At 37.9% G+C, this 230,686-nt stretch carries 209 protein-coding genes, 2 tRNA genes and 6 pseudogenes (2 of these 217 running past the window's edge); 147 read left to right on the top strand and 70 right to left on the bottom strand.

The window, feature by feature from the left end:
• A protein-coding gene (locus F928_RS15980) for a hypothetical protein (RefSeq protein ID WP_005076979.1) crosses the window boundary here: on the top strand, window positions 1–92 show its final stretch. The gene continues 325 nt to the left of window position 1, outside the view; 92 of the gene's 417 nt are visible here — the last part of the coding sequence; its start codon lies beyond the left edge, outside the window; its stop codon occupies window positions 90–92.
• Window positions 93–110: 18 nt separating this feature from the next.
• On the opposite strand, the gene rlmKL is transcribed toward F928_RS15980, so the two are convergent.
• Window positions 111–2,321, bottom strand: a complete 2,211-nt coding sequence (rlmKL, locus tag F928_RS15975; protein WP_005076976.1) for a bifunctional 23S rRNA (guanine(2069)-N(7))-methyltransferase RlmK/23S rRNA (guanine(2445)-N(2))-methyltransferase RlmL — start codon at window positions 2,319–2,321, stop codon at window positions 111–113.
• 240 nt (window positions 2,322–2,561) lie between these two features.
• On the opposite strand from rlmKL, the gene F928_RS15970 reads away from it, so the two are divergent.
• From F928_RS15970 to F928_RS15950, 5 genes are all read left to right on the top strand, one after another.
• Window positions 2,562–2,906, top strand: coding sequence for a hypothetical protein (locus tag F928_RS15970; protein ID WP_005076974.1), 345 nt, complete (start codon window positions 2,562–2,564; stop codon window positions 2,904–2,906).
• Window positions 2,907–3,030: 124 nt separating this feature from the next.
• Window positions 3,031–4,047: an aspartate carbamoyltransferase catalytic subunit gene (gene pyrB, locus F928_RS15965; RefSeq protein WP_002121555.1), complete on the top strand. Its 1,017-nt coding sequence runs from the start codon at window positions 3,031–3,033 to the stop codon at window positions 4,045–4,047.
• Window positions 4,048–4,059: 12 nt separating this feature from the next.
• Window positions 4,060–5,295, top strand: a complete 1,236-nt coding sequence (pyrX, locus tag F928_RS15960; protein WP_005076972.1) for a dihydroorotase — start codon at window positions 4,060–4,062, stop codon at window positions 5,293–5,295.
• 213 nt (window positions 5,296–5,508) lie between these two features.
• Complete coding sequence (locus F928_RS15955; RefSeq protein ID WP_005076970.1) at window positions 5,509–6,936, top strand: OmpA family protein; 1,428 nt, start codon at window positions 5,509–5,511, stop codon at window positions 6,934–6,936.
• 93 nt (window positions 6,937–7,029) lie between these two features.
• Window positions 7,030–7,809, top strand: coding sequence for a Rossmann-like and DUF2520 domain-containing protein (locus F928_RS15950; protein ID WP_005076960.1), 780 nt, complete (start codon window positions 7,030–7,032; stop codon window positions 7,807–7,809).
• A gap of 14 nt (window positions 7,810–7,823) precedes the next feature.
• Here F928_RS15950 and yliJ read toward each other — a convergent pair whose 3' ends face one another.
• Window positions 7,824–8,450 (bottom strand): glutathione S-transferase family protein, encoded by a 627-nt coding sequence (gene yliJ, locus F928_RS15945; protein WP_005076958.1) that lies wholly within the window; start codon window positions 8,448–8,450, stop codon window positions 7,824–7,826.
• 214 nt (window positions 8,451–8,664) lie between these two features.
• Here yliJ and F928_RS15940 point away from each other — a divergent pair, with 214 nt between their 5' ends.
• From F928_RS15940 to F928_RS15930, 3 genes are all read left to right on the top strand, one after another.
• Window positions 8,665–9,438 (top strand): hypothetical protein, encoded by a 774-nt coding sequence (locus F928_RS15940; protein WP_005076954.1) that lies wholly within the window; start codon window positions 8,665–8,667, stop codon window positions 9,436–9,438.
• Entirely contained in the window at window positions 9,435–10,421 is a 987-nt protein-coding gene (locus F928_RS15935) for a hypothetical protein (RefSeq protein ID WP_005076951.1), read from the top strand. The genes F928_RS15940 and F928_RS15935 overlap by 4 nt, the downstream gene beginning before the upstream one ends.
• Before the next feature lie 197 nt (window positions 10,422–10,618).
• Window positions 10,619–19,285, top strand: coding sequence for a putative Ig domain-containing protein (locus F928_RS15930; protein ID WP_005076948.1), 8,667 nt, complete (start codon window positions 10,619–10,621; stop codon window positions 19,283–19,285).
• Between the two features lie 130 nt (window positions 19,286–19,415).
• On the opposite strand, the gene trmB is transcribed toward F928_RS15930, so the two are convergent.
• Entirely contained in the window at window positions 19,416–20,132 is a 717-nt protein-coding gene (trmB, locus tag F928_RS15925; protein ID WP_002121537.1) for a tRNA (guanosine(46)-N7)-methyltransferase TrmB, read from the bottom strand.
• A gap of 145 nt (window positions 20,133–20,277) precedes the next feature.
• Here trmB and F928_RS15920 point away from each other — a divergent pair, with 145 nt between their 5' ends.
• Window positions 20,278–22,716 (top strand): ExeM/NucH family extracellular endonuclease, encoded by a 2,439-nt coding sequence (locus F928_RS15920; RefSeq protein WP_005076941.1) that lies wholly within the window; start codon window positions 20,278–20,280, stop codon window positions 22,714–22,716.
• A gap of 207 nt (window positions 22,717–22,923) precedes the next feature.
• A complete protein-coding gene (gene gstB / locus F928_RS15915; protein ID WP_002121577.1) occupies window positions 22,924–23,535 on the top strand; it encodes a glutathione binding-like protein in 612 nt (203 codons plus the stop codon).
• A 60-nt stretch (window positions 23,536–23,595) separates the two neighbouring features.
• Here gstB and F928_RS15910 read toward each other — a convergent pair whose 3' ends face one another.
• Window positions 23,596–23,940 (bottom strand): hypothetical protein, encoded by a 345-nt coding sequence (locus F928_RS15910; protein WP_002121546.1) that lies wholly within the window; start codon window positions 23,938–23,940, stop codon window positions 23,596–23,598.
• A gap of 172 nt (window positions 23,941–24,112) precedes the next feature.
• Window positions 24,113–25,678: an alkyl hydroperoxide reductase subunit F gene (ahpF, locus tag F928_RS15905; protein ID WP_005076939.1), complete on the bottom strand. Its 1,566-nt coding sequence runs from the start codon at window positions 25,676–25,678 to the stop codon at window positions 24,113–24,115.
• Between the two features lie 256 nt (window positions 25,679–25,934).
• Here ahpF and F928_RS15900 point away from each other — a divergent pair, with 256 nt between their 5' ends.
• A complete protein-coding gene (locus F928_RS15900) occupies window positions 25,935–26,153 on the top strand; it encodes a DUF1653 domain-containing protein (protein WP_002119929.1) in 219 nt (72 codons plus the stop codon).
• A 45-nt stretch (window positions 26,154–26,198) separates the two neighbouring features.
• Window positions 26,199–26,786 carry an O-methyltransferase gene (mdmC, locus tag F928_RS15895; protein ID WP_002119940.1) on the top strand — a complete coding sequence of 196 codons (588 nt, stop codon included), beginning with the start codon at window positions 26,199–26,201 and terminating at the stop codon, window positions 26,784–26,786.
• A 65-nt stretch (window positions 26,787–26,851) separates the two neighbouring features.
• On the opposite strand, the gene F928_RS15890 is transcribed toward mdmC, so the two are convergent.
• Window positions 26,852–27,067 (bottom strand): KTSC domain-containing protein, encoded by a 216-nt coding sequence (locus tag F928_RS15890; RefSeq protein ID WP_005070287.1) that lies wholly within the window; start codon window positions 27,065–27,067, stop codon window positions 26,852–26,854.
• A gap of 194 nt (window positions 27,068–27,261) precedes the next feature.
• Entirely contained in the window at window positions 27,262–27,825 is a 564-nt protein-coding gene (ahpC, locus tag F928_RS15885; protein ID WP_003652649.1) for an alkyl hydroperoxide reductase subunit C, read from the bottom strand.
• 352 nt (window positions 27,826–28,177) lie between these two features.
• Here ahpC and hrpA point away from each other — a divergent pair, with 352 nt between their 5' ends.
• Together hrpA and fabH are read left to right on the top strand one after the other, a co-directional pair.
• Entirely contained in the window at window positions 28,178–32,035 is a 3,858-nt protein-coding gene (gene hrpA / locus F928_RS15880) for an ATP-dependent RNA helicase HrpA (protein ID WP_005076937.1), read from the top strand.
• A 95-nt stretch (window positions 32,036–32,130) separates the two neighbouring features.
• Entirely contained in the window at window positions 32,131–33,237 is a 1,107-nt protein-coding gene (gene fabH / locus F928_RS15875) for a beta-ketoacyl-ACP synthase III (RefSeq protein WP_005076935.1), read from the top strand.
• Window positions 33,238–33,337: 100 nt separating this feature from the next.
• Here the strand turns inward: fabH and F928_RS15870 are convergent, their stop codons facing one another.
• The 7 genes and pseudogenes from F928_RS15870 to benA all read right to left on the bottom strand — a co-directional run bounded on the left by F928_RS15870 (window position 33,338) and on the right by benA (window position 41,497).
• Complete coding sequence (locus tag F928_RS15870; RefSeq protein WP_005076934.1) at window positions 33,338–34,594, bottom strand: OprD family outer membrane porin; 1,257 nt, start codon at window positions 34,592–34,594, stop codon at window positions 33,338–33,340.
• A 44-nt stretch (window positions 34,595–34,638) separates the two neighbouring features.
• Window positions 34,639–35,997: an aromatic acid/H+ symport family MFS transporter gene (gene benK, locus F928_RS15865; protein WP_005076932.1), complete on the bottom strand. Its 1,359-nt coding sequence runs from the start codon at window positions 35,995–35,997 to the stop codon at window positions 34,639–34,641.
• A gap of 477 nt (window positions 35,998–36,474) precedes the next feature.
• On the bottom strand, window positions 36,475–37,668 hold the full coding sequence (gene benE / locus F928_RS15860) for a benzoate/H(+) symporter BenE (protein ID WP_005076929.1): 1,194 nt from the start codon (window positions 37,666–37,668) through the stop codon (window positions 36,475–36,477).
• A 57-nt stretch (window positions 37,669–37,725) separates the two neighbouring features.
• On the bottom strand, window positions 37,726–38,511 hold the full coding sequence (benD, locus tag F928_RS15855; RefSeq protein ID WP_005076928.1) for a 1,6-dihydroxycyclohexa-2,4-diene-1-carboxylate dehydrogenase: 786 nt from the start codon (window positions 38,509–38,511) through the stop codon (window positions 37,726–37,728).
• 18 nt (window positions 38,512–38,529) lie between these two features.
• On the bottom strand, window positions 38,530–39,546 hold the full coding sequence (benC, locus tag F928_RS15850) for a benzoate 1,2-dioxygenase electron transfer component BenC (protein ID WP_005076926.1): 1,017 nt from the start codon (window positions 39,544–39,546) through the stop codon (window positions 38,530–38,532).
• 52 nt (window positions 39,547–39,598) lie between these two features.
• Window positions 39,599–40,118, bottom strand: a pseudogene (benB, locus tag F928_RS15845) (benzoate 1,2-dioxygenase small subunit).
• Window positions 40,115–41,497, bottom strand: coding sequence for a benzoate 1,2-dioxygenase large subunit (gene benA, locus F928_RS15840; protein ID WP_002119889.1), 1,383 nt, complete (start codon window positions 41,495–41,497; stop codon window positions 40,115–40,117). Before benA ends, benB begins: the two are co-directional and overlap by 4 nt.
• A gap of 106 nt (window positions 41,498–41,603) precedes the next feature.
• Between benA and F928_RS22160 the strand changes: the two are divergent.
• Both F928_RS22160 and benM read left to right on the top strand, forming a co-directional pair.
• Window positions 41,604–41,734 (top strand): annotated as a pseudogene (locus F928_RS22160) (hypothetical protein).
• A 44-nt stretch (window positions 41,735–41,778) separates the two neighbouring features.
• On the top strand, window positions 41,779–42,738 hold the full coding sequence (benM, locus tag F928_RS15835; protein WP_005076923.1) for a LysR family transcriptional regulator: 960 nt from the start codon (window positions 41,779–41,781) through the stop codon (window positions 42,736–42,738).
• Between the two features lie 48 nt (window positions 42,739–42,786).
• Here benM and mphX read toward each other — a convergent pair whose 3' ends face one another.
• From mphX to mphK, 7 genes are all read right to left on the bottom strand, one after another.
• A complete protein-coding gene (gene mphX, locus F928_RS15830; RefSeq protein WP_005076916.1) occupies window positions 42,787–43,668 on the bottom strand; it encodes a SphA family protein in 882 nt (293 codons plus the stop codon).
• A gap of 185 nt (window positions 43,669–43,853) precedes the next feature.
• On the bottom strand, window positions 43,854–44,915 hold the full coding sequence (gene mphP, locus F928_RS15825) for an NADH:ubiquinone reductase (Na(+)-transporting) subunit F (protein ID WP_005076915.1): 1,062 nt from the start codon (window positions 44,913–44,915) through the stop codon (window positions 43,854–43,856).
• A 14-nt stretch (window positions 44,916–44,929) separates the two neighbouring features.
• Window positions 44,930–45,292, bottom strand: coding sequence for a phenol hydroxylase subunit P4 (mphO, locus tag F928_RS15820; RefSeq protein WP_005076914.1), 363 nt, complete (start codon window positions 45,290–45,292; stop codon window positions 44,930–44,932).
• Window positions 45,293–45,351: 59 nt separating this feature from the next.
• The gene (gene mphN, locus F928_RS15815) at window positions 45,352–46,878 is read right to left on the bottom strand and encodes an aromatic/alkene/methane monooxygenase hydroxylase/oxygenase subunit alpha (protein ID WP_000211828.1); all 1,527 of its coding nucleotides are present in this window, start codon (window positions 46,876–46,878) and stop codon (window positions 45,352–45,354) included.
• 45 nt (window positions 46,879–46,923) lie between these two features.
• On the bottom strand, window positions 46,924–47,190 hold the full coding sequence (mphM, locus tag F928_RS15810) for an MmoB/DmpM family protein (RefSeq protein WP_000049450.1): 267 nt from the start codon (window positions 47,188–47,190) through the stop codon (window positions 46,924–46,926).
• A gap of 11 nt (window positions 47,191–47,201) precedes the next feature.
• A complete protein-coding gene (gene mphL / locus F928_RS15805) occupies window positions 47,202–48,200 on the bottom strand; it encodes an aromatic/alkene monooxygenase hydroxylase subunit beta (protein WP_005076912.1) in 999 nt (332 codons plus the stop codon).
• 21 nt (window positions 48,201–48,221) lie between these two features.
• Window positions 48,222–48,509 carry a phenol hydroxylase subunit gene (gene mphK, locus F928_RS15800; RefSeq protein ID WP_000193471.1) on the bottom strand — a complete coding sequence of 96 codons (288 nt, stop codon included), beginning with the start codon at window positions 48,507–48,509 and terminating at the stop codon, window positions 48,222–48,224.
• A 369-nt stretch (window positions 48,510–48,878) separates the two neighbouring features.
• Here mphK and mobR point away from each other — a divergent pair, with 369 nt between their 5' ends.
• On the top strand, window positions 48,879–50,549 hold the full coding sequence (gene mobR, locus F928_RS15795) for a phenol degradation transcriptional regulator MobR (protein ID WP_005076910.1): 1,671 nt from the start codon (window positions 48,879–48,881) through the stop codon (window positions 50,547–50,549).
• 56 nt (window positions 50,550–50,605) lie between these two features.
• Here mobR and F928_RS15790 read toward each other — a convergent pair whose 3' ends face one another.
• The gene (locus tag F928_RS15790) at window positions 50,606–50,806 is read right to left on the bottom strand and encodes a heavy-metal-associated domain-containing protein (protein ID WP_001985155.1); all 201 of its coding nucleotides are present in this window, start codon (window positions 50,804–50,806) and stop codon (window positions 50,606–50,608) included.
• A gap of 166 nt (window positions 50,807–50,972) precedes the next feature.
• On the opposite strand from F928_RS15790, the gene actP reads away from it, so the two are divergent.
• The 3 genes from actP to F928_RS15775 all read left to right on the top strand — a co-directional run bounded on the left by actP (window position 50,973) and on the right by F928_RS15775 (window position 54,356).
• Window positions 50,973–53,444, top strand: a complete 2,472-nt coding sequence (gene actP / locus F928_RS15785) for a heavy metal translocating P-type ATPase (RefSeq protein ID WP_005076908.1) — start codon at window positions 50,973–50,975, stop codon at window positions 53,442–53,444.
• A 75-nt stretch (window positions 53,445–53,519) separates the two neighbouring features.
• Window positions 53,520–53,921 (top strand): Cu(I)-responsive transcriptional regulator, encoded by a 402-nt coding sequence (cueR, locus tag F928_RS15780; protein ID WP_001020650.1) that lies wholly within the window; start codon window positions 53,520–53,522, stop codon window positions 53,919–53,921.
• A gap of 27 nt (window positions 53,922–53,948) precedes the next feature.
• Window positions 53,949–54,356, top strand: coding sequence for a GFA family protein (locus F928_RS15775; RefSeq protein ID WP_005076906.1), 408 nt, complete (start codon window positions 53,949–53,951; stop codon window positions 54,354–54,356).
• A gap of 607 nt (window positions 54,357–54,963) precedes the next feature.
• On the opposite strand, the gene F928_RS15770 is transcribed toward F928_RS15775, so the two are convergent.
• Window positions 54,964–55,320 carry a four-helix bundle copper-binding protein gene (locus tag F928_RS15770; RefSeq protein ID WP_005076904.1) on the bottom strand — a complete coding sequence of 119 codons (357 nt, stop codon included), beginning with the start codon at window positions 55,318–55,320 and terminating at the stop codon, window positions 54,964–54,966.
• A 459-nt stretch (window positions 55,321–55,779) separates the two neighbouring features.
• On the bottom strand, window positions 55,780–56,109 hold the full coding sequence (locus F928_RS15765; RefSeq protein WP_005076898.1) for a hypothetical protein: 330 nt from the start codon (window positions 56,107–56,109) through the stop codon (window positions 55,780–55,782).
• A 442-nt stretch (window positions 56,110–56,551) separates the two neighbouring features.
• Between F928_RS15765 and F928_RS15760 the strand changes: the two genes are divergently transcribed.
• Window positions 56,552–57,145 carry a LysE family translocator gene (locus F928_RS15760; protein WP_005076893.1) on the top strand — a complete coding sequence of 198 codons (594 nt, stop codon included), beginning with the start codon at window positions 56,552–56,554 and terminating at the stop codon, window positions 57,143–57,145.
• Between the two features lie 48 nt (window positions 57,146–57,193).
• On the top strand, window positions 57,194–57,412 hold the full coding sequence (locus F928_RS15755; RefSeq protein WP_005076891.1) for a hypothetical protein: 219 nt from the start codon (window positions 57,194–57,196) through the stop codon (window positions 57,410–57,412).
• Window positions 57,413–57,644: 232 nt separating this feature from the next.
• Here F928_RS15755 and xseB read toward each other — a convergent pair whose 3' ends face one another.
• Together xseB and xseA are read right to left on the bottom strand one after the other, a co-directional pair.
• Entirely contained in the window at window positions 57,645–57,839 is a 195-nt protein-coding gene (gene xseB / locus F928_RS15750) for an exodeoxyribonuclease VII small subunit (protein WP_002119890.1), read from the bottom strand.
• Window positions 57,829–59,094, bottom strand: a complete 1,266-nt coding sequence (xseA, locus tag F928_RS15745; RefSeq protein WP_005076889.1) for an exodeoxyribonuclease VII large subunit — start codon at window positions 59,092–59,094, stop codon at window positions 57,829–57,831. The genes xseB and xseA overlap by 11 nt, the downstream gene beginning before the upstream one ends.
• Window positions 59,095–59,349: 255 nt before the next feature.
• Between xseA and F928_RS15740 the strand changes: the two genes are divergently transcribed.
• Both F928_RS15740 and F928_RS15735 read left to right on the top strand, forming a co-directional pair.
• Window positions 59,350–59,426, top strand: a tRNA-Met gene (locus F928_RS15740).
• 175 nt (window positions 59,427–59,601) lie between these two features.
• Window positions 59,602–59,835, top strand: coding sequence for a hypothetical protein (locus tag F928_RS15735; protein WP_005070233.1), 234 nt, complete (start codon window positions 59,602–59,604; stop codon window positions 59,833–59,835).
• A 151-nt stretch (window positions 59,836–59,986) separates the two neighbouring features.
• Here F928_RS15735 and F928_RS15730 read toward each other — a convergent pair whose 3' ends face one another.
• Entirely contained in the window at window positions 59,987–60,658 is a 672-nt protein-coding gene (locus tag F928_RS15730; protein ID WP_002119885.1) for an XRE family transcriptional regulator, read from the bottom strand.
• Window positions 60,659–61,330: 672 nt separating this feature from the next.
• Here F928_RS15730 and F928_RS15725 point away from each other — a divergent pair.
• The 3 genes from F928_RS15725 to F928_RS15715 all read left to right on the top strand — a co-directional run bounded on the left by F928_RS15725 (window position 61,331) and on the right by F928_RS15715 (window position 62,761).
• The gene (locus F928_RS15725) at window positions 61,331–61,585 is read left to right on the top strand and encodes a hypothetical protein (RefSeq protein ID WP_002119927.1); all 255 of its coding nucleotides are present in this window, start codon (window positions 61,331–61,333) and stop codon (window positions 61,583–61,585) included.
• 210 nt (window positions 61,586–61,795) lie between these two features.
• Window positions 61,796–62,185, top strand: coding sequence for a hypothetical protein (locus tag F928_RS15720; protein WP_002119864.1), 390 nt, complete (start codon window positions 61,796–61,798; stop codon window positions 62,183–62,185).
• Between the two features lie 30 nt (window positions 62,186–62,215).
• On the top strand, window positions 62,216–62,761 hold the full coding sequence (locus F928_RS15715; RefSeq protein WP_005076887.1) for a glycoside hydrolase family 108 protein: 546 nt from the start codon (window positions 62,216–62,218) through the stop codon (window positions 62,759–62,761).
• A 96-nt stretch (window positions 62,762–62,857) separates the two neighbouring features.
• On the opposite strand, the gene F928_RS15710 is transcribed toward F928_RS15715, so the two are convergent.
• Window positions 62,858–63,475, bottom strand: a complete 618-nt coding sequence (locus F928_RS15710) for a LysE family translocator (protein WP_005076886.1) — start codon at window positions 63,473–63,475, stop codon at window positions 62,858–62,860.
• Between the two features lie 239 nt (window positions 63,476–63,714).
• On the opposite strand from F928_RS15710, the gene F928_RS15705 reads away from it, so the two are divergent.
• The 4 genes from F928_RS15705 to F928_RS15690 all read left to right on the top strand — a co-directional run bounded on the left by F928_RS15705 (window position 63,715) and on the right by F928_RS15690 (window position 66,711).
• Window positions 63,715–64,647, top strand: coding sequence for an LpxL/LpxP family acyltransferase (locus F928_RS15705; protein ID WP_005076885.1), 933 nt, complete (start codon window positions 63,715–63,717; stop codon window positions 64,645–64,647).
• Between the two features lie 240 nt (window positions 64,648–64,887).
• Window positions 64,888–65,103 carry a cold-shock protein gene (cspV, locus tag F928_RS15700; RefSeq protein ID WP_005070223.1) on the top strand — a complete coding sequence of 72 codons (216 nt, stop codon included), beginning with the start codon at window positions 64,888–64,890 and terminating at the stop codon, window positions 65,101–65,103.
• Window positions 65,104–65,322: 219 nt separating this feature from the next.
• Window positions 65,323–65,547: a hypothetical protein gene (locus tag F928_RS15695; protein ID WP_005076883.1), complete on the top strand. Its 225-nt coding sequence runs from the start codon at window positions 65,323–65,325 to the stop codon at window positions 65,545–65,547.
• 354 nt (window positions 65,548–65,901) lie between these two features.
• The gene (locus tag F928_RS15690; RefSeq protein WP_005076881.1) at window positions 65,902–66,711 is read left to right on the top strand and encodes a pyrroline-5-carboxylate reductase family protein; all 810 of its coding nucleotides are present in this window, start codon (window positions 65,902–65,904) and stop codon (window positions 66,709–66,711) included.
• A gap of 15 nt (window positions 66,712–66,726) precedes the next feature.
• Here the strand turns inward: F928_RS15690 and F928_RS22145 are convergent, their stop codons facing one another.
• Window positions 66,727–66,843, bottom strand: a complete 117-nt coding sequence (locus F928_RS22145) for a hypothetical protein (RefSeq protein WP_002117441.1) — start codon at window positions 66,841–66,843, stop codon at window positions 66,727–66,729.
• A gap of 178 nt (window positions 66,844–67,021) precedes the next feature.
• A complete protein-coding gene (locus F928_RS15685; protein ID WP_031944142.1) occupies window positions 67,022–67,507 on the bottom strand; it encodes an Lrp/AsnC family transcriptional regulator in 486 nt (161 codons plus the stop codon).
• A 364-nt stretch (window positions 67,508–67,871) separates the two neighbouring features.
• Between F928_RS15685 and yafE the strand changes: the two genes are divergently transcribed.
• Both yafE and F928_RS15675 read left to right on the top strand, forming a co-directional pair.
• Window positions 67,872–68,639, top strand: coding sequence for a class I SAM-dependent methyltransferase (gene yafE / locus F928_RS15680; RefSeq protein WP_005076877.1), 768 nt, complete (start codon window positions 67,872–67,874; stop codon window positions 68,637–68,639).
• A 284-nt stretch (window positions 68,640–68,923) separates the two neighbouring features.
• Window positions 68,924–69,262 carry a hypothetical protein gene (locus F928_RS15675; RefSeq protein WP_002117449.1) on the top strand — a complete coding sequence of 113 codons (339 nt, stop codon included), beginning with the start codon at window positions 68,924–68,926 and terminating at the stop codon, window positions 69,260–69,262.
• Window positions 69,263–69,523: 261 nt separating this feature from the next.
• Here F928_RS15675 and F928_RS15670 read toward each other — a convergent pair whose 3' ends face one another.
• Window positions 69,524–70,027: an AAA family ATPase gene (locus F928_RS15670; protein ID WP_005076875.1), complete on the bottom strand. Its 504-nt coding sequence runs from the start codon at window positions 70,025–70,027 to the stop codon at window positions 69,524–69,526.
• A gap of 154 nt (window positions 70,028–70,181) precedes the next feature.
• Between F928_RS15670 and F928_RS22790 the strand changes: the two genes are divergently transcribed.
• Both F928_RS22790 and F928_RS15665 read left to right on the top strand, forming a co-directional pair.
• The gene (locus F928_RS22790; RefSeq protein WP_005076872.1) at window positions 70,182–70,307 is read left to right on the top strand and encodes a YHYH domain-containing protein; all 126 of its coding nucleotides are present in this window, start codon (window positions 70,182–70,184) and stop codon (window positions 70,305–70,307) included.
• Window positions 70,308–70,397: 90 nt separating this feature from the next.
• Window positions 70,398–70,820 carry a hypothetical protein gene (locus tag F928_RS15665; RefSeq protein WP_005076869.1) on the top strand — a complete coding sequence of 141 codons (423 nt, stop codon included), beginning with the start codon at window positions 70,398–70,400 and terminating at the stop codon, window positions 70,818–70,820.
• A gap of 291 nt (window positions 70,821–71,111) precedes the next feature.
• On the opposite strand, the gene F928_RS22785 is transcribed toward F928_RS15665, so the two are convergent.
• Entirely contained in the window at window positions 71,112–71,954 is an 843-nt protein-coding gene (locus F928_RS22785; protein WP_230445321.1) for an IS3 family transposase, read from the bottom strand.
• Window positions 71,955–71,986: 32 nt separating this feature from the next.
• Complete coding sequence (locus F928_RS22780; protein ID WP_002120495.1) at window positions 71,987–72,496, bottom strand: helix-turn-helix domain-containing protein; 510 nt, start codon at window positions 72,494–72,496, stop codon at window positions 71,987–71,989.
• 437 nt (window positions 72,497–72,933) lie between these two features.
• Here F928_RS22780 and F928_RS15650 point away from each other — a divergent pair, with 437 nt between their 5' ends.
• Window positions 72,934–73,494, top strand: a complete 561-nt coding sequence (locus F928_RS15650) for a TetR/AcrR family transcriptional regulator (RefSeq protein WP_005076867.1) — start codon at window positions 72,934–72,936, stop codon at window positions 73,492–73,494.
• 68 nt (window positions 73,495–73,562) lie between these two features.
• Here F928_RS15650 and F928_RS15645 read toward each other — a convergent pair whose 3' ends face one another.
• The gene (locus F928_RS15645) at window positions 73,563–74,498 is read right to left on the bottom strand and encodes a metal-dependent hydrolase (RefSeq protein ID WP_005070210.1); all 936 of its coding nucleotides are present in this window, start codon (window positions 74,496–74,498) and stop codon (window positions 73,563–73,565) included.
• A 300-nt stretch (window positions 74,499–74,798) separates the two neighbouring features.
• Window positions 74,799–75,032 carry a DUF2171 domain-containing protein gene (locus F928_RS15640; RefSeq protein ID WP_002113991.1) on the bottom strand — a complete coding sequence of 78 codons (234 nt, stop codon included), beginning with the start codon at window positions 75,030–75,032 and terminating at the stop codon, window positions 74,799–74,801.
• A 249-nt stretch (window positions 75,033–75,281) separates the two neighbouring features.
• On the opposite strand from F928_RS15640, the gene F928_RS15635 reads away from it, so the two are divergent.
• From F928_RS15635 to F928_RS15620, 4 genes are read left to right on the top strand one after another with little or no spacing between them, the layout of a single operon-like run.
• Entirely contained in the window at window positions 75,282–76,295 is a 1,014-nt protein-coding gene (locus F928_RS15635; protein WP_043962806.1) for an acyl-CoA dehydrogenase family protein, read from the top strand.
• Complete coding sequence (locus F928_RS15630; protein ID WP_005076865.1) at window positions 76,283–77,077, top strand: PIG-L deacetylase family protein; 795 nt, start codon at window positions 76,283–76,285, stop codon at window positions 77,075–77,077. Before F928_RS15635 ends, F928_RS15630 begins: the two co-directional genes overlap by 13 nt.
• On the top strand, window positions 77,052–77,651 hold the full coding sequence (gene nodS / locus F928_RS15625) for a class I SAM-dependent methyltransferase (protein ID WP_005076864.1): 600 nt from the start codon (window positions 77,052–77,054) through the stop codon (window positions 77,649–77,651). The genes F928_RS15630 and nodS overlap by 26 nt, the downstream gene beginning before the upstream one ends.
• Window positions 77,648–78,292 carry a glycosyltransferase family 2 protein gene (locus tag F928_RS15620; protein ID WP_005076863.1) on the top strand — a complete coding sequence of 215 codons (645 nt, stop codon included), beginning with the start codon at window positions 77,648–77,650 and terminating at the stop codon, window positions 78,290–78,292. The genes nodS and F928_RS15620 overlap by 4 nt, the downstream gene beginning before the upstream one ends.
• Window positions 78,293–78,296: 4 nt before the next feature.
• On the opposite strand, the gene F928_RS0103895 is transcribed toward F928_RS15620, so the two are convergent.
• Window positions 78,297–78,659 carry a DUF3592 domain-containing protein gene (locus F928_RS0103895; protein ID WP_016806294.1) on the bottom strand — a complete coding sequence of 121 codons (363 nt, stop codon included), beginning with the start codon at window positions 78,657–78,659 and terminating at the stop codon, window positions 78,297–78,299.
• A gap of 242 nt (window positions 78,660–78,901) precedes the next feature.
• On the opposite strand from F928_RS0103895, the gene F928_RS15615 reads away from it, so the two are divergent.
• Window positions 78,902–80,149 (top strand): mechanosensitive ion channel family protein, encoded by a 1,248-nt coding sequence (locus F928_RS15615; protein WP_005070199.1) that lies wholly within the window; start codon window positions 78,902–78,904, stop codon window positions 80,147–80,149.
• Window positions 80,150–80,578: 429 nt separating this feature from the next.
• Here the strand turns inward: F928_RS15615 and F928_RS0103890 are convergent, their stop codons facing one another.
• The 3 genes from F928_RS0103890 to cysS form a co-directional block, all read right to left on the bottom strand.
• Entirely contained in the window at window positions 80,579–80,716 is a 138-nt protein-coding gene (locus F928_RS0103890; protein WP_025465512.1) for a hypothetical protein, read from the bottom strand.
• A gap of 123 nt (window positions 80,717–80,839) precedes the next feature.
• Window positions 80,840–80,915, bottom strand: a tRNA-Gly gene (locus F928_RS15610).
• Window positions 80,916–80,978: 63 nt separating this feature from the next.
• Entirely contained in the window at window positions 80,979–82,400 is a 1,422-nt protein-coding gene (cysS, locus tag F928_RS15605) for a cysteine--tRNA ligase (protein WP_005076856.1), read from the bottom strand.
• A gap of 213 nt (window positions 82,401–82,613) precedes the next feature.
• Between cysS and kdsD the strand changes: the two genes are divergently transcribed.
• From kdsD to F928_RS15550, 11 genes are all read left to right on the top strand, one after another.
• Complete coding sequence (gene kdsD, locus F928_RS15600) at window positions 82,614–83,591, top strand: KpsF/GutQ family sugar-phosphate isomerase (protein WP_002122342.1); 978 nt, start codon at window positions 82,614–82,616, stop codon at window positions 83,589–83,591.
• A 3-nt stretch (window positions 83,592–83,594) separates the two neighbouring features.
• The gene (gene kdsC, locus F928_RS15595; RefSeq protein WP_002122322.1) at window positions 83,595–84,134 is read left to right on the top strand and encodes a KdsC family phosphatase; all 540 of its coding nucleotides are present in this window, start codon (window positions 83,595–83,597) and stop codon (window positions 84,132–84,134) included.
• Between the two features lie 37 nt (window positions 84,135–84,171).
• Window positions 84,172–84,720 (top strand): LPS export ABC transporter periplasmic protein LptC, encoded by a 549-nt coding sequence (lptC, locus tag F928_RS15590; protein WP_005076855.1) that lies wholly within the window; start codon window positions 84,172–84,174, stop codon window positions 84,718–84,720.
• Window positions 84,704–85,252 carry a lipopolysaccharide transport periplasmic protein LptA gene (lptA, locus tag F928_RS15585; RefSeq protein ID WP_005076853.1) on the top strand — a complete coding sequence of 183 codons (549 nt, stop codon included), beginning with the start codon at window positions 84,704–84,706 and terminating at the stop codon, window positions 85,250–85,252. The genes lptC and lptA overlap by 17 nt, the downstream gene beginning before the upstream one ends.
• Window positions 85,252–85,995 (top strand): LPS export ABC transporter ATP-binding protein, encoded by a 744-nt coding sequence (lptB, locus tag F928_RS15580; RefSeq protein WP_002122331.1) that lies wholly within the window; start codon window positions 85,252–85,254, stop codon window positions 85,993–85,995. The genes lptA and lptB overlap by 1 nt, the downstream gene beginning before the upstream one ends.
• Window positions 85,996–86,269: 274 nt before the next feature.
• Window positions 86,270–87,736, top strand: a complete 1,467-nt coding sequence (locus F928_RS22775; protein ID WP_005076852.1) for a TolC family protein — start codon at window positions 86,270–86,272, stop codon at window positions 87,734–87,736.
• Window positions 87,733–89,874 carry a type I secretion system permease/ATPase gene (gene paxB, locus F928_RS15570; RefSeq protein WP_005076850.1) on the top strand — a complete coding sequence of 714 codons (2,142 nt, stop codon included), beginning with the start codon at window positions 87,733–87,735 and terminating at the stop codon, window positions 89,872–89,874. Before F928_RS22775 ends, paxB begins: the two co-directional genes overlap by 4 nt.
• Complete coding sequence (gene cyaD, locus F928_RS15565) at window positions 89,871–91,067, top strand: beta-barrel domain-containing protein (protein ID WP_005076849.1); 1,197 nt, start codon at window positions 89,871–89,873, stop codon at window positions 91,065–91,067. Before paxB ends, cyaD begins: the two co-directional genes overlap by 4 nt.
• A gap of 92 nt (window positions 91,068–91,159) precedes the next feature.
• On the top strand, window positions 91,160–91,759 hold the full coding sequence (locus tag F928_RS15560) for an IMPACT family protein (RefSeq protein WP_005076848.1): 600 nt from the start codon (window positions 91,160–91,162) through the stop codon (window positions 91,757–91,759).
• The gene (locus F928_RS15555; RefSeq protein WP_005076846.1) at window positions 91,752–92,363 is read left to right on the top strand and encodes a chloramphenicol acetyltransferase CAT; all 612 of its coding nucleotides are present in this window, start codon (window positions 91,752–91,754) and stop codon (window positions 92,361–92,363) included. The genes F928_RS15560 and F928_RS15555 overlap by 8 nt, the downstream gene beginning before the upstream one ends.
• Window positions 92,364–92,518: 155 nt before the next feature.
• Window positions 92,519–93,361: a universal stress protein gene (locus tag F928_RS15550; RefSeq protein ID WP_002115820.1), complete on the top strand. Its 843-nt coding sequence runs from the start codon at window positions 92,519–92,521 to the stop codon at window positions 93,359–93,361.
• Between the two features lie 116 nt (window positions 93,362–93,477).
• Here F928_RS15550 and F928_RS15545 read toward each other — a convergent pair whose 3' ends face one another.
• The 5 genes from F928_RS15545 to mutS all read right to left on the bottom strand — a co-directional run bounded on the left by F928_RS15545 (window position 93,478) and on the right by mutS (window position 99,037).
• Window positions 93,478–94,146 carry an O-methyltransferase gene (locus F928_RS15545; protein WP_002115787.1) on the bottom strand — a complete coding sequence of 223 codons (669 nt, stop codon included), beginning with the start codon at window positions 94,144–94,146 and terminating at the stop codon, window positions 93,478–93,480.
• Between the two features lie 137 nt (window positions 94,147–94,283).
• Window positions 94,284–95,006, bottom strand: a complete 723-nt coding sequence (locus F928_RS15540; protein ID WP_174724152.1) for a D-Ala-D-Ala carboxypeptidase family metallohydrolase — start codon at window positions 95,004–95,006, stop codon at window positions 94,284–94,286.
• 131 nt (window positions 95,007–95,137) lie between these two features.
• A complete protein-coding gene (fdxA, locus tag F928_RS15535; RefSeq protein ID WP_002051033.1) occupies window positions 95,138–95,461 on the bottom strand; it encodes a ferredoxin FdxA in 324 nt (107 codons plus the stop codon).
• A gap of 344 nt (window positions 95,462–95,805) precedes the next feature.
• Window positions 95,806–96,336 carry a GNAT family N-acetyltransferase gene (locus F928_RS15530; RefSeq protein ID WP_005076842.1) on the bottom strand — a complete coding sequence of 177 codons (531 nt, stop codon included), beginning with the start codon at window positions 96,334–96,336 and terminating at the stop codon, window positions 95,806–95,808.
• Between the two features lie 61 nt (window positions 96,337–96,397).
• Entirely contained in the window at window positions 96,398–99,037 is a 2,640-nt protein-coding gene (gene mutS, locus F928_RS15525; RefSeq protein ID WP_002115830.1) for a DNA mismatch repair protein MutS, read from the bottom strand.
• Window positions 99,038–99,440: 403 nt separating this feature from the next.
• On the opposite strand from mutS, the gene F928_RS15520 reads away from it, so the two are divergent.
• The gene (locus tag F928_RS15520; protein ID WP_005076839.1) at window positions 99,441–100,781 is read left to right on the top strand and encodes an aspartate aminotransferase family protein; all 1,341 of its coding nucleotides are present in this window, start codon (window positions 99,441–99,443) and stop codon (window positions 100,779–100,781) included.
• A 148-nt stretch (window positions 100,782–100,929) separates the two neighbouring features.
• Here F928_RS15520 and yesN read toward each other — a convergent pair whose 3' ends face one another.
• From yesN to yerI, 3 genes are all read right to left on the bottom strand, one after another.
• Complete coding sequence (yesN, locus tag F928_RS15515; RefSeq protein ID WP_031944595.1) at window positions 100,930–101,964, bottom strand: AraC-like transcriptional regulator QhpR; 1,035 nt, start codon at window positions 101,962–101,964, stop codon at window positions 100,930–100,932.
• A 297-nt stretch (window positions 101,965–102,261) separates the two neighbouring features.
• Complete coding sequence (locus tag F928_RS15510) at window positions 102,262–103,587, bottom strand: HAD family hydrolase (protein WP_005076835.1); 1,326 nt, start codon at window positions 103,585–103,587, stop codon at window positions 102,262–102,264.
• 74 nt (window positions 103,588–103,661) lie between these two features.
• Window positions 103,662–104,663: a phosphotransferase enzyme family protein gene (gene yerI, locus F928_RS15505; protein ID WP_005076833.1), complete on the bottom strand. Its 1,002-nt coding sequence runs from the start codon at window positions 104,661–104,663 to the stop codon at window positions 103,662–103,664.
• 181 nt (window positions 104,664–104,844) lie between these two features.
• On the opposite strand from yerI, the gene eat reads away from it, so the two are divergent.
• Together eat and F928_RS15495 are read left to right on the top strand one after the other, a co-directional pair.
• Complete coding sequence (gene eat, locus F928_RS15500; protein ID WP_005076832.1) at window positions 104,845–106,260, top strand: ethanolamine permease; 1,416 nt, start codon at window positions 104,845–104,847, stop codon at window positions 106,258–106,260.
• 159 nt (window positions 106,261–106,419) lie between these two features.
• Window positions 106,420–107,046, top strand: a complete 627-nt coding sequence (locus F928_RS15495; protein WP_005076831.1) for a hypothetical protein — start codon at window positions 106,420–106,422, stop codon at window positions 107,044–107,046.
• A gap of 159 nt (window positions 107,047–107,205) precedes the next feature.
• Here the strand turns inward: F928_RS15495 and F928_RS15490 are convergent, their stop codons facing one another.
• Complete coding sequence (locus F928_RS15490; protein ID WP_005076830.1) at window positions 107,206–109,698, bottom strand: hypothetical protein; 2,493 nt, start codon at window positions 109,696–109,698, stop codon at window positions 107,206–107,208.
• Between the two features lie 754 nt (window positions 109,699–110,452).
• Between F928_RS15490 and F928_RS15485 the strand changes: the two genes are divergently transcribed.
• Both F928_RS15485 and F928_RS15480 read left to right on the top strand, forming a co-directional pair.
• The gene (locus F928_RS15485) at window positions 110,453–111,004 is read left to right on the top strand and encodes a TetR/AcrR family transcriptional regulator (RefSeq protein ID WP_005076829.1); all 552 of its coding nucleotides are present in this window, start codon (window positions 110,453–110,455) and stop codon (window positions 111,002–111,004) included.
• A gap of 200 nt (window positions 111,005–111,204) precedes the next feature.
• Entirely contained in the window at window positions 111,205–111,675 is a 471-nt protein-coding gene (locus tag F928_RS15480) for a hypothetical protein (protein WP_005076823.1), read from the top strand.
• A gap of 160 nt (window positions 111,676–111,835) precedes the next feature.
• Here F928_RS15480 and F928_RS15475 read toward each other — a convergent pair whose 3' ends face one another.
• Window positions 111,836–112,237, bottom strand: coding sequence for a winged helix-turn-helix transcriptional regulator (locus F928_RS15475; RefSeq protein WP_005076821.1), 402 nt, complete (start codon window positions 112,235–112,237; stop codon window positions 111,836–111,838).
• 236 nt (window positions 112,238–112,473) lie between these two features.
• Between F928_RS15475 and srpA the strand changes: the two genes are divergently transcribed.
• The 3 genes from srpA (at window position 112,474) to F928_RS15460 (ending at window position 115,798) form a co-directional block, all read left to right on the top strand.
• Window positions 112,474–113,538, top strand: coding sequence for a catalase family peroxidase (srpA, locus tag F928_RS15470; protein ID WP_005076819.1), 1,065 nt, complete (start codon window positions 112,474–112,476; stop codon window positions 113,536–113,538).
• Window positions 113,539–113,550: 12 nt separating this feature from the next.
• Window positions 113,551–114,147 (top strand): cytochrome b, encoded by a 597-nt coding sequence (locus F928_RS15465; RefSeq protein WP_005076818.1) that lies wholly within the window; start codon window positions 113,551–113,553, stop codon window positions 114,145–114,147.
• A 346-nt stretch (window positions 114,148–114,493) separates the two neighbouring features.
• The gene (locus F928_RS15460; RefSeq protein ID WP_005076816.1) at window positions 114,494–115,798 is read left to right on the top strand and encodes an MFS transporter; all 1,305 of its coding nucleotides are present in this window, start codon (window positions 114,494–114,496) and stop codon (window positions 115,796–115,798) included.
• An 85-nt stretch (window positions 115,799–115,883) separates the two neighbouring features.
• Here the strand turns inward: F928_RS15460 and F928_RS15455 are convergent, their stop codons facing one another.
• Complete coding sequence (locus F928_RS15455; RefSeq protein ID WP_005076813.1) at window positions 115,884–116,321, bottom strand: DUF2147 domain-containing protein; 438 nt, start codon at window positions 116,319–116,321, stop codon at window positions 115,884–115,886.
• 702 nt (window positions 116,322–117,023) lie between these two features.
• On the opposite strand from F928_RS15455, the gene F928_RS15450 reads away from it, so the two are divergent.
• Window positions 117,024–117,596 (top strand): hypothetical protein, encoded by a 573-nt coding sequence (locus tag F928_RS15450; protein WP_005076812.1) that lies wholly within the window; start codon window positions 117,024–117,026, stop codon window positions 117,594–117,596.
• A 538-nt stretch (window positions 117,597–118,134) separates the two neighbouring features.
• A complete protein-coding gene (locus tag F928_RS15445; protein ID WP_005076810.1) occupies window positions 118,135–118,605 on the top strand; it encodes a Csu type fimbrial protein in 471 nt (156 codons plus the stop codon).
• Window positions 118,606–118,727: 122 nt separating this feature from the next.
• Here the strand turns inward: F928_RS15445 and F928_RS15440 are convergent, their stop codons facing one another.
• The 5 genes and pseudogenes from F928_RS15440 to fecI all read right to left on the bottom strand — a co-directional run bounded on the left by F928_RS15440 (window position 118,728) and on the right by fecI (window position 124,916).
• Window positions 118,728–119,756, bottom strand: coding sequence for a MerR family transcriptional regulator (locus F928_RS15440; RefSeq protein WP_005076807.1), 1,029 nt, complete (start codon window positions 119,754–119,756; stop codon window positions 118,728–118,730).
• 214 nt (window positions 119,757–119,970) lie between these two features.
• Window positions 119,971–120,669 (bottom strand): DUF1826 domain-containing protein, encoded by a 699-nt coding sequence (locus tag F928_RS15435; protein WP_005076804.1) that lies wholly within the window; start codon window positions 120,667–120,669, stop codon window positions 119,971–119,973.
• A 153-nt stretch (window positions 120,670–120,822) separates the two neighbouring features.
• Window positions 120,823–123,354 (bottom strand): TonB-dependent siderophore receptor, encoded by a 2,532-nt coding sequence (locus F928_RS22670; RefSeq protein WP_005076801.1) that lies wholly within the window; start codon window positions 123,352–123,354, stop codon window positions 120,823–120,825.
• Between the two features lie 58 nt (window positions 123,355–123,412).
• Window positions 123,413–124,379 (bottom strand): annotated as a pseudogene (gene fecR / locus F928_RS15425) (FecR domain-containing protein).
• 30 nt (window positions 124,380–124,409) lie between these two features.
• Window positions 124,410–124,916, bottom strand: coding sequence for a sigma-70 family RNA polymerase sigma factor (gene fecI, locus F928_RS15420; RefSeq protein ID WP_005076797.1), 507 nt, complete (start codon window positions 124,914–124,916; stop codon window positions 124,410–124,412).
• A gap of 363 nt (window positions 124,917–125,279) precedes the next feature.
• Here fecI and dos point away from each other — a divergent pair, with 363 nt between their 5' ends.
• Window positions 125,280–126,653 (top strand): EAL domain-containing protein, encoded by a 1,374-nt coding sequence (gene dos / locus F928_RS15415; RefSeq protein ID WP_031945797.1) that lies wholly within the window; start codon window positions 125,280–125,282, stop codon window positions 126,651–126,653.
• Between the two features lie 75 nt (window positions 126,654–126,728).
• Here the strand turns inward: dos and F928_RS15410 are convergent, their stop codons facing one another.
• Complete coding sequence (locus F928_RS15410; RefSeq protein WP_005076784.1) at window positions 126,729–127,349, bottom strand: NUDIX hydrolase; 621 nt, start codon at window positions 127,347–127,349, stop codon at window positions 126,729–126,731.
• Window positions 127,350–127,624: 275 nt separating this feature from the next.
• Between F928_RS15410 and F928_RS15405 the strand changes: the two genes are divergently transcribed.
• Both F928_RS15405 and F928_RS15400 read left to right on the top strand, forming a co-directional pair.
• A complete protein-coding gene (locus F928_RS15405; protein ID WP_228681181.1) occupies window positions 127,625–128,647 on the top strand; it encodes an MBL fold metallo-hydrolase in 1,023 nt (340 codons plus the stop codon).
• A gap of 702 nt (window positions 128,648–129,349) precedes the next feature.
• Window positions 129,350–129,904 carry a TetR/AcrR family transcriptional regulator gene (locus F928_RS15400; RefSeq protein WP_016806473.1) on the top strand — a complete coding sequence of 185 codons (555 nt, stop codon included), beginning with the start codon at window positions 129,350–129,352 and terminating at the stop codon, window positions 129,902–129,904.
• A 76-nt stretch (window positions 129,905–129,980) separates the two neighbouring features.
• On the opposite strand, the gene F928_RS15395 is transcribed toward F928_RS15400, so the two are convergent.
• Window positions 129,981–130,337: a winged helix-turn-helix transcriptional regulator gene (locus F928_RS15395; RefSeq protein WP_005076776.1), complete on the bottom strand. Its 357-nt coding sequence runs from the start codon at window positions 130,335–130,337 to the stop codon at window positions 129,981–129,983.
• Between the two features lie 127 nt (window positions 130,338–130,464).
• Between F928_RS15395 and ytfG the strand changes: the two genes are divergently transcribed.
• From ytfG to F928_RS15355, 8 genes are all read left to right on the top strand, one after another.
• Window positions 130,465–131,322, top strand: coding sequence for an SDR family oxidoreductase (ytfG, locus tag F928_RS15390; protein ID WP_005076773.1), 858 nt, complete (start codon window positions 130,465–130,467; stop codon window positions 131,320–131,322).
• 285 nt (window positions 131,323–131,607) lie between these two features.
• A complete protein-coding gene (locus F928_RS15385; RefSeq protein WP_016806307.1) occupies window positions 131,608–132,312 on the top strand; it encodes a hypothetical protein in 705 nt (234 codons plus the stop codon).
• 246 nt (window positions 132,313–132,558) lie between these two features.
• Complete coding sequence (locus F928_RS15380) at window positions 132,559–133,251, top strand: hypothetical protein (RefSeq protein WP_005076769.1); 693 nt, start codon at window positions 132,559–132,561, stop codon at window positions 133,249–133,251.
• A gap of 165 nt (window positions 133,252–133,416) precedes the next feature.
• Window positions 133,417–133,731 (top strand): hypothetical protein, encoded by a 315-nt coding sequence (locus F928_RS15375; RefSeq protein WP_005076768.1) that lies wholly within the window; start codon window positions 133,417–133,419, stop codon window positions 133,729–133,731.
• Between the two features lie 177 nt (window positions 133,732–133,908).
• The gene (locus F928_RS15370) at window positions 133,909–134,103 is read left to right on the top strand and encodes a hypothetical protein (protein WP_002163204.1); all 195 of its coding nucleotides are present in this window, start codon (window positions 133,909–133,911) and stop codon (window positions 134,101–134,103) included.
• A 250-nt stretch (window positions 134,104–134,353) separates the two neighbouring features.
• Window positions 134,354–134,812, top strand: coding sequence for a hypothetical protein (locus F928_RS15365; protein WP_005076765.1), 459 nt, complete (start codon window positions 134,354–134,356; stop codon window positions 134,810–134,812).
• A 312-nt stretch (window positions 134,813–135,124) separates the two neighbouring features.
• Window positions 135,125–135,469 carry a hypothetical protein gene (locus tag F928_RS15360; protein ID WP_005076764.1) on the top strand — a complete coding sequence of 115 codons (345 nt, stop codon included), beginning with the start codon at window positions 135,125–135,127 and terminating at the stop codon, window positions 135,467–135,469.
• A 126-nt stretch (window positions 135,470–135,595) separates the two neighbouring features.
• The gene (locus F928_RS15355; protein ID WP_005076762.1) at window positions 135,596–136,540 is read left to right on the top strand and encodes a DUF4424 family protein; all 945 of its coding nucleotides are present in this window, start codon (window positions 135,596–135,598) and stop codon (window positions 136,538–136,540) included.
• Between the two features lie 128 nt (window positions 136,541–136,668).
• Here F928_RS15355 and F928_RS15350 read toward each other — a convergent pair whose 3' ends face one another.
• On the bottom strand, window positions 136,669–137,271 hold the full coding sequence (locus tag F928_RS15350; RefSeq protein WP_005076761.1) for an HvfX family Cu-binding RiPP maturation protein: 603 nt from the start codon (window positions 137,269–137,271) through the stop codon (window positions 136,669–136,671).
• Between the two features lie 163 nt (window positions 137,272–137,434).
• Between F928_RS15350 and F928_RS15345 the strand changes: the two genes are divergently transcribed.
• From F928_RS15345 to F928_RS15265, 17 genes are all read left to right on the top strand, one after another.
• Window positions 137,435–137,743 carry an HvfA family oxazolone/thioamide-modified RiPP metallophore gene (locus F928_RS15345; RefSeq protein ID WP_005076759.1) on the top strand — a complete coding sequence of 103 codons (309 nt, stop codon included), beginning with the start codon at window positions 137,435–137,437 and terminating at the stop codon, window positions 137,741–137,743.
• A gap of 69 nt (window positions 137,744–137,812) precedes the next feature.
• On the top strand, window positions 137,813–138,676 hold the full coding sequence (locus tag F928_RS15340) for an HvfB family MNIO-type RiPP peptide maturase (protein WP_002163211.1): 864 nt from the start codon (window positions 137,813–137,815) through the stop codon (window positions 138,674–138,676).
• Window positions 138,627–139,382, top strand: coding sequence for an HvfC family RiPP maturation protein (locus F928_RS15335; protein ID WP_002163215.1), 756 nt, complete (start codon window positions 138,627–138,629; stop codon window positions 139,380–139,382). Before F928_RS15340 ends, F928_RS15335 begins: the two co-directional genes overlap by 50 nt.
• 2 nt (window positions 139,383–139,384) lie before the next feature.
• The gene (locus tag F928_RS15330) at window positions 139,385–140,005 is read left to right on the top strand and encodes an RNA polymerase factor sigma-70 (protein ID WP_005076757.1); all 621 of its coding nucleotides are present in this window, start codon (window positions 139,385–139,387) and stop codon (window positions 140,003–140,005) included.
• Window positions 139,999–140,178, top strand: a complete 180-nt coding sequence (locus F928_RS15325; RefSeq protein ID WP_002163210.1) for a zf-HC2 domain-containing protein — start codon at window positions 139,999–140,001, stop codon at window positions 140,176–140,178. Before F928_RS15330 ends, F928_RS15325 begins: the two co-directional genes overlap by 7 nt.
• Before the next feature lie 91 nt (window positions 140,179–140,269).
• On the top strand, window positions 140,270–141,181 hold the full coding sequence (mumR, locus tag F928_RS15320; RefSeq protein WP_002163208.1) for a LysR family transcriptional regulator MumR: 912 nt from the start codon (window positions 140,270–140,272) through the stop codon (window positions 141,179–141,181).
• 344 nt (window positions 141,182–141,525) lie between these two features.
• Window positions 141,526–142,779, top strand: coding sequence for an NRAMP family divalent metal transporter (gene ycsG, locus F928_RS15315; protein WP_014206320.1), 1,254 nt, complete (start codon window positions 141,526–141,528; stop codon window positions 142,777–142,779).
• A 34-nt stretch (window positions 142,780–142,813) separates the two neighbouring features.
• Complete coding sequence (locus F928_RS15310; RefSeq protein WP_005076754.1) at window positions 142,814–143,578, top strand: LamB/YcsF family protein; 765 nt, start codon at window positions 142,814–142,816, stop codon at window positions 143,576–143,578.
• 2 nt (window positions 143,579–143,580) lie between these two features.
• The gene (locus F928_RS15305; RefSeq protein ID WP_080632724.1) at window positions 143,581–144,396 is read left to right on the top strand and encodes a putative hydro-lyase; all 816 of its coding nucleotides are present in this window, start codon (window positions 143,581–143,583) and stop codon (window positions 144,394–144,396) included.
• 32 nt (window positions 144,397–144,428) lie between these two features.
• Window positions 144,429–146,015: a 5-oxoprolinase subunit B/C family protein gene (ybgK, locus tag F928_RS15300; RefSeq protein WP_005076751.1), complete on the top strand. Its 1,587-nt coding sequence runs from the start codon at window positions 144,429–144,431 to the stop codon at window positions 146,013–146,015.
• The gene (gene bccA, locus F928_RS15295; RefSeq protein WP_002163233.1) at window positions 146,012–147,730 is read left to right on the top strand and encodes an acetyl/propionyl/methylcrotonyl-CoA carboxylase subunit alpha; all 1,719 of its coding nucleotides are present in this window, start codon (window positions 146,012–146,014) and stop codon (window positions 147,728–147,730) included. The genes ybgK and bccA overlap by 4 nt, the downstream gene beginning before the upstream one ends.
• A gap of 303 nt (window positions 147,731–148,033) precedes the next feature.
• Window positions 148,034–149,254 carry a chloride channel protein gene (locus F928_RS15290; protein ID WP_002163229.1) on the top strand — a complete coding sequence of 407 codons (1,221 nt, stop codon included), beginning with the start codon at window positions 148,034–148,036 and terminating at the stop codon, window positions 149,252–149,254.
• Between the two features lie 342 nt (window positions 149,255–149,596).
• Window positions 149,597–151,336 (top strand): ShlB/FhaC/HecB family hemolysin secretion/activation protein, encoded by a 1,740-nt coding sequence (locus F928_RS15285; RefSeq protein WP_002122106.1) that lies wholly within the window; start codon window positions 149,597–149,599, stop codon window positions 151,334–151,336.
• Window positions 151,337–151,382: 46 nt separating this feature from the next.
• Window positions 151,383–157,454, top strand: a complete 6,072-nt coding sequence (locus F928_RS15280; protein ID WP_005076747.1) for a two-partner secretion domain-containing protein — start codon at window positions 151,383–151,385, stop codon at window positions 157,452–157,454.
• Between the two features lie 11 nt (window positions 157,455–157,465).
• The gene (locus F928_RS15275) at window positions 157,466–158,866 is read left to right on the top strand and encodes a hypothetical protein (RefSeq protein WP_002114038.1); all 1,401 of its coding nucleotides are present in this window, start codon (window positions 157,466–157,468) and stop codon (window positions 158,864–158,866) included.
• A 268-nt stretch (window positions 158,867–159,134) separates the two neighbouring features.
• Window positions 159,135–159,650 carry an SMI1/KNR4 family protein gene (locus F928_RS15270; protein WP_005070062.1) on the top strand — a complete coding sequence of 172 codons (516 nt, stop codon included), beginning with the start codon at window positions 159,135–159,137 and terminating at the stop codon, window positions 159,648–159,650.
• A gap of 788 nt (window positions 159,651–160,438) precedes the next feature.
• The gene (locus tag F928_RS15265; protein WP_002114385.1) at window positions 160,439–161,005 is read left to right on the top strand and encodes a TetR/AcrR family transcriptional regulator; all 567 of its coding nucleotides are present in this window, start codon (window positions 160,439–160,441) and stop codon (window positions 161,003–161,005) included.
• Window positions 161,006–161,055: 50 nt separating this feature from the next.
• Here F928_RS15265 and F928_RS15260 read toward each other — a convergent pair whose 3' ends face one another.
• Both F928_RS15260 and yddG read right to left on the bottom strand, forming a co-directional pair.
• A complete protein-coding gene (locus F928_RS15260) occupies window positions 161,056–161,487 on the bottom strand; it encodes an SRPBCC family protein (RefSeq protein WP_002114206.1) in 432 nt (143 codons plus the stop codon).
• Between the two features lie 128 nt (window positions 161,488–161,615).
• A complete protein-coding gene (gene yddG / locus F928_RS15255; RefSeq protein ID WP_002114502.1) occupies window positions 161,616–162,548 on the bottom strand; it encodes an aromatic amino acid DMT transporter YddG in 933 nt (310 codons plus the stop codon).
• 203 nt (window positions 162,549–162,751) lie between these two features.
• Here yddG and F928_RS15250 point away from each other — a divergent pair, with 203 nt between their 5' ends.
• From F928_RS15250 to F928_RS15200, 12 genes and pseudogenes are all read left to right on the top strand, one after another.
• The gene (locus F928_RS15250; RefSeq protein WP_005076743.1) at window positions 162,752–163,702 is read left to right on the top strand and encodes a 3-hydroxyacyl-CoA dehydrogenase NAD-binding domain-containing protein; all 951 of its coding nucleotides are present in this window, start codon (window positions 162,752–162,754) and stop codon (window positions 163,700–163,702) included.
• Window positions 163,703–163,940: 238 nt separating this feature from the next.
• Window positions 163,941–165,044 (top strand): annotated as a pseudogene (gene ybdR / locus F928_RS22540) (glutathione-dependent formaldehyde dehydrogenase); the annotation flags it as partial.
• Window positions 165,027–166,619, top strand: a pseudogene (locus tag F928_RS22735) (type VI secretion IcmF C-terminal domain-containing protein); the annotation flags it as partial. The pseudogenes ybdR and F928_RS22735, both read left to right, overlap by 18 nt.
• Before the next feature lie 37 nt (window positions 166,620–166,656).
• Window positions 166,657–167,616 carry a type VI secretion system-associated protein TagF gene (gene tagF / locus F928_RS15240; RefSeq protein WP_005076739.1) on the top strand — a complete coding sequence of 320 codons (960 nt, stop codon included), beginning with the start codon at window positions 166,657–166,659 and terminating at the stop codon, window positions 167,614–167,616.
• A gap of 2 nt (window positions 167,617–167,618) precedes the next feature.
• A complete protein-coding gene (gene motB, locus F928_RS15235; RefSeq protein ID WP_005076738.1) occupies window positions 167,619–168,386 on the top strand; it encodes an OmpA family protein in 768 nt (255 codons plus the stop codon).
• Window positions 168,387–168,402: 16 nt separating this feature from the next.
• Window positions 168,403–168,666, top strand: coding sequence for a PAAR domain-containing protein (locus F928_RS15230; protein WP_004793184.1), 264 nt, complete (start codon window positions 168,403–168,405; stop codon window positions 168,664–168,666).
• 148 nt (window positions 168,667–168,814) lie between these two features.
• Window positions 168,815–171,496, top strand: a complete 2,682-nt coding sequence (gene tssH, locus F928_RS15225) for a type VI secretion system ATPase TssH (protein WP_080632723.1) — start codon at window positions 168,815–168,817, stop codon at window positions 171,494–171,496.
• A 22-nt stretch (window positions 171,497–171,518) separates the two neighbouring features.
• Window positions 171,519–172,613 carry a type VI secretion system protein TssA gene (tssA, locus tag F928_RS15220; RefSeq protein WP_005076736.1) on the top strand — a complete coding sequence of 365 codons (1,095 nt, stop codon included), beginning with the start codon at window positions 171,519–171,521 and terminating at the stop codon, window positions 172,611–172,613.
• A gap of 16 nt (window positions 172,614–172,629) precedes the next feature.
• Entirely contained in the window at window positions 172,630–173,994 is a 1,365-nt protein-coding gene (tssK, locus tag F928_RS15215) for a type VI secretion system baseplate subunit TssK (protein ID WP_005076735.1), read from the top strand.
• Window positions 173,995–174,011: 17 nt separating this feature from the next.
• Window positions 174,012–174,818, top strand: a complete 807-nt coding sequence (gene icmH, locus F928_RS15210; RefSeq protein WP_002114531.1) for a type IVB secretion system protein IcmH/DotU — start codon at window positions 174,012–174,014, stop codon at window positions 174,816–174,818.
• A 12-nt stretch (window positions 174,819–174,830) separates the two neighbouring features.
• Window positions 174,831–175,454, top strand: coding sequence for a hypothetical protein (locus F928_RS15205; RefSeq protein ID WP_002114473.1), 624 nt, complete (start codon window positions 174,831–174,833; stop codon window positions 175,452–175,454).
• Window positions 175,455–175,461: 7 nt separating this feature from the next.
• A complete protein-coding gene (locus tag F928_RS15200) occupies window positions 175,462–176,415 on the top strand; it encodes a M15 family metallopeptidase (protein ID WP_005076734.1) in 954 nt (317 codons plus the stop codon).
• Here the strand turns inward: F928_RS15200 and F928_RS15195 are convergent.
• Window positions 176,412–177,269: a LysR family transcriptional regulator gene (locus F928_RS15195; protein WP_002114403.1), complete on the bottom strand. Its 858-nt coding sequence runs from the start codon at window positions 177,267–177,269 to the stop codon at window positions 176,412–176,414. The two genes, F928_RS15200 and F928_RS15195, sit on opposite strands and share 4 nt — an antisense overlap.
• Window positions 177,270–177,416: 147 nt before the next feature.
• On the opposite strand from F928_RS15195, the gene F928_RS15190 reads away from it, so the two are divergent.
• The 4 genes from F928_RS15190 to F928_RS15175 all read left to right on the top strand — a co-directional run bounded on the left by F928_RS15190 (window position 177,417) and on the right by F928_RS15175 (window position 181,050).
• The gene (locus F928_RS15190) at window positions 177,417–178,085 is read left to right on the top strand and encodes an ankyrin repeat domain-containing protein (protein WP_002114539.1); all 669 of its coding nucleotides are present in this window, start codon (window positions 177,417–177,419) and stop codon (window positions 178,083–178,085) included.
• A 16-nt stretch (window positions 178,086–178,101) separates the two neighbouring features.
• Entirely contained in the window at window positions 178,102–178,584 is a 483-nt protein-coding gene (locus F928_RS15185; protein ID WP_005076733.1) for a nucleoside deaminase, read from the top strand.
• Entirely contained in the window at window positions 178,584–179,765 is a 1,182-nt protein-coding gene (cynX, locus tag F928_RS15180; protein ID WP_005076732.1) for a cyanate transporter, read from the top strand. The genes F928_RS15185 and cynX overlap by 1 nt, the downstream gene beginning before the upstream one ends.
• Before the next feature lie 127 nt (window positions 179,766–179,892).
• Window positions 179,893–181,050 carry a winged helix-turn-helix domain-containing protein gene (locus F928_RS15175; RefSeq protein ID WP_005076730.1) on the top strand — a complete coding sequence of 386 codons (1,158 nt, stop codon included), beginning with the start codon at window positions 179,893–179,895 and terminating at the stop codon, window positions 181,048–181,050.
• Between the two features lie 38 nt (window positions 181,051–181,088).
• On the opposite strand, the gene F928_RS15170 is transcribed toward F928_RS15175, so the two are convergent.
• Window positions 181,089–181,544, bottom strand: a complete 456-nt coding sequence (locus F928_RS15170; protein ID WP_002114351.1) for a GNAT family N-acetyltransferase — start codon at window positions 181,542–181,544, stop codon at window positions 181,089–181,091.
• A 112-nt stretch (window positions 181,545–181,656) separates the two neighbouring features.
• On the opposite strand from F928_RS15170, the gene F928_RS15165 reads away from it, so the two are divergent.
• On the top strand, window positions 181,657–183,132 hold the full coding sequence (locus tag F928_RS15165; RefSeq protein ID WP_002114242.1) for a MocR-like pyridoxine biosynthesis transcription factor PdxR: 1,476 nt from the start codon (window positions 181,657–181,659) through the stop codon (window positions 183,130–183,132).
• 273 nt (window positions 183,133–183,405) lie between these two features.
• Here the strand turns inward: F928_RS15165 and F928_RS15160 are convergent, their stop codons facing one another.
• Entirely contained in the window at window positions 183,406–184,065 is a 660-nt protein-coding gene (locus tag F928_RS15160) for an epoxyqueuosine reductase QueH (protein WP_005802520.1), read from the bottom strand.
• 455 nt (window positions 184,066–184,520) lie between these two features.
• Between F928_RS15160 and F928_RS15155 the strand changes: the two genes are divergently transcribed.
• From F928_RS15155 to F928_RS15145, 3 genes are all read left to right on the top strand, one after another.
• Entirely contained in the window at window positions 184,521–184,814 is a 294-nt protein-coding gene (locus tag F928_RS15155; protein ID WP_005076724.1) for a hypothetical protein, read from the top strand.
• Between the two features lie 202 nt (window positions 184,815–185,016).
• Window positions 185,017–185,481, top strand: a complete 465-nt coding sequence (gene soxR, locus F928_RS15150) for a redox-sensitive transcriptional activator SoxR (protein ID WP_002114278.1) — start codon at window positions 185,017–185,019, stop codon at window positions 185,479–185,481.
• A gap of 163 nt (window positions 185,482–185,644) precedes the next feature.
• Window positions 185,645–186,079, top strand: coding sequence for an I78 family peptidase inhibitor (locus tag F928_RS15145; protein WP_005076719.1), 435 nt, complete (start codon window positions 185,645–185,647; stop codon window positions 186,077–186,079).
• Window positions 186,080–186,151: 72 nt separating this feature from the next.
• On the opposite strand, the gene F928_RS15140 is transcribed toward F928_RS15145, so the two are convergent.
• Window positions 186,152–186,775, bottom strand: coding sequence for a hypothetical protein (locus F928_RS15140; RefSeq protein ID WP_002114520.1), 624 nt, complete (start codon window positions 186,773–186,775; stop codon window positions 186,152–186,154).
• Window positions 186,776–187,245: 470 nt separating this feature from the next.
• Between F928_RS15140 and sdaA the strand changes: the two genes are divergently transcribed.
• Window positions 187,246–188,625: an L-serine ammonia-lyase gene (sdaA, locus tag F928_RS15135; RefSeq protein WP_002114276.1), complete on the top strand. Its 1,380-nt coding sequence runs from the start codon at window positions 187,246–187,248 to the stop codon at window positions 188,623–188,625.
• A 43-nt stretch (window positions 188,626–188,668) separates the two neighbouring features.
• On the opposite strand, the gene paaZ is transcribed toward sdaA, so the two are convergent.
• A complete protein-coding gene (paaZ, locus tag F928_RS15130) occupies window positions 188,669–190,771 on the bottom strand; it encodes a phenylacetic acid degradation bifunctional protein PaaZ (RefSeq protein ID WP_005076715.1) in 2,103 nt (700 codons plus the stop codon).
• Window positions 190,772–191,036: 265 nt separating this feature from the next.
• Here paaZ and paaA point away from each other — a divergent pair, with 265 nt between their 5' ends.
• The 18 genes and pseudogenes from paaA to F928_RS15045 all read left to right on the top strand — a co-directional run bounded on the left by paaA (window position 191,037) and on the right by F928_RS15045 (window position 208,109).
• Window positions 191,037–191,975 carry a 1,2-phenylacetyl-CoA epoxidase subunit PaaA gene (gene paaA, locus F928_RS15125; protein WP_005076711.1) on the top strand — a complete coding sequence of 313 codons (939 nt, stop codon included), beginning with the start codon at window positions 191,037–191,039 and terminating at the stop codon, window positions 191,973–191,975.
• Window positions 191,976–192,007: 32 nt separating this feature from the next.
• On the top strand, window positions 192,008–192,298 hold the full coding sequence (gene paaB / locus F928_RS15120) for a 1,2-phenylacetyl-CoA epoxidase subunit PaaB (RefSeq protein ID WP_000389648.1): 291 nt from the start codon (window positions 192,008–192,010) through the stop codon (window positions 192,296–192,298).
• Between the two features lie 12 nt (window positions 192,299–192,310).
• A complete protein-coding gene (gene paaC, locus F928_RS15115) occupies window positions 192,311–193,066 on the top strand; it encodes a 1,2-phenylacetyl-CoA epoxidase subunit PaaC (protein ID WP_005076709.1) in 756 nt (251 codons plus the stop codon).
• 16 nt (window positions 193,067–193,082) lie between these two features.
• Entirely contained in the window at window positions 193,083–193,583 is a 501-nt protein-coding gene (gene paaD, locus F928_RS15110; RefSeq protein ID WP_001177938.1) for a 1,2-phenylacetyl-CoA epoxidase subunit PaaD, read from the top strand.
• Between the two features lie 23 nt (window positions 193,584–193,606).
• The gene (gene paaE, locus F928_RS15105; RefSeq protein WP_005076706.1) at window positions 193,607–194,668 is read left to right on the top strand and encodes a 1,2-phenylacetyl-CoA epoxidase subunit PaaE; all 1,062 of its coding nucleotides are present in this window, start codon (window positions 193,607–193,609) and stop codon (window positions 194,666–194,668) included.
• A gap of 8 nt (window positions 194,669–194,676) precedes the next feature.
• Window positions 194,677–195,450 (top strand): enoyl-CoA hydratase-related protein, encoded by a 774-nt coding sequence (gene paaF, locus F928_RS15100; RefSeq protein WP_005076704.1) that lies wholly within the window; start codon window positions 194,677–194,679, stop codon window positions 195,448–195,450.
• A complete protein-coding gene (paaG, locus tag F928_RS15095) occupies window positions 195,450–196,241 on the top strand; it encodes a 2-(1,2-epoxy-1,2-dihydrophenyl)acetyl-CoA isomerase PaaG (RefSeq protein WP_004841647.1) in 792 nt (263 codons plus the stop codon). Before paaF ends, paaG begins: the two co-directional genes overlap by 1 nt.
• Before the next feature lie 2 nt (window positions 196,242–196,243).
• Window positions 196,244–197,782 carry a 3-hydroxyacyl-CoA dehydrogenase gene (gene paaH, locus F928_RS15090; RefSeq protein WP_005076701.1) on the top strand — a complete coding sequence of 513 codons (1,539 nt, stop codon included), beginning with the start codon at window positions 196,244–196,246 and terminating at the stop codon, window positions 197,780–197,782.
• 12 nt (window positions 197,783–197,794) lie between these two features.
• Entirely contained in the window at window positions 197,795–199,003 is a 1,209-nt protein-coding gene (gene pcaF / locus F928_RS15085; RefSeq protein WP_005076700.1) for a 3-oxoadipyl-CoA thiolase, read from the top strand.
• 40 nt (window positions 199,004–199,043) lie between these two features.
• A complete protein-coding gene (gene paaK, locus F928_RS15080; protein WP_000377864.1) occupies window positions 199,044–200,333 on the top strand; it encodes a phenylacetate--CoA ligase PaaK in 1,290 nt (429 codons plus the stop codon).
• Between the two features lie 53 nt (window positions 200,334–200,386).
• Window positions 200,387–201,352 (top strand): phenylacetic acid degradation operon negative regulatory protein PaaX, encoded by a 966-nt coding sequence (gene paaX, locus F928_RS15075; protein ID WP_000062822.1) that lies wholly within the window; start codon window positions 200,387–200,389, stop codon window positions 201,350–201,352.
• Window positions 201,339–201,944, top strand: coding sequence for a DapH/DapD/GlmU-related protein (gene paaY / locus F928_RS15070; protein WP_005076695.1), 606 nt, complete (start codon window positions 201,339–201,341; stop codon window positions 201,942–201,944). Before paaX ends, paaY begins: the two co-directional genes overlap by 14 nt.
• Window positions 201,945–202,019: 75 nt before the next feature.
• Entirely contained in the window at window positions 202,020–202,403 is a 384-nt protein-coding gene (gene paaI, locus F928_RS15065; protein ID WP_005076693.1) for a PaaI family thioesterase, read from the top strand.
• A 207-nt stretch (window positions 202,404–202,610) separates the two neighbouring features.
• Window positions 202,611–203,918 (top strand): annotated as a pseudogene (locus F928_RS22770) (SMODS domain-containing nucleotidyltransferase).
• A gap of 2 nt (window positions 203,919–203,920) precedes the next feature.
• Window positions 203,921–204,508 carry an SLATT domain-containing protein gene (locus tag F928_RS15060; RefSeq protein ID WP_005076685.1) on the top strand — a complete coding sequence of 196 codons (588 nt, stop codon included), beginning with the start codon at window positions 203,921–203,923 and terminating at the stop codon, window positions 204,506–204,508.
• A gap of 156 nt (window positions 204,509–204,664) precedes the next feature.
• Complete coding sequence (locus F928_RS15055) at window positions 204,665–206,107, top strand: hypothetical protein (RefSeq protein ID WP_005076682.1); 1,443 nt, start codon at window positions 204,665–204,667, stop codon at window positions 206,105–206,107.
• A 695-nt stretch (window positions 206,108–206,802) separates the two neighbouring features.
• Complete coding sequence (locus F928_RS15050; RefSeq protein WP_025469681.1) at window positions 206,803–207,357, top strand: TetR/AcrR family transcriptional regulator; 555 nt, start codon at window positions 206,803–206,805, stop codon at window positions 207,355–207,357.
• A 107-nt stretch (window positions 207,358–207,464) separates the two neighbouring features.
• Window positions 207,465–208,109 (top strand): glutathione S-transferase family protein, encoded by a 645-nt coding sequence (locus tag F928_RS15045; RefSeq protein ID WP_005076676.1) that lies wholly within the window; start codon window positions 207,465–207,467, stop codon window positions 208,107–208,109.
• A gap of 67 nt (window positions 208,110–208,176) precedes the next feature.
• On the opposite strand, the gene F928_RS15040 is transcribed toward F928_RS15045, so the two are convergent.
• On the bottom strand, window positions 208,177–208,461 hold the full coding sequence (locus tag F928_RS15040; protein WP_005076672.1) for a DUF1330 domain-containing protein: 285 nt from the start codon (window positions 208,459–208,461) through the stop codon (window positions 208,177–208,179).
• A gap of 62 nt (window positions 208,462–208,523) precedes the next feature.
• Window positions 208,524–209,186 carry a GntR family transcriptional regulator gene (locus F928_RS15035; protein ID WP_005076670.1) on the bottom strand — a complete coding sequence of 221 codons (663 nt, stop codon included), beginning with the start codon at window positions 209,184–209,186 and terminating at the stop codon, window positions 208,524–208,526.
• A gap of 152 nt (window positions 209,187–209,338) precedes the next feature.
• On the opposite strand from F928_RS15035, the gene F928_RS15030 reads away from it, so the two are divergent.
• From F928_RS15030 to F928_RS14990, 10 genes are all read left to right on the top strand, one after another.
• Complete coding sequence (locus F928_RS15030; protein WP_000420415.1) at window positions 209,339–209,941, top strand: amino acid synthesis family protein; 603 nt, start codon at window positions 209,339–209,341, stop codon at window positions 209,939–209,941.
• A complete protein-coding gene (locus tag F928_RS22380; RefSeq protein ID WP_005076667.1) occupies window positions 209,910–210,701 on the top strand; it encodes an alpha/beta fold hydrolase in 792 nt (263 codons plus the stop codon). The genes F928_RS15030 and F928_RS22380 overlap by 32 nt, the downstream gene beginning before the upstream one ends.
• 30 nt (window positions 210,702–210,731) lie before the next feature.
• Window positions 210,732–211,664: a flavin-dependent trigonelline monooxygenase reductase component gene (gene tgnA / locus F928_RS22375; protein ID WP_005076663.1), complete on the top strand. Its 933-nt coding sequence runs from the start codon at window positions 210,732–210,734 to the stop codon at window positions 211,662–211,664.
• Window positions 211,665–211,666: 2 nt separating this feature from the next.
• Window positions 211,667–212,704, top strand: coding sequence for a flavin-dependent trigonelline monooxygenase oxygenase component (gene tgnB, locus F928_RS15015; protein WP_004793333.1), 1,038 nt, complete (start codon window positions 211,667–211,669; stop codon window positions 212,702–212,704).
• Window positions 212,705–212,715: 11 nt separating this feature from the next.
• Window positions 212,716–214,185, top strand: coding sequence for a (Z)-2-((N-methylformamido)methylene)-5-hydroxybutyrolactone dehydrogenase (gene tgnC / locus F928_RS15010; protein ID WP_005076661.1), 1,470 nt, complete (start codon window positions 212,716–212,718; stop codon window positions 214,183–214,185).
• 122 nt (window positions 214,186–214,307) lie between these two features.
• A complete protein-coding gene (locus tag F928_RS22085; protein WP_014206414.1) occupies window positions 214,308–214,442 on the top strand; it encodes a hypothetical protein in 135 nt (44 codons plus the stop codon).
• Window positions 214,443–214,489: 47 nt separating this feature from the next.
• A complete protein-coding gene (locus F928_RS15005) occupies window positions 214,490–215,896 on the top strand; it encodes a purine-cytosine permease family protein (protein WP_005076659.1) in 1,407 nt (468 codons plus the stop codon).
• Between the two features lie 25 nt (window positions 215,897–215,921).
• On the top strand, window positions 215,922–217,091 hold the full coding sequence (locus F928_RS15000) for a hypothetical protein (protein WP_005076658.1): 1,170 nt from the start codon (window positions 215,922–215,924) through the stop codon (window positions 217,089–217,091).
• A 138-nt stretch (window positions 217,092–217,229) separates the two neighbouring features.
• A complete protein-coding gene (locus F928_RS14995) occupies window positions 217,230–218,687 on the top strand; it encodes an NAD-dependent succinate-semialdehyde dehydrogenase (protein ID WP_005076657.1) in 1,458 nt (485 codons plus the stop codon).
• A complete protein-coding gene (locus F928_RS14990) occupies window positions 218,684–219,067 on the top strand; it encodes a carboxymuconolactone decarboxylase family protein (RefSeq protein ID WP_000064100.1) in 384 nt (127 codons plus the stop codon). The genes F928_RS14995 and F928_RS14990 overlap by 4 nt, the downstream gene beginning before the upstream one ends.
• 66 nt (window positions 219,068–219,133) lie before the next feature.
• On the opposite strand, the gene F928_RS14985 is transcribed toward F928_RS14990, so the two are convergent.
• Window positions 219,134–220,036, bottom strand: a complete 903-nt coding sequence (locus F928_RS14985; protein WP_005076654.1) for a LysR family transcriptional regulator — start codon at window positions 220,034–220,036, stop codon at window positions 219,134–219,136.
• Window positions 220,037–220,134: 98 nt separating this feature from the next.
• Here F928_RS14985 and F928_RS14980 point away from each other — a divergent pair, with 98 nt between their 5' ends.
• Entirely contained in the window at window positions 220,135–220,731 is a 597-nt protein-coding gene (locus F928_RS14980) for an NAD(P)H-dependent oxidoreductase (protein WP_005076651.1), read from the top strand.
• A 54-nt stretch (window positions 220,732–220,785) separates the two neighbouring features.
• On the opposite strand, the gene pobR is transcribed toward F928_RS14980, so the two are convergent.
• The gene (gene pobR / locus F928_RS14975; RefSeq protein ID WP_005076648.1) at window positions 220,786–221,601 is read right to left on the bottom strand and encodes an IclR family transcriptional regulator PobR; all 816 of its coding nucleotides are present in this window, start codon (window positions 221,599–221,601) and stop codon (window positions 220,786–220,788) included.
• Between the two features lie 141 nt (window positions 221,602–221,742).
• On the opposite strand from pobR, the gene pobA reads away from it, so the two are divergent.
• Entirely contained in the window at window positions 221,743–222,957 is a 1,215-nt protein-coding gene (gene pobA, locus F928_RS14970; protein WP_005076645.1) for a 4-hydroxybenzoate 3-monooxygenase, read from the top strand.
• A gap of 150 nt (window positions 222,958–223,107) precedes the next feature.
• On the opposite strand, the gene alr is transcribed toward pobA, so the two are convergent.
• Window positions 223,108–224,400: an alanine racemase gene (gene alr / locus F928_RS14965; RefSeq protein WP_005076643.1), complete on the bottom strand. Its 1,293-nt coding sequence runs from the start codon at window positions 224,398–224,400 to the stop codon at window positions 223,108–223,110.
• Window positions 224,401–225,646: 1,246 nt separating this feature from the next.
• On the opposite strand from alr, the gene yvoA reads away from it, so the two are divergent.
• The 5 genes from yvoA to msoX all read left to right on the top strand — a co-directional run.
• A complete protein-coding gene (yvoA, locus tag F928_RS14960; RefSeq protein ID WP_005076640.1) occupies window positions 225,647–226,369 on the top strand; it encodes a UTRA domain-containing protein in 723 nt (240 codons plus the stop codon).
• A gap of 91 nt (window positions 226,370–226,460) precedes the next feature.
• Complete coding sequence (locus tag F928_RS14955; protein ID WP_002114487.1) at window positions 226,461–227,498, top strand: putative 2-aminoethylphosphonate ABC transporter substrate-binding protein; 1,038 nt, start codon at window positions 226,461–226,463, stop codon at window positions 227,496–227,498.
• A gap of 22 nt (window positions 227,499–227,520) precedes the next feature.
• Complete coding sequence (locus F928_RS14950; RefSeq protein WP_005076639.1) at window positions 227,521–228,723, top strand: ABC transporter ATP-binding protein; 1,203 nt, start codon at window positions 227,521–227,523, stop codon at window positions 228,721–228,723.
• Window positions 228,717–230,426 carry a putative 2-aminoethylphosphonate ABC transporter permease subunit gene (gene fbpB / locus F928_RS14945; RefSeq protein ID WP_005076636.1) on the top strand — a complete coding sequence of 570 codons (1,710 nt, stop codon included), beginning with the start codon at window positions 228,717–228,719 and terminating at the stop codon, window positions 230,424–230,426. The genes F928_RS14950 and fbpB overlap by 7 nt, the downstream gene beginning before the upstream one ends.
• Before the next feature lie 101 nt (window positions 230,427–230,527).
• Window positions 230,528–230,686 carry the start of a TIGR03364 family FAD-dependent oxidoreductase gene (gene msoX / locus F928_RS14940; RefSeq protein WP_005076634.1) on the top strand. The gene runs 996 nt beyond the window's last position, so only the first 159 of its 1,155 coding nucleotides appear in the window; the start codon lies at window positions 230,528–230,530; the stop codon falls past the right edge of the window.

Below are 230,686 nucleotides of genomic sequence, written 5' to 3'. Positions count from 1 at the left end.
TGATGGCATTACCGGAAAGAGCAGACCGATTTACCAAATATGATTTTGAATCAAAAAATGTTCATGGCGAGGTTATTATTACCGTGAAGTAATAATAACCCCTAGTCTTATTAATATTGATCTAGGCCAGGATGTTGAATTTTCCATGCACGGTGGATTTTTTGATTACGTTTAAAATCAGGGCCAATGGTTTCAGAAGTGATTTCTTCAACCTGAAAAATAGCTTCGATCTCTTCATCCATTTCAAAACCACGATAGTTGTTTGAGAAATAGAGCGTTCCTTCACTATTTAAACGGTTCATTGCACGTTTAATGAGTGAAACATGGTCACGTTGGACGTCGAAAGTACCATAGAACTTTTTAGAGTTTGAGAACGTCGGTGGATCGATAAAAATAAGGTCATATTGTTCGTGACCTTCTTTTAACCACTCAAAACAGTCACTCGCAAAGAACATGTGCTGTTCATCTGCGTGATCTACAGTCAGGCCATTTAAAACGAAGTTTTCTTTTGACCAGCTTAAGTAAGTATTGGATAAGTCTACACTTGTCGTGCTTGCAGCACCGCCTAAAGCAGCATGTAAGCTTGCTGTAGAGGTATAGCTATATAAGTTCAAGAAGTGCTTACCACGAGCTTCTTGTGCGATACGTAAACGCATTTGACGGTGGTCAAGGAATAAACCTGTATCTAGGTAATCTGTCAGGTTAACTAAAATTTTAGCTTTACCTTCCTGAACGATAAAGCGTTTTGAAGCTGTGCTTTGTTTCGTATATTGATTTGTACCAGTTTGGCGCGCACGTGTCTTAATAAAGATAGCATCGCGGTTTAAACCGGTAACAGCACGAATTGCAGCGAGTGCTAAATTAAAACGTTTTTTTGCTTTTTCAGGATCTATTGTTTTTGGTGGTGCATATTCCTGAACATGTAAGCGATCGCCGTATAAGTCAACAGCGACGTTAAAGTCAGGTAAATCTGCATCATACAAACGTAAGCAATAAACATTTTCTTTCGTTGCCCATTTTTTCAAGGCAGTCATATTTTTTTGCAAACGGTTAGCAAAATCTTGAGCTTCTTCCATTTCAATAGGTTGAGCTTGCCAAGTTGCTAAGAATGGCTGAGTTACTTTTTCAGGCTTAATTGAACCAAAGCGAATGTAAATCGGCAACTTACCATTCATTAAACGTAAGGTTTCAGGTGCTTCAAACGCTAAAACATCGGCTTGTTCAATTTGCGCTGCAATAATTGCGGCATATTGATTCGGGAAATGTTTTTGTAAAAGCGCAGATAAACCTAAGTAAAGAGAGCGGTTAGATGCTTTATCACCTAAACGTTCACCATATGGAGGGTTAGTCACAATAAATGCAGTTTTGCCTTCAGCTGAAAAATCAGGCCAGTCAGCTAAAGTCCGTTCTTCAATTTGAATTTGGCCTAACTGTTTTTCAAAGCCTGCCGCAATAATATTTTCACGAGTGGCTTTTACAGCTTCCCAGTCTGCATCGTAGGCATAAAACTTAGGTAAAGGTAATTCAAGCGCCTTTTCGTGACGTTCTGCTGCTTCAGCTTTAAGCGAAAGCCAAAGTTCACGGTCATGACCATGCCAACCATTAAAACCAAAACGGCGAACAAGGCCTGGTGCACGGTCAGTCAAAATCATTAATGCTTCAATAATAAATGTACCTGAACCGCACATCGGGTCGAGTACAATCTCTGGCTTACGTTGTTGAAGCTGAGCTTTTTGTAAAATTGCCGCAGCAAGGTTTTCTTTAATTGGCGCATCCGTCATATAACGACGGTAACCACGTTTATGTAATGAATCACCTGATAAATCTAGGCAATATGTATGCTCAGTTTTACCTGCTAAAACATATAACGTAATTTCTGGTTGTTTAGTATCAATGCTCGGACGACGACCTACAGCTTCCATAAAGGAATCTACAACACCATCTTTTGCTCTAAGCGTTGCAAATTGAGTGTTAACCTTAATTTCACGTTCTGCATGTAAGCGAATAGCGAAGGTACTTTGTGGTGCAAAAATAAGTGACCAGTCAAAACTAATCGCACCTTCATAAAGCTCTTCTGCTACATCACGCGCATCATGTGTATGTTCGAGTTCATAAGTATGAATAGGCAATAAAACACGAGAAGCAAGACGCGACCACATACAGATGCGATAAGCATGTTCAAGCGTTCCTTCAATGATTAAACGTCCTGCTTTACGTTCTGTCACTTTGGTGCCAAGCTGTTCTATTTCTTCTTGTAAGAGGGCTTCTAAACCATCAGCACAAGTAATCCAATAGTGGTTTAAACGTAAAGAGGTATTCATAAACTCGATTGACCAAAACATATAAATATTAACGATGCAAAGTTTAACTTATTTTGATGTGTAAAGGTTTTTAAATTATTGCAACCTATCATAATCCAACCAATAAACTGATTTTTAAAGATTAAAACAATTAAAGTGGTATGTATTTTGCTAACTCAATCCTATCAATGGTTATTTAATTAACAAACATAGCCAGTTTTTAACTATTTTTATTATTTTAGATTAATGGGGGAATTATAAATGAAAGATATGATGGGGAATGGTTTTGTTTCTAATGCAGATGCTTTCTCAGTAGCTACACAAATATATGTACGCATGCGTAGGGTGACAGGGCGGGTAATAGATGCACTGTATATGGTTCAAAATAAAGATTACGCAAAATATGTGATTGGGCTTGCACTAGAGTCGGACGACGACGAATTAAAACGATGTGTTGAGCGATTGAAATCGTTGGTTGACACAATACCTGAGCCTTCTCTAAAAGAAAAAATTGCTGTTGTTAAAGTCGATGAAGAGTCGGAAATTACCGCCGAGGATATTTATCGGGCTCAAGTTCCGCACCATTACATTGGTGCATTAAGGTAATTGCCAATAAGGTTCTAAATTTTCTGGTCAATTTAGGGCCTTATTCTGTAAAGTTCTTCTGCGAAAAGAGCGGAATTCAGCTACACTATGCACGTTTTCGCGATTCGACCCATAGGAATCCATTATGCATATTGCAGCGTTGCATCAACCGAGCCAGGTTCAGCTCAATCAAGACGGAAATTTAAAACATTTTTTAACGATTGAGGGACTTTCAAAAGAAAACCTCACCAAGATTTTAGATACCGCACAAAGCTTTTTAGATGATAATAATAATTTAATTAACCGTCCGCTCTTAGAGGGATTGACGGTTATGAATCTCTTCTTTGAAAACTCCACACGTACCCGTACTACTTTTGAAGCAGCAGCAAAACGTTTGTCTGCCAATGTACTGAACATTGATATTGCACGTTCAAGTACTTCAAAAGGTGAAACTCTGCGCGATACGCTCTGGAACCTTGAAGCAATGGCAGCGGATATCTTTGTTGTTCGCCATTCATCTTCGGGTGCTGCACATTTCATTGCTAAAGATGTATGTCCAAAGGTCGCGATTATTAATGCAGGGGATGGACGTCATGCGCATCCGACGCAAGCGATGCTTGATATGCTCACTATTCGCCGTGAAACTAAAAAACCATTTGAAGATTTAAGCGTTGCTATTATCGGGGACATTAAACACTCTCGTGTAGCACGTTCGGATGTAGCTGCATTACAAACTCTAGGTTGTAAAGACATTCGTGTGATTGCACCGAATACATTATTGCCAGTGGGCTTTTCGGAATATGGCGAGCACGTTCGTTTGTTTAACAAGATGGATGAAGGTATTACCGATTGTGATGTGATTATTGCCTTACGTATTCAAAACGAACGTATTGACTCTCCAGCGTTATCTTCACAGTCTGAATTTTACAGAATGTATGGTTTAAACAAAGAACGTCTTGGTTTAGCTAAACCAGATTGCATTGTGATGCATCCGGGACCAATGAACCGTGGTGTAGAAATTGATTCAAGTGTTGCTGATGGAGATCAGTCGGTTATTTTGAAACAAGTAACCAATGGTATTGCAGTTCGTATGGCGGTATTGGCGTTATCAATGCAAGGCCAACTCCAAGAGCAAGGTTTAATTGAAGCGATTACGTTGTAAGGAATGGATCACATGAGTATTGTAAAAATTGAAAATGTACGTGTGTTAGACCCAATCCAGAAAACAGACAGCGTACAAACTGTATATATCGAAAATGGCAAGTTGGTTGCTCCAGTAGAGCAAGTTGAGCAAACCATTGATGGCCAAGGTAAATGGTTAATGCCAACCATGGTTGATTTATGCGCGCGTTTGCGTGAACCGGGTCAACAGCAACACGGAACATTGAAATCAGAAGGTAAGGCAGCACGTGCCAATGGTATTTTGCATGTTATTACACCACCTGATTCAAAGCCGATTGTACAAGACAACGGTGCTCTCATTCATGGCCTGATTGAAAAGGCTTGGCATGATGGTGGCATTCACATGCATATCATTGGTGCTCAGACCCAAGGTTTAAATGGTAAACAACCTGCAAATATGGCGGGCCTGAAAAAAGGTGGTTGTACTGCTGTTTCTAATGCAAATGCTGCTTTTGAAAATGACGATGTAGTTATTCGTACCTTGGAATATGCAGCGGGTCTTGGTTTAACAGTCGTGTTTTATGCTGAAGAGCCACAGATTGCTAAAGACGGATGTGCACACGAAGGCTTTATTGCTTCTCGCCAAGGTTTGCCGATGATTCCGGCAATTGCTGAAACTGTAGCGATTGCAAAATATCTGCTTATGATTGAAGCAACTGGCGTAAAAGCTCACTTTGGTTTGTTATCTTGTGGTGCATCGGTTGAATTAATCCGCGCAGCAAAAGCAAAAGGTTTACCTGTGACTGCCGATGTAGCAATGCATCAGTTGCATTTAACTGAACATTTAACTGATGGTTTCAATTCACTTGCGCATGTTCGTCCACCATTGCGTTCTGAGCAAGATAAAGAACTTTTGCGTCAAGGCTTAAAAGAAGGCGTGATTGATGCAATTTGTACACATCATGAGCCTTTAAGCAGCTCAGCAAAAATGGCACCATTTGCTGAAACTCAACCGGGCATTACTGCTTTTGATACTTATGTATCCTTAGGAATTCAACTCATTAATGAGGGTTTATTTGAACCTTTAGAGTGGGTTGAAAAAGTGACTAGCGTACCTGCGCAGGTTGCCAATATGACTACGCGTTGGGAAGATGAAGCAGGATGGGTATTAGTAGATCCTGAATTAAACTGGACAGTAAGCAAAGACACGATTTTATCGCAAGGGAAAAATACTCCATTGTTGGGTCAAAACCTTACCGGTAAAGTACTTCAAACTTTTGCTAACTGATAGAACGGTTATTTAAAGTAAATTTAAAATATAAACAGGTAGATCAATAAGATCTGCCTGTTTTGTAAATACTAGATGGAAATTTGTATATAAATTATTTAAAAAACAACAAAAGATTGAGCGCACATTAGAATAAAAAACTATCAGCAAAGAGAAGTATTTGAATAATCAAAAGTTGCTGGTTACGACGTATAAAATTCGGGAGAATAACCAATGTCGATAAACCCTATAGAACTGCTTAAAGAAAAAGTATCATCAACAATATTAGATAATCAGGATGGATACCTAGGCGAAAAATCGAATGCTTTATCTAAGTTTTATCCAATTTTACTTTCATTATTAGCTGCTAAACCTGATCTTATTGGACAATTAAAAAACAGTTTGGCTCCTTCGTTATCAGACGTTTTTTCTCATAATGACCAAATCAAGAATACTGTACTGACTCATTTAAGTGGTACAGCACCAAATAATGAAATCGAAAGCACACTCAACAGTGCAATTAAACCTAGTCTTAATGCAATTTCGGACGTTGCCGGAAATGATCAACAGAGTATTGTAAATTATTTACGTCAGCATGCAGATACTATTCGTTCGCATTTGCCGGGATGGGCAGTGGGTCTATTAGTTCCTTTAGGACTTGGTGCAGGTTTATCTTCAGTTCCACATGCAACTTCAGCAGCCCCACCATTAGCTGCAGCCAGTGAAAAAAAAGGCAAATCTCGTGGGTTCCTCCCTATTATTGCCTTAATTATTTTGGGTCTTATCATTGCTTGGTTATGGCGTTCTTGCCAGCATAAAGAAGCTGTACCAGCATCTGAACCAACGGCTGCCAGTGGTGTTGAAGCAACTACTGCAGCCGCACCTGCGAGTTTAACTTTAAATACAGATGATAAAGGTGCTGTGAGCCAGTGTCAGGCAGGTATCGGCGATCAAGGATTCTTAGCGACACTACAAACCCAAGTTAAGCAGGTTTTCTCATCAACTCAAGATTGTAATGTGGATACCAGTCAAACTTATGCGGCTGGATTTACAGACAAAGATGCACTTGCTGGCGTGCTTGGTGCCTTAAAAGGTGTGCCAAATGCATCTTTAGAATGGATAGGTGACAAAATTACTTTGAAAGCAGGTGATGCAGCAGCGTTAGCAGCATTAACCGCAAAAGTAAAAGCTCTTGTTCCTCACACTGAAGTTGTTTCTACTGCACCAGAAACAGCTGAGCAATCTGTAAGCAATAGCTTAACTGCTTCGCAAACTGCTTTAGGTTCAATTGACCCGAACAATGTCGATGTAAATGCATTAGTAAAAGCACTTAACTTGCAAATCATTAATTTTGCGAGTGGCTCAAGCGATATTCCAGCAGACAACAAAGCTATTCTTGATCAAGCTGCAACACTTTTAAATAAAGTCAGTGGTGTGAAATTAAATGTGGGTGGTCATACCGACTCAACAGGCAACGCTGCGGCAAATAAAGCTTTATCACAAAGCCGTGCTCAAGCAGTAGTCGACTATTTAACATCTAAAGGTGTAGACGGGTCTAAATTAGTTGCACAAGGTCATGGCTCTGATCAGCCTGTTGCAGATAACACGACAGAAGAAGGACGCTTTAAAAACCGTCGTATCGAGTTTTCAGTAGCTCAATAATATTCTGATGTATGAAAAATTAGATATTTTAATTTGAAAAAAGCTTCTCATTTTGAGAAGCTTTTTTGTTGGAACAAATAGTGTTGGATTGATATGAAAATCAGTTTGGTTGGGAGTGGGCGAGTTGCCTTTCATTTAGCAAAGGTACTGTTGGCTCAAGGTCATCACATCATACAAGTCTATGCGCGTGATTTTGAGAAAACCCAAAAGTTTGCAGAGCAGTTTCAGGCAAAAGCATGTCAGTCACTTCGAGAATTTCAACCGGCCGATCTTATCATTTTAGCGGTTTCAGACAGTGCAATTGCAGATATTGTAAAACAAGTTCATGAATTGTTTCCTGATACACTTATTGTCCATACTTCGGGTAGTACTGATATTGAAGTCATCAGTCAGGTACATACAAAAGCAGGGGTGTTTTATCCATTACAAACATTTAGCCTTGAAAGAGACGTTGACTGGTCAGCAACACCATTATTTGTTGAAGCGGTAACAGATGCGGATCAAGCAATACTTGTAGATTTAGCAAATAGCCTAAGTAAGAGGGTATATCAATATACCTCAAAACAGCGTTTAACTTTGCATTTAGCAGCAGTATTTGCCTGTAATTTTAGTAACTATTGTTTTGATATGGCAAAGCAGGTAGTAGATAAAGAGCAGGTCGACTTTAGTTTGCTCTATCCTTTAATTATAGAAACAGCAAAAAAAGCGACTGAAAATGATCCAAAGCAAATGCAAACTGGGCCGGCAATGCGAGGTGATCACAATATTTTGAAAATGCATCAAGACTTATTGGCTCAAGCAGAACGGGATGATTTAAAACAGGTCTATCAACTTTTAAGTGATGGCATCGTGAAGCGCCATCACTCGAGTTAAAGCTGATTTAAAGATCAAGGTTCGCCGTTATTGCCCCATTTTAAGAAACCAGCACGTTGATTTAAACGTTCAAAATATTGGTCAACATGCTTAAGTGTTGGATGGTCAAAAGGAGTTGCTTTCCAGCGTTGTACAGACAGACCAATTGGAATATCGGCCAAGCTAAATTGTGAACCAGCAACATAGGCTTGAGTTTTTGCAAGCTGTTGATCGAGAATCTGCATATGATGATTCCAGTCATCAATGCCTTGTTGCAACAAATTCGGGTCTTGATGATCTGGTGAATGTCTCAACAGAGACATAATCGTATAAGTCCAGCTGTTATTCAGCTCGATGGCTTGCCAATCAATCCATTGGTCAACAAAGAATCTTTCTTTCGCTTGAGTAGGGTAAAGCTGATGCTCTTTATCGTAAGCATTGGCGAGATAACGGATAATACTGTTGGACTGCCAAAGGACTAAATCGCCATCTAAAACAACAGGTATTTGCCCGTTTGGGTTTAATTGTAAATATTCAGGTGATTGAGCAGAGCGAAAGCCGCGACCCCAATCTTCTCTTTCATATTCAAGATTTAGTTCTTCACACAGCCATAAGACTTTGCGAACATTGATGGAGTTATCGCGCCCTAAAATTTTTAACATAGTATTTTCTGACTTTTCATGAGTTTAAGTAAATTGAATGTAATACAAATTTTTTAGTTATTTAAGATTTAATAGTAAAAAAGATAAGAGAACAACGACCGTTTATAAAGGCATAATTTTTTGATATTTATTATTTTTCTGAGTTAAAAAATACAGACAGTTTTGTATATTAAGTGTTAAAATAGTGTATTGAAAATGAAAATATAAATTCTAAATGTATCTTAATTTTACAATTGATGATCAGGACAAGATCATAGGGGAAGGCGTAATCCAGGTAGGGTGGTTTCTGGTAGATGATAAGTCTGAATTACTTTATGAACCACCTTATCGAATGCGCTCAAAGTCTGAAACCAAGCATGCTAAGTCAGCGAGTCGTTGTCCTGCAGTATTACAACTTGAAAGTCGCTACTTCGTGGTGAATTGTCCTTTTGATTTTCATTTAAGATTTGCACGAGATGCAAACGGAAAACCGACATTAGTTAATGTATTAGGTGACCAATCACCTGTTCGAGCCAATAAATTACGTGAGTTGCTAACGTTGGTAAATGAAAATGAATGGCGTACACCCAAAATACCAATTCTTCAACTTAAATTACCTTACTGTTTTATAGCTGATGAAGTTGTGTATTTAACTCAACTCGATGCATTTGGACATTACCGTAAAAATCCCTTACCTGGAACTATTTTTGGCGGGCGTTTCCCAATTCATATTTGGCCTAGACCATTAATGTGGGCGTTTGAATGGCACGATACATCAAAGGATTTAATATTAAAACGTGGGGAACCTTTATTTTATTGTCAGTTTGATGGTTTTGATCCCTCACGAACCGTTAAGTTAATTCAAGCAGAAAAAACTCCTGAGCTTCTGCATTATATTGAGCAAATATCTGGTGTTGTCAATTATATGAATCAGACATTTAGTTTGTTTAATGAGGTAGAGAAAATAAGGCCAAATAGACTACTTGAAAATAAAAGAGGTTGCAAGTGAAGAAATATAAAATATTTTTTTTAGCTGTTTTTGTGTTTTTTTTGATATTTAAGTTTTTAAATAATAAATATCAAAAATATATAATTAATAAAAATGAAGAAAAAGGCTTTTGTACAAGTGAGAATAAATATCTTACGGATGAAGAAAAGTTAATAAATTTAAAAGCAGATTTTTTGGCTATACAAATGGAACATTGGATTAGAGAGGGGCGTGAAGGATTTAATGTGTATGATAATGCAATGTATATTTCTAAATTTAATTTTAATAATAAGGGGAAAGTTATTAAAGTGATAAGTACTTCAAAATTAGATAAAACATTCGAAGATAATATGGGTATTGTGGCAGTGGCAACAATGCAGGAATATTATGATAATAAAGATTGTAGGAAAGATAAAAGAAGATGCAAAGATTTAAGCGAAAATAAGAATAATTTAAAAAGTTTATGGACAAAAGATAATCGTGTGGATATTGATTATGTAAAAAACTTGCCAATGAACTATTCTGTAATAACTTCTGGTGGAATAATTTTTCCACTTTCAAGTTTAAAAAAAATAAGTAATGGTAATTATAGTATAGAAGCATATTCATTTAACAAGCTTTGTTGTGATAATAAAGAAATTTCAAAAGAAATTAAAGCAACAGATTTAAAAATAGTAGGAAATTGGAAAAGAATGAAAGGAGGTGAAAAATTATATAGCACAAATGAACCTAAGTTGAATTTAAATCAAATTAATGGTGAAGATATTGATGCTGTTTATATTATGAAGTTATACGAAAATTTAGCACTTAATGAGCCAGAACAAATCCAAAGATATGGGGTACGTATGAGTGTGGCTTCTCTAAGAAAAGATATATATCCATTTGTGAGGAGAATATTGGTAACTGCATGTGGCACTATTTCAGAAGAAGAGCAAGTATTTAATTCTAGTGAAACTCAAAGTGGTGAAGATATCTCATTAAGAAAAAGAAATAAACTATATTAATTTAAAATTTATTTGTTTTAAATTGTATATTGATAATATTGATTTTATAAAATATATAGATGATTTGTTTTGCTTTTAGGTTAATTTTTTAATTCAAATATTTTTTTTATAGTAGGGGTGTTGAAGTGATCTTTTGATTTTTTTAATTTTTTAAGCAATGTTTTTAAAATATGATTATTTTTAGTTAAGGGGTGTGTGTGAGTTCTATTATTAATATGTTTGAAATGATCAGTTATTATTTATATGGGCAGCGGGAAAAACCAGAAAATTTACTTGATGATAAAATTATTTCTTCTGATCGTGATAACTTGGCAACTGAAGTCCATATAAATTCAATAGAATTTATGGCCACTGGAGCTGGACGTTATGTAGGTTTGGGCAATGTTACAGCAGTAAGAAAATTTTTAGCTGGTGAGTATGCTGATAAACTAATAATTGGAAAAGTTTATTATACAAGTGAACTTTTTGATGCGCTTGGTTATAAAGATTATCCTAATAATGGAAAAACTCAGCTTAGTGTTTTAAATTATGGTCTTGATACAAATAGTAATGATTATGTTGATAGATCTTACGTGTTCGGTTCAATGTCCTTTACTATTAATCCAGATGCACAGTTTATTGTTGGAAAAGATGGATCTTTTCAAATTAAAAATATTTCGATAATTCCTATAGATGATAATTTTGATTATAAATCTGATAATAATGTTGCTCAATTAACGAACTTACTTACAGAAGGAGCTATTGATCCCTATCATATAGGAAAGACTGTAAATATAATATTTGATGATAAAGACAAATTGCAGAAAATTGATCTTGATAAAAGTGATTTACCATCTCTAATAAAACAAGAAAATTATTTGCAAGGTTTAATTACGGAAGCTAAAGATTATTCATCATCTTTACCTAATAATATACCTATTCCAGATACTGGAAAGCTTTTAGAAGCATTAGAAACTTTAATTAAAAATGATATTATTAGTTATGTAGATAATTCTGGACGTGCAATCATTTATGGTTCAAGTGAACAAGATAATCTGAGCGATGGAGAGTTAACGAATTTAGTTTTACAAAAATCAATTCTATTGAGTATAGCCAATTTACCTTCTTCATTAAATCTAAATACACAATTAGTTAACCTTATAAATTTGGCGAAGAGTTTATTAACTCAAAAAGGTATTTCTATTGTTTCTGGTGATGGGGATGATTCACTTACTGGAACAAAATATTCTGATGTTTTATACGGTGGAAGTGATGATGATCTGTTAAATGGTGCTGAAAATAATGATTACCTCAATGGGGGAAAAGGTAATGATATTTTAGATGGCGGAAATGGTAATGATAACTTAATTGATGAAATAGGCAATGATACTTATATTTTTAATGGGAATTTTGGGCGCGATACTATCTATGATTTAGATGGTAATGGTCAAATAAAAATAGATGATATAGCTCTTTCAGTCGGAGAAAAAATTAATAATAAACTATGGAAAAGTGCTGACGGACAATACTCACTAGCTTTAGTCGAAGACTTTGATGGGGTAGCTACAACACAAAAAGTAGTCATTAGTAAAGAAGATGACAACAATAGTATTATTATAAAATATTTTAAAAATGGGGCATTAGCACTTAATTTCGGTGATTTAGAGAATAATAGTACTCCACCATCCGATACCTCGATTTATGCCTTTGGATCAGAGGGTAATAATATTATTTTTGGTGAACGTTATGTAGCAAGTTTTTCAGGAAATGACTTTATTCATGCAACCAATGAGGATGCTGTAATTATTGCTGGTGATGGTAATGATCTGATTTCTACAGGGGGTGGGAATGATGTTATTTACGCTGGAGTAGTTACTTCAGATCAAGATAGTAATATTGTATTTTCAGGTGGTGGTAGAGATCAGGTTTATGGAGGAGTTGGTAATGATATCATTATGACTTCAAATAGACTAAATGCTGTTAAAGATTCATTATTGAATCAAATGGGAGATGCAGATACAGGTCTCACAGATTTAGATAAAGAATATAATATTTTAAATTTTAATTTTGAAATTAATTTAGGCGATAATAATAGATTTTCACATTATACAAATAATAGTATAGGACAAATTACAGAACAGATTCTGCCCTCTTTTGATATTTATTATACAGGGAAAAATGGTAAGTATTATATTTATAATCTTTTAGAATCTTTAAATTACGGTCATGGCTATGCTGGTAGTGATATCGCTTATGGTGGTATAGGAAATGACATTATTTTGGGTTCATCTGATACAGACTTTTTATATGGTGAAGTGGGTGATGATGCTATCTATGGAATGGATGGTAAGGATTATTTATATGGGGGAGAAAATAAAGATATCTTATATGGTGGCGATGGTGCTGATCAAATTATTGGTGGGCAAGGGGATGATGAGCTTACTGGCGGGTTAGAGGGCGATGAACTCTACGGTGGTGATGGCGATGACATTATTCAAGCTGATTTAAATGATTCAAGAGATACCTTAGCTCCGCCGGTTGAACCTAAGACTTATAGTCGTTTTGGTCATGATCTTGTTTATGGGGGGGCTGGAAAAGATCAAATTTGGGGGAATTTAGGACGTGACGAAATTTATGGTGACGATGATGATGATCAAATCGCAGGAGATCATCCTAATCTAGCTGGGGATATACACGGCGATGACTATTTATATGGTGGGAATGGTAATGATCAAATTGTTGGTGATGGTGGAAAAGACACAATTCAAGGTGGAAATGGTAATGATTTAATATTCGGTGATAATAGTGAGTTAGATGGTAAATACCATGCTGAAGATAATATTGAGGGTAACGACGGAAATGACGAAATTTGGGGACAGGGAGGCAATGATACAATAAGTGGTGGTGATGGCGAAGATAGAATTTCAGGAGATGGTATTAATATAGAAGTTCAATATCATGGAGATGATACTGTTAGTGGTGGTAATGGAAATGATTTGATTTGGGGAGAAGGAGGTTCAGATACTATATATGGCGGAGAGGGTGAAGATTATATAGAGGGGGATGAAACTAGTATAAATATTCAATATCATAAAGATGATTTGCTTTATGGTGGGGAAGGAAATGACACAATTTTTGGAGATGGTGGCAGAGATATAATATATGGCGGACAAGATAACGATTATATTTATGGTGATAGTAATCAGATAGATATCCTATATCATAATAATGATACGTTATATGGTGATGCTGGGAATGATAATATTCGTGGTGATGGAGGTTCAGATATTATATATGGAGGGGATGGAGATGATTTCCTTGTAGCTGATGTGATTAATAACCGTGCATTTGATGGTGATGATCAGCTTTATGGTGGTAATGGAAAAGATAGTTTATCTGGTTTTGATGGTAATGATACTTTAGATGGTGGTGCTGGAGATGATATCATTTTTGGTGGTAAAGGTGATGATTATTTCATAAGTAATGAAGGAAATGATCAATTATCTGGGGGTGAAGGAAATGATATCTATCATATTCAAGTAAGAGATTCAGAAGTTAAAGTTTTAGATAGTTCTGGAGAGAATCACTATTATTTAAAAGGAAGTTTCAATCTTTCAAATATAAATATCTATTGGTATAACAATGCTGTTAGTATTATTAGCCCAACAACAAGTCAAGACCCTAATGCTGTTTTACCTAAATTTAAATTAACTTTCTTTGATGATCATGAAACTCAACCAACAGTTGATGGGGGGATTATCACGGATGAATATGGGAATAATGTTACGGGTGGTTATAATCAATATCTTCATTTTAGTAAAAGTATATACGATGAAAATTTAATTTTAAATAATACTATTCAAAATGATTATGTTATTCACCTCGATACTTATTTAAAAGAGCGTGCAGGGTTAAGTTATAAAATTTGGAATGGATCTTGGCATGGTATTCAAGGACTCTATTTAATTTTTACAAATAGTTATATTGAAAATGATAACTTGATTTATCGCAACTCTGATTTAGGCGACCTTGTCGATATTCAACAAATTAGAAATAATGTTATTTCTAATGGGCAATATCAGGCAGATGAATATCACCTGCTCGGTGGAGATGATCAGATAAGTGGCTCAGATATTGGTGATACGATTTATGGGGGAACAGGCAACGATATAATTAAAGGTCTTGAGGGTTCAGATCAGCTATTTGGAGATGAGGGAGATGACTGGTTAGATGGGAGTTATGAAAATGACTTTATTCATGGTGGAGAAGGAAACGATCATCTCTTTGGTGGTGATGGAGATGACCAATTAGAAGGTGGTAATGGTGATGACGTTATTGATAGTGGAGAAGGAAATGACCAATTAATAGGAGGTACAGGTAATGATCGGTTACTAGGTGGAGAAGGTAATGATCAGTTACAAGGTGGTGAGGGTGATGATTACTTGGAAGCTAGCAATGGAAATGACTTTATTGAAGGAGGTACAGGTAATGATCAACTTATTGGAGGTTCGGGGGAAGATTCACTATATGGTAATGATGGTGATGATCATTTATATGGTGGGGATGGTAATGATATTTTAAGTGGTGGACAAGGTAATAATATTTTAGAAGGAGGAAATGGAGAAGATGAATATGTATTTGATATATTAGGATATAACAATGTAATTAATGATACAGATGCAAGTGTATTAAGGTTTTTATCTGTAAGTTCAGAAAATATAAAGTTAGAGATTGTTGGTAATAATTTAAATATATTTTATGGAGTTGATTCAAGCGTCACTATTACTGATTTTATTTTGAATTATAATATAAAAGAAATAAAATTTAGCGATACTGTATGGTATCCAGAAGATTTGAGCCAAAAAATAAATTTTCTTCATAATGGTAGTGATGGAAATGATATTATAGTGGGTAATCCTTATTTTAATAATACTGTATATTCAAAAAATGGTGACGATAAAATCTATGGTGGAAGTGGTGTTGATTATATATATGGAGGCAATGGTAATGATGCTATTGTTGATCCAGGTAATATTGGATTCCTTTATGGAGGAGAGGGAGATGATAATTTAATAGGAAATAATAACAGTGAATTTTATGGTGGAGAAGGATATGACTCCTATCAAGTAAATGGAAGAAATACTAAGATATTTGATTCAGATTTTAAAGGAAGCATTTATATTCATAATGCTTCTGATATCCATGAAAGCAATTTTGTACAAGAAAAAGCTAACATGATTATTAGTCCTTTTATAAACTCTTTATCTGAATTTTCAAGTTATTATGATGGAGTTAAGTATTATAACTACAATAAATATAGCGAGAGGATTTCAAGTATCTATTATGATTTCTCATTAGGTGAAATTCGACTATTAATTAGAGATCAATCACAAAAAGAACTTAAAAATATGGATTATAAGTTTTCAATTGGTGGAGTTTTTAATCCTAATGATATTGAAAATTTGAAAAATATGGATGTGGAAATTTCTGGTTTTAAATTTAATTTAGAACTCAATCCCTATGCTTTTAATAAAACAAAACTTTCTTTTGGTGATTTTCTTTCACAGGGTGAGGTTATTTCAGAATATACTGCTTCTAATGATATTATTTTAGGTTTAACTGATTATGTCGGTGGTGCTGGATCTGGAGATATTATCTATGCAGGTAATGGTAATGATCAAATAAATACTGGTTTAGGATCTAGTCAAGTTTATGCAGGAGAGGGGGATGATGTAATCATTACACCTGATGTCTTTGCAATTGACAAAATAAGTGGCGGAGCTGGTAATGATGTAATTTATACTTATGACCCTTTGTCTAATAATCAAATTAGTAATAGTCCCTATTTAAATATAAATTTAGCGCGTAATATCTATGATATTAAAGATGTTGTTTATGGTGGAGAGGGTGATGATTATATTTATTTAGGTAATCAAAAAACTGAAGCATATGGCGATGATGGTAATGATATTATTGTAAGTTATTCTCTTTCATCAAATATACAGTTTTTATATGGAGGAGATGGAAATGACACATTGAAGGCTGGAAATGGTGGAGCTTATTTAGATGGTGGAGCTGGGACAGATCATCTTGTGGGTGGCTCGGGTGATGATACTTTTATTGTTGATGAACAAGATACTTATGAAGAAAATGGCCAAAATGGTGGTTATGATACTATTAGTATTACCCAGAATTTTGATTTAGCATTAAATAATTTTGAAGCTGTTACACTATTGGGTGATCAAAATATAAATGCCTATGGAGATGAGTTAGATAATAAACTTATTGGTAACATAGGTAATAATTATATCGATGGCCGTGCAGGTAGTGACTATATGCAGGGTGGCTTAGGTAATGATTATTATGTTGTTGATACTACAGAAACCATTGAAACTGATGATAACGGTAACACTTACATTATAGATGGAGACCAAGTTGTTGAAGATATTGATGGTGGAATAGACACTCTTGAGCGTTGGGAAGATGCACACTTTATAGGTCAAGATGAAAATGGAAACCTTGTTTTAACAGACAGTTATAAAATATTAGAAAATAACATCGAAAATCTTATTTTAAAAGGTAATGCTAAAACAGGATTTGGTAATGATCTTGATAACATTATTGTCGGAAATGAGCAGAATAATTATATTGATGGTTTAGTTGGAAATGATACTTATATTTTTAGTCGAGGTGGTGGTACAGATACCTATAGCTTTGTAGATAATATTGATGCTGTAAATATATTAAACATTCAAGATTATTCAGCTAATGATATATCTGCTCAAAAATATGGCGATAGTGTATATCTCAGTTTTAAAGGTACAAATGATCATATTTGGCTTTCGAATTATTATGTAGAAGATATAGAAGATACAACATATAGGATGGACCAGATTGTTTTTGACTCTGGCGAAATTTGGGGTGTTGATGATATTGATGCATTGGTTAATAGAGCCTTAACAAATCATGCTCCAACTGTTAATGCAGCTATACCATTAATTACAAGTAATCAGGGAACTGAATTTAGCTATAAATTTGCTAATAATATTATTGTTGATCAAGATAGCTGGGATTCTTTGAGTTATAAGATTACTTTAACGACTAAAGATAGTAGTGGACAATACCAATCTATTCCATCATGGTTAAGTTTTGATACAGCAACACAAACTTTATCTGGTACTCCACCTGCTAGTGTGACTGGTAACTTATCGTTCTTTTATTGGGGAACAGATATGTATGGTTACAGTACAGCAACGTCATTTAATTTAAAAGTTAGTCTGCCGAACCAAGCTCCAACATTGCTGAATGCAATTGCAGATCAAAACGTGACGGATGCTAAAGCATTTAGTTATACCGTTCCTGCAACAACATTCAAAGACCCTGAGGGCGATACATTAACGTATTCGGCTACCTTAGAAGATGGCTCTTCATTACCATCGTGGCTTAGTTTCAACCCAATTACGAGAGTGTTGAGTGGCACTTCCCCTGATAACACAGTTCCGTTAAATATTAAAATCACAGTAAAAGATATTGCTAACCAATCAGTTTCTGATGTATTTAAGCTAACATTTATTGTTCAAAATCAAACAATAAATGGAACAAGCAATGCTGATACGTTATATGGGGCTTCAGGGAATGACACCCTAACAGGACAAGCAGGTAATGATATTCTTTATGGACAAGCAGGTAATGACACTTTAAATGGTGGTACTAGTAACGACACAATGTACGGTGGAAAAGGTGATGACACTTATATTGTGGATAGTACTGCGGATGTTATTAGTGAAAGTGTGAATGAAGGAATTGATACTGTCCAAAGTAGTGTTACTTACACATTAGTAAATAATGTGGAAAATTTAACCTTAACAGGTACTACAGCTATTAATGGTACAGGTAACGCACTCAATAATGTAATTGTGGGTAATAGCGCAATTAATACTTTAAATGGAGGAGCAGGTGATGATTATCTGAATGGTGGAACAGGTGCCGATAAATTATTAGGAGGAACAGGTAATGACTCTTACGTTATTGACAATACAGGTGACATTGTCACGGAAAATACCGGTGAAGGGATAGATACTGTTCTTAGTTCAATTACTTATATTCTCGGTAATAATCTTGAAAATCTAACATTGACTGGATCAACAGCAATTAATGGTACAGGTAATGCGCTCAATAATGTACTTGTTGGTAATAGTGCAATTAATACTTTAACTGGTGGTGCAGGTGATGATTATCTGGATGGAGCAGCAGGAGCTGATAAGTTACTTGGTGGTTTAGGTAATGATACTTATGTAATTGATAACTCTGGCGATACTGTTACAGAAAATGCTAGTGAAGGTATAGATACGGTTCTGAGCTCTATTACTTATACATTAGGCAGTAATTTAGAAAATTTAACTTTAAGTGGTTCAACAGCCATCAATGCAACAGGTAATACATTAAATAATATGCTTACAGGTAATAGTGGAGTAAATGCTTTAAACGGTGGAGCTGGTAATGACACAATGGACGGGCAAGGTGGAAATGATCAACTTACCGGTGGAACTGGGGCTGATACCGCACTATATCAATTATTAGTTCAATCTGATGCTCTTGGTGGAAATGGAACAGATGTCTGGTCTGATTTTACTATTGGTAATACAACATCAAATACAAATGCAGATAAAATCGACATTGGTGATTTGTTGGTGGGTTACTCGGGGACATATAATTCTAGTAGCTTAGAACTATTTATTAAAACGGTAGCGAGTGGTTCAAATACTCAAGTGTATATTGATAGAGATGGTGCGGGAACGACTTATAGTAGTTCGCTGCTGTTAACATTGAACAATACAAACGTTAATTTAAATGATCTGATCAATAACCAACAAATTGTTATTTAAAAATTAGGGTAATGAGACCAAAAAATATTTTTTGGTCTTTATCTTAAGTTTTTAATTTATTCCAAAATATTAAGGGCATTAAATACTAGTATTTAATGCCCTCATTTATTTGATATTTAACAGCCAGTTTTTACTTAATCTTTTTAAAGATAAAGTCATTAATCTTATGACCTGACTCAATACCACGGCGTTCAAACTTAGTCACTGGGCGCCACTCTGGACGTGGATAGCTATTGCCTTTACCCGCCAAGTTTTCAAGGTCTGGACGGTTGTCTAAAATATCAAGCATCCATTCAGCATACGGTTCCCAGTCTGTTGCTGCGTGGAATGTACCACCCAGCTCAAGTTTCTGTTCAACCAATTGCATACGCTCGTGAATAACAAAACGACGTTTGAAATGACGTTTCTTTTGCCAAGGGTCTGGGAAGTAAAGTTGTACACAGTTAATACTGTTGTCTGGCATTTCACGTAAAACCTGAATCGCGTCTGCATCAAGTACACGTAAGTTTTTAAGTTCCGCCATACCTGCTTCATAAAGACACTGAGCAATACCAGGTACGTGAACTTCAATACCCACATAGTTGCGTTCAGGATTTGCTTTTGCCATAAGCACTAATGAACGACCCATACCAAAACCGATTTCAACAGTTAAAGGACGTTCTGGATGTTCGAAGTGCTGACGTAAGTCACCAACAGGATATTCCAAAATTAAATCGCGATGTTGTTCTAATGCCGTGCGTTGAGACGTATTAAGTGGTGCTGAACGACGCATAAACGTCACAATTTCACGGTGTTCAGGCAAATTGTCTAAGTCTGCAATTTGCGTTTCTAACTGATCGATCGACATAACCTTGGCAATATTGAAATTCAAATGCGGTATTTTAAGTCTTCATGTGGTCAAGTCAAATGTTTCGGTGTTTTTCTTCATGTAGATGTCATGTTCAATATTTAATCTAAGAATCTATATAAATTTCAAATGAACATATTTACTCATGAAAACTTTTCAATTACGCACACTTTCTGTGCTATTAGGGGCACTTGGTGCTTTTACATATAGTCCTTGGGCACAAGCACAGCTCATGTTTAGTCAATATGTTGACGGCAGTAGTAACCGCAAAGGTTTGGAAATTTATAATCCAGATGGGACTACTGTTAATTTAGCCGACTATGAAATTCAACAATTTAATAATGGCGGAACCGCAAAAACAGCGACTTTCCGTTTACAAGGGTCATTAACCAGTAAGCAAAAGTTTTTAGTAGGCCGTTCTGAGTTACAGGCTGAACTTGGTAGTAAGGTCAATCAGGTCGCTGCATTATCTTTTAATGGTGATGATGCCGTTGTGCTTGTGTACAAAGGTACACCTGTAGACCGTTTTGGGCGTATTGGTGAGCGACCGGAAGCTGGATGGGGAACAGCTGTTTCAAGCTTGGGAAATAGTTTTAAGCGTATTGAAACTGAGAACCCAGCTTTAAGTATTGATGCAACTGCAGCATTTGATTTGGACCGTTCATGGTCAGCTTGGACAAATCGAAATGACTTTTCAAATTTATCGGGTTCTACAACACAGCCTCCTGTTGAAACGATAAGTTGTTCAAGCTCCGATACACCAATTGCTGATTTATCAACCGCAGCACAAAACCAGACCTATACAGTGCGTGGTGTAATAACTGCTGACTATCGTTATGCCAATGGCTTCTCTGGTTTTTATGTTCAGACACCAGACACAAAAGCACGTGCAAATGTCAGTAATGCTATTTTTGTTTACATTCCAAATAGTAGTGCTGTAAAAGGTGGGCAAGTTGGTGATGAAGTTATTTTGCGTGGTCGCTTAACAACTTATCAAAACCAATTGCAATTAGATCAATTACAACAAGATATTCAAACTTGTAATAGCAATATGGCAAATCAGGTACAGCCGATTAGCGTTGAACTTCCATTTGCTAGTTTAACAGGTGGTTCAACCCATTCTCCGCAGCGTTATCAAGGTATGTTGGTCAAACTACCTCAGACTTTAACGGTAAGCGAGAATTACAATTATGGTCGCTATGGTGAATTATCTCTAAGCTTAGGGCGTTTATATATTCCGACTAATTTATATCCGGCGTTATCTCCTGAAGCTAAAGCCCTTGCTCAGAAAAATTTATTGTCGAAAATTATTTTTGATGACGGCTATAACAATCAAAACCGTACTCCGTGGTTACCGACAAATTTTAGCGCTGCCAATACGCTACGTTCGGGTTATCAACTTAAAAATGCTGAAGGGATTTTAGAATATCGTTTTAATGGTTGGCGTGTGCAACCAGTGCTTGGACGCAATCAACCTGAAGTAATTACTCAAACAAACCCGCGTCAAAATGTCATTACCAAAAATGCTAATCACATTCGTGTAGCTTCATTTAACGTTTTGAACTATGACAATGGTGCAACGGGTTTCCCAACGGAGCGCGGTGCAACGACACAAGCTGAGTTTGATAAACAGCATCGTAAAATTGTGAGTGCATTAAAAGCGATTGATGCAGATGTGTATGGTTTAATGGAAATTGCGAACAATGGTTATGGGCCTAACAGTGCAATTGCTTATTTAACGAGTGCACTAGGTCCAGACTGGAAATACGTCGTTCCTGAAAACTTAGACCGTTTAGGTGGTGATGCAATCGCAGTTGCTATTATTTATAACAGCAAGCGTGTTAAACCTTTAAATAAACCTGTCGTGCTTGATTTAGGCGACAAGAACCGAACAACATTGGCGCAAAGTTTCCAAGCCGTTCGTGGTAATAAAACCTTTACCGTTATTCCAAATCACTTGAAATCGAAAAGCTGTAGTGGGGTGGATGCTAGCTCTACTGATGCAGACCAAAAAGATGGTCAAGGTTGTTGGAACCCGACTCGCGTGAAAGCAGTAGATCAAATCGTGCAATGGTTAGCGAAAAATCCGACCCAAGTGCCTAAGCAAAATGCTTTACTTGTAGGGGATATGAACAGTTATGCAAAGGAAGAACCTATTTTGTCATTTGAAAAAGCAAACTACAAAGTTTTGCTGAACGACGCTAAGGTAGGGCAGGGTGCAGAGGCATATAGCTATGTGTTTGGTGTTGCGAGTGATACCAACGGAAATGGTGGAGCCGGTAACTTAGACCATGCAATTGCTGATGCAGCTCTATATCCAAAAGTAGTGAGAACCTTTGCATGGCATATCAATGCAGATGAGCCAACCGTTTTAGACTACAACGAAGAATATAAAACGGATGAGCAAAAGGCATTGTTCTATGGTGAAGATGCTTATCGTTCTTCGGATCATGATCCAGTAATTGTTGATCTGGATTTAAATGGTAAAGATTCAAGCCAGCCTGATGATGATAAGAAAAACGGTATTTTTGATTTCTTAACTGAATTAATGAATTGGATTAGCCAGCTTTTTAAACGTAATTAATGGAAAAATTGCGTGACGTAAATGTGTTTTATCATATTTTAAACAATCGTCACGCAAGACAACTTGCAAGGAATAAATTTTTCAAGAATATTAGATGGTGTAAGTATTTTATAAGTTTACGCTTTTTTACAATTAAAGAATTGTGCAAACCTTGCAGGTTTTCTAGAAGCAATTTAAAACGTTAATATGAGATAACAAGGATCAGATATGAAATTATATTATTCGCCAGGCGCATGTTCTTTAGCTGCACATATTATTTTAAATGAAATTAATGTTGATTTTGACTTGGAACGAGTAAATTTAAAAACACATAAAACAGAAAAAGGTGCAGATTATTACGAGATTAATCCAAAAGGATATGTACCAGCTTTAGAAATTAACCCTGGTTTAATGTTAACTGAGAACGTGGCGATTTTACCTTTCCTTGCTCAGCATGATCCTAAGCAGGATTTAATTCCTCCATCAGGGATGGGCCGTGCGAAAGTATTGGAATGGTTGGGTTATTTGAACTCTGAATTGCATGATGCTTATGCAGTTTTCTTTGGGGCACCTTTAACGAGCGATGAAAAAACCAAAGCTTATGCTGAAATCGACCGTCTTTTAAAATATATCGATAACTATTTGTCTGAATCTGATTACGATTATTTGGTAAATGATAATTTTGGTCCAGCAGATGCTTATCTATTTGTTTTAACAAATTGGTCAAACTCAATTGAGCATGACTTAACACCGTATAAGCACATTATTGCATTACGCAATAAAGTTGCAGAGCGTCAATCTGTACAAATTGCGATGCGTGATGAAGGCTTAATTTCATAAAAGATTTTAAGAGCCAAAAAAAGCCCCTAATCAATAGGGGCTTTTTTATACTAAAGACGATTAGTGTTGAGCGTCTTTTTTCACTTCAGCTGCGGTATTTTCAACAGCTTGAGCTGTATCAGCAGTCGCTTTACGTGCAGTCGCTTCTGTTTCAGCTGCAGCTTTAGCAGTCGCATCAGCAGCGTGATCGGTTGCAGCATCGATCTTCTCAGCAGCATTATCAGTTGCAGTTGCAATATCGTCAGCAGCTTTATCACCAGCAGATTTGATATCAGCACTTGCTTGTTGAGCAGCATTTTCTAAGTGTTCACCTGTAGTCGCACCAGTTTCTGGAGCTTTATCTTTATTACAACCAACAAGGGCAACAGTCGCAGCAAGACCTAAAGCAACAAGTAATTTATTCATTGTGTTTTTCCTTCTAATTCATGGCATCCAAATATGGATGTCTAAAATATAAACATAAAGTAAATGATTAATAAAGATCGAAAATTGTTAAAAAGTTGTAACTCTAGTATTAAAAAAGCCTAGCATTTTGTAATGCTAGGCTTGAAATAAATAATAATGATTTTGACCGATTTTACTGCCCAGAACGGATGATGTAATCAAACGCAGAGAGTGATGCTTTAGCGCCTTCACCTGTAGCAATAATGATTTGCTTGTAAGGTACAGTCGTACAGTCGCCCGCAGCAAATACACCTTGCACATTGGTTTCGTTGCGGTCATTCACAATGATCTCACCACGGTTGGTTAATTCAACTTCACTGTCTTTCAAGAAGTCAGTGTTTGGCAGTAAACCAATCTGTACAAAGATCCCTGCAAGCTCGACCACATGCTCTTCATCCGTCGCACGGTCTTTATATTTAAGACCAGTCACTTGTGATCCGTCACCTAACACTTCTGTACTTAAGGCATTCATAATCACCGTTGTGTTTGGCAAGCTATGCAATTTGTTTTGCAACACTTGGTCTGCACGAAGTTTGGTATCGAATTCAACCAGAGTTACATGCTCAACAATCCCCGCAAGATCAATTGCAGCTTCTACGCCTGAGTTACCACCACCAATCACAGCAACACGTTTACCTTTGAACAGTGGACCATCACAGTGTGGGCAGTACGCGACACCACGGGTACGGTATTCTTGCTCACCCGGTACATTCATCTCTCTCCAACGTGCACCTGTAGAAAGGATTACAGTTTTTGATTCAAGTTTTGCACCGTTTTCAAGTTCAACTGCAACCAGACCGTTTTCAGTTTGGTTTGCACCTGTGATTTTGCTGACACGTTGCAGGTTCATGATATCAACATCATATTCACGGACATGTGCTTCCATCTCGGCAGCAAACTTAGGACCTTGAGTCTTTTGCACAGAAGTGAAGTTTTCAATGTCCATGGTGTCCATCACCTGACCACCAAAACGTTCAGCCACGATACCGGTGTTAATGCCTTTACGTGCAGCATAAATTGCTGCTGTTGCACCCGCAGGTCCACCACCAATCACCAATACATCAAAAGCATCTTTGGCATTCAGTGCTGCCGCATCTTTTTCAGCTGAGTTGGTATCAAGTTTTGCCACAATCTCTTCAAGGGTCATACGACCTTGACCAATGTGCTCATTGTCCTGGAATACCATCGGTACTGCCATGATTTTGCGTTGTTCCACTTCGTCTTGGAAGAATGAACCGTCAATCATGGTTGCTGTAGTGTTCGGGTTATAAATCGCAATCAGGTTAAGCGCCTGTACCACGTCCGGACAGTTATGACAGCTAAGCGATACGAATACATCAAAGTTTGCTTTGAGGTTTAAACCTTTAATCTGGTTGAGCACTTCATCCGACACTTTAGGTGCATAGCCAGACACTTGTAACAGTGCCAGGATCAAAGACGTAAACTCATGACCCATTGGTAAGCCTGCGAAGAATACACGAGGTTGTTCACCTGCTTTAGCCACACCAAAGCTTGGACGACGTGTATTGTTACCATCAAAACGGGCAGTCACTTTGTCAGATAGTTCAGCGATTTCACTTACCAGCTCTTTAATTTGAGCCGCTTTATCTGATTCATCTAAAGCAGCAACTAATTCGATTGGACTTTCTAGACGTTCTAAGTAAGCTTTTAATTGAGTTTTAATGTTTTGATCTAACATCTGTTTTTACTCCAATGTATCCAAATTCTTTCAATAGATGCATAGTACGTGAAAACACAGAATAGGTAAAACAGTATGTTTTTATATATTTGATCGGTTTTTTGAATTATTGAATCTATTAATAAATAAGATCAATAATTTATCTCTATAATGTTCTTTTTTATGTTTTGTAATGTTTTAAAGTGAAAGTATTTAAAAATTTATATATGTTATATGGCTGTAAAGATTTTATGTCATAACATTAAAAGGTACTTTCATGTCATTGCAACGCGGCATTTATCAGCATTATAAAGGTAATCTCTATCAAGTTTTTTCTGTAGCAAAACACAGCGAGACTGAAGAAGAGTTAGTCGTTTATCAGTGTCTTTATGGTGACTATTCAACTTGGGTACGTCCGCTAGAGATGTTTACTGAAACGGTGCAAATGGCTGATGGAAGTATCGTGCCGCGTTTTAAGTTAATTCAAAGCACTTAACGCAAACGACTTTTATATAAAATAACGATTTTAAAGGGTGAATATATGCCAAATACTTTTTTCTTACAAAGAGTTGCCGATTTATATGACACCTTTAAACGACATGATGCGCAGCAGACAGATCGTTTGCTGCGGTATCGTAATATTGAGGCGGAGTCTGCAAAATTACTATCGCAATTTATTCGGATGCAGCAAGCCAAATCAATTTTAGAAATCGGTACTTCAACAGGTTATTCTACTTTATGGCTTGCCGAGGCGGCACAAGCTACTCATGGAAAAGTAACCACGCTTGAAATTGATGCCAATCGTAGTAATGAGGCTAAACGCCATGTGACTGAACTGGCATTAGATGAATTGGTTGATTTTTGGGTTGGAGATGCAGCCGATTACCTAAAAGAAACTCAGGAAACTTTCGATTTTATTTTGTTAGATGCTGAGCGTCCTGCTTATGAGAATTATTGGCCAGATTTAAAACGTTTAATGAAGCCAAAAGGTGGTGTACTCATTATTGATAATGTTATTTCACATGCGGCTGAAGTCAGTTCATTCTTAGCTTTAATTAAAAAAGATGAAAATTTTATGAGCAGTATTTTGCCGGTAGGCGCTGGTTTATGCATTGTAGTGGCAAGGTAAGCCATTTAAAAATCTGATTTATTCATTCATAAAGGCCTGTTCAAAGCAGGCCTTATTTCATTATGTTATGAAGCATTCACTAAAGATAGGCGAGTAAAGTGTAAGTCGAATTCTAAATATTTATGTACAAAAGCAGCTTTGTCTGTTGATCGTAATAAGTTGTCATAAATAAATTCTGGTACAGGATGATAAAGTTCACCTGAACCATCGCTATAAAATATTTTTAGATGACGTGAAGTCGCATTGTATTTCCATGAAGTGACTGCCACAGTATTCGCCATAAATTTTTCCCCTTTTATTTCATATTACTTAAGCTCAAAAAAAATCGGTTATTTATTCGACATTACTCAAACTTCGTGTAATGGGGAAGGACATAATTGTAAAAGTATCAGTAGAAAATGTGATGTGCTTATTCAAAACAAAAGAACCATCCGATGAGGGATGGTTCTTTGAGTTTTTAAAATCTAATAAGAGATTAGATTTTACCAACTAGGTCGATAGATGGAGCAAGAGTAGCTTCGCCTTCTTTCCATTTAGCTGGGCAAACTTCACCTGGGTGAGCGTGTACGTATTGAGCAGCTTTTACTTTACGAAGAAGTTCAGATGCGTCACGGCCGATACCACCAGCGTTGAGTTCAACGATTTGGATTTTACCTTCTGGATCGATAACGAAAGTACCACGGTCAGCTAAACCTTCAGATTCGATAAGAACGTCGAAGTTTTTAGAAAGAGTCCAAGTTGGGTCACCAACTAATGGATATTGGATTTTTTTGATTTCTTCAGAAGTGTCGTGCCAAGCTTTGTGAGTGAAGTGTGTATCAGTAGATACAGCATAAATTTCAACACCAAGTTTTTGGAATTCAGCGTAGTTGTCAGCTAAGTCACCAAGTTCAGTTGGGCAAACGAAAGTGAAGTCAGCTGGATAGAAGAATACAACAGACCATTTACCTTTAAGGTTAGTTTCGTTAACTTCAACAAATTGGCCGTTGTGGTAAGCAGTTGCTTGGAATGGTTTAACTTCAGTATTAATCAAGCTCATCATTGTCTCCATGATTGAGGTTTATATTTAAACTTGTTTACGAGATGTAGAATAAATAAAAATTCTTTATTGGGGAAATAGTATTTTTACATGACTAAAATCGGAAAATCGAATAAGTGATAAATTTACGATTTTTAAGTCCCCAAACACTGTATTCGATTTGACTGCAAAAACATGTAAATCAAATGACAGTTATCGTAAAAGAAACTTGCCTAACAACATGAAGTCTCGTTAGTCAAAATTCAAGGGTAAAATTTTAAAAAATTAAAAATATATAAAAAACCAACTGTTTTACCTTATGGTCATTAGAGCGTAAAATAGAGGATTGTTGTATTTTCAGGAAAATTTGTCTGTGCAGAATGATTTAAATATTGATCAGTGGGTGATGGCAAGAGATCGTTACCGTTTAAATCGTTTGCGTAAAGATAAAAAAGCCAATACAGCAGAGATTGAAAAATTATTTGAACAATCTAATGCCAAAGTAAGGCAGCGATTTGAACGTCTCCCTAAAATTAAACTGAATCAGGATTTACATGTTTCTCAATATGCAGACCGCTTAATTGATGCGATTCAAAAGCATCAGGTAATTATTGTGGCAGGTGAGACGGGTTCAGGTAAAACCACTCAGCTTCCTCAAATTGCAATGTTAGCGGGACGTGGCTTAACGGGAATGATTGGTCATACCCAACCACGTCGTTTAGCTGCACGTAGTGTTTCTCAACGTATTGCAGAAGAAGTCGGCGAAAAGCTTGGCGAGTCTATTGGTTTTAAAATCCGCTTTAATGAACAAGGTTCGCAGGACTCTATCGTACGGTTAATGACCGACGGTATTTTGCTTGCCGAGTTAGGTAATGACCGTTATTTGTCTAAATATGACACGATCATTATTGATGAAGCGCATGAGCGCTCACTCAATATCGATTTTATTATGGGCTATTTAAAGCAGTTACTGCCAAAACGCCCAGATCTAAAAGTTATCGTGACTTCGGCAACTTTAGATGTAAATCGCTTTAGTAATTACTTTAATGACGCACCTATTTTTGAAGTAGAAGGGCGTAGTTATCCTGTCGAAGTACTTTATCGCCCAATTTCAGAAATGAATATTGGCGGCAGTGATGACGATGAGTTTGATGATTTCGAAGAAAACCTTCCTCGTGCAGTTGTACAAGCCGTAGAAGAATGTTTTGCTGATGCGGAAGCAAAAGGTCACCCAGAACATGCCGATATTCTAATTTTCTCAAGCACAGAGCAAGAAATTCGAGAATTGCAGGAAACCTTGCAAAAGTACGGGCCAAGACATACCGAAATTTTACCTTTGTATGCGCGTTTAGCTGTTTCTGAACAACAGAAGATTTTTAGTCCGGGTGGTAAAGGCCGTCGTATTATTATTGCGACGAACGTGGCCGAAACTGCACTTACGGTTCCAAACATTCGTTATGTGATTGATAGTGGTTTTGCTCGTATATCACGTTATAACTACCGTTCACGTGTACAACGCTTACCAATTGAAGCAATTTCTCAAGCCGCAGCCAATCAGCGTAAAGGGCGTTGTGGCCGTATTGCTCCGGGTGTGTGTATCCGTTTATATAGCGAAGAAGACTTTTTCAGTCGTCCTGAATTTACCGAACCTGAAATTAAAAGAACCAACTTAGCATCTGTTATTTTGCAAATGCAGAGTTTAGGGTTAGGTGAGTTAGAAAACTTCGATTTTATTGAGCCGCCAGATTTCCGCCTTGTAAATGATGGTCGTAAGTTGCTGATTGAGTTAGGCGCACTTAACGAGAAGAAAAATGAGCTGACTAAAGTCGGGCAAATGATGGCACGTATGCCAATTGATCCACGTTTGGCACGTATGATCGTGGGTGGTGCTCATTTTGGCGTACTCAAAGAAATCTTAATTGTGGTAAGTGCTTTAGCTGTTCAGGACCCGCGTGAGCGTCCGGCCGACAAACAGATGCAAGCTGACCAAAAGCATGCTTTGTTTAAAGAAGCGGATTCAGATTTTCTATTTTATTTGAAGCTTTGGGATACTTTGAATCCTAAAGGCGAAGCAGGGATGTCTGAAAATAAACGCCGTCAATTTGCCAAGCAGCATTTCTTAAGCTGGTTGCGTTTACGTGAATGGAAACAGACACACCAGCAATTGGTTGAGTTAGCCGAAGGCTTAAAACTCAGTTTTAATGAAAAACCTGCGAATTATGAAAACTTGCATCGTGCATTGCTGACAGGTTTATTATCGTTTATTGCCAATAAAACTGATGAACGAAATACCTTTATGGCAGTGCGTCAGCAAAAGGCTAAAGTTTTCCCTGCGAGTACTTTGCATAAAACCAATACCTCTTGGGTGATGGCTTTTGAGATGGTCGAAACCTCTCAAGTGTACTTACGTACTTTAGCCAAAATTGACCCTGAATGGATTTTACTTGCTGCACGCGACTTGTTGAAATATCACTATTTCGAGCCGCATTGGTCTAAGAAAGCGGGAATCGTCAATGCGTATGCGCAAATTTCTTTATTTGGTTTAATTATTGAGCCAAAACGGTTAATTAATTTTGAAAAAGTTGATCAGCCTGCTGCTCATGAGATTTTCTTACGCGATGCATTAACTACTGGTAACTTGGGTACAGTTCCACCATTTTTAAAACACAATTTACTTAAGCTTGAAGAAGTAGAGCGAGTTGAAGATAAATTGCGTCGTCGTGATTTGGTGGTGGATGAAGAAACAATTTATCAGTTTTATGCGTCGAAAATTCCTGAGGAAATCGCGAGTCGCCGTAGCTTTGAAGACTGGCGTGCAACTGTAGAAGCAAATAATCCTCGTTATTTATTTATTGACGATGATGCGCTCTGGCTCAATGATCGGCCAACTACGCAGCAATTCCCAGATCATTTACACAATGGGCAGCTGCGTTTAGCAACCACATATCATTTTGACCCGAGCCATGACGAAGATGGTGCTACTGTTCAAATTCCTGTACAGGCGTTGCCTCAAGTCGATGAAAATATCTGGTCATGGGGAATTCCAGGTTGGCGCCAAGATTTAATTGAGGCTTTACTCAAAGCTTTACCTAAAGACAAGCGTCGTAATGTGGTGCCAATTCCTGATACAGCTCGTAAGCTCATGCAAGGGGTTGATGCAGTACATTTACGTGAACATATTTTTAGTTATTTAGCTTTTGTCTTACGTGGCGAGCAAATTACTGAAAAAGATTTCTCGTTTGAACGTATTGATCCATATTTGGTACCTTTCATTAAAGTGATTGATGAAAAAGGTAAGCTGATTGCGAAAGGGCGTGATTTACCTGAGTTAAAAGCACGTTGCCGAGTGGAAACACATCGTCCAGTTAAACAGCAAAAAGGCGAGTTTAAAGACTTTCCTGAAAACTTTACTTTTGAGGCTTCTCATAAAGTCACGGGCGTTGTAGTTAAACAATATCAGGCTTTAGTTCCGACCAAGGCTTTTGCTGACCTCGAAGCTAAAGATGAGTCAGGCATTGTTATTCAAACGTTTAATGATCAAGCTGAGGCGATTAAACAGCATCGCGAAGGGATTATTCGTCTGGTTCATATGCAACTTGGTGATTTGGTTCGCCAGTTGAAAAAGCAGATTTCAAAACCGCTCGCGTTGGCTTATTCTCCTTTGGGCGATAAAGCTAAGCTTGAGCAGATGTTAGTCTATGCAACCTTGCAAATGGCAATTACGACTTTGCCAATTAACGCTGACGAATTTAATAAGCTGCTAGATCAGGTCAAAAAACAATTTTTGGGTTATGGTCAGCAAGCACTTGAGCAATTAAGTGATATTTATATTCAGTGGCAACAAATTCGTCGTCAGCTTTTAGTACTTGATCCAGACGTATTTGGACGCAGTATTGATGATATTGAAGATCAGTTAGATTTAATGTCACTTGGCAATTTTGTTTACCGCCAACCAGTCGATCTTTGGCAGGAATACCCGCGTTATTTAAAAGCACTGCTATTGCGTTTAGATCGATTGCCAAATAATCTACAGCGAGATCATGCTGCAATTGACGATGTCGATCCATGGATGGACAAGGTATTTAAATTCAAAAACGATCCAAAAATCAAAGAATTGTATTTGATGTTGGAAGAATTCCGCATTTCTTTATTTTCTCAACCGATGAAAACCAAGATGCCTATTTCGCCAACTCGACTGCAAAAGTTATGGGATCGTTTGGGAATCAGTTAAGATAGATCGGGGTCTGTTTATGTTGTTGTTTAGCCTACAACGCAATTTATAAATGAAAGATTAACAGACCCTATTCATTTTTTTAGGAGTTTTACATGGGCATTCGTATCACAGGTACTGGGTTATTTCACCCAACAGAAATCATTTCTAATGAAGAACTGGCCGACAGTTTAAATGCTTATGTGGAACAATATAACCAAGAGAATGCAGAGAAAATTGCAGCAGGTGAACTCGAAGAATTACGTGGTTCTAGTGCTGAATTTATTGAAAAAGCGTCTGGTATTAAGCGCCGTTACGTGATTGAAAAGTCGGGTATTCTCGATCCAACACGTTTACGTCCTCGTTTGTCTGAACGTTCAAATGACGAACTTTCACTTCAAGCAGAGTGGGGCGTTATTGCTGCGAAACAAGCAATGGAAAATGCAGGCGTAACTGCTGAAGATATCGATGTTGTAATTTTGGCATGTTCAAACATGCAGCGTGCTTATCCAGCAGTTGCGATTGAAATTCAGTCGGCACTTGGTATTCAAGGTTATGCCTACGATATGAACGTTGCATGTTCAGCTGCCACTTTTGGTTTGAAACAAGCGGCAGATGCAATTCGTTCAGGCGCTCGTCGTGTTTTATTGGTGAACGTTGAGATTACATCGGGTCACTTAGATTACCGTAATCGTGATTGTCACTTCATTTTTGGTGATGTTGCAACGGCTTCTATTATTGAAGAAACCACTACTAAAACTGGTTTTGAAATTTTAGATATTCATTTATTTACTCAATTTTCAAACAACATTCGCAATAACTTTGGTTTCTTAAACCGTAGTGAAGATGCAGTTGTTGACGACAAGCTATTCCGTCAAGATGGCCGCAAGGTATTTAAAGATGTTTGTCCGCTTGTAGCAAAAATTATTAATGCGCAGTTGGAAAAAATGCAGTTAACTGCAAACGATATTAAGCGTTTCTGGTTACATCAAGCCAATGCCAACATGAATGAATTAATCTTGAAATATGTGGCTGGTAAAGAGGCTGATTTAAGCCGTGCACCCATTATTCTAGATGAGTTCGCCAATACCTCTTCAGCAGGTGTGATTATTGCTTTACACCGTACAGGCCACGAAGTAGATGATGGCGAATATGGCGTGATTTCATCTTTCGGCGCTGGTTATTCAGTAGGTTCGATTGTTGTTCAAAAGCACGCTGCTTAAGTTACTAAATTAATTAAAAACGCTCGTAAGAGCGTTTTTTTATGAGTCAAAAATAATAGAGCGGACTAAAATTAGCCCGCTTGAATTGAATCAAAAATGATTAAAACTTTTTGGTGTAGTTTACAAATAGACGATCTTCACCAAAGTCATTACCATGTTTAACGTTGTAATCAATACGAATGTATTGCAGGGCAACCCCCTTTAAGAATGGCTGTTGAAACGCATAGTTTAAAATTACATTTGACTCAGTTTCATGATTTTTTTCGCCTTTGGCTGCTTTAAAATCATGACCGTAAACGTATTTCACCATTGCATTTAAGCCCGGTACATAGTCTTTAAAGTCATAGCCATACATGACATGGTAAGACTTTTCGTCTTCTTTAAAGAAACCCGTTGCATTCCAGTTAATGAAATAAGTCTCTGGTAAGAAACCATCCGGTAATGGATAAGCCGACTCACCCATAATTTGTTGGTAACCCAAACCAAAGGTATGGTTCTTTACTTTAAGTGTTTCTAACGCCCCAATGTTTTGCGCATCAATATCAAAGGTATTGCCGTCATCTTTTGCATTGAAGTACTTAAACTTGGAAGTAAGAGCGAAATTAGGTTGTTTCCAATTATGCTCAAGCCCTACATAGTGTTTGTTGTAGAGGTCTTCCAAATTACCAAAGTAATATTCACCCTTAAGTGACGGCGTGAATTGATAGCGCAAGTCAATATAATTTAAACCATCAGATTCTTTGGTAATTCCATTTGCCGTGAACGAAAACTTTTTAAAATCTTCTTCATTACGTGGAGAGACTTTTTCCACTCGGCCAATTTCTGCATAAAGCTGATCTGAAAGTTGCGACTTAAGATTGGTTCCCCAATAAGAGGCAAGTAATTGTCGGCTCGCATCAACAGCCGTTACAGGCAGGTCTAACCAAAGCTCACCGACACTTAAAAGAGTTTTGTCATATCCTAGTTTTAAAGTTGCACCGTATTTTAAGAAGTCGGATGCTTGTGACTGAGTTTCTTTATTAAAAGGCAAAACTGTGTCAGCAACATGTTTGTCTGAACTTAAGCGCACGGCGTATTGAACGGAAGCATCTGCACCAATTGTAATGGGCTTATCTGCAATTTGCAGAGGGGTGTCATGCATTTTCGATTTATAAAATAATGATGCTGCCTGAGACCAACTGCCAGTATCTTTGAGTGCATCATTATCAAAATTACGATTGATATAGGCATTCTTTAGCGTGAACTTCCATTCATCTTCGGGCTGCTGATTTGGATTTGCAGCGAATGAATTGCCACACATCAATACTAAGCTCGCGAAAGTTAAAGCACATGGCTTAAAGCGGTGTAATAATTCCATAATCCATTTCCAAAAAGATGCGCCAGTCCTCGGCGCATTTATGTTTACTGCTGGGTAAGCGTGTTTTGAGGGTTAAAAGTTGATGGTGTTTGTGCAGCAACAGAGGCTTTGAGATTGACCATAAATATTGCAAATGCAGCAATCACACCCGGAATTGCAATCGCTAAGAAATTCATTTGGTGAGGAAGCTCAAGTGTGAGTAGCGCTCCGGTTAAAACTGGTCCGATAATCGCGCCAATACGACCAATTCCAGATGCCCAGCCCATGCCAGTTGAACGAAGTGCTGTTGGATAGAACTGTGCCACGAAAGTGTAGAGTAAGATTTGTGAACCAATTGTGGCAGCGCCAGCAATCGCAATCAGGCTATATAAAATAAATTGTGGACTATTAATGCCAAGCAGAATTAAAGCTGCTGATCCCACAATAAACATGATCGTAATAACAGGTTTTAAATGGAATCTGTCTGCTAAAGCACCGCCACCAATTGCACCGACCATGCCGCCAATATTGAGTGCAAAGAGAAATAACATGCTTGCACCTAATGAGTAGCCCGCTTGTAGCATGAGTTTAGGTAACCAGCTTCCTAAGGCATACACCATGAGTAAGCACATAAAGAAAGCAATCCAGAACATAAATGTGCTGAAGGTACGACCTTGCTGGAAAAGCGCACGGACAGGGGCATCGGTTGTGGTGCTTTCATTTAACACCAGTTGAGTATTGGCGTTTACCTGAGTTTGAGGCGCAATTTTACTAACAATACCTTTCGCCTGCTCGCTATGGTTTGATTTCACTAAAAAGGCGAGAGATTCTGGCAAAAATTTCCAGATGAGCGGAAGCAGTAATAGGGGAATACCCGCAATTAAAAACATGATTTGCCAGCCCATGTCTTTCACGAGCCATGCACCGAGTAGAGCAGATGTCATACCACCAATTGCATAGCCACTAAACATAATTGCAACTAAGGTACTGCGGATTTTTTTGGGTGCATATTCGGTCATAAGTGCTACAACGTTTGGCATAACGCCACCAATCCCAAGACCTGCAATAAAGCGCAAAATAGCAAACTCAGTTGGTCCTTTGGCAAAGGCACCTATAAAGGTAAATCCACTAAATAAGGTGACACAAATCAGAATGGTTTTTTTACGTCCTAGTCTGTCTGAAAGCGTGCCGAAAATCATGGCACCAAACATCATACCGAATAAAGCAGCACTGGCGAGTAAACCAGCTTCTACCGCAGTTAATGACCATTGTTGCATTAACAGAGGAAGAGCAACCCCATAAATAACTAAATCATATCCATCAAAAATAATAATAAGTAAGCACCAGATTAAAACTTTCCAATGGAAAGATGTAAAACTGGCTTTATCAATTAACTCATTAATATTAACCTTGCTCGTATCCATTTTCTTCACCTCCAATTTGTGAAGCATCGCGTTATTTTTTAATAAACTATTTTGTTATTGGATTAGAGTCAAAAACCTAATTGATATATCTTTATGTCTTTAAGGTATTGTACTTTTATTGATTTAATTATTTGAAAAATATATATTTATTTTTATTGTTTTAGCTAAATTTGTTGTGTCTTTAAAATAGGGTTAAATATTGTATTGTGAGAATTTTAAGGATTTTATAGATGTTTTTTTATTAATTTTATTGATTGGAATCACAGTTAAAAATATCGTTAAATTTATATTATGAATTGAAGTGAAAATATAAAAACAAAATACTAAAGTCTATTATTTAATTATTTTAGAGATTAATCTTGGAAATTAAATTTAATCTATATTTAATAAAAATCACCAAGTCAGAATTAGCAAATTATTTGCATCCTGATTTGGCGATTGAGGCTTTATTTTAGTGGCGGGCGCTTAGATAAAAAATTAATTTGTGGCTGGAGTTGAGCGTGGTGTGAGAATGAAATGTGCGATTACACCAATACAAATTCCCCAAAAAACTGAGCTTAATCCAAGAAAATGCATGCCTGATGCTGTGGCTAAAAAGGTAATAAGTGCAGCATCGCGTTGATTGTCATTCTTCATGGCAACAGAAATATTGGTGGCAATAGCACCTAGCAAAGCTAAACCTGCCAGTGCTGCCACCAACTCTTTAGGAAGTAAGCTAAATAGCATGACAATACTGCCAGCAAATAAGCCTCCTAAAATATAAAAAATTCCATTGGCAATTCCTGTGATATAGCGTTTTTCTTTCAGTTCATGTGCATCTTTGCCCATACATAAAGCGGCGGTAATTGAGGCAAGCACAATGGTAATACCGCCGACGCAGGCAACAGCTAAAGAGGCAATACTGGTGACAGTAATAATGGGTTTGGCTGGGGTGTCGTAACCGCTGAGTTTCATAATCGCCATACCCGGTAAAAATTGGCCGGTTAGACTGACTAAAATGAGAGGAATAGCTAGGTTGAGTGTTGTGTTCCATGTCCATTCTGGGCTAATCCACTGTGGAATAGCTAAACTAAAACTCACATCAACCGGATTCATTTTGCCTAAAATGAGGCTTAATAAAACTCCTGCAGCTAACACCCAAATCATGGTGTAGCGCGGCATTAAACGTTTGGCAATTAAAAAGACAATAAGCATGCTAAAGACAATAAAAGGCATGCTATCAGACGCGGTAAATAGGCCAATACCGAATTGAAAAAGAATACCCGCCATCATGCCCGCAGCGACGTCTTGTGGAATCCACTTCAGTAACTTGTCGAAGTAACCTGTAACACCAATTAAAAAAATAACAATGGCAGAAGTAATATAGGCGGCTACTGCTTCATTCAACGAGACGTTTGGAAATAGAGTAACTAACAGGGCTGTACCTGGTGCTGACCATGCGGTTATGACAGGCGTTTTATATTTAATCGAAAGATAAATACCTGAAACAGCGGCACCAATTGAGATTCCCCAAATCCATGACACCATCATGTCGGTGGATACATGGGCACGCTGAGCAGCTTGGAAAAAAATAATCAGTGGGCCTGAGTAAGAAATTAAAACTGCAAGAAAGCCCGCAACTGTTGCTGATATGGACCAGTCATTTTTTAATGTCTTGAACAGGGTTGCCATGTGTGATTGCCTCCATGCAAATCATATTATTTACCCAAATATATAAAAAGATCAGGGTTAACCCTGATCTCCACCTCCGACTGGAATAACCGATCCGGTCATATACGATGCGTCGTCTGATGCAAGAAATAAAATTGCATTGACTTGTTCTTGAATTGTGCCATAACGGCCCATAAATGTTCGATCTATGGTTTGATCAACCACTTGCTGCATCCAGTCTTTTTCATTTTGACTTAATGGGGTGGCGTTTCGCGGTACTTTGCGAAATGGTGCTTCGGTTCCACCCGTCGCAACAGCATTGACTCGAATTCCATCTTTAGCATGTTCAAAAGCAAGCGATGCCGTTAAAGCATTTACTCCACCTTTAGATGCCGAGTAGGGAATACGATTAATAGCACGGGTTGCAATTGAAGAGACATTTACAATAACACCCGCTTGTTGCTTAATCATGGCGGGTAGCACAGCGCGGCAGCACCATAATGTTGGAAACAATGAGCGATTTACTTCCTTAGTGATCTCTTCTTCGGAAAACTCTTCAAAAGGTTTCATCCAGATCGCACCACCCACATTATTGATCAGGATATCTACCCGACCATAGTGTTCAATGGCTTTTGCAACAACCGCTTGCGCGCCTGCATAGGTTTCAAGATCAGCATTAATCGTAACAGCATCGCCACCTGTACTCTGAATTTCTTTGAGAACGTCTTCAACATATTCAGAGCGGTCAGCCATGATGACTTGTCCGCCTTCAGCTGCAACTTGTAGTGCCACGCCACGACCAATACCTTGAGCACTACCCGTAACAATCACAACCTTATCGGTAAATCTTTGACGGTTTGACATAGATAATTTCTCCACCTGTTAATTCGCAGAGAATTTTTCAAACAAGAAATTAGCAGGTTTGATATTTTCAGTTTCTAACCAGCCGCGTACAGCCTCTACCATTGGCACTGGACCACATAGATAAACATCGACATCGCCACCGTTTAACCATTCACTTTCAATATGACAAGTGACATAGCCTTTGCGTTCATGGTTACTCTCAGGACTTGCGACCACAGTTCGATATTCAAACCATGGGAATTTCGCCTGCAACTCATTGAGTTTCTCTAAAGCAACCAAATCAAAGTCATTGGTGACGCCAAAGACTAAGCGAACAGGTTGTTCGGAGCCTTTTTCCTCAAGCACTTGTAACATCGACATAAATGGGGCAATACCAGTACCGCCTGCAAGCATCAACACTGGACGCGCTACATTACGTAAATAGAAGCTGCCGAATGGACCGGTAAATGTCATTTTGTCGCCAGCTTGAGCATTTTTGCTTAAGAATTCACTCATTTTGCCATTTGGTACATTACGGACCACAAATCCCGTTAAGCGGTTGCCCGGTTTTGAGCTAAATGAATATGAACGGGTTTCGCCAGTTTCTGGAATTGCAACGTTAACGTATTGGCCTGCAAGGAAATGAATATCCGGTTGGCCTTCATCAAGTTGAATGTCAAAAGTGATGGTTGAGTCTGATAAGTTTTCAACGCGGGCTAATGTACCTTGGAAGCTATGAATTTCTGTTTTGCAAACATCTGACGACGCTTGAATTTGGAATACCGCATCGGAAGTTGGTCGACATTGGCAAGCAAGAATATAGCCTTGCTCAGCTTCTTCTGGAGTTAATGCATCTTCAATATAGGTTTCTTCTGGCATGTCATAACTACCGGACTCGCAAAATGCGCGGCAAGTTCCACATGCACCATCACGGCAATCCAAAGGAATATTAATTTTTTGGCGATAGGCTGCGTCAGATAGGGTTTCGCCTTGAGCTACGTTAATGAAACGTGTAACACCATCTTCAAATTGAAGTGCGATATTGTGGTTTGACATGGCATGTATCCTACAAAATATTTGAAACTTTTACCCTCAGCCAACAGTCCGTTTAACTGAGGGGGTATGTCTTAAAGGTGGTAGATATCAATGACTTGATTGATGTAGTCATTTTTCAAAACGACATACTTGCTCAAGATTTTTGGTTGATCACCTGAAAAATCGATCACATAACGTGACATACCGAAATAGCTATAATTTGTCTTGTAACGGAAACTCAAGGTATTCCAGTTAAAGCGAACAGTAACTTTGTCGCCGTCGCGCTCAACCACTTCAACGTTGGCAATATTGTGGCTTGTGCGTGTGTCCGGCATGGTTGCAGATGAGCGCTCGGTTTTAATACGGAACACACGATCTTCTAAACCTTGACGGTCTGGATAATAAATAAGTGAAATTTCAGATTGTGGATCTTCAGTTAATCTATCGTCGTCGTCCCAAGCTGGCATCCAGAAAGAAGCTTCTGGTGCATAGCATTCAAGCCAGTCATCCCATTGTTCATCATCTAAAAAGCGAGCTTCACGATAGAGAAACTGAGCAATATTTTCTAAAGTTGCTTTGTCTTGAGCACTCATGCTGTTTCTCCCTGATCAGCAATTTCTTTCTCTGATGCAATCGCATGTTTCATGGTGTGTAACCAATATTGATGTTGGGCAAGATACAGGCCTTCATCTTCAGTTTTGATCCCACTTAACATGGGTTTTAAACCAATTTCATTTGCTGCATCGTCTGGTCCATAAATCCAGTGTTTTGAACCACGGCACATATCATTCCACTCAAGTGCAATCCCTGCGTAGCCTGCCTGACAAGCACGAAATTCTTCTAAATCGTCTGGTGTTGCCATGCCTGATGCATTAAAGAAATCTTCATATTGACGAATACGACGTGCACGAGCTTCAGGTGCTTCGCCTTTAGGCGCGATACAGTAAATGGTGACTTCGGTTCTATTAACCGAAAGTGGGCGAAGTACACGAATTTGCGAACCAAACTGATCCATCAAATAAACGTTTGGATAGAGACAAAGATTACGTGAACGCTCAATCATCCATTTCGACATCGCTTCGCCGTATTTTTCGGTGTATTCGTCTGCTTTCGGGAAGTTTGGACGGTCTTCTGGGTTTGCCCATTGTGTCCAAAGCAACATGTGGCCATTTTCAAAGCCATACGAGCCACCGCCTTGTTTACCCCAAGAACCTGCACTCATCGCACGGATGTTATCGGCAGCTTGAGTTTCTTTACGGTGTTGAGTCGTTGCTGCGTAGTTCCAGTGCACAGCAGAAACGTGGTAACCATCGGCACCATTTTCAGCGGTGAGTTTCCAGTTACCTTCGTAGGTATAGGTAGATGAACCACGTAAAACTTCTAAACCATGTTCAGACTGGTCAACAATCATGTCGATGATTTTGGTGGTTTCACCCAAGAATTCTTCAAGTGAAGGAACATCGGGATTTAAGCTACCAAATAAGAAACCTTTGTAACTCTCAAAACGCGCCACTTTTTTAAGGTCGTGTGAGCCATCTTGGTTAAAACAGTCAGAATAGCCTGCTTCACTTGGATCTTTAACCTTAAGCAATTTACCTGAGTTGTTAAACGTCCAGCCGTGGAAAGGGCAAGTATACGTTGCTTTATTACCACGCTTGTAACGGCAAAGTTGTGCTCCGCGGTGTGAACATGCATTGATCATGGCATTGAGTTCGCCGTTACGGTTACGTGCAATAATGACAGGCTGACGACCAATGTAAGTGGTGTAGTAGTCATTATTGTTTGGAATTTGGCTTTCGTGCGCTAAGTAAACCCAATTGCCTTCGAAGATATATTTCATTTCGAGGTCAAAAAGAGCTTCGTCAGTAAACACTGAGCGATGAAGTTTAAATTCACCTGTATCGATGTTATCGACAAGTAATTCATCAATACGGTCAAGATGGCTAGTATTGATTACAGGAATACGTGGCATGTCCGTTCTCCGACTTTCCAAAAGTGTGGAAGTCACCAAGGCCTTAGCTACGATCTACAAGGTCTTGATATCCTAATATTTTCAATGAAGCGCATGAGTGCGCTGAGTGTTTAACCGTGAATTGATGAAGATGAATCACTGGAAGATATTGGTAAAAGGCTTGTTCACAAAGCAATTCATCACTTCATCGGTTTGTTGCTTGTATATACCTTAAAAGAATGGTTAAACTGTGTCTAAGACTGAATTTGCATTTTTTTATATCTTAAAGGTATGGAAGCCTTATGGAACTAAGACATTTACGGTATTTTGTTGCGGTTGTTGAAGAGCAGAGCTTTACAAAGGCAGCCGAAAAACTATTTATTGCTCAACCACCTTTGAGTCGACAGATTCAAAATCTGGAAAGCGAGCTTGGCATTCAACTGTTTGAGCGTGGAAGCCGTCCTTTACAGACAACCCCAGCCGGACATTTCTTTTATCAGCACGCCGTTAAACTTTTGTCGAATGCTGAAGAAATAAAAAGTATGACCAAACGTATTGGTCTCATTGAACGTAGTGTGACCATTGGTTTTGTTGGGTCTTTACTCTATGGTTTGCTACCTCGAATCATTTATTTATTTCGCCAACAACAACCTCATTTGAATATTCAGCTCATGGAGTTAAGTACAACCGAACAGTTACAGGCATTAAAAGAAGGACGTATTGATGTCGGTTTCGGACGTTTAAGAATTAGTGATCCTGCTGTGAGACGTATTTTGCTACGTAAAGAACGCTTAGTGGTTGCTGCGCATACGAGTCATCCTATTGCACAGCGTACGGAAGGGGTATATCTAGCTGACTTGATTGATGAAAAGATGTTTATGTATCCCACTTCACCGAAGCCCAATTTTTCGACCCAGCTTTTGAATATTTTTGCCGAACATAGTTTGGTTCCAAAAAATATGCATGAGATACGAGAGATTCAGTTGGCTTTGGGCTTAGTGGCAGCGGGAGAAGGGATCTGCATTATTCCAGCAAGTGCCGATACCATTCGATTTCCACACTTAAACTATATTCCGATTTTAGATAACGGTGCGGTCAGCCCAATTTTTATTACAGCACGGGCAATGGACCGAAGTGAAGATTTACAGTCACTGTTTGATTGTATTTATCAGGTTTATGACTTAGAAGGGATTCCATATAAACGCACCGTTTTCACGCTCGATCAAAATCCGATAGATGATTCAGACGGTATCGACTTTTAAATAAAGCAGGGTATAGCCTCAAAGGTTGAAGCTATGCGTTAAATGGTTCTAGAAAGCCCAAATTAGTTTTAGCCAGCTGGTATGGCCTTCGGGACGATATTCTACTTCGGTTTCTTTTAAAAATTTGGCTTCAATAGACCAGTTCTTATCGGCATATTGAATGCCTGGCCCAATTGCAAAAGCCTGTCCTTTAAACCCAATGTCACTTCCGTTTACTTTGTCATCTGTAGTTTGTTTAAAAGCATAGCCTTCAACTGCAACTTTGAGTTTGGAGTTAATGCGGTAACCTAAGCTATAGTCACCCGCAATGTATTGTCCAGACTGGTAGTCGGTTGCATCGTTACGTGTATTCCAGCTATAAGACAGTTTAGTTGAAAGATCTAAACCTGCTGCGTTGGCATAACTATAGGCAAGAATAGGTCGAATGGTATGATAGTTTTTCCCGAGATTGGCTTCAACTGGATGTGTCGTACTTGGAGTGTCGTATTCACCTGTTCCCAGTACGGTTTCTAGGGCTGCAATCCAGTGATGATTTCCTTGATGCCAGCCGAGCATACCACCCAAAATCAAGTCTCCGAGACCTTGGTTTGAGTCAGCCATTCCATTTACTTTAAGCCGTAGATCAACCAATGGCTGGGCTGCATAAAACCCGAGTTGTCCATCCAGAATTTTTTGATCGGTCATCCAGACCAAACGAGGAACCACGGCGTTGACATCAACATGGAACTGATCGGGACCATTTTGAAACTCTGATGCGTGATAATTTTGATAATTACTGAGTAAGTAGACACCAGCAGGTGGTAGGGCACCCGCCATCATACCTTCGGCACCTAAGGCAAAAGAGTCCGAGCCGTTTTCTGTCGCAAATGCAGAAGGAAGGTAAAGGGTGCTGATTACACCACATATGATTGCAGAGATTTTGTTATTCATAGAATGTCCTATTCTGTGTTGTTTCGCTTGTAAGTAAAAAAACGTTATTCCTTAACGATCTTTAAAAAATTGAGTCTGTTTAATCTGTAAATTTGGAATGTAGAACTCCTGTGAGCTTTGTATTTACTTTCTAAATTACAAATACAAAGCTCATTTGAAAAAGCGAAGTGGTGAAAGGTTTATCTTTAAATATGTTTGAATAAAGCTGAAAGCGATTGTCCGGCAGCGCCATCGGCTGCACTTAAGAACCGTTCAGTGTGAATGTCCCGTTCGAATAAGCGACTTTGCATGAGTGTTGAAATTGCCGAGTCGATCATGATTGGTGGGCCGCACAAATACGCTTTGTGTCCACCACATCGATTTTCAAAGTAATCGGCAACAGCCTCATGCACGAATCCGGTAAATCCAGTCCATTGGTCTTCTGGTTTTGGTGCATTCAGGGCAGGTATATAGCGAAAGTTCGGATAGTCTTTTACGAGCTGTTCAAACAATTCTCGGTTGTATAGCTCCGCCAAGTCTCGTGCTCCTTGGAAGAGGTAAATGGTGCGACTATCTCCAGACTCAAGCAAATCTAAAATCATCGATTGTGGACTTGAAAGACCTGAACCACCTGCAATGAAAATGGCATTTTGATCATCTGACTTGCGTACAAAAAATTGACCATATGGGCCTGAAATATCAAGCTGATCACCTGTAGTAAGTTGTTCATGTACATAAGTCGTTGCTGCACCACCTTCAACTTTACGAATATGCAGCTCAACAATGCCCACTTCACTTGGCGAATTAGCAATTGAAAATGCACGAGTTCCTTCAATATCTGGGAACTGGACATTGATATATTGACCAGCTTGGAACTCAATTGGATAATCTAGTTGTAGTCGGATTCCTTTGATGGTTGGCGACAGGTCTTTTATTTCAATGACTGTCGCTTGATAGTCTTGAACCAAATGACCTAAGAAATCTGGGTCTTCATCGACATCGGCTTCAATGACCATATCGGATTGTGGTTTGCAGCAGCAGGCAAGCACCTTATTTTCATCACGTTCAATATCCATGAGCGCAAAGGGAGAAGCTTCACCGACATCATAAAAACCATCGGTGACTTGAACCTTGCATGTCCCGCAAGTGCCATGACCACAGGCAAAGGGTAACCAAACGCCTTGGCGTAGGGCAGCATCTAAAATGGTTTGATCTTCTTCTACTTCAATCGTTGTTCCGATCGGTTCAATGGTGACTTGATAACTCATGACACACCTCCGAATTAAACGTAGCTGTCGTTATAGCCATTTAACTCTGGCGTAACGAAACGAAGTAATGACTTATGCCCAAAACCAAGCTCTGCCAAAGTTTTTGTACTTTCAGGACTAATTGTTTGACCATCTAAGGTGTATTGCACTTTTGACCAATCAATTTTGGCAAAATCTGGATGTTGAGCAAAACCACCTGTAATTTGTTGCTCAATCAACTGTCCAAAAGTTTGTTGAGGTGAGGCAAGCATGGCATGTGCCGAGCAAAAAAGGGTGTGATGATCCCAACCCACATAAAGTAAGAATTGATCACCATAGTTTTTTTGCAGATCAAGCGGTTCAAATTGATAATTGTTGTGTATCGCGCGAACAGTCATGTTCAATCTCCTTATTTCCTATCAGGCAGCTTGATGACTGCCTGAACAATTCCTTGTGTTTATGCTGCGTTGCCTTTCCATTTTTTCCAGCGCTGTTGGTCTGGTGAACCTTCAATATCCAGATTGTCGGCACCGACATTCATGCGGTAATAATCGCGGAGCATGGTTTCGAGGTCACCGCCACCACAGTTGCCTTGCAAAATTTGATTTACAGGTAGCCATGCTTGTATATATTTTTCAGGCTCGCGTTCGAAAATGTCATGACAGCCATCTGAACAGGTGTGGTAGCGTTCGCCTTGGTAGATGCTATGGCGATAACTAAACTGAGTTGGGTCATCACCCATTTCGGTAAAGGTCATTGGAATCTGACAAACCTGACAAAGCTGTGGTAAACCTGCGCTATAGAAGCGTTTACCCTCGGCTTCCATTTTGCGAGCCAGCTCCCATTTTGGACGGTAGTATTTATCGAAAGTGTCTGGATATTTAGCCGATAACCAATCCATTTCTTCGTCAGTTGGAATCCAAGTATGGAAACCGGCAGCATGACCAAAGTTATAGAAAATCCACCATGCTTGATGTGAGACATGCTCTTTTTCTTTCACAATGACATCGCTATATTTCGGCATACGAATGCCATAACGGCTCAAATCTTTAAATAGTGCGCCGCCTGCCTGTTCAAAGTAAACTTCCCAAGCTTCTTTCCAAGACATCACTTTGTTTGGCAGCATGTAATCCATCATCATGCCCACAATTGAAAGCAAACGCGTCCCACGCCAGAACCATTTATCAATCCATTCCTGCACAATTGGCACATTGTCTTCATGCTGTTCGAGCAAGAATTTCACGATTTCAAGACCAAGCGTCATGTGACGAGCTTCATCTGACTGCGCACTAAAACCAAAGGTCACGGTTGCCATATCGCCGTTATAAGCTGCACCCGACATAAACGGCACAAATAGCAAATTGGTAAGTACATATTCAAAAGCAAAACTAATCGCTAATAAAAACTCGAAAGGGCCAGCAGAACGGGCATCTTCAAAAAATGATTTAGGCACAGACAAATACCAAACGCGGTCATGCATGTGTGCCCAGTCCTGAAAACCATCAAAGAACTTGTTGTAATGGCTCATGGCATGAATTTGAGTCTGTACATGACGCAGCTCATCAATTGACTGCATCTGAGACGCAATACGTGCTCCAATACCACTAAACTGGCGGCCTACATGGGCATAGCCTTGATAAGCCTGATATTCAAGTGGAGTCACCGCTGTTAAAAAGAGTTTGATCGCATTTAAGTAACGTTCATTGCTGACATTCATCTGACCATTGTTTTGAGCAAAAGCATCAAAAATGGCATAAAGTTTTTTCTCTTTTTCTGCCTGATATTTCCAGTAAGCATCCATAGTTAAACGGAATGGATCTTCCCATTTAGACCAGTCCGTAATTTTGATGCCTTCAAACTCTTCATAAGGGAAGGCATCTTTACGGTCAGCATAGGAAAAGTCCCAGTCCAGATCACGGGTTAATGCACGGTAACGATCTTTCGCATTTAATTTTTTACTGGTTTCTTTCGTTTGAGTTGTCATGATTGATCATCCTTAAATCTTTGTTAAACAACGTCTATGTTGTGATTAATTCCAATGAAGGCGGAAAGTATCGTCATCTTCTTCGACGTTGCCGCCCAGCGTAATCATGTTGAGTTGTAATGATTGGATGTCCCAATCTTGGCCTAGTTTTTCAGATACGGTTTCGGCTTTAATCACCAAATCAGTTTCACTTTCAATTCGGATCATGGCGGGTAAATACTGAATTGAAGCTTCAGGGTTATCTTCTTCAATCGCTTCGAGGATGTAGCGTGAAGTATCGTTGTCTTGTAACGCGAGATAGACTTTAGACATGTTGCTTCTCCTTAAGCATTTGTAAGTGGTTGTAGGCCGAGTTTTTTTGCACGTTCAGTAACGGCTTGTTCTGCTTGATCAATTGCCTCTGCTGTTAAGGCTGCTGTTGCCCAAGGTGTAAAGGCTGCTTTCACTTGAGCTAGAGACTCAGTGAACCATTCATTTAATAGCTGTTTGTTATGATCGGATTCTGCTGCGGCAGTTTTAATGACGGTGTCTGACCACTTACGTAAATCACCTAAAGTGTCTTTCATAAATTCAGTCAGCATGGCTAAGTCGCGAGCATTTTGAGTGACTAACCACTGATCAAACTGTTGATAGACGAGCTCTGTCACAAAGCAGTCAATCACAAGATTTTGTAATAAGAAAAGTTTGAAGTAGTCTTGCTCGGTGAGGCTTTCTTCACACAGACGGCGTAAGCCTTGCCATACAGGATGTTGCATCCAAGCCTGTTTTGCCTGCTGTAGTGAGTCGCCGCTGTTGCCATCTAAAGCTAAGCCAATACGCGAGATGTACTGCGCAATTCCTAAATGATCCATCGCGGCATAAATACAAGCTTGGGTAAGCACGGTGCCATAACCATAGGCACTGCCAGACATCATGTGTAAGTTTGCAGTTTGTTCAACGTGGCGAAATGGCAATAGGCACTCAATGACCTTAGCTTTGACTTCATCAGACAAATGTTCTGCAAGCTGACGTTTTTCGAAAAAAGCAAAATTACTTTCGGCAGTGTCTTGTAAACGCGCACGGTGCTGAACATAAGTTCCATAATAGAATTGACGTGGATCTTTGAATGCATACCAATCTTGCATTTGCAGGGCAGTATGGGTTTTGTCATTTAAAGTCTTTTCAGGTTTCCACAAAGGACGATAGTGAAAGTTAGTTTCTGCCTGTACATCGAAACTTACTTCTTGATATCGAGTAGCTGGCTTACTACCAAATCGTCTTTCGATATAGGCGTAGTTCTGGCGGATAGGTTCGACATTTGACGTTTTGATTTCTAAAGTCATGGCTTTATCTCCTTATATTTTTTACATTTGATCATCGTGATCGTTGCTATTACGTTGCGTGCCGACTAAGGTTGCTTCAGTGCCATAGCGCCATTTTTCTTCCTGAGCATCGTTAAAAGCTTGCTGCTCTTGGGTCATTTCAACCACTTGATTGGTCTTACAAAAATCATTAAATGCATGTTTAGGCAAAACCAGTTCCACAAATAGACTTGGATCGTGAATGGCAAAATCGAATTCGATAAACTCTGCGTTTAAGTCGCCAGTGACCCGAATATATTTGGTTAATGCTTCGACTTGAGGTTGCGTCATGCTGTACTCCATCAAGACATGGTCTTGAAATTGATGAATGCTCCTTGCTTTCGTTATAAGCTTTACAAAAGCTATGCCAACTTTATTTTTATTATTAAAAACAATTAATTAAGATTTTTATGGAAAATGAGGAATTTTTTAAATTCACCATTTCATGAATTTTTTTGAATGGTGAAATAGAGATATTCATGATTTGATGAATAGGGTCGTAAAAATTTCTTTTTAGATTGTTTGAGGCTTTAAATGGAGAGATTTAGAAATACTTTTTTAGTATGAAGTTATGTCTTTAAGATACTAGGACATTTATCTGGTTCTTCGATAAGATGAGATAAAACCGAAATGTGTTTAATGGATTAAAACAGATCACTCATGGCTCGAGTAAAATACGATACAACGGGACGATACGCAGATCATCCACAAGAAATTCACGATTTGCTGTCTAAATTGCACTTTGATACTGCCCACGGCCAAATCTGGTTTGATGAATATCGGATGCTACTTTTCCACACCAGCATTATGGGATATTTGCGTAAAGATTTAGCGCACATGATTGGGCTTGAGCGAACCAAGCGTTTTTTTATTCGTTTAGGGTATCAAGCTGGGTTAAAGGATGCAGAAGTTACAACAAAAATGCGTCCCGATTTAAATGAACACGATGCTTTTATGGCGGGTCCACAAATGCATGCGATTCGCGGAATGGTGCAAGTACAGGCCAACCAGCTCAATTTAAGCCACGATAAAAAACTGTTTTATGCCGATTTAAATTGGCTTAACTCTTTTGAAGCCGATGTGCATTTAGAGCATTTTGGCCCAAGTGATGAACCTGCATGCTGGATGCTTTTGGGTTATGCATGCGGATACAGTAGTTTTGCGACGGGCATGACCATTATTTATCAAGAAATAGAGTGCAAAGCTTGTGGCGATGAGCATTGCCGTATTATCGGTAAGCCTTTAGAAGAGTGGGAAAATGCTGATGAACTGATTCAGTTCATGTCTCCCGAACCCATGGAAAAAGAACTGATTGCGTTGCAGGCTGAACTTTTTGAACTTAAAAAATCAATTTATAGCGACAGTGAAGCCGATTACCAATTATTTAGTTCTGTGGGTAAGTCAGCATCTTATAAACAGGTCTGTGCATTATTAACAAAAGCAGCAGGTTCGAAAGTTTCTATTTTGCTACAAGGTGAAACCGGCGTTGGTAAAGAAGCTTTTGCACGAGGAGTTCATGCAAATAGCCAAAGAAAAGACCAACCTTTTATTGCAGTAAACTGTGCAGCGATTCCACCAGAGTTAATTGAGTCTGAATTATTCGGGGTAGAAAAAGGTGCTTATACAGGAGCGCATCAATCTCGCTTGGGGAAGTTTGAACGAGCCAATGGTGGTACGATTTTTTTAGATGAAGTGATTGAGCTTTCTCCTCGTGCACAAGCAGCACTATTACGCATTTTGCAGGAAGGTGAGTTTGAGCGAGTAGGAGATTCACAGACACGTATTTTAGATGTCCGTGTAATTACAGCAACCAATGAAGATCTTGAACAGGCTGTAAAAACAGGGCGATTTCGGGCAGATTTATATTATCGCTTAAATATTTTCCCTGTGCAGATTCCGCCTTTGCGAGAGCGCCGTGAAGATATTCCTTTATTGGTTGAACATTTTCTTCATCGCTTTGAAAAAATGTACGGCAAAACCATTCAGGGTGTAAGTGAAAAGACCAAAGTTTTTATGCAGCAATATGAATGGCCGGGAAATATTCGTGAGTTAGAAAACTTATTAGAAAGGGCGGTTTTATTAACGGATGATCAGCAACTGATTAAGTTAAATGCCATTTTCCCACAGATCAAGCATGACCCTGAGCAGGCTGTAGCTGTTGAAACTGACTTTGATCAATTATTAAAGGCAGAGTTTAATTTAGAAGAACACGAGAAGCAGTTAATTTTAACGGCTTTAAAAAAGGCAAATCATAATGTGTCTGAAGCGGCACGTTTATTGGGAATATCTCGGGCAGCACTGGATTATCGAATTAAAAAATTTCAGCTTTGAGTCAATATCAACAAACACAAAATAAAGGCCTAACTTTAAACGTTAGGCCTTATTGATTATTGCACTTTCGCTGGGAAACCATCTTCTTCAAGTGCTTCGGTAATTTTATCGACGCTTTCACTGCTTTCAACAGTCACGATTTTGGTCGCTAAATCTACATCTACTTTTGCATTTGGATCGACATCTTGAATCGTCGCAGTCACTCCACGAGCGCAGCCACCACAAGTCATATTTTCAATAAGTAGTTTCATGTTCATACTCCATCAAGAATGAGATGTTTGTTTGGATAACACTGAGTCTAAACCTTGTCATGATTGTAAGGTCAAGACTAAATTTTTAAAAAAATATGCTTGACCTTCCCATGATGGGAATCTGTATGCTCAATACAGAATATTAAATTTTGCAGATTTGCAGAGGTGTTTGATGGAGTCAAAAACCACAAAATTGCCAGCATATAGTGAAACACTTCCAATCGAAGGCATGACCTGTGCCTCGTGTGTAGGTCGTGTCGAAAAAGCACTTAAGAAAGTTGAAAATGTAGAGATTGCCAACGTTAATTTGGCAACAGAAAAAGCGGTTGTTTATTCAAATCAACCGATTAAGCGTGAAGCACTGGTTAAAGCAGTTGAACGAGCAGGTTATGATGTACCAAAAGCTGCACCAGTAGAGTTGTCTATTGAGGGTATGACCTGTGCATCTTGTGTTGCACGTGTAGAAAAAGCCCTTAAAAAAGTAGATGGTGTTCAACAAGCTACGGTCAACTTAGCAACAGAGCAGGCTTGGGTACAAGCAGATGCATCAGTTAATGTTGAAGACTTAATTCGCGCTGTTAAAAAAGCAGGTTACGACGCTAAAGCATCTGAAAAAAATCAAGATGAGCAACTCGATAAAAAAGCGTCAGAGTTAGATCAGCTAAAAAAAGATTTGATCATTTCGATTGTGTTGGCCTTACCTGTGTTTATTTTGGAAATGGGTTCACATCTCATTCCAGCTTTTCACATGTGGATCATGGACACGATTGGTCAATACAACAGCTGGCTTTTACAGTTTGCTTTGACTACATTAGTGCTCGTTTTTCCAGGTCGCCGTTTTTATCAAAAAGGGATTCCAGCCCTGTGGCGTTTGGCACCAGATATGAACTCGCTAGTGGCAGTTGGAACCTTGGCTGCCTACAGTTTCTCGGTCGTAGCAACCTTTATGCCGCATGTGTTACCACAAGGCACGGTCAATGTTTACTTTGAAGCGGCTGCCGTTATTGTCAGTTTAATTTTACTCGGACGTTATTTTGAAGCCAAAGCTAAAGGACGTACTTCGCAAGCGATTCAACATTTGGTAGGAATGCAGCCTAAAACAGCCCGTATTCAACGTGACGGTCAAGTGGTTGAAGTTGCTGTTGCTGAAGTGGTCAGTGGAACTATCGTAGAAATTCGTCCGGGTGAACGTGTGCCAGTCGATGGTGAAGTGGTTGAAGGGCACAGCTACATTGATGAATCTATGATTACGGGTGAACCTGTCCCAGTCGAAAAAGTAGTGGGACAACAGGTGGTCGGTGGTACGGTCAATCAAAACGGAACACTGAACATTCGGGCAACCGCAGTGGGTAGCTCATCTGTACTTTCACAAATTATTCGTATGGTTGAACAAGCCCAAGGTTCTAAACTTCCGATTCAGGGCTTAGTCGATAAAGTCACCATGTGGTTTGTACCTGTAGTGATGTTAATTGCTGCAATTACTTTCTTGGTTTGGTTTATTTGGGGGCCAGAACCTGCGCTCACTTTTGGATTGGTGAATGCCGTTGCAGTACTGATTATTGCATGTCCTTGTGCGATGGGACTTGCAACACCAACTTCTATTATGGTTGGTACTGGACGTGGTGCCGAGTTAGGTGTCTTGTTCCGTAAAGGTGAAGCTTTGCAGCTTTTACAAGAAGCGCAAGTAGTTGCAGTTGATAAAACGGGCACACTCACCGAAGGCAAACCGACACTGACTGACTTTAATGTGCAATCTGGCTTTGAACGTAAACAAGTGCTGACTTTAGTGGCTTCGGTCGAAGCTAAGTCTGAACACCCGATTGCTCTCGCGATTGTTCAAGCAGCAGAAAATGAAGGCCTAAACCTATTACCAGTAACAGCATTTAACTCGATTACAGGTTCAGGTATTGAAGCGGAAGTTTCAGGCCAAAAAGTACAAATTGGTGCAGATCGTTATATGCACCAACTTGATTTAGATACCAGCTCATTCCAAGCGATTGCTGCTCAGTTAGGTGAAGAAGGTAAAACACCGCTTTATGTTGCTATCGATCAGAAACTTGCAGCAATTATTGCCGTGGCAGATCCAATTAAAGAAACAACCTATGCTGCGATTGAGACCTTGCATCAATTAGGCCTCAAGGTTGCCATGATTACAGGAGACAACCGTCATACGGCGCAAGCAATTGCCAAAAAGCTGAACATTGACGAAGTTGTGGCAGAGGTTTTACCCGAGGGCAAAGTGGATACAGTCCGCCAACTGCAAAAACAGTATGGGCGCTTAGCTTTTGTTGGTGATGGTATTAACGATGCACCAGCCTTGGCGCAAGCAGATGTCGGTTTAGCTATTGGTACAGGAACAGATGTTGCCATCGAAGCAGCTGATGTTGTGCTCATGTCAGGTAGTTTAAAAGGCGTACCGAATGCAATTGCATTAAGTAAAGCCACCATGCGAAACATACGTCAAAACCTGTTCTGGGCATTTGTATATAACGTAGCCCTAATTCCAATTGCAGCAGGGGCATTATATCCAGCATTTGGTGTGTTACTTTCACCGATGTTTGCAGCAGGCGCGATGGCACTTTCTTCGGTCTTTGTTTTAGGCAATGCATTACGCTTAAAACGCTTTCATGCGCCAGTAGAGTAAGCGTGCTGAAAATCAACTTTTGGTTTAAGATCATGACAGCAGGTCTTAAACCAAATTTAATATTTGAGGTGTGAGATGAATATCGGTCAGGCATCCAAACATTCGGGCATTTCGGCGAAAATGATTCGCTACTATGAAGAAATCGGTTTACTTGAAGCAGCTCAGCGTTCTGCTTCTGGCTATCGCATCTATTCAGAAACAGACCTTAAAACTTTAAACTTTTTAAAGCATGCTCGAGAGTTAGGTTTTTCATCTGAACAGATGAAAGAGCTTATTTCACTTTGGAAAAATACCGATCGGCATAGTGCAGAGGTGAAAGCTTTAACCGTCAAACACATTGCCGAATTAAAGCAAAAAATTGCCCACCTACAAGAAATGGTTAATATTTTGCAGGCTTCTGCCGATGATTGCTGTGGTGACCAACAGGCTTCTTGTGCCATTTTAGATCATATTGAAAAAGGGGTGGGTGTAAGCTAAATCCCATAAAAATAAAAAGGTAAAATCATGATTTATACAGCTTCTTGTCTTTGTAATGGTGTTCAACTCAGCATTAATGCTGAATTAAATCCCATTATGGTTTGTCATTGTAAGCAATGCCAAAAAGCACAAGGGGCTGCTTTTGCTGCCATCACTCAAGTACAAAAAAGCGATTTAGAGATTGTACAGGGTGAAAATCTTTTGCAAGCGTATTTTGCTTCTCCAAACAAAAAGAGAGTGTTCTGTAAAACTTGCGGTTCACCGATCTGGAGTGAACGTCTAGATAAGCCAGAAGTGGTACGCCTGAGGGTCGGACTTATTAATGAAGAAATATCGACGCCAGTCATCTCTCATGCTTTTGTCAATTCACAAGTGAAGTGGTATCCAATTTGTGATGACGCTCGCCAATATCCAAATGGGGTAGAAAACCCTTAAATATTAAGGTTAGATCGTATTTTCTTCATTTGTAAAAAAACGTGAACAAGACTAGTCATGAATAAATAATGTGCTATAACTGTACCTAAGGTAATCGTAATATCTCCTCGCTCCACAGGGAAACTTGGGACAGGGCAAAAGATACGATAAGACCTTACATATAGCTAGCAAAGAGCAAACAAGAGTTGGATAGACACAACGCTTACATTGCTCACCGTTGCAGAAAAGCCCGTGAAACGGGCTTTTTTAATGCCTGTAAAAAAGATATTTCTTATTTGGAAATATCTTATACTTTTAAACTATTTATGAAAAAGTAATGTAAAAATAATAAAATATTTCAAATATACAGACTTTTCTGTATTGCAATTTGTTTTTATTAAGGGTACATTTGGTTAACGGTTTAAAGTTCAAGTTTAATAATGAACTCATGGTCGTTGTGGGAGATCTAAGAGCCTGCATTTTCCCCAAGATGCGGGTTTTTTTTATGCCTATAAAAAAGTAAAAATTGTAATCAGCTTAAATAAAAAATACCTAATCTATAGTTATTTAAAAATTTTAATGAGCCTACGATCTAAAGATTGCGTAGGCTTAAAGTTGTGAATACCACTTAGGAGCGATATGCCAGACAAGCTTGTGCGCAAGCAAGACATGCTTTAGCACAAATTTGGCAGTGTTCGTGGTCATGTTTACTGCATTCTGCTGCACAAAGTTGACAAGCGTTCGCACAAAGTTGCATGGCTGATTCTGCTAGTTCAGAGTTTCTAAGTTCTAAAGACGTACAAAGTTGGCAGGTTTCTACACATGTCATGCAATGCTTAATACATTCACGCATCATGTGCACATGTTCTTCTTGCAAACATGCAGCTGCACATGTTTTGCAGGCAATCATACATTCAATACATGCTTGAATTGAGGTAGAGGCATTACAAAATAAAGAAGAGTTGGTTTCTTGTTGAGTTTCCATAAAAGTTCTCCTGTCGAAGACTATTATTAAAAAACAGAATATTGTTATCTCTTTTCATTTTATAAAATCATTTGTTTGCTAGGTGAGTTTGAAATGAAAGGTCTACAAACGCTCAATAAGGTTTAACCTCGTATAAGAATGTTACATCTAGTTAATTCAGTTATAAATTTCAAAACTACTTGCCCAGCATTAGATTTAAAATTTGATTCGATATAATACTTTTGGCTAATTTCTTATTGTGTGAAAATTGTGCAAATTATCAGTGTGAACTTTAAGGGCACACGAAATGGAAAACGTTAATCAATTTGCTCACGGAGCTGAGCATGAAGTCCACATACATTGCAAACGATCATTAAGCACTTTAATACTGAGTATGCTCGTATTAATTACAACTGGTCGTTAAAAGAAAAAGCACCTAAGGGTGCTTTTTCTATATGAGTTTAAAGTAAATACCTTCACTTAAGAGTCTATAAAGCCACGCCGTTTTTTGTAGGCTTTACGGTCATAAGAAGGGATATTTGATTGCTGGAGATCAATCGCGAGTTGTTTCTTGCGTTGAAACTGAACTTCATTTAAAAGAGCAACATAAATTTTGGGACGATCAGTTTTAAACTTTTCTACATCCAACGGAATCGTATCTTCATTCTTAACAATGTACAGCACAGAGCCATTGCCATTCGTTTCGTAAACCGTCCAACCAACTCGTACAATGTAGAGTCCGGTTTTCTGATTCTTACCTAAATAAGATTTAAAACCATCTGGATGAGGGCGAACATAAGCATTCATCATGCATCCTCCATCATCTGATTTATTTGATGAAAGCGACAATCAAAGAATTGATGGGGAACGGGACATCATATTCAGTAAAATCACGATTTCTAATTGTTTATATATTGATCAATTTTCAAATTTCAAGTCAGAAAAAAGCGTTTATTAAATAAGCTAAATAAGGGTTAAATATTAAAAATAACGGCTTATTTTTCTGTGAAAAAAAAAGCTTGATTTAATTGTTTGGCGAGCAAAAAAATAGCACTTATTCTAGGTTTATGTGATCGATTTTGCATATTTGAAATTATTGAAATAGTAAGTGAATTTGTAGTCAGATGGAGTTAATTGTTTGTTTTAAAATTAAAAAAATAAACTTCAATATTTCTTGTTACAACCATTATGTCGACAATAGATATTCCTTTTTGACATATTTCGCCTAGCATAACTAAAGAGTTCGTTGCCTATGGTGTCATTTATGTTTATTGGACTTGTGGTCACCATTTTGTTGACTCCAGGCCCAACAAATACATTGTTAGCCTCGGCTGGAATACAAGCAGGGGTGAAGCAGTCTCTTAAACTTATTCCTGCTGAAGTGATGGGTTATCTCATTGCAATTACTTCATGGGGTGTTTTGCTTGAGTCAGTTTCACATTTTATCCCTTGGCTTCCTGCCTTATTAAAGTTAATAAGTGCAACTTTTATTCTCTACCTTGCATTTAAACTTTGGATAACATCAACAAACGACATCAAATTAGACAACCCACTGATTACGCCTAAGGCTTTATTTGTTGCAACACTTTTAAATCCTAAAGCTTTACTCTTTGCTTCTGCTATTTTTCCACATGCAGCATGGGAAGTGCTTCACGTTTATTTTGTGCATATTGCTATTTTTTTATCATTAATTACACCCATTGCATTTTTATGGATTGCTTTTGGAACCGTATTAATTTCAAACAAAGTAACTTGGTTAAACCAACGTAATTTACAACGTACGGCTGCATTTATTTTAACTTTTTTTGCGATGCCAATCGGCTATTCTGCGATTAGCTCATTTTAAACTTAACCCTTTATTTATATTAAAAAATTTAATTTTCAGGAGATTTTCATGACAAGATTAAAAGTAATTATCAAGGACCAGTTTGATAAAGAATCAATTGCTTTGGCAAAAGTTAGACCCATGAATGACCATACGCTTGAGCTTCATAAAAGCGTTGAACATATTGAAATTAATGATGATATTATTTTACCCAATATGGATTTGCTCTATGAAAACCCTAAAGATGGCAAAATTTATCAGTTAATTGGTCCATTCAGTGAGGAATAACTCTTAAATTAAATTTAACAATAACCATGAGCAGAGTTTGTGTTTGGTATAGTCTTAGATGGTGAAAATTAAGCCAAACTAACGTATAGACACAATTAAAATATTGAACATCTAAAATGGTTATGGGACTATGCCTGTGTAAAAATGTGACCTAATCCACATTTTTGCATTTCAGGATTAAGTGGATTTCACTAAGCCCATTCCTTCAATGAGAAGTAGGAGTGGGCTTTTTTTATTCTTTAAATGTCTCATCTAAAGCCTGTTGAACGGCTTCAATACGTGATTTACACGCTTTATAAGCCGTAATAGATTCTTCAACAATCTTCATTAAATTATCGATATCCGGGCTTTCTTGAGATTCAAGTAATTCGGCATTTTTCTTCAAAATGTCATGACCATCTTTAAACGTTAACTCTTCATTCTTCATTTGGAATTACCTGCGTAATGTTGGCTTCAAGCACACCATCTTGCATCTCAATAGCAATGGCGGGGCTTGAAATTTGATGTATAGAGCGAATCGCTTTTCCTTCTGATCTAACAATTGCATAGCCTTTGGCCTGAACCTGTTTTGGGTTTTGCAAAAGGATTTCTTTCATCAAAGATTCGATTTGGGCTAATGAAAATTTAACTTGTTGCTGTGAGCTAAATTGAATACGTTCTTTCATCTGATCAAGCAAACGATGTGCTGAGCTAAGTTGACTCTGTGCGGATGACTTAATGTGATGAAGCAGTTGATCATTTTTGCTTTGATAGGTTGTGATTTGATGCTGAGAAAGTAGCTTAATCGTTTGTAGGCTATCTACAGCTTCTTGGACGCGTTCAACAATGTGGTTTCGGATGCCAGCAATCACTTTACTTGGTGTATCAAATGAGCGATGAGCAATTTCATCAAGAATTGTACGATCTTTTTCATGCCCGATGCCTACCCAAATGGGTACACTCCGTTTGCAAAGTAGGGCGGCAAGTTCATAATCATTTAAATAAGCTAAATCATTCACCGATCCACCACCGCGAATAATCACAATCAAATCAGGTGGAAAGTTAAATGTACTGGCCCATTGTCTTAAACCTGAACCTAAAGATTCAATCAAACTAGTTGCAGCCGTGTTTCCTTGAAAAGTAGCGGTGTGATACACAAAATGGCAAACTCCATTTCGCTCAAGTGCATCTGCATCTTTTTTAAAGTCACCAAGGCCCGCAGCATTTTGAGGAGCAATGACTAAAACATTTTGAATATCAAAAGGAGTGGGAAGAAGTTTATTTTTATGGATTAAACCTTCTTGAGTAAGTCGTTCAATAATTTGCTGATAACGTTTAGCAATTTCACCCAACGTAAAGCTTGAGTCAATCTCTTCAATGTTGACCGAAAAGCCATATTGAGGATCAAAACGTGCTCTAATTTTGATGAGCACATTTAAATCACTTGAAATCTCAATCCCAGTTTCACGTTCGAACTTTAAAACAATTTTACTTGCAGAAAATTTCCAGATTGTGGCTTTACAGCTAGCAATGACTTTATCAGTCTCTGCATCTTTTTCTGCGAGCTCTAAATAGTAATGGCCGCCCTTAATATTTAAATTTCGAATTTCTGCTTTTACCCAAACTGGCTCATCAAAAGCCACACGTATGACTTCCTGAACTGTGCCGAGATATTCACTAAGGGAAAACTGAGGTTCAGACATACGAACTAAAAATTAAAGGACCAATCTAGATAGTATAAAAGCCATCCAACCAAGGCAATTGTTGTCTATGAATATCGGGTTCTATTTAAAATAAATACAACAATTTAAAGAATTAAAAATTGAAATTGATAGGTGAATTTAGACTGAATGGTTAAAATGAAAAAATAATAAAAAGAGAATTGTTAATAATTACAACCGATTAAAAAATAAAGTTTGCTTTCTAAAATATATGAGCGTATAAAGCTTACTTCCAATTGCGGGGTGGAGCAGTCTGGTAGCTCGTCGGGCTCATAACCCGAAGGTCGTTGGTTCAAATCCGACTCCCGCATCCAAAAATATTATGCTCTGTGATGTACCACTTTTCATAATACGAAAATTATGAAAAGCAATTAGCTTATAAATAACCCTATATAAAGCTAAATATTAAATTCTAGACGAACTGTCCATACCCTAAATCTAGCGTTCTAATTATATACCGTAAAATCACATGAGCTCAGTGATGAGTGAATGATTGTGAATATAGTAAATGAGTGGCACATTGCCACAGCCGTAAATGGCAACGAAATTAATGTGAGGATTGTTCCTCACGTGCGTAAACAAAACTCTCTCGATGGATATCGTTGGGTCGAAGTTGGTAAAAAAATTCAACTTCAATCTGGTGAAGAAATTGAGTTAAACCAAGATGGTAAAAGCTTCTATACCGGGTTTAATCAACTTTATCGTTTAAATACATATTGTTGATAAAACCATAGTAATAAAGCGAGAGAACCTATCTCTTTTAAAGGAGATAGGTTTTTTTATGTCTATACGTTATATAAATAATTAAAGTTATAAAAGGCTGAAATGATTAAAAAAGCTAGTATTATTATTTTAATTATATTTAATAACTAAATTAGCCTGCTCGCCAGAACTGTCGACCCATAACCTTAAAGTTTTTACCGTTCTCTTCAGTGACACGTCGATCTCTAAATTTTTCATTTAAACTGTGCAAAATTAAAGAACCATCTGCCTCTTTAAAAATTTGTTTAATCATTCCTTCACCGGCAAAGTAAACTGCATAAATCTCGCCATCAATGACTTCAGTCTGTGAGATATCAATACCGACCAAATCTCCATCTTTAATGTAGTCGGTCATGCTATCGCCTTTAGCTTTAATAATACGCATGCATTCTTGAGCAACGCGTTTTTCTTTAAAGAATGAAGCAGGGAATGGAATTTTTCCATTAATAGCATCAAAGTGAAATTCAATAGATTCGCCGGTTCCGCAAGAAAAGTTAGCTTCTACAACTTCAATCCAAACATATTGATCGGTAGATTCTGCACTCACCACAGTCGGGCTAAATACATCACTTTCTCTAAAAGAGTCTTCAGTATTCCCAGTCGTTAACCAATAACCATCCACTCCTAAAAATTGGGCAATTAAAGGAAGAAATGCAGATTTTAAATTTTTCCCTGACTCTAAAGCTTGATAGGCAGGTTGTGACATTTTTACAGCTTCTGCCACTTCAGCCTGAGTTTTTTTGGCTTTAATTCTAGAGTCTTTTAAACGGTCTTTAAGAGCCATAATGGTTACACCAGTAAACTTATAACAAATATATAACTTAAGTTATATCTAGTAAAACAACTATAGTTATTGACTAATAATAACTATAGTTATAATATCAGTTATATCTCAAGATGAATAGAGAAATTTTAAGTGGTGCCTAAGTCACTATTTATTGCTTTATCAAAGCTTTGAGATGGAAGCTAAATTTATTTTGTTTCTAGAGGTAGCAGAATAAAAGGGAGATAGCTCAATTATTATTTGCAAACAGGCTATCAAAACAAAAATTGGAATAAAAAAAGCCCGATTCCGTGGATCAGGCTTAATGTTCGTCGATAAAGGGTATCAAGAACATGAAGAATTTAACAAAGATTGTGAGACCTAACAAAAGTTTCCGATATACGGCAAAGCCTTATATGAACTTTTTGGTCAAAAAATTAAGGCGTGTAAAAAGCTTAAATCCACAAAATTTAATACTTTTTTACATTTTTAGAAAAGGAAATATTTGTTTATAAATTAGTGGCTTAATTGCATATAGTTTGGTTCTTTATGATTGTTGTACCAGATGAAACGTTTCGAACACACATTTGTAGCCATAGCTTAGCTATATTGCTCAAAGAATGTATCAAAACCTCAAGAATAACAAACGATAAAGACGCCTTACTAACGAGTACATTGAGTTGGAGATAGTGAATGACTACAGCAATGCAGAACAGAGCTAAACAACTTAAAAATGCAAAACGTGGAGGGTATATCCCGACAATTGCCAAAGACGTAAACAAATATAAGGTACAAAAAATAAAAAGGGCACTTGAGGAGGCCAAGCAGATTGTAAATGAGCTTGAAGATGATGCATTCGAATTCGATGATCAAGTCTCTATGCAAAAAGCGATTGGTGCAATCACAGTGATTGAGTTGATTGAACAAGCCTTAAACGGTGCACACTAACAGGCTTTAGCATACAAACATTTTTTCTCGGGCCCCTGAAATAAATGGGGTCAAGGATAAGTTCGTCTTGCAATTTAGCGCAGCTTTAAAGCGTTAGTGTTTTTTATTGACTGTAATAAAGAAAACGAAGGGTATTAATAAACATTGAAAACCACAAACTAGTCAACGTGATGAGTTTTCAAGTTTTACCCTTTAGCGCAGGACAAAGTCATGGAAACAGTTTCTAGCAGTGGGTTAGCCACATTTTTAAATTTTTATAGTATTGCAATTATGGTGGCTCTAGCAGTCAGCTTAGTTGTCGCAGTTGTATTAATGATGCGTTTTCCTCGTTCTCCACAAGAATGGATTGTTGCTCTCATCTGTACAGTAGTTTCAAGCCTGACAGGCGGCTCATTCATTATTATGAAATGGAACCTGCATGAATGGGTATCCGATATTTGGGGAATGATCACCCTATCTGGATTCTTCTTCATTTGTGGTTTACCAGGCTGGGCTATTGTGAGATGGATATTTAACTTCATCAATAAACAAGAAGGCAAAACGATTGTAGAGGTCATCAAAGACCTAAAAAAAGCAAAAGATGATCTTCAAAATAGCTAAAGACAGCTTTAAATACAAAGGTAGAATAAAATGAATATTGATCAATACTTAGAAACAATTATCAATCGAGAAGGCGGATATGTTAACCATCCATCAGATCATGGCCATGCGACTAAATTTGGCATTACAGAAGCAGTCGCTCGATCGAACGGATATCAAGGCAACATGCAAGACTTGCCATTAGCCCTAGCTAAATCTATTTATAAGCAAAAATACTGGCTTGAATCCCAGTTTGACCAGATTAATGCGATTAGCCCAGCTATTGCAGAAGAGTTACTGGATACAGCTATAAATTGTGGCGTCAATTTTACAAAGCCTTTATTACAACGTGCTTTAAATCTGCTGAATAAGCAGGGAAAGGAAGGTTGGCCAAATCTTGTGGTAGATGGCCAGTACGGACCTCTTACTTTACAAGCACTGGCGACCTACTTAAATAGACGTAATAAAGAGGGAGAAAAAGTATTCGTGCGCATTTTAAATATTATGCAAGGGCAGCATTATATTGAAATTACAGAGAACAACCCTAGATACGAAGATTTCTTTTACGGTTGGATATTAAACAGAGTAACACTCTAAAAATGCGTTAGAAAAGACCATGTTTAAAGATCAAATGAGTTAAAAAGCCTAACCACGAGTTAAGGCTTTTTAACAAATAATAGGTCGAGCAATGCTTTATTGTGCGATAAGTAAAATGGCAAGTAGAAAGAAAATAGCACCACTAATTTTATTGAGAATCGAGAAATTATTTCCAGCCAACATCTTCTCTTTAAAAATTGAAGAGAAGTTTGCGTAAACTAAATGAATTAAAAAACCAATAAAACAGAAGGTTAAAGAAAGAATTAAAAATTGATTTAAAATCTCTTTCTTGATATCAATAAATTGAGGGAAGAGTGCGATAAAAAATACGATTGTTTTAGGATTAAGCAAAGATGCGAATAGGCCCTGATAAAACAATTTAGATTTACTTACAGCTTTATCTTTTTGTTGATCGGTCATTAACTCTTGCGTTGCAAGTTTTTTAGTGAAGTTTTTATATCCGAGATACATTAGATAAAATGCACCAATAAACTTTAAAACCGTAAAAATAGTAGGGTTACTGGTAATAACAAGTCCTACACCGCTGGCAGAAATTACAGCAATCACAAACATACCAATAATTAACCCACTTATTCCAAACAAAGCAGTTTTAACACCATAGTTAATTGAGTTTGTGACAGTAAATAAAACTCCCGGTCCTGGGCTTAATAGGGTAAGAAATGCTATTGTTATAAATACTAAAAGACCGCTCACGCTGATATATCCTATTTATCAATTGAGGCAAGATTGTGCGGTTACTTTAAATGAGAAAATAATCGATGTATACAGAAGGTTATGTATATTTAAGGCTTAAATAGATTAAATATTTAAAATATAGATTTATATAAATAAATAGGACATATAAAACTATAAAAGTGAAAGCAACATAAACACACAACGTTAAAAATTGAGCATGTTAGTATGCTAAGTCTATACCTCAAGAAACCTATAGTATGACGAAAAATGAACGGCAGTTTAAATCTGGCGAGTTTCAATTTTCCTTTTTAACGTTTAAATATTGGGGTATATGGTTTTTAGCTTTTATTCTAATGTTATTTGCGATGTTACCTTGGGCTATTCAATGGCGCCTTGCTGACTTTCTATCAAAAATAGCGTGGAAATCTTTAAGTTCTCGAAGAAAAACCACATTACGTAATTTACAAGCATGTTTTCCAGAAAAAACACCTTTGCAAATTGAGGCAAAAGCTAAACAGGTTTTTGTTGATACTTTAACGGGTGTATTTGAAGCTTTAAATGCTTGGTATTGCCCAAATTGGTTTAAAAGTCGTGTTCACATAGATGGTTTAGAAAATTTAACCAATAATCAGGAAAATGGCGTACTTTTATTAGGTACCCACAGTACGCTTTTAGATGCAGGTGGAGCGGCGTGTACTTTATTCTTTAATATGGACGTGGTTTACCGACCTCAAAACAATCCGTTTTTAGATTTTCTGATTCATCGTAGTCGTGCGCGAGTGTATAAAAACCAAATTGCTCGAGACAACATGCGTGGACTCATACAAAACCTTAAACATGGTCATGCAATATGGTATAGCCCAGATCAGGACTTTGGCCTAAAACAAGGGGTCATGGCATCATTTTTCGGTATTCAAGCCGCTACAGTTACAGCTCATCGCAGACTGATGGATATCTCAAAAGCAGCTGCAGTGCCTTTATATTTTTACCGTAGTGGTGATATTCGTAACCCTCAATACCATGTGTTGGTAGAGCCAAAATTAGAAAACTTCCCGAGTGGCTGTGAAGTCAGTGACGCTGAAAGGGTAAACAAGATTATTGAGAATCAAATTCGCATTGCCCCTACACAATACATGTGGTTTCACCGACGTTTTAAGACCCGCCCTGCTGGTGAACAGAAGTTTTATTAGGGATAAAGAGGCATAGAATTTTTGTTGCTTTAATTATTTTGAATATCGATTGCAAATGATTTTGAAGCGTGTATAGTCGAGCATAACTAACAAAATATTCTTGTCATCATAAATTTCTATTTCGCAGTTTTATTTATAAGTCTTCGGTTCATTCAGATATTTAAGTTTTCACGTCTATTTTTTAGTTAAATTGGTTTCCCCAATAATAAGTTATAATATTTTAAAATTTAGGATAAATATATGTCTACTTCTACTGGTACAGTAAAATGGTTCAATGAAACTAAAGGTTTTGGTTTTATTGCGGCTGATGAAGGTAAGGATATTTTCGCTCATTTTACCGATATTCAAACACAAGGTTTTAAAGTTCTCTTAGAAGGCCAACGTGTTGAGTTTACTGTAGTACAGGGTAAAAAAGGCCCACAAGCTTCAAATATTGTGATTCTTCAGAATTCATAACTTCATAGAGCGACTAGAGTTGTTTTAAATATATTATTTAAATAGAATGTGTTTAAAGCTAAAGCGCTTTAGAAGAGTTTAAAAACCCACTCTATCTTGTGGGTTTTTTATAAGTTTTAATTAAACTTATCTTTAAAAATAAAAAGCAGAATAAAAATATGCTCTTAAAGTGCTTCTAAATTTTTTTAAAATATAAGTAATTAGGTGTATGGTACTAAAATGGATATTTGTATTGGCGGTATTTTAGACGGTCAAAAGATAGAAAATCATAATGATTTTTTTAAGATAGAAGAGCACTATTCGGACAATAGCTCTCAGTATGTTAAACAGCATTTCCACCTATTTGGAAAAATTTTTACCTTTTGGGTGTGCGAAGATATTGATTTACAACAGGCCATCAGAAAAGCCGAGAGAATTTTAGCGAACAAGAAAGAAACTCTTTAGTTGTTTGAACTAGAACACTTCAGTGTCTTGTTTTGGTTTAAAGATTTTCTTATTAAGTAATAGATATTCTTTATATAATCTTAATAAAATTCGTTACAGAATTTTTTACAATACTCTTGTATATGTTACATAGATTAACATTTTTTTAGTGGTATTTACTAATAATAGTAATACATTAGGCTTAATCTAAAGTTGTTTTATTTATTGCGCGAATAAAACAAAACCCACTTTAATAATATATTTTATTAAAGTGGGTTCTTTATTCAGACGGTCATCATTAATTCAATATACATAATTAAATTATAGATAATATTTGTTGTTATAAACCTCTCTTAAGAAAGGAAAACATTTTAAATGTTAAATGCAGTACAACCTAATATTTGTTTTATTGGCAGTAGTAATTTAGCTTTAGCGTTAATAGGAGGGTTGGTTTTAAAAGGATTTCAAAAAGAAAAAATACACCTCATTGAAGAGAAAAAGATTAATGATACAAATGCTTTGAAGCAAAAAGAAAATGGACTAAAAAAAGCTGAAATTGTTGTTTTGCTACTAGAGCCTAAACAGTTAAAAGAGACACTTATACCGCTAAAAAAATGGTTAGCTAGTAAAATTATAGTTTCTATGATGGCGGGAGTAGATATTGCAAACTTGACTCGTTTTACGGGTTCGAAAAAAATTGTTCGTGTAATTTCAAATCCACCAGTGCTTACGCATACCGGGACCCATGTGCTTATTGCTTCAGAGCAAATGGACCAGCTTGATAAAGACCTAATTGAAATGCTGTACTCTGCAACGGGTCAGACTTTTTGGGCGCCGTCTGAAACGCAGACAGACGCAATTATTGCTTTGTCTGGTTCGGGACCTGCTTACTTTTTCTATATTTTAGACAGCATGATCAAGACAGGGGTTTCTTTAGGGCTTGATAAACAATTTGCTCTAGATTTAGCACTCCAAGCGGCAAGTGGTGCAGTTGAAATGGTCCGTAAAAGTAATGTCCCGCCAGCGGATCTGTGTGGCAAGGTGACCTTGGCTAACGGGATTACCGAATCAGCGCTCAGAATGTTTGAACTAGGAAATGTATCTGATGATATACGTTTAGCCATGAAAGCCGCATATCATCGTAGTAAAGAAATCACTTCAGAAATTATTACTGAGGTGAGCTGATGCTTCTTTAGCAAACTAGGCCTTTAAAAAGTATTCCCAAATCACGAAGCCTAAGCCAAACCCAATAAAAGAGTAGAGAGTAATAATAAAGAATACAAAACTGGCTTTATTTTTTTTCTTCAAAATGTTCATGGCGATGCCTCCAATTCAGATTAATTACATTTTGAAGAAGTGAAGGCTGTAATCATAGATACAGAATTTTTTAAAAAAAATATAACAGAGCTATCATCTGTTATATTTTCTAGGTTTTCCCTTAATAAAGATTTTTAAATCAATAAATTAAGGAATTATCTCTAAGTGTTTAACTCTTCTATTCAATTAACATTAAATCGGCTGTATTAGCAGATTTGAGAGGGCGTAGGGCAAAGGTCGAACGGGTGTGGCGTATTCCTTTAATTGAATAAAGTTTTTTTCTTAAAAATCGTTCGTAATGGTCAGCATCTTTGACTGCTACTTTAACCAGATAATCGTAGTCACCTGTGACGAGATGCGCTTCCACTACTTCAGGTATATCTGCTAATGCTTCACTGAAATTTTCTAGCATTTCGTCATCGTGGCGCTCTAAAGTAATTTCAATAAAAAAGACTTCGTGAATGCCAATCGCTTTTTGGTTTACGTTTACCGTATATCCTTCAATAATTTTTAAAGTTTCCAGACGTTTCAGTCGAGTCCAGCACGGAGAAGATGAAAGACCTACTTCTTCGGCCAGTTGAGCAACGGTTAAACGGCCATTTCCACGTAATGCAGATAAAATTTTCCGATCTATACGATCTAGTGTGTATTCTGTTCTGTTCAAAATATAAACCAAAGAAGAATCTTCTGATAAAAATTAATATACTTCATTTTTATGCTGTGAATGTTTAAAAATTTTAAAAAATACAGGAAACATTTTGAGTCAAAGGTACATACACTATTTCTATGCATCGAACCTTTCTGGATAGAGGTTGGGATGGAGCAAAGAGCACTGTTTCAGTAAGGGTGACTAAACAGTGCTCTTTGCGGATTTCTTATTAATCTTTAAATCTATTTTTATTAACTGGCATGACATATCAAAACAAATCAAATAATAACTTTTATTTATCAATTGAAGAAAAACTAATCATTATTTTTTATCTAACTTTTCCTTTAATGTAATTCCATTACAAAGGAGGAGCAAGGTTATGATCACCCAGCATGTTATAAATCAAAAACAATATCAAAATAAATCTCTCGACTATTTAAATAGCCAAGCTCATTCTGAAGGGGTTGAATTTAATAAATTTATTAATGAAATTCAGAAAATTGAAAAGGCTGTAGTCCTTGATTTAGGCTGTGGTGGTGGGCATGTTTCCTATAATGTTGCTCCGCACGCCGACCTTGTTTTTGCTTACGATTTATCTCATGAAATGTTAGACACCGTGTCTAAGACGGCTAGCCAACGCAAATTAAAAAATATCTTTGTGCAGCAGGGCATTGCTGAGGACATGCCTTTTAGTGATCAGCAGTTTGATGTGGTCATTAGCCGCTATTCTGCGCATCACTGGCAGCATGTTCCGACTGCCATGAAAGAAGTAAACCGCGTGCTTAAGCCTGATGGTATTGTTATTTTTGTAGACATTATTAGCTCTAGCTCGCCCATATTAGATACTTTTTTACAGACCATCGAAACTATTCGAGACCCAAGTCATGTACGAAACTATAGTGTGAAAGAGTGGGTCTATTTTATCGAAGATGCAGGCTTTGATTTGGTTGGGTTAGATAAACAAACGCTTTCGTTAGACTTTGATAGTTGGGTAAAGCGAATGAAAACGCCTGAAGATCAAATCAAAACTTTACGTTATTTGCAGGAAGGTTCATCTGACCTTGTGAAGAAATATTTCAAAATTCAAAATGACGGTAGCTTTGAAAGCCATGTGGGTTATTTTGTCTTTAAGAAATTAGGGTTTTAACGTAGTGTTATGAATAAGGGTTTTAGTAGATTAGAAATGGATTAAATATCACTAAAACTCTGTTTTCGAATAACTCGAATAATATTAAAGATGGTTATAAAACAAATTTAATATCATTCACTTGATAAAAATTAATCACCCAATTTTATTAAGGTGATTAAATATTCAAAAGAGATGAGGGTTATCCCATTTTCTTTATTATTAATAGACACTTATAAATAATTATTATTTAATACGCCCGCAATATTATCACTAATACTTTTAATAACTTTGTCGGGGAAATAATGCGTAATATTTTAGTAACGATTTTCACTTTATTCTTAGCAACATCAATTTATGCTGCTCAAGAGTCTAGAAATCTTCTAGAGCAAACACAGTGTGAGAAAGCAGTAGAGCTACATGGTTTTTTAAGCCGTGCTCAGCTCGATTGTAATTATCACTATTACTCAGAAGAGTTAAAAGATGCTGCCGCAAAATGTACTAAACATGACCTTGGTGAAAAATACGGTAGAGAGGTTATGAAATTTGGTATGAAGGAGTTTGAAGAACGTAAGAAAGCGGATACACAGGGCCACTTTTGTCATAAGGTTTTAAAAGAGTTTCCAAAATATATTAAACAATAAAAAATAAGGTTTTAAAAACCGATTCTAGCAAGCCGATAAGATGGATTTAATTATTCATTTTATCGGTGTATCAACAAATATAATCTATCAATTAAAATAGAAAATAAATCTTAAAAATACACCTAATATCACATTGACACATATAATCGCTCTCATTATTCTCTGCGAAAGAACGGAGGCGGGACGCTTAGTGCGTGCCAGTTCCTAGATGACTGGTCTGTCAATCCACCTCCGTTCTTTCATCATGATTTCATAAATGAATTAATTGTTTTTAAAAGTAGTCTGAATAATATTTATAGCTTTTGAAAAGTTATTAAAAGGAATAGTCTTTTTAGAGAGTTGAGCATTACTACTCAGAAATTTTTCTAAACGTTTATCAAAACTATGTGAAAACTGAATCAACTCTAATGTATTTTTTAGAGTTTCTTTGGGTTTCTTGCGTGTAATTATAGACTTTAAATAACGTTGTAAAAGCCTTATTGTTCTTAAATAAAAAGGAACTTCCATTTTTAAAATTAAAGAGCATTCAAGAAGTAATGGAAGTAAGCGTTTATCGTAAGCTCCTTCTACAATCCAGCTATCTTGTAAGATGATTTCTTTAATACCCTGTGAAATCGTTTCTTTGGAATTTTTTACAAACTCAGTTCCACTTATATTCCAGTAGATTTCATCAAACCCATAAGTTGATATCTTTAATTCATCAGCTAATTTCTTAGTGATAGTTGTTTTACCAGCGCCAGAAGGGCCTACAATACAAATTTTCATGGTTTATCTTTTTAAAGGGATATTTCAACAAAATGGTTATAAATAGAAACTAGACTAAAGTTTATAAGTCACTCATCTGTTTTATCAAAGCTTAATAATTTTATTTTGTACAATAAAAACTCAATTATAATTCCGACTTGAAGGAAATAAACTCATGAAAAAACTTTTATTCATTTGTCTAATCGGTTTAGCAGTTACTCAGGTTAATGCTCATTCTGGGGGTACAAACTCTAAAGGATGTCATACGAATAGTAAAACTGGTGACCATCATTGTCATTAAATAAGGGTATGAAAGAGTAAGCTGATTTCTGGTTTACTCTTTTTAATATCTTTAGTTTTATATTTTTTATAAATAATAAGAGGAAAAAGAATGGAAATGATATTGGGAGTATTTGGCTTATTGGTTTTATTTTTAATATTAAGTAAAAAGCATAAGAAGAAAAATCTCACTGGTGTAAGATCAATAGTCTATTTGGTTGATATTGTTGGGGAGCAATCCTATCAAGCAAATTTAAGAAAGATTGCTGGGCCTAAGCAAGAAAAGTCAAAATATGTAGAAGTAATGGCTAGAGTTGTCTCTGAACCTTTTAATGCTTATGACAAGAACGCAGTTAAAATTGAAATTAATGGTTTAACAGTTGGCTATTTAAGTAGGGATGATGCCAAACTATTAGCTGGTAAAGTGATAAATAAGACTGTGCCAGCTTTAATTAATGGTGGTTGGCTTGATAACGATAGTGAAGGTAGCTATGGCGTAAAACTCGGTATTCAACGTCTTAATGAATTAATATAACGAAGTGCATTTTTAAGTTTTACTTACATTTTAAGATCTAAAAAAATAAAAGCATTCTCTAAGGTATTAATAAATCTTTTTATTCATGTTTTTAAAGCTTTATTTGTAGCCAATATCACATTGACACCTAAAACCCCTCCGATTATCCTTTGCCTGCTGGCCACATTGCCAGTCGGTTTTAGCAGGCCGTATTTACCCAACGCACACGAAAAAGTCTCTCTTTTTTGTGGGCATCCCTACGTGTCTCCCTCTGCGGCGGAATGATCTGACCCCATAAAGTTGGACAGTTAGTTAAGCAGTTTTTAAAAACTGGTTTCTATATTGTACAGGGGATAAACCTTGTAGCTTCACCTTGATTCTCTCATGATTATAATAATGAATGTACTCTCGTATAGTTTTCTCTAACTCATCAGTTGATTGAAATTTTTCACCATGAAAGCACTCCGATTTTAATATTCCAAAGAAGCTTTCTATTACAGCATTATCTAAGCAATTTCCTTTACGAGACATACTTTGAATTAAACCATGTTGCTTTAATTGCTGTTGATAATGAGCCATTTGATATTGCCATCCTTGATCTGAATGGAGAATTGGTTTCTCATGTCGCTTAAGTTTAGCTAAAGCATGAATGAGCATATCTTTCACTAACTCATAATTGAGTTTACGTTGGATCCGGAAGGTAATAATTTCCCCATTAAATAAATCTATAATTGGTGATAGATAAAGTTTTTCACCGTTAACATTAAATTCCGTCACATCAGTTGCCCATTTCTGGTTGGGACGGTTCGCTTTAAATTGCCGTTGCATAATGTTATCGGCCACCATCCCGACACAACCACTTTTATATGAGCGATATTTTAGTGCTCTGATACGTGATTTAAGTCCCATAGTTTTCATAAGACGATATACACATTTATGGTTGATTATTATTCCTGTACTTTTCAGAGCAAGAGTAATTCTACGATAGCCATAGCATCCCTTATGCTTGTGATATATGGACTTGATCTGCTGTTTTAACTCAGTATATTTATCCTTAGAGCGTACAGCTTTCATGTGATAGAAATAAGTACTACGAGCGATCTTGGCAATACTGAGTAAGAGCTTTAATGGATAAATTTGCCTTAATTCTGAAATAACTTGAACACTGTCTGCAGTAGAAATTGAATTTAGGTACGTTGCTTCAGTTTTAAGGCTTTTAGCTTTTTTAAAAAGGCAACCTCTGCTCGTAAAGCGGTCACTTCATCAATGAGCTCCTGCTGAGATTTATCTTTGTCATCTTTTACAGACTTGGTTATTTTAGTTTTATCTTGTTTAAGCATATTGGTATAAATCCTCGTGGTATTAAACCCAGCAATCCCTTCTTTATGATACTGAGCTAGCCACCTTCTTAAAATTGACGTCCCGCTCAGATTTAACCGTCTTCTAACTTCTCTTACCGGTATCTTATCAAGAAGCATTTGTACAGCCTTGATTTTAAATTCGGAAGAGTAGTAGGTTTTTTTAGTTTTAACATTCAGGCCATCTTCACCTTGTGCCTTATAGTTTTCAATCCATAAGCGGATGGTTTGGAGATCTACATTAAATTCTTGTGAAAGGATTTTATATCCTTTACTTCCCTCTAAATAAGCTTGAATGACTTTTAATTTTAACTCTTTTGAATGCTTCGGAATTGGCATAGAGCACACCTCATAAGTTTTAAAAGTCTAACTTATGGGGTGCAGTTCAGAACGGGAGGGGGACATCTTCGGATGTGCTGATTTTTGGGTAAATCAGTCTGCTAACCCCTTTTCGTTTCGCCACCATAATCATTTAGCAGTGATGTGGCGAAACTTCTTTATTACCCAAAGGAGTCCGCTATGCGTACTATTTCTTCTTTATTGGCTTTTGCCAAAGTCTCTCTATTCATACCACTCGAGCAATCTATAAAACGGTTCAATCGACTCTAGGTTTTCTACACCTTAAGAATCTAAAACACAGCAACTATAAAACTTGAGATAGGTCAGCACGCCATTTTGTGCGGCTTTTGCATGCCTGTTTTTAGCACTCATTTTAAGAGTGACGGCATTTCTATCTCATTTACATACAACAAAAAATTATTTTAAGCGGTATATTTATGCCAAATTTACAATCCTCCTTTAAAGCATTAAAAGTGCTTCACGTAGCAAAAGAGTTATTTAATCAATATGGATTTCATAAGGTCGGTGTTGACCGAATTATTAGTGAAGCCAAGGTTTCCAAAGCCACTTTTTATAATGCCTTTCACTCAAAAGAACGGCTAATCGAGAGGTGTATCAGTTTCCAAAAAGACACGCTAAAAGACAAAGTGTTTTCAATTCTCTATTCTTACAATGAACTCATGGTGCTGGATAAACTTAAGCAAATTTATTTTTTACATGCGAGTTTAGAAGGGCCATATCATTTACCCTTTAAGGCATTGTTTGAAATTAAAAGAGTCTATCCCAAGGCCTATGGCGTTACGATTGAGTACCGAACTTGGCTCATCAATGAAATTTATAAACTACTTTTAACTGTCAAAACTACGGCTTCGATTGAAGATGCTTACATGTTTTTATGCATGATTGACGGGGCGATGTTCCGACTTTTTGAAAAAAACAGCATTGATGAAAGCGCGCTAGTTCGATTGTTTCTTTTTAATCTGTGTCGGTCTAGATAACACTTAAACGAAAGAAAGCCTCCCAAAAAGGAGGCTTTACTTTGTATTGAAATAAGCGCTTAGCTTGATTACACAGGTTTTGCAGCCTGTGCCATTCCTTCAAAATATTGAACTGCAGGCGAGCGAGCCATATAAGCTAGAGCTTGCTCGGTGTCTCCCTCATGAATTGGGTTAAATTTTGGAGAAGCCCATCTTAACGTCGCTTTCCACAAATATTTAATAGTCGGTAAGTTGTCTGAGCGAGTCGCAGTTTTTTCAAATTCTCGAATAATTTTGAAGTAGCCACGGCGCATCAATTTTTGAATATCTTCATGCTCTAAATCTTGCTTACCTAAACTACGGGCAAAGTCAGCAAGGAAGTAAATAAACAGTGGGAAAACCGCCGCCATAATCACTTGGCGCGATACATAAAACCCAAACTTGTTTGTTAAAAGGTGCTCAAATAAATCGTAAGCAACACAGCGATGTTCAACTTCTTCAGCCAAATGCCAACGGAACAAATCTGCCATAGCAGGGTCAGCTTGGTCCCAAGATTTACTATCCAGCGTCCACTGACCAATGGTTCCCGTAAAGTGCTCGATTGCAGCAATCACGCCTACTCGGAAAAGTAGCCAATATTCATCAAGCTTTTCGCCTTTTAAAAATGGTATGCCTAAAGGTTTGTCACCCAACAAAATGTTAAAAACAAAATGGGCACGGTTGAGTGTTTCTTGAATGTCGTAACCATTTTCACGTAAGAAGTCTTGTGCTTTTTCATGGGCACGTGCATGAGCAGCTTCTTGACGGACAAATCCAATCACTTCTTGTTTTAATGTTTCATCGGTAATCAAGGGAAGGGTTTTATTAAACACACGGCAAAACCAAAACTCACCAGCGGGCAAGAGCATGTTGATGCCATTGGCGACATGCGAGCATAGAGGATCATTCGGCATCCAACAGACCGAAGATTCGGTAAAATCGAAATGTACCTTTCTTGCTTTAAGCTGATGATTCCCTGTGATCATATAAGTCACCCTATTCATAATTGTTCATTTAATGCGAATGGACAATTTTTAGCATTAAGTAAAATCGATCACCATGTGCTTAAGGGACAAAATGAGCCTCAAAAAGGTTTGTAGAGATAAAAGCAGCTCTGTTAAAGACTGGGTAGATTTGACACAACACGAGAGTAAGCTTTTTTATTTTAAATATGAGATGAATAAAAAAAGCTCCTTAATAAAAAGGAGCTTTGGTTTTTATAATTTAAATTTTTAATTATAAATTTATTTTATTTTAATCTAGCTAAAACTAGCTAGCTTAGAAGTTTAGATCGCTTGCCATTGATCTTTAACTTCTTCGGAGTTTTTATTCAGAATAACTTGGTCTTCTTTTACCTCCCCAATCCACCCAGTAGGGATGAGGTGATGTTGACCACTTTCGTCTCGGGTGAGTTTTAACTGGTTTTCACCATCGAGATGGTCCACAGTACCTACTTTAGTACCACATGAAGCAATAACATCTGCGTGTTTTTTAATATCATTAATATTTAAAGTATTCATCTTAGACCTCTTCTGTAGAAATAGAAAAACGGTAAGACCTAAATTACTTTAAATAATCGATTAAATGTGGGGTTTTTAATAAACCTTACATGATCGGATTATAAGTTCACTTAATCATGATATTTGAGTAACAATGAAATAATTAGATATAAAACTAATATTATTTATCTTTTTATTACAATTTATATGTTTATTTAAACAGAAATCTTTAGTTATGGTTGAGTTAAGTCTTATAAATAATTATTTGCAATGAATATTAAAATACCTATAAACATGACGATACTGAGCATTTTGAGTGAATTTGAAAATGCCTTGGCTGAAGATAAAAGTAAGCTTCGTATAAATTTACTTTTTCAGCTTGTAAATTTAACTCAAAATTTGCCTCATCCCGCTTCGGGTCAGACGTATCAACGTTGGCAACTTTTTGCTCAGATTGCTGGAGTTGACTTAAGTCTAGCTAAGCTTTTTGAGTCTCATTGTGATGCTTTAAGTATTTTAAAAGAATTGGGTTATCAGCAAGAAATAGATGACCAGACTTGGGCCGTTTGGGCAGCAGACGGTGGACCAGCGCCATTGAAAATAAAAGACAATCTTTGTAATGGCATAAAACCTTGGTGCTCTGGTGCTGAATTTATTCAAAAAGCTTTAATAAGTTATAAAGATCAGCAAGGGCTGGCGCAGCTTTGTATTGTTGACTTAAGTCATCCATCCATTACCACCGATTTAACCCACTGGCACGCTGTAGGCATGCACGCTACACAGACTGCACAAGTTAGCTTTGAAAATACACCTGTTAAACTGATTGGTCAGCCAAATAGTTATTTAAAACGCCCAGGTTTTTGGCATGGTGCAGCAGGTGTTGCTGCGTGTTGGTATGGTGCCGCCGTGCGCCTAGCTAACTTTTTGCAAGAAAGCTGTCAGGCAAATCCGAATCCTTATAAAAAATTATATTTAGGTGAGGTCGCTCAGCAGCTAGAAATCACCAAACAGTATTTTCAATATGTGGCCAAGCTCATAGACCAGAAACCAACGCTAAGTCATGAGCGGGAAATACGCATATTACGTGCTCAAACAGAACAATGCTGCCTGAGCGTTATTGAGCGAGTCGGGAAAGCCTTGGGCGCTCGTCCTTTTTGTGAAAATGCGACATTTGCTCAGCTCATGGCTGATCTGCCTGTCTTTATCAGGCAAAGTCATGCCGCGTTTGACTATGAACAAATTGCGGAACTCTGTGTGTCGGAGCAAAGCCTATGGGAACTTTAAAACATCCTTTGGTTGAAGACCGCGTTATTTTTGGTGAGGGTACGGCCAAAGAGCAATGGTTAAAGGCATTTAAAGAACAACCGTTATCAGCTTTAGATCTTGAGCTATTTCGCTCAAAAAGAGTGGTGATTGTCGCTCCACATCCTGATGATGAAGTACTTGGCTGTGGCGGATTAATGCAGCAGCTCATTGCACTGAACTGCAAGATTTTGGTTTTAGCAGTAAGTAACGGCACACAAAGCCATCCTAACTCTACAAAATATCCTCCAGATCAGCTCAATATTCTTCGCCCGCAAGAAAGCTTGGCAGCCTTAAGTTGTTTGGGGGTAATAGAGTCAACCGAGCGTGTAGAGCTTAATTTGTTAGATGGCCAGATCCATTTGCAAACCGAACAACTGTGGCAGAGTTTAGACAAGTTAATTCAAGCCGAAGATATTCTAATTTGTAGCTATGAATTTGATGGTCACCCAGACCATGAAGCAGTAGGTAAAACCGTACAAGCGTATGCAACCGCTAAGCAACTACTCTGTTTACACGTATTAATCTGGGCTTGGCATTGGGCACAGCCTTTAGACCCACGCATTGATTGGCACCAAGCAAAAGCATTTTCCTTAACACAAGAACAGCTAGCTAAAAAACATCAAGCAATTTTGCAGTTTAAAACCCAACTTGAAACAGATGAAAGCACGGGGAACGCCGCAGTGCTATCTCCAAGTGCGATTAATCGTCTTTTAATGCCTTATGAGGTTTATTTGAGTGATTCATTCTCGCGTGTACTTTGAAGATTTATATCGTCATAACAGTGATCCATGGGGCTACGACTTTCATTGGTATGAAGCTCGTAAAAGACAAATTTGTCTCGCGCTACTGACAAGACCTCGCTACCCAAAAGTGTTGGAAGTGGGCTGTTCAAATGGACATTTAAGTTTTCATTTGGCGCAAAGAGCCGAGGAGTTACTGTGTATAGATGTCTCTGCGCGTGCTGTTCAATTGGCGTCCGCACGGCTACAAGAGTTCGAGCATGTTGTGGTTGAAAATAGAAAAATACCCGAAGACTACTCAATTCAAAAGTTTGACCTGATTTTAATTAGTGAGATGGCCTATTACTTATCGGCAGATGAATTGCATCAGTTTATTGAAAAGTTAAAGCATAGTTTAAATGATGATGGCGAGATTCTGTGTTGTCACTGGCGTCATGAAATTCAAGATTTTGAATTAAATGCAGAGCAAGTCCATCAAGCTTTTCAGCAACATTTTCCATTTCATCACTACCTCAGCTTAAACGATCCAGATTTTATGATTGATCTGTGGACGGCGAACACTTCCTCTTTAGCACAGCAGGAAAAACTAAGATGAAAATAGGTATCGTCATTCCAGCGCATAACGAAGAATACTATTTATCTGCCTGTTTGCAATCTATTCAGGTCGCCATAGATAACATTAGTGGTTATGAGGTAGAAGTGCTTGTTGTACTCGATAGCTGTACAGATCAGTCGCGGTTGATTGTACAAAGCCATCAAATCAACTGGATTGAATGCAACTATGCATGTGTCGGCAAGGCGAGGGATTTAGGAATCCGTCATTTAATCGGGCGTGGTGTAACTTGGATTGCATGTACCGATGCAGACACCGTGGTGAGTCCTGATTGGCTGTGCTATCAAATCCAGCACCAACCCACAGATGCAATTTGCGGTACTGTAACGCTAGACGATTTTAGTCATCTCTCTATAACGAAACAGCAAAAATATTTAGCACACTATAAAGATGAAATGGACCACGCGCATATTCATGGGGCCAATTTAAGTTTTAGTGCAGAGGTCTATCTTTTGGTCGGTGGCTTTGAGCCTATCTCATGCCATGAAGATGTGTCTTTAATCAAAAAATTGATCAAGCATTGTTGCAATATTACTTGGAGTAATCTGGTACGAGTAACCACAAGTAGTCGTTTAAATGGGCGCGCCCCACAAGGTTTATCGTACTTTTTAAATAATCTCTAATGACCTAAATCATCACTTCGCCCAATATCGAAATATTCTTGAAATTTTTAGGGTCATATTTAATATTGATAACGCTACCCACTTTATATTTATGTTGATCTTGCTTAGCAATAAGCACCTTTAGATTTTCAGTAATGACTTGGCCTTGCTCAGTTTGAAATTTCAATTTGACATAACATAAAGGGCGATATTGCACCTTAGCTAATGAGTCTTGAAAATATACGACCTCGGCAGAAGTCATCTTTCCTCGTTTATAAATTAAAAATCTTTGAACCTGACTTTTAAGAAAAAATATCCAAGCAATATAGATAAACAATAAGCTGAACCAGACTGTTCCAATAAAAGTCAAAAAATCAGAAAATTTCACTCACTCAAACCAGAATTATTTGTTTAACGCCTTATTCTAAATGAACTGATAAGCCTGATCTAGTTTATATAACTGGTCTGAAATATAAGCAGATGAAGCTTTAAAATTAACGGATCATAATTAAATTTGGGCAGGGTATATAACTTAGTTGTTGTATTTATGACTACATATGTAAACAAACCTTATGATCAAATGCCTTAACCCTTAAAATTATTGAAAATAAAGTTTAAAGGTGTATAGGTTTGGATTTTTTAAATTTTTTCCGTGATATTCGGGGTGAGTTAAGTCAATATCCTTGGCTAGAAATGTTGGTTTCACTCACGATTTTGATTTTATTTGCTGCAATAGCAAATTTTATTGCCAAACGCATTATTGTTCGGGGCGTTCGTCATTTAGTCACAAAACTCAAATCACCAAATCAGTCTATTTTCGCTCAGCATAGCGTTATAAAGAAATTCGCAAATATTGTTCCTGCTGTTGTGATTATGAACGGTATTGCAACAGTGCCTCATCTATCTCCAAAGTTTATTGCTTTTGTAGAGATGGCGGCACAAGCATTCATTTTTCTTACTCTCGCGCTTACGGTTAGCGAGCTGTTAAATATCTTTAACCTTATTTATCAGCGTAATCCAAAATCTAGAAACAAACCGATTAAAGGTTACTTACAACTGGTTAAACTCATTTTATTTGTTGTCTGTGGCCTTATGATTTTGGGAACATTCCTTAAAAAGGATGTGTTCACTTTACTCGCTGGTTTTGGTGCAATGGCAGCGGTATTAATGCTGGTTTTCCAAAACACCATTTTGTCTTTGGTGGCGAGTGTACAAATTGCATCTTATGACATGGTGCGCATTGGCGACTGGATTGAAATGCCATCACTCAATGCAGATGGTGATGTAATTGATATTTCACTGCATACCGTGACTGTTCAAAATTTTGATAAAACCTATACCACCATTCCAACCAATAAGCTCGTGACCGACACATTTAAAAACTGGCGTGGTATGAGCAATTCGGGTTGCCGTCGAATGAAGCGTTCACTTTTTATCGATCAAAGTAGCGTTCATTTCATGAGTGATGAAGAGCAACAAAAGCTCAAAGACTTTTTATTGCTAGATCAATACTTAAATGCAAAGAATTCTGAAATTGAAGAATTCAATAAGCATTTAAGCAATCAATCTCGTTACAACAAGCGCCGTCTAACCAATATTGGTACATTTAGAGCTTATGTTGAATTTTACTTACGTCAGCACAAGGGCATTGCTCAAAATCAAACCATTATTGTTCGTCAGTTACAACCGACCAGCCAAGGTTTGCCACTAGAGATTTATGCATTTACCAACACAATTGCCTGGGTTTCTTATGAGGCAATTCAGTCAGATATTTTTGACCATTTAATTGCGATTCTTCCCGAGTTTGGTTTACGTGTTTACCAAGCACCTTCGGGTCATGATTTGCAAAGATTGACGGCAGAAATTCACCCAAGTTAATTTTTTAAGCTGTAAATAACAGCGCATAAACTATTTGGAAAAAGCTCCCAGACGGGGGCTTTTTTAATTTACTTTCACAAAAGATTATCCAGCAAACCAAATATTCTGATGATCACACATGGGGCTCTAGAAGATGGATTGAAAAAAATTCATCCTTAAGTCATTTAATACTTAGAAAGTCTCCTCAATGGGGGAGACTTTGCGATAATATAATTTTAAGCCAATTTTTAATTTCAATATCAATAAAAACTTAATGATGGGTTTAATCATAAAATATTAATTATATTTTCATTATTCTTTTTTCTTTAGGCATTTAAGTATTTGAACAATTAAGCGGGTACTCTTCATTTTTCCGCCTTCTTCTTGATAGTACTGTTCAAAAAGGGCATAGAAGGAGATATGGATTTTTTCAGACTCAGGATTAGCCTATTAAGATTGTAATTCTAATAATTTTTTAGTGGCCCATTGTTCACACTCACTCGCAGTATCTCGAGTAGCTGTATAACGTTTGCCTAAATAACGGACGGTGATGTGCCACGCGTCTCCGCGCTTAACCGGCTTTTGCATAACACTCCAAATTTCATGGTACTGCAATGGAAATATAAAGCGTTTTTTAATGCGAATTTTGAATTGACCAATAGACAATAAAAAAACCACTTAATCCTTTCGAATTAAGTGGTTTTTAAATTTTGGAGCGGGAAACGAGACTCGAACTCGCGACCCCAACCTTGGCAAGGTTATGCTCTACCAACTGAGCTATTCCCGCAATGTGAGCACATTATAGAGTGTTTCATTAAAGTGTCAACACTCTTGTGATCTAATTGAACGTTTAATCAGCACGACGCCAAACTGTACCTTGGCGAGTGTCTTCAAGTACCACACCTTGGTCGAGTAGAGACTGGCGAATACCATCTGCTTTCGCAAAGTCTTTTGCTTTTTTCGCATCAACACGTTGTTGAATGAAATCTTCAATTTCAGCATCAGACAAAGCAAGCGCTTCTTGTCCAATATCTGATTTTAAGAAATCATCTACATTGTGTTGTACCAAACCTAAAATGTTGGTGAGGTGACGTAATGTCGAATAAAGCACAGTCGCTTGGTCAGCTTGCTCTTCTTTTACAGCACGGTTTAACTCTTTGTTCAGTTCAAACAATACAGCCATTGCTTCAGCAGTATTGAAGTCATCACACATTGCATTGTTAAAACGTTCAATAAAGCTTTGATCAAGCGTTTCAGTTGTCGTTTGACCGTACACTTGTTGGTAAGCTTTAAATGAATGATAGAAGCGAGTTAAAGAAGTTTTTGCTTCTTTAAGTGCTACATCAGAGAAGTTCACAGGACTACGATAGTGTGAAGACACAATAAAGTAGCGGATCACTTCAGGGTGGAATTTCTCCATCACGTCACGAATCGTAAAGAAGTTGCCTAAAGACTTAGACATCTTTTCACCATCAACGTTAATGAAGCCAACATGCATCCAATAGTTTACATATTGCTCACCAGTCGAAGCTTCACTTTGCGCAATTTCATTTTCATGGTGCGGGAACATTAAATCTGAACCACCACCATGAATGTCAAAGTGATTGCCTAAGCAGCAAGTCGACATTGCAGAACACTCAATGTGCCAACCCGGACGGCCATTACCCCAAGGAGATGCCCAAGACGGTTCATTTTCTTTGGCATGTTTCCAAAGTACAAAATCAAACGGATGTTTCTTTTCAACTTCTACATCAACACGCTCACTCGCACCAGCTTGCATATCATCAAGCTTACGACCAGAGAGGCGGCCATATTTTTCAAATTTGGTTACTTCAAAATAAACATCGCCGTTTGAAGCAGGGTAAGCAGCGCCTTTATTCACCAAATTGCCAATCATGTTTTGCATCTGGTCGATATATTCAGTCGCTTTAGGTGCTTCATCAGGAGCTAAACAGCCTAGGTTCGCAGCATCTTCATTCATTGCATCGATGAAACGAGTAGTGAGTTGTTGGATTGTTTCACCATTCTCATTCGCACGTTTGATGATTTTGTCGTCAATGTCGGTAATGTTGCGAATGTAGCGAACATTCCAACCCTGACTACGTAAGAAACGAATAATGTAGTCAAATGCAACCATAACTCGAGCATGCCCGATATGACAGTAGTCGTAAACGGTCATACCGCAGACGTACATATCGATGTGACCTTCTTTGCGAGGTACAAATTCAACTTTTTTTCGTTGCTCAGAGTTATATAAAACAAACGGTTGCATAAGGGTTTTCAAACACTCAACAAAAACAGTGTTACATCATAACTGATGCATCATTTTTCACAAAGGTTTATGCAAGAATTTTATAAGCTTGTGAAATCTTATACATTTAAAAACGTGTAGATGATTGAGTTATGTTAGAATGCCCCCAAATCTTTTGATTAAAATCACCGATCTTCACAAGAGATCAGATCAATTATTTTGAGTCAAACTCGTATGCCCAATCCTACAGATTTCCAAAGCAGCGCATTAGCAACATTGCGTATTGAGCAACAAGCCTTAGACGTGTTAGCAACACAAATTGGTGACAGTTTTAACCGAGCTTGTGAAATATTGTTACAGTGTAAAGGTCGTGTTGTGATCACTGGCATGGGTAAGTCAGGGCATATTGGCCGTAAAATGGCTGCAACTTTCGCCTCAACTGGTACACCATCTTTCTTTATGCATCCGGGTGAAGCTGGACACGGCGATTTGGGAATGTTGGTTCGTGGTGATGTTTTAATTGCGATTTCTAACTCTGGAAAAAGTGATGAAATCATGATGTTGATGCCTTTAATCAAACATCTTGGCGTTCCTCTTATTACCATTAGCCGTGATGATAAAGGCCCAATGCCACAAAATGCTGACATCGCTTTAACTTTAGGTGAGTCTGACGAAGCGTGCCCATTAGGTTTGGCGCCTACGTCGAGTACTACAGCAACTTTAGTATTGGGTGATGCACTGGCTGTCGCTTTACTTGAAGCGCGTGGTTTTACCGCAGATGATTTTGCTCGTTCGCATCCAGCAGGTGCGTTGGGTAAACGCTTACTTTTACATGTAAAACATCTGATGCATACAGGCGATGAACTACCAAAAGTTTCACCAGATACACCAATGAATCAAGTACTTTATGAAATTTCTAATAAACGTTTAGGCTTGACGACAATTGTAGATGAACAAGAACATTTGCTTGGTATTTTCACCGATGGTGACTTGCGCCGTTTAATTGATAAACAGCAAGGTTTCGATGTGAATTTGCCTGTTTCAGAAGTGATGACAAAAAAACCATCAACGATTTCTCAAGAAGCACGTGCGGTAGAAGCTCTACAACAGCTGAACCTGAAAAAAATTAGTCAGTTTGTGGTGGTAGATGACCAAAACAAAGTGATTGGTGTAATTAGTATGCATGACCTTATTCAGGCAGGGGTAAATTAATCAATGGCATCTTATGCATTGTTAGAACAAGCACGTCATTTACAGGCATTGGTTCTGGATGTTGATGGTATTTTGAGTGATGGCTTCGTAACCTTAACCAATAGTGGCGATGAAATTAAATCATTCGATATTCGTGATGGTTTAGGAATGAAGCTTGCACAGCAAGCCGGCATGAAAGTTATCATTATTACAGGCAGAAAAAGTAATATTGTTGAAAAACGTATGTCTGATTTAGGTGTAGACCTCGTTTTTCAAGGCCGTGAAGACAAAGGCTCAGCACTTCGTGAAGCATGTGCGCAGTTTAATATTTTGCCGTCTGATTGCTTATATATGGGCGATGATTGGCCTGATTTATCTGCTTTTGCAATCGCAGGTATGAGTGTTACTGTGCCAAATGGTCACGAAGAAGTGCGTCGCCGTGCGCATTTGGTTACGCAATCGATGGGTGGGCGTGGTGCTGTACGTGAAGTCTGTGATATGTTGCTGATCGCAAAAGGCATTTACCAAGAACTTCTTGAAAAATATCTTGCAGTACCGCATTAATAATAAGATTACTTAAAAAGGTAGGCTATTCCTGCTCATGGATACCAGAGTTTTATCAATTGTTGCTGTAGTGGTTGCTGCTATAAGTGGTGGTTACTACTACTATAGTGGCAAGGCAAAAAAACTAGACATTGGTTCTGCGAAGAATATGACATATTCAGCGCAGGGCGTCCATTTGACTCAAACTGATGATCAAGGCAATTTGTATATCCGTGCTGAAGTTCGTCAGCTTGAACAGGATATGCAACAAAAAACATCAAAGTTGGATCAACTTAATGCCTCGATGTATAAAGATGGCAAAGTTGATGCGACGTTCTTTGCAAAACAGGCAAATGGCTACGATGATAACCGTAAAGTTATTTTATCGGGTGATGTGGTCGCAACCAAACTTGCACCACAAGGGAAGATTGAGTTCCAAACTGATGAATTAACTGGATATCCAAAAACCAGAGAAATTGAAACAGATCACCAAGTGATTGTTCAATCTCCGCAAGCCGAGTTTGTCAGCAAAGGGTTAAAAGCTAATTTGAATAATGGTCAGTACGAATTTTTTAATATTCGAGGAAAGTATGCACCAAAGTCTTAATTTAAAACGTTCTTCAGCTTTCCTAAAACAAGCTGTGGTAATTACATTCGTTGCTTTATCATCTGCTTCGACTTTTGCTTTACCGTCTGACCGTAATCAACAAATTTCGTTAGTGGCAGATCGTGCAACTTATAATGAGAAAACGGGTTTAACGACTTATACGGGTAATGTCGTGATTGAGCAAGGTACGATGAAGCTTCAAGCCGACTCAATTGTTGCTACGCTAAACTCTAAACGTGAAATTCAAACGATTACTGCCAAAGGTAGACCGTCTAAATTCCAACAGCAAATTAGTGCTGACAAGGGCGTTGCACGAGGCGAGGGTCAAACCATTGTTTATAATGCAGATACAGGCATTATTACTTTGACTGGTGGTGCATATCTATATCAAGATGGTTCAAGCATCCGTGGTAACTCATTGAAATATAGTATGAACAAAGGCGATGTTGAAGCTCAAGGTTCATCATCAAACCGTGTTCAAATTATTATTCCGCCATCAACTTCAAAAAGTTTCCCAGGAGCGCGTGACTAATGCAACAAGCTCTTCAACCCCAAACTTTGTGTATTAAGCACTTAGCAAAAAACTATAGTAAACGTTGGGTCGTCAAAGACGTATCTTTTAGTATGCAAAGTGGACAGATTGTTGGTTTGCTTGGTCCTAACGGTGCAGGAAAAACAACAAGCTTCTATATGGTTGTTGGGCTAGTGCGTATGGACAAAGGTGAAATTCACCTTGATGATCTTGATATGTCTGATTTAGCTATGCATGAACGGGCACGTAAAGGAATCGGATATCTTCCGCAAGAAGCTTCTATCTTTAGAAAGCTGACCATTGCTGAAAATATTATGTCTATTTTAGAAACACGCAAAGACTTAAATAAGCAGCAGCGCCAACAACGTCTTACTGAATTGTTGAATGACTTTAAAATCAGTCATATTAAAGATTCATTGGGAATGAGTGTGTCTGGTGGTGAGCGTCGCCGTGCTGAAATTGCACGTGCATTGGCTGCTGATCCTAAGTTTATGTTACTTGATGAACCGTTTGCCGGTGTCGATCCAATTTCGGTAGGCGATATTAAAGATATTATCCAGACCTTAAAAGATCGTGGTATTGGTGTGCTTATCACAGACCATAACGTACGTGAAACTTTGGCGATCTGTGAACGTGCATATATTGTGAGCGAAGGTGCGGTAATTGCAGAAGGCACTCCACAAGAAATTCTGGATAACGAACAGGTACGTAAAGTCTACTTAGGTGACGATTTTACAGTTTAAATAAAAAAGTTAATCTATTTGGCTAAAAAGAGGTCAATGCTTCTTTTTAGCTTTTTTATATTTAATTATTAAAAAACAATAAATTACAGGGTTCACTTGATGAAAAAATAATGTGTGAATTATTCCTGTATTTATGCTTCTTTATGCAAAAAAATATGTAGAATGTAAAAGCTTTTAAACGATAACAAACAAGATCAACAAGACAAGCATGATTGGATATAACCAGAGAAGAGTAAAAAGGACATGTAAAAAGCCAGCTTTCCTGAAAGGGTTGATGCTTTTAACTTCACTGCATGTACCTATGGTGATATATGCCGCTAAACCAAGTGAGCAATATCACACATTAAAAGACAACTTATCACAACTTTTTGCCCCTAAAAGTAGTGATGAATTTAAAGTCGCTAAGATGCAAGAGTTGAGTAATTTTAGGCTAGATCGTTCTAGAGTGCAGGAGTTTCCGACTGTTCAACTCAATGATAGAGCAGCTTCATCTTATTCAAATTTGCCATCAAGGAAAATGACTCTGCAGGAAGCGGTGAAAATCGCCATCCAGCGTAACCCTGATATTTCCCAAGCTATTTCAACTTTAGCTGGCCAAAACGCTGGTATTGATGTTGCGAAGGCAGGTTATTATCCTCAAATTTCAGGTGGTATTACCACAGGTGACTTGAGTAGTGGCGAGCGTGGTCGGCAGTTATTGACTTTAAACGCAACTCAAATGCTTTATGATTTTGGTAAAGTCAAATCAGGTGTATCGGTTGAGAAGGCCAAACTCCAAGTCGAACAGGCGAATGTGTTGGTCAGTATTGATGATATTGCACTTGATGTGGCTCAGTCGATTATCAATATTCAGCGCTATCTCCAATTAAATAAAATTGCCGAGCAGCAAATTGCAGGTATTCAGCGAATTCAGGAAATCGCTAATTTACGTGCAAATGCTGGTATTAGTAGTCAGGCTGACCCGATCCAAGCTCAGTCTTATTTACAAGCTGCGCAGTCCGGTTTGATTGCACAGCAATCTTTATTACGTCAGTACCAACAACATTTAAGAACATTGTTGGGTGGTGATGTTTCACGTACAGGTTGGATTATTTCAGATGATTTGGTGAAAGTATCTGATCTATATGGTGAACCTGAGTTTAATACCATTCCAAAAATGATCGCAGCACAAGCGGGCATTGAAGTGGCTAAAGCCCAAAAGGAACAGACCCGTTTAACACGTTATCCAACTTTGGCAGTGAAAGGCTCGGTCAGTCAGGCCATTAATGGAAAAAACCCAAACAATGATGAAGATGACGGTTTATATAGTTCCATCATGCTTGAAGCCACCAGTCAGTTTTATCAAGGTGGGGCAGTTTCTTCCCAAGTAAAAATGGCAAGTTATGCAGAAGAAGCCGCTAAATCTAAAGTGAATTCTGTGTATCTGGATGTGCTCGATCAGATCAGAACCAGCCGTGAACAAATTGAAAATAAACAACGTCAAATGCAGGTTTTAGCCAACCGCCAAGCGACGACAGTTCGTACACGCGAACTCTATCAAGAGCAGTACAAACTCGGTACCCGTTCATTGGTTGACTTATTGAATGCTGAACAAGCGATTCATAGTGCCAATTCAGAACTTGAAACTGCACGTTATGACATCTACAGCAGTATTGTTCAGTACATTGCAGCAACAGGACGTTCCCGCCAAGCTTATGACTTAAATAATATTTCAATTCAGGGGTTCGAAGTACAACCATGATGACAAAAATAAACTACCAGCCCTGGTTACAGGCGGTCTTAACGATTGCTAAACATTATAGAATTGAGCCTTCAGAAGAAAGAATTCGTTTACAACTTGACTGGAACCAAAATCAAAACCTTGATGATGTTTTGCAGTTAATGACACGTCAGGTTGGACTCAATTTACGTAAAGTACCTTTTTCATTAGATTTACTTAATCCATGGCGTTTACCGGTCATGGTCGAGTTTAATGATGGACAAGTTGGTGTAATTGATAAGGCCGATACTCAAGGAAATGTCAGTATCCAGTTTAGTGGAGATCACGGTCTTTCCCAAAATTTAAGCTTAGATGTCTTAAAAACAACAATTAAGAATGTCTACATCCTGCGTCCTGAAACTTCTATTCCCGATGCGCGTATTGACGAATATATCAAACCATACGAAGCAAGCTGGTTCTGGTCGATTGTTTTAAGAGACTGGAAACGCTACGTTGACATTATGTTTGCCTCACTGATTGCCAACGTATTGGCACTGGCAACCATTATTTTCTCAATGCAAGTGTATGACCGTGTTGTACCTTCACAGTCTATCCCGACTTTATGGGTGTTGGCAGGTGGCGTACTGATTGCAGCGCTTTTTGAGTTTACTTTACGTGTAGCTAGAGTTTATTTATCCGATATTATTGGAAAACGTGCTGACTTACGGGTATCTGATCGTGTATTTGGTCATGCCTTACGTATCAAGAATAAAGACCGTTCAAAATCTACAGGTAGTTTTATTTCCCAGATTCGTGAGCTCGAAGGTGTACGTGAGCTGGTGACTTCAACCACCATTAGTGCAATTGCCGATTTCCCATTCTTTTTCCTGTTCCTGATCATTTTTGCGATTATCGGTGGGAAACTGTTTTGGGTGATGCTGCTGGTTGTACCGCTTATGCTTTTGCCGGGTATTCTGGCACAGAAGAAGTTAGCGCAACTCGCACAAGAGGGCATGAGAGAATCTTCAATCCGTAACGCTATTCTTGTTGAAGCGGTGCAGGGCATTGAAGACATTAAGCTATTACGTGCTGAGTCTCGCTTCCAAAACCAGTGGAACCACATGAACGAAGTTTCAGCCGATATCGGGATGAGACAGCGTAAAATTGTTGGCACCTTAATGGCATGGACTCAAATGCTTCAAGGTTTGACCTATGCAATTGTGGTGTTGGTAGGATGTTTTGCCGTGATGGAAGGTGAAATGACTACAGGTGCGTTAGTAGCTTGTTCCATTCTATCTTCACGTATGTTGGCACCGATTGCACAAATTACAGGTGTGTTAGGACGTTTACAGCAAGCAAAAGTCGCAAAACAAAGCCTTGATGAACTTATGCAACGTCCGATCGATCAGGCTGACCGTTCGCATCTGGTACACAAAGCAGTTTTAAATGGCGACTACGAATTAAAAAATGTCTTGTTCCAATATGGCGAAGAAGACCCAAAACCAAGTTTGGCAATCCGTCATTTAAAAATTCGTGCTGGTGAAAAAATTGCCATATTGGGGCGTAACGGTGCAGGTAAATCAACACTGCTCCAGCTTCTATCTGGTATGCAAGTTCCAACTCAAGGCGCAGTACATTTAGATGGTCTGGATCTTTCATTAATTGATCCGTCTGATGTCCGTCGTGATATGGGTTTACTCAACCAGAACGCGCATCTTTTCTACGGTACGATTCGTGAAAACCTTACTTTAGGCGCGCCGCTTGCAACGGATGAAGAGATTCTTCGTGCATTAGTAGTGACTGGTGCATTACCTTTTGTTCAAGAGAAAAAAGAAGGGCTAGATCACCTGATTTTAGAAGGTGGTGTTGGTTTCTCTGGTGGTCAGAAACAAGCATTGTTACTGGCTCGTCTATTGATTCGTCAACCTAACATTTTATTGTTAGACGAACCGACAGCAGCCATTGATGACGTGGCAGAGAAACAACTGATTGATCATTTAAAAGGTTGGCTGGCACATCGTACTTTGGTCGTTGCGACCCATCGCCGCGCTGTATTAGAACTGGTGGACCGTATTATTGTCGTGAACGAAGGCAAAATCGTGATGGACGGTCCAAGAGATCAGGTACTCAATCAATCAACAGCCCAACAAAAACAAGTGAGCCAAGGGGGTAATTCATGAGCGAACCGCAACAAGAACAACAACTCACCCGTTCAATGAATGTCTCTTATAGTGAGCCACCCTTACCACGTGCCAGTTTAGTGATCTGGATCGTGGGCATTGGCTTGGTTATTTTCTTTATCTGGGCGTGGGTATTTAAACTTGAAGAAGTTTCTACCGGTACAGGTAAAGTCATTCCATCATCTAAAGAGCAGGTCATCCAGTCTTTAGAAGGCGGTATTCTAACCAAGCTGAATGTACAAGAAGGTGACATCGTTCAAAAGGGCGAAATTCTTGCGCAGCTCGATCCAACCCGTTTTGCATCAAATGTTGGTGAATCAAGATCTTTGCTGATCTCTGCTCAAGCGACAGCAGCGCGTTTACGTGCGGAAGTAAATGGTACACCTCTGGTTTTTCCTGAAATTGTGATGAAAGAACCAAAGCTGGTACAAGAAGAAACTGCATTATATCGCTCGCGTCGTGCTGATCTTGAACAAACCCTTGCAGGTTTAAGACAGGCGTTGCAACTTGTGCAACAAGAACTGGCGATGACAGAACCGCTGGTTGCTAAAGGTGCAGCAAGTGAGGTTGAGGTTTTACGTTTACGTCGTGAAGCAAATGATTTGCAAAACAAAATGAATGATGCGCAGAACCAGTACTATGTGAAAGCGCGTGAAGAGTTATCTAAAGCGAATACGGATAGCGAAACGCAACAACAAATTGTACTGGGTCGTAGTGACAGTTTAGATCGCGCAGTGTTCAGAGCACCGGTACGTGGTGTGGTCAAAGAAATTGCGGTAACTACTCGTGGTGGTGTTGTTCCTCAAAACGGTAAACTGATGACGATTGTACCGATTGATGAGCAATTGCTGATTGAAGCACGTATTTTGCCGCGTGACATTGCCTTTATTCGTCCAGGACAAGAGGCATTGGTTAAAATCACGGCCTATGACTACTCAATTTATGGTGGTTTAAAAGGTAAGGTTACGGTTATTTCACCAGACACGATTCGTGATGAAGTGAAACAGGACCAATTCTATTATCGTGTTTATATCCGCACTGATTCTGACAAGCTTTACAATAAAGAAGGTAAAGCGTTTGGTATTACACCAGGTATGGTGGCAACAGTAGATATTCGTACTGGTCAAAAAACAGTACTTGATTACTTACTTAAACCATTTAATAAAGCCAAAGAAGCGTTACGAGAAAGATAATAAAAAAGCCCCGAGATTCGGGGCTTTTTTTATAGGTTTGATTCTATTAAATTCACGTTATAATTTGATTTTTATTGTGCTTTATCTTATTTATGGCTTTTACGATTGCATCACAGATTACATTTGAAGAAGAAATTAAAAAAAGTAGATTTCAGGCGATCGCTGCGTCAGTGGAAAATGAACAGCAGGTTAAAGAATTTTTAGAATACAACAAGGATATCTCGACCACTCACCAATGTTGGGCGTGGAAAATTGGGCATAACGTACGCTTTAACGATGATGGTGAACCGTCAGGAACAGCAGGCCGTCCAATCTTAGCGACCATTGAAGGGAATGACCTGACGAATATTATTGTAATGGTTAACCGCTGGTATGGCGGTATAAAATTGGGAACGGGTGGACTTGTTAGAGCATACGGTGGCTGTGCTGGACAATGTTTATTATTGGCTGAACGTATTGAACTGATTGCAAAGAAGACGATTCACTTTTCTTGTCATTTTAATGAGTGGGCGATATTTCAATATGAACTGACTCAACAACAGATTGAATATCAGGAAACCTATACGGCAACAGGTGTAGATATCGAAGCGAGACTACAGATACATCAAATTGAACCGCTCGCCTTAAAACTCAGAGACGTAACACGTGGTCGTGAAGAATTAAAAATTGAAGAGGAATTAACTGATGACTGATTCCTTACTGAAATATCGTGAGCAACATAAGCACCGCTTAAACTATATGCCATGGTTATATTGGACTTTAAAACCTAAAAACCGTGCTTGGGCTGAAGAGTGGCAGAGGGAATATCAAGCTTATTTAATGGATATGGAAACAGTTGAGATTGGTGAAAATTGTTTTATTTCGCCGCTAGCACATATTTTTGCTGAACCAGGCCGCAAAATTATTATTGGGGATAATAGTTTTATTGCGGCTGATTGCACATTGCATGGACCACTCGAAATCGGCAATGAAGTCGCGATTAACCATCATTGTATTTTGGATGGTGGGCGAACGGGCATAAAGTTGCATGATCAAGTCCGTATTGCCGCTTATTGCCATTTATATGCATTTGACCATGGGATGCAACTCGACCGTCCACTTTACCAACAGCCAGTTACGTCCAAAGGAATTGAAATTGAGCAAGACGTTTGGTTGGGTGCGCATGTGGGGATCAAAGACGGTATTAAAATCGGTAAACATGCTGTGGTCGGGATGAATAGTATGGTGACTAAAGATGTTGCGCCGTACAATATTGTCGGCGGAAATCCCGCAAAATTTATTCGCTTAAGAGAATAATACAGTCTTAAGAATGTAATAAAATGTTTGATCTTTAAACAAAAAAGTTGGTTTTTATACATAAACCTTAACATACCAATTTTTATCTATGTTAAGTTAAAGCTAAGTTTTAATAATAATCTCCAAGGCAATAGACCTGAAGAAGAGAGGCTAACATGAACCGTGTTATTGCGTGTATTGACTCATCACCGTGTATTAATGCTATTGCAGATGCAGCAGCATGGGTTGCTAAAGCAACCGGACGGGAACTTGTATTATTACAAATTCTGGACTATTACCCAGCCAGTTATCATCTTGGTGAAATTAGTGGGGTAATCGGCTTTGAAAGCAATGCAATGCTGCTAAAAGAGTTAGCTGAGCTAGAGCAAAAACAAAGTGAACTCGCGTTAGATTATAGTAATAATTTACTCCGCCATATTTCTGATCTTATTCAAGAAAAACACGGAATTACCAGCTCAAAAATTCAAGAAAAAGGTGATTTTTTAGAACAAAGTTTTAATCTCTTACATGAAAATGACATCGTTATTTTAGGTCGAGTCGGGGAAAGAGCAGCCGAGAAACATAAACCAATCGGTAGCAATGTTGAAAACTTCATTCGTGGTGCGAATTGTACTGTGTTGACCATTGGTGAAAACTTTAAAGTACCAACACGATTTATCTTTGCTTATGAATATTCGCCAACTTGTCAAAAAATGATGCGCCGTATTGCCCAAAGTGACTTATTGCGAACACTGCAATGTCATTTGGTGTATGTAGGTGATCATCCAGAAATATTAAATGAACCAGAACATTATCTTAAACAAGCGGGCCTAGATGTAGTCACCGTTTACCGTTATGGCGATGTTGCACAAAATATTTTAGAGTACCAACAAGAACACGGTATTCAGATTATTGTGTTAGGGGCATTTAGTCATAGCAAAATTCACCAATTCTTCTTGGGAAGTATTGCGACAACCATATTCCGAAACGCAACTGTACCATTACTTGTGGCTAAATGATGCGATTTGCATATAGTTATCCGCAAATCTTGTGGATAACTATATGGAAAAGCAACAGTAATAAAAGTAATTATTTGATTATAAATAATAAAATAAAAAAGATGATTTTTTAACCATTATTTCACAATTGCAATTGCGAAGCCATCATGACCTTTTGAGCCAACTGTTTGTAAGGCTGTACAAGACAAGATTTGCGGATGATTTTCTAAAGCTTTAAACATTTCACGGATACCTTCAATACTCGGTTTTTTATTGTCAGGATTTAAAATATCACCTGCTCGAATTACATTGTCGAGTACGATAATCGTACCTGATCTTGAGAATTTCAGACTTAATTCTAAATATTCAGGATAACCCTGTTTATCTGCATCAATGAAAATAAAATCAAAAGGCTCGATAGATTGAGGATCAATCGCAGAAAGAATATCTGCAGCACGGCCAGCTCGAAGATCAACTTTTACAGGAAGATTGGCATGATCGATATTTTTCTGCGCCATTTCGGCATGAGTAGCACGGCCTTCTATGGTGAGTAAGTAACCGTCTTCAGGTAAGGCACGGCCTAACCAGATGGTACTGTATGCAGCAAAGGTTCCGATTTCTAAAACTCGTTTGCATTTATTCATTTGAATAAGCATCTGCAAGAACATACCTTGGTTAGGTGCTACTGCAAGATGATTTGAAAAGCCGTGTTCATCGGTATTCTTTAATGCATATTCGAGTCGCGGGTCTTCGGGAATTAAATGTGAATCGATATATTGGTCAATGTCTGTCCACATCTGCTGCATAATCAAATTTACCTATATGTTGATCGGGCTATTTTAAACGTTTATGCCTAGAGTGCAAAAATCTTCGGTTCAAGAAATTTTGGTTGATTGGGAAATGAACAATAAAAAAACTCCTTTCAGTTGAAAGGAGTTTTTTATTAGAAATTACACATTGAACTGTTGCGGGTGAGGTCAGGTCCCCAAGTACGATAGCCTTGAGTGTCGATATGAATTTGACCTGAACTATATAGACCAATACCCATATTTAAGCTTTGACCATGCTGTGCCCAGAACTGACAAAGTTTAAACTTGGTATTTTCGATAAATGCATAATCTTGAGCTTGTGGGAACTCAGGGCCAATACGGAAATCGATTGCCGAGTTAAATAAATGTTTAGATGAGCTTGCACCGCCTGCACATTCATTTAAAGGTAAATCTCGGTAAACCGAGGTCACTTCAAAGTCGGTGAGAACTTTTGCTGCTACTAAATATTTAAATACGCGTAGGGTAGATAAAGAATTTCCCCATAGCTCGCGGTTAGGTACAGCATATTCAGAGCGGCCACATTTTTGCCAATCACGTGCTGAACGTAATAACTCAAAGCTTGGCACAATGCCTGCAACGTTATTTCGGGTTAGGAATTTTTCGTACTCACGAACACGTTGGTAATTTTCACCAGAACTTAACCAACTTCGATAAGATGCAGGCTCAACTTTAGGGGGAATTGGGCGCTCGATAATAACGCGCTCTTGTGGAATAAAGATTCGTTTACCACTTGGAGAGGTTTTGCCTGTTGTTGTGTGTTGGGGAGAGCTGACACAACCTATCATAACCGCTGGGATTATGCATAAGGGCACCATACTCTGCAAAAACTTCCGCATAAGAAAAATTAAGCACTTATAAATATTGCGGGTATTTTAATGCAAAACAGTGCACAAATTACGAGGAATTTGCAATGAAATGTTTGAATAGGGTATAAAAAAAGATCAGCGGTTGCTGATCTTTTTTGAAATTACTTTTCAAGATATTGTAATTTATCAGGTTTGCCGTTCCATTCTTCACGGTCAGCTGGTTGATCGCCAATTTGAGTAATGTTAGGCCATTTTTGAGAAAGTTCAGCATTTAATTCAATAAATACTTCTTGGCCTTCAGGTAACTCATCTTCAGAGAAAATTGCATTTGCCGGGCACTCTGGTTCACATAATGCACAGTCAATACATTCATCCGGATTAATCACTAGGAAATTCGGACCTTCGTAAAAACAGTCTACAGGACAAACTTCTACGCAATCTTGGTATTTACATTTAATACAATTTTCAGTGACAACAAAGGTCATGGCGACAGCTACCTAAAAAATATGGTTTCATTTCGAATAGCTTATTTTAGGCAAAAAAGGGGTAAACAAACAATTGCTTTTATTGATATTCTTTATTCATGCATATGAAGATAAGTTAATACGTTGATAATCAAACAGATCTTTCAGTCTTATGAACTGCGTGTCTATAAAATTAAAATAATAATATATTTTATAAAACAATCACTTAAAAATTATTTTATTTAATTCTTTAGATGTCATTTAAGTCAAGGCATCTATTTTAATAAATACCTTAACTTTTCATTTTTTGTTTTACAAATTTTGATTTACGGCTTTTTTGCTTAGAAAACCTTAAATTTTTAGAGCTAAAGCTTACATAGTAAATGAATATCTTCAGGTTCGAGCTGCCAAAGTTGTTGATCTGGAGCACTTAACGGTTGCGCACCATGCTTCATATAGAAGTCTACAGTGCGTCGACTTGGAGTGGCTGAAATATACAGTTGGTCTGCACCGAGTTGTTTGGCGGACTCTTTTGCGGCTTGCATTAGTTTAGAACCAATGCCTTGACCTTGTTGGTTTGCATCGACATAGAAATAATGGAGTAATTTCGCTTGGGGGTAATCCGCTATAAGTTGATTTGAGACTACGCTCACACCAACGAGTTTTTCAGAGGCGTCAAATGCGCCTACAAATATTGAACCTTGTGCACAGAGCTGTTTGAGTTTAGGTGGGTCATTTTCTAAATGATATGAATCCCAATTTTGTACATCAAAAAAACAATCAACCAATTCTAACTGTTGCTGTTTTTGTATGTAGTTTTGAGTGATTAATTCACGGCGGCTAATCTGCTGCCAAATAAGATCAATTTCTGAACTTTGCAAAGATCTTAAGATCATATAAATATTATTCTCCGATATGAATAAGCAGACCTAAGCCTGCTTATTCGGAAGTGCTTTATTAAGATTTGAGTGCAGCTTTTAACTCGTAGAGTTGTTCAAGCGCCTGACGAGGCGATAAGTTATCGACTTCAATTTGCTTAAGCAAATCTAGAGCAGGGGATGAAACTTCGATCTCGACAACTTTCTCTATGATTTGTGAACCAGAGTTTGCATCTGGTGGAGCAAACAAATCATTTTGAAAGCTGGTTTGTAGATGTTGCTGCTGCTGTTTTTCTAAAATGCGTAAACGCTTCTGCGCTTCTTTAATAACATTGGCAGGAATACCCGCTAATTTTGCGACCTGTAAACCATGACTTTGACTCGCAGGGCCTTGCTGAACTTTATGTAATAAAATCAGATTGCCGTTAAGTTCTTGCGCCGTGACATGATAGTTATCGATTCCTGCTTCACTACCAAGTTCGGTCAACTCAAAATAATGAGTCGCGAATAAACATAAACATTTTACGCGCTTGGTTAAATCGACCACACATGCCCATGCTAAAGATAAACCGTCATAGGTACTGGTTCCGCGGCCAACCTCATCCATTAACACCAGCGACTGGTTGGTGGCATGATGCAGAATTTGCGAAGTTTCAGTCATCTCGACCATAAAGGTTGATTTGCCTGTAGATAAATCGTCGGCTGAACCAATACGTGTAAAAATTCGGTCAATTGGACCAAGTTTGACGGCTTTAGCCGGAACATAGCTACCGCAATAAGCAAGTAAACTGATTAATGCCGTTTGGCGCATGAAGGTTGATTTACCGCCCATGTTTGGACCGGTAATAATGGCCATGCGGTGTTGAGCATCAAGGAAAGTATCATTTGGGGTAAATGGTGCTTTATTTAATGCTTCAACGACAGGATGACGACCAGCCTGAATTTTAATGCCCGTTTCCGGAGTAAATTCAGGGCGTGCCCAATTGTTTAAACGTGCTTGATGAGCAAAGTTTGCAATGACATCAATTTGAGCAATTGCCGAGCTCATCATTTGTAGGTGAGCGATATTTTCGCGCAGGTTTTCAAGCAAAGCTTCGAATAATGCTTTTTCACGAGAGAGTGCACGCGACTCGCTCGACAGGACCTTATCTTCAAAACTCTTAAGTTCAGGGGTAATGTAGCGTTCAGCATTCTTTAAAGTTTGACGACGGATATAGTCGGCTGGTGCTTGTTCTGCTTGAGCACGAGTGAGTTCGATGTAGTAACCGCTTACACGGTTATAACCGATTTTAAGGGTATTAATGCCTGTACGTTCACGCTCTTTAATTTCTAGATCAATTAAGAATTGACCTGCATGATCACGAATTTGGCGTAATTCATCAAGCTCAGCATCATATCCTTCTGCAATTACATTGCCATCACGAAGTAATACAGGTGGGTTTTCAACAATAGCTGCCATCAAATGCTGATGAAGCGCTTTGAAGTCTCCAAGTTCTTCATCTAGTTGAACTAATAATTTAGATTTCTTCGCTTGAATGACTGGAGTTAACGCTGTTCTTAAAGCTGGAATTTGTGCGCATGCATGACGAAGTTGCACCAAATCACGTGGTCGCGCACTGCCTAGCGCAACGCGGCTAAGCACACGTTCAATATCGCCAATTTCTTTAAGCACTAAACGAACTGGGTTTTCGTGATATCCCTGAATGAGTTGCTCAATCGCATCTAAACGAGCATCAAGCAATGCAGTATCACGCACAGGTTGCATGAGTGTACGGCTTAATAGACGGCCACCCATTGCAGTTTGGCAATCATTTACCAGTTGAAATAATGATGTTCCGTGTTCAAATAATGGCTCGATAATTTCTAAGTTGCGACGTGTAATTGGGTCGAGCGCAATAAAGTCGGTACTTTGTTCAAGTTGGATTGAGCGAATATGCGGTAATGCAGTTTTTTGGGTTTCTTTTGCATAGTGAATAAGCGCAGCGGCAGCAGCTTTGGCTAAAGGTAATGGGTCTAAACCAAAACCTGAAAGGGTTGATACCGTAAACTGGTCACATAAGGTTTTTTGTGCATTATTTAGATTGAAGTCTACATTTGGACGTTTAGTAACAGGGCAATCTAAATGCTTTTTAATTTGTTCGATAATATTGGTGTCGACCAAATCTTCATCAATCAAGATCTCACTTGGCATTAAACGCGCAAGTTCAATAGGTAATTGTTCTGGCTTGTAATCTTGTTGTTGAACTTTAAAAATGCCTGCACTTAAGTCGAGTAAAGCAAAACCGATCTGGTTTTGATGAATGCACAATGAAACGAGATTAGATGATTGATAACTGCTGAGTAATGCATCATCAGTTAATGTACCCGGGGTCAGAATACGAACAACTTTACGTTCAACAGGGCCTTTGCCTGTTACTTCTCCAACTTGCTCGCAAATGGCTACCGTGCGCCCAGCTTTAACAAGTCGCGCCAAATAACCTTCGGCTGAATGATAGGGAACACCCGCCATTGGAATAGGTCGGCCACTGGCTTTGCCACGATGGGTTAATGTGATGCCTAAAAGCTTGGCTGCTAAATGAGCATCTTCAAAGAAGAGTTCATAAAAGTCACCCATACGGTAGAACAGCAACGCATGTTGATAGTCCGTTTTAACTTTGAGATATTGCTGCATCATAGGTGTGTGAGAAGATAAGTCAGCCATGATTTCAGCGCTATTCATGCGTATTAAACCCTTAAAAAATCAGTAATATTTTACGTTTGGTCATCTAACCAATTTCAAGTCTTTTAAAAATGAATGTCATTCAAGAAAAGAACACAACTGGATGAACTTTGAGAATTGGCATCCATAGTATAAAGCGATTTGGAGTCACTCCAGATGTGTAATGGTAACAAATTTGAGTTATTGAAAAAAAGAGTAGTGAAACCCTGAAATATAAGACCAATAAGTTGACTTCAAATTGTGGCTTAAGTGGTCTGAGGTCAAGTTTTTTTCAACATACTTAAGCAATATGGTTTGCGTAACTTCAATCAAATACTGAAATATGTTGAATCAGAGTATGAATTGCCTACGTCAGTCATTGTCTTGTGCAAAAGTATGCTGAATATAAATAGAGGAGTCATTCATGGGTACGCGTTCAACCATTATGGATACCAATAGCTTTCGTCCAGAACATGCTGCTGAGCTGGACCATGCTACCCGCAAACTGACCGATAAAAGAAATAAAATTTTAGGTGAATCCTATCGCTTGTTTTATCGTAATCCCGTGCATCTGGTGAAAGGACAGGGGCAATATTTATGGGATGCAGCAGGTCATCAATATCTGGATGTTTACAACAATGTTGCCAGTATTGGTCATTGTCATCCTGCGGTGATTGAAGCGGTAAATGAGCAAATGAAAATGCTCAATACGCATACCCGTTATTTACATGAAAATATTTTGGATTATACCGAAGAACTCTTACAAACCACTCCCGATGAAATTGACCGTGCCATGTATATGTGTACAGGTTCGGAAGCGAATGATTTAGCGATTCGTATTGCCCGTGAATATAGCGGCGGTACAGGAATCATTGTGTCTCAAGAGTCGTATCATGGAACCAGTAGCTTAACCTCAGGATGCTCTCCAGCACTGGGAACTGAGCAGCCTTTAGATGCTACAACTCGCCTAGTTCCGGCACCTGATTATTATCGGATTCAAACTGATGATTTAGGTGAATGGTTCGCACAGCAGATTCAACAGCAAATTGACGATATGAACGCAAAAGGTATTAAGTTTGCAGGTTTTTTAGCGGACTCAATATTTTCTTCTGATGGGGTCATGCCTAATCCTGTTGGGTTCTTACAAAAAGCGGTTGATGTTGTGCATGCCAATGGCGGTATCTTTATTGCCGATGAAGTACAGCCAGGTTTCGCGCGCACTGGCGATTCTTTCTGGGGCTTTGGTCGCCACAATGTTGTACCTGATGTAATTACAACAGGTAAACCAATGGGTAATGGTGTTCCAGTGTCAGGGCTTTTAGCCAAGAGTGAAGTCCTTGCTGCTTTTAGCGATAAAATTCCATATTTTAATACCTTTGGTGGTAATCCTGTTTCTATGGCAGCGGCACAGGCTGTACTTAAAGTCATTCAGGAAGAAGAATTGCAAACCCATAGCAAATATGTGGGAGGGCTACTTCTAAAAGAACTCACTAAACTTATGGATAAACATGAGATGATCGGTGATGTCCGTGGCGCTGGTTTATTTATAGGATTTGAACTAGTTAAAGATAGAGCGACAAAAGAACCAAATAAAGCATTGGCTTTGAACCTTATTGAAGAGCTCAGAAATACTCATCGAGTTTTAACATCAGTTGCAGGTCCTTATGGCAACGTATTGAAACTACGCCCACCTTTGGCTTTCCAAACAAAAGATATCGATTGGTTAGTTGGCGCTTTAGATCAAGCCTTAACAAAATTAAAGTAAGACCTTCTATAAAAAATACCCTTCAAGTTGGATGTTAAATCTAATTTGAAGGGTATTTTATTGTTCATATCTTATGTGTCGTTAGAAGTTATCTCGATTTGCTTAAATAATAAAAAGGCCTTTATTCAAGGCCTGTATTTGCGATGTTTTAGTGTCTTAATTGACGTGGGGTAACACCAAACCAACGTTTAAATGCACGAGATAAAGCACTTACTTCTGAGTAACCTAATAAGAATGCCATTTCTGAAATTGGAATATTTTTCTGCTTAATATAATGTTCGGCCAATTCACAACGAACCTGATCGACTAAATGGGTAAAGGTCAATCCTTCATTTTTTAAACGGCGGGTAAGGGTGCAACTCGTTAAACCAATATCATGAGCGATTTTTTCAAGATTTGGTTCACCTTCACTGAGTTCAAGTTGGATGTGAGAGCGAACTTGATCAGCAAGACATTGACTTGGTGAAGCGCGATTGAGTAGGTGCAACGTATCTAGAATCACTGTTAATAAAATAGAATCACGCCCCGGCATAGTATGCTGGACGTCTTTTTTTGAAATGATGATGGAGTTAAATGGTTGATCAAAATAAACAGGCGCGTTAAATAATTTGCTATGTTCTTGCCAGAATTCAGGTCGAGTATGCTCAAAGTGAATTGCGCGTGGTGAATAATGAGGGCCCATCACTTCACGGATCACATTCATAAACATGCCCATAGTCAGTTCTGCATCTTGGCGACGAGTTAAAATCGCGCCGTGTTGAACCTGATAATCTATGCGCCAACTATCTCCTAAATCGACCATTCGATTGAGGGTATCTTTCTGATGCAAATAAAAGTTATTGGTCATGTTCATGAGTGCAGACTCTAATGTGTTTGAACAAAGACCAATGTACCCAATGAGCCCTAAGGATTTCGGTTGAAACTGTTGACCATAATGCAAACCAAAATTATCACAACCTGAAACCAATGCTGCCTGTTCTAGCACCTTGCAATAATTGGGCAGTTGTAAGCTCAACGTTGGGCTGATTAGAAGTTCAGGATTAATACCACTAATTCCTAAAACACGATCAACATCTGCACCTTTTTGATGAATAAACTCGCTTAATCCAGAGGCGGCTGCAGACAATACACCTTGATTACACATATTTGAATCGACAAGATGAGCTGGATTGAGATGTAACATGTCAAGTCTCATGATATTTATTCCTAACTATTATTATATTAAGCAAAAGCCATACCAGTTTTTGCTTACGTCCATGATTTTGTGTGGTTAAAACTATTTATAAAATAATGGTTTATGTATTGCTGTTTTAAGTTTCAGGTTTGATTCTTTAAGAAGATATCTTTAGGTTGGGTAGCGAACTAAAAGAAGGCAGAAAATGCATTAGAGATAGGCAAAAAGGGCAGAACTAAAACAAGAAATTAAGCGGCTTCTCATGCATACAACATGTATTGTAGGCATGAGAAAATAAGTGAAATACTAATTTTTTGTAGTTTTTGCCGTTTGCGCACCATAACTTAAACTGGCCATTGAAGGTCTAAATTGACCTGTATTGGCATCGCGGCCCTGTAGTAAAAACTTAGTATTGGCTTGACCATAGCCCTGCACAGCCTGCTGAGAAAACTTTCCAATATCAGAGCTTGGGCTGCGCAATCGGTTGATAATTAGAACCTTCTGAGTCATTGCAAAATCTTGCATCATATTTTGATCGCCTTCACTGTCACCTGCGATAAAAATTGGCCCATAACCATATTCAGAGACTAAAAAACGCTGGATGGTTGCAGTTTTGCCTTTACCTTGAGTTTGCGCATAGCCATGACGAAACTCGGGTAAAATTCGATTTTGTGCATCTCGTTCTAACTCCATGGCGTAGGCATTTTTTTCATTAATGTTATAGCCAATCTCTGGATTAGAAATAATTTCCTTAATCACATCAATAAAAGATGCCGAACAGACATAGACATCAATGCCATTATCCTGAAAGGCCTTAAATAGATTTTGCATTTCACGGTATGGTCTTAAACCATTTTCCCAAGTGGTTTTCACAACGCCTGCTTGACCCGAAAGTGCAGCGGGAGAGTTCCATGTCACGGGTCCAATCGGTTGCTGCATTTGCCAAGCCACCGTTGCTTTCACCAAATTACGGACTTGTTGTTCGGTAAGCCCAGTAAATAAATAAGTGACCCACGGATATGCAACTTCATGATCAAACGTGTCTCCAATTGCCGCATATAGATATCTCATTTTAGTAATGAAATCGAGATAATGTGGATCTTGTTTAATTTGATCCAGACTCTGTTTACCTTTTAGACCGCTATAGTGGTGATAAAGCCATCTATAGCTGGCAATAATATCTGGGGCAATTTTATCAATATTGACGACTTGGCCTTGCTGGTTATTGTAGGCTGCTTCAAAATTTTGCGAGCTAATTCCTTTGCGAATAATCTGATTTAGCTGCTCTGGCGTGACATTAAACGCTAAGTGTTCAAGCTGATAAATTAACGTTGCTTCTTCGATGTCTAAAAATACCGAGGTATTGTCAAAGTCAGTGACAATATATGGGCGTTTTTCAGGATTATAGTTTGGGCTATCTTTTCCATAAGTAGCAATCAATTGGTTAAGTTGGTCAAAGCTAAAAGCGTCCCATTGACCTTTTTGGATATATTCCTTTTTAGGAATAGCGACTGTGGGAGATGTACTTTGTAGAGGGTTGTAATTACATGCGCTTAGAGCAATCATACTTGCCAAACTACTGGTGAGTAATAGTGCTTTGGCAACTTTGCTCAGTTGATGGGTAGCTTGCATAAACCCTTCCTTTAAATTCTATAAAATTTAAAAACTAAAAATTGAAAATGAAGAAAAGCGATCTAAATCACTTTTCAAATTCCGACAGGCATTTGTCCGTTTAGATATTTTTTACACAGACGCACAGTTTCATTGGACCATTGATCGCCAAGACTTTGAGCCATTTCTGTTTGTGCGTGAGAACCATTCCAAGCCATCATTTGAATGCGGCGTTGCATGATAAAAGTTGGGATCATTTCATATTCTTCAGACTGAATATGGCCTACGCGCTCGTAGCCCTTTAACCAGTAATCAACCCAATGAGGTGCATTTGCATAATGTTCATTGAAGCTAATTGCAGCGGCGAGATCATGCATAAACCAGCTCATGCCGCAGTCATCAAAATCGATCACGCCGATACGTTCTTGTTGTAGTAATAGATTAGTTAAACGCAAATCGGCATGAATCAAGCCATAACGTTCTTGGGTTTTGCCAAAGAAATTTAAATCTTTCGAAATCTGTGCAATCGCTTCTTCAATTACGCCGTGATCTTGAGGTCTTAAATGAGGTGCATTTTTCCAGTTTCCCCAGTGTCCATCTGCACCGACCATAGTTTCATGGTTCCACACGATACGTTGAAAGTTTTCAGGCGCTTGCCATGTCTTACTATGTACGTGCAACTTTGCGGTAATTTGTCCTAGTTGCTCAAATGCAGTGGGGTCAACTTCAACAGTTGGCATATCGCCCTCAACCCAGTTGAAAAGGACTGCATAACGATAAATATCATTCGATAGTTTTAAAGTAATGACACGCTCACCGGATTGATCTGCAATCGCAACAGGAACTTGAATACCACTCGCATTTAAAGCATCTAACCATTCAAGCTCACTTTGTATATCGAGTTTGCTGTGGTAGTTGGGACGGTGAATTCGAAGTGCATATCGGGTAGAGCCAGTTGAAATCTGAAAGGTTGCATTTTCAGACTGACATAGCAGTTTGACCTGTCCTTGATACTCTGATGGATATTGCTTAATTGCTTGTTCTGCCAGTATTTGTAATTGAACTTGGCTTAAAAATTCATTTTGTTCTACAGACATAACCCAACTCCTCAATTTAATTTTTAAACACGTTCTGTGTTGAGATGCCGTCGATCTTATAAAAGAAAAAATGAATCAACTTGACTTCAAGTGGTCGGGGAGATGTTTTGTTGTCAAGTTTTATGAATATCTTTTGCGCAACTATTGGTGGTGTAAATTTAGTCGATAAGGCAATACGACAATGAAAGAGTCTGAATTAAGCGTAGATGTTGGTGCTTTACAACAGGACGCAGAGTATTTTGCAAAACGTCAGTTAAAAAAGGGGGCAGTAGGTTGGTTACTTTTGGTGGGGCTAGGTGTTTCTTACGTCATTTCGGGTGACTTTGCGGGTTGGAATTTTGGGCTAGCACAAGGCGGCTGGGGAGGACTCTTTATTGCAACAGTCATCGTCGCGTTTATGTATCTTTGCATGAGCTTTGTAATGTCTGAGATGTCAACGATGTTACCTACCGCTGGCGGTGGCTATAGTTTTGCCCGCGTTGCATTTGGTCCTTTTGGAGGATACCTCACAGGGACTGCGATTTTAATTGAATATGCAATTGCACCTGCTGCGATTGCCGTATTTATCGGTTCATATTGCGAATCACTCTTTGGAATTGGCGGTTGGGCTGTTTATTTAATTTGCTATTTAGTTTTCATGGGCATTCATCTTAAAGGTGCAGGTGAAGCGCTTAAAATCATGTTTGGAATTACCGCCGTTGCTTGTATTGCACTGGTCGTATTCATTATTGCGATGCTTCCACATTTTGACAGTGCACGTTTATTTGATATTCCAGTCAGCGCTCATGCAGGTGCAAGTCACTTTTTACCGTTTGGCTATATGGGAATATGGGCCGCAGTACCTTATGCCATCTGGTTTTTTCTTGCAGTTGAAGGGGTACCACTAGCAGCCGAAGAAGCAAAAGATCCAGTACGCTCATTGCCACGAGGCCTGATTGGGTCAATGTTGATATTGGCATCGTTTGCACTTTTAATTTTATTTTTGGGTGCAGGCGCAGCGGGTTCAAATGCTTTAAAAAATTCAGGGGCACCTTTAGTTGATGCACTCATTGCGGTGTATGGTCAGCACACGTGGTTAGCGAGCTTTGTTAACTTTGTAGGTCTTGCGGGTCTTGTCGCAAGTTTCTTCTCAATTATTTATGCATATTCGCGTCAGATTTTTGCATTGTCACGTGCGGGTTATTTGCCAAAAAACTTATCGCTTACCAATGAAAATAAAGCGCCATATTGGGCCATTATCATTCCGGGCATTATTGGCTTCTTACTTTCTTTAACAGGTGAGGGTGACTTACTCATTTTAATGGCAGTATTCGGCGCAACCATTTCTTATGTGTTGATGATGCTCTCACATATTAAATTACGTTTGTCTCGCCCTGAATTACCACGTCCGTATAAAACGCCTGGTGGAATGTGGACGTCTTGTATCGCCTTGATTCTTGCTGCTGTTGCTGTCGTTGCAGGGTTAATGGTGAACCCAAAAGTTTGGTTATTGGCCGCACTGATTTATGTCGGATTTATACTCTATTACTTGTTATATAGCCGTCATCATTTGGTGAAAGGTACGCCTGAACAAGAGTTCGCCATGATTGATGACTAATTTTAAGTGGGTTAAAAATAAAGAGGCTTCGGCCTCTTTTTTAAGCTTTATACTTCTGTACAAAGAATATAAAAACAGTAAGTAACACTTACTCAAGTATCATTTTAATCTGATTGATATTTATACAATATGATTACAAGATCACAAGGATATGAACTTATGAAATTTCTAAAATTTCTAACTTTTAGCACGATTCTTACCTTATCCGCACATAGCTATGCGACAGTGGGTGGTGGACAAAAAATTGAAGTATTGGGCTATCAGCAAAAAGAGAAGAAACTTTATGTATTAAGACATTATGAAGATGGTCGAGGACGTCTACCACAACTCTATTATTATCTATTAAATAGTAAATCGCCTGATAAACTGATTGAAGTTAAATCTCTCTATATCAATCCAAAAACACATAAGATTGATTATGATCAAGATAGTAGAGCATTTGATAAGGCTCTCAATAAAATTAAAAAAAATTTAGTCCCTTTGACCGTAAGTAATAGTAAGACCGTAAAAATTCAAACATTAAAAACTCATCAGAATCAGGTATCGGCTTGGTTTGATCCTTCAGGAAAGATCACGCAATATAAAACAGAATATGTTGTAAAATCGCCGTCTTTACAAAGTAAGACCCATGTTGCGGTTCATTACACCAAAGCAATAAAAATTTCCCAAAATTATAGTGTGCCTAAACACAATAAGAGACTAGTTGTCGTTAAATATCTGGGGGTTCCAGAAGAAACTGGTTACGATATTGAAGACCCTGTTTTACTACTTCCTGTGAAAAAATAAGTTTAAGAACAAATTATTTTCTGGGTTCAAAGCGGCAATATACACAACATCTGTGTATATTCAGCTCAAAACTTGTTCCCACTCGGCTGTTTTAATTTATAGCTCTTTATAAATGCCAAAAAACAATTTATTCATTTAAATAAAGAGGTATACATTTTTTTATTGTGAATCAATTTTTTCAAAAAAAGTATATACATTTTTTCCATGAGTTCCAAAATTAATAACTGGTGTTGAAAAATTCAAAAAGTCCTCAAATGTAAGAATGGTAAGTTTAATATTGCTAAATTGAGTTTGAAATCTTTTTTTGAAATCTTCTAAATTAGATTTTGTTTCTTCTATTTTTGAATCATCTTCAGAATATTTATCAAAAGCTAAAAAAGCTTGATCTGGAGATATATATTTTATTAATTCTATGAATTTATCTGTTTCTCTATCAGTTAAAAAATATTCTGCTGTGCGTTTAGCTTCTCCCGCAAAAAAGTTACCGTCATATATACCTAATAAATCAATTTCATTAAGATGATTCGTTTTCTTATCATTATAGTAAATATTAACTTCGGGTAAATATAAGAAAGAGTTCATATAACTTATATTTTGGATGTAATTTAAAGCCCACACAACAGGTAGGCCACTATGTTCAAATATTACTTTATGAACAAATTTATTAAGTAAATATTCCCATGAAAATTCTTCACCAACTGGTATTGTATGATTCTCACTACATATTTCACAATTATTAGTTAGTTTAAGAGAATCAACAGTTTTTAAATTTTTATAACCACAATATCTACAGTTCCACGTATATATGGGATGGAAAATTTTAAATTTTATTAGATCGTCAAGAGCATCTTTAAAACATGAAGTTAAATATTGAGATGAGTGGAAACTTTTATTAAATTCCATTTGATTTTTAATAAAATTTAAATGACTATCATTTCTGTATTTTTGCTGAAAAGCTTTAAGTCTATCTAAAGTGTATATGTAATCTTCTTTTTTATTTCTGGATGAGGCATCTTCAAAAACATCTTTCCATAGCCTGTTAGTTAAAAAGTTTGAAGCAATATGAAGTTTTTTAAATAATGAAATTACTCCGTTAAAATTTTTGCCTTTATCTGAATGTTTTATATGTGAAATATTTGATTTATCTAAATTACTTCTTAAATCTAATTGAGAGTAATTGTTTTTATTAGTTAATAAGATATTAAGAGCAACTAAGTCATCAGGTAGGGATATATTGATATGAAAATCTTCATTTTCAATACTTCTTCTAAATGGGCTGGAATTTTTTCCTGCAATTAAAACAGGAAATTTACTTTTACTTATACGTCCATATTTATTTCCAAAGATTTTAGCTAAATATGCTCTTTTAGGTAAAATCCATTTATCTATGACATTTGAATACATAGATAAATTATTATGCCGATCGATACCACACTCTATAGCAAAGTCTCCAAAACCATGATTTTGAAACTTTAAAGGTATATATCTTAAATGTTTAGGTCCATTGATAGAAATTGAGGATGGGTTTTCTGAAATAGATAATACAGAATTATCTTTAATAGAAATCGAATATTTAACTTCGGAGTAATCAGTTGGTATGATTGTTTTAGAGTAATAAGAGGGAACATTTATTGAATTATAAGTAAATTTTTGCAGTTTATCTCTTATTTGTTTTAGTTTTTCTTCTGCTATAGATTGAGAAAATAATGAAACTTGATATGGTCCTGATCCAGAATTTAAAAAATTTAGTTTACTTAAGTATTTGCCAAGAGATTTTAGAAAATTTTCGTCATTAGATTGTTCTTCACTAATGATTAATGAATTTATTGAGTCACTTGAACCATCATAAAAATGTCTTACATTCCAGAATGATATTCGTTCTTTAAGGCTAGAGCCTATGACTATTGAAAATGAAAGACTAAAAGTATACTCAAAGATAGTTTCAATCGATTCAGAATGAATTCTTGCTAAATGAGCAACTGTAGTAGCTTCTCGGTTTGCTAAAAAATCTAAAATTTCTGTTCTAGATTTTACCACTGCAGTTCCTACATGATTATTAGGAGGAATATCTTCTAATGAAAGACAATATGTTTCAAAAACTTCTGTAATTCTATTAAGATAACTATTTAACTCTAATCGATTGCCAAAATTATCAGTTATGAAACGGTCTCCGAACTCAGGCGAAAATTGTGAAATTAGGCTTATTGGATTATTTGTTACTTTATTTCTCAAATAACTAAATATATAAGGGCTATAAATTGTAGATATAGATTTTATTGGGGCATAGAAAGGTATATTTACAGAGAAAAATTTTTTTTCATTTCCAAAATTATGTTCTATTAAATGAGCAGGAGAGTTGATTTTTTCAACTTTTTGAATTTGCTCATGAGTTAGTTGTATATAGCTATAAACAATATCAGCATCATAGAAGGCTAACCAGTCTAAGTATTTTTCTTCATTAGAGTTAAGCGGGAGAATTAAAAACCTTGCTCCACCCCAACAGGTATAAGAATATTTAAAAATTTCATCAAGAATTAAATGGTTAGTTTCATTTTCTTCATCCGATATAATAAAAGCGATCTTAATTGGCCGTTTATGGATATCAATTTGTACATCTTTTTCTAATCTTTTAGAGTCTGTTAGTCTTTCCATAGTGGCCTTTCTGTAAAAATGATGTTAGTTATGAGTCTTATGCACAAAGTATGAATAAGTATTTTTATAGCATTTTATTAGTTTTATCAAAATGCTCGACAGTTGTTTTCAACTTAATACATTCATTATGAATCATAATTTCACTATTTTATAAACCCCAATTTAACAATAACTTATTCATTATTTAGCCTTACTTCTTTAATGATCTATTTTAAAACAAATGTCATTTTGTGTGCTTGACTGCTAAACGGCAGAGCACTATCCTTTGCCTGCTGGCCACATTGCCAGTCGGTTTTGACGAACCGTTCTCACACGAGTATCAGAATTATTCCTTCTGAGGGATAGTTTTGTGCAGCTCTTCGTCTCCCTCTCGTAGCGGTAGGACGGAAGGGGGACACCTTCGGGTGTGCTGGCCTCGTGTGACCAGTTCGTCAACCCTCTTTCGTTCTGCCACCATAATTTCTATTCATGTCGGCAGAACTCCCAATAAAAAGGAGTTGGCTTTGCACATCCATTATTTCTTGGCAGCCCTTGCCATAAGCTATCACGACACAGCTTAAACATTTAGAGCAGTTTGATTACCCCTAAGGTTTTCAGGCTTTAAATTATTTCGTCTTAAAACTTAATCAACAATAAAACTTGAGATGTGCCAAGCACAGTCTTTATAGGCTTTGCTGTGCCTTTTTTCTCCCAGAAAGGGCACAGGTTTTTTATCTCATTTATATACAACAAAAATTTTTATAACGGTAAAACTATGCCAAAGTTAGTTCTCTCAACACGTGCTATTCAAGTTATTAATACATCGATTGATTTATTTCACCATCACGGCTTTCATACGGTTGGGGTTGACAGAATTGTGAAAGAGTCAAAAATTACCAAAGCGACTTTTTATAACTTTTTTCATTCAAAAGAGCGGTTTATTGAAATCTGTTTAATTGTACAAAAAGAACGTTTAAAAGAAAAAGTGGTTTCAATTGTTGAGTACGACCAAAGCGCAAGCGTGAAGGAAAAACTTAAGAAACTTTATCTTTTACATACCGATTTAGAGGGACTGTACTATTTATTGTTTAAAGCCATGTTTGAAACAAAACTGACGTATTCAAAAGCTTATCAAACCACGGTGAGATATAGAACGTGGCTCATTAATGAAATCTATAGTCAGCTTAGAGCACTCAAAAAGGATGCGACTTTTCAGGATGCAAAACTATTTTTATATATGATTGAAGGCACAATTATTCAGCTTTTAAGCACAGGCCAGACAGATGAGAGAGAAAAAGTGATAGATCTCTATACAATTTATGTCTAACAGAGACTAATAAATCTTTATTCATTGTGGTCTATTAGTCATTAATTTTTATCGATGCGGACGGTTTGGGTAATAGATTGCAAAAGTTTCATATTAATTACTTAATAACTCAAATCCCTTACATTTTGTAATGATTAATTCATCATACTTCCTTAAAAGGCAAAAGATATAAGAATGCCTATAATAAAAGGGAAATAGGGATGACAAAATTTATAGCTATCGCCGAAAAGGTTTACGAAGAATGCGAGAAAAAGAATTTATTTTCTGAAAGCACTATTGAGCAACTCAATAACTTAGTAAGTGCGATAAGAAAAGAGCTCAAGGGTTCTTCATGTAAACTAAAAAATAATTACATTGATTTTGAAGAATGCCTAAACAAACCGCCTGATAAGTGCGTAGTTAAGCTAGATATCAGTTTAATGCCCAAATATAAAAATAAGCTTGAATACGTTATGTGGTTAGCGGGCTTTATTGAAAGAATTACAGTTGGAGGCAGACCTAAGCTTCCACCACTCGCAAGCTTGATTCCTGCTGAATATCAAGCCAGACAAGAAGTTAAAGTTGATCTAGAAGAAGAAAGAAGAAGGTCAGAAGAAAGCGCCAATATGATTAGAAGCTATTTTGATTCTGACGATTATAAAAAAAATGAAAAAAGTTTGGCTACTTCATGATGAGAAACGCTAATTTTTATTTATAAATGAAAAATCTCAAGCAGCTGTTTATGAGAACAGTTGCTTGATTATGTTTAAAAAATCTAAAAACTATTATTAGCCGTAAAAGATGATTAGGACCCGTAAGTGTAAGAGATTTTGTAAGTTAGAAACTTTGCTATCAATCATCACTTGTTAAAGAAGTTGCTTTAATATCGTTAAGATTAACCTCTAACCAATCCGCAAGTGCTGCAACATGTTTAGCGACTTCTTCACCTAATAACGTTAAATCATATTCGACATGGGGCGGGGCAACTGGATAAGAAGTTCTACGTATAAAACCATCTTTTTCTAAATGCTGGAGAGTCTGAGTAAGCATTTTTTCGCTGACTCCATTTGCTTTACGGCGTAACTCACTATAACGATGTGTGCCATCACGCAAAGCGATTAGACATATCACTCCCCAGAGACTTGTTACATGAGCAAATACTTCACGGGACTGACAATTATTTTCGCCAGTAAAAAGATCACCTCTTCGGACTCTTTCGGTCAATGTGGGAGCTTCTAGATTCTTCGTTCCCATGCTTTATTTATCTCCATTCAAATGTTAATAAGATGAATACTAACCCCGAGGTGCGTACCTTATATGATCGGGAAATAAATATTATATTAAGGCTTATCTCTATTGGATCCAGAACTTTTGAGATTTTATTTACTCAGCTAATTTTGAATTTGGTTCCATCAATGTAAGTAATACTCTTTTTACATGACCAAACTCTTTTTTAGGGATGCAGCCATACAATTTACACAGGATGAAGAATGAATAATTTGAATTTTAAAACTCTAAAGAAGTATTGGCTGCGATTCGTGGGTATTGCTGTAATCGCGGGCTCTTTAGTATTGGCATTTGCTTGGGTCGCCGGCCTATTTGGACATCGCACCACAAGCAAAACTTTTTTGGGAGACTCATTAAATAACTTTGATCCCGGATATCGACGTGCACACGGTAAGGGTATTTGTTTTGATGGTACTTACCACAGTAATGGTGCGGCGGCGGCACTCTCTAAAGCCACGGTATTTGCCAAGTCTGATATACCCGCGATTGGCCGATTTTCTATTGGAAGTGGTAACCCGCATGCGGCAGATAATTCGACAGCAACAGTAAGTATGGCTTTATTACTTTCCGCAGCTGATCATTCACAATGGCGCATGAAATTAAATAACTTTCCCTATTTCCCTACACGAAATGCTGAAGGTTTTTTAGCGCAGCAAAAAGCATTTAAACCAGTTCCAGCTACTGGCAAACCTGATCCAGCCCTTGTTGAGGCTTTCTTAAAAGAATATCCAGAAGCGCGTAAGTCTATTGAGCAGAAGGCAAAGATGCCATTAACCGGTAGTTTCAGCGGTGCAGAATTTTATGTCGTAAATGCTTTTATATTGCGGGCCGCTAATGGACAAGAACAGCCAGTCCGTTGGTCTATGCGTCCTCATTCAAAATTTATTAGTCTGACGAAAGAACAACGTGATCAAGCTGGCCATGATTTCTTATTTAAAGACATCAAAAAACGTTTGGCTGAAGGGCCGCTATATTGGGATTTAGTTTTGCAACTTGCCGAGCCGGGAGACTCAGTGAATGACCCATCTCAACCTTGGCCAAAAGAACGCAAAGAAGTGATAGCAGGAACATTGGAAGTCAAAAATGTAACTGAACAGGTAAATGGCGTTTGCCGTGATATCAACTTTGACCCAACACTAGTTCCACCCGGAATTGAGTTATCAGATGATCCGGTACTCGCCGCACGAGCAAGCATCTATTCACAATCTTACAATGCTCGCTTACGTGAAATTGGATTTGGCAAAGCAACGGATGCCGTGGGCAAATAGGAGAGATCAGCCATGCAAAACAAATCTAACAATAATGCTCCACGTCATTTTAATTTGACTGCTCGAATTCTACATTGGCTTATGGCGCTAGCGATTTTGGCCATGCTATTTATTGGTGTGGGAATGACAACCTCAATCACTTGGCGTCCGTGGTTAATCGATATTCACCGTCCTTTAGGAATCGCAATCTTATTATTGGTCATCATTAGATTAATAAATCGACTCTATTTTCCAATTCCACCTTTGCCGCCGACTGTACCACGCTGGCAGGCGTTTATTGCCCACGCATCACATTGGCTACTTTATCTTTTGATGTTTAGTTTGCCATTGCTCGGATGGGCTACGCTATCAGCAGGTAATTGGCCTGTAACTTTATTTCCGGGTTGGGATCTTCCACCTATAGCACCCACTAACTCTACACTTTACGCTTGGTTCCGTACTCTACATGGAATTTTGGCTTGGCTACTATTTGCTGTGGTTATTGGTCATCTGTCTGCTGCGTTATTACATGCATGGATTTATCGCGATGGCGTGTTCTCAAGTATGGCTTTGGGCTCTTCTGAACCATCAAGTAATGGATCTTCTGCTGAAAAGAAGAATACTGATTGAGGGGAGTGATTTAGCTCTTAAGCTCAGATCAGACGGATGAGAGGGAAAAGTTTTTCGATTGTTTTTTATCATCTGTTTGAATCCAAAAATAATTTAATTAATAGAATGTTTGGTTTGCTTGTTTTTTGTTAGATGAGCAGACCATAGCTCCTGTGCAATAAGATGAGCTCATTACTTCGACATAATCAAATCATCCGATCTAACTTTTTGTTTATATTGTAAAAAAATAATATTTTGACTTTATTGGCATATTATTGCTATTTTATTTTACGTTAATCGTAAATTGATTACGTATTGCATAATTAAAATGAATTAATTTAAAGCATGTCATGGAGAAGGGAATACCATGAAAGAAGTTGCATTAAGTGATTTGATCAATCAGCAGAAAGTTGGACGCTATCAAAAATTTATTCTGATCACCTGTTTATTACTGATGATTATGGATGGCTATGACATTCAGTCCATGGCTTACGCAGCTCCAATGATTATAGAAGAATGGGGCGTTCAAAAATCCATGCTAGGAATTGTGTTTAGCGCCAGCTTGTTTGGTTTATTTGTCGGATCATTTTTATTAAGTTCACTCTCTGATCGTTTTGGCCGCCGTCCCATCTTACTGATCTCGACTTTTATGTTCTCGGTATTGATGCTAGTGACACCACATGTAGGCAATATTGAGCAATTGACTGCAATCCGCTTTGTTACAGGAATTTTTTTAGGAGGAATCATGCCAAATGTTATGGCTTATAGCTCCGAAATTGTTCCATTCAAATCTCGTATTTTCACCATGATGGTCATTTCTTGTGGCTATACGGTAGGGGCAATGTTAGGGGGCGGTATATCCGCCTTATTAGTTCCTTGGGGAGGCTGGCAGGCAATTTTCTATTTTGGCGGTATTGTTCCTTTAATTATTTTCTTTATCACATACTTTAAGCTGCCAGAATCTTTATATTTTTTGAGTGAAGATAATAAAAATACTTCTAAGATTTTATTTTGGTTAAAGAAGTTTTATCCCACATTAACATTTAATTCAGAAATAAAAATCATCAATAACACTGAAGTTGAGATTAAAAAGTCGCCGCTTGAGTTGTTTAAAAATCAGCGCGCGTTTTTTACCTATTCCATCTGGATCATTAGTATTTTAAATATGATCAGTCTATATTTTCTGGCAAACTGGCTTCCGACTTTGGCCAAAGAGTCAGGACTTTCATTAAATCAGGCATTGTTGATCGGTTCCACTCTACAATTAGGCGGTACGGTTGGTAGTGTTGTGATGGGCCTTAAAATCGATAAGACAGGATTTTATAAAGTATTAATTCCTGTTTTTTTGGTTGCAGTGATTAGTGTTGCTTTAATTGGCTATGTTGTTAGCCATATTGTTTTATTATTTATTATCATTTTTATTGCTGGCTTTGCCATTGTTGGTGGGCAACCTGCCATTAATGCACTGTCTGCCAGTTATTACCCAGTTTCACTTCGTACTACAGGAGTGGGCTGGAGTATCGGAATTGCCCGTTTGGGTTCGGTCATTGGGCCGTTATTTGGTGGGTATCTTTCTCAATTTCTGGTCATTACCCATTTATTTGTGATTGCTGCAATACCTTCGCTACTCGTCATTATTATGCTGATGATTCAAGCTAAGTACCGATCATAAAAACTATTACATCCATCATGCACATATTGACTGTAATTATGATCGGTAAGTAGATATAAGAAGTTGATTACTGCTACTTCATGAGCTATTTAACTCGATACCACGTTTGATTTCGGCCAATTGCAGAGATACCAATATATCCACGCGCGGTAAGTTTTTCACCATCTGGTGATACTGTTAAGCTAAAGCGATAGGTTTTATCAGACTGTGGGTCGAGGATAGATCCCTTGTCATATTTATTTTGACCGACACTTTTTAAATTTTTGACGATGGTTAAACCAATCAAAGATTTATTTTTATAAGTACCTTCACACATCGTACATTTGTTAGCCTCACTTGGAACAAGTATTTTTTCGATGTTTGCAGAGAGGTTGCCATTTTTATCTTGGTTAAATCTTACCAGCGCTCGAGGTTGATTGGTTGCATCATCAATGGTTTTCCAAACACTGCCATGCAGTTTGTCCGAAGCAAATGAATGAACCGAATAAAAGCTAAGTAAAAGTAAGAGTAAATATTTTTTCATATCAATGTTTTCTCGAATTAAAAATAAATGGTTTTAAAGGCCAGAATTATTCATTTTAAATTTAACTTCACAATTTTCTTAGTATTGAATCTATAAGCTAAACAATATGTAAAGTTATAATCTATTTGTTTGAATATTATTTTGATCGGTTTTTTTATGCAATTGCGAGAATGGACAGAATTATTCGGTTTTTAGAGATGCTGTTGGAGAGGGAGTGGTATTTATGTGTAGTACTGTGAGTTAAACAACTTCATAACAGAAAAATTAAATCTCTGTATATGAATAAAAAATTATGAAGATATTTTTAAAGACAGTTTAATTTATGATACAGTAAATAGTTACTTTATTGCTAAAATAGACTAGAATTATTATTTAGATTATTTTAATTCTATAGTATTTTTTTGCTTAATTGTTTGAAAAATATAATTTTTATAATAGGTTGTTAAAATGAATTAGTAATTTGTATCTTAAATTTTATTATTGTATTATTAAAATATTTTAAAGAAAATCTTCATAATTTGGTGTGCTTAATCTTTCATGGAGAATAATATTCATCTTAATTTTTAGATGTGTAAGTGCTAATTAAAAATATTATAATAAACTTGTATTATTAAAAAATAATTTATACAATGTAATTGTAATTTTTTTGTAATAGTCTTTGTTGTTAAACCAAATTTTTTGGTAAGTTTAAGTGGAAAAATGATGTCGTTAGAAAATGAAAAAAAAGAAAAAAAACCTTTAGATGATTATATCGTTGTTAATAAAAAATTATATATACTTAAAAGTAAGAAAAGTAAAAAACATTTTTTCTTTACGGAGAGTATTGTATATATATTAATATCATTCGCATCGTATTTTTCTTTTTACTTAGCTACAAATAAGTTTACAAACAAGAAAGAGTTAGAGAAAAATATAATTTTATTAACGGATTATTTTGGTATAGATAGTATAATAAATACTTTTCTTGGGATATTTATTGTTATTGGAATTATTTCATCTCTAAATTATGTAATAACAAGTTCAAAATTAAATCTACAATATATATTAAATCGGCTTACACATTCTTTAATTGATTTTGTGTTTTTAATGTTTTCTAGTATGTTAGGATTGTTTGCTGCTATTTTAGAGTTTACGAGTAGTTTGAATTCAGCACCTGATATTTTAAAGTTAAACAAATTGTCATGGATTGGTATTTTTGCTTTGTCTATACTATTGTTTGCGTATGTTTTTATTCTCACAATGATGAAAGAAAATAATGATGAATTTTTAGAATAGTTATTAATGAAATTTTTTAAATTAAGGGAGGAAGAAATATTTTTGAATATTTATTTTTTGGATTTTAAGAATAATTTTTAAATTCTCTTAACGTTAAAGTGAAATGTTTAAATAACGTAAATAAATGTTGTGTATGATATTTTTGACATAAAACTAATAAATATTATTTAAGTAATTAAAGTCCTGAGCAGTACGATACGTTGCATTCAATGAAGACTATTAGAGCTGTACAAATGATTTTATTTGTTAATTAGCTATTGAGTTAAGATACCAAAAAATTTCAACTCATCATCAGATAGATTGGTATAAATAATTAATAGGAATAAAAAACACCCACTACTTTTTAAATTAGTTAGATTGCGTGTAACTCATCACAAATTATAAAAATAATACGCAAATCATGTGATTAGTATAGATTGACACTGTGCAATATTAAGTCTTATAACTAAACAATCCTGAAAGCTGTTTCTTTAATAGGAACAGAAAAAACACAATATAAAGATGATTAGACATTAGAACAAAAAGTTAAGGAGAAGACATGAAAGTCATTAGACATGCCTTATTTTCTCTGATGGGAATGTTGACAATAAATAGTGCAGATGCTGGAAATGCATCTACATCGTTAAGGGTCAGTTTAACCATTCTAGAAACTTGTGAAGTTTCCACACAAGGAAACCTAGATTTTGGTTCGGTTGAACGTGCTCAGCCAGTTCCTACTGCAAGAACGGATGTAACTGTGCAATGCAGCAAAAATACACCCTATCAATTGGCTGTAACCTCAGACAATAACTTTGAACTTAAATCTACTGCCAGCCCAGCATCTGTTGCATATGTACTTTATCAAGATGCAGGCCATACTCAAATTTGGGGAGGGGCGGCAGATAAAGTTCGTTCACGAATTGCGACAGGGATGAAAGAAAATATTCCTATTCACGGGGCAATCACATCAAGCACCAATATTCAGGCGACTAAGTATGAAGATTGGGTTCGTGTGAATGTTATATATTAATTGTGGAAACCAAAATAATTATAAATATCAAAAACTAGTTTATAAAAACCTGTTTTTAGGAGTGAGTAGAGTATTTTAAAAAGCTACACCAGATTATGGTGTAGCCAGCTGCTTTGATAGAACTAAGCACCACGCATTAGTGCTGCTACTGCTTTTTCCAGAAATTGTAGGGTCACTGGTTTGAGCCAAGTACCGTCAGCAAGGCTTGGTTCATTTTGCATTGCTGTACGGATTTTTTCTTGAGTACTTGGGTTTTTGCCAGCATAGCCTTGTAGCATAGAGAGCCATTGTTGTGCCAAACGCTTTGCTCCATCACTATCTGGTGTGACCTCGGCATCAATCAATTTTTCAATATCAACCAATAATTGAGGCCATTTTTTCATCTCACGAATGTAATTTTCTTTTAAAAAAGTAAACTCATCATCAGATAAATAACGGGCAAAAATACACAGCTTACTCTCAGAAAAAGCTTTAAGTAAAAACTCAACAACTTCTGGCGTTACGCCTAATTTTTCCTGAAATTCAGGCTCGGCTGAGTTTATAGCATTTAGTTTAACTAACCATTTTGGGTTAGCTCGCGTATTGTGCTCAAGAGTTTTCATCCACTTACGAGCCAAGTCTTGAGCGGCTTCGCTATTAGATGGTTCGCCAGCATTAAATAGTGCATTTGCTGCTTGAGTTAACTCTTGCCATTCTTGGTGGCTTTTAGTGCCTGCTTGTAAGAAAGTCAGTTTTTCAAGCTCTTCTTTTGTAAAGTATTTTTCAAACATCGCTATAAGCTCCAGTGTTTTTAGCCAATCCTCCAAACCAAGCTCTTCACCACTTATGATCTGAGATTTAAGTTTGCTGAGCTGATTTCGCAATTTCTTTTGCTCTGTCAGCCTTTGATCAATTGCTTGAATCTGCTGATCAATAATCGGTAAAAGTGCAAGATTGGGGTCTTCAAGAACCGTATGGATTTCGGCTAACGACATTCCCAGTCCTCGTAATGCTTGAATCTGATGCAAACGAGTAATGTCTTTACGGGTGTATAGTCGATAACCAGCATCGGAACGGACCGAAGGCTGAAGTAAACCGATATCGTCATAGTGATGAAGAGCACGGACAGTAAGTCCTGTTTGCTTAGCCAGTTCACCAACTTTTAACAGCATCTTTTTAGCTCCTTCTTCCTTAGGCGTGTTTTATGCTAGGGGCTTACGTTACGTGAGGGTCAACTACTTTAAATCATATTTTTCATTATTTTTGTTTTGGTAGATATCCGAATTTATTTGATCCGTTTTCGGAATATCTTAAGAGATTAGTTAAGCCAGTTTTTCTTGGATAAAAATGATTTCAAGCCATTCCCGTCATGGAGTGGCAATATATTTAACAAATCAACAGCAATCGATACTCGCCATCTTTTTCAACAGGTGCTCGGTGAACACAAGGTAAAACCTTTTGAGTTGGATGATCTACTGCTAAACGCCAAATATGTCCCGTGCCTAAATTTACAGGTTGGGCATTCGGTTTAGGCTGATAATGCAAATCAAAAAAATACTCTGCCAAAAAAGCTTCAAATTCAGCATCAGAGCCGTCATGTAATTCTTTGAGCTTTTCTCTAATTTCTGGAATTAAAACTTTTTGTTCAACCTGATCGTTGGGCACAATATCGCTAGCAGCGCCGTGATAGGTACATAAAAAGGTATCGGTTTCAATGGGGGAGCGGTCAACGTGAAATGAATATACATCTGTTGAAATGAAATCTAGCTCTTCATCGCGTTCATAATTTTTAAGCAAATTAAGTACAGGTGATGCGCCAAATTCAGTTAACTGCTGCATATCTTCTAAAATAATTGCTCTCGCCAAATTGCCTTTTTCTGAAAGTTGCAGGACTAACAGGTCTTCAATGGAAACTTCTGTAATATTTTCTTTTAACTGAAGTTTATTCACAATTTCTTTAAAGTCGCCCACCAAATTTCTGTGCCAACAAATCGCATTTGTTTCTCCTTGAAAATGTGTATTTACAAGTTCAGAGAAACTAGACACCTTTCTAATTTGGTTGCTGTCAGAAAACGCGTTCTTCATATGAGAATTAGATAAAATAATAGAGCATGTCTAATATTATAGCCTGAGCTTAGCCAAAAATATTTCATTCCAATTTATTAAGCCAGCTTAGACTTACTTCAGAAGAACATTATTTTCCTCTGAAGTAAGGTCTTTAAAAGTCGAGTAATTTATTTACCACTCATATTTCACACCTACTCGAAAATTGGTCGGAGCGCCGTAATAGCTATTTGTGGTGGCTAAATGGTATTTCTCATTAAATAAATTATTAACATTAAAGTTGAGCATAAGATTATTGTTGACCTTATAACGTGCCATTAAGTCGACCAAAGCGTAACTTTCTTGAGTAAATCTACCCGTTGCAGAGACCGCATTTTTTTCATAAATTTCGCTTTGCCAACGAACACCGCCACCAATAGTGAGGGCTTCATCAAGATAAGGTAGGGTGTAGGTGGTAAACAGTTTGGCTGTATTATTTGGCACGCCAGTATTTAATCGGTTGTCTTGACTATCTTTTGATAGGTTACGGCTAAAGCTTGTGGAAACTTGCCATAAATCAGTCAACTTACCTGTCGCTTCAATTTCAAAACCGCGACTTTTGGTGCCAGATTCTGTTCGATACGCTTGAGAACCATCTGGGGCAAATACATTAGTTAATGCGATCGCTGTATTGTCTTCTTTAGTTTGATAAACAGCAGCTCCAATATTCAACTGATTATCAAAAAACTCACCTTTAATACCCAGCTCGGTACTATTACCTATTAATGGGTCTATGTATTCGCCTGTAACGGCTTTCTTATCTTGTGGTGAAAAAATATTGGTGTAGCTTGCGTAAGCAGTCCAGTTGTCAAAGAAATCATAGGTAATGCCCACATAAGGAATTACCTTGCCGCTTTCTTCTTGGGTTGTGTAGGTAGTTGTATTATCTGCATCTGAATGGTTGCCCGTTACGCGTTCCCAGTCTTCAATCCGTGTACCTAAAATAACCGCAAGATTGTCGGTGGCTTTAAGACGAACAGCACCAAAAATAGATTGGCTACGATCATCTCCACTGTACCAACCATCTATTTTTGTTTCGGGGCGGTTAGGTGTATTGCCATCCCAAGCAAAAATATTGTTTAGAGTGCCGTCCCATGTCATTCCGTTATTCCAGCCAGAATAGGTAGGACGTTTATTTTTACTTTTTGTGTAAGTCGTACCTAACACCACGTCATGAGTTTGATTAAACAAATCAAATGAACCATTCAAGGTTAAATTGAACAACTCTTGAGTTGGACGATAATCCCAACGGGTTGCGTATAACATCGCTCCACTACCAGTAGCTTTATCGATTCCTTCACTTGAGTAGGTATAACCTACAATTTCATCAGAATCGGTGATGGTTCTAGATACTACACCTTTTAATTTCCAGCGGTCATTAAACTGGTGCTCAATGTCGGCAAAGTAAGATGTCGTTGAGCGATCTGAACCCGTCCAACTTGCTGCCGCTGAATCTGAACGGGACCAATTAATGAGTGTGCCATCTGTATAAAAGCTTGGTAAACCACCTCTAGCCACACCAGTCAAATCAATTTGCTGGTAACTTGCACCTAAACTTGCTTTGGTTTGGTCTGTTAAATCAGCTTCTACAACTGCATAAGCAACTTTACGTTCTTCATTGTAGCGGTCGATATAAGAGTCTGACTTTTGGTAGGCAAAAAGGGTACGGCCACGAATACTTCCAGACTCATTAAGGGGTGTAGAAACATCAATATCAGTGCGGTAGGAATCCCAAGAACCAATGTCAGCACTCACCGAAGCCTTAAAGTCTTGTAATGGTTTTTTTCGGACCAGATTAATACTTGCGCTTGCACTGCCAGCACCTGTCATTAAGCCATTTGCACCGCGCACGACTTCGACTCGGTCAAATAAAGCCATGTCCTGACTTTGGAAAATACTTGCATATGAACTCATGAGCTTCACGCCATCGAGTAAATAACTATCTACTTCTTTGCCGCGAGCGTAAATAGGTGAATTATCACTACCAATATTGCCGCCTTGTTTAATAGAGAGTCCTGCTGCTTGACTGACAACATCGGTTAATTGGGTGAGGTTCTGGTCTTTCATTTGTTGGTTGGTGATTACACTGACCAGCTGAGGTGTTTCTCGCAAACTTAAAGCTAAGCCATTAGAAGCGGTGGTCGCCTTCGCCGTATATAAACCTGAACCTTCGGTTGTTAAATTTTCACCATGATCAGCATTAACATGAATTGTTGCTAAATGCGCCGTACCTGTTTCACTGCCTGCCGTATCAAATTCATTATTGTTATTTGCTTTTGTTTTAATTGCTTCTAACTGAAAAACTTTGGGTTCAATTGGAGCGGGTGGAGCCTTCACTCGGATGCTGTAACCACCGTTGTTTACTTTAACGGCTTCAAATGGATGGTTTTGTAATAACAGACTTAAAGCATCTTCAACAGCGTAATTGCCTTGAAGCGCTTTGCTTTTTGTTTTTGAAAGACTGGCATTATCGTAGCTAATGGTTGTGCCTGTTTGAATAGCCAGTTGTTTAATGGCCTGATCAAGCGTGCTCTGGCGAATTGAAATACTATAAGTTTGCGCAGCGTAAATAGAAGTTGAGGTAAGCGCCGTGACCACCAATGGCGTACTCCATAGCACTGCACGTATAGCCAAAGCCAATTTACTTTTTACTTGATAATCCTTCATGTGGTCTTCTCGACAGGGAGTGTATTTCTCTATAAGTCGAACCAGATCAAAAAAAGGGTCACATTTTTTTATCTTTTTTTAATATTTAACAAATAGGGACTGTAATAGTTCAGTTCAAGTTGATGGCTATAGGCTAAAGTTTCTAAGCTTTGCTCAGGATTTTTTAGAGAAAATACGCCCGAAATTTTTATATTTTTCAATTCCGCATCGAGATGGTAGCTTCCTTTTTTATAACGAAATAGCTCATCTAGCACTTTTTGAAGTGGCCATTGATCTACAACCAAAAGTTGTTGGGTCCAATACGGCTGATCGTTATCAAGAGGAAGAGACTTTGAAATATATTTTTCGTCAAAAAAAGCACGTTGACCTTGTTTTAATATTTGCCGTTTAGAAGCGTTCTCTGGCTCAATGGCTACCGCATGTTTATAGACTTTGACTTTGGTCTGTTCGCTATTTTCTTGACGAACCGTAAACTGAGTACCTAAGGCTTCTACTGAACCATTTTTGGTTTCGACAATAAATGGCCGATGTTGAGCATCCTTTGCCGTTTCAATATAAATTTCCCCATCAATCAGCTTTATCTGACGTTTCTCTTGCGTGAAATTTACATCGACATAGCAATCACTTGCCATAATCAGTTGAGAACCATCCTTTAACGATACTTTTTTAATTTCACCCACTTTGGTGTGATAGTCCGACTGCCATTTTTCCCAAGGTATGAAATAGGCAGACAAGCCAACGATGACTAAACCTGAAAGGCTCAACAGCATATTGCGTTTTGCAGCAAGATTAAATTTTTGATTAGACTGAACTAAAGCTTTGGAAGGGAAGTTACCTGCGAGGTTTGATAAACCGTGGCTAAATTTTTCCATTTGCTGGAGTGCTAGCTGGTGTTCTTTTTTTTCGGCTTTCCACTGCTCAAATTGTTGTTGCTGTAATGCTGTCATTTCACCCGAATGTAGAAGTACCAACCAGTCTGCGGCTGCATCTAAAACATGAGGAGGAATTTTATTAATAGCTGACATACAGTAGAAATTTGAGCGCGTTGAAAAGGGTTAATTATAGAGGTCTATACAAGCCAAAAAAGCTTGTTTCATATCTCTTTTCACAGTAGCTTCAGAAATATTCATTTTTTCACTAATTTCTCGATAAGTCATGCCGTCTAGTTGAGACATCAAAAAGACCTGAGCCGTGCGGGTGGGTAGTTTTTCTAATATTAAATGAACTTGATATAGGGTTTCTTGAATATAAACTTCATGTTCAGCAGAGGGATAATATTCTTCTGGAAGATGCTGTAGGGCGTCTAGATATAAGTTTTCAATATGCTGACGGCGCCAATGGTCAATAATGACATGTTTGGCGATGCCCATAAGCCATGCCTGTGGTTCCTTAATTTTTTGAAAACAATATCCACTTTTTAAAGCACGATAAAACACTTCCTGGCTCAGGTCTTCAGATTGATGATGGTGCTGAATTTTGTGTTTAAACCATGATAAAAGCGTAGTTTGCTGAGAACGGTAAATTTGGCTAAACCATACCTGTTTCTCTACATTGAAGTTCATAGCGGCGGAGTCCACAAATTGGCAATGAGTAGCGCAATTAAACACACAGTTAAATTATTCTTAAATAGTAATGATAATTATTATTAATATCAACAAAGAGGGCTCTATATTCTAAAAATTCTTATGCTCTAATTTTTCGCTATTTAGGGCCTGTACCTTAGTCGCAGACACATGTATCGTTAGGGGATGATCCTTTAAAATTATAAGGTGATTGAAAAACAAAATTATTCAATTAAACAACCGGACTGTGCCACCACAATTAAAACAACACCCACCTCAAGATGAGTCATATAAAAATAAATAAAACATGAGGTTTTATTGGTGAAAATTGACAGGGTATATCACTGTTCAAGCTTGGGGTTTATGAAGAAATATTTTACGGTTGATTTATTTATGATAGCTTCGTCTTACTTTAAAAAACGCAAAAAAAATTACCGTACCGTAAAGGATCAGCAGCTTACAATCGCAGCAAAAGCAAATATCTTTATTTGTATTATTTTTTGTTTGTTTTGGACCGTATATTTTATATTTGCAAAAATGTGGTTAATTGTGGGTATGGATATCTTTTTTACACTGATCTCCATCTTTAGCCTTTTTCTCATTTATATAAACCGCATTTCAGCGGGTATACTTTTATCTCAAGTCGTTCTGCTTGTTTTTCCAGTCATTTTTTGCTTATTTTTTGATGTCGCTACAAGTGACCGTCCGCAAGTGGCTCAATTGTTTTTACCCGCTGGGGCGATATTGGGATATTTGAATTACCGTAGAAATCCAAGCTTTTTACAAGCTGCTTTAATTCTTTTGTCGATTGGATGCTTTATATTTTTTAGTGGCAGCTCTTTTAATCTGGAGAGCGCCATACCTTTACCTGAAGATATTCGTGATCATGGGGGATGGGTTGCAACTTGTGTCGCTACGCTCATGATCTGTATTTCAATTTACACCATGCAATTAGAGATACAAACCGAAAGCACTATGGTGCAAGACTTACGCTTAGCGCTTATTAAAGAACAGTTTGAGCTTTTTTATCAACCGCAAATTAATGCTTCTGAAACGCTAATTGGCGCAGAAGCTTTATTAAGATGGCATCATCCTGTTTTAGGATATATTCCCACAAAAGATTTTATTCCAGCAGCCGAAACTTTTGGGTTAATGCCAGAGATTGGAGAATGGGTATTGGCTCAAGCCTGCAAAGTTCTACAAGAGTGGAGTAAAAAAGCCGAGACCAAAGATCTTACACTTTCAATTAATATTAGTGCTGATCACTTCATGCAACCAAACTTTGAGCAAACTGTGATTGAGTTGATTCAGCAATATCAGGTCAATCCATCTCGGCTCATATTAGAAATTACTGAAAATATTGCTTTAACGAATTGTGTAAGCATGATCGAAAAAATGAACTTTTTATCTAATCAAGGAGTTCAGCTTTCTCTTGATGATTTTGGTACAGGTTATTCATCTTTAAGCTATCTACAAAAAATGCCCATCAGACAAATCAAGATTGATCGTAGCTTTGTGCAGGCAGCGTTGGATGATAAACGCAGTAATAAATTAGTCACTGGCATTATTAAAATTGGACTGGATTTAAACCTTCGCGTGTTAGTTGAAGGCATCGAAACTCATGAACAATTTAGTGCTTTTAAAAACAATGGATGTACTGAGTTTCAAGGATATTTGTGGGGCTGCCCCATGCCTTTAAATGACTTTTTAAAACTATTATCCCATTTCAAAAAATAGGCAAAAGTATAATTAACAATCTTAATTTAACAGCAGAACTCTAAATATAAGAGATCTGCCTTACATTAAGTTTAATTAATCAAACTTAGTAACGTCTGGTACTGACTCTAAATAATCAAAGAATTGTTGTATTTGTTCTTCTGTTACACGTGCTGTAGAAATAGGTGGTAACTCATCTCTACCAAAGAATCCAACTTCGGGTGTTTCAATACTTGGTGTCAGTTCACCATCAATAATTTCACACCAGAAGAAAGCCTTATACACATGTAAAAACATCGGAGGGTGTGGGTGCTTGGTTCTATCTGTTAAAGCCAATAACTTAATCGCCTTAACTCGTAAACCTGTCTCTTCTATAACTTCTTTTTCAGCATTTTCCGATGCTGAGTAACCTACGTCAGCCCATCCACCCGGAACAGACCATCGCCCATCTCCGATTTCTTTTGCTAATAATAATTTATTTTCTTTAAAAACAACTGCTCTGACATCTAATTTCGGAGTGGCATAACCTACATCTTGGAGCACGTTATTAATAAAATTTTCTGTTTTGATTTCTTTTAATTCTAATAAATATTCAATATGTCCTAAGAGTTGTTCATAACGTTCTTTGTCATAAACATCTTTTGAATAATATAAACCTGTTTGAGCAATACCAGTAATTTTATTTAAAGTTTCTAACCACTTCACTGAGTCATTCATTGCAACAGATGCCTTCAAGCTTATATCTTTTAGATATGTTAAGACATACTCAGCCGAAGCACTATTAAACAGTTGTTAGCTGAGATTTCATGTGAAGTCTTAAGATGTTTTCGATAATCAATGTGAGTATAAGATTGGTGTGATAGCTGTCTAAAATGAGCTGAATCATTTGTTGTATTGGATACAAATTTGGAATATGCGGATATAAAAAATACTTAGCCCATATTATAAATTGCTTATCGACTGTAATTATCGATAACTCAATTACCTCACAGATGGATATAACTATGAAAAATGGAAGTTTTCGTTTAGCAATTGGTTTATGTACAACTATATTCATGGGAATGAATACTGTTAATGCCGCACCTGAGGGTGAAATGAAAGTCACTCTACTCGGAACAGGAACTCCGATTGTTAATATCAATAGATTCGGTATGAGTACTTTAGTTGAGGCTGGCAATCAAAAATTATTATTCGATGTAGGACGAGGGGCGGTTATTCGTCTTCACCAAATCCAAGTTCCTTTAAGAGATATTAATTCTATTTTCTTTACGCACATGCACTCAGATCACTTAACAGGCTTCCCTGATTTATATGCATCAGCTCCATTACCGACTGATGACGGGCGTAGTAAAACTCCAATTTCAATTTATGGGCCCGTTGGGATAGATAATTTTGCACGTGGAATTGAGAAAGCTTTCACCGCCAATAATGAAATTCGCTTAAAAGGTGGGGAAACAAATGAGCCAGCTACTAAAATTAGTGATCACTTTTTACCGCAAAAAGGTGGTGTTGTTTATGATAAAGATGGGGTAAAGGTTACCGCTTTTCTTGTAGATCATGGTCATGTTGAGCCAGCTTATGGATTCCGTATAGATTATGCTGGACATGCAGTTGTATTATCTGGCGATACAACTTATTCCTCAAATTTAGTTAAACAAGCGAAAGGTGTTGATTTATTGGTTCATAGTTTATCGATTGGTAGTCGTGAACTTGAAAAAGCTTATCCAGATTATGTACAACACTTCTATTCATACCTTGCGAATACTGAGAAATTAGGTCAAGTACTCAACGAAACCAAACCTAAAGATGCCGTAATTTCACATATTTCTTTATACAGTAAAGGCAATATTGGTAGAGCTAGTGAGAAAGAAATTCTTTCGAGAGTTAGCGAAAATTATAAAGGTAGATTCTTATTAGGACAGGATCTAATGAGCTTCGTTATTAATGACAAGGGAGTTACACGAGTAGCATATGATCCTAATATTCGACAATTTGAACCTATCAAACAAAATTGATTAAAGGAAATCCCTCGTATGAGGGATTTTTTAATTCTAACTTCGGGTGTTTCAATACATAGTGTCAGCTCGCCATCAATAATTTTATATTCATAGTCATTTGATCTTATATAAGCATTTTATAAACCCCAATTTAACAATAAATTTTAATTATTTATCCTTACTTTTTAATGATCTATTTTAAAGCAAATGTCATTTTGTGTGCTTGACTGAAAGAGATCTGAATATTATTCTTCGCCTGCTGGCCACATTGCCAGTCGGTCGTCGCGGACCGCTTTTTTCGACCACATCAGGATTATTTCTTCTGAGGAATAGTCTTGTGTGCATCTCGTTCCCTCCCGTAGCGGTAGGACGGGAGAGGGACACCCTCGGGTGTGCTGGAGTCGAAACCAGTCCGCGAACCCTCTTCCGTTCTGCCACCATAATTCTAATGTCTGGCAGAACTCCCAATAAAAAGGAGTTGGCTTTGCACATCCATTATTTCTTGGCAGCCTTTGCCAAAAGCTATAACGACACAACTTAAACGTTTAAAGCAGTTTGATCGCCGTAAGGTTTTCAGGCTTTAAATTATTTCGTCTTAAAACTTAATCAACAATAAAACTTGAGATGTGCCAAGCACAGTCTTACGGGCTTTGCTGTGCCTTTTTTTCTCCCCAAAAAGTATCTCATTTAGAAACAACAAGAATTTATAACGGTAAAACTATGCCAAAGTTAGTGCTTTCTTCCCGTGCCATACAAGTCATCAATAAGTCGATTGATTTATTTCACCATCACGGATTTCATACGGTTGGAGTCGACCGAATTGTCAAAGAGTGTGAAGTGACCAAAGCAACTTTTTATAACTTTTTTCATTCGAAAGAACGATTTATTGAAATCTGTCTAATTGTGCAAAAAGAACGTTTAAAAGAAAAAGTAGTTTCAATTGTTGGGTACGACCAGAACACAAGCGTGAAGGATAAACTCAAGAAACTTTATTTGTTACACACCGATTTAGAAGGGACGTACTACCTTTTATTTAAAGCAATTTTTGAAACGAAACTGACGTATCGAAAAGCCTATATCACCGCGGTGAGATATAGAACATGGCTGCTTAATGAAATTTATAGCCAGCTTATAAAACTCAAAACCGATGCTACCTTTCAAGACGCTAAGCTATTTTTATATATGATTGAAGGTGCAATTATTCAGTTTCTAAGTTCGGATGGGGCAATCGAGCGGGAAAGAGTGCTTGAGTGTTTTTTGCTGGGGTTTAGATGAGAGAGTCGGACTCTAAATTTGTTGATCAAAGTTAGATGATCAATCGTGAAGCGAGTTTAAATATGCTGAAATTTGCTTATACAACTAAGTCTGAACGAGGCTGCTTTTCTAATAACTGAGATATATTATTTTCAAGCCAATCAGTTAAATCAAAAAGGCGTTCGGAAGCTTCTCGACCAAAGTCCGTTAATTGATAATCTACTCGAGGGGGCACTTCGGCATAATCCTGACGATAAATAAAACCATCTTGCTCAAGTGACTTTAAGGTTTGTGCCAGCATTTTTTCACTAATGCCATCAATTATTTTTTTTAATTCATTAAAGCGTAAACGTTGATCACGTAGCGCAACTAAAATTAAAACACTCCAACGGCTCGTTAGTGTCAACAAAATTTTTCTAGATGGACAATCTGCTGCAAAAACCTGACCTTTCATTGCTCATTACCTGTATTACAAAAGTTTACATTTAATGCTGAACTTACTTTTAGGTAAGTACTTACTTTTAGTAAGTGAAGATACTACGATGATTGAAATATTTCAACTACATCAGATGGAGATCACCATGCGTATTGCAGTTACTGGTGCAACAGGTCAACTTGGTCAATTCGTTATTTCTCAATTACTTGAACGGACTGAAGCAAAAAATATTGTGGCATTAGTCCGTAATCCAGAAAAAGCTATGGATTTAAGCTCAAAAGGAGTAGAAGTTCGTCCTTTTGATTATGTTCATGACGTAGAAAAACTTTCAGAGCAACTACAAGGTATTGATAAGCTTTTATTAATTTCATCAAATGAAATTGGTCAACGTACGGTACAACACCAAAATATTATTAATGCAGCAAAACTCGCACATGTAAAATTTATCGCTTACACAAGTTTATTAAAAGCAGATGTAACACCACTTTTACTTGCACAAGAACATGTTGAAACTGAACAATATTTAAAAGCATCAAATATTCCCTACACGTTATTACGTAATAACTGGTACAACGAAAATTATGCAATGGGTCTTAAACAAGCGGTAGAGCATGGCAAAATTTTTGGGGCAACTCATCACGGTAAAATTTCTTCTGCTTCACGTTTAGATTATGCAACTGCGGCCGCTGTGGTATTAACGCAAGATGGGCATGAAAATAAGATTTATGAGCTTGCAGGTGATACAAGTTACACGCTTGATGATGTAGCAAAATGGACAAGTGAAATCACTAAAAAAGATATAACTTATCAAGATTTACCTGAAGCAGAATATAAAGCACTTTTAGTGCAGGTTGGTGTACCAGAAGGGTTTGCTCATATATTGGCAGATTCGGATGAAGGCGTATCTAAAGACGGTTTATATAGTGATAGCAAAGATCTGCATCAGCTCATTGGCCGTGCAACGACAAGTATGCAAGAAACTGTGAAAGAGTTTTTAAAATAAGCTGTTTTTCTATCGCTTAGACTGACACGAAATTTTAACTTGATATTTAACAACGGTAATTTTAGAATCCGCCCAACTAATTTTTAGGAGCTTCAATGTGAGTACTTGCTCGAGTGACAGTAGTCGATCGATAATAGTCTAAGTATCCACTGAAGTCCTGACAGACCTCTTTTTGTGGATGCAAGAAGAGGTTTTTTATTTCCATCTTTTCATTTCTATTATTAACCCATGATTTATTCATGACGGGTTGCAGTACTTGTATGTGCTCCATGACTTATGGGAGTGATGCCAGTGTTATTTACTTTAAAGAAACGCTCACTTATTTCTGGTTTCTGTTTATTCGCATTATCTAGCGCGAGCCATAGTGGACGACCTATGGTTGTTGACGATGCTGCTCTAGTTTCTCCAAAAACCTGCCAGCTAGAAACATGGGCGCAGCATAACTCTGACAGCAAAGAATATTGGGCAACACCAGCCTGTAATTTTGGTGGTAATTTTGAATTTGCTGTAGGGATGGGGAGAGTAAATGATGATACTGAGCATGTCAGTTATGCAACTCTACAAGGCAAGACCTTATTAAAACCTTTAGAAACTAATGATTGGGGAATCGGCTTTTCTTTTGGCACTCAAATCAATACTAAGGATTCTTCAAAGAAAGATTGGACGGTTAATGTTCCTTTAAGTCTTTCTACTTTGGATGATAAATTTTTAATCCATGCCAACCTTGGTTGGTTACGTGAAAATACCACACATAAAAATCAAACCACATGGGGAATTGGAACCGAAACACAACTTACCCATCCATTAACATTCACTGCCGAAGTATATGGCAATGATCGAAATGATGCTTTTTACCAAACAGGTTTTCGATACATGATTTATAAAGACTTTGTTCAATTAAATGCAAGTTATGGCGACCAAATTTCTCATCACGATAATGCTTTTTTCTCTGTCGGGTTTGTATTTTTAACAAAACCGTTTTTACATTAATAACTTAGAAATGTCTCAAAGTTCCCTTTAAAAAGTGCTCTTTTGAATATAAAGAGCACAAGTAAAAATAAGTATATATTTCATATAAGGAAACTTTCTCTCTCATCTTTTGATTTTATCTAAAACATAGAGTAAAGTTCGTTCACAAGATATTAAATAAAATGAATGACTTTTTATGAATACTATAAAAGCTTTTAATGATTTTTATAAGGTTAAAGAAGTGATTCCAAATTGTAAAATATAGATATGGCTTCTAAAAATTTTCTTTCTACGCTTGCACGGAAAAGTAAGGAGAACAAAGGAAATATAGCTATATGTTCCATTCTTTTTATTATTCCTTTATTTGTATTTCCTGCTTATCCAAAAAATGAATGGCAGTACGAGCTATATCAATACATCACACAAACTATGCATGTGACTGTTGGTACGAAAGGTCCACTACCGTTTTTTACGATTCTTTATAGCATTTATATAACCATAGTCATGTTCTTTGTGGGTTGTGTTATCTGCTATTTTTTTATTAAAAAATATGGGGTTAATAAATCTTATCAAGAGGAAATTTATAAAATATTTTTTAAAGCCGAATTTGAGTCTTCAAAAAAATACCCTTGGTTAGAGAAACCTTTAATCAAAAAGACATTAGTCTCAAGTTTATTTGCCCTATGTTTTGTCATGGGAATACTTCACTTTATTTATGATGATATTACTCAGCAGAGGCCCAGACGTAGAGGTGGGCTTATAGTATTGGGGTATAATTACAGAGTCGGAGTGATGTTTTGGGAAATAGTAACAACTGTCTTTAGTATTTTTCCGATTTTTTATTTTGGCTTGTTATTCTTATATATCATTAATTATTTTTTCCGCGGGTTGGGTACAGGTAAGGTGGCAATTCCTTTAGAAGTGCCAAGCAAAAAACGAAAGAGAATTAGGAAGGTCTGATATTTTTCTTTTGAATTGATAAAACACATTTCACTTAACCTATCAAAAAATGTGACAGAATCTAACTTTTTATAACCTATAAACGCGACTATCCTAATTGGGCTTGAACACAATCTTTTGAAGTGCTCCTTTTTAGTTTAGTTAGATTTTTTAGGTATTTAAAAAATGAATAAAATGCACGTAACTTTAGCGGTGATTATTGGCTTAATTATTGGTGGTGTAATCGGTGCTCTAGGTTACTCTAAAACTGCTGCACGTTATGACGCAATGACCACAGCATGTGTCATGGTAAATCAAGCAGTTGAACATGGCATCTTGCAACCAGAACAAGTCAAAGAGCTTGGAGAGTTAACTGGCCAAACCCTTAAAAAAGATTACGAGTCAGTTGCCTCTAAATTTAAATTCTCTGAAAAACAATTAGGCAATGCATCTGAAGGCTCTAATTGTAGTCAGTTTATTGTTGGGGTAAATGCCGCATAATAACCATTAAGAAGCCCACAGTGAGTGGGCTTTTTTATAATGTTTAGTTAGGGCAGCTACAATATTAACTGAACATATCATGTATAGACTGCTATAATAATAACCAATTCAAAACCTGAAATATAAGCTTGCCTAAAGGCAGGCTTTTTGTATGTGTAAACAAGTCTGCTAGGAAATATGAAACGCTACTTAAAACAAACTGAATCGACAACGTCTAATTGGACAACAGAGCAAGACTGTTTCTTGATTGAAAATAATTCTCTCTCAATTTACGAGCTCATCGAGCATTTACCTTTTTCTGAAGAAGAAATACGAGTGCGTCGAGCTGTTTTAGGGTTGGTAAGACGAGATAAGCAAATGAAAACATATTAATTTTACCAAATGGTCAAAATAATATGAAAGTAAATATTTCTGACGATCTCTATTCAACCATGCTTTTTTGCGGATAAGTTATCAAAACCATAATTTTTTTAGGTGTTTTTATGAAGTGTTTTACATAAAGCGCAAACTACTTACAAACCACTCTAATAAGGATACCTTTAATTACACTACTTTAAGCATAATCAAAGACAGAAAACATTCATAGATCAGAACTTTATAACAATAGTATGGAGAGAGGTTAATGCCAAAGTATCTAGCTGTAGCCGAAAAGGTTTATAAAAATATTAAAAAAGATAGCTTATTCACTGATGACATTACTCAGAACCTTAACTGTTTAATTAGTCAGATTCGAAAAGCCATCAAAGGAACAGAGTTTAAGCTCAAGTTCAACTATATCGACTTTGAAGAAAACTTAACGAAACCGTTAAGTGAATGCAAAGTTCAAATTGATCTGAGTGTTATGCCAAAGTTCGTAAATGAAGGTGAATATCTTCTTTGGTTAGCTGGATTTATTGAGCGAATCACAGAAGGTGGAAAACCGAAACTACCGCCAATTTCGCACTTTTTACCCCCAGGTTTTAAGATGTCGAAAGAGGCATTTCCTATGACTGTCACTCCTCCAAAAGAAGAGCATGCAGACATGATTATCAATTATTTTAAATCTGAGGATTTTATTAAAATCAATAAAACTCCTTCATAAAAGAATATAGAAGTAAACGTCCACCTTACTTCTATATACCTGCTGGTTTTAACTCAGCGACCGCCTTCTGGGGCGGTTTTTTTTATCTAAAAATAAATGAAGACTGAGTTATTTTGATAACCAAAGTTTAATATTCTGAAAATCTTAAATGTATGCAAATGTGAAAATATAAAATGTTTTTTATAAATATCAAAATCTTAAATTAATCTTTTGGTAAATGAAAATATACGTTTTTCACATAACCCACGTGCCAAGTAACGCAATTAAACATTTAGCTGTTCATAATTTTAAAAAAAAGAGAGTATGAATGAGATGAATGAAAACGCAGAGCTTATAAAATATATAGACGTTGCTGAAAACGTCTATGAACGTGTCTATGAGAACAATCAAATTTCAAATGATTTAATCGTTAACCTTAATCGAATTATGGCTGAAATAAAAAAACAGGCCGCAGAAAAAAATCTGAGATTAAAATATAACTCGATCGACTTTGAATATTGCTTGAGTTTGCCTATAGCAGATCGGGATATAAAAATTGACCTAAGTTTGATCCCTCACTTTGAACATCGTGATGAATGCATTTTATGGTTAACCAACTTTATTGGAAAAATTAGTGTGCCTAAAAAGATGATGAAACAAAAACTAAGCTTTAATTAACTTTTTATAAATTTTAAAGAGATAGATGAGTCACCACTAAAAAATCAACAACGTTTACGCTTAAACAGTTATGCTTTATTGCAGATGGATATTTCATAATTAGAAAATGACATAGAGCACTTTAAAATGAAAAAACTTGCAATAACCTTTGCTGTTTTAGCTTCGCTATCTACCTATGGTCTAGCCAACGACTCTACGGGTTACGTGGGTACAGGTGGGATTCAATATCTCAAAAATTCGCAAATTGCCATGCAAAGCGAAGATCTATTTATTAGTAAAAAGATTATTAAGGTCGACTACCTCTATAAAAACTTAAGCAATAAAGACGTAACGGAAACGATTTTATTTCCGTTACCACGCATTGATAATTTTTTTGAATCTGATTTTGCACATACTGAACAGCTTTTAAAAAGCTTTAAAATTGTGGTAGATGGAAAAAATATAAAACCCGAGATACATGTCAGAACGTTTATTCAAAAAGATGAAAAATCGCCACTGATTGATGCAACGGATGAGTTTAAGCAATGCGGTTTTAGTGAAAAAGAGATGCTAAACCCATGGACTCGCACTAACTATGATTATGAATATTATGTAGATAAGCTAAAACAATGTAATAAGCCGCAAATACAGAAAATTTTAGCCAAATTTAAAAAAGATGATGTAATCCCGTGGTCATCTCAAGTGGTTTATAGTTGGAAGCAGACTTTCAAAGCCAATAGTTTGACTAAAATTCATCATGAATATAAACCTTTGGTCGGTGGCTCTGTAGCTCTCTATCCAGATGAATATAACCAGCAATTTTGTATGGATAAACAATTTAAGCAAGGCTTAAAAAAAGCCAGTGCAGAAAATTCGCCGTTTAGTGCTTTGGGCTATATTTTAACGACGGGTGCAAATTGGGCAAAACCAATTGAAAACTTTAAGCTCACCATTGAGCGTGATAAGGATGAGCTGGTTTCATTTTGTTGGGATGGGCCAGTTAAAAAGATTAGTCTAACTCAATTTCAAATGACCAAGACTAAGTTTGTACCCAAAAAAGACCTAGATATTATTTTTGTGAGAGTTCGATAATTTGATACCAGCTTCTGGTTTGACCAAATTGCCTCACTATCAATTGTGTGTCATGAGCTAAACATGGCACACAATAAGAAAAAGATGCCCTATGTTGCTGTCAGTAGGATTTTTAGCGTAATGATTAATTAGAGCAGTTTCTTTTTAATCCAATAATCTAAACTGAAATAACGGCCGCCTCCAAGAACAAGCAGTGCGAGTAGCATGACCAAATACGTAGCGGCAAACTCAATTCCATTATTTAAAATTACAAACGAACCACTAGACGTGAGCCAATCATAATTGCCGTAGATTTGTAATATTTCGCGAGCCTTCTCTAACTTTTCAGCCGAGGCCAAGACCTGCATGTTTGCAAAGGGTGCATTCGGATCAGCAATCGCTTGCCATCCATTTGGTATATGGACAGTAAATATGGCAACCAACATGGTAATCATGAGCGGGATGCTAATTAAGCGAGTAAAGAGGCCAAATGTTAATAGTATTGCACCTGCTAGCTCAGCCGTTGTTGCAAGTAATGCCATTAAATACGGAAAAGGAAGTCCTAAACCTCCATCTGAGTTGCCAAACCATTCTACAATGTCGTTAAAGTGCATTAATTTATTTGTGCCAGCCATCCAAAATATAGGAACTAAATATAATCGAAGAGCCAGAGCTGCGATGCCGTCCGCATGTTGTAGAGTTTTACCCAGTTTTTGATAATATTGAGATAAGCCATAAATAAAATTCTTCATGATAATTTCACATCCGATGCGATTGAATATTAATTAGTCGGATAAAAACTGTATTTCTTACATAAAAAAAATTTTATTTACGGTGTAATAAAAAAGGATTTGGTCCGTCTAACTATACGTACAAATGTACAAACCGAGAATTTATCTTTAAAGGAATACTAACATGTATAAGCTCAATTCAATGACTTCAGTGGCGGCATTATTAGCACTATCAGTTGCTGGCGCTACACAAGTGGCGGTAGCAGCAACCCATACAACAACCGAAGCACATGCAACCAAAGCAGCAGATGGAAAATGCGGTGAAGCAAAATGCGGTGCTAACAAAATGAAAAACCATGAAAAGTCTGCCGAAGCAAAATGTGGTGCAGATAAAAAAGCAGCAGATGGAAAATGTGGAGCAACTAAAAAAGCAGCGGACGGCAAGTGCGGTGCAGATAAAAAAGTCGCTGACGGTAAGTGCGGCGCTAAGTAAACAATCTGATCATGGATGATGTCGGCCTTCTGGTAAGTGTCGGCATCGTTTCCAAAAGGAGAAATCACCATGATGGATTTGTCAGGCGTAGGACTTGGTTTAAGGCGTGATTTTATAGACTCGTTTTTAGATGCAAAAACATGTCCAGATTTTATTGAAGTTGCTCCTGAAAACTGGCTAGGTTTTGGTGGACGACACGCGAAATTACTCGCACAGTGTGTTGAAAAAGCTCCATTAATTTGTCACGGCTTGTCATTGTCTATTGGCGGTCCTCATCCACTGAATCTTGAATTTATCGAAAAAATAAAAAACTTTTTAGAACAATATGATGTCTCGATTTATTCTGAACATTTAAGTTATACAAATGATGGCGGCTATTTATATGATTTGTTGCCCATTCCTATGACTGAACCGGCTGTTCAATATGTCGCTGAACGTATTTTACGTGTTCAAGATATTTTAGGAAGACGATTAGTCATAGAGAATGTTTCTACTTATTTAATGCCCAATGCTGAAATGAGTGAAGCGGAGTTTATCCGTGAGGTTCTTCAATATGCAGACTGTGATTTGCTTCTGGATGTCAATAATGTCTATGTCAACAGCATTAACCATGGCAGTGATGCATTTGGATTTATTCGGGACATGCCAAAAGAAAGAATCCGTTATATACATATTGCTGGACATGAGCAAGTTCAGAAAAATTTATTAATTGATACGCATGGTGCAGAGGTTTGTGATCGCGTATGGGAACTATTGAGATATACCTATCAAGTGTGTGGTGTGAAAGCAACTTTACTTGAGCGCGACTTTAATATTCCATCATGGCGAGAGCTAGAAGAGGAGCTAGCCAAAATTAAAATAATTCAACAACAGGAGAGTGGCTATGAAGGAAAATCAAATATCCTTTCAGACCATGCAACAACAGTTTTGTGACTGGATTAGAGATCCTGATTTGGAATTACCTCAAGCTCTTCCTGCCGGACGAATGCATATTTATCGAGACTTACTTTTTAATAATGTCTGTTCATTTATTGATTTAGTTTATCCCGTGGCTCGTGCGATGTTGCCAGAGTTAAAGTGGCAACAATTACTCTCGGAGTTTTTTCAAAAAACCCAGTGTCGCTCGCCTTTGTATAATGATATTTCTCTTGAGTTTAGAGAGTATTTGACAGATCAGCAGCACCCGATATTGCAAGAATACCCTTGGTTGGCTGAGTTGTTGCAGTTTGAATGGCTTGAGTTGTATTTAGACACTGTTGAAGTTGAAAAAATAGTTTTGCAGGAAAACTGTGATTGGCAGTTAACCACAAAGGTATGGGTATTGGTTTATCAATATCCCGTTTATACATGGACAATTTTAATGACTCCAGAACAGGCTGAGCCTATGCCTGGAGCAATTATGGTTTGGCGAGATGAACAAGACAAAGTGTGTATTGAACAGCTTTCGCCTTTGTTTGCTATGGTGATTGAACAGTTGACTCAAAATGTAAAGTTAACTGACCAAGATATTCATACACTGATTCAATCTGTACTCACTGATTTATCTGAACATGATATTTATCTGCAGATTCAAGAACTAAAAGCACTGTTAACTCGAATGCGATTGATTCAAACTCCCCATGATTTTAAAGAGGTATAAGGATGACTTCAGCCGTGGCATCAGATCATGAAGAAATAGGGGATCAGCTGCATAATCCAGCCTTTTTACAAGACTTAAGACAGCAAATGATAAAATTTGCTTTTTTACAGCTTTCTTCTCTTCCTCAAGCTGAAGATGTGGTGCAAGAGGCATTAACGAGTGCTTTCCAGCATTTAGATTCATTTAAAGGACGTGCTGCGTTTAAAACATGGGTGTTCGCGATTTTAAAAAATAAAATTATTGATGTGATTCGGCAAAAATCGCGTTTGGTCTCAATGACAGAATTATTTAAAGATGAGGAAAGTGAACTGAGTATTGATGCACTGTTTGATGCTTCCGGACATTGGCATAAATATGAAGCGCCTCAAGCATGGCAAAGCCCTGAAGAAATGATGGAGCAGGCAGATTTCTGGATGATTTTTGAAGCTTGTTTAAATCATTTACCTGCCAAATATGCTCAAGTTTTTATGATGAGAGAGGTGATAGAGCTGAGTTCTAATGAGATTTGTAGCAAGTTGGAATTGTCTATCTCAAACTTTAATGTGTTGATGTATCGGAGTCGTACCCGACTACGTGAATGTTTAGAAAATAAATGGTTATTGAAGGAGGATTGTTCATGCTGACATGTCGACAAGCCACTCAACTGTTGTCTGAAAAGCAAGATAGACCATTGTTATTACGTGAGCAAAGTGGTTTACAACTGCATTTATTGGCGTGCCGCTCATGCCGCCGTTATTCAAAACAGATCAAAACAATTAGTCAGCTTTCTAAGGCATTTAAAAGTTTTGATGGCTAATTTTATTTAAAAATTTATTTATTGCTAGCCTAATTACGCTAACAACTCCCATACTATAAAAGTAAAGGAGTTTTTTAAGACAGGATGACACGTGAATTTAAAGAATCTTGAAGCATTTTATTGGGTTGTGACTTTAAAGAGCTTCAATAAGGCCGCGACTAAATTACAAACCACCCAGCCTGCGGTCTCTCAAAAAATCACAGCTCTTGAAAATGAATTAGGCTTTAAAGTTTTAGATCGAAGTTATCGGCAGCTTAAACCAACACACAAAGGCTTAACTTTATTTAAGTACGCCGAAAAATTTATGCGACTAGAGACCGATCTGGTGGCTGAACTGACTGAAAATCAGCACCTGACTGGCACCATTCGTTTGGGAGTTTCCGAAACTATTGTTTATACATGGTTGGTTGAATATATCGAAAAGGTTCAGCAAGAGTTCCCCAAAATTTCAGTAGAAATTGTAGTGGACCTTACGCCTAACTTACAAGAAGGTGTTCGGACAGGTGACTTAGACATGGCTTTTTTACTTGGGCCAACTTTAGCTTTTGAGTGTATTGAACAAGCTTTGTGTGACTTTGAATTAAGTTTCTTGGCTTCACCTTCATTTAAAGGGGGTGTTGCTCAAATGTCTTTTAAAACTTTAATGTCACATACCATTTTAACTTATCCAAAAATTACCTATCCCTATAAAGAATTGAAAGCACGAATGAAAGAGCAAGGGATTGATGAACCACTTTCAATTACCAGTTATTCATTGGCAACTTTACTGCGTTTAGCCGAGCAGGGCTTGGGTATTGCTGTGGTGCCGACCTTAACAGCTCTAAAAGAAATTACTGATGGTCGACTAGAAATATTAAATACGCCTATTCAATTAAAAACGTTCCATTTCACCTCGATCTACATTCAAGGAAACGATGTTGCGTTAAAAGAGAAATTGACCGAAGTTGCAGTTAAGGTCTCTGAATGTGCTATGAAAAGGCTCAATGAGCAAATTAAAAAATAAGCTGTTTTTGTGTGTCTTTTATCCCTATTTTTTCTTATTTAAAAAAGCTGTTTTATATGTAAAACCATAAAAGCAGCTTATTAACTTCAATAAGTAAAGCTTATCTTGATTTTTTAATAAATACTAAACTATTTAAAATCAATTATTTAAATTTATAACTTAATGTAAAAAGTCTTATTGTCCATAGGGATTAGCTATGTTTTTATTTTAGACACAAGATTTGATCACCGATTGTGTTGATTGGGGAACAGGGAATCTTTGTCATTTTAAAGGATTAAAGAATATCGTTTGGGACAAAAAATGGTGTTCTTGGTTCAACTTGAAAATAGCGTTGTTAAGCTCAAATGGATGAGGAACGCATTAATATGTCTTTACTGAAATCTTCTTTTTTATCAGATCGCCAATGGGCCATTGTGGCCTCGATCTTTATGATGGCGACCTCTGCAATGGGGCCAGGATTTTTAACCCAAACTGCTGTATTTACAGTCAAGTTAGGCGCGGCATTTGGCTTTGCCATTTTAGTTTCCATTCTGATTGATTATGTGGTTCAACAAAACATTTGGCGTGTGGTGACACTTACTCAAATGCGTGCATCTGATATTGCCAATAAAGCATTACCGGGTAGTGGTTATTTACTGGCGTTTCTGGTGATTTTAGGCGGGTTTTTCTTTAGTGTCGGTAACATTGCCGGTGCAGCTTTAGGTTTAAATGCGCTTTTTGGCCTAGACACAAAGTGGGGCGGTATTTTAAGTGGTGCATTAGCCATTTTGATTTTTGCATCAAGAAAAGCAACGCTTGCCATGGATAAAAGCATGATCGTGTTGGGATTACTTAAAATCCTCCTGATTATTATCGTTGCTGTCATTGTGATGCCTCCTGTCGGGCAAGCTGTACATCAAACTTTTGCGCCAGATCAGATCGACTTTGCCATTATTACCACCATTGTTGGCGGTACGGTTGGTGGCTATATCTGTTACGCGGGAGCACACCGTTTACTCGATAAAGGTGCTGTTGGCCCTGAAAATATTGATGAAGTTGCTAAAGCTGCGACCAAGGGCATTGTTGTGGTCGGCATCATGCGCTATGTGTTGTTCTTGGCTTTTTTAGGTGTGGTGGTGAGCGGTGCAACCATTGATTTAGCCAGCCATGACGCCAATCCAGCAGCTCAAGCATTCCAATATGCAGCGGGTACATTTGGTTTTAAATTATTCGGCTTAATTTTCTGGGCAGCGGGTATTAGTAGCACGATCGGCGCAGCATATACTTCAGTGTCATTCTTTACTGCATTTAAAAAGAACTTAACACCAAAACAAACCAACTATACGACCATTACCTTTATTGCATTGGCTTTATTGCTCTATGTGTTATTGGGTGCAACTCCGGCAGGTCTACTTATTTTTGTAGGCGGTTTTAACGGTTTGGTGTTGCCAATTGGCCTTACAATTTTTGTGTATGTTGCCGCGTGCCGTAAAGATTTGATGGGTAATTATAACTATCCAAAATGGTTGCTTATTTTGGGTGGGTTAACATGTCTGTTAACGTGGTGGATGGGCTACATGTCGTTTACGACTGTGTTTAACTATTTGACCAAGCTTTAAGCCAGACTGCGTGAAGTGATAAAGGAATAATGCCATGTTTGTAGATTTAAATAGTGATTTGGGTGAAAGCTTTGGCTCATGGAAAATGGGTAATGATGACCAGATTTTACCTGTCGTGACCAGTGCCAATATTGCTTGTGGCTTCCATGCTGGCGATCCACTCGGCATTTTAAAAACGGTTCGTAAAGCCGTTGAGCTTGGTGTGACCATTGGCGCTCACGTGTCTTATCCAGACCTTGTAGGCTTTGGCCGCCGTAATATGGATTTGTCACGTGACGAATTGATTGCCGATGTGCTTTACCAAATTTCTGCACTCGATGGTTTGGCTAAAGTGGCAGGCTCAAAAGTGCAATACGTTAAACCACATGGCGCGCTTTATAACACCATTGCACATGACCAAGCTCAGGCAGCAGCCGTGATTGATGCCATTAAAATGTATAACCCTGAACTGGTTTTAGTGGCTTTGGCAGGTTCTAACTTAGTCGAACAGGCACGAGCAGCGGGTTTAAAAGTTGTATCAGAAGCATTTGCTGACCGTGCTTATAACAGCGATGGTTCATTGGTTTCCCGCCGTCTAGAAGGTGCGGTTTTACACGACTCGGCATTTGTTGCGACCCGTGTGGTGTCTATGCTTAAAAATGGTGGAGTTGAGTCAATTGATGGCGTATTTACCCCAATTCAAGCCGATACCATTTGCCTACATGGCGATACCGACGGTGCGCTAGAGATGTCGGCTGCCATTAAAGCCGAGCTTGTAAAAAATAATATTGAAATTCGCCCGTTTGTAAATAAAGCATAAGGATGAGCATCATGTATAAGGATATTAAAGTCGACCCAGCTCAGCGTGAAGCCGCGTTAGAGGCGCGTTTAAAAATCCGTGCAGGTTTTGATAAACCGACAGCAGGCATGGCTGCGGGCATGACGCAAGTCAACATGATTTCGGTGCCAAAAGAGTGGGCATATGACTTTTTACTCTATGCACACCGTAACCCGCAAAGCTGCCCAGTGCTTGATGTGCTCGAAGAAGGCATCTATGCAACTAAGCTTGCAGCTGACTCAGACATCCGCACTGACTTCCCACGTTATCGCATTTGGAAAGATGGCGAAATGGTCGATGAAGTGACCGATGCAAGAGAGATTTATAACGCTCATCCTGATTTGGTGACATTCTTAATTGGCTGTAGTTTTTCATTCGAAACAGCTTTGCAAGAAGCGGGTATTGAAGTTCGCCACATTCATGATGACACCAATGTGCCGATGTATTTGAGTAATATTCAGTGCGAACCAGCAGGCCGTATTTCAGGAAATATGGTGGTTTCCATGCGACCAATTCCATCGCATCAAATTAGTGAAGCGGTAAAAATTACAGCACGTATGCCGAGTGTACATGGCGCGCCTGTACATATTGGTCACCCTGAAAGCTTAGGCATTAAGGATGTAAATAAGCCAGACTTTGGCGATGCTTCTCGTATTGAAGCGGGTGAAATTCCAGTGTTTTGGGCGTGTGGAGTAACGCCGCAAGCTGCCGTCATGAACTCGAAAATTCCTTTTGCGATTAGTCATGCGCCGGGTTACATGTTTATTACCGACATTCCTGACCGTGCTTGGATTGACTAACTGGACTAAAGAAGAATTAAAAGGATAAGCAAATGCGTTTTTTATCGGTAAACGCCGACTGTTTCCTGATTGAGCTTGCGAGCTTAGAGGAAACTTTGGCGTTGTACAATAAATTGCAAAATACGCAATTGAATGGAATTAAAGACTTAGTCCCCGCTGCAAAAACAATTTTGGTTTTCTTTAATGAGATCGAAACCAACTTTAAAACGCTGGTTGCTTCAATTCAGAGTCTCAAAATTGATTCTGGATTTGAGCGTAGCGACCAAGAAGTGATTGTGCCGATTTGCTATAACGGCGAAGACCTTGCGCAGGTTGCCGAGTTGCAAGGTTTATCTGTTGCCGATGTGATTAGAAAACATCACCAAAGCGTATGGAATGTGGCTTTTATTGGTTTTGCACCGGGTTTTGCTTATATGAGCAGTCCCGATAAGCCTTTTACTGATATTCCGCGCTTAACGGTTCCGCGTAAAAAAATACCGTCAGGTTCTTTGGGCTTGGCTGGAAAATACTCTGGTATTTACCCAAAAGACAGTCCGGGTGGTTGGCAGCTGATTGGTACTACATCAGAAAAAATGTGGGATTTAGAGCGTAAAAATCCAGCACTACTTTTACTGGGTATGACCGTACATTTTGAAGATGTGACGCATAGCCCGACAACCGTAAATATACCACAGCAAATCACGCGTACGGTTGAGCCGAAACAATCGGTGCCACTATTTACGATCACTGCGCCAAGTTTACAAATGCTTATTCAAGATGAAGGGCGTTTAAACCAGACCAATATTGGGGTTGGCGTAGCGGGTGCAATGGATTTATCTGCCATGCACAGTGCTAATCGTATTGTCGGTAATCCAACCAATACACCCGTCATTGAAGTTTTAAATGGCGGTCTAAAAGCAAAGATGCAACATGCAGGTGTTATTGCGGTGGCTGGGGCCATCTCAAACATTCGTGTGAAATTTGCGGATGGTCAAACCGCAGACTTTGCAAGCTATCAACCGATTGATTTGGATGAAGGCGATGAATTTCAAATTCAGCCACCAACAGCAGGCTTAAGAAATTATTTGGCTGTTCGTGGAGGCATAGACGTTGAACCTGTACTCAATAGTGCCTCATTTGACAGCTTGGCAGTGTTAGGGCCAGAGCCTTTAAAACTTGGAGATACCATTTACCAAGGGCAGGTAAAGGCAGCCAATATTAGCGTAAATGAAGTGGGCAAAAGTGACTTACCGCGAGCTGGCGAAGTCGTTGAGCTAGATATTGTGATGGGCCCACGTACAGACTGGTTTGAACAAGACAGTATTGAACTACTCTGTCAGCAAGAGTGGCTGGTAACAAATGAAAGCAACCGAGTCGGGCTAAGACTTTCAGGTGAACAGCCTTTAACTCGCAAAATTACCCATGAACTGGAAAGTGAAGGCACTTGCATTGGCGCTTTGCAGATTCCACCGAGTGGCCAACCCGTTTTGTTTATGAATGATCACCCTTTAACGGGCGGATATCCAGTCATTGGCTCTGTTGCTAAACACCATTGGGATTTGGTGGCACAGATTCCGGCAGGTTGCCGCATCAAATTTAAAAAAATTGCTGAATTTACAGATTTTGAGAATGAAAGATGAATACAGAAAAATTATTGATTGCTAACCGTGGTGAAATTGCCGTTCGTATTATTCATGCCTGCCGTGACATGGGAATTTCATCGGTCGCATTATATGCAGATGACGATATTGGCAGCATGCATGTCGAACTTGCAGATGAAGCATGGGGCTTGGCTGGTGCAACTGCTATCGAGACTTACCTAAATATTCCTGCGATTATTGAAGTTGCAAAGAAATCGAAAGCAACTATGGTGCATCCGGGTTACGGCTTTTTATCTGAACGTGCTGAGTTTGCTCAAGCCGTGATTGATGCAGGCTTAAAATGGGTCGGGCCATCACCAAGTGCGATTGAAAAACTAGGCGATAAAATCGAAGCACGTAAAATTGCAGCTTCGGTTGGTGCGCCCTTGGTTCAGGGTACGCAAGACCCACTCAATAATGCAGATGAAGCTTTAGAGTTTGCCAAACAATATGGTTTACCAATTGCAATTAAAGCCGCATTCGGTGGCGGTGGGCGTGGCTTAAAAGTCGCGTGGAAACTCGAAGAAGTGAAAGAGCTTTATGAGTCGGCAGTACGAGAGGCAAAAGCTGCTTTTGGTCGTGGTGAATGTTTTGTCGAGCAATATCTTGATAAACCGCGCCATGTAGAAGCGCAGGTGATAGCAGACCAACATGGCAATATTGTGGTGCTTGGCACACGTGATTGTTCATTGCAACGCCGTAACCAAAAATTAGTCGAAGAAGCACCAGCACCATTTGTTAGCGATGAGATTTACCAGCAAATTTTAAGCTCGGCAAAAAACATTTGTCAGGCCGCAAACTATGTGGGTGCGGGAACAGTTGAATATTTACTGAGTCGTGACGGTAAGCTTTCATTCTTAGAAGTAAACACTCGTTTGCAAGTTGAGCATCCTGTTACCGAAGAAACGTCGAAAGTCGATTTGGTGGTGGAACAAATTCGTGTTGCACAAGGTGAAGCGCTTTCTATTAAAGAAACACCAAAAGCACAAGGCCATGCCATTGAGTTTCGTATCAATGCCGAAGACCCAGCACGTGGTTTTATTCCAGCCTTTGGTGTGTTGAGTTTATTTGAAGCGCCGTTTGGTAACGGTGTACGAGTCGACACAGGTGTTCGCACTGGGTCATTAGTGTCTAGCCATTTTGACTCACTCATGGCAAAGCTAATTGTGATTGGTCCAACCCGCGAAGTTGCAATTGCTCGCGCTAAACGTGCTTTAAAACAATTTAAAATTGAAGGCGTAGCTTCGGTTTTAGATTTTCACCGCGCGGTACTTAATGAACCTGACTTTACAGATGAATTTAATGTACACACGCGCTGGATTGAAAACGACTTTAAACAAGAATTAAAGCCAACCAAACGTGGCATTCCAAACCATCAACAGCCAATGCTGCTCAGCTACATTGAAATTGATGGCAAATTACACCGTTTAGGTTTACCTGCGGGTATGTTTGCACAAGGCCCAGCAACTGCAGTTCAAGCGCAGACTGCCGAGCCAGAAGTAAGTGCCGAGCATTTACTTGCTCCAATTAATGGTGTGATTAGCGCTTGGAAAGTCGAAAATGGTGAGCAAGTCACAGAAGGCCAAGTGGTTGCCATTATGGAAGCCATGAAAATGGAAGTACAGGTACTGGCACACCGCAGTGGCGTTATTCAGATTGGCGCAGAGAAGGGCGCGACCTGTCATGCAGAAACTGTGATTGCGAGTATTAATTAAGTTTTGAATAAATGATTTGGCTCACTTAAGCATCAGTTTAATTGGGTCAAATCGAATGCTTATTTATTCACTTAGTTCGTTATTTTTCGCAGTACTCGTTAACCATTTTCAGCTTGAAAATTAGCACTAATTATGAGATATTCCTCACAGTTTAGTGATGTGAAAATTAATCACTGTATTGAAAGCTCGCTTATGCGGGCTTTAATTTTTAGCCCAGTTTAAGCATTTCTCACTTAATGAGCTGGCAGCATAAAAACAATTTGAGAATTTGGCACTCACTCAAAGGCGAATTGAAGAAAGCGAATGAAAATTCTACCTTCATCTGAATATGATCAAATTCTAAAATACAGTGTCTATTGGCTCGTCATCTCGATCGTGATTGGAGTCGTAGCAGGGCTAGCTTCGACCTTAATTTTTGTGGCTTTTGATATTTCAAACAAAGTTCGAAGTCTGCATCACTGGCTGATCTACTTTTTACCTTTTGTGGGTTTTGGTATTGGCTATCTCATTAAAAAATATGGATCACCGATTGAGCGGGGAACTCATTTACTGATTGATGAAATTCACCAGCCGAAGTCGTTCATTCCAAAACGAATGAGCCCCATCATTTTTATCACCTCAATTTTAACGCAGTTGTTTGGTGGTTCGGCAGGGCGTGAGGCCCCAGCGGTTCAGCTTTCGGGTGCCTTAATTGACCACTTGAGCCATATATTAAAAATCTCGGAAGACAACCGAAAAATCTGTTTAATCGCCAGTATTGGTGCAGGCTTTGCAGGGGTGTTTGGCTTGCCTCTAGCGGGTGCAATCTATGGGTTGGAAATTACTGCTTTAGGTAATTTAAGATACTCAGCTATTTTTCCATGTTTTGTGTCGGCGCTGATTGCATCGGCCATCCCTGAGCTATTTGATATTGTTCATCCGCATATTTTCTATGTGATTAGTGAGTTTCCGGCCATTCATTTTGGCACGCTTATGAACTTAATTGTGGCAGGTCTGATCTTTGGTTTAGTCGCACGTTTCTTTATTGCTGCCATTCATTTTGCGAGTGACGTCTTTTATAAATATGTGCGTTATTTGCCATTAAGAACGATGGCGGGTGGTATTGTCATTATGCTACTTACCTTGTTCACTGCGCATCAGCAATACAACGGTTTGGGTACAGATAAAATCATTTCATCTTTTTATGTGCCGATTGAGTTTTACGACTTTTTTAACAAGACTGTTTTTACTGCCATCACTTTAGGTTCAGGCTTTAAAGGCGGTGAAATTACGCCGTTGTTTTATGTAGGTGCGACGTTAGGGAATGCTTTAGGAGCAGTTTTAAACCTGCCAATTTCATTGCTTGCAGGCTTAGGTTTGGTGAGTCTATTTTCTGGGGCGAGTAAGGCACCGTTAACATCTATTATTTTAGCTGTTGAGCTATTTGGAATGAATGTTGCCACTTACGCCATTATTACCTGTTTGTTGGCAGCGCTATTTTCAGGGAATTGTGGGTTGTATCGCCGTAAAAAGTTGATGGATTGATTAAGCATTTCTAAGGAGTTGAGTGATTTCAAATTGCTTAACTCCTATTAAATCTTCTTTTTTTAATAATAAAAATTGGCCTAGTAAATGAAATACTTCTAAAAATATGAAAGAATTGAATTTATATCTTTATAAAAGAAGATATAAATTAATTTTAATGAACAACTATTGTTTCCTAAATATTTAAACTATAGATATACATTAATAAAAATTAAAAATATTTAAAAAATTTCCAAAATGTTTCAATTATGAATTTTTTATGACATTTATTGTTGATTGTGAATGATTCATGTAGTTTTTGTTTGATTTTTTATCCATTTGGTAAATTAAAAATAACATTTTATGCAAAACAAAATTTTTTTTACTCACGCTTTTTTTCTTTTGTATGGGTTAGCTACACATGCTTATGCTATCGATGATATTTCTTTACCAGATCGTATACGTCAGGAACAACGTTTAAAAGAGCTTAATCAACAATTAGAAGAGCAAATCACTCAGCTTGTACCTAAACCTGTCACTACCCAATTGCAGGATTTTAAAACTATAGTCGTTTCGGAAGAGCCATGCGTTAAAGTCAAGAATATTGATTTTGATAGAAAGACGTTACAGGACCCTGAACACTATAAATTTCACTTTATGCTTCGGGCAATCTGGAATCATCCGCAGAAGATTATTGGCAAGTGTATTGGTACGCAAAGCTTACGTAACCTCGTTAATTTCGCCCAAAATGAATTGATTAAAAAGGGTTTTATTACCAGTCAGGTTACTGTTGCCCCCCAAGATATTCAGCAAGGTTCTTTGCGACTTGGTGTGCAGATTGGGCGTTTACGTAAGATCATCGTAGAAGGTGAGCAACTCTCCTTATTACAACTTAAAGCATCTTTACCATTTAAAGAAGGCGATGTCCTTAATCTACAACAACTTGATCAGGGTCTCGAAAACTTAAAACGAGCTTATACGGTAGATATACAAATTGTGCCGTCAAATGAGTCTGTTCAGGAAGCTAAAGGGTATAGTGATCTGATTATTAAGTTACAGCCACAATCAAAAATCAATTTAAATTTTGCTCTGGATAATTCAGGGAGTAAAGATACAGGTCGTTATATAGGTAGTCTAGGACTCAATATTAATAATCCATTCTATTTAAGTGATTCTCTTTCTTTTAATTTTAGTCATTCATTAGATAACTTACATCGAGACTTAAATAAAAACTACTTTGTAAGTTATCAGCTTCCGTTAGGAAATTATGATTTCAGTACTAGCTATAGCCGTTATCAATACGAGCAAAATGTATTGGGTGCAAATGGTGTACTACGTTATCACGGCTTAAGTCAGCAGGGTAATTTGAATGTATCCCGTGTACTTAGCCGAAGTGGGCAACATAAAACCAGCCTCTATGGCAAGCTCTACCATAAGCAAAATTCAAACTTTATTGATGATATTGAAATCGAAGTACAACGTAGAAAAACTTCAGGCTGGAATGCCGGGATACAACATCGCCAATATCTGGGTGATGCTGTATTAGATGCGGGTTTGGATTATCGGCATGGCACAGGCGCATTTGATGCGTTGTTAGCACCAGAAGAACAAATTAAGGACATTGATAAAAATCCATTACCGTCAGAAGGGTATTCCCGTGCACCGATATGGAGTGCCGATTTACGTTTTCAAATGCCATTTTTGCTTTTAGATACGCCTGCTCAATACCGTTTGAACTGGCGTGGACAATATGCTCCACGAGTTTTAGTACCTAATGATCGTTTTTATATCGGTGGTCGTTATAGCGTTCGAGGTTTTGATGGTGAACTGATGCTATCAGGCGATAACGGACAGTATTTACAACAGGAAATCAGTGTAAATACACAAATTCCTAATACTCAATTTTACATGGCTGTAGATCAGGGATGGGTGAACGGTGAGAACAGTATTGCTGGGCAGCGTCATCTGATGGGAAGTGTCGTAGGACTACGAAGTTATCTCAACCATTTTTATATTGATGCCTTTACAGGGCGAGGCCTAATCGCACCTAAAAATATAAAAAAAGACTGGATTTTGGGATTTAGCCTAAATGCTTTTTATTAAGTTTCCTTAAGAAACAAAATTAATTTTAATTAGAGAAAACTGACTTATGAACAAAAATCTTTATCGAATTGTTTTTAACAAAGCCCGTAACATGTTTATGGCAGTTGCCGAGAATGTCAGAAGCCAGAGCAAGGCGGCAGGACAATCTACCTCCTCAGAAATAGTGAGCTCTGGGCAATCACTGGTGCAAGAAAAATCATTTCATCAACTGTGGCACGTTAAGGCATTGGTGGCAAGTATCAGCTTGTTGGTGCCATTTGCTCCGGTCTATGCTGCTATTGTTGCAGATAGCGCAGCGAATGCTGCGAATCGGGCTGTCATTGGTGCTGGTAAGAACTCAACAGGCACAACAGTTCCAGTGGTTAATATTCAGACTCCCAAAAATGGTATTTCTCACAATATCTATAAACAGTTTGATGTATTAGCTGAAGGTGCTGTTTTAAATAATAGCCGAACAGGAGCCACCACTAAAACTGTAGGGACAGTGGGAGCAAACCCATTTTTAGCGACTGGTGAAGCGCGAGTTATTTTAAATGAGGTAAATTCAACAGCTGCTTCAAGATTTGAAGGAAACTTAGAAGTCGCAGGGCAAATGGCAGATGTCATTATTGCCAACCCTTCTGGTATTAACATTAAAGGTGGTGGTTTTATTAATGCCAATAAGGCAATTTTTACTACGGGTAAGCCTCAGTTAAATGCCGATGGCAGTATCAAGCAGTTTACGGTTGACCAAGGAAAAATTACGGTCTCAGCGAACCCTAATTCTAAATTTGGCTTGGGGGGAAATAATAATGATGCAAATTATGTAGACCTCTATACCCGTGCATTAGAGCTTAGTGCTGAGCTACGTGCTAAAAATGATATTCAGGTCATTGCCGGAGCAAATAATGTCAGTGCAGATTTACAGGATGTTACTGCTAAAACAGGCACAGGAACCGCACAGACATTGGCAGTAGATGTTAAAGCGCTGGGTGGAATGTATGCCAATAATATTTATTTGATGGGTACAGAAAAGGGCCTAGGCGTTACTAATGCGGGGACACTTCAGGCAGTCAACAATCTGGTGATTACCAGTGCAGGGAAAATTGAGCATAGCGGTACTATCAGTTCGACCAGTAAAACCCAAGGTTTAGTGAGTCTACAAACAACAGGCACTGGTGCTGTTGCAGATATCAACTCATCAGGCAGTATTAATAGTAATAGCATGTTAAATATTGATTCAGGTAATAACCTGAATGTAAATGCTAAAGAAATTATTATTAATAATGGTAGCTTGGCTGCTTCTCCTTTAATCATTAGTAGCAAAGGGAATTTAAATTTAGCGGCAAATAGTCGAATTTTTAATGATGCACAGAGTGGAGATGTATATGTTGATGCAGCGAACATCAATCTGGCAACTAATGCAGGCATTACCAGTAATCGGGGTTCTGCTTATATCCAGTCGCAAAAAGATGTAGTTGCAGCTCAAGGTGCAAAATTAATAGCAGCACAAAATTTGAATGTATCCGGAAAAGGTAAGCTCTCACTGAACGAAAATCAGATACAGGCATCCTTGGGTTCAATAAACCTACAAGCAGATTCTTCAAATACAGATGGTTTAATTGATATTCGAGGTGGGACTATTTATGGGGGTAAAGATTTAAACTTATATAGTTCAGGAGATGTAAATTTACAAAATCTTGGATTTGCACTTGAAAATTCTGCAACACGAGTCAAGAACATTAATGCTCATAGTGGACGAAACTTGGTTTGGAACAATGCAACAAAAGTTCTACCCCAGATTACAGGGAAAGTTGCATTGGATGCCGAGAATAATTTAAGTATTTCAGCTCAAGGGGTCTCTAGTAAAGATAGTATCCAGTTACAAGCAGGTCAATTAACATTAAATACGAATTTCACCTCCCAAAAAGATATTAATCTGATCACAGAAACAACTGATTTATTTCTAAATAATGTATTAAATGCTCAAAATGATATCAACATTTCAGCTTTAACTGGTGGGATTACTGCCAATAGCCTCAAAGCCAATTCTAATGCTGGCAAAATTTCGATTCTTGCGAATAAAAATCTAGTTTTAAATTCACTGCAAGAAATAGAATCAGCTCCTTGGGCAGATCAAGATGGCGCAACAACTGATATGACCTTCATTAATGGTAATAAAGGGGTTACATTAGGGTCAATTGGGGATGGGAATGTACAATTAAAATCTACTCGTATTACTGCTGAACAGGGTGATATTCAACTAGTTGCTGGTAATGGTGTTTCTTTACAGGCGAATACCGATGTTACGATTAGTGGTGATAGTGGATATGACAATGTAAGAAAGAATGTTTTACAAGGACAATCCTTACAGATTCAGAATAAGAAAGCAGATATCGTTATTGATAGCACCAATTTAACAACTTCTGTTGGTGGTTTATCTATTAATGGCGAGGGTAAAACGACATTATCAAATAGCGAATTAAACTCTAAAGGGAATATTGAGCTTTCCGCCAAAGATCATTTGACTTTACAAAATATAGAAGCGAATGCTGATAAACACATGGCGCTTAATAGTCAAAAAAATATCTATTTGAATAGTGAACAGGGCCCTACAGTAACATCTACAATTTGGGAATCTTATAGTTTAGTTAATTTAAAAGCAGCTGGTTTATTATCATTAAAAAGTAAAGGCTCACAAGCTCTTAACTCTACTAGCATTAAAGGAGGAGCAATCAATATTGAAACTGATGGGTCATTTAATATAAATAAGGATGTTCAACTAAACTCAGCAAGGAATATATTTTCTAATCAAGAGTCTGATAAATTTTTAGCAAGTGATCCTCAATTACAGAAGATACAGGGAAATCTTTCAATTCAAACAAATAATACTCTTGTATTGGATCCAGAAAAAATTAAAATTCAAGGTGATAATAATATTGAGTTAATTTCAAAAAATGGAGATTTAACCTTACTTGGATATGGGGGGAGTAAAGGTAATGGTTCTGAGAGGAATTTTACTATTAGTGGTACAGGAGATATTCACGTAGAAGGAAAAAAAGTAGATATTCAAGGGGCTTTTATTTCTGGTCGAAATATAAATATTTTTTCTAGTTCAGGTGATATTAATATTGATGGAATTAAGAATAATTTTAATAATTATGCTAGTAAAAAATATAGCTCTGAATTGTTTGAAAAAATTTTTAATTTGACAATGATCTTATCTAATACTGAAAGTTTAAAAAAATATAGTGCTTCAAGAATTAGTCAAATGCAAGAAGAATTAGCAGATCTAAAAGATGCCTCCACATTTTTAGAAAATGGGACAAATGGATTCGAACATGCAGAAACTGTACTTAGAACAAGTCTAGGTGATGGAATTATTAACCTTATTTCAAAAAAGGGAATAAAAATTACTGGAGCAACAATCCAGGCAGGATATGATGGAAAAGTAAATATTGAAGCTCAAGGGGGAAGCGATAAAATTTATAATTCTACGGTTTTAAACAAGAATAACCAGCCTATAAATATGAATGCTAGTATTATTATAGCTGGACATAATGACTTTTATGACAAGGGTAATGATACAGATTCTAATTATAAAGCAATTTCTTTTGTAAGCCCTACTACTATTGAAGGAGCTGATATAAATATAAAAACAGTAGGAAATAGTGCAGGTGATAATCTTGTACTTCAAGGAGTGGGTATTTCAGCTAAAAATCAAGTAAAGATAGAAGCGAAAAAGAATATTCTGTTTGATGTAGCACTCGAGCAAATTTTTGATCGGTCAACAAAGGTACAGAAGAAAAAATCTTGGGGTGGATTAAAGAAAAAGACAATAACAACTGTAATGGAAAACGAGTTAATAAGACCTGCTTCAGTTGATATTGATGCAAAAAATATTTATATAGAAAGTAAAGAAGTAAATCCACAAAATAGTATAGATATTTATGGAGGTAAGCTCACAGCGAATGGAGGGATGATTTCAGTTCGTTCAGGTGGTAATTTGAATTTTTATACAGCTCCTGAATCTTCAAAAACAACAATTGATGTGAATAGTAAATCATCAATAATGGGGATTAAATATAATAGTTCAAAGACAAATTCCACTCATAATGTAGTAACACAAATACCGACGAAATTAGTTGCTGATTATATCGGTACAAAATCAGGCTTTGATACACGATTAGTAGGGACTGATTTTGAATATTTAAAAGGCGCAACAATTGAATCAGGTGGTAAAATCTTTATTGAGCCTGCTATTACTAATATTTCGACAAAACTAAAGAAAGAAAGTAATTCTGTTGTTTGGCAATCTATGCAAGATAAAGGCTCCATTACAGAAACAGCCAAACTCCCAAATTTTAATGGACCTGTTGCGCCTACATTTAAGGCTGCTGGTGGGCTGAGCGTACAAATACCGATAAGTGAAAAAGATGCCAATAAAATAGTACTTCGGGATGAAATTTTAAAATTAGCAAACCAACCTGGAAATACTTACCTTAAAGATTTAGTCAATCGTAATGATGTGGATTGGCAGAAGGTCCTCCTTACTCAAAAGGATTGGGATTATAAATCACAAGGTCTAACTGGAGCAGGAGCGGCTTTAATTGTCATCATCGTCACTATTGCGACAATGGGTACTGGTACAGCAGCGGCGGCTGGAGCAGCAGGAGGAACAGCTGCTAGTGGTACTACGGTCGGTCTTGGGGCAAGCATGCTTGGTACGGCTGGGGTGACTACCACAGCGGCAGGCGCAATTGTTCCATCAACATTAGGGGCAATGGCAAATGCAGCAGTCACGAGTCTAGCTGCTCAGGCAAGTATTGGTCTGATTAATAACGGTGGGGATATTGGCAAGACCCTAAAAGAGATGGGAAGTAAAGATTCCATTAAAAATCTGGCTGCATCTGTGGTAACAGCAGGTTTATTAAGTCAAGTTGGTACTGCTCTAAATTTAAAACCAGACAGTACTCTCCTATCAGACCGATTAGTAAATAATTTTACCACTTCTGTAGGATCCACCTTAGTACAAACTGCCATTAATGGTGGGAATCTTGGCGATAATTTACAAGTTGCATTACTAGCCGGTTTAGCAGGGGCCTTACAAGGAGAGTTGGCTAGTCAGATTGGAACGAGTTTAGATAAAGTCGATCCGAATATATTTGAATATACAATTCATAAAATTGCTCACGCCGCTGTTGGATGTGCTGCTGCTGCTGCAACGAAGTCTAGTTGTGAGGCAGGTGCGATTGGTGCCGGTGTAGGTGAAATAGTTGCAGGGTTAATGCCAGAACCAGCCAATGGTATTGAATATACTGATGCAGAAAAACTAAAAATCCGGAATATAGGTAAATTAGTTTCTGGAACGGTTGCAGCATATACTGGTTATGATGTAAACACTGCTGCGAACAGTGCTGATACTGCGATTCAGAATAACTCCTTAGTTAGATTAGCAACTACCACAGGTAAGCTATTAGTAAAAGCAGCTGAAATTTATGGTGATATTAAGAAAGCAAATAAGGGTATAGTCGATTCAAAGGTTTTTGTACAAAAACTTAAAGATCAAGGCGTAAGTGAGCTTGTTGGAATAGCTGATGATTTGGTAACTGTTTTTGGTCCTGCCAGTACTCCTTTTGATAGAGCTTTAGCAGCTTTTGACCTTATTATTGGAACAGATTTAAAACCGGGGAAGGCTGAATCATTAAAGCTTGCTCAAGCTGAATTGGATAAATTAAAAGTAGATCAAGCTTATACTTTAAAAGTTTTACAAGTAAAAAAAGACGTAGTTACCAGAAACCGATTAAACGGTAAAGAATTTGAAATGAGTGCTGCAAGTAAATTGGGGGTAAAGCGAAATACCGATCGACAAATGATTACCATAAAAACTGAGAGAGATGGACAGATTAATATTATTCCAGATGCATTCGGTAATGGTGGGACATTAGTTGAGTTCAAGAATGTCCAATATCTTACAGATACCCAGCAACTCAGGGGGTATGGGGCAACAGGAAAACCAGTTACTTTAGTAGTAAATATGAATACAAAGATATCTGAAACAGTGAAGAATAGTATTTTATCTAATAAGGGGACAATTCAAAGATTTGATCCTATCAAAAATACTCTCCACTCATATTAGGAAATTATCAAATGAAGTTTAAGCGTCCTATTTATAGCAAAATTTTTACTCCAAATATGTTGAGAGATCCCCAAGAATTTTTTAAACGGATACACCACTACTGTAATTCCTTTCCAGAAATGCTTCCAGAAAAGTATGGTTTTTGGGAACCATTAAAAATCCCATTTTCACCTGACATAATAGAAAAACTGATTCCTAATGACAGAGGGGGAGCTGCTGATCGATTATTGTGCCAACGTTTAAAAAAGCCCCGTTATCAAGGAAGTTTTTGGCCTTCACTGCATGGAGAGACGCATAGTGAGGAATATCTTACCTCAGAGTTTACTCAAATTGATCAGCATAAATTGATAAATTATCTGAAAACTACTACCTTACAATTTAATGCGGACTTAGCAATTATTGATGCAAATCGGCATTCGGAACCACAGTTAGGAATTAAAGAAGGATGGCGTGGGGTAACACCTTTTTCCTATGAACTAAAACATTGGTTACCAGATATGTATTGGGGAACGGTATTTGGTAAACCTTATGTCGATTTATTTGGCTTAGAGTGTTTATTGTCTACCCCCGCGTATAAAGTAGAAAAGTTATCAGATGATGCTGTTTACATTCAATTAACTGAGCAAGTACAAGATATATTTGAAAAAACAGAACATGTGGATGAACAGCGTGAAATAGTTAAACATCATTTGGGTACTGATGCCTTTTGGTCACCAGAAAAGGCTTATGTAATAAACACGGATTATAGAGTTTTAAAAGGCTTATCTGAACATAATGTAATTAATATTCCTTTGCAGACTAATTATACTGATGTCTTCCGTGTGCCTCATTTTAATTTAATATCAGATGCTTATATGCAAGCAGAAGTGCCGCCGGAAAATATTTATACATATTTGAAGGGAATAAAGGAATTTGGTACCGATCAATGGATTGTTCAATTGTCTCAAGCATGGTTATTACGCATGTTTGATCCTATAGCGCTTGGTTATGGTGTTGAGGATGTTTATAATCATGGTGAGGTAAGTGAAATAGAGTTTTTTTATAAACCCGATGGATATGACTCTCCTATAGAAAAGGAACTATTTATTGGAGCGTGGGATCGACCAGAGCAAGAAACAATGAGCCGTCAGAAGTATGCTGAATCCATACTTCAAGTATTAGCTAGTAATTACCCATTAGCGCAATCAGAATGGTCAAATGTAGAAAGTAAAGTTGATCATTTTGAGGGGCATTCAGAAGTTTATTTAGACCAAATCGATCCACAAGAGTTTAATTTGTTTCGTATAGCAATTAAAGTAATTGTATTTGAGCGGTTTTTTGTTAAAGTCACTTTCATGGATTATTGGTGTAATGACTTGAGTGAATCTCAAGAAATTTCTAACCCAATTTTTAACTTGTTTAAAGCTAAGTAATATTTATATAAAAAGACTTTTATTGATAAAAATAAGGGGATGAAGCCCCTTATTTTTATTCTGTACAAGAAATATATAGCAGCGAATATAGCTGTTGAATGTTCTGTCATCCACTATGGATGACAGAACATCTGCTTTAATTGAATTATCAATACGTGTGGATTTAAAGGCAGCTAAAAATGTTGATGCCTTAAAAAGCGATCAAAAAATTCTTGTGAAGAATTTAGGGACACCCTTAACAAGAATTTAATTCTTTTTGGAGAAAAATGTGAATGAAGCATTAAGAAAAATAGAGATTCTTTGGAGTAAAGAACTAAAGCACGCTGTTCATAGAGGAGAAAAAACTTTTTTTCAGTTTCGTTGTATTTTGAATAATGGTATTTCACCAGATAGATTTGATGATATCGATTTGCAATTACCCACAGAGTTTAAGGAGTTCCTCTTAGTTAGTAATGGGGCTGATTTATTCAAGGATGAGGAATATGGGCAATGGGGAGCGAGAATATTTAGTATTGATGAGTTACAGTCATCTAATAAATATTATAGAGAGTTAAGGCCTAAAGACTTCACTAAGGGGGATTTGATAATTGGTGAGTTTTATGGTGATTCAGATTTGTTATTGTTAAGGTGTGATCCTGAAAGTAAGGATTATGGCGTTGTACTTATCGCTTTACCTTTTGATAATCGCTCAGATTGGTATTGTTCAGTCAACTTTGAATATTTTATAACTGACTATGTTAATTTTGAGGGCGATAAATTCTGGGAGATGCGAACAAAAAAATAATTTTATTGAAGCTCTAACAAGGGCTAGTTTTTTTAGCATATCCCATTTTATTTATTATTCTAATTATGTTGCAAAGATTAATGCTTAAAATTAAATATATAAGTCATCTCTAGAGCTAATCTATAGTTTGCTATGTAGTTACTAAATTAATAAAGCAAGAAAGGTATATCCTTATTTTTCTATGAATATATAAGCCCATTTCCGATGGCTAATTTCTTTCTTTTTAAGGATCTATTTTAAAACAAATGTCATTTCCCACGCTTGACGACAACAAAAGCGGATACTATCCTTTGCGGGCTGGCCTACATTGCCAGTTGGTTTTAGCAGACCATCAGCCAAAGTACACGAAAAAGTCTAACTTTTTTGTGGAAATCCCTGTGTGCCCCCTTTGCGGTGGAACGGAAGGGGGACACCCTCGGGTGTGCTGGATTCTTTGGCTCCAGTCTGCTAACCCTCTTTCGTTTCACCACCATTATTTAGCAGTAATGCGGTGAAACTTCTTTATAGCCAAAGGAGTCCGCTATGCGTACTAATTCTTCTCAATTTTTGGCCTTTCCCAAACTCTTTCTATTCATACCGTTTAAACATTCTATAAATCGGTTTTGACGACTCTAGGTTTTTACGCCTAAACATCATTACGACTCAAAAATCATAGCAACAATAAACCAGAGATAGGCGAGCACACCATTTTGTGCCGCTTTTGTATGCCTGTTTTTAGCACTCAATTTAAGAGTGACGGCATTTCTATCTCTTTTACATACAACAAAAAATTATTTTAAGCGGTATATATGAACAATTTAGAATCTTCATTTAGAGCACTACGAGTGCTGCACACAGCAAAAGATTTATTTAATCAAGATGGATTTAACAAGGTCGGGGTTGACCGAATTATTGCTGAAGCCAAAATCCCCAAAGCGACTTTCTATAACATCTTTCATTCAAAAGCACGACTGATCGAGATGTGTTTAACCTTTCAAACGGATGCGCTCAAAGTAAAAGTCCTTTCAATTATCAATTCATACAGCGAACTTATGGTGTTCGATAAACTCAAGCAAATTTACTTTTTACATGCCAATTTAGAAGGATTTTACCGTTTACCATTTAAAGCAATTTTTGAAATTGAAAAGTGTTATGCAACGGCTTATCGAGTGGTTGTTGCTTATAGAAACTGGTTTATAAATGAGCTTTATAAGCTGCTCCTTACTGTAAAAACTACCGCTTCAATAAAAGATGCCCACATGTTTCTATTTGCAATTGATGGGGCAATGGTTCAGCTGTTAAGTGCCAATAGCGTAGATGAACGAGATAAATTATTAGATTACTTTTTATTTATGCTATCTGAGCATTCAACTTAAACCTTAAAACAAAAAGCCCGTGATTGGGCTTTTTTGTAGATATTGGTCGATTAAAACTTAAGTTTTTTAAGTCCGCGACTCACACCATTTTGTAGAGCGGCTTTAATAATAGGGCCAATAAATGGTACGCGGCCTTTAAAGCTAATGGTGTAATCCAAACGAGTTCGATTATTTCCCAAGTCAGTAAATTTCATGACACCACGGTGACCTTTAATTGGGCTAATCCCGCTCGTAATTGCGTATTCAATCAGTTCATTTTCTTTGTAGACTAAATTGGTTTCTACAAATGAAGGGGTCAATGGAATAGACATTTTGCGCGCAGAGCCAACACCATTACGAGCGTCTTTTCCGTTGCTAATGCGAGTCACTTTAGCAGGAGCGAAAAGTTTACTTAGGTTTTCATGCTCACTTAAGGTTGCAAAGACTTTGTCTACGGGTGCATCAAATTCTTGTACGATGTTGATTTTTTGAGTTTTTAACATCTTATTCCCTCTAGAAATTATTTTGACATTGGTAATTGTCAGAATTTGGATGTTAGCATGCTTTGGGCAATGGGGGAATTCTTCTTCGTCGGAGTTATCGCATACTTAAAAAATTCACTTTGGTACATCTACAATGCTTTTTGGCCTTTTCTTAATTTTTTAAAGAAGGGCTGAATCACAGACCAGTTGGTTGAAACCCAGCAAATAAAGGAACCAGCCGTCACCATTGCTGTTCCTTGCCAAAAGCTCATCGATAATTGAGTTTGTAAAACAAACATCGCCAAAATAGACGAAATGATCGGGGTGAAATAAGAGGCCACCACAAGCACGGTAATGTTTCCATGAATGATGCCAATGTTCCAAGCGGCATAACCAAAACCCATGGCAGCAGAAGCAACTAAAAGGGTGAGGAGAGCTGGAATATCCATTGAAGGGATGGCAAAGTGCCCCGAGACAAGCAGCTTGAGCCAGAGAGTGAGCGCGACACCAACAAAGAAAATGGAAATTGGATTTTGCCCATTACTTAATTTTTTGGTGAGTACACAGTAAAAAGCCCAAATGATGGCACCTGTAAATGCCAAAATATAGCTAAGTGGGTTGCTATGAAAATTATCGACAAGACTATTTAGACTAAAATCACCGCTTCCAGTTTGAATAAAAATAATGCCAGAAATTGAAATAAGTAAGCCGAGAATAATAAGAAAATTAAACTTTAATTCTTTAAAAATAACGAAAGCCAAAACCGTTAAACTCGGCCACAGATAGTTAACAATACTAATTTCAATGGCTTGTCTTGCTGTCTGAGAATAAGCAATCGCAAATGAAAAGCACACCTCATAAGCGACAAATAGAATTGTGCCAAATATTAAGTATTTTTTAGAGATCTGCTTAAAATCTGGAACTTTGAAAATGGCAAGCAACAGTAGCGCACTTAAAGAATAAATAAACGTAACACCTAGCTCAGGCCCAATGGCGGCACTGACTTGCTTCATCAGACCGACCAGAGATGCCCACATGAAAATGGCGCTTAAACCAATCAATGTTGCTAGATTTTTTGACATAAAATTCAGTAAATAACGGTAAAAAAATGGTAAAAGATGAAGCTATATAGATGAAAGGAATCAATTTTCAAGCTAAGGAATATAGGACAAATTATATAAAATATAAACAATTAAATTTATTGATTGGTTGAATCTGCTATGTTTATTTAGCATTCAATTGAGTAACGAAATTTCGGATAAAACAACATTTGTACGAGGAAAATATGGAAGTCATTAAAACGGTTGGTGTTGTTGGAGCAGGTGTAATAGGTGCAAGTTGGACGGCCTTATTTTTATATAAAGGATTTAAAGTTAAGGTTTACGACCCGTATCCTATAGATGAAGCGGTCTTTAAAAAAAGAATATCTGCAAATTTAAATGATTTATTGGCTTTAGATCAAAACGCGGAACACACATATTCTCAGCAAGATGTACTACTTCATCTGGAAATTTTTAATCACTTAAAAGATGCAGTTTCAGATGTAGATTTTATTCAAGAAAATGCCCCAGAACGTCTCGATGTAAAACAACAGCTATATCAAGAAATCACAGCATATTGCCCTGAACATACCATTATTGCTTCAAGTTCATCGGGCTTAAAAGTGTCTGATTTTCAAAAAGAGGCCAAACATCCTGAACGTATTTTATTAGGTCATCCTTTTAATCCGCCTCATCTTTTACCTTTGGTCGAGATCGTTGGCGGTAATTTGACAGCTCCTCAAATTTTAAAACAGGCTTCTGAGTTCTATAAACAACTGGGTAAGAATCCAATTATTTTAAATAAAGAAGTAAAAGGGCATGTCGCAAACCGTTTGCAGGCTGCGCTATGGCGAGAAGCTTTTTCATTGGTTGAACAAGGCGTGTGCTCTGCCGAAGATGTCGATGTCGCGATTACCAGCGGGCCGGGTTTAAGATGGGCGCTCTTTGGCCCCTACATTAATATGCAGCTTGCCAACCAAAAGGGCTTTAAAGAAGCAATTCATCATTTAGGCCCACCAATGACAGAATGGTGGAATGATATGCACGCATTTCAACATTCAGATGAGATCACAGAGTTGTTGGAAGCACAAACCAACCAGCTATTAACACAATATAAAGATATCGATTTATATGAAACCAGAGATAAAGGTCTGGTCGATATCTTGAAGCTTAGACAACAACTTAAGTTAGATTAATTCAAAATATTAGAATAGAGCCAATCATTTTATTGCAGAGATGATTGGCTTTTTTTGTTGGGGTAAATAACAAAAACATTCCTAGCTGAAACAATCCTATATTCATTAAATGTTACTGAAATTCCTATTGCGTTGCATTTGAACTATATGCCTTACGTGAAAAGTAAGAATCGTTGCAAACCGTAAAGAAAGCCTCCTCATAATCAAAGGACATGATAGAAAATAGAGGAATAACAATATGCGCGCTCTTACTTACCACGGTGCAGAAGACGTTCGAGTAGAAACAGTAGCAGACCCTATTATTCAAGAACCGGATGACATTATTTTACGCGTGACTGCCACAGCGATATGTGGCTCTGATTTACATTTATATCGAGGCAAAATCCCTAGAACCGAACAGGGTGATATCTTTGGGCACGAATTTATGGGCGTGGTTGAAGAAGTTGGTCCAGCTGTCACCGCAGTGAAAAAGGGTGATCGTGTCATTGTTCCTTTTGTGATTGCCTGTGGCGAATGTTTCTTCTGCCAACTAGACCTGACCGCTGCCTGCGAAACAACCAATACAGGGCGCGGCGCAATTATTAATAAAAAGCAGATTCCACCAGGTGCGGCTTTATTTGGTTATAGTCATCTTTACGGCGGTGTACCGGGCGGGCAAGCAGAATATGTGCGTGTACCAAAAGCCAATAAAGGTCCTTTTAAGGTGCCAACTTCACTGTCAGATGAAAAAGTACTTTTCTTGACTGATATTTTACCGACTGCTTGGCAGGCAGTGACCAATGCCCAAGTGACTCATGGCTCAACCGTTGCAATTTATGGTGCTGGTCCAGTCGGACTGTTAAGTGCTGCTTGTGCCAAGATGCTCGGTGCTGAAAAGATATTTATGGTCGATCACAATGACTATCGATTGAACTATGCAGCGGCAACATACGGTGCCATTCCGGTTAATTTTGATGAAGTCGATGCGGCCGAATTTATTATTCAACATACCGACAATTATCGCGGTGTCGATGCTGTGATTGATGCGATTGGTTTCGAGGCAAAAGGCAGTGTAATTGAAACAGTCCTGACCAATTTAAAACTAGAGGGTTCAAGTGGTGCAGCACTGCGTCAATGCATTGCGGCAGTTCGCCGTGGTGGGGTGGTCAGCGTACCAGGTGTATATGCAGGCCCGATTCATGGTTTCTTATTTGGCGATGCTTTTGATAAAGGGCTGACTTTTAAAATGGGTCAAACCCATGTGCATCAATATTTACCGCAACTGTTAGAATTGATTGAGCGTGGTGAATTAACACCCGAAACGATTATTACTCACCGAATGAAATTGGAAGATGCCGCAGATAAGCCAACAGATAGTAAAGATTGGGTGCTAAATAGTCGTCAATCTGATGATTTAACTTTCTCAGGTAGTCCAGAGCAAATTAGAAAGCAACTGACTGCTCTTTATAAGCAAGAATATATTGCGGAATGGAGAAAATTCCTAAATGGTATTCACTATGCTAAAGCTGGTCAATTTGCTCAGCAAGTTAAAAATATTGATGTTTTAGGTGAACCACAAAATTCTCCAATTAGAACATTAATTGAAAGAGTAGCAGTCGAAACAAACTGGGATAATCCGGTTGTTCAAGCTGAGCTCGCAGCTCCACAAAAAGGATTTATTGCGTGGTTTAAGCGTAAAGTTTTAAATCATGATGACAAGCAAGTTGCTAATCAAGTGGCAAACAATGCTCAAGGCGCTATTTCTCAAGAATACCAAATGTTCTATCAGTTGGTTCGCAAACGTGATGACCAACAAGGTAAGTCATTGCTTGATGAATATATGACAAATTTAGCACTCGTTCGTAGTAAGTTTAACGAGCTTAAGAATGCGGGTGAAATTGGACCTAATGCGATGACATTAGTCAAGCAAACCCTTAATGAGCAAACGTCTGTATTTAACCAAACTCAAAAAATTGTCGATGAAAAAATGGCGGTTGGTTTCAATGAAATTGATCAACGATTACTACAAAAATTGGTAGTTAGTCCACTTACGCAAGCTTTTGAGAGTTTAATTACACCGACCCAAGACGAAATTAATAAATTATGGGTAATGCAAGCCTATCAACCATTTACAGCAAATCTTGCTAAGAAATATCCATTTAACTCATCAGCTTCTTTACAGGCAACAAGTAGTGAAATTGGTCAAATCTTGGGTGAGAACGGTAGTATTTCTCGCTTTGTAAAAGAAAGCCTAGATCCATTTGTGATTCGTCGTGGATATACATTAACGTCTAAAACCTGGAAAGATTTAGGCATTAGTTTAAATCCTCAATTTGTTATGAATTTCCAAAGATATGTTGCGCCAGCCAATGGTATGGCAACTGGTGAGTTGAATGCTCAAGCGCAAGCGGCACCAGCGACTAACCAATCTAACTTCCAGTTCTACCCAATTCCAAACCCACAATTGCTTTCATATACCGTTGATATTGATGGTCAGCGTATGACTTATGAAAATGGTGTTCAGCAGTGGGTTAACTTCATTTGGCCAAACCAAGGAAGTATTCCGGGCGCTCGTATTACTGCAGTAGATTTACAAGGTCAAACGCATACGATTTTTGATGAGCCAGGCGAGTATGGTATTAACCGTTTAATTGATAGCGCTCAACGTAAGGAACAAAATGGCGGATTTGAAATGCTTTGGCGTAGTAAAACTGATCCATCATTATTTGTAAAAATGAATTTCCGTCTAATTAGCAGTAATTCAGGCAGTATTGGTTCAAGCCGTGGTTATGCAGGTATGCAACTAGTTGATAAAGTCACTGCCGACAAAGCAGCTCGTGTAGTATCTGCTCAGCAAGCGCCAGCTCAAGCTGCTCCAGCAAGAACTGAGAATCCTGTTTCAGCACTTGCTCAGCCTTCTGCGGGAGTTAAACCATGACATGGAAAATAACCTCTATGCGAAAGGAGGAGCAATAATGCAAACATTAAAAACAACTCCTTTGTATTACGGCAAAAGTCCTGCACGAGGCGACTTTTTAAAAACAAAAGGTCAGAATGCTCTAATACAGTTGCTTGATCAGTGGATTACTGAAGCATTGGAATATGCAATGCAATCAGGTAGCTTTAAACAAGCTTATAACACGTTACCTTCACTGGATTTCTTTATTGCGAATCCGAAAGAAAATATGTTTTTAGCGGCAAATTTGCTCGCAAGTGAAGATAGTTCAGGTCGATCTTTTCCAATGGTACTGAGCCATTTATTAGAAATTGATTTACCGTATGATAATTTGTTGTACGCACCATATAGCTATAAACATGTATTAGTTGATTTATTTCAAAACAATCGTGCTTTAAAAGGAATTAAAGATTCAGATCTGTTACTTGGAAAATTAGGTCACTTACAAAATCAAATTCAGGTTTTAACTGAACGCGAGTGTGTAGGTTTCTATGAAAATCATACGATGCATTCATTTGCTCAACTCATGAAGTTAAGTATTTATGAGTTAGCGCAAAGTATGATTGGGCTGGGATTATTGCTACAGCCAATTTTACAAAATGGAACGAGTCGCTTAAATAAAGTTTTAATTTTGCCTATTAATAATTCTGCTTACAGTTATGAAATAGCAGCATTTTGGGTCAGTATTATTTGTCGCTTTTTAAAAGAACATAATACTGAGGTGCTGATAGGTTTGTTACATCGAGATCAACCTGTATTATTCTTCGGTTTTCAAGGGGCTGATATTTTAGCCCTGAGCGATATTTTTACTCAGAATATGGATAGTAAACACTGGGTTTCTTTAATAGAAGCTCAGTGGATTGATACTTATTTGGAGCAGAATGCCGGTTTAGCTACGCTAGAACAATCATTATGCCAACGCCAATTAAGTTTAAATCAAGGCTTAAAACTATTTAGACAGACTTTTTTGGGTGAATAATAATGAATCAACGATATCAAACTAAACTTTCACAGCTCATAAAAGGCTGTTTTATCTATGCAATCGCTAACTATGCTTTAGCTCAGCCGATTGTCGTAGAAGGTGTGGTCCCTAACGAAGCAAGTAAACAGGCTATCTTATTAAAAATGCAATCTGTTTATGGTGCTGATCAGGTTGTAGATAAAATACAAGTGAGACCCGTAGCTGCTCCAAATGGGTGGAGTGACTCGGTGACGCGAGTGATTACCCCTGATCTTAAAAAGGTTTCGCAAGGGAAATTAAGCGTAAATGGTACTCGATTTGAGCTAAGTGGAAAAATGCTGAATCCAGCAGATATCCAGCCTACAATTCAATCTTTTCAAGGACTAGTGCAACCGCCGTATCAACTATATTCACAATTATCAGTCAATCAGGCTGAGCAGAAAATTATTGATGATGCACTTAAAAACCGAATTATTGAGTTTGAATCTGGTAGCGCAGTTTTAACTGATGCAGGTCAAAAAATTCTAGATGAGATGGCTATTGCTTTAAACAAAGTAGGTGGTAAGAAAGTCAAAATCGTAGGACATACAGATAGTTCTGGTGATGCGAATAAAAACTTAAAACTTAGCCAAGACCGCGCATTAGCAGTTAAAAACTATTTGATTAGTAAGAGTATTCCCGCCGACCATTTATCTACAGAAGGTTTAGGTTCATCTAAGCCAGTTGCAGATAACACTTCTCCAGAAGGAAGAAAGAAAAACCGTCGGATTGAGTTTACTGTTCTATAAATATAAGGAGAAGAACATGGCTAGCCCTTACATTACGATTGGATGCCCAACAACTGGTGGAGGGCAAGTCATTTCAGGAAACAGTACATTTTTAATTGATGGAATTGCAATTGCCTGTGTAGGAGATAAGGCTACTTGTCCGTTACACAAAACGGTTTCTACGATTGTATCGGGAGACCCAAATATGCTTGTCATGGGAAAATCCGCAGCACGTGTAAATGATTCATTATCATGTGGCTGTAAATTATTGCCAAAACAGAGTTTAGTTAATCAAGGATAAGGGTAGAGATATTTTTATATAGATATAAATATCTACTAAAACATATTAACGCTTGAAATGATGAGTAGTTTGTCTGATAAAGCTGAATTTTGTTAATATACAGGCATTATGATTTTAAGCATTAAATTATTTAAAAATATTGAGAGTAATGATGAGTAATTTAAAAATTTTAATTACAAAACTTTCTACAGTTGCGCGAACTGCTTTAGAAAAATCGGCTAATGCTTGTGTTATTCAACAAAATTACGAAATTGAAATTGAGCATCTATTTTTAGAATTACTTAATCAATCTTTAGAGAATGATTTAAAAATTTTATTAAAGAAATACAAAATTTCATCTGAAGCTTTAGTTGATGATTTAAAAGAAACAATTTCTCAATTACCAAAGGGTAATACTCGAACTCCTATTTTTGCTAAATCTATTGTTCGTTTGTTTGAACAAGCTTGGTTATTAGCTTCGGCTGAACAAAATCCAGTTATTCGTAGTGGTCATTTATTAGTTGCTTTATTAACTGCGCCTGATTTATATCAAATTGCAACAAGAGCTTCGAGTTTATTTGATCTTTTACCAATTGACTCAATGAAACACAAGTTTCTTGAAATTTGTGAGAAGAGTGTTGAACAACAAGATGAAACAAAAACACCTCCTGATGAGGTGGAGTCAACAGAGGCGACTGTAGCAAATACCAAAGTAGCTAAAACACCTGCACTTGATCAATATACGATTAATCTCACTGAAAAAGCAAAAAAAGGTGGTATAGATCCAGTTATTGGACGTGAATATGAAATTCGCTTAATGCTCGATATTTTAATGCGTAGACGCCAAAACAATCCGATCTTAACCGGAGAGCCAGGTGTTGGTAAAACAGCTGTAGTGGAAGGTTTGGCTTTAAAAATTGCTCAAGGTTTAGTACCAAACGCCCTAAAAAATGTCCATTTACATGTGCTGGATATGGGACTTTTACAGGCGGGTGCAAGTGTTAAAGGCGAGTTTGAAAACCGTTTAAAACAGGTTATTCAAGAAGTTCAAGCTTCTACTCATCCTATTATTTTATTTATTGATGAAGCGCATACTTTAATTGGTGCAGGTGGACAAGCAGGGCAAAATGATGCTGCAAATCTTTTAAAACCAGCACTTGCACGGGGTGAGTTGCGCACAATTGCTGCGACTACTTGGGCAGAGTACAAGCAATATTTCGAAAAAGATGCTGCATTGAGCCGACGTTTTCAGGTTGTAAAAGTAGAAGAGCCGACCGAAGAAGTTGCGGTAGATATGTTGCGTGCGATGATTCCTGTCATGCAGCAGCATTTTAAATTGCAAATTGATGATGAGGCGATCGTTACAGCAGTTCATTCTTCACATCGATATATTAGTGGACGCCAACTTCCAGATAAAGCAATTAGTGTGCTTGATACGGCTGCAGCACGTGTTGCGTTGACCCAAAATGCTCAACCTGTAAAGCTTGATCAGTTAAAGGCCCAAGAACATAACTTAAAGCTTGAACAGCAAATTTTAGAAAATGAACATCGTCAGATTCCAATTCATCATGAACGATTGGAAACTTTAAAAGCTAATTTAGAATCTTTACAAGAAGAGATCCAAGAAACCGAAGAGCAGTGGCAAAAAGAATTAGAACTTGTTCATAAAATTCAAGAGTTAGAAGCACAGAATCATGCTAATGAGTCTGAAGCTTTCGATCAGATTAATCTACTGCGTAAAGATCTTGCCGATATTCAAGGTCAGCAACCATTAGTATTTGAAAGAGTAAACTCTCAAATTATTAATGAAATTATTTCTGACTGGACAGGTATTCCTGTTGGAAAAATGGTCAATGATGAAATTAAACAGATATTAACGCTTGAAGATAAATTGGGTGAGCGTGTAATGGGGCAAGATTATGCACTCACACAATTAGTTCAAGGCATTAAAACTTCAAAAGCAAAACTTGAAGATCCTAATAAGCCACAAGGTGTATTTCTTTTGGTCGGACCGAGTGGTGTAGGTAAAACTGAAACAGCATTAACTTTGGCAAATGAGTTATATGGTGGTGAGCAGCACTTAATCACAATTAATATGTCTGAATATCAAGAAGCCCATACTGTATCTTCATTGAAAGGTGCACCTCCAGGATATGTCGGATATGGTCAAGGTGGGGTTTTAACAGAAGCGGTTCGCCGTAACCCATATAGTGTTGTGTTGCTTGATGAAATTGAAAAAGCTCATAGCGATGTTCAGGAACTGTTCTATCAAGTATTCGATAAAGGTACTTTAGAAGATGGTGAAGGACGAGTAATTGATTTTAAAAACACGACTATTTTGTTAACTTCAAATGCTGGTTCAAGTGCCATTATGCAGGCTTGCCTAAATAGACCTGTAGAAGAGTGGCCTACAGCTGAAGAGTTGATTGAGCACTTAAAACCAAGTTTATATAAACAATTTAAGCCTGCATTTTTAGGCCGAATGAGAGTTGTACCTTATTTCCCACTGCATGATGATCTACTTGTACGAATCATTAAGCATAAGTTAGGCAAAATCACAGCAAGAATTGAGAAACAATACGGGACACAAGTCCAGTATTCTGATGATTTGGTAGAGCTCCTCTTAAGCCGTTGTACAGAAGTCGATAGTGGTGCGCGTAACGTTGATAATATTTTAAATTCTACAGTGTTACCTGCATTAGCTACAGAAATTTTGGTGGCTTTAGCAGAGCAAAAACTACCAAAAGTTATCATGATTGATGCTAAAGATGACGAAATTCAATATGTACTAGACCCAGTTGTAAAAGCTGCTAAAAAAAGGACTAGTAAAAAATTGAAGTCAGAAGTTTAAAATTGAATAGAGCTAAAATTAGATGAATATTGATATTTCTGAACTACTCGAACCCATTAGTGATAGTTTACCTTGTGGTGATGACTTTTCGTTTTCTAATGAATTTCATGAAATTAAAAAAGCGAAGACACAAGATGATCTATTACTAGATCAAGGTGATTGGGTTGCTGAGCGCAAACAAGCCGATTGGGACTTTGTAGCAAAGAACACGAGTGTTTTGCTAAAAGATAAAACGAAAGATATTCGTCTATTAACTTGGCTCTTAGAGGCTTGGACTCATCTTTATGGTTTTGAAGGTATGGCTAAAGGTTTAACTTTAAGCCATACCATGCTGAATCAATACTGGCAGGAAATTCACCCTGTTATTGAAGATGATGACTTAGATCAACGCATTGGTTTACTACAGGGTTTAATTAATCAGTTGCCTGGCTTGTTGAAGAAAGTTTCTTTAACCAATACAGCTCCTTATTATAATTTGCTTGATTACGATAATTTTCTATATCACGAAAATGTTCGCCGTAAACAAACTGAAGAGTATGACAGCCAGTCGGGACCATCTGAACTAGAACAATTCGACCAAGCCATTTTTAATACTTCTAAAACTTTTCAATATTCTAATTATCAAGATTTTAGTTCAGTCTTAACCGAGTGGGATGTTTTAAAACAGACTCTTGATCATTTAATGGGATTAGATTCGCCGAGTTTTGCTGCTATTGATTCGGCATTTGAGACTATTCACAGCACATTACGTAAGATTTATAAAGCAGAAGCTTTTGGTACAGGGCTTGCGCCAATCCAAGAACAAGCTACTGTTATCACGAGTTCATCTATGGAAAATCAAGTGCCTGTACAAGTTGTTTCAGATCAGCCAGCTTTTCAGCCTCAAGCACAAACGCACTTGGCTAACCGTGAACAAGCAATGAAAGTGCTGCAAGATATTGCCGATTACTTCCAAGCAAATGAACCGCATAGCCCTGTGAGCTATATGCTTCAAAAAACGATTAAATGGAGTCAAATGCCATTACATGAATGGTTAGCGCAAGTCATCAAAGATGAGCATCCATTACAAATGGTTCAGGAAATGTTAGGTGTGCAGCCTAAAAATGAATATGAATAAAGATTGGTAAAGACATATGTTTAAAGCTGAAAAAGTCCTGTGGGGCGAAGGTTTATTTTTAAGACCTCAACATTTCCAAATTCAAGATACGTATCATGAACAACGCCTAAATCATACGGTTCGCGCAGTTGTGCCTTTTTCGTATGGCATTCAAAAGTTAAGTTTCGATGAAGCTCAGTTGAGTACGCATATTCTTGCTCTTGAGTCTGTAGAGATGATCTGGCAAGACGGTGAAATTTATCAGGCACCTGCATATGATCTATTGCCTGAACCAATTTTATTAGACGATCTTAATTTACGTGGTGAGATGCTAATCTATTTAGCATTGCCGCTTTTACAAGCAAATAAGCAAAATCTAATTGATCAAAACCAAGCGCAAAAGGGTAGATATCAATCTCACCTTGTCGAAACGCATGATCTATTTACTAATGCTACTGAAGCAGATATTAGTTTGCTACGCCGACGTGCTGTTTTTAAATTATTAGATGTACATAGTAATCCAGACCACAATCTAGATGGTTTCTTATATCTGCCGATTGGAAAAATTAAGCGTCAAAGCTCTGGTGCTTTTGAAATTGACCGAAAGTTTATTCCACCAATTTTGCATGTGGATGCCTCTGAATCACTCATTTCAAACTTAAAAAGAACACTGAATGTGATTAAGGCAAAAATTAAGACTATTCAAACCAATAACCGAGAAAATGAACAGAAGTTAATTGAATTCCGTTCAGGTGATATCGTTTCATTCTGGTTAGTAAATGCCTTAAATACAGCTCATGCTGGCCTGAATCATTTTGTGCAATATCCACAAATCCATCCAGAACGTTTGTTCTTCGAATTGTTACGTTTAGCAGGTTCTTTATTAACCTTCTCGACGGCGTATGATGTTGATCAGTTGCCTGCCTATAAACACCATAATTTACAAGAAAGTTTTTCGCAGTTAGACACGATTCTACGTGATTTACTCGATACGATTATTTCGAGCCGTTACATCAGTATTGCACTTAAAGAAATCCGCCCTTCATATTGGGTGGGAAGTCTTGAGACCGATAAGATTACTCGAGATACTCGACTTTATATTGCAGTATCAAGTAGCGCAATGCAGACACATGAGTTGATCCAGATTGTACCTTTACGATTCAAGATTGGTAGCACTTTAGATGTAGAGCAACGTGTAGTTGCAGCATTACCTGCAATTCCATTGCATCACTTGATTCAGGTTCCAACAGCGATTCCTGTACGTTCTGGTGTGAGCTATTTTGAAGTTGAACCCCATCATGAATTATACCAACGCATGTTAGATTCAGAGACGATTTGTATTTATGTTCCGGCTGGCTTCCAAGATATCAGTATTGAACTGATTGCGGTTATGAACGCTTAAGGGTAAAGGAGAGAAAAATGTCACAATCCACTGGTGCTCCTTCTTTATTTGACGATGGGCAAATTGGAACGGGTGGGAACAATAATAGCCAGTCTCAGGCAAAGCTACAGGCAATCAATCTTATTGATTTATTGCATGATGGCTTTTATTTGGTTTTTTTGATTCGAAATCAGTATGTGCCGGCAGACGCTCAGCAGTTTCGTGAAAAAATCTTAAATTTACTCAATCAATTTGAGCAGCAAGCTAAAAAGTTACAATTTTCAGCTGATGATATTCATGATGCTAAATATGCATTTTGTGCTTTGATTGATGAAACTATCGTAACGCAACAAGACCCAAGCTATTTTAATTTACAAAATGCTTGGTTAATTAGCCCATTGCAATTGAGCTTGTTTGGTTCTCAGTTAGCTGGGTATCGTTTCTTTGAAATTTTGGAACAATTACGTAGTCGTGGAAAAGAACGTCTAGCTGCTTTAGAAGTATTTCATTACTGCCTTTTGCTCGGTTTTCAGGGTAAGTACCGAATTGAATCTATTGAAAGTCTCAACCACCTAGTATCAAGAGTGGGTGATGAAATTGACTATTTAAAAGGGAAAAAAGTTGCGTTTTCGCCGTTCTCGGCAATTCCCGATCAAATACGAAATATTATTCATCGCGAAGTACCTTTCTTTTGGATTTTGATCTTTCTATTGATTTTTGCATTACTTACCTTTGCGGGTTTAAGATTTATGCTGAACAATCAAAATGATAAAGCATTATCTAACTATCAAAATGTGATTTCTGCTCCTCAAGAGCAAGCACATATTACAATTTATTTACCTTGATGATGGAACGAAATGGCTCAGGAAAAACCAACTTCTATTCGAGTTTTACAATCGAATAAAAAAAAGCCGAAATCACCAGTACTTTATATTGTGATTGGTGTGATTGCAGGGGTGTTTGTCAGCATCTCGCTATTCCTGTTCTTGTCTCAACCGAATTCGCCAGAATCAGCAGCAATTGAGAGTAAATCAACGGAAGAGCAAATTTTAAATCAAGATGCTGTACATTCTTCAGATGAACAAAATCAGGTTGTTGTAAGTCAAGATAATGAGACGGACTCAATGAGTCGTGATGGCTTTGAACAGCCAAAAGATAATGAGTTAAGCAATATTTTTAAACCTGTTCCGCATAAAACTGTTGCTACGAATGAACAACGAGTTTCACCATTTGATGAACAGCTAACAGGTGAAAAGAAAGTTCAGGTTGTGCCTCAGCTACAAACGGGTGCAGCTAAAGCGGCTCAACCCAAAATACAGCCAGCTCAGCAAAAACCTGTGAGTAAGCCGCAGCAACAACAAGTGGCGCAGGCTAAACCAGTAGTTGAGAGTAAAGCTCCAGCCGAACCAGAACCTGAGGTTGAGCCGCCTAAGGCATCGGTAGATATTAAAATTACACGAAGTCCTTTTGCCGTGAATTAATGAACTGATGATAATCTTTCTCATTTTCTTTTGCTTTACATGTTTGGCAATTGGTTTAGCGTTTTTAATGTCTTATGAACTCAGGAGTAGAAGCAAAGATTTTGTTTTGTCATTACTGCCCCAAGGGCGTAAACAGCTTAATCAGGTTAAACAATTTGCTCAAACCATGAATCAGGCAGCTGCTCCTGAAAAATTACAATCTCATTGGCATTTACAGCAGTGGTGGATTGTTATTGCGGGCTTTTTCTTGTTTGCTAGTATTTTAGTGTTTGCTTTAACTCGGCCTATTAGCTCAACCCGAATTGAAGCTGAATATCTGAAAAAAACAGATCCTCAAATTTATGCACTTTTAAATGGTGAAATATTATCGCCACCGCCAGAAGTGGATGAGAGCCTAATTGAAGCTGCAATTGTTGAGGCCACGCAGTTAGAGCAGCAATATTCGTCTCAAAATAGTGGAGCTATTAATTCTTCACCGATTGATAATGCAAGTTTCGATGGTCGAGCTATTTTGGATACAAATTTAGTTGATCGTAAATGGGACAAAATGAACCCACGATATAAACAGCGTTTACTCATGGTCTTTAAAATCATGAAAGAACAGTACGGTTATGAGTTGGTTCTATTGGAAGGCTATCGTAGCCCAGCACGTCAGAACATGTTGGCGGGCAATCCTAACACGACTAGAGCGAGGGGGTATCAAAGCTATCACCAATTTGGTTTAGCAGCCGATGTAGCATTTAAGCGAAATGGAAAAGTGGTTATTTCTGAGCGAGATCCATGGGCAATGCAAGGCTATCGGTTATATGGGCAAGTCGCCGAATCGGTTGGTTTAACTTGGGGTGGACGTTGGAAATCTATCCAAGATTATGGGCATACCGAGTTCCGTATGCCGGGCTTAAGAAAAACTCAAGAAATGGCAGAAAAGCTGATTGCTGAAAGTTCGAATGATATAAGTTAAATATTGATTGATGATTGAAAACGTTCTTGTAAAACAGACGTCATTTTATCTACAAGCTGGGAAATTATCCCAGCTTTTTCCCATGTGTAAATTGAAACGGCCATAGGAGGCACATCTCCTAATGAATCATATCGACGTACTCTTCGTCCATTGGTCGTAGCTACAGGCAATAAAGATAATCCTAATCCTGTTTCAACACTGACTAACACGCTTTCTAGGCTACTACCCGTAAAGGCAATATACCAACGTCGCCGTTCGCGCTCTAAGGTTGCGAACATCTCATCCCGATAAAGTCCGCCTTGAGGAAAGGTCACTAAACTCATGGGATCAGACCATTCAGTTGTTGAATTCGAACTTTCAAACCATGCCATTTCTTCTGGGAATGTAGCGTGGTGATCAGCACTAGCAGCAGGTTCTTTGACAATAATAATATCGAACTCACCATTCCGATAACGTTCTGTTAGATTCCGACTTAAGCCAGAGGTTACATCTAAACGAATGGAGCGATGCTCTTTGGCAAATATACCGAAAACTTCAGCCATTGCAGGACTCATCATATCTTCTGGTAAACCAATACGAATGGGAATACTTCCTGCCGGATCTTTAAGTAGGGCCTCAGCTTCCTGTTGGAGAGTCAAAATCCTTTGCGCATAACCAATTAGATACTCTCCAGATGCCGTCAATTTGAAAGGTCTCGCTGTCCGATCTATAAGGGCATGACCGACAGATTCTTCAAGTCGTGCTAACTGCTGACTAACTGTTGATTGAGTCAGGTGTAATCGATCGGCAGCTGCGGTAAAACCGCCAGTTTCAAAAATAGTGACGAAAGCACGTAAAAGGCGAGGATCAAACATATTAGGTACCGCCACACTTAAAAGCCGATAAGATAAATATTTATAATCTTAATACTATCGATTCAATAATTTAATTTCCAAATACTTTTGGTCGTGTTTATTCTATTTGCAAAATGTTTAGCCAAAAATTTCTATTGGGAGGCCACCATGCGTAAGTCACTAATATGGATGAATCTGATTGTCGCATTAGGGGCGTCGGGTTTTACAAATATGACGAATGCAATGGGTGAGTATCCTTTACATCAGGCAGTGATAAATAATGACACACAATCTATCAAACGGATTTTATCTCAAAAAGCTTTAATTGATGAGCGAGATGAAACTGGTTCGACTGCTTTGATGGTTGCTACAAGAGCAAATAATGTACATGCTGCTCATATGCTGATAGAGGCTGGTGCCGATGTAAATGCAAAAGACAATATTCAAGACAGTCCATATTTATATGCTGGTGCACAGGGATATTTAAAAATTCTAAGAATGACACTCATGCATGGTGCCGATTTAAAAAGTATTAACCGTTACGGTGGAACTGCGCTAATTCCAGCAGCGGAACGAGGCCATGTTGAAACAGTCCGTACATTAATTGCGGCCGGTGTAGATGTTAATCATGTGAATAATTTGGGTTGGACAGCATTACTTGAGGCCATCATTTTGGGAAATGGAGAACCTAAATATCAACATATTGTAGAGCTTTTATTAAAGGCAGGTGCTGATCCGAACTTGGCTGATAAAGACGGCATAACTCCCTTACACCATGCGCGGTCACGAGGATATCGCGAAATTGAAAAAAGACTTCTTGCAGCTGGTGCAAAATAGAAAGTGAGAGTATGTGATGGAAAAAGGTGAACAGTTTTTACGTAAGGCGATTGAGCTTGCCTATAAAAATATTGAAAAAGGTGGCAGGCCATTTGGTGCTGTGGTTGTAAAGAATGGAGAAATTATTGCTTCAGGCGTAAATCAGATTCTGGTAACGAATGACCCAACCGCACATGCTGAATTACTGGCGATTCGTGCAGCCAGTCAAGTTTTAGGATCTGCCAACCTAGAAGGCTGTTCTGTGTATGCAAGTGGACATCCATGCCCAATGTGTATGGCTGCAATGCGTTTAGCAGGTATTAAGTCGGTGAGCTATGCATATTCTAATGAAGACGGAAGACCATTTGGTTTGTCTACAGCCGAAATATATATAGAGCTTGCCAAGCCCTTAGCTGAGCAATCAATGAAAATTCAATATATACCGATCAGAGTTGAAAACCGCACTGATCTTTATGCGCATTGGAAGAATTATCAAGCCAATCATTCAGGCTCAGAATAATGAAGCAGTCTGGAGCTTTTTTGACTCAGTCGATGCTCATTGTAACTGTGGCTTTGGTTGGGCTTAATTTAAGACCATTTATCACAAGTATTGGACCATTGATTGCCAATATTCGAACAGCCACTGGTTTAAGCTTACAAGGGGTAGCACTACTCACTTTGCTACCGATGATGCTTATGGGACTCATTGCATTTGTTGGCCCAATATTGCAAAACTTGATCGGTGAGCGAAAAGCTATTCTTGGTGCACTGCTGGCCATTTGTGGAGGATGTGCTGTCCGATTTTTATTGCCTACATCCGAAGGATTAATTCTTAGTGCAATAGTAATTGGATTCGGAGTTGCGATGATACAAGCGGCATTTCCCGGCATGATCAAAAGAGAATTTAGCCAATATATTGGTCCGATGATGGGGCTTTACTCAGCCATGCTTATGGGCGGTGGTGCCTTAGGAGCATGGTTAGCGCCTGTAGTTTCAAATATAACGGGTTTATGGTTTGTTGGACTGGCTTTTTTTGCAGTTCCAGCTTTATTTGCATTTATATTGGCGCTTGTCTTTTTACCAACAAAAGTTGGCTCATCCATTCATCATGCGCCTGTACGCAAGTTATTAAATCAACCTCGAACATGGTTATTAATGATGTGCTTTGGACTTGTAAATGGTGGCTACTCGTCAGTGGTAGCGTGGTTAGCACCTTCTTTTCAAGATCATGGTTGGAGTGCAGCACAAAGTGGAAAATTACTCGCTTTGCTGGCCTTGAGCCAAGCAGCTTCAGCGCTCATTTTGCCTGTTTTAGCTAGGAAATATAAAGACCGACGTCCATGGTTATGGTTTACGTTAGCAATGCAACTAGTCGGGTTCTCTGGAATGGCTTTTATGCCTGATTTTGCCTCTATGCTTTGGGCAATTTGTTTGGGCGTGGGTTTGGGAGGATGTTTTGCGTTAACGCTTATCGTTGCATTAGACCATTTTGATGAACCCATTCATGCAGGTGCTTTATCTGCACTGATGCAGGGTGGCGGTTTTTTACTGGCAGCAATCCCGCCGTGGATTATTGCAATTTTGCATGATCTTACGGGGGCTTACAAAGCAGGATGGCTTTTTCATTTAGTCAGTGTGATATTAGTCGTTATTTTAGTAATTAGATTGAATCCCAAAAGTTATTTTAAAGTGAGTCTTTAAAACGTTGAATTAGTCAAGATTCTTTTTAAGAATTGCTGCTCCTATAATCACAAGCAAATGAGGAAATAGTGATACGATAGAACTGAAAATTTCCGCTTCTAAATGAATACAACAATATTTGATTTCTATGACTTCTTCTTTGAAACAGCTCACTTTATTTAATCAAGGCTTAGGAAAAACCAGTCGATTTGCAAAAGGCATGGATGGAACTTTACAGGCTATTGAGCATTTAGGATATGTGCAGATTGATACCATATCGGTTGTAGAGCGAGCTCATCACCATATATTGTGGAGCCGAGTACCTGATTATGAGTTAAGTCATCTCAATAGTTTGGTTGGCGAGCGGCAGATTTTTGAATATTGGTATCATGCAGCGTCTTATCTTCCTATGAAAGATTATCGCTATGCATTGCCTGCCATGATGTCTGTCAGAAACGGAGAAAGCCGTTATTTCAATAGAGGTGATCAACACCTTATGAATGAAATTTTAGCCCGTGTTCGTGCTGAAGGAAAAATTCGCCTCCGTGATATTGATAAAAATAATAAAAAAAGTTTGGGAAACTGGTGGAATACCGGACCAGGCCGCCGTGCTTTTGAGCAGTTATATATGCAGGGTGACCTGATGATCTGTGAGCGTAACGGAATGGAAAAGGTCTTTGATTTGACCGAGCGCTGCTTGCCTGAAAATATTGATTTAAGTATGCCTGCGCTTTATGAATATGCGCAGTATTTGTTTAATAATACGCTTCGAGCGCATGGTGCATTTACATGGAAACAATTAGTTCATCTAAAGAAAAATGATTTAAAAGAAATTATGCGCATCGTTCTGAAAGAGCAGATTGACGCAGGTGTAGTATCTGTAATTAAGCTTGAGAATGGTCAAACTTTATATGTTGATGTTGCTGCAATGGAACAAAAGGTTAGTACTGATTTTGGTTTAAAAATACTTTCACCTTTTGATAATTCTCTTATTCATCGTGACCGTTTAGCTTCTTTATTTGAATTTGATTATAGGATTGAATGCTATGTACCAGCAGCCAAACGTGTATATGGTTATTTTTGTTTGCCGATCCTATATCAAGATGAGTTAGTAGGCCGAGTAGATTGTAAAGCGCATCGTTCTATCAAAGAATTAGAAGTGATTAGCCTACATCTGGAAAAAACAGTAAAAAATAAGGAGCTCTTCTTCTTCGAACTGGAACAAGAGTTCAAGCGTTTTGCTGCGTTTAATCAATGCTCAACTATTAATGACAAAGTGATTCAGCGTATTCGTACTAAAATTTAGACACCAAAAGCACTCCAGCTTTTGGTGTTTTCACTTTTTTAGTTCAAAGGCATACGATATTGAATAACTCCTGGTTTTTGTGCAATCCAGTCATAAAGCTTTTGCGCTGTTACATTGGTTTCTTGAGTATGCCAGTATAAACGGTCACAGTTGTGTTTGATTGCTTGCTTCTGCACATATTCAATGAGTTGCTTACCAATGTGTTGTCCACGAACTTCAGGTGAAACATAAAGGTCTTCTAGATAACAGTAATTATTTTCTGCCCATGTTGAACGATGAATAACATAGTGCACAATTCCTAAAACCTGCTCACCTTGTTTAGCAACGGCACAGTACATAGGTTCATTCTCATCGAAGAAACGTTCCCATGTTACTTTTGTGACATGAAGGGGTAAATTCACTTGATAAAAATTTTGGTAAGCAAGCCAATATTTTTCCCATTGTGAATAATCTTGCTGCTGAACAGGAACGATTTGAAGACCTTGATTTTGCATAATAATTACACTCTGTTTTAAAGTAATAAAAAATCGACAACTTGAGTGTAGTTTTGATAGTGGTATTTTTATAAGATACACTTTTGATATTTTTTACAGTACCAGTTTTGATATGGCAGCTTCGATTTCTGCATCTTTTCCCCATTTAATTTTGCCAAAAGGCCAGATTAAAGATGGGTTATATACGGCTTTGCGTGATGCGATTTTAGATGGAAGGCTAACTGCCCGAACAAAATTACCCTCAAGTCGTGCTTTGGCAGAGATGATGTCAATTTCAAGGAATTCTGTATTGGCGGCTCTTGAACGATTACTGGATGAGGGATATTTATTTACCAAACCAAGTTCGGGTACCTATGTTGCTGAGGTTGTGCCAGATCAGTTAATACATGTTCAAAAAAATTCAAAAGAAACGTCTAAAAATACTCATCGTTCCTTAAATATTAATCCAAATCTTGAAACTTTATTGGATTCATGGCGAAAGCAGTCATGGTTAAGTAAAAAGAAAAAGATGTTTCATGTAGGGGTAGGCTGTATTGATTTATTTCCTCATCAACTGTGGGGCAAGTTATTAACGCAAGCTTGGCGGCAGTCGTATTATCAGCTTGGTCAATTTTACGACCCACGTGGCTATCTACCTTTGCGTCAGGCAATTTCTGAATATGTTCGCTCCACTCGAGGGCTGAACTGCAACGAAGAGCAAATTATTATCGTAAACGGAACGCAGCAAGCTATTCATTTAACGGCCTATGCCTTACTTCAAGCAAATGATGAAGTGTGTTTGGATGAGCCGGGATATGATGCAGCTTTTAAGATTTTTCGAAGTTTTGGTGCGCAGGTAAATTTGATCGAAAGTGATGAGGAGGGAATGCAAATCTCTGACATTACAAATCATTACTTCAAAAGCAAACTGGTATATACAGCACCTTCACATCAATTTCCTTTAGGAGGAACTTTAAGTTTAGCTCGCCGTTTTGCTTTATTAGATTGGGCAAACAAACAAGAAAAATGGATTTTTGAAGACGATTATAATAGTGAGTTTCGCTATGGCACTCACCCAATTCAAGCTCTACAAGGTTTAGATCAGCAGCAAAGAGTCATTTATTCTGGCACTTTTACCAAGATGATGTTTCCAGAGTTTCGTTTAGGGTTCATGGTTGTACCTGAAGCATTAATTGAAACCTTTAGTGCAGCTAAATATTATACTGACGTGCGAAGTTCATATTTAGAGCAGGTCGCTTTAGCTCTATTCATTCAACAAGGCCACTATGCTCGACATGTACGTAAAGTTCGAAAAGCATGCTATGAGCGTCAACAAGTATTGATTAACGCTATTAATGAATACCTTTCAGATGTACTCGATGTTCAGCCAACAGATTCAGGCATTCATCTTATATGTTGGTTAAAAGCATCATGGACTGAGCAGGAGTTTATTTCTCATTGCTCGGCATTGGATTTGGAGATTCAACCTCTATCAAGATATTGTCAACTTGAGTCGAAAAAAGCAGCGGTTCTTTTGGGCTATGCTGCCCATCAACCTGAGGAAATGGTGAAAAATATTAAGAGACTAGCCATGAGTATCAAAAAGTAAAATAGCTAAACTTTTCAAAATTATATCTGGATTTTAGAGTGATTTTATTTTTAATGAGAAGGGTAAAGTATTTATTGATTTAAATATTTTGATGAAATTTTAAAAAATTTAAATTTAAAAGATTTATTAATCTTATTTTAAGCTAACTTCATTATTCTGATAATATCAAAGCTCAGTACAGTACACCTTTTGGCCACATTCTCCAGATGTGGCCTTTTTTTATTGGGAATAAATATAGCTTAGAATGAATTAATTTTTTAAGGAGAATAAGATTTAATCTTCTTCCATGGCATTACTATAAAACTTAACACCTAGTTTAATTCGATCTCGTCCATTACTCATACGCCAGCGATTGGTGTCACGTAAAGAATATACACAGCCGCAATATTCCTGTTGGTAGAATTCCTCTCGCTTACTGATTTCAATCATTCGACTAGAGCCACCATTTTTTCGCCAGTTATAATCCCAATATTGAATATCTGGATAATGGGATGCTGCCCGAATTCCACAATCATTAATTTGAGCCATATTTTTCCAACGAGAAATTCCTAACGAACTACTGATGAGACTAAAGCCGTGTTCATGTGCATAAAGGGCGGTTCGCTCGAAACGCATATCGAAACACATGGTACAACGAATACCGCGTTCTGGTTCATCTTCCATACCTTTAGCTCGAGCAAACCAATTATCCGTATCATAATCGGCATCGATAAATGGAATATTATGCTTTTCTGCAAAACGAATATTTTCTTCCTTACGGATGAGATATTCTTTTACCGGATGAATATTAGGATTATAAAAAAATATCGAAAATTTAATTCTAGAATCAATTAATGCTTCCATAACTTCTCCTGAACAAGGAGCACAGCAAGAATGAAGTAATAATTGATCATGTCCAGATGGGAGTTCTAATTTTAAACGTTGGGTTGACATAATAAAAAAATAAATTGCAATTCTAATAATTATATATTTTTATTTTGTATAATGTGAACTGAATTATTTTCAATTAAACATGAAATTTATTTAATATTTTAAAATTTATTTATTACTTTATTTGTGGTTTAGTTGAATATAATGAAATAATTAGATTATTAAATATTAAAATTATTTATATCGTCGCTTTTAAATTTATTAACCGAAATACTATATAGTAATATAAAATATAGATAAATTTAATATTTTTTAAAATAATAATATTAAAAGATAGCTAGGTAAGTGATTGATGTTTCTAAATATAATTTGAAATTTTTTTATGTTTTTATTGTGATGTGTGTCACAGATAAACCTTATTTTTTCAATTAAAATATTTCTTTAGATTTGTAGCTTTAATAAATCTATACTATAAAACTTGATGTGTTTTTAAATTTAAGTGTGTGATTATTTGAGATATGAAAGATTGGCAATGTAAGTATTGTAATGGTTACATTATGGTTAATCATTCAAAGATCAGTGTAGGAGAAAAAGTTTACTTTTTGGTATATAAATTTGATGCAAAGAATGAACGGAAAAAATTATATAAAAAGGGAATTGTAGTTGCTCGCTACGATAATATACTTCACATTGAGTCACGCAAAAAAACTTATAAGATCGAACAAGCTAAGGTCTATCCATTAGGAGCACCAATGCCTTTCGTTTACAACATGTTTTGGGTTTGCGGGTGCCCATGTACCCTAAAAAATTAATTTTTTTAATTTAAATGTCAGCAGCTTATTTTATAAATTTAATTGAATTAATAATCGTATCAAATTTATTTTCACAGCGTTTATAGAAAAGCCAAGACAGATAAGCTCATCAAAGTGGTTTTTAGCAGTTAAGGTGTTTGGATTTTTATTTGACAAAGTAAAGATGCTCTTTTATAAACCTCGAGTAACGTTGAGGTTAAGCATGATAAGTGAAAATAAAAAAACTGACTCTAGTCGAGTTTTGACGGTGGGGGAAGTTGCCAAAAGGAGTGGAGTTCCTGTCTCGACCCTACATTTTTATGAGGCGAAAGGGCTGATAAAAAGTATAAGAACCAATGGTAATCAGCGTCGCTTTCCATTAATCGTTTTAAGATATATTGCGATTATTAAAGTTGCTCAAAGAGTAGGAATTCCTTTAAATGAAATTAAAGAGGCTCTTAGCGCATATCCTATGGGGAGCAAATTAACAGCTAAACAGTGGAAAGAGTTATCAAGCCATTGGCGAAAAGATCTTGATGATCGTATTCAAAAATTAACGAGGTTACGGGATGAAATGGACTGGTGTATTGGTTGTGGTTGCTTATCACTAGAGCAATGCCCTTTAAGAAATCCAGAAGATGTTTTGGGGCAAGAGGGATCTGGACCACGAATTTTGGAAAGGCCTTAATTGCAATATTTCAATAATTATTTTTAGGAGGGAATATCTTAAATTCCAATAAATTAAATATATGGTTAATAGAACTTCTAAGTGAGTTTTTTATTGTAAACAAGTCACATGAAACATGAATTTTTTTGATATCTTTAATTTTTTTATTAAGAAGCAAAAATTTATGAAAAAAATTATCTTTCTTGGTTTAGCGCTTGTTTCGTTAACGGCTTGTTCATCTGTACAACATAAAGATCCAACTCCACCAAAAATTGGTTCACCAAACCCAGCTAGTCAATATTGTGTTGAACAAGGCGGGAAATTAGAAATTAGAAATGAAGCAAATGGTCAGGTTGGGTATTGTCACTTACCAAATGGCCAAGTCGTGGAAGAATGGAAATTATTCCGTGATAACCAAGCGAACTGTGTAGCAGAAGAAGCTCAAAAATTAGTGGGTCAATCTGGCCTTACTGATGATCAAATTAAACAAAAAACTAAATCAGAAATTGTGCGCAAAGTGGCTCCAGGTCAACCAATGACTATGGATTATCGTACAAACCGAGTTACAGTTACTATTGATCCTGCTTCTAAGAAAATTACTCAGGCAACCTGTGGTTAATATGTTTAATTAAAGTTTGCTAAATCAAATTTTAAAGAAAAGAGCCTGCTGAAAATGCAGGCTTTTTTTACTTTAATTTTCGGAATAATGGATAAGGGGATACTCTTTTTGTTGTGGCAGCTTCTGTAAAGCCTGATTAATTTTGATGAGAAAAATATCCACTTTGTATTGGCTTGGATTGTTGGTGTTGTATGAAGCTCTTTCTTGATAGTTAATTCCGCATCCAATAATTTTCATATTTGCAGGGTTAAAGCTCCAGTCATTTTTATTTTTGATCGAGATATCTAAATCACTATCACATTCTTTCCAGAGTTTTAAAAATTGATTGGAATATACAGCTGGAGCTTCTTGTGCTCGGTAGGCTGTAAATCCTTGCATTTCAGGATTAGCAAACTGAAGGAGATGATTGGTAGGCATTCCTCCCCAAAGTATAGCCGTATCTTTCGGTAGCTTTATCCACGTTATATTCTCTTCTTTAAGAGGTGCAGTTTGCTCATTTTTCTGTTTTGACTTTTGAGATTTGTAAACCAGTTTTGTTCCAACAGGAACCGTTACACCTTTGACTTGAGTGATTTGTGTTGTATAGAAATAAGGCGAATCATCACGGTTACAGCCTGTTGGGTTATAACAACCAATACAACCACTTAATAATAAAATAGGGCAACTTAAAACACTTAATTTGAAAACTCGATCCATTTTTCTTGTCTTTAATTATGTCTAGAAATTTAATATATCAGCTTTTAAATCAATAATAAAAAAAGCCCCTAGCGGACTAGAGGCAGAAAAACATCAGATGCAAGAACAGGTGAATTATGCATCTGAGTTAAGTAGGTTGTATCAAACCATGTAAAGCACTTTACCAGCAAAAATGAATAAAAATAGGGAGGTGCGACTAATGGCTAATATTTGTAGTTTTTTATTTGTACAACTTCCTGTACTTGTTTTAAGGAAGGGGGCGCTAATACATTTATATTTGTTAATAAAAACTACAAAAGTTATGGCTGTGAACAAAGTTATTTATAGTGATTGTTCAACCGTTGTCTTTTTGTGCTACTGCCGAAGAGTTATTCGTGATTTGTACTTGGCTTAATGATAATTTTAGAGCTATCCGAAAGGACAAAATAATGACGAACATACGAATAATAATGAATCGAAGGTAGGACCACGTGTTTATTAGTGTATTTGATCTTTTTAAAATTGGCATCGGCCCATCTAGCTCCCATACAGTTGGACCAATGCGTGCGGCATACAGTTTTGTGGAAGATTTATTGAAGCAAAACGATTTACAAGCCACGGTTAGAGTTCAGGTGAAGTTATACGGTTCGCTGTCGGCAACTGGTGTTGGTCATGCGACAGATAAGGCTGTTCTGTTAGGTTTAATGGGTTTTGACCCTGAACATATTGATACTCAAGTAAGTACAAGCTTGATTGAAGATGTTCTTGAAAATAAAGCCATCCAGCTTAATCAGCAAAAGAGTATTTCTTTTGACTATAAGCATGATGTGCTTTTTTTAGATGAATCTTTGCCTTATCACCCCAATGCAATGGAACTGATTGCGTATAACGGGGCTCAAGAAATTTTATATACAGAAACTTACTATTCGGTTGGTGGTGGCTTTATTGTCAGTGAAAGACAATTAACACATACCCAAACTGAAACCAACGACGTTAAAGTTCCATATCCATTTCACAGTGCGGCTGAACTTTTAAGCTTATGTAGAACTCATCATTTATCAGTGAGCGAGTTAATGCTTGAAAATGAAAAAAGCTGGCGTAGTGAAGCTGAAATTCGCAGCAAGATTATGGAAATCTGGAAAGTGATGCAGCAATGTATTCACAACGGATTAATTAATGAAGGCATATTACCGGGTGGTTTAAATGTAAAACGTCGGGCTAAAAAAATTCATGATAAGTTATTAAATAAGAAAAATTCAAACCTGATTGTGACGACCTTTCATGCGATGGAATGGGTCAATTTATTTGCCTTAGCGGTAAATGAGGAAAATGCTGCTGGCGGTCGAGTAGTGACGGCACCCACAAATGGGGCAGCAGGAATTATTCCGGCAGTTTTATATTACTATGTGACTTTCTCTAAAGACTTTTCCGAAGATAAAGTGGTTCGTTTCTTTTTAAGTGCAGCAGCCGTTGGCATTTTATGTAAACTCAATGCTTCTATTTCTGGTGCAGAAGTAGGGTGTCAGGGCGAAGTCGGCTCAGCGTGTGCGATGGCTTCGGCGGGTTTAGCCGAAATTTTAGGTGCCTCACCTGAGCAAGTGGAACATGCGGCTGAAATTGGGCTTGAACATAATTTGGGTTTAACGTGTGACCCGATTGGTGGTTTGGTTCAGGTGCCTTGTATTGAACGAAATGCAATTGCCGCTGTAAAAGCCATTAATGCAGCCCAAATGGCACTTCATGATGACGATGAACACTTTGTCACGCTAGATAAAGTGATTCAGACCATGAAAGAAACTGGCAAAGATATGTCTGAGAAATATAAAGAGACTTCAAAAGGTGGCCTTGCTGTTAACGCCATTGAGTGCTAAAAAAATGAGATGGGGACGAGGTGACCCCATCTCATTTTAACCATTAAGCTTCGCGAGCAACTAAAGTTAAAATATCGTAAGTTGCGACAAGTTCACCACGTTGGTTTTTGACTTTAATATCCCACACCACAACGCCATGCGCAGGCTGAGACGGGTCTTTTTGTGGCTTAGGTGTTTTTTGTTTACAGGTGAGTTCAACTTGGATTGAGTCACCAATTTTAACCGGTTCAACAAAGCGTAAGTTGTCCATACCGTAATTGGCAATCACAGGGCCTTGTGCTGCATCTACAAATAGACCTGCTGCGGCAGACACAATGAAGTAGCCGTGTGCCACACGTTCACCAAAGAAAGACTCGGCCGCTGCGATTTTGTCAGTATGTGCATAGAAGTAGTCACCGCTTAAACACGCGAAATTGACAATATCAGCTTCAGTGACTGTACGGCGTGCTGTTAATAGTCGTTCACCAATCACTAACTCATCAAAAGACTTTTTAAATGGATGTACGCGGTCTTCGTTAACTTTCGAGCCAGCAGTCCATGAGTGGGTAATTTGCGTTAAACTGTTTGGAGAACCTTGAATTGCAGTGCGTTGCATATAATGTTTAACTGCACGAATACCACCTAACTCTTCACCGCCACCTGCACGACCAGGGCCGCCGTGTACTAAATGTGGAAGTGGTGAACCATGTCCTGTACTTTCTTTTGCTGACTCTGCATCAAGTACATGCACACGGCCATGCCAAGGCGCAATTTTTTGAATAATTTGTTCAATATTCTCATCATTATTTTTAACGACAGAAGCCACTAGGCTACCTTCACCACGTGAAACAAGATCAGCTAGTTCTTCAATATTTTGATATGGCATGAGTGTACATACCGGACCGAAAGCTTCTGTGGTATGAACATTCGTCGCTTGTAAAGGTTGTTCGCACACCAATAAAGTTGGAGCGAAAAAAGCACCTTTTTCAGGATGGTCTGCATTAAATGTAAAGCTATCATTGCCACCAAAAACAATTTTTGCGTCTTTGCTGAGTTCGGCAACCTTTTCTGCAACGTCATGTTTTTGTTTAATACTGGCTAAAGCGCCCATGGTGGTTTCTTCTTTTTGAGGGTCACCCACCACAACTTTAGCAAGTTTGGCAGTTAGCTTCTCTTGCACAGTCGCTAACAAATTTTCAGGAACGAAAGCGCGACGAACCGCAGTACATTTTTGACCTGCTTTTGTAGTCATTTCACGGAAGACTTCACGCACAAATAAATCGACAGTTTCTTCATTTGCATCAGGGCTTAAAATTGCGCTGTTTACCGAGTCGGCTTCCATGCTAAATGGAATCGAATATTTATTGAGGTGAGGGTGGTTACGTAGTTTTTGGCCTGTGTAGGCAGAACCTGTAAAAGTCACGCAGTCTTGTGGGCCTAAGTGGTCGAACAAGTCATAAGTCTGACCACAAATGAGTTGTAGCGAGCCTTTTGGTAATACATGTGCTTCTTCAATGGCTTTTACAACAGCTTGAGTTAATTGAGAGCCATCGGTTGCAGGTTTTACAATACATGGCACACCTGCAAGTAGCGTCGGTGCAATTTTTTCAAGCATTCCCCAAATTGGGAAGTTAAATGCGTTGATGTGAACAGCAACACCTGCTTTTGGGCTTAAAATGTGTTTAGCGCCGAAAGTTCCATTTTTAGATAATTGAATCCAGTTGTCTTCGGTAATAATTTTTTCGTCATTGAGTTCACGACGAACCAGACTCGAATAAGCAAATAATGTCTGGATGCCACCTTCAATATCAATCCATGCATCTTTACGAGTCGCACCTGTTGCATAAGCAAGTTTGTAGAAGTCTTCCTTACGCTCAAGTAAATGTTGGGCAATTTGTTTTAACGCATTGGCACGTTGGTGAAACGTCCAGTTAGCCAGTTCTGAACCATTTTGTTTCGCATATTGAACAACACGTTTCATATCTATGCCATGACTACTTACGGCATAAATCGCTTCACCTGTAATGGCATTGTAAACAGGGCGTAGTTCTTCACCCGTCGAATGCCATGTTCCATAGACATAAGAAGCAAGATGAGGCAGTTGATGCTCAGACTGCTGAAAATCTGTGTCAGTTGAGGTTCCTTCTAGGTGTGCTTGTTCAAGCATGACCAAACTCCTTTTTTATGTGATACATCAATTATAAAAATTGTGAAAATATGATTCATAATTTCAGATTAATTTGTCTAAAAGTCAACTTTATTTTGATTTTTAAACATAAAAAGATTTTTTGTTTTTAATTAATATTTATTAATTTCAAATATTTAATTCTTATTTGTTAGTTGGATTTAATTTGATACTAAAAAAGTGATTGACTTTGTTATTAGTGTATCGAAAAATAGATTCAAGGGTGATGCCTACAGGGAATGAAAGAATGGAAAACAATTACCAGAAATTTGAACAAAATATTGCCAATGAAATTACGATCGAGGCTAAGGATCAAATGCCCGATGCCTACCGCAAAACATTAATTCGTCAAATTGGACAACATGGCCATTCTGAAATTGTAGGTATGTTGCCTGAAGGAAACTGGATTACTCGTGCGCCGACTTTAAAACGTAAAGCGGTTTTGCTTGCGAAAGTACAAGATGAAGCGGGTCATGGTTTGTATTTATATAGCGCGGCAGAAACTTTAGGTGCTGACCGTGATGACATGATGGAAAAATTAATTGATGGGAAAATGAAATACTCATCAATCTTTAACTATCCAACTTTGACTTGGGCAGATGTCGCTGCAATTGGCTGGCTTGTCGATGGGGCAGCCATTGTGAACCAAGTTGCGCTTTGCCGTACTTCATATGGGCCATATGCACGTGCGATGGTACGCATTTGTAAAGAAGAAAGTTTCCACCAACGCCAAGGTTTTGAAGCCATGATGGCTTTGGCAAACGGTACGCCAGAACAAAAACAGATGGCACAAGATGCGGTAAATCGCTATTGGTGGCCAGCACTGATGATGTTTGGTCCAAGTGATGAGCATTCTCCAAACAGCGCACAAAGCATGGCATGGAAAATCAAACGCTTTAGTAACGATGAATTACGTCAAAAGTTTGTTGATAACACCGTGCCACAAGTGTTGCAACTTGGCTTGGAAGTACCAGACCCAGATTTAAAGTTCAATGAAGAAACAGGCCACTATGAGTTTGGCGAGATTGACTGGCACGAATTTAATGAAGTGATTGCCGGACGTGGACCATGTAATCACGAGCGTATCGAAGCACGCCGTAAAGCATGGGAAAACGGCAAATGGGTTCGTGATGCAGCAGTGGTCTACGCTAAAAAGCAGAAGCTTGAAGCGAACAAAGTGGCTTAACAAGATTTATGGAAAAATTTGAGGAAATCAAAATGGAAGATAAAAACAACTGGTCGCTCTACGAAGTATTTGTACGTAGTAAACAAGGCTTAAGCCACCGTCATGTAGGCAGCTTAAGAGCACCTGATGATGAAATTGCACTGCAACATGCTCGTGATGTTTACACGCGCCGTAATGAAGGAATTAGCATTTGGGTAGTTCGTTCAGAACTGATTAAGTCATCACAGCCAGATGAAAAAGCTGAATTTTTCGATCCTTCTTTAGACAAGGTTTATCGTCATCCGACTTTTTACCATATCCCAGATGGCATTGAGCACATGTAAGGGGAATGGCAAATGAATCATTCAGTTTTATCTAAATTCTTATTACATATTGGCGACAGTCAACTGGTTTTATCTCAGCGTTTGGCTGAATGGTGCGGGCATGCACCTGAGCTAGAAATTGATATTGCCTTAGCAAATATCGGCTTGGACTTGTTGGGTCAGGCAAGAAACTTTCTGACTTTGGCTGGTCAATACGATGAAGCTAAGCGTGATGAAGACCAACTTGCATATTTCCGTACTGAGCGTGAGTTTTTAAACCTATTGTTATGCGAACAACCCAATGGTGACTTTGCACAAACGATCGTACGCCAGTGGTTGATGGACCATTACCATCTTCATTTATTTACGGCTTTAGCGCAAAGCTCACTTCCTGAATTAAGCGCCCTTGCTGTGAAATCTTTAAAAGAAGTGAAGTATCACATCCGCTTTTCGACAAGCTGGATGGAACGTTTAACTTTAAGCACAGATGAAGCACATCAACGTGTACAAGGCGGATTAAATAATTTATGGCGTTTTACCGCTGAATTATTTGAACTGAGTGCAGACGAACAAGCATTAGTTGCAGAAGGTGTGATTCCAGATTTTTCAAATGAAAAAGAACAATGGAACCAAATCATTGCAGATGAGCTTAAGCGTTTTGAATTAAATGTTGCTGTGAACGGTGCTTATCGCCGTGGTGCGAAACAAGGATTGCATACCGAGCATTTAGGTTATTTGTTGGCTGAAATGCAATGTATTCAAAGAACTTATCCGGGAATGGCCTGGTAAGACAAGGAGGTGAGCCATGCAAATGATTCGTCATTGCATCGACCAATGTTGGGATGTTCTACAAACGGTCAGTGACCCTGAAATTCCGGTTTTATCGGTTGTCGATTTAGGCATGATCCGCGGTGTAGAGATTAACGATCAACAAGAAATTATTGTTCGTCTAACGCCAACATATAGCGGTTGCCCAGCAACAGATATGTTGAAAGCACAAATTGTTGAGGCATTTACCGCAGAAGCTTTGACACCAGTCAAAGTCATGGTCGATTTATCAGAAGCATGGACCACCGACTGGATGTCTGAAGCGGGTAAAAAGAAACTGCAAGTTTATGGCATTGCACCACCTGAAGGGTTGGCGCATCAATGTGGAACTCACGTTCATTTAAATGATGGTGTCGAGTGCCCACGTTGTAAAAGCCGACATACCCGACTGTTAACAGAGTTTAGTTCCACCGCCTGTAAAGCACTTTATAAATGTCAGGACTGTCTTGAGCCTTTTGATTACTTCAAATGTATTTAAGTCTTTAGATAAGGAAATCAGCCATGAGCCAATTTGTACCATTAAAAGTAAAAAGTATTACGCCTCAAACCGATCAGGCAATTTGTATTGCATTTGACGTTGTACCTGAACAACAAGAACAATTTCAATTTCAACCGGGTCAACACTTAACCATTCGCCATTTAACCGAAGCTGGTGAAATCCGCCGTTGTTATTCAATTTGTAGCTATGCGGGTAAAGAAGACATCAGCATTGCGGTTAAAAAAATTGATCAGGGTCAATTTTCAAACTGGGCAAATGACCATTTGAAAGTGGGCGATGTGCTTGAAGTCATGCCACCACAAGGCGTGTTTTTTCAAAAAGCAGCCAAGATTGGCGGACAAAACTATTTAGGTGTTGCTGCGGGGAGTGGTATTACTCCGATTTTATCGATTGTTAAGCAAGTTTTGTTTGAACAACCCGAAGCTAAATTTACCTTGCTCTATGGCAATCGCTCATGGAAACAAACCATGTTTGCCGAGCAAATTATGGATTTGAAAGATCAGTTTAAAGAACGTTTTCAGCTCATCAATATTTTTTCTCGTGAGTTCAACGATAGTGAGCTGATGAATGGTCGTATTGATGAAGAAAAGTTAAAAAAACTTTTTGATTATGAAGTGCTTGAAACAAACTTCGACCATGTTTTTGCCTGCGGTCCAGACGAAATGATGAATGCCGTAGAAAATACTTTACCGAACTTTGGTATTGCCAAAGAGCGCATTCACACCGAACGTTTCCATACAGGGCAAGCGCGTAAACGTAGTGTTGAAGCGGATGCAAACCGTAAAGAAGAAAAGGTCAACATCATTTTAGATGGCCGTGAACTGATTGTTTCTGTGGCTCAAGATGATGAAAGTATTCTTGATGCAGCTTTACGTGCGGGTGCCGACTTACCGTATGCATGTAAAGGTGGGGTGTGTGCGACCTGTCGTTGTAAGGTACTTTCTGGCGAAGTCGACATGTTCCTTAACTATAGTCTTGAAGAAGATGAAGTTGAAAAGGGCTATGTGCTGAGCTGTCAGACCTTACCAAAAGGCCCAAATGTTCGCTTGAGTTTTGATGAATAGAGGCTGTCATGCAAGAGTTGATCAAAGCCAGTACAGCTGCTGACGGTGTTTTGTTATTAACCCTAAACCGTCCGGAAAAAAGAAATGCTTTAAACAATGCAACATTGCAGTGTTTATGCGAGTTGCTCGAAGAAGCTGAACATAATGCTCAAGTCAAAGCAGTGGTTTTAACGGGTAACGCTCAGTGTTTTGCGGCTGGAGCAGATCTTAGTGAGTTGGCTGCAATGGATGCCGTGTCTTTGCAACTCGATATTCGCCCGAAGCTTTGGCAAAAAATTGATGCGTTTAATAAGCCACTCATTAGTGCAGTCAATGGCTATGCCTTAGGCGCTGGGTTCGAGTTGGTTTTGCATTCAGATATGGTGATTTGCGGTGAAAATGCCCGATTCGCTTTACCTGAAATTACCTTAGGTATGTTGCCGGGTGCAGGCGGAACACAGCGTTTAGCACGCTTGGTTGGACAACAACTCACCATGCGCTGGGCTATGACAGGTGAGATGATTTCGGCAAAACAAGCCGAGCAACATGGCATTTGCAGTCAAGTGGTGCCGACAGAATTAACCGTCGAATACGCCGTTCAACTTGCAGCCAAAATTGCCAAACAAGCGCCTTTAGCGATTCGCGTCATTAAACAATCAATTAAAAGTATTCATGAAACAACATTAAGTCAGGGACTCAAGTTTGAACGTCAAAACTTTGTCTGGCTGGCGGCTACAAAAGATCGAAACGAAGGGATTAACGCTTTCTTTGAGAAAAGAAAGCCAGTGTTTAGAGGTGAGTGATGGACTATCAAAATATTATTGCTGAAGAAAAAAATGGTGTTGGCTACCTGACATTTAACCGCCCAAAAGCACTGAATAGCTTTAACGTTGATATGCACCGTGAAGTGGCTGAGGTTTTAAACCTGTGGACCAAAAATCCGGATGTTCGCTGTGTTGTGATTAGTGGTGAAGGCCGCGGCTTCTGTGCAGGACAAGATTTAGGTGATCGTGTAGTAGACCCAAATGCTGAAGCTCCAGATTTAGGATATTCCATTGAAACTTACTATAACCCGCTCATTAAAACGATTGTAAATATGCCAAAGCCTGTGATTTGCGCGGTAAATGGTGTGGCAGCAGGTGCAGGGGCAAATATTGCACTGGCGTGTGACTTGGTGATTGCAGCTAAATCGGCAAACTTTGTACAAGCATTTTGCCGTTTAGGTTTAGTTCCAGACTCTGCGGGTACATGGTTTTTACCACGTGCTGTAGGTCATGCGCGTGCTATGGGACTGACTTTGTTAGGTGACAAGTTGCCGGCAGAAACCGCAAAAGAATGGGGCATGATTTGGGATGTCGTTGAAGACGCTGAACTTAAAACAAAAGTGACTGAACTCGCTGAACGTTTAGCGAAACAGCCTACATTTGGTCTGTCTCTCATTAAAAAAGCCATTCATCAATCAAGCAACAACACCTTTGACGAGCAAATGCTGTTAGAGCGAGATTTACAACGTATTGCGGGTCGTTCCGAAGATTATCGTGAAGGTGTACAAGCCTTTATGAATAAACGTGAACCAAATTTTAAAGGGCGCTAAGCATGACAGATTTAGACTTATCTCGTGCCCGAATTGCCGTTATTGGTTCTGGCACCATGGGCATCGGCATTGCCCAGTTAGCCATCGTCAATGGACACTCGACCGTTTTATATGATCTAGATGCTCAAAAAGCGCAACAAGCCGCTCACGGCTTAGGGCAGACGTTTAAAAAACTGGTTGAAAAGAGCAAGCTCACTCAGCAGCAAGTTGATGAAGCCTTAGCGCGTTTAACTGTGGTCAATCAAATTGAAGCACTGCGTGATGCTGACTTGGTGATTGAAGCAGTCGTTGAGAAGAAAGAAGTTAAACAGTCTTTATTCAAACAGCTCGCTGAAATTTGTAATGCGCAAACCATTTTTGCAAGTAACACATCTTCAATTTCAGTGACTGCCATTTCGGCGGGCATTGCTCACCCAGAGCGTGTAGTAGGTTTACACTTTTTTAACCCTGCGCCAGTCATGAAACTGGTTGAAATTGTACAAGGCTTAAAAACACCAAACAGTTTATGTTTAGCTTTAAAAAACTTGATGTTGAATTGGAAAAAAATTCCGGTACTCACCAAATCGACTCCCGGGTTTATTGTGAACCGAATTGCTCGTCCGTTTTATGCAGAAGGCTTTAGAGCACTGCAAGAACAAGTCACCAGCTATGACCAGCTAGATTATGCGTTAAAGCACTGTGGCGGTTTTGCGATGGGGCCTTGTGAACTTACCGACCTCATTGGGCAAGATGTTAACTTTTCGGTAACCCAAAGCGTTTATCAAGAGTTCTTTTACGAGCCACGCTACCGCCCAAGCCTCATCCAAAAAGAATTGGTCGATGCAGGTGCTTGGGGCCGTAAGTCAAAACAGGGTTTCTATAATTATAACGAAAAAAATCAATACGAGACATTTCAGCCTCAAGCTGTGGTTGCCAAGCCAGTTGATGCACATATTCAGCTAAAAGGGACTTGGTCTCAGCTACCTGCTTTTTTAACGCGTTTGGGTTTAAAAAGCGGATCTGTGAGTGATGACAATATCCTTCAAATTGATGATATCGACTTACGTTTAAGCCAAGGTGAGTCAGCCAATATTCATTACTTAAGCCGTAAAGTGATTTTAATGGATTGGCACCATGATTTTGAACAGGCGGAGGCTTTAGTACTCAGCCATAACGAGCTTTGTGAAGCAAGTGATCTGGCTAAAGTTGAAGCTTACTTTGCGCAGTTTGGTATCAGCGTGATGTGGATTAAAGACCATCCGGCCCTGTTAACCTTACGCACCATCGCTTTACTCATTAATGAAGCATGCGAAGCAAGTTTACATGGTGTTGCGAGTCTGGAAGATATTGATAATGCCATGAAATATGGAGTGAATTATCCTAAAGGCCCTTACCAGTGGTTGACACAAATGGGCGGTGCGTATGTGCTCCAAACTTTAAATAACTTATATGCACTGTATGGAGAGGAAAAATATCGCGCGAGTATCTACCTCAAGCAATATGTAGCGAAAACTCAAAACATTGCTACTCAATATTCAAGTGATATGGCCGAATTTGCATAATCAGGAGTCAACATGGAAGACGTTTTAATTTGCGATTTTATTCGTACCCCAATTGGACGATATGCAGGTGCCTTAAGTGCAGTACGTGCAGATGATTTAGCTGCATTGCCCATCAAATATTTAAAAGATAAACACCCGAACTTGCCGTGGAATACGGTAGACGAAGTGTTTTTAGGATGTGCTAACCAAGCAGGTGAAGACAACCGTAACGTTGCACGTATGGCAACACTGTTAGCAGGCTTACCTGATACAGTGCCAGCCATGACCGTCAATCGCTTGTGTGCTTCGGGTTTAGATGCGGTGGGACTTGCAGCACGCTCAATTAAAGCAGGTGAAGCACAGTTTGTGTTGGCAGGTGGTGTGGAGTCGATGAGCCGTGCGCCATTTGTACAAGCTAAACCGACCGAAGCGTTTAGCCGTACACCTGAAATTTATGACACCACCATTGGCTGGCGCTTTGTAAATAAGCAACTTAAAGCGCAATACGGCACCGACAGCATGCCGGAAACTGCCGAAAATGTAGCTGAAAAATATCAGATTAGTCGTGAAGACCAAGATGCTTTTGCATTGCGTAGCCAACAAAAAACGGCTGCTGCCCAACAAAACGGTTTCTTTAACGATGAGATTTTGCCTGTCGAGATTGTAGATCGTAAGAAAAACGTGAACGTTGTTAGCCGTGATGAACATCCGCGTGAAACGACACTTGAAGCACTTGCGAAGCTAAAAGCCCCATTTAAAAAAGAAGGTGGCTCGGTGACTGCCGGAAATGCCTCTGGTGTAAATGACGGCGCTGCTTGTGTGTTAATTACCAACCGTGAATTTGCAGATACACATGGTTTAAAACCTTTAGCACGTGTAATTGGCATTGCAAGTGCAGGGGTTGAACCCAAATATATGGGTATAGGTCCTGTTCCGGCTGTGCAGAAAATTTTAAAGCAAACAGGTTTAACGCTAGATCAGATGGATGTGATTGAGCTGAATGAAGCATTCGCAGCCCAATCTTTGGCTTGTATGCGTGAGCTTGGCCTAAAAGATGACGATGAACGCGTGAACCCAAATGGTGGTGCGATTGCGTTAGGACATCCGCTCGGTATGAGTGGTACACGTTTAGTGATTACCGCAACACGTGAGCTAAAAAAACGCGGTGGACGCTATGCACTTTGCACGATGTGTGTAGGTGTTGGACAAGGCGTTGCACTGATTTTGGAAAACTTAAATTAATTTAGACGGTTTTAAAAATTACATAATGAGGAGATAGGCGATGGACAGCCTTACAACGGATAATGTTGAACAATTAACACTTGCAGAGCTTAGAGAGCTGCAAACGAAACGGTTAAAACAAACCCTGACTTTTGTATATGAAAATAGTCCGGTCTATAAGAAAAAGTTTGATGATGCAGGTGTACATCCTGATGACTTCGTGACTTTAGATGATCTGGCAAAGTTTCCATTTACCACCAAACAAGACTTAAGAGACAACTATCCGTTTGGGATGTTTGCCGTACCGCAAGAGCAAATTGTGCGTTTACATGCATCATCGGGTACAACGGGTAAACCGACGGTGGTGGGTTATACCCAAAAAGATATTAATACGTGGTCGGACATTGTTGCGCGTTGCTTACGCATGGCAGGTTTAACCGCGAAAGATATGGTTCAGGTGGCTTATGGCTATGGACTATTTACAGGTGGTTTAGGCGCACATTATGGTGCCGAGCGCTTAGGTGCAACGGTTATTCCAATGTCTGGCGGGCAAACTGAAAAGCAAGTTCAGCTTATTCAAGACTTTAAACCGACTGCAATTATGGTTACGCCATCATATTGCGTGAGTATTATTGAAAAGCTCGAGCAACAATTTGGTACTGCACGTAATACCTCTTTAAAAGTCGGTATTTTTGGTGCCGAGCCATGGACTAATGAACTGCGCCGTGAAATTGAGGAACGCCTCAATATTAAAGCACTCGATATTTATGGTTTGTCTGAGGTAATGGGGCCGGGCGTTGCGATGCAGTGCTTGGGTGAGGGCGAGGGATTAACCATTTGGGAAGATCATTTCTACCCAGAAATTATTAACCCTGAAACAGGTGAAGTCTGTAAAGATGGCGAACTTGGCGAGCTCGTCTTTACCACCATTACCAAAGAAGGCTTACCGATTATTCGTTACCGTACTCGTGATTTGACCCGCTTACTACCGGGTGAAAATCTGGCTATGCGTAAGATGGATAAAATTGTGGGCCGTAGCGACGACATGCTGATTATTCGCGGTGTGAACGTTTTCCCGACTCAAATTGAAGAGCAAATTTTGCAAGTTCCACATTTAGTTCCAAATTATGAAATTTTGGTGACTAAAAAAGGCCATATGGATACTTTGCATATTCGTACAGAGATGTGTCATAACTGTACTATACAGGCCAATCAACTTGCTCAGGAGTTGATGAAACGCATTAAAACCATGATTGGGATTAGCGTTACTGTAGAAGTTGTGACAGAAGCGACCTTACCTCGTTCGGAAGGTAAGGCAAAGCGGGTAATCGATATGCGTCAGATTGCTTAACATCAAGATCATTCAGGGTATAGAATCTATACCCTGAAACTAAACGCCAAGACATGAGTATGAGTGCAAAAATACAGCAAATAATTGATTCTGTTGTAAAGAATGAAACCTTAAGTGGAACTTCGCTTATTTCGACAATTTTTGGAGATTCAGTACTTCATCGGGGTGGAAATATTAGTCTTGCAAGCCTGATTCAGTTATTAGAGCTGTTTGGTTTTAATGACCGCGCTGTAAGAACCTCTGTTTTTCGTTTAGTTAAAAATGATTGGTTATGTTCAGACAAAATCGGCAGAACCAGTTTTTATCGAATTACCGATTCGAGCCGTTCGACCTATTTGCAAGCCGAGCAACGTATTTATAACGACCAGATGAAAGAGTGGGACCATTATTGGGATCTTATTCTGATGTCTAGCCTCGACACTGAAAATAAAGCGTTGTTAAAGAAAGAACTCGAATGGTTAGGATTTGCCAATATTTCGACAAACTTAATGGCTTATCCGGGGTGTAACCGTATTGAACTGCAACGCTTGTTGGTTGACTTAAATATGAGTGAGCAAGTGGTGGTGTTTAAAGCTGAAACCTTGCAGCTCTTTAATAATTCGGTCGATACCATTGGTCGTATGCTCAGAACCAACTGGCCCATCGATGAATTACGCCAAAGATATCTACAGTTTCTCGATATTTTTAGAGAAATTGGCGTGTTGCTGATGCAAGAAAACGAACAACTCGAACCTGTTCAGGCCTTTCAAATTCGAACTTTGCTGATTCATTATTATCGACGGATTTTATTGAAAGACCCAGCATTACCGCTTGAATTGTTGCCAACTGACTGGCCTGCGATTAGTGCACGAACGTTATCAATGAATATTTATAAAAAAGTATTTGAACCTGCCGATGAATACTTCTTGTCTGTTGCCGCAACAGCAGAAGGACCAATGCCAAATGCCACAGCACATTATTGGCGCCGTTTCGGAGGTTTGGTGGCAACAAATGAGAGGTTAAATCATGCCTTGTTATAGTATTGACGGTGTTATTCCAGTCGTTAGCCCAGAGTCTTTTGTACACCCAACCGCTGTTTTAATTGGTGATGTAATTATTGAAGCAGGTGTATATGTAGGGCCATTTGCTTCATTGCGTGCCGATTTTGGCCGTATCCATATTAAGCAAAATGCCAATATACAAGATAGCTGCACCGTGCATGGTTTTCCGCAAAGCGTGACTTTAGTTGAGGAAATGGGACACATTGGGCATGGCACAACTTTACATGGTTGCCGCATTGGTAAAAATGTTTTGGTCGGCATGAACAGCGTAATTTTAGACTATGCCGAAATTGGTGAAAACACTATTATTGGCGCAAATAGTCTGGTCAAAACTAAAGATGTTATTCCGGCAAATGTATTGGCAATGGGCAGTCCTGCCAAGGTTGCGCGTGATTTATCAGAACAAGAAAAAAAGTGGAAAACCAGAGGCACGCAAGAATACATGGAGCTTGCACAGCGCTGCTTAAACTCAATGCAAGAAGTTCAGCCCTTAACCTCAGAGTCAGATGACCGCCTGACCTATAAGGACTTTCGTTCTTCAAACTATCAGATTAAACAAGATAGTGTTTAACGGCTTTTAATCAGTCGATTTCAATACATATAGGTTTAATACTTAAGGAATACTCGCACGAGTAGGGAGACGTTTGTGCAAAAAATGGAAACTACTGCGGTTGATCAATTCGCAGAATTATTAGGTGTTCAAGTGCTGCATCGCAGTTTTGATGAAGCGCGTTGTCAGCTTCATGTAAAAGACGAACACATGAATGCATTGGGCGGCGTACACGGTGGAGTCATATTTTCTTTAGCCGATATCGCTTTTGCGATGGCTTGTAATGCAGGGGATGCGCCATATACTGGCCTACAGGCGGATATTCGCTATATGAGCGGTGCGAAAGATAAGGTGTTATTTGCAACGGCTACCAAGGTCGGCAGTAGTAAAAAATTCGCGCATTATGAAGAGGTGATAACAGACGGTTTGAATAATAGAGTCGCTTTATTTACATCTACGTGTTACAGGCTTGCGCCGTGATATGGGGTTGTTTTTATAAAAGAGCCCCTGCAAAAACAGGGGCTCTTTTATAATCATTCTTTTGACTGTTTCAGCATGAACTATATAACAATTAATCCTACGACTTAATCTGTCGCACAATTCATTTGAATGTATTTGATATAGATTCAAATATGGTAAATTAAAATTAATAAGTTAATAATTGCCTTGAATAAAAAGGAAAAATTAATGTCAGTTTCTCAAATGTTTCAAGATTTCTTGAGTAATATTAAAGTTGATAACGAAGCGCAAATTACAACTCGATATCAAGAAATTACTAAAGCTTTAAATCAAAAATTCCGTAATACAGAATCTAAAACTGATAATTGCTTACAGGTAGGGTCTTATGGACGCTGGAGTGCAATTAAAGGTATCTCAGATTTAGATATGTTATATATTATGCCTGCTTCTAAATGGAGTGATTACAATAAAGATGGGGGACAGTCAACATTATTAAAAGACACTAAAGAAGCTATTTTAGATAGATACCCCCGCACTACAGTTTTTGTAGATCGATTAGTGGTCTGCGTTCAATACACTAATTTTCATGTTGAAGTACAGCCTGTATTTAAAATGGATGATGGATCTTATAAGTATCCAGATACATATAATGGCGGCAGTTGGAAGATAACGAAACCACAAGATGAAATAGATGAAATGAAAAGTATGAATGATGCAAAAAATAGGAATTTGCGTCGTTTATGCAAAATGGCTCGAGCTTGGAAAAATAAACATGGAATATCAATGGGTGGATTACTCATTGATACTCTAGCTTATAATTTTATGAAGTCTACAACAGAATATGATGATAAAAGCTATTTATATTATGACTGGTTAAGCAGAGATTTTTTTTAGTTTTTAGCTGATCAACCTGACCGTGATCATTATCAAGCGTTGGGTAGTAACCAAGATGTTAAGGTAAAAACTAAGTTTCAAGAAGCTGCACAAGATGCTTATGAATTATGTCTTGAAGCAATACCATTAGGGTCTGATACTAAAGCATATTCTAAGTGGCGAATGATCTATGGTCGTAATTTTCCTAAAGCGCCTAGTCAACAAGCAAGTCTGTCTATCCGTATCGAAGATATGCGTTATGAACATACAGAACAATTTATTGAAGATCAGTATCCAATTGATATACGTTACAAACTAAAAATTGAGTCTAGAGTATCTCAGGATGGGCAATTTGTAGACTTTTTGAGAGGTTTTAAACGTAGAAATAAAAAATTAAATCATGGACGTAGTTTAAGTTTTTATATTGAAGAAAATACTACTCCAACAAATTTACAGAATTACTCAGTGAAATGGAAAGTTTTAAATAGAGGAGAAGAAGCCAAACGTCGAAACTGTATTCGCGGGCAAATTATTTGGGATGATGGAAGCAAAAGTATTAATGAATATTCGAGCTTTAACGGTGAGCACTTAGTTGAATGTTATATTATCCAAAATGGCGTAGTGGTAGCTCGTGATCGTATTCATGTGCCAATTGGGGAATAAAAATGAATAAAGCCGAGCTTCTTAGGTATATTGCAGAAACAGGCTATAACGTTGGATTTGGAGCAAAAAAACATTTAGCAACTTATGACCTTCTGGAGAAAATGCCGGGCTGGATTGGTTTTGTATCAACAGCTGTAGGTATTCTTGGGCTAATAATAGATGCTTTTTCAACAAAATTAGTTTCAGCGATCTTTGTCATAGTCGGAATTAGTGGATTATATATTAGTTTTTATGATAGAGATAAAAAGGAATATGAAAAAGCTGGCTCAGCTTTAACAAGTCTTTTAAACGAATTGAAATCATTATATTTTGATGTTAAATCTTTACCTGATAATTCAGATGTATCAACTTATCAAGTTAAGTTGCATGATATAGAGAAAAGGTATCTTCCTCTTTGTATAAGTAAACAGATACTTTTTAGTAATTGGTATGCACATTATAAATTTTTTTGGGAACATCAAATTGATTGGATGGATGAGCAATTAAAATTTAAATTTTTAAGAGATAAAGTGCCTTTATCTCTTATTTTTATTTTATTTATATTAGTTGTGGTGTTTTTTATTTTTAGATTTGGAAAATATTTATTTTAAATTTTTAATATGTTAATAATATTGATAATTTTTATTCTGTTATTTCTTGTTTTGTTGGTGGCTAAAGTGATATATAAGTTCTTATGCGAAATAAAGTGTTTTGCTCTTATTTAGCAATTGTTTATTAAATTTAAATTGTGATTAAAGGGGATAAGAATGCCTACAGCAAAAAGTGTAAGAAAAGATGGGGAGATTGATCTAATAACTTTTGTTGGTAATATATTTAAATATGATGAATTTGATTTTGACAGAGAACTAGAGGCGATTAGCAGCTCTAATTATGATAAGTATTTGGGGGAAATTAGTGATAATTATTATAGTTTTATGCGAGCCTCAGATTTTAGGGCATTAATTGTACATGAGCAGACACATTTTTTAGATTTAACAGCTACATTGTGGGGAATTGAATATAATTTAAGAAAGATTAGAGTGTTGGATGAAATAACTACAGAAAGAGTAGAGGTTTTTAAATTAAATTATTCAGAATTACAGTGTATGCATAATGAATATAATATATCTTTTGAAAATTTTAGTTATAAAGATATAAAAAGTTTTAAACATATATATGAATATTCGGAAAAGTTTGGAGTATTGCTATTCATTGTTTTAATCGATAAAAATGATATTCAAAAAAAAGTTCCTGTAACTATGTTGTCACTATTTGAGGGACATGCCTTTAGTAATGAAGAGCTTAGAAGAGTTAATGATATAAGAATAATTACTAATAGAGAAGTTAGATCTAAGTTTATTGATTTTATTGAAAGAGAATATTATTCATATCTCAATGATATAAATAATCATGAGTATAATATTCTTTTAATTCTCTCAACTATACATATGGAAAGGTTGGGGCTAAAGAGAAAAGAAATTCTCGCATTCTTTTCTGCTGTAGCAGGATTTACATTTAATCTTTATTCGGCTGGTATATCAATACTAGCTAATAGAATATTTGAATATATTGATTCTGAACTTAAATATTGTGTTAAAGCAGATCTTTGCCGAAATCAACTTAGGCATATTTTAGCCTTTCATACTATTTTAAGATCATATGAATTTATTAATCATCCTTATAATAGACGTAGAAGGAGAGATTTAATAGATATGATAAAAACAAGACCTCTTTCTTTTGTTTTTAATATGTGGGATGAAATTTCCGGAGGAGAGTTAAAAAAACATCAGTATTTAGGTGAAATTGAAATGCCTATTTATTTAAAATTTTTTGATGAATATAATTACAGTGCAACAAAAAAGATTTTTAAACGATCATCTGAGAATTCTAATAAATTTAAAAATAGTGGTTATATTTTGCATAATCTTGATGATTATTATTTACTGGATATGTATAGGGATTATATTAATTATGATATAAAACCTAAAAATAAAATTATCAATTTTAGTAAAAGTATTGATATTAATATTGAAGAATATTTTGAGGAAGATGAGGAACATTTGTTGTTATCATGTCTGGTCGAGAATGAAACTTTTAAAAATGCTACTAAATTTCACTTGGATTTAAAAGGTGCAATTGAACTGGATTTGATAAATAGAATGCAAGCCATTTCAAATCCAGATGCAGCTTTTAATGCAATGTTTTATTAACAAATAGTATTTTATAATTATCATAAAATAAATAAAGCGACTACTATTTTTGTAGTACTCGTTTTATTTATTCTAAAATAATATATTTTCACAAAAAAACAATTGCCTTCCCCTCTATAACCCCCACTTAACAATAACCCACTCATTATTTAGCCTTACTTTTCTAATGATTTAATTTAAAACAAATGGCATTTTGCGTGCTTGACTGCAAAAGGGTTGGGCACTATTCTTTGCCTGCTGGCCACATTGCCAGTCGGTCGTCGCGGACCGTCCCTTAGGAGCATTAAAGGTTTTATACTTTTAGTGTGTACACCCTCGTGCCCCCTCTATGGTGGAACGGAGGGGGACACCCTTGGGTGTGCTGGAGTCTTAAGGCCAGTCCGCGAACCCCCTTCGTTCTGCCACCATAATTTTAATGTCGGCAGAACTCCAATAAAAAAGGAGTTGGCTTTGCACATCCATTATTTCTTGGCTCTCAATGCCAAAAGCTATAACGACACGGCTTAAAAACTAAAGCAGCTTGAACGCCCCAAGGTTTTCAGGCTTAAATTCATTTTTACTCAAAATTTAGCAACAACAAACTTGAGATGTGCCAAGCACAGTCTTTACGGCTTTGCTGTGCCTTTTTTTCTCCCAAAAAGGGTACAGGCTTTTTATCTCATTTAGAAACAACAAGAATTTATAACGGTAAAACTATGCCAAAGTTAGTGCTTTCTTCCCGTGCCATACAAGTCATCAACAAGTCGATTGATTTATTTCAGCATCGTGGCTTTCATACCGTTGGGGTAGATCGAATCGTGAAAGAATGTGAAATTACCAAAGCGACTTTTTATAACTTCTTTCATTCAAAAGAGCGGTTTATTGAAATCTGTTTGATCGTGCAAAAAGAACGATTAAAAGAAAGAGTGGTCTCAATTGTAGAGTACGGCCAAGACACAAGCGCGGCCGATAAACTCAAACAGCTTTATTTCTTACATACCGATGTAGAGGGGATGTACTATCTATTATTTAAAGCCATGTTTGAAACGAAACTGACCTATCCAAAAGCCTATATCACCGCAATGAGATATCGCACATGGTTGCTGAATGAAATCTATAGCCAGCTTATAAAACTAAAAACTGATGCGACCTTTCAAGATGCCAAACTATTTTTATATATGATTGAAGGCGCAATCATTCAGCTTTTAAGTTCAGATGGGGCAATTGATCAGGAAAAGATGTTGGATTGTTTTTTTATGCAGTTTAGGTAGGTGATGTAAAATGCTGGGCTGATAACAAAAAATATTAGACCGGTCGTCTACTAATCTATATAGTGAGGTCTTACTTTGTTGACCTTCTAGTTTAAAAGAGAAAATTAATGTCTATTATTCTTCATCATTTAAATGCTTCACGCTCATTTCGCATTCTGTGGTTACTTGAAGAAATTAATCAACCTTATGAATTAAAAAGTTATTTTCGAGATAAAGCTACAAATCTTGCACCTCAAGAATTAAAAAATATTCATCCCTTAGGAAAATCGCCTGTGATTGAACTTAATGGAAAAGTAATTGCTGAATCAGGTGCCATTGTAGAAATTTTGATTGAAAAGTTTGCTCCTCAACTTATGCCCTCAAAAGATTCAGACAGTTATCTTGATTATTTACAATGGGTTCATTTTTCAGAAAGTTCGGCTATGGTTCCATATTTATTAAATATTTTTAATTCGATTGAGTTAAAAAATGGCACTCAATTAAAGTTCTTGGATCAATATGCGCATACTGAGTTGGATAAAGTATTTTCATATTTAGATCAACAATTAGTAGGCAAAAAATTCTTAGTAGGCAATAGCTTAACCGGTGCAGATTTTATGATTGGTTTCGTAGTCTATGGTCTAATTAATTCTTTAAATATTCGATCAAAATATCTCAATATTGAGCAATATGTAAAAAGTCTCGAAAACCTAGAAAGCTGGCAAAAAGCCATGTCTATAGAACAAAATCTTCATCACCAAACCAATGCCTAAAAACGAAATACCCTTAAGCAATTAAAAATAGAATTGATTTCCCAAGTTGCGAAATCAATTCAGCAATTTAGATCCCTTCAACAAAACTCACCATGACATCACAGCAGCCTTGGCGTTTACTTTTGGCAAGCTGATATTCAGGTGAAAAATAACATTCACGTGCAGTTTCCATATCTGGAAATTCAATGACCACGTGACGTTCAAACTCTTGTCCCTCTAAAACTTCTGAGGCACCACCACGCGCAAGAAACTTGGCACCATACTTTTGAAAAGCTTGCGGAGCAGTGGCTATATATTGTTTATATTGTTCCATATCATGAATGGTGACATGAGCAATCCAGTAAGCAGACATATCGTATTTCCCTATAATTCATTCAATAAAGGCCTATTTACCTTTTCCTAAAATTTGTGATTTCACGCATCTAAAATATTTTTTGCGACAGCAGCAGCTTCGGCAATATGTTCAGCAACCGCTTGTTTTGCCTTTTCAGGATCTTTATGAAGATAGATGGCTTCACACATATTTTTAATACGTTGATAACCTGAAATCTCACGCTTTGTCGATTTCATGGTCATGGCACGAAGACGGCTAATTCGGCCATTTAAGCGTTGCACCACTTCCCAAGCAATATGATGGTTTGCTGTAGTAAAGATGGTTTGATAAAGCTGGGTTGAGGTCTCAATAATCAGATTGATGTCATCGGCAGCAAAAGCAGCTTTAAGATCTTCTAATAGAAGCTTTAATTTTTCAGCAGTTTTCTCATCCAGGTTTTTAGTGCAGTCAGCCACAGCGCTTTGCTCTAACAAGAGACGAATTTCATAAATCTGTGAAGCGATGTCCCAGTTAAGTAGCGAAACAATAGGGCCTTTATTTGGCAAAATCTCGACTAAACCTTCTGCTTCCAAATAACGAATCACTTCGCGAACCACAGAACGGCTCACGCCGAGTTCTTCACATAACGTTCTTTCAACCAGTCTTTTTCCCGAAGGGAAATAGCCTGTAATAATGGCATTACGCACTTTATCTAAACACAGCTCTCGTAAAGTTACGGGCGGGTTTTCAATTTTAAGATTCATAAATAATTAAATTTTCCTGTTTTTTAACATGTTGAGTTTCATCACATGTTTTTCAATGAAAATTAGCATAGCAAACTCTTGCTTTTTTTTCAGTATGTATTATGGTATACCATAATACGAATGACAAGATAATTTACTTGCAAGGAAGAGCAATGGAACTTATACGTAAAACAGTGCTTCATGTAGAAACCACTTATGTAGATGGCGGTAAAGAAGCAGCAAAGCCTTTAAAAATGGTGGCAGCTGCAGCGGTCATTAAAAACCCGTGGGCAGGGCAAGGTTATGTAGAAAACCTAACACCGGAAATTCGCCGTATTGCGCCAATCTTAAGCGAGCATTTAACCAAACTTATTCTTGATGAAGTGGGTTCAGGTGAAGCCGTTGAAGCTTTTGGCAAAAGTGCAGTGGTGGGCTTAAATGGTGAACTTGAGCATGCATCAGCTTTAATTCACACCTTACATTTTGGTAATACTTACCGTAGTGCTGTCGGTGCGAAATCTTATTTGGCATTTAACAATACCCGTGGCCCAGCAAACGCGCCGATTTTAATTCCAATGATGGATAAAAATGACGAAGGCCGTCGTTCTCATTACTTAACATTGCAATTTGCAATTCCAGATGCACCTGCTGCTGATGAGCTGGTTGTTGTGATTGGTGCAGCAACAGGTGGTCGACCACATCATCGTATTGGTGATCGTTATAAAGATTTGGAAGAGTTAGGTCATGATGTCAAAAACCCTGCAGCTGTCAAATAACCGTATAGCTCACTATTTTGAGCAAGGCGAAGGAGAGCCTCTGGTTCTGATCCATGGAGTGGGAATGCAAGCTGCGGCATGGTATCCACAAATTGAATATTTTTCTAAACATTATCATGTAATTTCAGTGGATATGCCGGGACATGGTCAAAGTACCAAATTACCGGCAGACGCAAAATTACAAGATTTTGTTGAATGGACCATCGAATTTATTACAGCCTTAAATCTAGGACCTGTAAATTTAGCGGGACATTCAATGGGATCACTGATTACGACAGGGGTTAGCGTTACCCGACCTGATTTGGTTAAACGAATGGCGGTGCTCAATGGAGTATATAAACGTACAACACAGGCACGTAATGCAGTCATCCAAAGAGCTGAAGAGTTAAAAACAGGCCGTATTGATGTCGAGACTCCACTACAACGCTGGTTTGGTGAAAGTGAAGTCGAGCGTATAGCAGCTGCCAAAGTGAAAACTTGGCTCGAAAATGTCGACTTATCTGGTTATACCACTGCGTATTCTGCGTTTGCACAAGGCGATGAAACTTATGCAGATGACTGGTCAAAGATCACTTGTCCTGCTTTGGTGTTGACCGGTACGGATGATCCGAACTCAACTGCAGAAATGGCAATACAAATGGCAAAACAGGCAAAGCATGGCACTGCAATTGTCATTGAAAATGAACGTCACATGGTGAACTTAACTGCACCTGACAAAGTGAATAATGCAATGCAAGCGTGGTTGGAAACCAGCGTTTAATTTGCCACACATTGCTGAAGGAATATAACAATGAGTGAAATGGATACTATCAATAAAATGCGTGAACTACGTGATGCTTTCGGGTCATTTATGACAGGCGTTACCGTGGTCACAACCTGTAAAGAAGATGGAACGCCACTTGGCTTTACAGCGAACTCTTTTGCTTCGGTGTCTTTGGACCCAGCTTTACTTCTAGTGAGTATTGCCAAGACATCAAGCAATTATCATAACTTTGCAAATACCACTCATTTTGCAATCAATATTTTGGCAGAAGAGCAAAAGGATATTTCGAATACCTTTGCTCGTCCAAGCGAAGACCGTTTTGCAAATCTTTCATGGTCAAAAAGTGCTTGCCAAAACCCGCTGATCAATCATGTCAGTGCATGGTTTGACTGTATAACCTACCAAGTTGTCGATGCAGGTGACCATGCGATTTTAATTGGTAAAGTTGAAGATTTTGCTTCGACAGGTTTTGCAGGGCTTGGTTATTATCGTGGTGGATATTTCACACCAGCCAAACTTTCTGCCGAGGTGATCTCTGGCCCTAAAGTGGTGATGAGTGCAATTATTGGACATGAAAATACCATTTTGCTTGAAGAAACTGCCGATCATAAATGGACTATTCCGCATGTCATGGTAGATAAAGACGGTGCCGATAAAGCGCTTGAGAAAATCTTTGCACAATATCAGCCAGATGCTTCTGCCAACTTCATTTATTCTGTATATGAAAACGTTGAAAACCAGCAGCAATATATTTCATTTTTATGCAACACACCCGTAGCTCAAGCCACCAAAGGTCAGTTTGTCGATTTAAATGATCTTGAAAAGCTAGAGTTTGTAGACAGCGCTTTAGAAAGTATGTTGATGCGCTATCGCAAAGAAAACCATTTGAAAACTTATGGTGTTTATTACGGAAATCAGACAACAGGTACAGTTCGTCAAATCGTTAAAGAGGAAGTTTAATCATGCGTTTTTCATTATTTGTGCATATGGAACGTGTTTCTGATCAGCAAACCCAGAAGCAGCTTTATGATGAAATGATTGAGCTTTGTCAGATTGCAGACCGTGGTGGTATGCATGCAGTTTGGACAGGCGAACACCATGCCATGAACTTTACCATTGCACCCAACCCATTTTTAAATCTGGTCGATTTAGCCAATAAAACCAAAAATGTTCGTTTAGGTACAGGCACGGTGGTAGCACCATTCTGGCACCCGATTAAACTTGCAGGTGAAGCTGCAATGACCGACATTATTACCAACGGCCGTTTAGATATTGGTATTGCTCGTGGTGCTTATTCATTTGAATATGAACGTATGGTTCCGGGCATGGATGCATGGAGTGCTGGTCAGCGTTTACGTGAAATGATTCCTGCAATTAAAAATCTTTGGAAAGGCGATTATGAGCATAACGGTGAATTTTGGCAGTTTCCAAAAACCACCTCAGCTCCTCAACCGCTTCAACAACCGCATCCACCAATCTGGGTTGCTGCCCGTGATCCAAATAGCCACGAATTTGCTGTGCAAAATGGCTGTAATGTACAGGTAACGCCTTTGCATTTAGGTGACGAAGAAGTTGAAAAACTCATGGGGCATTTCAATGCAGCTTGCGAAAAGTTCAATGAAATTCAGCGCCCTGAAATTATGTTGCTCCGCCATACCTATGTGGCAGATAGCGAAGAAGATGCTCAACTGGCAGCAGATGAAATCAATACCTTCTATAACTACTTTGGTGCTTGGTTTAAAAATGAGCGTGAAATTAATCAAGGTTTAATCGCACCTTTAAGTGCTGAAGAAATAGCTGCACATCCTTTTTATACACCAGAAGCGATGCGCAAAAATAACGTGATTGGGCAGGCCCAAGAAGTGATTGACCGTTTAAAAGCTTATGAAGCGATGGGCTATAACGAATATTCTTTCTGGATTGATACGGGCATGAGCTTTGAACGTAAAAAAGCCTCATTAGAACGTATGATCAATGAAGTTATGCCGGCATTTGCATAGAGGCGAATATCATGACAGCAGATTTTCAGCTTTATATTAATGGTCAGTTTGAATCTGGTGCAGCAACGTTTGAAAGTATTAATCCTGCAACAGGTGAAGTCTGGGCACACATGCCGGAAGCTCGAACCGATGAAGTCAATCGAGCAGTTCAGGCGGCATCTCGTGCGTTAAAAGCACCAGAGTGGGCAGGTTTAACGGCCTCTCAGCGCGGTAAATTGCTCTATAAACTGGCTGATTTAATTGAAAAAGCTGCACCGCAACTGGCTCAAATTGAAACCAGTGATACGGGCAAGATTATTCGCGAAACATCGAGCCAGATTGCCTATGTCGCTGAGTATTATCGCTACTATGCAGGTATTGCCGACAAATTAGAGGGTAGTTTTCTACCGATTGATAAGGCAGACATGCAAGCATGGATTGTTCGTGAACCTGTGGGTGTGGTTGCTGCAATTGTTCCTTGGAACAGTCAGTTATTTTTATCGGCAGTAAAGGTAGGGCCAGCTTTAGCGGCAGGTTGTACCGTCGTGCTAAAAGCCTCTGAAGACGGCCCTGGGCCATTATTAGCTTTTGCTAAATTGGTCCATGAAGCGGGGTTTCCAGCTGGAGTGGTCAATGTGATTACCGGTTTCGGGCCTGAATGTGGCGCCGTGCTGAGTAGTCATCCTGATGTTGCCCATGTTGCGTTTACAGGTGGTCCAGAAACGGCACGGCACATTGTGCATAACTCGGCTGAAAATCTTGCAAAAGTTTCACTCGAATTAGGTGGCAAATCACCATTTATTGTATTTGCTGATGCAGATATTCAAAGTGCGGTAAATGCTCAGGTCGCTGCTATTTTTGCTGCAACAGGGCAGAGTTGTGTAGCAGGTTCACGCTTACTGGTTGAAGAAAGCATTAAAGATGAATTTGTTTGGCGTTTGGTTGAGCGTGTACAAACCATAAAAATTGGTTTACCTCATGAAATGGCAACTGAGTTTGGACCACTTTGTACCTTACGCCAACGCCAAAAAATCGAGCAAGTCGTTGCAAGTTCTATCCAGCAAGGTGCAAAACTGCTTACCGGTGGGAAAAGTCTTGAGCGAGCAGGTTATTACTATCCACCGACCATTTTAGATTGTACCGATGCACCTCAAGCAGATTGCATTACTACTGAACTATTTGGTCCGGTGTTATCGGTAGATAGTTTCAAAGATGAAGCGGAAGCTGTGCAAAAAGCCAATAGTACGCCTTACGGGTTGGCAGCAGGCGTTTTTACCACCAATTTAAGCCGTGCTCACCGCATGACTAAAGTGATTGGGTCGGGAATTGTTTGGCTCAATACTTACCGTGCTGTTTCTCCACTTGCACCTTTCGGTGGACATGGGCTTTCGGGACATGGTCGGGAAGGTGGTGCAAATGCTGTTTTAGATTATACCACCACAAAAACAGTTTGGTTACGTACCTCAGATGAGCCAATTGATGACCCATTTGTCATGAGATAAGTCATGACTTGAGGTATGAAAATATAACGGGATTTTAATTTCAAGGATGAAAAAATGAATCAGTCAAACCCAGTAATCGCCTAAAGCTTTAAATAGTTGAAAACGTAAAACTAGATGTATCGATGCTTAATCAAGTATTGATTGGACTGGCTTTACCTTTTTCTTGGCTAAAACAACACAAACAGAGAAATGAGCTGTTTGTAAAAGGAAATAAAAAGATGAAGCCGAGTCATATTGAAATGACTTTGGCTGGGTAGATTTTTTGATGTTGAGGAAATGAATTCCTCAAAGAGAGATTAAGGATATGAGCCAAAACGAAAATAGCAATAATGCTTTCGCTATCGAAAGTCATTCCATTGATTATGTTGCTCCCTCTGAACGTAATGGAAAAGTTCGCGATCTATTCACATTATGGTTTTGTACCAATATTGCACCGCTTGCCGTGATTACGGGTGCAATGTCAATTTTAACCTTTAACCTCAATATTGTAAGTGCATTGCTTGCGATCTGCTGCGGACATTTTTTTGGTGCAGCGATTCTAGCCTTAACCTCTGCACAAGGTCCGCAGGTCGGCATTCCTCAAATGATTCAGAGCCGCGCACAGTTCGGACGTTATGGAGCATTGCTGGTTGTACTGTTTACGACCCTCATTTATTTAGGTTTTTTCATCTCTAACATTATTTTGTCAGGGAAAACCCTGCATACTGTTGTTCCTGCCATTCCAGTGCCGACCGCGACTGTCATTGGCGCAATTGCAGCAACCACAATAGGCGTGATCGGTTATCACTTTATTCATAAGTTTAATAAAATTGGAACTTGGTTTATGGGTGGTTCATTGCTCATTGGCCTCATGATTATGGTGCCGCATATTAATGCAGATGTACTAGCCAAAGGCTCTTTCAATATGAAAGGCTGGTTTGCCATGTTTGGTTTGTGTGCGGTATGGCAAATTAGTTTCTCGCCTTATACCTCAGACTATTCACGATATTTACCGAAGTCGATTGGTATTTATAAGCCATTTATCTTTACCTATTTAGGCGCATCGTTAGGAACTATTTTTGCAATGGCATTTGGTACGATTGCGGTCAGCATTGGCTCAACCACAGATGCCATGGAAGCGGTAAAGTCGGGTACTGGGCTATTCGGTTATGTTCTTATGATTTTGTTCTTATGCAATATCATTGGTCATAATGCCATGAACCTATACGGTGCGGTTCTGTCTTGTATTACCTCAATTCAGACTTTTGCAGGGCAATGGATGCCAAGTCGAAATATCCGAGTCGTGTTATCAATCATTGTATTAGTTCTAGCGACTTTAACGGCACTTTGGGCATCAAGTAACTTTATTAGTTTCTTCTTGAATGTGATTTTTGCGCTGTTATTTATTTTGGTGCCATGGGTGTCTATTAATTTACTAGATTTCTATGTCGTGAATAAAAAGTCTTATGACATTCAATCCATCTTTGCACGTGATGGTGGTATTTATGGCAAATTTAATGCAAAAGCGCTTACAGCTTATTTCATTGGGATTGCGGTACAAATTCCATTCTTAAAAAATGCGTTTTTCACAGGTGCATTGGCCGATGTAATTCCGGATGCGGATATTTCATGGGTTATTGGATTGGTGGTGAGTCTGGCGGTGTATTACGTCTTTAATCTAGGAAAGATTAAATGTTCAGCACCGGCATTAAACGCAAAATTACCTCAATAAGCATTGTAGTGAAAGGAATCCCACAATGAAAAAAAGCTATTTACAAGCGGCTCTAAGCACAGCATTGATGGCCGTAATCTATCCAAGTTACGCAGGTGTAAGTTTTGGAGATACCGATGGTGAATACGGTAAGCTCACCGTATCGGGCTATGTTCGCGCTAATTATCAAGATAAACACTATGGAGAGTCAGTTTCTGATCAAAAAATTCGTTTTGATGCTGCGCAGTTAAAACTGGACTACGAGCGTGGATCGTTATTTGGTCACGCGGAATATCGTTGTTATCAATATGACCGTCTATGTGATTTTTCTATGTTGGTTGATGGTTATGTAGGGTACAAATTAAATAAAACAGATCAGGTGGTGGCAGGTGTTCAGCCGATTCCATTTGGACCGGGACGTTTTTGGGGTAATAGCCTATATGGAAGTATGAGCACAACCGCAGGTTTAGAAGATGTTCATAATCTTGGTTTGAATTATCATTTTGAATTGCCGACAGCAACCAAGTTTGATGTGGGTTATTTTGCGGTAGATGGTGGAAGCTACACAGGCTCTACCCAAGATTCAGGACGCTACACTGCAAACTATGTGAGTTCAGACGATCCGAATAAAACCGATTTGCAAGAAAAGAACATGTGGGTAGGCCGAGTGACTCAAGATATAAATCTTGGAATTAATGGATTAACCACACAGCTCGGTGGCTCATATTGGACATCGGATATTGAAAATAAAGCCACTTCGAGTGATGGGCGTCGTCATGCATGGGCACTTTTTGGTAAAGCCAATTATGGCAATTTTAATGTAACCCTTACTGGTGGTAAAAATGACGTAACTAATCAGGATCAGCTCAACCCTAATCAGTCACTTATGGGTTCCTACGACACTGAATATTATGTCGCGAATAAAGGAACGTTCTATACGGCAGATGTAGGCTACTCTTTCAAAAATGTTAAGCAGATCGGAAACATTACGCCGTACTTTATGTACAGTCAGTACGACAAAGATCAGGACAATATGAAAGATTCAATCCGTAATATTATTGGTGTGTCTATTGACCATAAACAGCTATCTTTGGTGGCTGAATACATCATGAGTAAAAATGACCCATTTATTGGGGGAACTCAAGATTCATTGGCAAAAGGGGATGATAACCAGTGGAATAAGTTGCTTAACTTAACGCTGTTTTATTATTTCTAAAAACACTTAAGCATTCGGGCATACCGAAAATTTTTTTAAATTAATTTTTGGTATGCCATAATACAAAGTTGATGATGAGCAATTTAATTTATATATCGCTCAACTATCAATGCAGAAGATCTCAACAGGATAATGATCATGCAGCTTAATGAACTCGCTTTATTTCATCAGCAAGCCTTTGTTGCTGGAAAGTGGTGCGATGCAGACCATCAACAAACATCCGAAATTTTAAATCCGGCGACATTAGAGATTATTGGTACTGTCCCAAATATGGGCAAAGCTGAAGCTGAACGTGCCATTGAAGCTGCAAAAGAAGCTTGGCCGCTATGGAAAAATAAAACAGCAAAAGATCGATCAATTATTTTAAAAAAATGGTTCGATTTAATCATTTCAAATACAGATGAATTGGCTTTTATTTTAACGAGTGAACAAGGAAAGCCTTTAGCTGAAGCCAAGGGTGAAATTTTATATGCTGCCAGTTTTATTGAATGGTTTGCCGAAGAAGCAAAACGAGTGTATGGCGATATTATTCCGAGTCCATATCCCGATGCTCGTATTGTCGTAAATAAACAGCCTATTGGTGTCGTTGCAGCCATTACGCCGTGGAATTTTCCCGCTGCCATGATTACGCGTAAGGTTGCTCCAGCCTTGGCGGCAGGTTGTCCTTGTATTGTAAAACCGGCACCTGAAACACCTTTTACTGCTTTGGCTTTAGTGGACTTAGCTGTGCAAGCGGGTGTGCCTGCTGAAATCTTCAGTGTGATTACAGGCGACGCGGTTCATATTGGTGATGCGATTTTTGAAAGTGATGTCGTACGCAAGTTTACTTTTACTGGTTCAACACCAGTTGGCAAAATGTTGCTTGAGCGTTCAGCAAAAACCTTAAAAAAAGTTTCCTTAGAGTTGGGTGGCAATGCGCCGTTTATTGTATTTGATGATGCCGATTTAGATGCAGCAATTGAGGGAGCACTCATTGCTAAATTTAGAAATGCAGGGCAAACCTGTGTCTGCGTTAATCGATTTTTAGTGCAGGCAGGCATTTATGAAAAATTTATTGCTGCCTTAAGTCAAAAAATTCAAAACTTTAATATTGGTAATGGATTAGAAGCAGGGCATGACATTGGGCCATTAATTAATGCCAATGCAGTGAAAAAAGTTGAAGCTCATATTCAAGATGCATTAGATAAAAATGGTCGTCTTGTGGTTGGTGGTAAAAAGCATAAAGCGGGTGAATTGTTTTTTGAACCGACACTGATTGCAGATGTTACCGCTGATATGGATGTGGCAACTCAAGAAACGTTTGGTCCACTGGCAGCCGTATTTAAATTTGAAACCGAGCAACAAGCCGTTGAAATGGCAAATGCAACTGAATTTGGTTTAGCTGCATATTGTTATACCAAAGATTTAGGCCGTGCTTGGCGAGTGAGTGAACAGCTTGAATATGGCATGGTCGGAATTAATAAAGGCCTTATTTCAAATGAAGTTGCACCGTTTGGTGGAATTAAACAGTCTGGTTTAGGGCGTGAAGGTTCTAAATACGGTATTGAAGATTATCTGGAAATTAAATACACCTTGTTTGGAGGATTGAATATATGAGTAATGAAAAATTTGAAAAGGGTTTAGCAATCCGCAAACAAGTTCTTGGTGAAGAATATGTAAATAATTCAATCAACAATGCCGATGAGTTTAATCTTCCTCTTCAAGAATTAGTCACTGAATATTGCTGGGGAGCTGTTTGGGGGCGTGAAGAATTAAGTAAACCTGAGCGTAGCTTAATTAACTTGGCAATGATCTCAGCTTTAAATCGTCCACATGAACTAAAACTACATGTTAAAGGTGCACTTCGAAATGGCGTACCTAAAGAGAAAATTCGTGAAGTGCTTTTGCAGGTTGCAATTTACTGTGGCGTACCTGCTGCTGTAGATAGCTTTCGTATTGCTAAAGAGGCAATTAAAGAATTTGAATCTGAGCAATAAACATTAGCTTTGAATATTAAAAAAGGCCTTGTTCAAGTGGACGAGGCCTTATTTATTTTAAGCTTATTAGTTCAGTTCAGGGGGTAAATGCTGCGCCAAATAATCAATTGCAAGGCGGGTTTTGAGTGGCATAAAAGGCAGTGTAGGCCATACCAAATGAATTGGAAAAGCAATGCTCGACATGGTTTCTAACACTTGTACCAGCTTACCGTCCTGTAATTCATTTTGAATGAGCCAGTCGGGTAGCCAAGCGATACCAGCTCCAGCAAGCGCTGTATTTTTAATGGCTTGCAGGTCATTTAAAAGAAGTTTTGCTTTAGGTTTTATAAATAAAGGTTCTGCATTTTCCTTTTGAAGTCGCCATTTTTGCATTTGTCCAAAATGCGGATCGGCAATCGTGGCGTGATGGTCTAAGTCTTCAATATTTTGTAGAGGACCTGCTTCATTTAAATAGTCAGGTGAGGCACAAAGTAGCATTCGATGTTCACCAATCGGTTTGGCAACGAGCTGAGTGGTGTCAGGTAACGCCCCAATTCGGATGCACAAATCAAAACCTTCTTCGACCAAGTCTACATTTCGATCATTAAATGAAATTTCTAGCTGTAAGTCCGCATGCTGTTGAGCAAATTTAACCATGAGTGGGGCAGCAAAGAGTTGTCCGAACAGTACTGGCACAGACATTCGTAAACGGCCTGTTGCGTTTATTTTCCCTTGGTCTAACAGGGCCGCTGCATTTTGTATTTCACTTAACGCTCGGCGGCTATGCTCATAAAACAAAGCACCTTCATCAGTTATGCTGAGCGAACGTGTTGTTCTTTTAAATAAAGCCACACCAAGTTGATCTTCAAGCCGAGCAATATTTTTACTAATGGCTGAGCGAGTTAAATGCAATTGCTCAGCAGCTTTTACAAAACTTCCAGCTTCAACCACAGTCACAAATATAGATATTGCACTTAGCTCATGTTGCATGATTGTTGCCTAAAAGGAACCAATGATAAGAAATAATATCACCACTGTTGAATTTGTTGTGGGGTTAATATGGCTTCATCAAAAACGTGGAGACGGTCATGGCTAAAATATTGGTATTAAAATCTAGCATTATGGGTGAGGGTTCACAAACCAATCGCCTAATCGATATCATGCTTGAACATCGAAAAGACCAAGGTTTGCAAGATGACATCACCATACGCAATTTAGCTGAAACGAACCTGCCTGTATTAGATTTAGAAATCTTTCAGGCGCTGCGTGGGGCTGAAAATGTAAATCAAGACATTCAACAAATCGTTGCTTTGTCGGACGAATTAATTGCTGAATTAAAAAATACTGATTTATTGGTCATTGGTGCACCCATGTACAACTTAAATGTTCCGACTCAACTCAAAAATTGGTTTGACTTGGTGGCACGAGCAAGACAAACATTCCGCTACACCGAAACTTATCCCCAAGGTTTGGTTGAAGGGGTAAAAGCTGTGGTAGTAAGTAGTCGGGGCGGTATTCATGTTGGTCAAGAAACTGAGGCAGTCACGCCTTATCTCAAAGCAGTGTTAGGGCTAATGGGTATTCATGACGTCGATTTTATCTATGCAGAAGGCTTAGACATGCAGGCCTATCGCAGCAACGCATTAGATCTGGCAAACCAGCGCGTTAAAGAGTTCGCCATTTAAAATCATGAGCTGAAACTCTTGTACCTCTAATTAATGACAAGAGTTTCAGTTTATTTAAATCACATTTCTAAGTTCATTTGCTGTGTTGCGCAGCAATGGCAAAATTTGCTGAACCAAATAGTCTTCTTGTACTCGGTTGGTTTGAGACATGCAGTTAAGCGCTGCTATGGCTTGACCTTGTGCGTTAAAAACGGGCACAGCAATCGCAATTACGCCAAGCTCATGTTCTTCTTTAGAAAGACAATAATCCGATAACGAAATACCTTTAAGCACTTCAAAAAACTTTGACTCATCTACAATGGTAAACGGGGTCAAACGCTTTAAACCATAATTTTTTACCCACGCGTGCTGAGCTTCTTCGGGCAGTGCTGCCAGCAATACTTTACCTGTAGACGTGGCATGGGCAGGGAGTCGGTTTCCTAAGTGCATGCCATAAGGGCTTACACGTAAATTATCTTGTTGTGGTAAATAGCTACGCGCAATTGGCACCACTTCGTTATCGTCTAACACCACAATCGAAAAAGTCAGCGATGTCTGCGCGCACAAAAGATTTAAAAATGATTGAGCAACTTTAGGCAGGTGGGCAGAGCTTAAATAAGAACTCGAAAAGCGCAGCACACGATGAGTGAGCCAAAAGTAGTGTTCATCTGTTTCTAAATAGCCTAAGTATTTTAAAGTTTTAAGATAACGCCTTGCTGCTGTTCGGCTAATACCGGTTCGTTCAGCCACTTGAGTAACATTGAGCCGCTGGCGATCTGTTCCAAAAGCTTCGAGTAAAGCCAAGCCTTTTGCTAACCCTGCAATGTAGTCTTCTTGACGAATTTTCTCATGCGAATTTGGGTGCTCTAAAAAAGCATCGAGAGAAGGCATCCTTTCATTCCTGTTATTTTGGTTGTTTCTGTCCGCTATTCGGACAAACTAAATGATAAACGGTTATTTTCGTCTTGGATACATAGTGCACAAAACTTAAAGCCAGTAATTTAAAAGTCAGGATGAAACAAGGATGAAGTTATGGATATTTTAAAGACACAGGTTGCAATTATTGGTTCTGGACCAGCAGGGTTATTGCTTGGGCAACTTCTATATAAAGCTGGCATCGACCATATTATTGTTGAGCAACGTAGTGCTGAATATGTGGCTTCGCGGATTCGTGCAGGAATTTTAGAGCAAGTTTCGGTCGACTTACTGAAACAAGCAGGTGTTGACCAAAATTTAAAAGACAAAGGATTACCACATTCGGGCATCGAAATCTTAACCAATGGTGAATTGCATCGAGTTGATTTGGCAGCACTCACGGGTGGCAAACAAGTAACTGTATATGGTCAGACCGAAGTGACTAAAGATTTAATGACTGCGCGTGAAGCAGAGCAGCTCACTTCATTTTATGAAGCTCAAAATGTACAAGTAAAAGATTTTTACACTGCACCAAAAGTTGAGTTTGAATACCAAGGTAAAGCCTTTCAAATTCAGTGTGACTTTATTGCTGGTTGTGATGGCTACCATGGTGTCTGCCGTGCCAGCGTGCCAGAAGATAAAATTAAGACCTTTGAAAAAGTTTATCCGTTTGGATGGTTAGGGGTGTTGGCAGACGTTCCACCTGTAGCCGATGAACTCATTTATGTGCAGTCAGAGCGTGGATTTGCTTTATGTAGTATGCGTTCAGAAACGCGTAGCCGTTATTATTTACAAGTCCCTTTAACAGATCACGTCGAAGATTGGTCAGATGAAAAGTTCTGGGATGAGTTAAAAAACCGTCTAGACCTTGAAAGTCGTGAAAAGTTAGTCACAGGACCTTCTATTGAAAAAAGTATCGCGCCGTTACGTAGCTTTGTGACCGAACCAATGCGTTTTGGAAAACTATTTTTAGCTGGCGATGCTGCGCATATTGTTCCACCGACAGGAGCAAAAGGCCTCAATCTCGCGGCTTCTGATATTGCTTATTTATCAAGTGCGCTAGTTGAATATTATGTCGAAGGTTCCGAGCAAGGTATAAATGAATACTCAGAAAAATGCCTACAACGTGTATGGAAAGCTGAGCGTTTTTCTTGGTGGATGACTCATTTATTGCATCGTTTTGAAACTGAGAGCGAGTTTGATCATAAGATTAAACAAGCCGAGTTAAGTTATGTGCTTGGCTCGATCGCAGGTAAAACTACATTGGCCGAAAACTATGTCGGTTTGCCTTATGAGATTAAGCAAATTGATAGTTTTAAGCACGCAAGCTAAAGACTAGATAAAAAATAAAAAGGGCATGCAAATGCTCTTTTTTTTTATATAAAAACTGGATGGAATGAAATCGCTTAAAAGATGTGATTCAGCTAAAAGTAGCCCCAATACTTTTTAGAATATAGGGCTACCTATCAATTCACCTAAAGTTTAGTTGGCCTTTGCCGCAACTTTATTATTGGTTAATATTACTTGTTGCTGAGATTGAAGGGGTTTAACCACTTGTGGATTAGAGTTACTCCAAGGGATATAGGCTTCTGTCAAAATATGGCCTGTAAGACTCGTTAAATCACTCGTTTTAACTTCTGCATTGCCTTGATGACCAAATAATACAACTTCATCACCTGCTTTGGCCTCTGGAATATCTGTTACATCAACCATAACAGTATTCATTGATACTCGACCCACCACTGGCGCTTTTTGTCCATTTATTAATACAAAAGCCTTATTACTAAAACTACGACGGTAGCCATCCGAATAACCTACAGGGAGGTTTGCAAGTTTAGAGTCACGTTTCAACGTATAGGTTTGGTCATAACCTACAGTTGAATCTTTCAGGTAATTATTCACTGCGGCAATTTGTGTTTTAAATGCCATCATACCTTTAAATTCAGGGTGATTAGGAAAATCACCATATATAATTGCGCCTGCACGAACCATATCTAAATGTGATTCAGGAACATTTACAGTAGCAAATGAATTAGCTGTATGTAATGTTAATTCTTTACGATTCAGTTTGGCTTTTTTAATCAACCATGCGGTTTGTTCATTAAATTGCGCCAGACGCTCACGGACAAATTTTTCATCTTCTACAGCATAGTGGGTCATAATGCCGTCAATTTTAAGATGTGGAAGTTTGGTGATCGCCACAGCTTGTTCTTTGCCTAGAGCCGTAGCCATTTCAAGACCATTACGGTCCATACCGCCTGAATTTAAAGCCAAGCTGTAATGAACAGTTGTATTGTTCGCTTCTGCCCATTTAGACATACGAGCAGCTTGGTCATAATTACCTAAAAGCTCTTCAATATTTAACGCCTGTGCATTGATAATTTCACTATCTGTGGCGGTACGTAAACGTGTAATTTTGCCTTTATAGCCATGCTTACGCACCATAGCCGCTTCAGCATTACTGGTAATGCCAATACAAGATACGTTTAACTTCATAACACTTGGCATAAGTAGATCAATACTATGGCCGTATGCGTTAGCTTTCATGACTATACAAAGTTGTGTTTTGCCATTAAGTAACTGATTTGTCCTTTTAATATTATCTTCAAAAGCTTGAGTATCAATTTCAATCCATGCATTTGCTGTAGGAGCAGGGCTTACTTCATTTGTAACATGGGGAGTAAGTAAAGGAGCTGCATGAGCAAATTGCACCGAACCGAATAATATTAATGCACAGCTATAAGCGAGATGAGAAAATTTTGTTTTAAGTTTCATGAGTTTTTTAATCTTTCCTGGCTAAATATAATTTAATGCTGGGTGAATTTTTATGGTTAAGTACTGAAATATAATTGATTTAAAATGTCACACGATTTGGTCTTAATAATACTTTCTCCTTAAAATATTATAGTCGCTATTAAGTAAAGTTTAATTTTGCTTAAACTAAATTGAAAAAATACAAATCTAATTTCAATTAATCTTAATTAAATCTAAATATACATTCATAAAAAAACAAGAAGAAAAATTATTATAATTTCTTGAATGTTATTTTTTTAATCTATTTATTGGTGCTGTTTTTAATAAAATTTTTTAAAATATAACATTTGGTAAATAATTAACTTTATTATTACAAGAGATTTTTTTATTTTTTAAATGTGTTGGATTGTGATTTTTATCAGTTGGTAAAATATAAAAAAAGGTGAAATAAATAGCCATAATTTTATTCAATAGAATATAAAAAATTAAAATTACTATATTTTTCATAAGCTTATTTATTATTTATTAAAGCTGTTTTAAAATTTTGGATTATGTCATGTCAATTTTTAAGCATCTAATGTCATGTTTAATAGTTTTTAATAAGTTAATTTAAATTTTATAAATAAAATATTAATTAGATTGAATGAATAATTGGATGGTATTTAACCGCAAGTTTTTAGTTTTTGTTTTGTGCAATAAATGAGCTAGTATGTTTTATATTCTTTTTTTAATTAGATTTATTGTTTAAGGTTTTAGTTAAATTAAAATTTTATGTTTGTTTTGAGGTTGAGTGATTTTCTTAATATTTTAGTTTTTATTAAATGAATAATTTTATATTAAGACTTTATAAATATAAGATGATGAATGTATTTTTTTATTGCTTAGGATGATTTGGGTTTTTCTTGATCATGTTATTCTAATTCTACAAGAATGTAATATAGGAGGCGTGATATTGATTTTTAGTGCAAACCGTCAATTCCTGTGTAAGAGTCCGTACAGAAATATGAATTTTTATCTTAAAAAGTGTCTAACTAAATATGATGTAATGGCTATGCGATGCCGATTTTTCTTGATGAACAAATGAGCTAAGGAAAATTTTCAGAAGCTATTGTAGGCGTGAACACTCGATTTTTTTTATGAAAAAATGAATTGGAAAAAGCGGGGAATAGGACGCGTTTTGCTTAAAAGATCAGCATTAATAAAAGCTTTTGTCACATTTTTTCAGTATATTGCTATTAATTTCTTTATTTATAAATTCTAAGTTTGTATGGAACAGGACCAAGCTCGCATACCTAAATATATTCCTATCCGCGATACAATTGCCCACGATATTGAATCTGGCTTATTAAAAGCCCACGCAAAACTCCCTTCGGAAAGAGTGCTTTCTGAACAATTCCAAACTACTCGCGTGGCTGCGCGTGAAGCTTTGCTGGCTTTGGAAACCGATGGTTTGATTTATCGTTTAGACCGCCGTGGTTGGTATGTTCGTTCTCCTCGTATTATTTATCACCCGCAATCTACAAAAAACTTTAATCAGTTTGTGATTGAACAAGGCTATGAACCTTCGACCGAAGTGATTTCGAGTGAACTGACTCAGGCTACTTCTTGGGATGCCAAGCTTTTAAAAGTTGAAAAAGGGCATCAGATTTATTCGGTTTGGCGACGTCGTTGTATTAATGGACGACCTGTTTTGGTTGAGCATTTACGGGTGAATGCCGAACTTTTTCCTGAGTTTTTAACTCATGATCTTAAGCAATCCATTACTTTACTGATGGCAAATCAATATAACTGCCATATCACCAGAGCTGACATTAATCTGTATCCAACCGCTTTATCGGAACAGCAGGCCAAAGCACTTCATGTCAATGTAGGCGCGCTCGGTTTATATATTCGTCGTAGTAATAGAAATGAAGAAGGCGTAATTACTGATGTCGACCAAGAATATTGGCTACATGATGTTTTAGATTTACATTTCGAAGCGCGAGCATAAAAATACAATCTGGTTTAAACCAGATTAATTAAACTGTCATATAAAGCTGTTGAAATACGATCATCAAATAATTGCATTCGATGGTTTGCAGATGAAACAGTATGTTCAACAGACAATCAAACTCGGCACTGCATCAGTTTTAGGTGTAGTGGTCGCTATTCAAATGGGATGTTCATCAGCAACATCAAAAAACTCAGAAGAAATTACAGTCTATACGGCAGTGGAAGCCGATCAGCTTAAGCAATACCAAAAAGAATTACACAAAGCCTATCCAGAGCTAAAAGTAAAATGGGTACGTGATTCAACAGGTGTGATCACCGCTAAACTTTTGGCAGAGCAGAAAAATCCTCAAGCGGATGTGGTTTTTGGTGTTGCTTTAACCAGTTTGCTGGTCATGGAAAAGAAAGACATGCTTGAGCCTTTCAAACCTGACGGTGTGCAAAATTTAAAACCAGAATTTGTAAGCCAAAAACCTGTACCGACTTGGACGGGTATGGATGCATGGGAATCTGCAATCTGTGTAAATAAAGTCGAATTAGAAAAACGTAAGTTACCAATTCCAAAAACTTGGAAAGATTTAACCAACCCGATTTATAAAAACCTGATTGTGATGCCAAATCCAGCTTCGAGTGGCACAGGCTATTTAGATGTCACGGCTTGGATGCAAATTTGGGGCGAAAAGCAGGCATGGGACTATATGCAGGCTTTAGATAAAAACATTTCACAATATCCTCATTCGGGCTCAAAACCTTGCAAGATGGCTGCACAAGGCGAAATTCCAATTGGAATTTCTTTCGGCTATCCGGCATTTAAATTAAAAGCAGAGGGTGCACCTTTAGAAGTGGTTTATCCAACTGAAGGTTTAGGCTGGGAAATGGAAGCCTCAGCAATTGTGAAAGGAACCAAGAAATTAAGTAGCGCACAGAAATTTATAAATTGGTCGGTAAGCAAAGCGGCAAATGAAGCCTATGCCCATAACTTTTCAATGGTGGCCTACAAAGGAATTGAAAATACCACTATGGACTTCCCGAAAAACCTTCCTCAAATGCTCGTAAAAAATGATTTTTATTGGGCGGCCGAGCAGCGTGAACGTATTTTGGCTGAATGGTCAAAGCGTTTTGAAAAGTGATCTTTTGGATAAAGGCCTCATTATGCAAATTCCTTCGTCATTGCAATCATCGCTGCTAGGTCAAAACCAAAAGGCTGAGTTAGCAGGGCATTTATTGTCGACATTAACGACCTATAAATATCCTGAACATGGCCCTTCGGTTTTAGAAGTGATAGATATTCAAAAAAAGTTTCAATACTTTCAGGCCCTAACGCATATTAATTTAGACCTGAAAGCTGGCGAGTTCGTGAGCTTTTTGGGACCTTCTGGATGCGGTAAAACCACATTGCTACGCATAATTGCGGGTCTAGAAAAACCTGACTATGGAAAGGTTATAAAAAAGGGCGCAGACATTACGTTGTTGAGTGCTGAAAAGCGTCACTGTGGCATTGTGTTTCAGAACTATGCATTATTTCCAAATTTAAGCGTTGAAGAAAATATTGCGTTTGGCTTAGACAAAAAAAAGTGGGATAAGGCACAGCGTAGTCAACGAGTTCAGCAATTATTAGAACTGATTGAATTACCCGATATTGCTAAAAAATATCCAAATCAATTGTCGGGCGGGCAGCAGCAACGTGTTGCGCTTGCACGGGCAATTGCTCCGAATCCAGATATTTTACTGTTGGATGAACCATTGTCCGCACTCGATGCTCAGGTACGTCTAAACCTAAGACAAAAGATCCGTTCGATTCAATCGCAGCTTAATTTACCAACCATTATGGTCACACACGATCAAGAAGAAGCATTAAGCATTTCTGATCGTGTGGTGGTGATGAATCATGGCGTCATTGAGCAAATTGATACACCGCATAATATTTATTACAAGCCACAAACCCAATTCGTTGCTAAGTTTATTGGCACCATGAACTTTTTAAAAGCCACTTGTTCGGTCGTTAATCAGCTCGAGGTTTTAGGTTTTATTCCTCTAAATTTGGAGCAACAAAAACTTAAAGCAGGGGAAAATTACAGTACTGGTTTTAGACCCGAAGCTGTCGAGTTGGTTGATGATTTCGGTAGTGATAAAGAGTCTTTGTATTTGCCGGTTAAAGTAATAAGCACAGAATTTTTAGGCGCGAAACGTCGTTTGTTTTGCACTATTCATATCGATGGAATTGAGCAAGCAAAACATCTTTTACAAATTGAAATTGAAAATACCAAGTTCAAATCTTTGCAAGAACTGATGTTTATAAAAGTACCTAATCAGCTCATCCATGTCTTTGACGAACAAGGGTACGCACTATGTTAAATGAAGCTGCTTCAGCGGTTTTAAAAACACAGCCGCGTCGAAAAACTGAAAATTCATTAAGATCAAATATTGCTTTGGCTATGGTCGCAATCGCTTTGACTTTAGCGATTATTGCTCCATTAATCATGCTGTTTGAAACTGCATTTTTTGATGAAAATCAAAATTTTGTTGGTCTTGAAAATTTTTATAACTATTTTGCAAGTCCAGCTTTACTCAGTTCTGTATTTAACTCAGTGTGGGTTGCTTGTGCTGCTACTGTCATTACAGTATGTCTTGCCAGTATTTATGCTTTTGCACTCACCAATGTAAATATAAAAGGCAAAGGCTTCTTTAAATTGGTGGCTTTTTTACCGATTTTAGCGCCATCACTTTTGCCTTCTTTGGCATTGGTTTATTTGTTTGGTAAACAAGGTATGTTTAAACCTTTGCTGGGCGATATACAAATTTATGGTCCGATCGGTATTTTAATCAGTTATTGCTTTTGGCTATTTCCAGCAATTTTAATGTTGATGATGGTGTCTTTTCGCAGTGTCGATCAGCGTTTAATTGAGGCATCTTTGTCGCTGGGTAAAAACATCTGGAAGACGCATTATCACGTCACATTACCTGCAATTCGTTATGGACTCATCAGTGCAAGTTTAGTGGCTTTTATTTATGTGCTGACCGATTTCGGAATTCCGAAAGTCATTGGCGGTTCATTTAACATGATGGCGCTTGATGTCTATAAGCAGATTATTGGTCAGCAAAATATGAGCATGGGTGCGGTGATTTCCATCTTGTTATTGCTACCAGCAGTGTTCGTATTCATTTTCGATCGAATACAAAGCAAGCGCCATGCACGGTTTCAAGCCTTTCAGGCTAAACCTTATGTTTCAGCATCGAATAAAAAACTTGAAGTTGTTCTGAGCCTATTTTGTGGGTTGGTTTCAGGGGCAATTTTACTGATTATCTTTACGGCTGTGCTCGCATCATTTATTCAGTCTTGGCCTTATGATTTGTCTTTGACCTTAGCACATTACAGTTTTGAATATGTCGATGGCGGCGGTTGGGCAGCGTACTTTAACTCGGTTCGCATGGCACTCTTTAGTACGGTTTTTGGAACAGCACTGATTTTTATGGTGGCGCTATTAACCGAACGTTTTAAAGCACATCCATTGATTAAAAATTATGTACAAGCTTTGGTTTTACTGCCACTCGCTGTGCCGGGATTGGTCTTGGGTATTGCTTATATTTTGTTTTTTAACCAGCAGAGTAATCCGTTAAATGTGCTGTATGGAACCATGACCATTTTGGTGATTTCAACCATTGTGCATTATTACACCGTGCCACATCTGACTTTAACCAATGCGATTAAACAAATTCCGCTACAGCTCGACCAAGCAGCACAAACTTTAGGAACATCGAAGTGGAAAACCTTTTGGAAAGTGTATTTGCCCATGTGTTTTCCAGCGCTATGCGATGTATCGGTCTATATTTTTGTGAATGCGATGACCACTGTGTCGGCTGCCATTTTCCTCTATTCACCAGACACCAGTTTAGCTGCGGTAGCTGTTTTAAATATGGATGATGCGGGAGATACCGTTGCCGCTGTTGCGATGAGCATTCTCATTTTAACCACCTCATGTGTTGTAAAACTCATTCACTGGTTATTTACCCGAAAAATTATGGCAAGAAGTCAGCAATGGCGTGAAAGTTCTCACTAAGTTTTAGCTAAACACAATTTTTATTTAACCGACTGAAACGAAATGCTTTGTTCAACAAGGCAAGGGTTTATTCATCCTAAATTTCGCAAATTGGAAGTCTTATGAATAATGCACAGTTTGATTTAATTGTTGTCGGAGCCGGTATTTTAGGTTTGTCCGCTGCAATACAGGCACAAGAACAAGGCTTGAAAGTTTGCATCTTCGAGAAAAATGCCAAGCCTGTGGGGGCAACTCGCCGTAATTTCGGCATGGTTGGAACT

The organism is Acinetobacter pittii ATCC 19004 = CIP 70.29, assembly GCF_000369045.1.
GTDB lineage: Bacteria > Pseudomonadota > Gammaproteobacteria > Pseudomonadales > Moraxellaceae > Acinetobacter > Acinetobacter pittii.
Note: the sequence above shows the minus strand (reverse complement) of the source record. Positions and strands in the feature narration are given on the sequence as shown.

Bases quoted from the DNA above. Each gene is read 5' to 3' on its own strand.
- rlmKL (WP_005076976.1), bottom strand. From the start codon at position 2,321: ATGAATACCTCTTTACGTTTAAACCACTATTGGATTACTTGTGCTGAT.
- F928_RS15970 (WP_005076974.1), top strand. From the start codon at position 2,562: ATGAAAGATATGATGGGGAATGGTTTTGTTTCTAATGCAGATGCTTTC.
- pyrB (WP_002121555.1), top strand. From the start codon at position 3,031: ATGCATATTGCAGCGTTGCATCAACCGAGCCAGGTTCAGCTCAATCAA.
- pyrX (WP_005076972.1), top strand. From the start codon at position 4,060: ATGAGTATTGTAAAAATTGAAAATGTACGTGTGTTAGACCCAATCCAG.
- F928_RS15955 (WP_005076970.1), top strand. From the start codon at position 5,509: ATGTCGATAAACCCTATAGAACTGCTTAAAGAAAAAGTATCATCAACA.
- F928_RS15950 (WP_005076960.1), top strand. From the start codon at position 7,030: ATGAAAATCAGTTTGGTTGGGAGTGGGCGAGTTGCCTTTCATTTAGCA.
- yliJ (WP_005076958.1), bottom strand. From the start codon at position 8,450: ATGTTAAAAATTTTAGGGCGCGATAACTCCATCAATGTTCGCAAAGTC.
- F928_RS15940 (WP_005076954.1), top strand. From the start codon at position 8,665: ATGTATCTTAATTTTACAATTGATGATCAGGACAAGATCATAGGGGAA.
- trmB (WP_002121537.1), bottom strand. From the start codon at position 20,132: ATGTCGATCGATCAGTTAGAAACGCAAATTGCAGACTTAGACAATTTG.
- F928_RS15920 (WP_005076941.1), top strand. From the start codon at position 20,278: ATGAAAACTTTTCAATTACGCACACTTTCTGTGCTATTAGGGGCACTT.
- gstB (WP_002121577.1), top strand. From the start codon at position 22,924: ATGAAATTATATTATTCGCCAGGCGCATGTTCTTTAGCTGCACATATT.
- F928_RS15910 (WP_002121546.1), bottom strand. From the start codon at position 23,940: ATGAATAAATTACTTGTTGCTTTAGGTCTTGCTGCGACTGTTGCCCTT.
- ahpF (WP_005076939.1), bottom strand. From the start codon at position 25,678: ATGTTAGATCAAAACATTAAAACTCAATTAAAAGCTTACTTAGAACGT.
- F928_RS15900 (WP_002119929.1), top strand. From the start codon at position 25,935: ATGTCATTGCAACGCGGCATTTATCAGCATTATAAAGGTAATCTCTAT.
- mdmC (WP_002119940.1), top strand. From the start codon at position 26,199: ATGCCAAATACTTTTTTCTTACAAAGAGTTGCCGATTTATATGACACC.
- F928_RS15890 (WP_005070287.1), bottom strand. From the start codon at position 27,067: ATGGCGAATACTGTGGCAGTCACTTCATGGAAATACAATGCGACTTCA.
- ahpC (WP_003652649.1), bottom strand. From the start codon at position 27,825: ATGAGCTTGATTAATACTGAAGTTAAACCATTCCAAGCAACTGCTTAC.
- fabH (WP_005076935.1), top strand. From the start codon at position 32,131: ATGGGCATTCGTATCACAGGTACTGGGTTATTTCACCCAACAGAAATC.
- F928_RS15870 (WP_005076934.1), bottom strand. From the start codon at position 34,594: ATGGAATTATTACACCGCTTTAAGCCATGTGCTTTAACTTTCGCGAGC.
- benK (WP_005076932.1), bottom strand. From the start codon at position 35,997: ATGGATACGAGCAAGGTTAATATTAATGAGTTAATTGATAAAGCCAGT.
- benE (WP_005076929.1), bottom strand. From the start codon at position 37,668: ATGGCAACCCTGTTCAAGACATTAAAAAATGACTGGTCCATATCAGCA.
- benD (WP_005076928.1), bottom strand. From the start codon at position 38,511: ATGTCAAACCGTCAAAGATTTACCGATAAGGTTGTGATTGTTACGGGT.
- benC (WP_005076926.1), bottom strand. From the start codon at position 39,546: ATGTCAAACCACAATATCGCACTTCAATTTGAAGATGGTGTTACACGT.
- benA (WP_002119889.1), bottom strand. From the start codon at position 41,497: ATGCCACGTATTCCTGTAATCAATACTAGCCATCTTGACCGTATTGAT.
- benM (WP_005076923.1), top strand. From the start codon at position 41,779: ATGGAACTAAGACATTTACGGTATTTTGTTGCGGTTGTTGAAGAGCAG.
- mphX (WP_005076916.1), bottom strand. From the start codon at position 43,668: ATGAATAACAAAATCTCTGCAATCATATGTGGTGTAATCAGCACCCTT.
- mphP (WP_005076915.1), bottom strand. From the start codon at position 44,915: ATGAGTTATCAAGTCACCATTGAACCGATCGGAACAACGATTGAAGTA.
- mphO (WP_005076914.1), bottom strand. From the start codon at position 45,292: ATGACTGTTCGCGCGATACACAACAATTATCAATTTGAACCGCTTGAT.
- mphN (WP_000211828.1), bottom strand. From the start codon at position 46,878: ATGACAACTCAAACGAAAGAAACCAGTAAAAAATTAAATGCGAAAGAT.
- mphM (WP_000049450.1), bottom strand. From the start codon at position 47,190: ATGTCTAAAGTCTATCTCGCGTTACAAGACAACGATACTTCACGCTAC.
- mphL (WP_005076912.1), bottom strand. From the start codon at position 48,200: ATGACTTTAGAAATCAAAACGTCAAATGTCGAACCTATCCGCCAGAAC.
- mphK (WP_000193471.1), bottom strand. From the start codon at position 48,509: ATGACGCAACCTCAAGTCGAAGCATTAACCAAATATATTCGGGTCACT.
- mobR (WP_005076910.1), top strand. From the start codon at position 48,879: ATGGCTCGAGTAAAATACGATACAACGGGACGATACGCAGATCATCCA.
- F928_RS15790 (WP_001985155.1), bottom strand. From the start codon at position 50,806: ATGAACATGAAACTACTTATTGAAAATATGACTTGTGGTGGCTGCGCT.
- actP (WP_005076908.1), top strand. From the start codon at position 50,973: ATGGAGTCAAAAACCACAAAATTGCCAGCATATAGTGAAACACTTCCA.
- cueR (WP_001020650.1), top strand. From the start codon at position 53,520: ATGAATATCGGTCAGGCATCCAAACATTCGGGCATTTCGGCGAAAATG.
- F928_RS15775 (WP_005076906.1), top strand. From the start codon at position 53,949: ATGATTTATACAGCTTCTTGTCTTTGTAATGGTGTTCAACTCAGCATT.
- F928_RS15770 (WP_005076904.1), bottom strand. From the start codon at position 55,320: ATGGAAACTCAACAAGAAACCAACTCTTCTTTATTTTGTAATGCCTCT.
- F928_RS15765 (WP_005076898.1), bottom strand. From the start codon at position 56,109: ATGATGAATGCTTATGTTCGCCCTCATCCAGATGGTTTTAAATCTTAT.
- F928_RS15760 (WP_005076893.1), top strand. From the start codon at position 56,552: ATGGTGTCATTTATGTTTATTGGACTTGTGGTCACCATTTTGTTGACT.
- F928_RS15755 (WP_005076891.1), top strand. From the start codon at position 57,194: ATGACAAGATTAAAAGTAATTATCAAGGACCAGTTTGATAAAGAATCA.
- xseB (WP_002119890.1), bottom strand. From the start codon at position 57,839: ATGAAGAATGAAGAGTTAACGTTTAAAGATGGTCATGACATTTTGAAG.
- xseA (WP_005076889.1), bottom strand. From the start codon at position 59,094: ATGTCTGAACCTCAGTTTTCCCTTAGTGAATATCTCGGCACAGTTCAG.
- F928_RS15735 (WP_005070233.1), top strand. From the start codon at position 59,602: ATGATTGTGAATATAGTAAATGAGTGGCACATTGCCACAGCCGTAAAT.
- F928_RS15730 (WP_002119885.1), bottom strand. From the start codon at position 60,658: ATGGCTCTTAAAGACCGTTTAAAAGACTCTAGAATTAAAGCCAAAAAA.
- F928_RS15725 (WP_002119927.1), top strand. From the start codon at position 61,331: ATGACTACAGCAATGCAGAACAGAGCTAAACAACTTAAAAATGCAAAA.
- F928_RS15720 (WP_002119864.1), top strand. From the start codon at position 61,796: ATGGAAACAGTTTCTAGCAGTGGGTTAGCCACATTTTTAAATTTTTAT.
- F928_RS15715 (WP_005076887.1), top strand. From the start codon at position 62,216: ATGAATATTGATCAATACTTAGAAACAATTATCAATCGAGAAGGCGGA.
- F928_RS15705 (WP_005076885.1), top strand. From the start codon at position 63,715: ATGACGAAAAATGAACGGCAGTTTAAATCTGGCGAGTTTCAATTTTCC.
- cspV (WP_005070223.1), top strand. From the start codon at position 64,888: ATGTCTACTTCTACTGGTACAGTAAAATGGTTCAATGAAACTAAAGGT.
- F928_RS15695 (WP_005076883.1), top strand. From the start codon at position 65,323: ATGGATATTTGTATTGGCGGTATTTTAGACGGTCAAAAGATAGAAAAT.
- F928_RS15690 (WP_005076881.1), top strand. From the start codon at position 65,902: ATGTTAAATGCAGTACAACCTAATATTTGTTTTATTGGCAGTAGTAAT.
- F928_RS22145 (WP_002117441.1), bottom strand. From the start codon at position 66,843: ATGAACATTTTGAAGAAAAAAAATAAAGCCAGTTTTGTATTCTTTATT.
- yafE (WP_005076877.1), top strand. From the start codon at position 67,872: ATGATCACCCAGCATGTTATAAATCAAAAACAATATCAAAATAAATCT.
- F928_RS15675 (WP_002117449.1), top strand. From the start codon at position 68,924: ATGCGTAATATTTTAGTAACGATTTTCACTTTATTCTTAGCAACATCA.
- F928_RS15670 (WP_005076875.1), bottom strand. From the start codon at position 70,027: ATGAAAATTTGTATTGTAGGCCCTTCTGGCGCTGGTAAAACAACTATC.
- F928_RS22790 (WP_005076872.1), top strand. From the start codon at position 70,182: ATGAAAAAACTTTTATTCATTTGTCTAATCGGTTTAGCAGTTACTCAG.
- F928_RS15665 (WP_005076869.1), top strand. From the start codon at position 70,398: ATGGAAATGATATTGGGAGTATTTGGCTTATTGGTTTTATTTTTAATA.
- F928_RS22780 (WP_002120495.1), bottom strand. From the start codon at position 72,496: ATGCCAATTCCGAAGCATTCAAAAGAGTTAAAATTAAAAGTCATTCAA.
- F928_RS15650 (WP_005076867.1), top strand. From the start codon at position 72,934: ATGCCAAATTTACAATCCTCCTTTAAAGCATTAAAAGTGCTTCACGTA.
- F928_RS15645 (WP_005070210.1), bottom strand. From the start codon at position 74,498: ATGATCACAGGGAATCATCAGCTTAAAGCAAGAAAGGTACATTTCGAT.
- F928_RS15640 (WP_002113991.1), bottom strand. From the start codon at position 75,032: ATGAATACTTTAAATATTAATGATATTAAAAAACACGCAGATGTTATT.
- F928_RS15635 (WP_043962806.1), top strand. From the start codon at position 75,282: ATGAATATTAAAATACCTATAAACATGACGATACTGAGCATTTTGAGT.
- F928_RS15630 (WP_005076865.1), top strand. From the start codon at position 76,283: ATGGGAACTTTAAAACATCCTTTGGTTGAAGACCGCGTTATTTTTGGT.
- F928_RS15620 (WP_005076863.1), top strand. From the start codon at position 77,648: ATGAAAATAGGTATCGTCATTCCAGCGCATAACGAAGAATACTATTTA.
- F928_RS0103890 (WP_025465512.1), bottom strand. From the start codon at position 80,716: ATGCAAAAGCCGGTTAAGCGCGGAGACGCGTGGCACATCACCGTCCGT.
- cysS (WP_005076856.1), bottom strand. From the start codon at position 82,400: ATGCAACCGTTTGTTTTATATAACTCTGAGCAACGAAAAAAAGTTGAA.
- kdsD (WP_002122342.1), top strand. From the start codon at position 82,614: ATGCCCAATCCTACAGATTTCCAAAGCAGCGCATTAGCAACATTGCGT.
- kdsC (WP_002122322.1), top strand. From the start codon at position 83,595: ATGGCATCTTATGCATTGTTAGAACAAGCACGTCATTTACAGGCATTG.
- lptC (WP_005076855.1), top strand. From the start codon at position 84,172: ATGGATACCAGAGTTTTATCAATTGTTGCTGTAGTGGTTGCTGCTATA.
- lptA (WP_005076853.1), top strand. From the start codon at position 84,704: ATGCACCAAAGTCTTAATTTAAAACGTTCTTCAGCTTTCCTAAAACAA.
- lptB (WP_002122331.1), top strand. From the start codon at position 85,252: ATGCAACAAGCTCTTCAACCCCAAACTTTGTGTATTAAGCACTTAGCA.
- F928_RS22775 (WP_005076852.1), top strand. From the start codon at position 86,270: ATGCTTTTAACTTCACTGCATGTACCTATGGTGATATATGCCGCTAAA.
- paxB (WP_005076850.1), top strand. From the start codon at position 87,733: ATGATGACAAAAATAAACTACCAGCCCTGGTTACAGGCGGTCTTAACG.
- cyaD (WP_005076849.1), top strand. From the start codon at position 89,871: ATGAGCGAACCGCAACAAGAACAACAACTCACCCGTTCAATGAATGTC.
- F928_RS15560 (WP_005076848.1), top strand. From the start codon at position 91,160: ATGGCTTTTACGATTGCATCACAGATTACATTTGAAGAAGAAATTAAA.
- F928_RS15555 (WP_005076846.1), top strand. From the start codon at position 91,752: ATGACTGATTCCTTACTGAAATATCGTGAGCAACATAAGCACCGCTTA.
- F928_RS15550 (WP_002115820.1), top strand. From the start codon at position 92,519: ATGAACCGTGTTATTGCGTGTATTGACTCATCACCGTGTATTAATGCT.
- F928_RS15545 (WP_002115787.1), bottom strand. From the start codon at position 94,146: ATGCAGCAGATGTGGACAGACATTGACCAATATATCGATTCACATTTA.
- F928_RS15540 (WP_174724152.1), bottom strand. From the start codon at position 95,006: ATGCGGAAGTTTTTGCAGAGTATGGTGCCCTTATGCATAATCCCAGCG.
- fdxA (WP_002051033.1), bottom strand. From the start codon at position 95,461: ATGACCTTTGTTGTCACTGAAAATTGTATTAAATGTAAATACCAAGAT.
- F928_RS15530 (WP_005076842.1), bottom strand. From the start codon at position 96,336: ATGATCTTAAGATCTTTGCAAAGTTCAGAAATTGATCTTATTTGGCAG.
- mutS (WP_002115830.1), bottom strand. From the start codon at position 99,037: ATGAATAGCGCTGAAATCATGGCTGACTTATCTTCTCACACACCTATG.
- F928_RS15520 (WP_005076839.1), top strand. From the start codon at position 99,441: ATGGGTACGCGTTCAACCATTATGGATACCAATAGCTTTCGTCCAGAA.
- yesN (WP_031944595.1), bottom strand. From the start codon at position 101,964: ATGTTACATCTCAATCCAGCTCATCTTGTCGATTCAAATATGTGTAAT.
- F928_RS15510 (WP_005076835.1), bottom strand. From the start codon at position 103,587: ATGCAAGCTACCCATCAACTGAGCAAAGTTGCCAAAGCACTATTACTC.
- yerI (WP_005076833.1), bottom strand. From the start codon at position 104,663: ATGTCTGTAGAACAAAATGAATTTTTAAGCCAAGTTCAATTACAAATA.
- eat (WP_005076832.1), top strand. From the start codon at position 104,845: ATGAAAGAGTCTGAATTAAGCGTAGATGTTGGTGCTTTACAACAGGAC.
- F928_RS15495 (WP_005076831.1), top strand. From the start codon at position 106,420: ATGAAATTTCTAAAATTTCTAACTTTTAGCACGATTCTTACCTTATCC.
- F928_RS15490 (WP_005076830.1), bottom strand. From the start codon at position 109,698: ATGGAAAGACTAACAGACTCTAAAAGATTAGAAAAAGATGTACAAATT.
- F928_RS15485 (WP_005076829.1), top strand. From the start codon at position 110,453: ATGCCAAAGTTAGTTCTCTCAACACGTGCTATTCAAGTTATTAATACA.
- F928_RS15480 (WP_005076823.1), top strand. From the start codon at position 111,205: ATGACAAAATTTATAGCTATCGCCGAAAAGGTTTACGAAGAATGCGAG.
- F928_RS15475 (WP_005076821.1), bottom strand. From the start codon at position 112,237: ATGGGAACGAAGAATCTAGAAGCTCCCACATTGACCGAAAGAGTCCGA.
- srpA (WP_005076819.1), top strand. From the start codon at position 112,474: ATGAATAATTTGAATTTTAAAACTCTAAAGAAGTATTGGCTGCGATTC.
- F928_RS15465 (WP_005076818.1), top strand. From the start codon at position 113,551: ATGCAAAACAAATCTAACAATAATGCTCCACGTCATTTTAATTTGACT.
- F928_RS15460 (WP_005076816.1), top strand. From the start codon at position 114,494: ATGAAAGAAGTTGCATTAAGTGATTTGATCAATCAGCAGAAAGTTGGA.
- F928_RS15455 (WP_005076813.1), bottom strand. From the start codon at position 116,321: ATGAAAAAATATTTACTCTTACTTTTACTTAGCTTTTATTCGGTTCAT.
- F928_RS15450 (WP_005076812.1), top strand. From the start codon at position 117,024: ATGTCGTTAGAAAATGAAAAAAAAGAAAAAAAACCTTTAGATGATTAT.
- F928_RS15445 (WP_005076810.1), top strand. From the start codon at position 118,135: ATGAAAGTCATTAGACATGCCTTATTTTCTCTGATGGGAATGTTGACA.
- F928_RS15440 (WP_005076807.1), bottom strand. From the start codon at position 119,756: ATGCTGTTAAAAGTTGGTGAACTGGCTAAGCAAACAGGACTTACTGTC.
- F928_RS15435 (WP_005076804.1), bottom strand. From the start codon at position 120,669: ATGAAGAACGCGTTTTCTGACAGCAACCAAATTAGAAAGGTGTCTAGT.
- F928_RS22670 (WP_005076801.1), bottom strand. From the start codon at position 123,354: ATGAAGGATTATCAAGTAAAAAGTAAATTGGCTTTGGCTATACGTGCA.
- fecI (WP_005076797.1), bottom strand. From the start codon at position 124,916: ATGAACTTCAATGTAGAGAAACAGGTATGGTTTAGCCAAATTTACCGT.
- dos (WP_031945797.1), top strand. From the start codon at position 125,280: ATGAAGAAATATTTTACGGTTGATTTATTTATGATAGCTTCGTCTTAC.
- F928_RS15410 (WP_005076784.1), bottom strand. From the start codon at position 127,349: ATGAATGACTCAGTGAAGTGGTTAGAAACTTTAAATAAAATTACTGGT.
- F928_RS15405 (WP_228681181.1), top strand. From the start codon at position 127,625: ATGGATATAACTATGAAAAATGGAAGTTTTCGTTTAGCAATTGGTTTA.
- F928_RS15400 (WP_016806473.1), top strand. From the start codon at position 129,350: ATGCCAAAGTTAGTGCTTTCTTCCCGTGCCATACAAGTCATCAATAAG.
- F928_RS15395 (WP_005076776.1), bottom strand. From the start codon at position 130,337: ATGAAAGGTCAGGTTTTTGCAGCAGATTGTCCATCTAGAAAAATTTTG.
- ytfG (WP_005076773.1), top strand. From the start codon at position 130,465: ATGCGTATTGCAGTTACTGGTGCAACAGGTCAACTTGGTCAATTCGTT.
- F928_RS15385 (WP_016806307.1), top strand. From the start codon at position 131,608: ATGCCAGTGTTATTTACTTTAAAGAAACGCTCACTTATTTCTGGTTTC.
- F928_RS15380 (WP_005076769.1), top strand. From the start codon at position 132,559: ATGGCTTCTAAAAATTTTCTTTCTACGCTTGCACGGAAAAGTAAGGAG.
- F928_RS15375 (WP_005076768.1), top strand. From the start codon at position 133,417: ATGAATAAAATGCACGTAACTTTAGCGGTGATTATTGGCTTAATTATT.
- F928_RS15370 (WP_002163204.1), top strand. From the start codon at position 133,909: ATGAAACGCTACTTAAAACAAACTGAATCGACAACGTCTAATTGGACA.
- F928_RS15365 (WP_005076765.1), top strand. From the start codon at position 134,354: ATGCCAAAGTATCTAGCTGTAGCCGAAAAGGTTTATAAAAATATTAAA.
- F928_RS15360 (WP_005076764.1), top strand. From the start codon at position 135,125: ATGAATGAAAACGCAGAGCTTATAAAATATATAGACGTTGCTGAAAAC.
- F928_RS15355 (WP_005076762.1), top strand. From the start codon at position 135,596: ATGAAAAAACTTGCAATAACCTTTGCTGTTTTAGCTTCGCTATCTACC.
- F928_RS15350 (WP_005076761.1), bottom strand. From the start codon at position 137,271: ATGAAGAATTTTATTTATGGCTTATCTCAATATTATCAAAAACTGGGT.
- F928_RS15345 (WP_005076759.1), top strand. From the start codon at position 137,435: ATGTATAAGCTCAATTCAATGACTTCAGTGGCGGCATTATTAGCACTA.
- F928_RS15340 (WP_002163211.1), top strand. From the start codon at position 137,813: ATGATGGATTTGTCAGGCGTAGGACTTGGTTTAAGGCGTGATTTTATA.
- F928_RS15335 (WP_002163215.1), top strand. From the start codon at position 138,627: ATGAAGGAAAATCAAATATCCTTTCAGACCATGCAACAACAGTTTTGT.
- F928_RS15330 (WP_005076757.1), top strand. From the start codon at position 139,385: ATGACTTCAGCCGTGGCATCAGATCATGAAGAAATAGGGGATCAGCTG.
- F928_RS15325 (WP_002163210.1), top strand. From the start codon at position 139,999: ATGCTGACATGTCGACAAGCCACTCAACTGTTGTCTGAAAAGCAAGAT.
- ycsG (WP_014206320.1), top strand. From the start codon at position 141,526: ATGGATGAGGAACGCATTAATATGTCTTTACTGAAATCTTCTTTTTTA.
- F928_RS15310 (WP_005076754.1), top strand. From the start codon at position 142,814: ATGTTTGTAGATTTAAATAGTGATTTGGGTGAAAGCTTTGGCTCATGG.
- F928_RS15305 (WP_080632724.1), top strand. From the start codon at position 143,581: ATGAGCATCATGTATAAGGATATTAAAGTCGACCCAGCTCAGCGTGAA.
- ybgK (WP_005076751.1), top strand. From the start codon at position 144,429: ATGCGTTTTTTATCGGTAAACGCCGACTGTTTCCTGATTGAGCTTGCG.
- bccA (WP_002163233.1), top strand. From the start codon at position 146,012: ATGAATACAGAAAAATTATTGATTGCTAACCGTGGTGAAATTGCCGTT.
- F928_RS15290 (WP_002163229.1), top strand. From the start codon at position 148,034: ATGAAAATTCTACCTTCATCTGAATATGATCAAATTCTAAAATACAGT.
- F928_RS15285 (WP_002122106.1), top strand. From the start codon at position 149,597: ATGCAAAACAAAATTTTTTTTACTCACGCTTTTTTTCTTTTGTATGGG.
- F928_RS15280 (WP_005076747.1), top strand. From the start codon at position 151,383: ATGAACAAAAATCTTTATCGAATTGTTTTTAACAAAGCCCGTAACATG.
- F928_RS15275 (WP_002114038.1), top strand. From the start codon at position 157,466: ATGAAGTTTAAGCGTCCTATTTATAGCAAAATTTTTACTCCAAATATG.
- F928_RS15265 (WP_002114385.1), top strand. From the start codon at position 160,439: ATGAACAATTTAGAATCTTCATTTAGAGCACTACGAGTGCTGCACACA.
- F928_RS15260 (WP_002114206.1), bottom strand. From the start codon at position 161,487: ATGTTAAAAACTCAAAAAATCAACATCGTACAAGAATTTGATGCACCC.
- yddG (WP_002114502.1), bottom strand. From the start codon at position 162,548: ATGTCAAAAAATCTAGCAACATTGATTGGTTTAAGCGCCATTTTCATG.
- F928_RS15250 (WP_005076743.1), top strand. From the start codon at position 162,752: ATGGAAGTCATTAAAACGGTTGGTGTTGTTGGAGCAGGTGTAATAGGT.
- tagF (WP_005076739.1), top strand. From the start codon at position 166,657: ATGCAAACATTAAAAACAACTCCTTTGTATTACGGCAAAAGTCCTGCA.
- motB (WP_005076738.1), top strand. From the start codon at position 167,619: ATGAATCAACGATATCAAACTAAACTTTCACAGCTCATAAAAGGCTGT.
- F928_RS15230 (WP_004793184.1), top strand. From the start codon at position 168,403: ATGGCTAGCCCTTACATTACGATTGGATGCCCAACAACTGGTGGAGGG.
- tssH (WP_080632723.1), top strand. From the start codon at position 168,815: ATGATGAGTAATTTAAAAATTTTAATTACAAAACTTTCTACAGTTGCG.
- tssA (WP_005076736.1), top strand. From the start codon at position 171,519: ATGAATATTGATATTTCTGAACTACTCGAACCCATTAGTGATAGTTTA.
- tssK (WP_005076735.1), top strand. From the start codon at position 172,630: ATGTTTAAAGCTGAAAAAGTCCTGTGGGGCGAAGGTTTATTTTTAAGA.
- icmH (WP_002114531.1), top strand. From the start codon at position 174,012: ATGTCACAATCCACTGGTGCTCCTTCTTTATTTGACGATGGGCAAATT.
- F928_RS15205 (WP_002114473.1), top strand. From the start codon at position 174,831: ATGGCTCAGGAAAAACCAACTTCTATTCGAGTTTTACAATCGAATAAA.
- F928_RS15200 (WP_005076734.1), top strand. From the start codon at position 175,462: ATGATAATCTTTCTCATTTTCTTTTGCTTTACATGTTTGGCAATTGGT.
- F928_RS15195 (WP_002114403.1), bottom strand. From the start codon at position 177,269: ATGTTTGATCCTCGCCTTTTACGTGCTTTCGTCACTATTTTTGAAACT.
- F928_RS15190 (WP_002114539.1), top strand. From the start codon at position 177,417: ATGCGTAAGTCACTAATATGGATGAATCTGATTGTCGCATTAGGGGCG.
- F928_RS15185 (WP_005076733.1), top strand. From the start codon at position 178,102: ATGGAAAAAGGTGAACAGTTTTTACGTAAGGCGATTGAGCTTGCCTAT.
- cynX (WP_005076732.1), top strand. From the start codon at position 178,584: ATGAAGCAGTCTGGAGCTTTTTTGACTCAGTCGATGCTCATTGTAACT.
- F928_RS15175 (WP_005076730.1), top strand. From the start codon at position 179,893: ATGACTTCTTCTTTGAAACAGCTCACTTTATTTAATCAAGGCTTAGGA.
- F928_RS15170 (WP_002114351.1), bottom strand. From the start codon at position 181,544: ATGCAAAATCAAGGTCTTCAAATCGTTCCTGTTCAGCAGCAAGATTAT.
- F928_RS15165 (WP_002114242.1), top strand. From the start codon at position 181,657: ATGGCAGCTTCGATTTCTGCATCTTTTCCCCATTTAATTTTGCCAAAA.
- F928_RS15160 (WP_005802520.1), bottom strand. From the start codon at position 184,065: ATGTCAACCCAACGTTTAAAATTAGAACTCCCATCTGGACATGATCAA.
- F928_RS15155 (WP_005076724.1), top strand. From the start codon at position 184,521: ATGAAAGATTGGCAATGTAAGTATTGTAATGGTTACATTATGGTTAAT.
- soxR (WP_002114278.1), top strand. From the start codon at position 185,017: ATGATAAGTGAAAATAAAAAAACTGACTCTAGTCGAGTTTTGACGGTG.
- F928_RS15145 (WP_005076719.1), top strand. From the start codon at position 185,645: ATGAAAAAAATTATCTTTCTTGGTTTAGCGCTTGTTTCGTTAACGGCT.
- F928_RS15140 (WP_002114520.1), bottom strand. From the start codon at position 186,775: ATGGATCGAGTTTTCAAATTAAGTGTTTTAAGTTGCCCTATTTTATTA.
- paaZ (WP_005076715.1), bottom strand. From the start codon at position 190,771: ATGCTTGAACAAGCACACCTAGAAGGAACCTCAACTGACACAGATTTT.
- paaA (WP_005076711.1), top strand. From the start codon at position 191,037: ATGGAAAACAATTACCAGAAATTTGAACAAAATATTGCCAATGAAATT.
- paaB (WP_000389648.1), top strand. From the start codon at position 192,008: ATGGAAGATAAAAACAACTGGTCGCTCTACGAAGTATTTGTACGTAGT.
- paaC (WP_005076709.1), top strand. From the start codon at position 192,311: ATGAATCATTCAGTTTTATCTAAATTCTTATTACATATTGGCGACAGT.
- paaD (WP_001177938.1), top strand. From the start codon at position 193,083: ATGCAAATGATTCGTCATTGCATCGACCAATGTTGGGATGTTCTACAA.
- paaE (WP_005076706.1), top strand. From the start codon at position 193,607: ATGAGCCAATTTGTACCATTAAAAGTAAAAAGTATTACGCCTCAAACC.
- paaF (WP_005076704.1), top strand. From the start codon at position 194,677: ATGCAAGAGTTGATCAAAGCCAGTACAGCTGCTGACGGTGTTTTGTTA.
- paaG (WP_004841647.1), top strand. From the start codon at position 195,450: ATGGACTATCAAAATATTATTGCTGAAGAAAAAAATGGTGTTGGCTAC.
- paaH (WP_005076701.1), top strand. From the start codon at position 196,244: ATGACAGATTTAGACTTATCTCGTGCCCGAATTGCCGTTATTGGTTCT.
- pcaF (WP_005076700.1), top strand. From the start codon at position 197,795: ATGGAAGACGTTTTAATTTGCGATTTTATTCGTACCCCAATTGGACGA.
- paaK (WP_000377864.1), top strand. From the start codon at position 199,044: ATGGACAGCCTTACAACGGATAATGTTGAACAATTAACACTTGCAGAG.
- paaX (WP_000062822.1), top strand. From the start codon at position 200,387: ATGAGTATGAGTGCAAAAATACAGCAAATAATTGATTCTGTTGTAAAG.
- paaY (WP_005076695.1), top strand. From the start codon at position 201,339: ATGCCTTGTTATAGTATTGACGGTGTTATTCCAGTCGTTAGCCCAGAG.
- F928_RS15060 (WP_005076685.1), top strand. From the start codon at position 203,921: ATGAATAAAGCCGAGCTTCTTAGGTATATTGCAGAAACAGGCTATAAC.
- F928_RS15055 (WP_005076682.1), top strand. From the start codon at position 204,665: ATGCCTACAGCAAAAAGTGTAAGAAAAGATGGGGAGATTGATCTAATA.
- F928_RS15050 (WP_025469681.1), top strand. From the start codon at position 206,803: ATGCCAAAGTTAGTGCTTTCTTCCCGTGCCATACAAGTCATCAACAAG.
- F928_RS15045 (WP_005076676.1), top strand. From the start codon at position 207,465: ATGTCTATTATTCTTCATCATTTAAATGCTTCACGCTCATTTCGCATT.
- F928_RS15040 (WP_005076672.1), bottom strand. From the start codon at position 208,461: ATGTCTGCTTACTGGATTGCTCATGTCACCATTCATGATATGGAACAA.
- F928_RS15035 (WP_005076670.1), bottom strand. From the start codon at position 209,186: ATGAATCTTAAAATTGAAAACCCGCCCGTAACTTTACGAGAGCTGTGT.
- F928_RS15030 (WP_000420415.1), top strand. From the start codon at position 209,339: ATGGAACTTATACGTAAAACAGTGCTTCATGTAGAAACCACTTATGTA.
- F928_RS22380 (WP_005076667.1), top strand. From the start codon at position 209,910: ATGATGTCAAAAACCCTGCAGCTGTCAAATAACCGTATAGCTCACTAT.
- tgnA (WP_005076663.1), top strand. From the start codon at position 210,732: ATGAGTGAAATGGATACTATCAATAAAATGCGTGAACTACGTGATGCT.
- tgnB (WP_004793333.1), top strand. From the start codon at position 211,667: ATGCGTTTTTCATTATTTGTGCATATGGAACGTGTTTCTGATCAGCAA.
- tgnC (WP_005076661.1), top strand. From the start codon at position 212,716: ATGACAGCAGATTTTCAGCTTTATATTAATGGTCAGTTTGAATCTGGT.
- F928_RS22085 (WP_014206414.1), top strand. From the start codon at position 214,308: ATGCTTAATCAAGTATTGATTGGACTGGCTTTACCTTTTTCTTGGCTA.
- F928_RS15005 (WP_005076659.1), top strand. From the start codon at position 214,490: ATGAGCCAAAACGAAAATAGCAATAATGCTTTCGCTATCGAAAGTCAT.
- F928_RS15000 (WP_005076658.1), top strand. From the start codon at position 215,922: ATGAAAAAAAGCTATTTACAAGCGGCTCTAAGCACAGCATTGATGGCC.
- F928_RS14995 (WP_005076657.1), top strand. From the start codon at position 217,230: ATGCAGCTTAATGAACTCGCTTTATTTCATCAGCAAGCCTTTGTTGCT.
- F928_RS14990 (WP_000064100.1), top strand. From the start codon at position 218,684: ATGAGTAATGAAAAATTTGAAAAGGGTTTAGCAATCCGCAAACAAGTT.
- F928_RS14985 (WP_005076654.1), bottom strand. From the start codon at position 220,036: ATGCAACATGAGCTAAGTGCAATATCTATATTTGTGACTGTGGTTGAA.
- F928_RS14980 (WP_005076651.1), top strand. From the start codon at position 220,135: ATGGCTAAAATATTGGTATTAAAATCTAGCATTATGGGTGAGGGTTCA.
- pobR (WP_005076648.1), bottom strand. From the start codon at position 221,601: ATGCCTTCTCTCGATGCTTTTTTAGAGCACCCAAATTCGCATGAGAAA.
- pobA (WP_005076645.1), top strand. From the start codon at position 221,743: ATGGATATTTTAAAGACACAGGTTGCAATTATTGGTTCTGGACCAGCA.
- alr (WP_005076643.1), bottom strand. From the start codon at position 224,400: ATGAAACTTAAAACAAAATTTTCTCATCTCGCTTATAGCTGTGCATTA.
- yvoA (WP_005076640.1), top strand. From the start codon at position 225,647: ATGGAACAGGACCAAGCTCGCATACCTAAATATATTCCTATCCGCGAT.
- F928_RS14955 (WP_002114487.1), top strand. From the start codon at position 226,461: ATGAAACAGTATGTTCAACAGACAATCAAACTCGGCACTGCATCAGTT.
- F928_RS14950 (WP_005076639.1), top strand. From the start codon at position 227,521: ATGCAAATTCCTTCGTCATTGCAATCATCGCTGCTAGGTCAAAACCAA.
- fbpB (WP_005076636.1), top strand. From the start codon at position 228,717: ATGTTAAATGAAGCTGCTTCAGCGGTTTTAAAAACACAGCCGCGTCGA.